The organism is Marinomonas phycocola (genome assembly GCF_047525455.1).
GTDB lineage: Bacteria > Pseudomonadota > Gammaproteobacteria > Pseudomonadales > Marinomonadaceae > Marinomonas.
Genome location: NZ_JBLIXL010000003.1, coordinates 1 through 230,686 on the forward strand (window position 1 = coordinate 1; position 230,686 = coordinate 230,686).

The window sequence follows — 230,686 nt, forward strand, 5'->3', positions numbered from 1 at the left end:
GATGAGACGAATAAACAATCGTCCAAGGAAGTGTTTAGGGTTCAAGCAACCAGCCGTAATTTTTAAAAACATGTGCTTAGTTGCTTGAAGTGAAAAGTGTCGCACTTCGGACTTGAATTCAGGGGGTTAATCTTCTCCATTAAAAATATTGTCAGAGAATACTTACATGCCCTGCTCGAATCTAGGTGAGTATGCTCAGTTGTTAGCGTCTGTAGTAATAGAAGGGGTTAAAAATTGTAGAGGTAGGGCGTGATTACCAATTATAAGCTAAACTTGAGTCTAGAACAAAGAAATACTTATCACTGTGTTGGTTGAATTCGAAGTGTATAGAGTCAAAGGGAGAGTTTAAGCATCTTACTTGGCCATTACTAGTCTAATGGCATACGGTTAAAAAGATCATGAAGTTTCTTGATTGAAAAACGTCATTACTCAGAATACCTTGAAGAGCACCTTAACTATTTAATATTAAGGTGCTCTATGTGTCATACGGTGGATATGTTACATTTTTGCTGTTGAAGAGGCCTGAGATACCTCTGCATTAGTTTGTTTGGGTTTGCTTTTAATGTTCATTAGGTAGTTTCCTGATATAACAATTACAATGCCTATTAGAATATTGTTGTTAATTTCTTGTTCGCCCAGAGCAAATGAAATTATCATAGCTAATATTGGAAAAAGTAGATTTGCATATGCTGCTTTGTCTGCGCCAATTTCATCTAATAACTTCAAGTAAAAGCCAAATGCTAGAACAGATCCAAAAACAGATAGGTAGATTAGTGAGCCTATGTAAGTCCCTGAATATTCAAAGGCGAATGGGATTCCTTGAAACATGCAATAGATTGTTAGGAAGACTGCACCGTAAGCCATAGCGAGTGCATTAGCTTGAGTAATAGGAATTCCATCTTTTTGATTTCGCATTGATGTAATATTACCTAATGATGCCGATAATGTAGCAAGTATAATGATCCCCAAGCCTACTAGGCTGTCTGATCCCCAGTTGAAATCTTTAAGGTCTGACCAGAATATATAAACAAGACCAGCAATGCCAATTGTAGACCCGATAATTGATCTGAGTGTAGGCGTTTTGGATAGGAAAATTCGTCCATTAATAATGTTCATTATTACAATGCTGGAAAATACAATCGCAACAACTCCAGAAGTTAAAAAGTAACTTCCAGAGTAGAGTAATGTTAAGTTAACTCCATAGAGTAGGACTCCGAAAACCATAATAAATAGGTGTTGCTTGAGCGTATACGTAAGAGGGAGCTTTTTAACACATATGTATGCAAATAGAATTGTACTAGCGATTGCTAGTCTATATACCACAGAAATTTCTGCAGATACATGATCTAACGATAATTTTATTGGGTACCAAGTAGTGCTCCATATTACAATAGTTGAAATATAAAGAAAAATTATGGACTTAGATGACACTTTTTTTTTCATTTTAGTATTCCTTTATAGCTAGTTTTTTTATGATTTGATTTATGTTTTCAATTCCTTTTTTGATTTCATCTAAAGGTCTCGCATGAGATATTCGTATGTAACCTGGTTTATTAAAAATCTCCCCAGGTATTATTAATATTTTTTCTTCTAAAAGCTCTCTCGCAAGTGTTAGATTGCATATTTTTTTAGATATTTTAATCCAACAAAATGGAAGAAAATTATTTGTGCTTTCTATATTATAAAAGAGTCTTCAAAATTGATTATTTTTCTTTCTAACATCAAGCATGATTCTAAATGCTTTAGCTGATTATGAAAGCTTAATTCATTTTCTTCCGGCTCTGAAAAGTATCTACTGTGTAGATTTGCTAATTTTTTCTGAGTTTCTAATTCGAAAATGTTGCATTCTGGAAGAGTGGATTGATCTTTGATTGAGTTTTCCATTATTAAGTCCTTTACTTTAAAATAATTAATTCTGATGACACATTTCTCTTGCCTTAAGTTATTACCCCAAAGGCAATTAAAGACTTTGAAGCTGCCTTTATAGTCTTAGTGAGCTTTTTTGAACGGTACTCTTGCTTCCTTTAAAAAGTGTGTTTGTAATACCCTTATAATGTGAGAGTTAATATTGAGCTGTAATGCTGGTACTTATTTATGAATTAAATATAAACTTTGTATATAATATGTTGGTTCTCTATGTATTCCTATTAGCAAAAGGACGCTTTTCACCGTCATACTGACGGATAGGAAGGTGTTTTCACGAATGTAAAGTGGTTGAAATCAAATGCAGTTGGATAGATATGATCAAAAGTTAGTTTCATTGCTAGTAGAGGATGCTCGACGTCCTATTACTGATTTAAGTAAGCTGGTAAGTTTGTCTCGTTCTGCTGTGACTGAACGAATAAAACGACTTGAAGACAGAGATATAATTACAGGATATCATGCTGTTATAAATAGCGGGAATAAGGCCATTACAGCTTATGTTGAGCTGACATTTCACCCTAAATCTTGCAATATAGTTCAACCATATGTAGAAAAAATTCCAGAAGTTCAGCTCGCCCACTCAATTAGTGGTGATGTTGACTTGATATTATTGGTTGAAGTTTCAAGTATGGATCGGCTTAATGAAATTCGTAGTGCAATTGAGGAGTGGCCTAACTTAGATAGCGTGGTTACCCATATATGTCTTTCAACCAGGTTAAAACGCAAGAATCTGTAATGGTCTAATAACCCTGGAATGTCTATATCCTATAAGTAACTGTAATCTAGGAATTAAAGTATGACCGTTAAAACCTGAAAACTACCTCATCTACATATCTAAACAAAATATGAGTACGTCAGGTTGATGATCGAAGGCTATTATTCAGGCACGACTACCTAATGTTGAGAGAGTCATAACACACTATTTTAACGCCACGAGCCAACTGATTTTACCCGCCTTCAAATCGCGTTGCCAAACTCTCTGCATTGCGATCCCGTCAAAAGGTGTGTTTATTGTTTTAGTTTTTTGCTTTTTCTTTTTTTACAAGGGGGTATATTGATTTTAACATAACTACGATGTATCGCTTGAGCACGAGATAGAAACAAATGTATCTATCATTGTGTTTCTCATCATTGATGGCGTTACGATAAAAAAGGCTATCTATAATATAGATAGCCTTTAAAAGTCACTCCATTGATTTCCTATTGCGTCTTAAATGTTCCTATAAGAAGCTAATCCTTAAGAATAGCACTGGTCTTTACTTCCCCTGCTTTCCTGCAACAATTTTATCTAAGATCAAAGCACAGAAGAGGATAGCGATGCCCGCTAAAATTCCTTCACCTTCTGATGCGTATTGCAGAGCGGCAAGTACATCTTCACCCAAACCTTTTGCACCAATCAAAGAAGCCACCACTACCATCGCCAAAGACATAAGGATTGTCTGATTGACACCCGTCATAATCGTACGTGAAGCCAAGGGTAAATCCACTTTAAAGAGCAAGTAAGTGGATGTTGCACCAAATGACATAGCGGCTTCTCTGGCTGCATGAGGAACCTGTTGCAACCCTAGCACCGTTAGACGAATTACTGGTGGCGAACCAAATACTAAGGTGGCGATAATGGCGCTGGGTTTTCCTGCACCAAAGAAAGCAATAACAGGTATCAAATATACGAAAGAAGGCATAGATTGCATGAAATCCAATACTGGGCGTGCGACCATGAATACTTTAGGTTTTCGCGCACATAAGATGCCAAATGGAATGCCTAAGACTATCGAAATCATTGCAGCAGCACCAAGCAAGGAAATAGTTGTCATCGCTTTTTCCCAAAAGCCCAGCACCCCCAAATAGCCAAGAGCACAAACCGTAAAGACCGCCACTCTAGGGCCACCTGTCAACGTGCTCAGTATCGCAACCACTAAGATAACAACAGGCCAAGGAGTTCCTACGAAGATGATTTCCAATCCGTCCAGTAATGAGCGCACACCGAGTGTAATGTTGTTAAAGAAATCCCCACCAGATACTTTTGCCCAATCGAACCAGTCTTTAATTCCGTTAGCCAAAGAAGCGCTTAACTCATTGTTTGCAGGAAAACTTAATAACAAAGGAACAATATCAGGTTGTGAAAAACGTATCGAAGACAGTCCAGTCACAATAAAGAACAGCATGCTCCCCAGTATCAGACGCGCTATTGAAAAACCAGATAATACAGAATTACTCGAACGCCAACGAGTAAATTGGTTTTCCAATGTCCAGTTAGCGATTACCGCTTCGACGGCTTTAGCAGACAGAATAATCAACAAACCCAATAAGATTAAACTGGCGCTTTCACCAGATGCTTCCTGCGCTGTTACCATCGCTTTATCTAAAGCATTTTGCAACGATGCAACAGCACGTTCTAATGATTCAACTGAAGATGATCCTGCTGCACGGGCCGATTCAATTTGCTCAAGTCGTGTATTAATCATAAGCTGAATGGATTCAGCACGATCAACATGAGTACTGCCTAAGTCACCAAAGAGACCCTTAATAAGCTGTACAAAGCCATAGGTTTCAATTAATAAAAAGCATAGGAACCAAGACCATAATCCACGGGTCGCGAACCATATCGGCCCAAAAATTGCCGCGAAGGGTTGAAATGAGGCTTTAAACCCTTTCGCTTCACTTAGTTTCGAAAACTCTTTAACGTAATAGTCACCGTTTTTTTGGACAAAATTACGTGTTAGATTTTCCGTTTCATTAGGAGTAGGTGTTTTTTCTGACATGCTATTTTACCTCTTCTTTACGGTTACCTTGAATGGCAAGCATCAGGTCTATAGTATCGATAACACCTACATCTTTGCCGTCACGCTCAACGACTAACGGCCCTTGATGCTCTACTGAGCAATCGATCAAACCATTCAAATCGACATCATAAGAAACGCGTTTTGTCCCTTCAGGAATTGGGCCTAATTTGGCGACACGCTTATCAATCGGTTGCATAATGGAATGCGCATACACAAGGTTAAGTTTGGAAATGCCTGCCACGAAATCTGCCACGTATTCATCTGCAGGGTGCATCACGATATCTTCTGGTGTACCAATTTGAACGATCTGGCCGTCTTTCATAATGGCAATTCGATTACCAATACGGATTGCTTCATCCAAATCATGGGTAATAAAAATAGTGGTTTTCTTTAGTTTTTCAGATAGCGCCATAAACTGCTCTTGTAACTGACGCCGAATTAAGGGATCTAAAGCAGAAAACGGCTCATCCATTAAGAGAATATCTGGATCAGATACTAAAGCACGGGCTAAGCCGACACGTTGCTGCATACCACCAGATAGTTCATGTCCATATTTATGCTCCCATCCGGTCAGTTCAACTAAAGACAAAGCTTCATCTGCTTTTGACCAACGGTCTTTCTTGGAGGAACCGCGAATTTCTAAGGGCATTGCAACATTATCGCGAACAGTTCGGTGAGGCATTAGACCAAAGTTTTGAAAAACCATGGCGATTCTGCGGTTACGCATTTCACGTAACGCGTCATCACTCAATTTTGTTACATCGTCTCCGCCTACAATTATCTCGCCTGCAGTTGGTTCTAATAGGCGGTTGATATGTCTAACGAGCGTTGATTTTCCTGATCCAGAAAGCCCCATGATACAAAAGATCTCGCCTTCTTCGACCTCAAAAGTAGCGTCAGCTACGCCGACAACACATTCATACTCTGATAATACTTCGGCTTTTGTTAGGCCGAATTTTTGGATGGCTTGAAATGCTTCATCGCTTTTCTCTCCAAATATCTTCCAGACATTTTTTACGGCGATCGCAGGGGGTGTGTTAGTTTCGTTCAAAATATCCCTCCTAAGCTGTTTACAAGCTATGTCGTGTTAACCACGACATAGCTGAAACAATCTATTGTTTAATTTGATGTGGATTATTCAATGCCTAACCACTTATCAACGGTTTTGCTGTTTTCACTGATCCAAGAACGGACAACGTCTTCAGCATTTTTGCCTTCGATAATGACTTGATAAGTCCAATTAGATACATCAGCAGAATCTAAGTTGATATTTGAAAGGAACTTCGCAACATCCGGAGTGCGTGTTTCAAGTGTATTGGAATAGGCAATACGCACGTTTTTAATTGGATCACCTGTCATAATGCTCGATTGTTCATACCAGTCCGTCTTATTTTTCGGTTGGTACATAGTGTATTGAGTTGGATCGTATTCAGGTTCTTCCAATAAAACTGTGTCGTAAAGGGCGTGTACGTAATGAGGTACATAGCAATAGAAGGCAACACCTTTCTCTTTTTTGTACAGCGTTTCTAAGCGATTGTAGAAAATCGCTTCGTCTTCTGTACTCACAGTATGGAAGAACTCAATGCCGTAATCGCGTGCTTTAACTTTATTGATGTTTGTAGAGGACCAACCCGCACCACCTACCCAAATTTCCCCCATGCCATCGCCATCGGAATCAAATAATTCTTGGGCTTCAGGTGTGGCCATATCGTATACGGTTTTAATGCCATATTTTTCTGACATATATTGAGGTATACAAAATCCAGTACGGCCTTCATAGAAGCCATTTGATAAAGACACAGAGTTTTTACCATTAACATACTCATCAACAAGGGCTTGTTGGTTTGGTAACCAAACATCAGGGTGTACATCAATGTCGCCTCGACCACCGTCCATTGCGGCAAATACAACAGAGTTAGTACTTGGCACCATATCTGCTTCACCGCCAAGCTTTTCTTCAACAATTACTTTTATCAAGTTGCCTATTATTTTCGCACCAGGCCAAGACAGTTCAGCGATCATAACTTTATCAGCAGCGTGAATAGAACCTACGGATGCCGAGCCAATAGAAACTGCCAGCATAACCTTTGTTAGTAATGACTTTCTCATTTTTCTTTCTCCAGACTTTTGATTTGTAAGTAAAATTAAGCTCTTGCACGTTCTCGTTTCGGATCAACAAAAGGAAAAGAGCAAACTGTGGCGGCTTGACGTTTCATATAACCATCTAAACAACCGACCTCTAAAGAGACCCCTTCTGGGCTGTACTCCGTAGAAACCCTTGCTAGGGCAATAACTTGTTCTAACTCAGGTGAACGAACTGCACTGGTCACAGTGCCTATTTGATTGCGACCAAAGAATATGGGTGCGCCATGGTGAGGAACTTCACTACCCGCTACCTTTAAACCAACCAATTTGAATTTAGGGGAAGCGGAATGACGTTCCAATGCAGCACGACCAACAAAGTGTGTCTTTTTCATATCAACCGCAAAGCCTAAGCCTGCTTCAAATGCATCAATCGTTGGTGGAAATTCATTGGATGAGATCATGAGTCCTGCTTCAACACGCTTAATTTCAAGCGCAGCATTGCCCATAGGCGTGATACCGAGTGACTCGCCTTCTTTCATTAAAGCGTCCCAAATGGGTAAAGCAGACTCTTTATCACAGAAAATTTCATAACCTAACTCACCCGTGAATCCTGACCTTGTTAACATAAATACAGGGCCATTGCGGTCATATAAACGACCTATAGTGAAGCCAAACCATTTCACATTTTCTAATAAAGGTTGAGTAGGTTGAACAAACAATAACTTAGATAAAAGCTCTCTACTTTTCGGCCCTTGAATTGCTAAATTGGGCATCGCAGACCAAAGAGATTTAATCCACACTTTCAAACCATGCTCTTCGGCTAAGCTTTTTAGCTGGCGACCACTTTCTTCTGAGCCGCAGCACCAACGGTATAAATGTGGGCCGACATAAAACAGTGTGCCATCATCAATAACGCTGCCTGTTTCACTGCATATTAAGCAGTAAAATCCACGATTCACCGATAATTTACTAATATCACGCGTCATAGCTAACTGCAATAAGGCTTCGGCATCCGGACCGATAATGTCGTATTTACGCAAAGCGGACATGTCTTGAATGGTGACACTTTGACTACAAGCCCAATACTCTTCAATAGCATTTGTTGATTCATAATGAGTAGGTAACCAAAGGTCTCGTGCTACGGAAAATGATTGAGTTAAGGCACTGGTGCGAGGATGGAAAGCACTTTCAACAGTCATATTGTATTCACTCTCTGTAAAGGGGCGATGAGCGATCGCTCTTGGGATATTGCTCTCTTCTGTGTAAATTCGAACTTTTATATCTGTTGGATTCCAACCATTAATTGGGTCTATATCATCTGGGCAGGCTGTACTTACACAAACTAAATCTTGTAAGGCTTGCATGACTACATAATCACCAGGGCGAGACCATGCTTCGTCACTAGAAAGATGATTGCTATGCATATCCACAGTGGAATTGAAAAAGAAATTAATAGCAGGCCACGCTTCACGTGGCTCAATGGAATACGCTGCGTACGCATTAGAAATGTTATCAGAGCAATTTAAGTGACCGGGAAATCCTCGCTCTTCATACCCTCTCGCGGTACAAGCTAGACCAAAGGTATCATGTCGACCGACGGTGTCTTGTACAACGGCCAATAATGGTTGCATATCTTGATCAAAAAATTTATCACACAAACCAGGCGCTGGATATGAACGGCTAACCATAGTGCGAGTTACAGTCGAGTCAATATAGCGTTCTTTTCCTGCTTTTAACGCATCATGAGAGACAGCCATAAAGTCCGAACACTGGCGACCTTCAATGTCAATGACTTGAATATACTCACCCGCTTTTACTTCATAAGATTGACCTGTACCGCTGTTTATATGAATTTCTTTTCGGATATCACCTAAAGCCTTTGGTAAGTTGGGTTCTGTTTTATCTTTAAAATTATGTTCAATAAAAACCGTTCCACCGCCACCTTGCTCAATTGAATTATTTTGTATTGGTAGTGCAAGATATAAAACGATATTCCCGTCACTGCGAATAACATAAGACTCGCCAGCTGGTGCAGTAGGGTCAAAAATAGATCGGCAGGTAATGCTCTCAGGAGAGATACCTTGTGAGCTTAAATAATGCAGGTAACTGGATGAATCGAATGTCTGTGTATCAAACTCTATTGCAGGGAGTCCCTTTATAGAAAGCTGCTCATAAGCATCCGTTTTCTCGTTACTTATGGCGAACAAAAGAACAGTAGCACCCCCATCTGCATTAGTTAACTTAACTAAGTCACCACTCGATAAGACTAAAGAGCAGACCTCTCGACAGTGCAATTCTCTAAATTGCACATCATTAGAAAAATGAAAACCAGGGTAATAAACCTCTTTTTGATTTTCACTTTTTTCTTTGGCTTTAAATATATAAGTCATTCCTACTTATCCTATAAAAATGATAAAAGCACTGTTTTCGAGCGTAAATATAAAGCTCGCACCAAAAGATATGCGCATATAAAATAAAATGAACAATAAATATGCTTATATATGAAAATATAAATAGTTATTTCATTTTTAGCAAATATAATGCCAAGAAATGGAGGGGGAATGAGTTTGACTGCCATCAGGGAAGCTGCCATTTAGTGGTAAAAGTGCAATGTTGAATCGCAATAAGAGAATAAATATATTGTGCTATTAACGACTAAAATATTAATTAAATCAAATGTTTAATATGATAAATAAAAAATGCTTTTAGGCGATTAGCCTTATTATTAGTGTTAAAGGCATAAATGTAGCAGGTAGTCTAAATACATATTTTAAAATGAAATTGATGTTGTATTTTTTTCTGTGCATAGGGTGCATATTTAAAAAAGTCTTTCTATTTGGGGTGGATCAGAAGTGAACGGTGAAGGCGTAAGTATTATAATCTAAGATCCAGGGAGTCCGAGATTAAGTCACTTCTTCTCAGTCTTATCACAAAAAGCATCAAATAAGGTGTCACTTCCACGTAATGTAGGTTATAGGTACCCTTCGAGATGAACTTAATGAAGACGTGGTTGCAAACAGTGATAAGACAGGACTGTCCATTGAAAGAGAGACGTTTTTGTTGAAGGCGATTGCCGAAGAGTTGGTAGCACGTTAATACATGGCGTCGCACATAATTTGATTTTGAGCCTAGAAAGCAAATGCTTTTATGTCTTTCAGGCTAAGCAGTCTTTAATCTCGAAACCATTCAGCTAATCTACGGGAGACAATTCTTGAGGCGGACGATGACGTCTCTGATTCACGAATTAATGCTGACCAATCAAGATCAAGTTTTTCTTTTCCTACACTGACTGCGGTGACCGTGCCATGTTTAATCGCCGATTGAACCGCCCATCGAGACAGAATGCTGATGCCAAAGCCTGCGGCGATCAGTTCGACGATTGCATCGGTTACTTCAACCACAGTGACCAGATGCGGTACAACGCCGGAAGGGCGAATAAATCGTTCGTATTCAAACCCCGGCTGGGTTGATTTACTGTAGGTTAGATAATCTTCACCAGTTAAATCTTCTGCTTTAATAAAGGGCTTGGTTGCCAGTTTATGGTGAGGATGGGTTATTAACACAAGCTCGTCTTGAAAAATGGGAATGGCATCGATGCCTGGTATTGCTAAATGCCCAGGAGCTAATACAACATCAACATCGCTTTGTTGAAGGTTTTTTAGTGGATTTTGCGTCGTCGATGCGACCAATTCCAACTTGATATGAGGCTCTGTTTTAGCCATATCGTGTAGGAACGACGGTAACCAGTGGTAGTAGCTGTAGGCTGCGATGCCAAATCGGACAACGGTGGTTTCATTGGCAGCCATCTGTTGAAAGTCAGACTCCGCTCTCTGTAATGCAGGTATAATCTGATTGGCAGTTTGTGTCATGGCGCGTCCCGCTGCGGTTTGCCTGAGACGGCGACCCTCTCTTTCAAATAATAATCCTCCCAAACGTCTTTCTGCTTCGGCGAGTCGATGACTGAGTGCCGACTGAGTTATGCCAAGCATGTAAGCAGCTTGGTGTAAGGTTCCAGTTTTATCGATCGCATTGAGCATCTGCCAATGTTTGATGTCCAGCCTCATGAATGAGCCTCCTGTTATTACATTTTCTGTTATTTGAATTAACAAACAGCTAGAAGAGAGTGTTTTTAGATGCACAGTATTAATCAGTAAAGCGGATTATTCATTATTTATTTAATCAGTGACGCGTTATCGTTTGGTTTCAAATTCAACGAAACCAATAGAATGAGATTGACGTGAGCAGTAAATCAGCAATAGATGGTCAGTACTTGGTGTTAATGGCAGCTTGTTTTTATGGGTTAAATCCTTTTTTTGCACAGATGTTATTTAAAGACGGTTTAGGTGCGGAAATGGTCAGCCTGTATCGGTTTATTGTGCCTGCGTTGTTTTTTGTTTTTTTCTTGAGAACTCCAAGAGCGAGTATGACGGAAGCGGGCCGATGTTTGTTGTTGGGAGTGGCGAGTGGTATTTCCATTTTTGCTTATTTTTATGCCTTAGAAACCATCTCTGCTGCGACCGCTATTTTGATTTATTACAGTTATCCTTTTTTTAGTGTATTGATTGGTTGGATGGTGTTTAAGCGTACGCCTTCTCAAAATACCTTGATTTCAGCTGGGCTTGTGGCGATTGCCGCGTCATTAACGATACGTCCTCAAGGGTTGCAAGAGGGAACATTATTAGCGGTCGCCGCTTGTTTCTTGGCGCCTTTGGCGGTAGCGATTCAGGTACAGTATTTGTCTAATCCCAGACGAAAAATTCCGACAAGCAACAGAATGGCTTGGATAACCATAGGTCATGTATTGGTGTTACTTCCCATTGCTATGTGGGTGTCACCTGCGCAGGTACTACCCGTTTCAACAAGCGGTGTTTTGTCTGTATTAGGCATTGCCTTACTGGCTGCTGCCATCCCTCAAATATTGTTTATGGTGGGAGCGCCCAGATCCTGCGTGGATAAAAATGCATTAATAGGATCGTTAGAGTTGGTTGTTGCGTTGTTAACTGGGGCGATTTTTCTAGGTGATTACTTAGATCGGTTGGAAGTGACCGCCATGGTGCTAATCGTATTGGCTTTGTTTATTAAGCAAGTGAAAAGCGAGTCAATAGATGAGACTGTTTTGGAGCATCGTTCTCAATAAAAATTGCCGTGTGATCTAGATGTTATGTATTTGATCTTGAATTAAATGAATCTGTCTCTGTTTTGTTATTTATTGTCAGAGACGGTACATCAAATTGAGAAAGCAAATATCAATATCACACCCAGGGACACATAAAGTGCTCGCTTTGTTAATGTAAAGGGAGCAATTAATGCCATAGAAATACAATAGAGGGCTAGGGCTATTATCAGTGCACTGATGATGGCTAAAAGTGGTGTTGATTCCAAATTAATAAGCGAAGGGTTGGCTATCATAGCGAGAGGAATTAAATACAAACCAACACCAAGCATCATGGCAACACCAGCTACTTTGAGCCAGTTCTCCTTCACCATACCCGCAGCAATAAACACACTCCCGCACACAGGTGGAGTGATCGTTGACAACAAAGCAAACCAAAATACAAACAAATGTGCCTGCAGTGGTGATAAACCTAATTGAGCTAATGCAGGCCCTGCGACTGAAATACAGATTACATAGGCTGCAGTCGTTGGCACCTCCATCCCAAGAATTAAGCAAGCGATAGCCGTTAATAAAATAGCAGGCCACAGCATTCCAGAAGATCCTGAAATAATGAGCGATGTGATTTTTACACCTAAGCCTGTAATTGACAGTACTCCAATGACGATTGATGCGCACAATATGATGGCGGCTATCATAGAAATTTGTTTGCCAGCATTAATGCCAACGTCTTCTATGCGGCTAAGCCATTGCTTTTTAGGAGATAAACCTTGAGTATTAAAAAATAATAAAATGGCCGCACTAAAAATAGCAATGCTTGCTGAAAATTGTGGTGTATAAGCGGGTCCAAACATTCCCCACAGTAATAACAAAAACGGAATCATAAAAAAACTACAAGTAATCAACAGTTGGCGTCGACTTGGTTGTTGATCTTTACTGATGGCTTTTAAGTCATAACGAAGCGCGAATGCGTCTAGACCAACCCAGACAGCCCAGAAATATAAAATGGCGGGTAAAATAGCCGCCATCATAATGCTTTGGTAAGGAATACCAGTAAGCTCAACCATCACGAATGCACCAGCGCCCATTAACGGAGGCATAATCTGTCCACCGGAGGAGGCGACGGCTTCTGTCGCACCCGCGAGTGATTTAGGGTAACCAAGCTTTGTCATTGCAGGCAGTGTAATTGCACCTGTAGACGCCACATTTGCTGATGCCGATCCTGAAATTGACCCAAAAAGAGCAGAAGAAATAACGGACACCTTGGCTGCGCCTCCTCTTAGTCTGCCAGCGGCAGTGACGGCCAAATTCATAAAACCTTGTCCGGCTTCTCCAGCATTCAGAACAGCGCCAAAAATAACAAAAATAGCCACAATGCTAACGGAAACGCCTGTGAGTTTTCCCCAAATGCCACCTTCTGCAATGGTTAACGTCCCTAAAAAACTGCCTAGTGGAGTACCTGGATGTCCGAACTCTCCTGGAATATGTTGACCAAATATGCCATATAAGAGCGCAATGGCCGCGACGAGAGGTAATGGCCAGCCGATACAGCGTCGAGCCATTTCTAATACACTGAGCAGTAATATTGCGGCAATCCACAGCTGGTAATGTTCGCTAATATATCCGTATTGGTCTGTTAAGACATCGGCATTAATGGCAACCCACAAGGTGGCCATTAAACCGAGTAAGGTAAATATGTAGCCTGTGTAACGTTCAAAGGGAGTATGGCTTAAGAAGATAAAAGCCCAAGGCAAAGCAAGAGCCATATGCAGTGGGCGGCTGACTAAGTTGGGTACTAACCCTGAAAAAATAAGGGTTAAATGGAAAATAATACTAACAAAGCCAAAACCGGCCCAAAAATATTTACGAGGCATAGAGCATGGCCTGTTTGATAAAGTCTATATAAAACGAGATTCATGATGAGTTAAACCCATAAGCAGAACCAGAATGTTAATTATGGCCGTCTTATGCTTCTGAAATATAAAACCCCTATATTTGTCGTCTGAATCTCATACGTATGTTAAAAAGTAGTTTTTTATTGATGCACTGCACTGAGTGTTATTCCCATTTCTTTATAATATTTAGCTGCACCAGGATGGATTTTGCCATTAATATTACTCAGCATATCGGTTGATACGCCACCCCACCAAGGAGAGGTATCTGACATTCTTTGCTTTTGGCTCCAATAGGCTTTGGTTAATGTATAAGCGGTAGCGTCATCCATCGCTGTGCTTGAATAAGCAATAACAGGTAATGATGTTGTTGTTATGTCCGAATTTTGCCCTGCATAGGTACCTGCTGGAATGACTAATTTAGTACGTTTTGATTGTACGATTTGCTCATCACTTAATGATAGAACTTTTACACCAGTACCTGCTGCAGCTTCAATAACATTGGGTGCAGGAAAAGACCCAGCAGTAACAAAGCCATCGATTTGACCATTTTTTAAGGCTGGTACGGCATTTGATAATTCAACTTGCGCTAGGTCGATTTTATTCTCTAACCCAAATAACGTGATGTATTTAGCGCCTTCACGTGCACCGAAAGAGCCTTTCCCTAGCAGTATTTTTTTGCCTTCCATTTGAGCAAAACTATTGATTCCGCTTTTATTAGAGACAACAAAATGCATGGCTAAAGATGGGATTGGGAAGAGTGCTCGAATGTCATTAAATTTGGGGTTGGCTCTGTTTTTAAACATGGCTTTACCGCTTTGTGCTAATGCGACCAGTGCTGGTGGTGTGGTAAACACATAATTAGCGCCTCGAACAGCGGATTCCATGACATTTTGTACCGACCCTTGGCTTTCTTCAACAGTGATAATAAGGTTGCTGTTAGTGTCTTCTTTTACGGCTTGTGAAATCTCTACGGCCATTTGGTAATAAGATGAACTTGTTTTAGCGGATTTATAGGTGATTTGAGTTTGCGCTAAGCTCAATTGAGAGACAGCTAAACCGACAGCCGTACTGATTAATGCATGATGAAGTTTCATGTAAGCTCTTCCTTTTATTATATTATTTTTTATAAATTATGCCGATATAATGCATTACTAATGCACGTTGAATCAATAAATTATCACAGCGTATTGACGTAATTCGAATAGGCACGCTTATGATCAATATATCACTGTGTGCTAATCAATATGAACTCCAAGCAGAGTTGTTTTGTTGTCGTGATCTTTATGCTTACTGTATACGGTCTTTTGTGCTTGGTTTTATGTTTTCTTAGCATGTAATCAGCATACTTGCTTTCGGTATACTCCATTAGGACAGACCCGCCATGCCTTTACTATTCGAAAAAGTTGATAGCCAAGGTTCCCTTTTAGGGGAGATTTCCTTGCGCCGACGTCTTCCTGCGTTTGGAGATAGAGGCATTTATAAAGTGAAACTGGGCGAAGAGTTTTTAATGTCGAGTATGTTTGTTGAGGCGGAAGAAGCGCTATCGACGCTTGGGTTAGCCGCTGTAGAAGGTGATAATTTAAGTGTCGTTGTTGGTGGTTGATGCGTTAGACACTGTTATTGGCTGGCACAAAGATGAACGGGTTCGTTTAGGCAAAGTGCTCAACGCCGATGATCGTAATCGTTATGTGCTTGGTAGTTTCTTTGATTTGGCAATAGAGCCGAGTACCGGTTTTGATCAACGTCATCACGGTAAGAAATTTGATGCTATTCTGTTAGACATTGACCATTCGCCGACGGAGTATTTAAATGTAGCTAACGCCAGTTTTTATACCATTGAAAACTTAGCGCGTATGGTTGAGCAACTTAGACCCAATGGCGTGTTTGCTATGTGGTCACTTAAAAATCAAATTCAAGAATGAGGCGATTCGGATATAATAAAGGGGACAAAAGCCACTTCGAAAAATTTACATAAACCTGATTCAACGAAGTGGGTATTTTTTAAAAGAAACAGTTTATGGTTGTGTCTTTCGATTTCGTCCATATGATTGCTATACGCACTTTTATTTAAACTGGAATAATAACACCATGAATGGCTCTTCTACCCATAAACCACGTCCGATGGTTGATCTTATCGTTAGTATTGTTTTGCCGTCTCTTATTTTAATGAAGCTAAGCGGCGAAGAGGAATTAGGAGCAAGCGGAGGGTTGATTGCGGCTCTTTCTTTCCCTTTAGGATGGGGGATTTTTGAATTAATAAAGTATAAAAAATTCAATTTTATCGCGTTATTAGGTCTTGTCAGCGTCCTACTCACTGGCAGTATTGGCCTATTCGAATTAGACAGCAAATGGTTGGCAGTGAAAGAAGCCGCCATCCCTGCAATTATAGGCGTTGCAGTATTGGTTTCTACCTTTACCCCTTATCCGTTAATAAGAGCCTTGTTGTTTAATGCAGATATTATAGATGTGGATACCATTAAACAAAGGTTAGAAGAAAACAACAGCACCGCAGCATTTGAACGCAGTTTAATGAAAGCAACGTACTTTGTTGCGGGCTCGTTTGCCTTTTCTGCTGTTATGAATTATCTACTGGCTAGATGGATTGTTGTTAGCCCTGCTGGGACAACGGCATTCAATGAAGAGCTGGGTCAAATGACCTTGTACAGCTACCCGGTGATTGCGCTTCCGTCTATGTTAATAACGATGGGAATATTTTATTACTTGATACGCACGATCAATAAAATGACTGGATTGACGTTAGACGATTTAGTGGGGAAAAAATAAGTTTGTTTTTCAGATGCCCTGCTTAACGCTCAAAATTAATAAGGAGACTTATGTCATTAAAATCGAATTTTGAACTGATGGCGGCTTATAATCACGGGATGAATCAAAGCATGTACGGTGCAGCATCTCAGTTGAGTGTTTTGGGGCTTAATGAAGATCGAGGCGCTTTTTTTGGTTCTATTCTTGCGACGTTAAATCATATTTTGGTGGGTGATGTCATTTGGTTAAAACGGTTTGCTAATCATCCGTCACAATTTTCATCACTGGATTACGTTCGGGGCCTTGAGTGGCCTAAAGCATTAGATTCGATTTTATGTATGAAACTTGAAGATCTTTTAGCCGCTAGAGAGAAAATGGATAACCTCATTTTAGACTTTTCTCGTGAGCTGACCGATGACGTATTGGCATCGTCGTTGTCCTATCAGAATATGAAAGGGAAGCCGTTAACTCAAAACCTTGGTTACCTTATTCAACATTTCTTCAATCATCAAACGCATCATCGAGGGCAGGTGTCTGTTTTGCTGAATCAAGCTGGTGTAAATGTCGATATGACTGACTTATTGCTCAATATTCCAAGCGAGCAAAAATCAGATAATTCTCTATAACTAAATATCAGCTACAAGGGGTACATTCTTAATCTATGTTGAATTTTAAGAGTGAATTCCAGTGCAAAAACGTTAATTAATACGGAATAAATGGGGCAGAGTAAACTTTATCTAAAATGGTGCATCATGAAGCCCTTCAAATTACATCAATCATTATATTATTGCTTTCCAGTCTATTTTTAATTTTGACTCGTTCAGCCGTGATATGTCTTCTAAGCGTGACAGGTTTTTCTAAACTTGATCGATAAAGTATGATTCGAATAATGACTCATTATTAACAAACCATAATCTAAGGAAATACTATGATTGATTTTCAAAATTCAGAAATATTTAAATTAAAGCCCATTGAGCATGACAAAATAAGAGAAGATTTTCATAAGTTTTTAATCGATGGCGAAGAGATTTTTGCGGCATTTAAAACGATAAGAGACCAGTTGGTATTCACAAATAAAAGAATTATAGCGGCCAACGTTCAAGGTATTACTGGCTCAAAAGTGGATTATACGTCTCTGCCTTACAGTAAAATACAGGCGTTTTCAGTGGAAACTTCAGGGTCATTGGATCTAGATTGTGAGATAGAGCTGTATCTTAGTGGTTTGGGCAAAGTGAGATTTGAAATTAAAGGCGAGTTTGATTTACTTTCATTTAATAAACTTATTAGTGAGCATGTGCTTGCTTAATGGGGGGTTATAAGAGGATTATAATAGGTATATGATTACCATTGAAAAATACAGTGTTCGAAAGCTAGCTGAAGTCAGTGGGTTACATGTTAAGCCTGATCAAGTTGAATTTGCTATTGGAAATGTTGGTGAAACATTGTGTAAGCTAAAACCGTACGAACATCCCTATTTAGTTGTGTTGAGCCATCAGGTCGTTGGCTTTTTTATTTTAGATACTGAATACGCGCGTCATTATGATTTCTGCCCACCCAAAGGGTTGGGTATCAGATCATTATTCATTGACCATCGCTTTCAAGGTCAGGGCATAGCCAGTCGAGCTTTATTAAAGTTACCTAGTTACATGAAAGCGGCGTATCCAGATGCGGAGTCGCTTTATTTGACGGTGAATTGCAGAAATAAAGTCGCTTATCATTGCTATGAAAAATGCGGCTTTCAAAAAACAGACGATTTGTATTTGGATGGCCCTGCGGGGCCGCAGTATATTATGACGCATAGCCTATGAATATTCGTTTTAGACAAGCTAACGTAAACGATGCAACAACAATCGCCACGCTGGTCGTAGCGTTAACAAAAGAAATTTGTGAGCGAGCACATGCACCATTACTTACGATTAATTTAAATGAAACCATTGAACGTTGTGAGCATTTAATTAACGAAGGTCATTATACGGCCATTATTGGCGAATACGATGATCAGCCTATTGCCGTCGCAACCATTACCGAAACCTATGCCTTATACGCTGGTGGAGCAATAGGGCTCATCCAAGAGTTTTATGTTTCTCCTGAGTTTCGATCTTCAGGAGTGGGTTCGATGTTAATTGAGCAGGTTCAACAGTATGGTGATGTTAGAAAATGGGTTTGCATTGAACTTTGCACACCACCATTGCCTGAATTTGAACGTACATTACAGTTTTATCAAAACAACGGTTTAATCCCCGTTGGTGGTCGAAAAATGAGACAGGCATTGAGTTTATCGTCATTGAGTAGATAGAGATTGAAATAACTGCTCTACTGTTTATTTTAAAACGCATTTTATGATGAGTGTTTTACTCATCAAGGAGAAGTTTATTTGGATATTCATGTAAGACAAAAACTTGAATCTTATCCTGAAGATGTTGCGTCCATATTGTATGAAATACGCGATCTTATTTTTCGCGTTGCTGAACAAGATGGGATTGATGAATTAGAAGAAACCATAAAGTGGGGCGAGCCCAGTTATGTGTCTAAAATAGGCAGCACAATACGCTTTGACTGGAAAGCTAAATCTCCTGATCAATACGGTATTTACTTTAATTGCAAAACGTCTTTAGTACCTACGTTTAAAGAACTGTATGGCGATCTTTTTGTCTATTCTGGAAACAGGGCACTTCTTTTTAATGTAGGGCAAACTGTTCCGATAAAAGAGTTGTCTCATTGTCTGTCCTTGTCTTTACGTTACAAAAAAATCAAACACCTTGAATTATTGGGTTGCTAACACTGCCAGATAACGCAATCGCTCGCATGATGACAGCCTCTTATAGAACGATAAAATGAAGTATTGGAAGCAGTTACCTAATAATATTCATGTGGCTAAGTATGTTGAGTGCTATTGGTTTTTAGAAAAGGAACCAAGCGATCTTGGCACTAATTTTCCTAAATTAAACCCCGACCCCACTGCGCATTTAATTATTGCTACTGCAACGCAGACATTTCAATACAATCAAATGGACACCTCCCAGACAGGCTGTGGTAATTATTGGATTTTTCCTCATAGAAATACCTTTACCATGGATCATTCAGACCTCTTTCAGATCATTGGTATTAAATTCAAAACGGGTGCCCTGTATTCGTTAAATACACCCTTTTCAGGATCGAAATTAGAACAGATTGAAGAAGTGAACATGAATGCATTGATAGCGTCTGAAAGATTTTGCAGTGATTTGCTGTTAATGGACGCAGCTGAAAAGCCAGAACACATTTCAAATGTACTGGATGGCATACTAGCACCTTGGGTTTTACAGAGCCACGAGGACAAACACAGTGAACTAGTGCGTTTGATTTTACCTTTACTGGATCGTACTTCCATCTCAGAAATAGGAGACGTTTTACATCGTTCTCAGCGAACAATAGAACGCAGCTTTCTACGAGTGACTGGGTTAACGTTAAAGCAATGCCAGTCGATGATTCGTTTGGAAGCCATTCTAAATTATCTTTATAAATTGGACGACGCAGACATTGATTGGGCGGATTTGGTTACTCAGTTTGAATTCAGCGACCAGCCCCATTTGATTCGACATCTAAAAAATGCCATAGGGAAAACACCCGGCGAATATGCTCGTGAACGCGATTTAACCATTGATATTTATGGGGGTTTTGAACTTTCCTGAAAACTGTCGCTTTTCTTCAATGCAAATGTCATATGAGTCTATAAAGTTGCTTTTAATCACTAACGAAAGCAGGACTAACGATGCATTTAATCATTAGACAATATGAAAAAGCGGATTTAGAAAACGTACTTAACTCATGGGAAGTGGCAACAAGATTAGCGCATTCTTTTATGACTGACGGCTTTATTGCTCAAGAAAGGCTGAACGTGGAAAACAGATACCTTCCTAATACAGACACATGGGTTGCTGAAATTGACGGCAAGGTTGAAGGGTTTATTGCCTTAATGGGCAATGAAGTCGGAGCGGTATTTCTACAGCCTGAACTTCACGGTAAAGGCATTGGGAAAGCCTTAATGAATAAGGCTCAATCGCTACACGATGAGTTGGAGGTTGAAGTATTTAAAGTGAACGCGATTGGCACCGCTTTTTACGCAAAATACGGGTTTGAGCGTTTATCTGAGTCGATTCATGCACCAACAGGGCAGCAAGTACTGAGGTTGAAGTTTATAAATGAATAATAAAAAGTAGAGGAGTAATTAGACATTTCTAATGTCTAGCTTCTTATTGTTTGAGGAGTTTTTTAATAATGGTTCGCAGTAGTGTTTATATAAAAAATACTTTAGCATCAATTAGTAAGTTTTTTATTGCTTATAGATAACGTTTTGTATATTTAAAAGAAAATAAAGGAAAATTTATTATGAATAACTTACTGCCTATTACTATTGTTGCGAGTTTATTGTTGGGTGGATGTGGCGGAGGCGGAGGCGGAGGCGGAGGCGGGAGTAGCAGCTCCACATCAGGTAATGCATCTGCTTTAATTGGCTCATGGGTCACTCCATGTAATGATTCTTCTGATGGTACATCCTCAAAAAGCGAAATAACTTATAGTTCTAGCGAAATTCAAGCATTGCACTTTGATTATAGCGACCTATCATGTGTTACCAAGAGTTCAACTGAAACTGTAATCGGCAAGTATGTAGTTGGAAATGATGTAACAACAAGTTCAGGTGTTATTGCAACTGAAATAGATTTTTTTGCGGAAAGTATCAATGGAGAGTCCATTTCAGAAGACATTGGATATACTATTTTTTATATAGATTCAGGTAAGTTATATCTTGGAGATCATGCCAATGATGCTGTTGATGGTACTTCACCATCAAAAAGGCCGATAGATGTGGATTTTAATGATTACCAGTTGAGGAGGTAGTTCACTACAATTTTTTTAAATTATGTATACAAATAGGTCTATTATATAAAACGCTTTATTATTTCAATGTTCTTGTGATTATAAGAAGTTAGTATGAATCTTGATAAAGCAAAAAAACGAATAGTTAAACAGGTTAAAAAAGGCCTCAAAGGCTATTCGAGCATCTGTTTAGAATATTTTGGTGAAAGCACTGATTGCGCAACAGAAGTGGTTGTTTAACTCACTTTGGAAGACGTCGCTGATGTGCTTGAAGAGCGGTTTAGCAGCAAAACCGATGCGAGAGAAAGTGAGGTGATTCGATCCTCTCTGGTTAGAATTATTGAACGCACTCAAGCGGTGTCAGTAGACGAAGTTGAAGGCGTATCAAGTAAATAGAGTTTACTGCTTTTAGAGACAGTCCATTAACAAAGGAAGGTGGATCGATTGATTAGTTCTATTATTACGGTGATATTTGTCATTCTATTGATGATACTCACGGTATTGGATAAGTTGCCACTTTGGCTATTCATTGGCTACACAGTATTAAGTGCGATTGCATTTGGAATGTATGCATTGGATAAATCCGCTGCTAAACATAATCAGTGGCGTACAAAGGAAAGTACGCTCCATTTATTAGGTGTCCTTGGTGGTTGGCCGGGGGCGCTTTGTGCTCAACATGTATTTAGACACAAAACCAAAAAAACGTCATTTCGTATTGTATTTTGGATCACAGTATCAATAAATATAGCGACCTTTTATTGGTTTTTTAGTGATACTTTTCAGAATATGTTTTACATGCTCAAGGTGTAAATTCGAAAATATGTGCATGTTTTATCACGTATTATCGTCTCGAATGAGTGAGCGCTTTTATGCATTGCTGTGATATTGGCTATTGTTGGCATTGGTGAATCGTATACGCGATGTGGTGCCTAGTGCAAAACTGGTCTATAACAACAGCCCGTCTTTTAACTGGACGTTAAACTTTCGCCAACAAGCTTTGATGCATGGTTATAAGAGGGGCGTGATGTAAGTGATTACCAGCGCAACCAGCTTATGTCTTCTGAATGCGATGATGCCGCCTTGTCTGTGGCTGCGGACGATAGAATACGCAATTTTCAAAGTGAAGTAGCACAATAAGCAGGTATTTTCCATCATTTAATAACATTGCCAACCTACCATACCGCAGCACTATCGACGGATAATTTAGCCAAAGACTATTTGGGTGAGCAAGGAATGCTAGGGTATGTTTGAGAAGTGCAAAGAAAAGAAATCAGACAGAGGTTAGCTTGAGTGAAGCATCAAGATATGTCTGGCTCTAATATTGGTGATGATCATAAGGAGTATTTTTCTGGAGCGAATGCGCTAAAAGCCTCTGGTAAAGATAATACAATGAATCAGTTTGCCGTATCGTCTTAACAAATAGGTAAGAATAAAAAAGCTAATGGCGTCATGTCTGTCATTAGCCTTTTTGTTGTCTGGTGATTAAAGGGTGATTGCGGCTAACTTATTTCTGATTGCGGTTTCTATGCCTGATTCGTCTAGTCCAACACGTTTTAACATTGCTCCATGACTTGCATGCTCTTCATAGCGATCTGGCAAGCCAATTTGTAATATGTGTGTATTGATATTTTTCGATTGTAAGTATTCACTTACGGCTGACCCTGCTCCACCCATTATAGCATTTTCTTCTAGAGTGACGATCAATTTGTCTTGTCCGTACTTTATAAGAGCCGCTCCATCTATTGGTTTCACAAAACGCATGTCTAATAACGTGGCATCCAGCTTATTGGCTGCTTGCAACGCCGCATAAGTCGGGCTGCCAAATCCACAAATGACAATGCCACTGCTACCTTCTCGTAATAAACGAGACTGCCCTATCGGTAATGTGGTCAGCTCTGCGTCAATTTGAGCGCCGGGGCCTGTGCCTCTAGGATAGCGAACGGCAAAGGTTCCTTTGTATTGATAACCTGTGTGAAGTAATTGACGGCACTCGTTTTCATCAGACGGTGTGGCCAATACCATGTTTGGAATACAGCGGAGGTAACTCAAATCATACACGCCTGCATGAGTTGGCCCGTCTTCACCAACTAGACCTGCACGGTCAATGGCGAATAACACATCCAAATTCTGTAATGCGACATCGTGAATTAATTGATCATACGCTCGTTGTAAGAAAGTAGAATAGATGGCCACAACAGGTTTTAAGCCATCGCATGCCATGCCTGCTGCTAAAGTAACAGCATGTTGTTCTGCAATAGCTACGTCAAAATAACGTTCTGGAAAACGTTTAGCAAACTCGATTAAATCTGACCCTTCTTTCATTGCAGGGGTGATGGCGATTAACGTCTCATCTTGCTCTGCAACATCACAAATCCAGCGGCCAAAGATATTACTGTATTTGGGCTTATTCATTTTTTCAGCGGATTTGGTGATCGGCTCAGGCTCAATTTTATTAATGGCATGATAACCAATCGGATCACCTTCAGCGGGCTCAAAACCTTTGCCTTTTTTAGTGATGACATGCAAAAATTGAGGGCCACTTCGATCTTTTAGGTTTTCTATTGTGGTTAATAGTAAATCCAAATCATGCCCATCAATTGGACCGATGTAGTTAAAGCCAAGTTCTTCGAATAAGGTTCCCGGGGCAACCATACCTTTCATATGCTCTTCTGTTTTACGTGCTAATTTAAGCGCAGATGGCAAACTTTTCAGTACTTTTCGACCACTTTCTCGAACAGTGTAGTAGGTTTTACTTGCCCAAATTCGTGCAAAATAATTCGAAAGGGCACCCACGGGTCTGGATATCGACATATCGTTGTCGTTTAAGATAACCATCATATCGGCTTTTACACCACCTGCATGGTTTAGTGCTTCAAAGGCCATACCCGCGGACATTGCGCCATCGCCAATGATTGCGACGGCCTTATTACCTGTCTTAAGTTGTTTTGCTGCCAGTGCCATACCTAATGCCGCACCAATTGAGGTGCTTGAATGGCCTACACCAAAGGTATCGTATTCACTTTCTTCTCTTTTCGGAAAGCCTGATATGCCATTTTCTTGTCGTATGCTAAGTAATGCCTCACGACGACCTGTTAGAATTTTATGAGGGTAGGTTTGGTGGCCCACATCCCAGATAAGGCGATCATCTGGAGTGTTAAACAGATAATGCAATGCGACCGTTAGTTCTGTTACGCCTAAACCTGCGCCAAAATGACCACCAGTTTGGCCTACGCTGTATAATAAAAAGGCACGTAGCTCGTCTACTAATGTTGGTAACTGATTCTTTGATAATTGACGTAGGTCACTTGGTGCATGAATATCATCAAGTAAAGGCGTGTTTGGTCGTTCTGTTGGAATGGTTTCGAACATTGTCACGAATGAGTCATCTTGTTTAAAGTAAGCCCGTTAGTATATCAGTGGTTGCGGTGAATAATATAGTTAGCAAGCTCAACTAATGGTTGCCCTTTTTCACCAAAAAGCTGAATTTTTTCATTTGCCTGCTGATGCAGGTCAATAACCAGCTTCTTGGATGCCTCTAAGCCAATCAATTTTGGATAGGTTGGCTTATTTGCGTCAGCATCAGAAAACTGTTGTTTTCCAAGTGTTTGAGTATCGCTGGTAATGTCTAAAATATCGTCTTGAACTTGAAATGCTAGACCAATTGCAAGTGCATAGTCATCTAATGCTTTGAATGCATCGTGGTCGTTACAATGAGCACTGATGGCGCCCATTTGTATACTGGCTCTAATTAGGGCACCTGTTTTATGTAAGTGCATTGTTTCCAGTGTTTTTCGGTCAATATTTTGGTTAACAGAAGCCAGATCGATCATTTGCCCTGTTACCATACCGTTCCTTCCCGATGCCTTTGATAAGGTTTGGATCAATTGGAGTTGGCTTGTGGCTTGCTCTAGAGCCGTATTGCTGAGCATTTCAAACGCAAAGGTTTGCAATGCATCACCGGCTAAAATGGCCGTTGCTTCATCAAACTGAATATGGCAAGTCGGTTTTCCTCGGCGAAGATTATCATCATCCATTGCTGGTAGGTCGTCATGTACCAAAGAATAGGCATGAATTGCTTCAATGGCAGCGGCGCATGCGTCCGTTAATGGCGTGATCAGTCCAAAAATTTGAGCGGTTGCATAAACAAGCATTGGGCGAACCCTTTTTCCACCATTAAATAAACTGTACAACATTGCTTCATGTAATGCGTCAGCAGGGCTATACTCTGTCAAAGAGTTTTTAAGGTAAGAGTCCACTCTATGACAAGAAAGGTCGTTTAATTGTTTTAGATTCACTGATTGGTTTCCGGATTAAAAGTTTTTAGGCGCTCGCCATTTTGATCTTCCAACAGAATCTGTACTTTTTGCTCAGCCTGCGTTAAAACCGTTTGGCAGTCATTACTGAGTTTTATTCCTTTTTCGAAGGCTTTGAGTGCATCTTCTAGAGATAACTGATTGGATTCTAATTGTTTTACTAACGAATCCAGTTCAGAGAGTTTGTCTTCAAAGTGTTTAACGTTCGCTTTACGTGTCATGAGAGCCTCTTTTTAAAAAAACTATATGTTTGTAACAGAAAAATACATTATCTTCGAGTAAGATCTACTGTAAGGTGAAAAAAATTCTTTCTTAATATGACCGAAGCGCAGCTTTAGTTTACTATTTAGTGTAATTCGGTATGTGGAAGCTTTTATTAGGAGTCTGTTGTGGATATCGCAACGTTATTAGGGTTAATTGGTGCGTTTGTCATTGTTATAATGGCGATATTATTAGGTGGATCGGCTGGGATGTTTTTGGACCCGGCGTCGATATTAATTGTACTTATCGGTTCAACATTTGTTGTGCTAATCCAATATCCACTAGGTCAGTTTCTTGGTGCAGGTAAAGTTGTAGGTAAAGCCTTTATGTTCAAAAGTGTTCCAATGGATGCTTTGATTGATGAAATTTATGACTTAGCCGATCAAGCTCGTAAAGGGGGGTTACTCTCTCTTGAAGGAAAGGAAGTTAGTCACCCTTTCTTATCTAAGGGAATTCAAATGTTAGTGGATGGACACGATGGCAATGTCGTGCGAACTCAACTCTCTAAAGACATGAAAATGTCTTTTACTCGTCATGATGATGGGGCAAAAATATTTAAAGCATTAGGTGACACTGGCCCAGCGATGGGAATGATCGGTACCTTGGTTGGTCTGGTACAGATGTTGGCAAACATGGACGATCCAAAAGCGATTGGCCCTGCGATGGCCACCGCTTTGTTAACCACCTTGTATGGTGCCATGCTAGCAAACATGGCGTGTATTCCTATCCAAGCAAAACTGAAAAACCGAGGTAATGAAGAGTTGATGGCTCAGTCATTAATTCTGGATGCGTTATTAGCGATTCAAGGTGGGCAAAATCCACGTGTTATCGATGGAATGCTGAAAACTTATATTGCAGAGAAGAAACGTGTTGAAAGAGAGTAGATGTTAAGATTTTATAGGGCCTCTAGGTATTTAATTAAAACGTGTTATTGGAAGTAGACGGATGAGTGACGAAGAAGAAGCGGAATGCCCCGAATGTATTGAGGGATTGCCAGCATATATGGGTACATTTGCAGATTTAATGTCTTTGCTTATGTGCTTTTTCGTATTGCTTTTGTCTTTTGCTGAAATGGATGTTTTAAAATTTAAGCAATTAGCCGGGTCAATGAGAGCGGCTTTTGGTGTGCAAAAGCAAATAGAAGCAGAGTCCATTCCAATGGGAACCTCGATCATTGCTCAGGAGTTTAGCCCTGGTCGACCAGAGCCAACACCCATAAATGAAGTTCGACAAAAAGCCGATGATTCGTCAGAAAGTCTTGGATCTCAAGGTCAAGATAAAAGGGTTGAAAAATCCGAAGCGGATTTGAAAAGAGAAGAAGAAGTTAAGCAAACTGAAGACGACGCAAAATGGGTTGCATCTGTTCTGAAAGAAGAAATCTCAAAAGGGATGATAGAAGTAGAGACGCAAGAGAGAACTATCACCATACGTTTAAAAGAGAAGGGGTCATTCGAATCTGGTTCGGCGGAATTGAACTATGACTTTATCCCAGTTATTGATTTGGTACGAGATGTACTGATTGGTGTGAAAGGCACGATTGCTGTAGAAGGCCACACGGATAACATCCCAATTGAGAGCCGACGCTTTGACTCCAACTGGCAGTTGTCTTCTTCCCGTGCAATTTCTGTTGCGGAAGAGTTGTTTGCTTCTGGTTTATTAGTAGAAAGCCGCTTTGCTGTTACGGGCTATGCAGACGCAAGGCCTTTAGTTCCAAATGATACGCCTCAAAATAGGGCTACCAATCGTCGAGTTGAGATCATTATTAAACAGAATGATCTGTCTGGAAGTGAGGTGAATAAAGTGTTTGGCATTGATAGTGGCGGTTCTTCTGAGAATGCGGCAGGTGAAGAGGTGTTTGTACCACCTCAAGTGTTTGAGCTATCACCGAACGAAGTTTTTTAAGAACAGTAATGAATAGCCTGTTAGTGTAAAACAACACTAGCAGGCTTTTTTTATGAATAAAGATAAGCACACGGTCTTATTTTTCAAGTGATAAAAGGTAAATAACATGCGAGTTGCGATTATTGGCGCTTCAGGGCGGATGGGTAAAAATCTTATTACTGCGGTAGTAGAGTCTGAAAATTGTACGTTAGGTGCCGCAATTGTCAAAGAAGGCAGTAGCTTAATTGGCGCAGATGCAGGTGAAATGGCGAGTGTCGGAAAATGCAATGTTTCTATGGTAGACACATTAGCCGCATGTGTTGATGATTTTGATGTGTTAATTGACTTTACTTCACCGCAACTGACATTAAAAAATGCTGAATTTTGCGCCGCACATGGTAAATCCATCGTCGTAGGTACAACAGGTTTAACCGATGAAGAGAAAAGACAATTGGCTCAATCCGCCACGAAAATCCCGACGGTATTTTCTGCCAACATGAGTGTGGGTGTTAACTTAACTTTGAAGTTGTTAGCAACCGCCGCAGAAATTTTAGGCGACGATTACGATGTAGAAATCGTCGAAGCGCATCATAGGCATAAAGTAGATTCCCCTTCTGGTACAGCGTTAGCGATGGGTGACGTGGTCGCTAAAGCACTTAATAGAGATTTAAAAGAATGCGCTGTTTATGGCCGAGAAGGTCAAACAGGGGCACGGACACGTAAAGAAATTGGTTTTGAAACCATCCGAGCTGGTGACGTTGTCGGTGAACACAGTGTGTGGTTTGCTACGGAAGGTGAACGTATTGAGATTGCTCATAAAGCAAGCAGCCGTATGACCTTTGCTAAAGGCGCAGTAAGAGCGGCTGAATGGTTGTCAGAAAAAGGCGCTGGGCTGTACGATATGCAGGATGTTCTTGGTCTGAAATAAGTGGGTCCATACCAGTCTCAGGTTGTTTAATAAATTGCTTCTAATTAATGAATAGCCTTTACTTAATATAGGTTAAATCATGAATAAGCTTGTAATTTTTATTATTTTCCCTTTTTTATCTGCATGTTTTCAAGATTATAATGAACCACAGAAAGTTAATGTTAAAGGTGTTGATATATATATACCATCTGAATCTATATTAACAATGAGAAAAGCTAGATACCAAACTTTGAATTATAATGAAGCTCTTATAATACAAAGATCTAATTCAGTTATATCTATGTATGTTAAATATATAACTGAATCTGGTTATTCCGAAGAAATAGAAGATATTATTCTTGGCGGTAAGGAATTTTATAGTCAGTACTATACAGGTGTTAATGAAGAAGAGAAAAGTGCATATTTGTCAAAAATTAACTTCATTAACGTGTCGAATGAAAGAATCGACTTGGAACTAGAGTTTTTTAATCTTAGAGAAGTTAGTGAACGCGCTTTTAATGTCGATCTCTCTCTAGAAAATGATAAAGGTATATGGGACGTGCTGTTCTCTAAGAAGAAGGGTTTTTAGGTTAAATCTTAGATTTCAATAATAAGCGATACACGCTTATTTAATAATACTTCAATAGGAGTGAGATAGTTTAGTCATTTTCTAGGCCTTAAATTGATTAACATTTTTGTATATGCAGTGAGCTGACCTGTAGCGAACTCTTTCGGATAAAAACGCTTTAGCAGACCATTGGTAGTCGAACCGGAATAATGGCGTTCCACGTTTGAAATGCCGTTATTCAGGTTCGACCAGTTTGGAATTTACGATTAAGTAACGTTAGCCACGCCCTCTTTTTCATTAGAAGGCGTAAATACTCGGTTCAAAAAGTCCTCAGCCTCTAGCTCACCAGAGACCAATGATTTAATCGCAGAAAATGCTTCTCTATTTCCTGCAAGTGCGGCAGTGATTGTTTGATTTGTACGCTCGAAATGATTGAATGCCAATATCGCTTCTTGCTCTAAGGTTTGCCTATTTGAACTATTATTAAATAAAGGTGATAGCCTATCCAGATAGGTTTGATGGAAGCTGTCAACATCGCCCACTGCAAATTCCATTTCTTCTAGGGATTCAAGCAAGCTTAAAATAGGGTCCTGCGTAAAGCTAAAATCCCTTGGCTTAGAGCCATTTTCTTGAGCTGCCCGTTCATACGCCATCACGGTACTTTGTCGCTGTCCTTGATAACGCTCTGATGCTTGCTCTTCAGGGGATAAAGAGTCAAGGTATTCAATATAATGTTCAAAATAGGCTTCCAGATCCGGTGGGGATTGTTTGGCATATTTGCCGAATGCTTCAAGCTCTCTTTGGTTCAGTTGATTTTGTGCTTCGCTACGCTCTTCTGAGGACAAGCCCGAATCTCTATCCAATTTAGACGCTAGGTTTTCAGGGTAACGATTAAAATCAACTAACGTTTTTTCATAGATTGTACGATTATTTTCAGAAATAAAAGATTTTGCTTCTTCTATATGCTGAGAGCGTTCATATTTCAGGATGGCGGCATCAGAGATTTGAACTGATGCTGATGACGCTTCTTGCACATTTAATTTTGTTTTGTTAAGAGCTGGAGATGAAGGGGTAGGTTCTATTTGCTCAGTTTTTTTTTGGTGAAAAGCCGCTTTACTATCAGTTATTCCTATCACGTTTGACTCCTAAATATCGATAAAGTAGCTAAAAATCGGATATTGAAAGTATAAGCTAAGTAAGACGATTAGAAAACAAACAGCTTAAATTATAATCTGAAGCGTCATCATGGATCAAATAATGGATTATCGCCACTGCAATATGAGAAGCGATATTTTACGGAGCAAGAAACTGTCTAGGGAACTGGGTTCATACCCATTAACGTGATCTTAAGTACCTGTTGTCAAAACCTACGCAAGTGGCTTTATTGTGCCCAATATTTTGGCGTATTTTTAAGTCTATTATGGTTAAAAATGGCATTATCAGAAGAAGAACATGAAAAAAGCATGGCACTCCACGTTTGAAACGCCATTATTCAGGTTCGACTAATTAATACTTCTGAGACAAAAGGTGTGCTATGTCTGGTGAAAAAAATCTAGAAAAATTAATTTCGTCTATGACGCCAGTTCTATTAGACAAAGAGTATGTCTATGGAACACTTGAAGAAACTTCTATGAGTTTGCTTGAGTCACTAAAACCAATGGGAACCTTTTATGAAGCAGAGGGGTTAAGCGTTATTTTAGCAAAGCAGGAAGCGGATGAGCATCACATTGAGTACCAAGGCGTATTCAGATGCATTACGTTGAATGTGCATTCCAGTCTGGATGCGGTTGGTTTGACGGCAGCGGTTGCAACCAAGCTGACTCAGTTGAATATCAGTGCGAATGTGGTGGCAGCTTATTACCATGACCATATTTTTGTTGCGGTAAAAGATGCCGACAATGCGTTGGCTGGTTTAATCGAATTGACAAAAACTGGTGTATCACCTATTCGGGTGATAGAAATGAAGTAAAACCAGTTAGTTGCACGCGACAAACTAATTGACTTGAGTGTCTAGCTATAGAAAGCGTTCAACATTCTGTGTCAGTTTAAATGTTTAAATATCGAGCGTGTTTTCTAAAACACCTAATTGAGTGACGTCACCGTTTGTTTTTGCAATGGACACCAATTCCCATATAGAAACGTTGGCATAATCCTGTTTGGATGCATTGAATTGAAAAAAAGGTCAAAATTTTTCTATTATGTGTTTGTAAGCAAAATGCTTTATTGTTTTTTCCAGTAAAGACAGACAATATAAATCGATAGATACAATAATTTCATTTATCTTATTTTTGGGATTAATGGTTCTTGAAAAATAAATAAGTTGCTCTCCGTTTGCTTTAGCTGAGGGTGGGGTAATGATGTATGAAAAAGGATGGGTGTATGATTGGTCGAATTCAAGAAGGTGGTTTACAGATAGCAGAGTCACTTTGGAAGTTGGTAAATGAAGAAATCGCGCCTAATACTGGTATTGAGCCGTCTCATTTTTGGGATGAGCTTGAGTCCATTTTGTTTGAGTTTGCCCCTAGAAACCAAGCGCTTTTGAAAAAACGAGATGATCTACAAGCACAAATAGATGAGTGGCACAGCCAGCGAAAAGGCCAAGCGCACGATGCTGTTGCCTATAAAACATTTTTACAAACAATCGGTTATTTAGTAGAAGAAGGGCCGAGCTTCAGTATTACTACTGAAAATGTGGACTCTGAAATTGCGCTACAAGCCGGCCCTCAATTGGTGGTGCCTGTGAAAAACGCACGTTTTGCATTGAATGCAGCGAATGCGCGTTGGGGCAGTTTATACGATGCGCTCTATGGAACGGACGCTATTTCACTGGAAGAGGAGACAAGTAGAATATCTTCCTATAATCCAGTGCGCGGCGAAAAGGTCATTGCCTTTGCCCGTAGACATTTAGACAATGCCGCGCCATTGGAAGGCGGGCTTCATCAAGACGTTGTTGCGTATAAAATTAAAAATTCAGCGTTAATTGCCATGTTGGCAAATGGCGAAGAAGTGCCATTAGCGCAACCTGAAAAATGTATTGGTTATACAGGCAAAGCCATTGCACCCTCGTCCATTCTTTTGAAAAATAATGAATTACACATCGAAATTCAAATTGATCACACTCACATGATTGGCCAAACCGATGCGGCGGGTGTGAAAGATCTATTGGTGGAAGCGGCGGTGACCACCATTATGGATTGTGAAGATTCAGTTGCAGCGGTGGATGCAGAAGACAAAGTAGAGGTATATCGTAATTGGCTTGGTTTGATGAAGGGGACTTTATCAGAATCATTTACAAAAGCAGGCAAAACGGTAACGCGTTGTTTGAATGCAGACCGTGAGTATACGTCTTTAGACGGAGAGTCTTTCACGTTACACGGGCGCAGCTTATTGTTTGTGCGTAATGTGGGTCATCTAATGACCAATCCCGCTATTCTAGATAAAGAGGGTAACGAAATTCCTGAAGGTATTATGGATGGCATGATGACAGCGTTTGCTGCGATGCATGATTTAAAAGGATTGACGGATCGTAGAAACAGTCGAGTAGGCAGCGTAAATATCGTGAAACCCAAAATGCATGGCCCTGAAGAAGTTGCGTTTACCGTGGACCTGTTTGCCCGTATAGAAATCGCGTTAGGATTAGATAAAAATACCTTGAAAGTCGGCATTATGGATGAAGAGCGCCGTACTACGGTGAATTTAAAAGAATGCATACGAGCGGCCTCTGAGCGTGTTGTGTTTATTAATACGGGCTTCCTCGATAGGACAGGGGATGAAATTCATACTTCCATGATGGCTGGGCCTTTTGTGGCGAAATCGACAATGAAGCAGCAGGATTGGATAAAAGCCTATGAAGACTGGAACGTAGACATCGGCATTGAGTGCGGCCTTCCCGGAAAATCGCAAATTGGTAAAGGTATGTGGGCCATGCCAGATGAGATGGCGGCCATGTTAGAGCAAAAAATTGGACACCCACATTCTGGCGCAAACACCGCATGGGTTCCATCCCCCAATGGGGCGGTATTGCACAGTACTCATTATCATATTGTTAATGTCTCTGAGAGGCAAAGTGTTTTAGCCTATAGAGAACGGGCAAGCTTAGACGATATTTTACACATTCCTCTATTAGAAGAAGATCAAGAGCTAACGGCAGAAGAGATCCGATTCGAATTGGATAATAATGCGCAGGGGATTCTAGGTTATGTTGTACGTTGGATTGACCAAGGTGTTGGTTGTTCAAAAGTCCCTGATATTAATAACATTGGATTAATGGAAGACAGGGCAACGCTACGAATTTCATCTCAACACTTAGCCAACTGGTTGGAGCATGGGTTGTGTACGGAAGAGCAAGTTATGACCTCTTTAAAGCGTATGGCAGCCATTGTGGATGAGCAAAATGCGACAGACGCCAGTTATGACAAAATGTCACCTAAGTTTGATGGCATCGCATTTAAAGCGGCTTGTGATTTGGTTTTTAAAGGCAAAATCCAGCCCTCTGGCTACACCGAACCGTTATTGCATGCGTATCGGATTGAAAAGAAACAACAGCTATAAAATTGAGTCCAAGTTTATAGGGTCACTTCAAGAGGCCGTTTTTTTACTTTATTATAGGAGGTTTTTGATGATTTTATGTGAATTATATGACTATATTGAAATTGCCTGTATGCACCATTTAGAGGTGCTGCTGACGTTGAAAGACGGCACTGAATGGAAGGGGGTTGCACAAGATACCGCCCGTAATGCAAAGAAAGAGGAGTGTATTAAACTTATATTAACGGGCACAGGCGATGACCAGCTGGTGGTATTGGATGATCTTTTAATAATGGAATCGATTATCAAAAATCCGCACTTTCGCCGAGTCGATTTCCCCTCAGGTGCTACTGACTTCTGACAATTTGGGGTTTGGTTAAATAAAGACCAGTACCAGTCTGGATGTCCAGCACTGTTGTCTATAAGATAGTAGTGTTACTCTTTTTAGGTCACAGATGAATCTCTATCATGGAACAGTTACCTTACTTAAAAAAAATCACACTTAAAAGAGATCAAGTTATCTCTTTTAATGAGTTTCCTTTTACAATTCCGGCCATTAACAAATTTGATTCCCTTGAGTTTGATAAAAAAATCACTATTTTTGTTGGTGAAAATGGCAGTGGTAAATCGACATTACTCGAGGCCATTGCCGTTGGCCTTGGTTTTAATGCGGAAGGTGGATCTAAAAATTTCAATTTTGGAACACGAAATACGCATTCTCAACTGCATGAATGCATTCGATTTTCAAAGTCATTTAAAAAGTTCAGAGACGGTTTTTTTCTGAGAGCGGAAAGTTTCTACAATGTAGCAACAAATATTGATGAATTGGATGAGCAACCTATATCACCTTTCCTATCAGTACCAGATATCAAAGAGGGTTATGGTGGAAAATCGCTCCACCATCAGTCTCATGGTGAATCATTTTTATCTCTTATGATTAATCGCTTCTTCGGAAATGGTCTGTATATTCTAGATGAACCGGAAGCCGCATTGTCTCCTACTAGGCAGTTAGCTGTTCTAAGTCGTATTCATCAATTAATAGAAAAAGAGTCACAGTTTATCATTGCAACACACTCTCCGATTCTGATGGCTTATCCTAATGCACAACTTCTACAAATTAATGCCTCAGGCATTTCCCCCATCCACTACAAAGACACCGAGCATTACAATGTTATGAAGGCGTTTTTAAATAATCCAGAGTCCATGTATCAAGAGCTATTTGCTAAATAATGCTTGTATCCAAAACACCGTATTCTTAGGCCGCGTAGCAACCAAAATTAGGGTGCTCTTTGAGTGTTCTTGGCACACTTTACTTCGATTCGGTCGGTTTAGTAGACACACTTCTTAGTGGCACACTCTCCACAATATAAAGATCCCTTTCAAGGTAAATGTTGCGAACGATACTTTGCCTAAGTTCTTCCAATTCAAAGTTAAGCCGTCGAACGCTTCTGTTATAAACGGAGTGTTCAATACGTCTAATGACTTTTGTGGGCAAGGGTTTAAAAAGAAAATGTTCAGAATCAATGTGCAAACATTCTGTCGCTCAACTTAAGGTCAACCGCCTCTTCTCAGTGAGCTTTGGCAACCTGATTTGATTCAAAAAATTGTCAATCGGTTTAAGAGAGTGCAGTAAAGCTAAAACTTTGTTATAAACAGTCCGTAAGTTACTCATCGTGTTAGCATTTCTCTAGATCATTAATGGTAATCTCTTTTTGAGGGCGAGAACTTACTCTTTTCGCTTGATTCTCCAAATGCACCATGGGGTCTCCCATATAATACTACATTATTTTACTTTACACTCTCTCATATAATGCTACATTAAACGTTATCTTGTAGTTATAGCATTCGAAGGATCTGAGCGCGTTTATCTTTTTCAAATGGTTTTACTCTCTCTGAGGCAAACCTATGTGCTCATATTTTTCTCTTATATTTTCACGAAGGTTTATATGTTTCGCCATTCTTTAAAAAGAAAGATCAGTTTTATTGCGACATTTTCAGTACTTTTAACCAGCATTGCACTTACCTATTACTCCACTAACAAGTTGTCTTCTGCTATGGAAATCAATATGCAACAGCGTATCAGTGGCGTTTCAAATGCAGTCAGCTCCAATGTTGAATCTTGGATACACTCGAAATATAAAATATTAAACGCGTTGTCTGAGCAGCCGATAGACGATGTTGTTTTTATCAAACAATTAAATATGGCGGTATCTGCGGGAGATTTTTCTTCTATTTATGCGGGTCTAAATGATGGAACACGAGTGGGTGCAAACGGCATGTCCCGTTTTGTAAACAACTACGATCCACGACAACGACCTTGGTATAAAGCGGTTCAATCCTCTAATGAGGTAGAATTAATTGGCCCCTATAAAGATATAAACACCCAAGAAATGACATTTACCATTGCGAAGCCTCTTAACGCAAAACTAGGTGTAATTGGTGTCGATTTAAAAATCAAAAATCTCTTTTCAGCGGTCACTAATATCAATACTGGAGAGAACAGCCATCTTTTTTTATTGAATGAGAACGCTGAAATTATTGCGCACAAAGAAAAAGACCTCATACAGCAGAAAATATTCGAGACATATAAAGGGTTTACCCAAGAAAACTATTCATCATCGCTAAAACAAGGTTTGTACGTTGTGCTTGATAGCCCAAAGGGAGAAAAAATATTGCATTTCACTCCTATTAGAAACTCATCATGGGTAATCGGCATCGAAGCAGATTTAGCCACAGAACAAGAAGACTATTGGGCTGTATTTTATGCTCTTATAATCATCAGTATTATTATAACTTTAGCTGCTGTCTTACTAATGAACTGGATGGTGAATATACTGTTTAGAGATCTTTTCTCTCTACAAAAAGCACTTAAGGACATTGCTAACGGAGACGGAGATTTAACTCGTCGAATAAATATAAACAGTCATGATGAAATTGGCCAAGTTGCCAGTGACTTTAATCGCTTTACAGATAACCTGCATGCCATCATTCAACAGATGGATAAAGTTGCTCGTGGAATGACGGGTCAGGCAGACTCTCTATCGCATTCAGTTTTGGCCAATCGTCATCGCATTCAAGAGCAAGAAAAAAATACAGTAGAAGCATCTGACTCTGTCGAAAAATTAAATGATTCGACTCAATTAATTAATGACAATGTTGAAAATACCACGCAACAAATTTCCAGCACCTTAACACTAAGCGGGCAGGGGATTGTTCAAATGAAATCCAGTCAGCAATCGATCACACACCTCGCTAGCAAATTAAACGATACGAATAGCGTTGTCACAGAGCTAAATGAACAAGCACAAGGCATTGCTGGTATTGTATCTACTATTGAATCGATCGCTGAGCAAACAAACCTACTCGCGCTAAATGCGGCCATCGAAGCGGCTAGAGCGGGGGAAGCCGGGCGTGGATTTGCTGTTGTTGCTGATGAAGTACGAAGCCTTTCAAGTAGGACAAGCGCTTCCACCACAGAAATTCAGACAGTAATTATTAATATTCAAGAATCATCAATGAAAGCGGTTGAGCTGATAAAAGAAAGTACCTATTTAGCCTCAGGAAGTGTTAACGATGCAGACCAAGCGCAAAACATGATCAACGACATTATGTCGGCAGTACAAGAAATAGAGCGCATGGCGCAAAGTATTTCCTCAGTCACCCAAGATCAACTTAGTATCGGTAGAGACATCAATGTTCGCACGAATAATATCAAGTCTCTAGCCGATCAACTATCAACGGAAGCCGCGTCGACAGAAAATCAAGTGGATGAACTGAATCGTTTATCTTCCGACTTGCAACGAGAAACCAGTAAATTTGTTGTGTGATATATTCATAAGTAAAGCATTAGGGGGACACGTTTTTTTATCCCCCTAAAAGCAATAACTGCATGGCGGTGTTCTATGCGATCCGCTTTGAACTCAAACCAAACGTATTTCTAGCTTTTTACCCCAAACGGATACAAAATATTCTAACGTTGATAGCTTTACATCTTCAGAGTGATTTTCCATTCGAGATATAGCTCTCTTTTGGGTATGTGATTTAGACGCAAGATTTAATTGCGTTAATCTTGCTTCTTTCCGAGTATCTTTCAATAAAGCGCCAAACTTAAATGCTTGGTAGCCCTCGTTGTAGTCCTCTGCAATTTTGATCTTTTTTTGTGATCGACTGTTAGAAATTTACCATCTTCAGGTGTGTAGAAGTCAATTTTTCTATGTTGAGAGGTTAAATATATAAGTGGGCTCTCATAAAGAATTAAAATGGTACTGCTCGCATTTTTGTGTGTGTAAATAACTGGGTGGGCGTTCTGTATTTACCATAGATACCCTGTTTAAGTATAAGCGATTTTATTTATTTTCATGCTTCTTTCATCTATTTGTCTTCGCATTGGTTTTAATTTGTTATGTTATAATATAACATTTATTTGATTTTTATTATTTTTCACTACGTAGGGCATTAAATGAGTGAACATTTATTGAGTAACGAACGAGCAAACAAACTGCCAGTTACAGTGTTGTCGGGTTTTCTTGGCGCTGGTAAAACCACCTTACTTAACCATATTCTCAACAATCGTGAGGGTCGTCGAGTTGCGGTCATTGTGAATGATATGAGTGAAGTAAATATAGATGCTTCCTTGGTTCGAGAAGGAGGAGCCAAACTCTCGCGAACCGATGAAAAAATGGTTGAAATGAGCAATGGTTGTATTTGCTGCACACTCAGAGAAGATTTACTGCTAGAGGTAGAGAAACTTGCAAATGAGGGACGGTTTGACCAGTTGGTAATTGAATCGACGGGTATTTCAGAACCATTACCTGTTGCAGAAACGTTTACTTTTGAAGGGGAGGACGGCCGTTGTCTAAATGAAGTTGCACAGCTTGATACTATGGTTACCGTTGTTGACGCGTTTAATTTTCTACGTGATTACAGCTCGCAGGATGGTTTACAAGAACGTGGAGAGTCTTTAGGAGAGGAAGACGATCGTACGGTGGTTGATTTATTAATTGAGCAAATTGAATTTTGTGATGTGATTATTATTAATAAAATTGATTTGGTGAGTGAAGAAGAACGAGAGCGTTTAAAGGCCATTCTTCTTAGCCTGAATACCAGAGCCAAAATTGAAATTTCTGAATTTGGTAAGGTGCCATTAGAGAGCATATTAAATACGGGATTATTTAATTTTGAAGACGCTTCTTTAGCGCCAGCATGGTTGCAAGAAATCCGTGGGGAGCATGTTCCAGAAACTGAAGAATACGGCATTAATAGTTTTGTATACAGAGCGAGAAGGCCATTTCACCCAGAGCGTTTCTATGACTTGATTAATCAAGATTGGCCTGGTGTCATACGTTCCAAAGGGTATTTTTGGTTGGCGAGTGATCCAAGTAAAGCAGGCAGTTGGTCACAAGCTGGAGGCGCGGCAAGACATGGCCCTGCAGGGTATTGGTGGGTATCTGTGCCAAAAGAGCATTGGCCTACTGATGAAGAATCTGTCGCTTGGATTTATGAAAAGTGGGATGAAAAAGTCGGTGATGCGCGTCAGGAATTGGTTCTAATTGGTATGGATATGGATGAAGATGCGTTGCGTCTGTCTTTGAATCATTGCCTGTTAACGAATGAGGAGCTTGCTCAAGGAATGGACGTTTGGAAAACATGGACAAACCCTTTTATCGAATGGGCTGAGTCCATTTAATTTCTGATTTCGATAAGAAGCCATTACAAGGAATAAAAAAACAATGAACAACCTACTTCCTGATGTGTCTATTTCTGATATGGCGTCCAATGAGTCCCCTTTAGAGTGGGTTGGCATGCAGGGAATCGATCTCCCCATTACGATTGCTGACGCTGAATATCAAAAAGAGTTACATGCGCGTGCTGATGTTCAAGTGAATTTACCTGCCGCCCACGTAAAAGGCATTCATATGTCGAGGCTTTATCGATTACTAGCAACACTCAGTGATGGAAAGGCCCTATCTCCTTGCCGTTTAGAAGCGCTATTACTCTCGATGATTGAAACGCATCACGATTGTCTGACAGACAGTGCTCGGCTGCGTTTGGAGTTTGATCTGCTTATTCGTCGTCCGGCATTAATTACTCGTGATATATCAGGGTGGAAAGCGTATCCCGTCCGTATAGACGCACAAATCATTAAAAACACCTTATATATCAACGCGACTGTAACAGTGGAGTATTCTTCAACTTGTCCATGTTCGGCAGCATTGTCTCGACAATTAATCGAACAGCGTTTTCTAGGGGACTTTTCAAATCAAGAAAACATAAGTCCAACAGATGTTAGCCAATGGCTAAAGGAAAATGCGACCTTAGCAACACCTCATAGTCAACGTAGTGAAGCCATTGTTTGTATTGAAATCCCCAGTGATATAAACACTTTTTCATTATTGTCGCTAATAAATAGTATTGAAAAAGCATTAGGAACACCGCTTCAAACGGCGGTGAAACGAGCGGATGAACAAGCGTTTGCAAAACTAAATGGCCAGAATTTGATGTTTGTTGAGGATGCTGTACGGAAAATTCAAGCAGAGCTAAGAGGCTCTTTTACTGGTTCTAAAGTGAATGTACGTCATTTAGAAAGTTTACACCCACATGACGCCGTTGCTTGGTCGTAGAGGCTTTTAGAAGATCTAAATAGAATGGTTTTTACCACCTAGGTATGGGTTGTCAAAGGCCAATAATTAGGTGGGTTTTCTGTAGTGACTTTTTCGTTGATTGAAATAGAACGGACTGCTTATCCTTAACATTATTTTCCCTCATCCTTGAGTTTGGTTTTTTAGTTTAGACAGTGATTAGAGAAACATCAATAAAGTAATAGGTGTCCAGTATTACGACATTAATTGGTCAGAATTAATATGCCTATCCTGTTAATTTTTTGTTAAAATTAGCGATTAAGTGAGACCTTGATGATACGGGAGCCGTCAATATATGGTCGGATAACTAGCTATAATTCATTAATCGCTTTTATCAACAAGCTAAACGCTATTACAAGAACAATGACACCCGAGGCTCGATTGATGTTAGATGAAATGAGCGTAACACCTTTAAACCGACTTCCAAAAAAAGCATACGAATATGCCATTGTTAATTCTGCGAGCATCGCAATAATTCCTAGAAGAGCGAACTTAGTAAAAAAATTATCCGATGGGTAGATGAAGTTAGGAAAGATAGATAAAAAAACCAAAATAGCTTTTGGGTTCGATAGCGCGGTCAAAAACTCTTGGCGAAAATATTGCTGGAAAGCATCTTGGCCACTCTCGACCGTGGCTGCTTTTGAGAATAGAAACTTTATGCCTAGCCAAAGCATATAGAGACTGCCTAAAATCTGAGCATAATTGAGAATGCCTTTATCAATACTAACAGCCGAAAAAAGTAATAAAGCAGAAATCGACATCAGTAATAAGTAAGGGGGAAAACGGCCTAAGCACCCAACCATTGTCGCCAGCATGCCTTTTCGTACTGAATAATTAAGGCATAGAATATTATTTGGCCCTGGTAATGCACTTAAAGCAAGACAATTAAAAAAGAATACACTAAGCGCTTCCACATTCCATCTCCTTAATTTTCTCAATGAAGGCATTGTTAATGTGAATCTGCTGAGGCGCGATTCTACACCAGTGGTTTTTTAGACCAAATGCACTTCCTGATGCAACTGAAATCCCTATATTACTGAATTCCTCACTAAGTTCTTTTACATTCTCATTATTACATAACAGCGTGTTTGCACTTCCTTTAATAACAGTAAAATTTAATGCTTCTAAATAAGATGATAATCGTATTTTTTCAGCATGAATTTTAGCGACGCTGTTTACTAAAAAATCACTGTCATCTATCGCTTTTATGGCTGCGTCACATGCAGTTCCTGAAACTGGAAAAGGAGGACGTGATCGATCTATTAGCCTTAGCATTTCGGGTGAAGCAATAGCATAACCAACTCGTAAGTTAGCAATCCCATAGGCTTTTGAAAACGTCCTAAGCACAATTAAATTAGGAAAGTCCGAAACGTATTTTGCACATGACTCCCCGCCAAATTCGATATTTGCTTCATCAACGATTAATATATAATCGTCGCTGTATAGATTGTTAATGATTGACTCTGGAGAGAGATATTCCCCAGTTGGGTTGTTTGGGTTACAAAGATAAACGATCTTAGTATTTGCTCTAATAACGTGCTTGAATTGCTTTAGATTAAGGTATATTTCATTTTCCATAGAGACATAACTAATAGCTGCACCACATAATTTTTCTGCAATTTTCTTTTGTAATTTTTTGGTTTGTTCAAAAGGATATGAAGAAATGTTCTTGTCTGCTGGCTCTGTTTCGATAGTCGGGCTAGACCCATAAGGGTTAGTCGTTAACGTCATACTGATTGGCATGGCTTTTTTTGATGCGTAGACGCCATCACCAGACTCATCAAACTTTACTAAATAGGGGCAGAAAAAACGTTTAAAGTCGAGTTTTTTCTTAAGAGAATAGTCCATTTGAGCTCCATGCTTCCTTTGAAAACGACAGTTAATCTGTATTTTCTTTAATTAAGGGATAGACGACTGAGATAATCAAAGACATCCAAGTAAAAAAAGCATCAATATAATATTAAAAACACAACGAAACTCAAATAATTAATCAGGATTTATAGTTATTTCTTGTCATTTCACACAGCGATAACCTCGTAATTCAGTAGAAACGAGAAAATCTAGACGAGCAAAATCAATCACCCTTTTGTGATGTCATTTTAGTGAGGTGAGAGCAATAAAATACCTGAATTAGGCTAACAATCGGCAGCACCGTTTATTCGGTCTTGCTCTGGGTTGACTGTTTCATACTCTGAGTTTGGCCAGCGACGCCATGTGTATTTTCTTCAAACTTTGTCGCAATTTCTATCCAGTTTTCTGAATCGGTCCCTAGACGTTGAAGTATGGGAGACAAGGATAAATCAATCGCGCCACGTTTATCATGTCGAACAATACGCCCTGTAAGATCAATAAGTTGCACCAACTAGTAAAAGGCTTCTGTCTTTTATACGCTGACGACGACAGTGACGCAAGCAGAAAAGACGAAGGCTTTGCTGAGTGTGATTATTTGATTTTGTGGTGATTGAGGATGGTTTAGAACGCTGTCAGCCTGAAGACTGACCTGGAAATCTATTGATCAATAGGGAGCGCTAATTGAACTCATTAAAACTATTAATTTCCGATTATCAATCATTTTAATTAATATGAATTTTGTCGAAACGAGCGGTCTTTTTCACTCGTTACCCAATTTTAAAATGAATAATGAATCGGAGAAATAGTTATGACAACGTCTTTAATTAATACAGAGATCAAACCTTTTAACGCATCTGCTTTTAAAGATGGCAAGTTCATTGACGTATCGGAAGCGGATTTAAAAGGCAAATGGGCGGTTTTCTTTTTCTACCCTGCTGATTTCACATTTGTTTGCCCAACAGAGCTTGGCGATATTGCTGATCATTATGAAGAGTTCCAAAAACGTGGCGTAGAGATTTACTCTGTTTCTACTGATACGCACTTTACTCACAAAGCGTGGCACGATTCTTCAGACACCATTGGTAAAATCCAATACACAATGATTGGTGATCCAACAGGTGCTATTACTCGTAACTTCCAAGTAATGCGTGAAGATCAAGGTCTAGCGGATCGTGGTACTTTTTTAGTTGATCCAAACGGTGTGATCCAAGCAATGGAAATTACGGCAGAAGGTATTGGTCGTGATGCTGAAGATCTGCTTCGTAAAGTGAAAGCAGCACAATACGTTGCAGCTCACCCGGGTGAAGTTTGCCCTGCAAAATGGAAAGAAGGTGAAGAAACATTGGCTCCTTCATTGGATCTAGTGGGTAAGATCTAAGCAAATACTTTCGTTAAGAAAGCACTAGGTAGAAGCAAACCTCTTTTAAGCCAGTATGAAGATCCTTTCATGCTGGTTTTTTTGTTTTCAATCGTCCTAAAGTGCTGGCTACTTTTCACAGAAAGTAAGCCATAGGTTTTTTATATTTAAATCATTAAAACTATCAATTTCTATAATTTAATTATTTTTACTAATATATCTGTATTGAAAATCATTAAGAAGCAGAGTCCGTCATCAAGTAAATTTACATCGTTTGTTACTTGATTGAAAAAGACGCTTACAAGATAACGACCATGAGGAATGAACCATGTTAGATGCCAATATTAAAACTCAACTAAGCGCTTACTTAGAAAAACTGGTTAACCCAATTGAATTAACGGTTAATAGCAACGGCTCAGAAAAATCACAAGAGTTGTTGAGCCTAGCGCAAGACATTACGTCTTTATCAGATAAAATCACTTTAACAGAAACAGCGGATTTCAATAAAAAAGCCCCTTCTATGAGCATCTCGGCGCAGGGTGAAGCGCCTAGAGTTTCCTTTGCTGGCATTCCAATGGGGCATGAATTTACCTCTTTAATTTTGGCGTTGTTGCAGTCTGGTGGACACCCTGCAAAAGAAGAGCAGGCTATTTTGGAGCAAATTCAAGAGCTTGATCAAGAGTGTGTTTTTGAAACCTACATTTCGCTATCTTGTCAGAATTGCCCAGAAGTGGTTCAAGCATTGAACCTGATGTCGATTCTGAACCCGAAAATTCAACACACTATGATTGACGGTGCGTTATTTCAAGAAGAAGTAGAAGCTCGCAATATATTAGCCGTACCTGCGGTATACCTAAATGGTGAGTTACTGGGTCAGGGGCGTATGAGTTTGGACGATCTTGTGAATAAAGTGGATGCGGGGGCCAGTGAAAAACAAGCTGCGAGTCTGTCAGAAAAAGACGCTTACGATGTGCTGGTTGTTGGTGGTGGCCCAGCAGGTGCCGCATCGGCCATTTATTCTGCTCGAAAAGGCATTCGTACGGGGGTGGTGGCAGAGCGTTTTGGTGGGCAGGTGAGCGACACCATGGCGATTGAAAACTTTATTTCTGTTAAAGCAACAGAAGGCCCTAAACTGGTGGCGAATTTGGAACAACATGTTCTTGATTACGATGTGGATTTGGTAAAAAACCAGCGTGCGCAAAAAATTATACCAGCGGATCAATCAAGCAGTGGTTTGATTGAAGTCGAGCTAGCCAGCGGTGCGACATTGAAGAGCCGTACGGTGATTGTTGCAACGGGCGCTCGTTGGAGAGAAATGAACGTACCGGGAGAGCAAGAATATCGTGGACGTGGTGTGGCATACTGCCCACATTGTGATGGCCCGCTATTCAAAGGTAAAAAAGTCTCGGTTATTGGCGGGGGAAATTCAGGTATTGAAGCGGCGATTGATCTAGCAGGTTTGGTTGAGCATGTGACGGTTTTTGAATTTGCTGATACGTTAAGAGCGGATGAGGTGCTGATTCGTAAAGCAAATTCGTTAAGTAACGTAACGATTATTAAAAATGCCATGACAACCGAAGTGCTTGGAGATGGAAATCGCGTAACAGGCATGAGGTACCAAGATCGCGTTTCGGGTGAGCATCATCAGGTCGAACTAGCGGGAATTTTCGTTCAAATAGGCTTATTGCCAAATACGGACTTCTTGAAAGGCGATGTGGCGTTGAGTGAACGTGGTGAAATTGAAATTGATGCACGCGGTGAGACATCTGTAAGCGGTGTATTTGCCGCTGGGGACGCAACAACCGTACCGTATAAGCAAATTATTATTGCTATGGGAGCAGGCGCAACCGCCTCGTTGGCCGCTTTTGACCACTTGATTCGTTCATCTGCACCCGAGAAGAAAGAGCAGGCGGCTTAATCATTAGCTGATAGTGTTAGGTTGATCGTTATTAAATGAATAGACTCTGGATTGATTGAGAGTTATAGCAACAAGAAGAAGCTGTCTTCTTGTTGCTTTTCTTTTGCCTCTTTCTCTAGTCGCTTTTTTTGTCGTTAGGGTGTGTGAGACCGTGAATGTGTTTGAGAATGAGAGTGGAAAGTAAAAGGCGATTGATCTAATTGCTCAAAAGAGAACTTTAAACAATTTTTACCTGAATCCTTGGCTTGGTACAGTGCATTATCAATAGCAAGCAACGACGCTTTATGCTTTATCGGATAGAATATCCCCGCACCAATACTCAATGTAACAGGGCGGTTCAACCCAAAATCATAGTGGGCAATCTCTTCCTGCATAGTGGCTATTTCATTGATGAAATCTTCTTGAGAATCTCCATGAAACAGTATGGCAAACTCTTCACCTCCCCATCGAACCACGTCACTTGATTCACCTAAAGATTGGTTCATAATTTGCGCTAGGCGATGGAGTACTCTGTCTCCTTCATCGTGCCCGTGTAGGTCATTTATTTTTTTAAAGTCGTCAATGTCAATCATGGCAAAAAACTGCTCATCGGTTGAGCTTAGTAAGATATTTTCAAGATGCCTTCTATTTTTTAGCCCCGTTAACATATCGGTAAAGGCGAGATCTTTGAGCTTCTCATTGGTTTCTTTTAAGCGCTTTTGAGACTCTATTCGGCTGAATTCATAAGCACAGGCCATAGCAAACAAAATAACGTAGATGGAAGTGAGTTGCATAATGCTGATTTTGGTAAAGGTGGCAGGTTGCCATATTCCTAAGTGGCTAGTACAGAGCCAAGCAAACGCCATAAAGTACAGAGTGCTATAAATTACCCCCCACTTAAAACTTAATAGAAAAATACTAATAACAGGAATAACCAGAGCAATCGACAGTGCGTAGGATTGATTACCAATCATAACCATGACAATGCTACACAGCCCTGTAATCATTAAAAGAAAAAGCATGGATGCTGTAAAAATTTGTTGCTTCTTAAGAATTAAATACAAGCTAATACAACAAATGGTCAAGCTGATTGAATGAGCGACAATAATGTTTGGATTTTTCATCCGATAAATATTGAGTGCTAAAAAGCAAACCATGCCAAAAGCAACCACTAAGATAGAGGTAAGTAGGATTGCAATGTGACGGTATTCTGGATGAGAGGTATCAATGTGTAAGTATTGATGGAGAATTCTACTTATCATAAATCATAACCTAGTGATTTTGGTTAAATGAGATCATTGCATAGAAAATTCTTTTCTTATGAGCACTGATTTTTATCAATATAGCATAGATACCATGCCATGTTTCTTAGCATTAGCGGCGGCGTTTATGGCTAAGACGTAAACGGTTCAATTAGTTTTATAAACATACTGATGGATAGGCCAATAATGATAAAGCTCGAAAAGACGTTTGTCACACAATGGACGGTTCTCAATTCGTTTTACTTTGTCTTTCTTTATGTGGTCAGATGGATAAGGTCAGAATGGGGTCAGAGAGCGAGTGCTTTTAAATAGTTTAATGCGACGCTTAAACGAGTGAAAGAAGAAACGATGAGTAATAAATTTCAGCAAGAAAAAACCTAATACACAGACCTTTTTTAGCCAGCAGGTTTTAGTGTATTAGGTTTTTACTAGAAAACTAACTATGCCACACTTCGAATCTGAATTCAGATTTGGACAATACAGTTAATTTTAAAATGCAGTCTACTTAAACACGGTATGTACTATTTTGTAATACCTTCAAAAAACATATTTACAGTGAAGTGGGTCGCACCAATTTTTGAACCGTCGATATTGAAGTCAGCAAATTTAAGGTCCGTGCTGCCTTCAAACCCTGCGCGGTAATCGCCCCAAGGAGAATTCCCTTCGCCAATTAAGTTTGCATCAAACGTAATGGATTTACTTACACCATGTAGGTTTAAGTCACCTGTTACAGTAACTTTGCCATCACCCATACTTTTGATCATTGTGCTTTTAAATGACGCTTGAGGGTATTTATCTACATCTAAGAAATCAGAGCTCATGATATGTTTATCACGTTTTGCGTGATTCGAATCAAAGCTTGTGGTATCGATTGTCACATTGATGCTTGAGTCATTTGGTCGGTCTTTATCGTATTCAAAAGTACCAGAAAAATCATCAAAGCGACCTTTTACCCAGCTAATACCAAGGTGTGATACTTGCACATCAATTTGTGAGTGTGCGCCTGCTTTAGAGTCATCGATGTTATAAGTAGCGGCGCCTACGAAGGTGCTGCTAGCAATAACGGCGGCTAATAACGTGCTTTTAATTAAAGTTTTCATTATTTTTCCTTGATTCCTAACATGTTAGTGAGAGTGGTGTCTTTATCAATGAAGTGGTGCTTTAGTGCGGCTAATGTATGCAAAGCAATTAATGCCATGAGACCTAAAGCCGCTAAACGGTGAACATTACCAGCAAGAGTTGCTTGGTTTTCAAAAAACTCATTAGGACCAGGGATGATAAACCAATCAAAAATTTCTAGCCCTTGGCCGCCCGCAAATGAAATTAATAATCCTGTAATTAAAATTAAAAAGAGAATGGCATACATACCGAGATGGGCTAGTTTACTGGCAATATTAACAAATTGTGAGTTTGTCTTTGGCGGAGTTGGAGAAACATTACGGACTCTCCAAACAACACGAAAAAGCATAATGAATAAAACAAGAATACCGACAGCTTCATGAATCTTAGGGCCAAGTGTATAAAACGAATCGTAATAAGAGAGATCCATCATATAATCGCCTAAGAAAAAAAGACCAATAATAGGCAAGACAAGTAACCAATGAATGACAATAGTTACCCACCCAAACTGAGTATTGGTGTTTTTATAGTGATTAATAACGCTCATACCGTACCAAATAATTATTGTAATTCTGTGTAATTGTAAAACTTGATGCCTGTTAGTCTAAATAAAAAAAAACCGCTGTAATCAAGATGAGCTTAATTTAATTAATTAATTCAACTTCCTGAATTTTCTTGACGGTTTTCTTACATAGGTTACACAAATAACGCATTCGGATATTTATATATTATGTGATATGAATATGAGTTGGCATTGTTTGTGTCTATATGGTGAGACAGATGATTAATGGATAAGTTCAACGTGTTATTGCTAAAGCGGACTTGAATTCAAGAAAACAAAAAGCCCGCGTTCATTATGAATAAACGCGGGCCTCTAGTTGAGATTAATTGTATTTAAGTCGAATTAGTCACCTAGTACAATGCCTTCACGACGAGGGTCTGCACCTCCTAAGAGTTTGCCTTCTTGCACTAAAATACCTTGAATTCCAGAGTTTAAATCACGTACGTTTACTTTGAACCCCATTGCCGTTAGCGGTGCTTCAAAAGATTCGGCAGACGTGCCTTTTTCCAAATCATAGGTACCAAAACGATTTAACATATTTGGTAAGCTGATCGCAGATTGGATGTCCATGCCCCATTCCATGTGCGCAATAATGGTTTTAGAAACATAGCCAATAATACGAGAACCACCCGGAGAACCTACAACCAAATAAGGCTGGTCGTCTTTCATAACAATGGTTGGTGACATGGATGAGCGAGGGCGTTTACCCGGCTCTAAACGGTTGGCAATTGGGTACCCGTCCTTATGACTTGCAAAGGAGAAGTCTGTCAACTCGTTGTTCAGTAAGAAGCCATTACTCATGACATTAGAGCCAAAACCGTTCTCAATCGTAGTAGTGACAGAAACCGAGTTGCCTTCGCCGTCTACAATGGAGATGTGGCTAGTAGAAGGAAGCTCAATTGAAATGTCGTCTGCCATAGCGATCGGCATGCTCCATTGAGGTTCACCTGCTTCAACTTTTTCTAAAGCCGTTCCTGGGGTAATGAGTTTTGCTCGGCTTTCTAGATAAGTGGCATCAAGTAAGCCGTCTGGCATAGGAACAAAGTCTGTATCTGCCATGTAGCGCCCACGATCGGCAAAGGCAAGACGAGACGCGTCACCGATTATCTGCCATGCTTCAGCAGACTCTGGCCCCATACCTGCTAAGTCAAAGTGGCTGGTAATGCCTAAAATTTGTCCTACGGTGAGAGCGCCTGAACTTGGAGGCCCCATACCGCAAATATCAAACTGTTTATAAGGTAAGCAAGTTGGTGCTCTCTCTTTAACTGTGTAATTTGTAAAATCGGTTTTTGACAGCACCCCTGGATTATCACTGATGCCGCGAACTTTTTTAACAATATCGTCTGCTATATAGCCTGTATAAAACGCATTGGCACCTTGTGTGGCTAATGTGGCCATGGTTTCTGCATAGGCTTTATTTTTTAGAATAGTGCCTTCTTGAAGGGCATTACCTTCGTCATCTAAGAAGTAAGCGCTTGTTTCTGGATAACGCATTAGGCGTTTTTTACTGCCATCAATAGAACTTGAAAGACGGGCGGAAACAGCAAAACCATTTTTAGCTGTGTCCATTGCTGGTTGTAGCAAATGATGCCAAGACAAACGACCAAATTTTTCGTGTAAATCGCCCATTAATTTGACAGTACCCGGTGTACCAACGGAGCGACCACCAACAACAGCGTCATAGAATTTTAGTGTTTTGCCTGTTCCGTCTTGAAATAATTCAGGCGTTGCTTCTAAAGGAGCCGTTTCACGGCCATCAAACGTGGTTAATTTCTTGGTTTTTGCGTCGTAATAAACCACAAACGCGCCGCCGCCAATGCCAGAAGATTGAGGTTCAACCAAGCCTAACATCATTTGAACTGCCACTAGAGCATCGATGGCTGAGCCGCCTGCTTTTAATACGTCATATCCTGCTTGAGTTGCGATTGGGTTGGCTGCTGCAACCATGAATTTATTGGATTCAACTAACTCTTTTTGGATAACACCGCTGGCTGCTTCTGGGGCCACTGCGTCTGCGTTTTGCGCAGAAGACAGTGCGGTTGAAGATAAGCCCATCATCAGACTGGAAAACCCGATGCTGATGACTAGCTTTTTAAAAGGTAATGCCATTTTGCTCTTCCTCTTTCGTTTTTTGTCATTTGATCAAAACACAATTCAATTTGATTGAAAAGCAAGAAATAGGCCTAAAAAATGAAAAATAAAAAGAGAATGGTTATTTAGTCAAGATTAATGGTTTGGCTTTGTTCGAGATAATAGAACAAAACAGTGCCGCTTTACCTTTATGTCGATAATACTAAGAGGAGCAGAGCGACGATTTGATTGAGTCGATAAGTGTTTTTTGCTCGATTAGTTTATCGCTGAATTTATTTCTTGAGACCATGCTAAGTTCGCTTCTTTTTGAAACGATTTCCAATCACCCTTTAACCAGCGTTGGCGCCCTCGTTCTGCGAAAAATAGATGAAGCTCATCACCAAAAAATTCCCATACTTTTCCATTTGTACTGATTAGTCCTTCTCCCAAACTAAGAGCATTGGCACAGTGGCCATTGTATTTAGGAACATAGGCTTCTGGTGAGGCTAAAAATTTGTCAGCAGACGCTTGGCTTGCAAAATGCCATTCAGCACCTTTCCATAAAACGGTATAGAGTGATTGTCCTTTTTCTGTTGGAGTACGGCCTATATTATTAGTTTTATAATAAGCTGTAGCGTCATGACCACCAATGGCGGTATTACCCCAAAAGCCTGTACTTACAGGCTGTGCAAATAGCGTACTGATACCGAAAAAGACACTGATAAAAGCGGCTGAGATTAAGGTTGTTAATTTTATGGGTTTACTCCTACTAACTGAATGGTTAGATCTGTATTCCAATAGTGTTTAATGAATTGATATGTGATTGGACTGTTTCGTTCTTCGCTTTTTATGTGGCTTTTTCTTACTGCTTTTGCACTCAAAATTAATATTGTTCTGGATGAAGAAACGGGGCCATTGTCAGAATGAGGGCTTCGGTATAAGTACTCACACGTGTTGCGCCGTGATTGGTTAATAAGCCAATTGCTCCGCCTTGTTGTTTTATATTGTGGGTATGGAATCGTCTATCTATCACATCTCCAAGTTCTGTGCCTTCAATAAGGTCATTATAAATCGCCAAAGGAAGGGGCAATCGAGCGCTGCATCCAATGCTTTGTTGGTTTGATGAGAGAACGGCAACATAGGCAAAGGTCGCTGGCCCATCTTCAAAAATATCGACACCGCCTTCAAAGGCAATAAAGTAATCTATTTCATCTTCTGAATTGAATTGATTTTTACAATACTTGGCTCTGTTGAGAGCGCCTTCACGTGTGTCTTTTGATGTTATTGGTTGGATAGGCACGCCAGACGGTGCTTTTATTCCTCGACAATCGATTTCAAGTTGCGGATGAAGACGCGCCATGGCTGTTTGTACTGCACTAATTTTAACTGGATTCGTTGAGCCAACGATCACTTTCAATAACGACATGATTTGTTTAAAACCTCTAGTTTTACCTTATGTATAAATGGCTAGAGAAGATCTGATTGTTCACTATCTTCTGCATTAAGGTAAGTGTAAATTGCAATAATCCCTTTGTTTACTCCTGAATTCAAGTTCGAAGTGCGACACTTTTTATTTCAAGCAGCTAAATCCCATTGTTTAACCGCATGTAAGTAATGTTCCATTCCGTGATCTTCTATTCCATCGATGCCTTCTTCACTGGCTGCGCTGACGGCACCATCAACGTAGTCAATAAAGCGGAACCAGAATCCGGGCTCGCGATGGATGGCTTTTTCTTCTGATATATACAGATAGCTACCAACATGGCTGTATCCCATTAGACGAGCGGGTACTCTGGTAACAAGGTCATTATTGTTATGAAAACGGAAAAAACGAGATTGACATTCCATATTGAAAAGCTGTGCTGTCTCTCGGGTAAGCGCACGAGGCTGTCCAAATGTATAAACACTGCTAAAAGGTTTGTCTTGCTGGATAAAGTGGGCTGCGGCAATGGTTGCCATGGCACCACCTAAGCTGTGTCCAGTAAAGAAAACAGGTCTTTTTTTCTGTTGCTGAAGCATGTTACAACGATCGTATAAAACGGCCCAGACATCCATTAAGGCGTTCCAAAAGCCTCGATGGAAAGAGCCAAATAGAGCTTGAGTGGAAAATGCATTGATGTTGTCAATCCAATCCGCAATTTCATCGGTGCCTCTAAATGCGAAACTTAAATAGTTCTCGTGTTCGATTAAGGCCGCTTGAGCGCTGTTTTTATCTGCGCTGAAAACAGATATAAATTGCTCATCTTTTGCTTTTAAATTACGTAATATTCCGATTTCATCGGGCTTTTTATTTCCCTCGGAAATGGATAAATAGACTTCACTTGCAAGTGTCGCCATCCAATAGGCATTTCCTGAATCCAGCGATGTTTTATAAGGTGAAACGGCTTTCATACTGTGATCTCCATATTTATAGAATAAATTGGTGTCTCTTTATTTATTGTTGATCTGCTTGTGAATACAATTTTAAAGGAACGCTAGCACTTGAGTGAGTAATGATCAAATACTATTTATCTAATAAAATAGTAGAGTGGTAGAATGGCACATTTTCAAAAAAATGCATTTGCTGTTGGTACTATATGTATTTGATATTGAAGTAAAATTAGGCCGTAGTGCGTATGATTCTTTTGTATAGGTTATATAGAGGTTGTACAGGAAGTCATAGGTTCTCCACCTGTGTGGGAGCGTTATATGGAAGACTACTATGACGCTTATCGACAAAGAGAATAAATAAGGGCTTGATGTTTTTGTGTTATCTATCGATTAATCATGGCCATTAGTCATCAACTCACAGTGTTTTTTTCATAAACCATCTTTTATGGGTGGGTGGATTTTGATTGTCATCGTTGGATAATTCTCCGAATACCTTGTACCCAAGCGTTAAGTAAAAATTCATGGCGTCCGGGTTGGAGGTATCTAGCCACGCTGAATGACAGCCTAACGCTTTGCCTTTTTGTTCCGCTTCTTTCATTAACGATCGACCTATTCCTGAGTTTCTTTCAGTTATATCGACCCACAGGATTTTTATTAATAGCCAGCTGTATGACGTACTTGCGGTAATTCCACCAAGTATTTTACTTTCTTCGGTGTTATCTCTTGCCGACAAAACGAAGCCAGTATTGAGGGATTGTGGAAGTGCTTCGTGTAATGATTCAAGCAGTTTGCTTTCAATAAAATGTACGATGTTTTCATCGTCTTCTTGAATGACTATACGGTCTTTATTTATGATGTTACTCATTGTCTCTCCTGCTATGGCTCTGTATAAAAATGTGCTTAAGTATATTATTTTGATTCACGAGAGGATTCAAAGGCATCATATTGAGGCAATACCTTATCAAGCTCTTCCCAATTGGCTCTTGAGCTTATGTAGGGCATGCCATTCAGAAACAGGTTGAATCGGCGGGTTTTAGTATCGTTCGTGAATATTGTGGCCATAGCATTGGCAGAGAAATGCATGAAGAGCCCCAAGTGTTGCATTATGGAAGACCGAATACGGGTGTGGTTTTAGAAGTAGGAATGACATTTACCATTGAGCCTATGGTTAATCAGGGCAGTGCAAAAACGAAATTGAAAAAAGATAATTGGACGGTTGTGACGAAAGATAAAAAGCTGTCAGCACAATGGGAACATACGGTTTTAGTTACTCAAGATGGTTATGAAGTGCTGACATTAAGAAGTGAAGAAAACGCTTTAAATTAGTTGATGTTGCTGTAAGTTATACGTGGCAAAATAAGCCAGATGTTAACAATTAGCAGGAACAGGCATGCAGTACGATTGGATAATGTTTGATGCGGATGAAACCCTGTTTCATTTCAATGCATTTGAAGGGTTAAGAACGGCGTTTATTGAATTTGATGTGGATTTTTCAGCAGCAGATTACGATGAGTATCAAGCGCTGAATAAGCCCCTTTGGGTGCAGTATCAAAATGATGAAATAGACGCAGAAACTTTAAAAAATCGTCGTTTTTCAGAATGGGCAAAGCGATTAAATGTCAGCGAAATGACATTAAATGCGGCGTTTTTGAAGGCAATGACACAGGTTTGTACTCCGCTGGATGGTGTACTGGATTTGCTGAACGCCCTCCAAGGTCAGGCTAAACTGGCTATTATCACTAATGGATTTACGGATTTACAACAGAGCCGCTTGGAGCGTAATGGATTGCAGCATACCTTTGAGTTTTTAGCTATTTCTGAACAGGTTGGTGTAGCCAAACCGAATAAGGGCATCTTTGAATTTGCGTTTGAAAAAATGGGTCACCCCGCGAAGGACAAAATTCTTATGGTTGGTGATACCTTAACATCGGACGTGTTAGGTGGTTTGAATGCGGGCATCGATACCTGTTGGTATAACCCTCACTCCTTGAGTAATACCGAAAACTTTTCTGCAACCTTTGAAGTTTCTTCCCATGATGAGTTAAAACGCTTCTTGATTCAGGCATAATAGCGTCCATTTGATTTTAGGTGGACATGACTTTTGGACAATTTAGACCAACCCCATACGGTAGAGCAATTACGAAACGGTGAGTTGACAGGCTTAACTCACTTAACGCTATCGGAAAAATTGACTGACTTTCCTCGAGAAATTTTCTCATTAGCAGAAACGTTAGAGGTACTGGATTTATCCAATAATCTTTTAACAGATTTGCCTGCTGATCTTTCACGTTTGACCAAGCTGCGTATTTTATTTTGTTCCAATAATCGATTTACGCATTTACCCGAAGGGTTGGGGGTGTGTGATTCTTTAGAGATGGTTGGTTTTAAACACAATCAAATTACTGAGGTGTCAGAAAATTCATTATCAGAAAACCTTCGCTGGTTGATATTGACCGACAATCAAATTACAAAATTGCCTGAGAAATTGGGCGAATTGTACCGATTAGAGAAGTTAATGTTGACGGGTAACCGCTTAACTCAGTTACCTGAATCCATTGCTCGCTGTAAAAGCTTAGCCCTATTGAGGATATCTGCCAATCAACTGACAGACTTTCCGTATTTGTTATTAAGCTTGCCTCGTTTGGCGTGGTTGGCTTTTTCTGGTAACCCTTTTTGCGAAGAAAGAGACGAACATGCTGACGTTCAAACGATTTCTAGTGATCAGCTAGAGTGGGGAGACGTGCTTGGAAAAGGGGCTTCAGGTGTTATTTTTCGTGCTGCTTGGAAGGCTACTGAAGAAAATAATTTAATAACTACGCATGATGACGTTGCAGTCAAAGTGTTTAGGGGGCAAGTGACGAGCGATGGGTACCCGCAAGATGAATTGGATGCATGCTTATCTGTAGGGCACCATCAAAATATCGTAAAACCGTTGGCAAAAATAGCGGAAGAAAATCAGTCTTCATTGATTATGGAATTGATTCCTGAAACGTTCAGAAATCTAGGGCAACCACCTACTTTTGAAACCTGCAGCCGTGATACCTTTACTCAAGATCAGCGTTTTTCTATTGCTGAAATCCAAAATATCATTGCTCAAATGGACAGCGTGATGGCGCATTTAAAAGCCAAGCGTATTTCTCATGGGGATCTTTATGCGCACAATGTTTTGATTGATCCGGATGGTCGGATTTTATTTGGAGATTTTGGTGCCGCGTCAAAATACGACGTATTACCCATGTATCAACAACATGGTATTCAACGGATAGAGCAAAGAGCGATGACGCATTTTATTGAAGACATGCTAGGCCTATGTAATGACGAAGATAAGCAGACAGACGCTTATTATGATCTAAAACGTCGCATGTTTAATATCGGTTAACCTCTTTCTTATCGTGAACCTGAAGTCTTCTCATGTCGTTGTTAATGCTTTTCAGTAGTGAAATAGAGAAGGCTAGGTACAATGAAGACCATACTATTTTGGAATCCCTCCTTTTATGAGTAAATTGTTTGTTATTGGCATGGGACCAGGTGATTTGGATCTGGTTACACCGAAGGCGTTGTCGGCATTAAAAGCCAGTTCTGATATGGTGGCTTATGGTTATTATTTGGATTTATTAGGTGAAATTTGTGATGGTAAACAACATCATGATTTACCGTTAGGTGAAGAAATTGGTCGTGCTCGTTTGGCGTTGAACTTGGCTGCGTCAGGTAAAACAACGGCACTTATTTCCAGTGGTGACATTGGTATTTATGCCATGGCGACCTTGGTGTTTGAATTGCTCGATCAGCAGTTGCAAGGTAACGAATCTCACCCTGAATGGTTGAATGTGGATATTGAAGTGGTTCCCGGTATTTCAGCAATGCAAGCTGGAGCCAGCCGAGTCGGGGCCATGTTAGGGCATGATTTTTGTACCATTTCCTTATCGGATTTATTAACGCCTTGGGAAACCATTGATAAACGCATTCATGCCGCGGGCGAGGGGGATTTTGTTGTGTCATTTTACAATCCTGTTTCACGTAAAAGAGACTGGCAACTAAATCATGCTCGTGATGTATTGTTGCAATATCGCCCTGCCTCTACGCCAGTAATGATTGGCCGTCAGCTTACTCGTCCTGAAGAAGACATTACCTTTACTACTTTGGGCGAATTGGATGCGAGGCAAGTGGATATGTTTACTATGGTCAGTGTTGGCAACAGTGAATCGCGTCATATTGTGAATAGCAGTAAGCACTGGATCTATACACCTCGTGGGTATTCAAAGAAACTGTAAACAATTTACTAAAACCAAGGCCGCTTTTGAAAGCGGTGAGAAAGAGAAAAATGAAAGTATTTTTTATCGGCGCTGGGCCGGGTGATCCAGATTTAATGACAGTTAAGGCCGTAAAAACATTGTCTATTTGCCCTGTAGTCTTGTATGCAGGTTCGTTGATTCCCCGCGACGTGGTCGAAGGTGTTGAGGAGTCCGCTGAACGTATCATGGATACGGCGCAGATGAATCTTGATGAAACAACAGCCGTAATAGAGCAAGCGTTTAAAGACAATAAAAACGTGGCGCGTTTGCATTCAGGTGACCCTTCTTTATATGGCGCAACAGGCGAACAAATGCGTCGCTTGGATCAATTGGGCATTGACTATGAAATCATTCCCGGTGTGAGTGCAGTGGCTGCGTCGGCCGCGATATTGAAAAAAGAATTAACGCTTTCAGGTGTGTCACAAACGGTCATTATGACACGTTATGAAGGTAAAACACCTTTTCCTGAAAGAGAGCGTTTGCCTGCGTTGGCACAAAGTGGCGCGACATTGGCGATCCATTTAGGTGTAACGCGGATTCACAAAATTGTAGACGAACTTATCCCTCATTATGGTGCAGAATGCCCCGTTGCGGTTTGCTATCGTACCAGTTGGCCAGATCAAGATTATGTGACTGGTACCTTATCTGACATTGTTCAAAAGGTTCGAGAGAAAAAATTTACTCGAACGAGTTTAATTCTTGTTGGGCATGTATTGGATACTGAGGATTTTGATGAGTCCTATTTGTACGACAAAGACCAAGCGCACATTTATCGTAAAGTGAAACACAAAAAGCAAGCGTAATAAGCGCAGACGAATCTAATTAAGAGTAAATACCATGCAACTAAATAAAATACCGACAACGATTGTTACTGGCTTTCTTGGCAGCGGTAAAACCACGCTATTATCGAATGTACTAAAACAAGCCGCTGGAAAGCGCATTGCTGTTATAGTGAATGAATTTGGCGAGTTGGACATTGATTCCGAATTATTACGTTCTTGCCCGTTAGATTGTGAAGATGGCAGTGAGACTCGTTCGGAAGAAGGTTTCTATGAGCTGGCGAATGGCTGTATCTGCTGCACAGTGGAAGAAGAGTTTTTACCTGTTATGGAGCAATTGGTTGCCCGTCGTGATGACATTGACCATATTTTGATTGAGACCAGTGGCTTGGCTTTACCTAAGCCCTTGGTGCAAGCTTTTAACTGGCCAGGTATTAAAGAGTATTGCACGGTTGATGCGGTTATTACGGTTGTGGATGGCCCTGCGGTTGCGGCAGGTCGTTTTGCTCATGATGCAGGCAAAGTACAAGCTCAGCGTTTAGCAGATGAAAGTTTAGATCACGACCCAAGTTTACAGGAATTATTGGACGATCAATTAAGTGCTGCTGACCTTGTGATCGTGAGTAAGAATGATTTATTGACGGAAGCAGAAAAATTAAACGTTGAGAAGGTTGTGGCTCATAGAGTGCCAGCGAAAGTCAAAACAGCTTATGTTGATCATGGTATCGCGCCTTTAGACATGTTATTAGGAATGGAATCGGCAACAGAAACACACATTAACCATATCCATAATCACCACGATCACCATCATGCGCATGGTGAAGAGCATGACCACGCACACGATCATTTTGACTCTTTTGTGTTATCTTTAGGTGAAGTGGATTCCGATGCCTTGCAGACAGTTCTCAATCAACTCGTGACGGAAAATAACATCTATCGAGTAAAAGGGTTTGCAGCGGTTTCCAGTAAACCTATGCGTCAAGTTTTTCAGGTGGTGGGTGAGCGTTTAGAGCGCCATTTTGACCGTCTATGGGCACCAGAGGAGACACGCCAAACGCAGTTGGTGTTTATTGGTAAAGGCTTAAATAAGGCCGATATTGAAACAGCATTATCTACAGCGACAGTCGGTTAAGGTTTTATTCGATGCATTTATTGGCCGCACAGCCTGGTGGTTTTGTTGATGACGAAGGCATCATTGACCTTGGACAAACCCCTGGCGACATCGTTCTACTAGCCGCGTCTGACAGTGTGTTAAATGCCTGCGCATTAGCAATGGATGAATTGGGTCAAAATCCTGATTTAAACGATATTTTGTCAAGTATTCGCTTAGCGAACTGGATGCAGCTATTAAAGCCGGCGGCTTACGATTTGTATGAACATAAGGTGCTGGATCATGCTTCATTGATTGTGGTGTCGCTACTGGGCGGTCAGCACTATTGGCCATATGGCTTTGAGCGACTGGTTGAATGGTCAAAGGCGAAACCAAATCGGAAATTGATTTTGGTTCCAGGGGACGATGCTCAAGATAATGACCTTGTGCAAGCGTCTACTGTGGACGCGGATGTTTTTAAAGATGTGTGGCGTTATTTACGTGAAGGTGGTGCGGAGAATTCACGTCACTTATTGCTGTTTTTAATGCATCAACTCGCGTCTATTAGCCGAGTAGAGCAAGTTAGTCTTCAAGAAAGCAGTTTTCAAGAGGTCAGTTTTCAAGAAACAGGCTATCGCTTTCGTCCACCGATAGCGTTGCCAGCGTGTTTTGTTTATCACCAATCAAAAGCAATCAGTATTCAAGAATGGCGTAGAGAGAATCAGTCAAATACTGTTGATGGTGTGTTGTTGTTTTATCGAAGCCACGTTCAAAGTGGTAATACACAGATGTTTAATGACTTGTTGGAGATATTTGCTCAACAAGGATTAAAGGTCATTGCGTTGGCCATTCGTTCATTAAAAGACGATGTTTCCTTGTCTATGGTAAATGGGGTGATAGACAGCCTGTCGGCAAAGGTGATTTTAAATGCAACCGGCTTTGCCAGTAATCGTGTTGGCATCCCTGATCTTGCGTCAGAGCCAACGGATTTTCAGTCATCATTTGATCGTTCTATCCCCGTGTTACAGCTGATCTTATCGGGCAGTACTCAAGAAGACTGGCAAGGTCAATCCAAAGGATTGCGTAACCGAGACATTGCTATGCAGGTTGTTTTACCTGAAATGGATGGTCGAATTATTACCCGATCGGTCAGTTTTAAGCAACACGCATCCTACCATGAACAAGGTCAAATCGATCTGGTTCGCTATAGTGTGCATCATGAAAGAGCGCACTTTGTTGCTGAACTTGCAAAAGCGTATAGTCGATTAAGTGAAAAGCCAAACTCAGAAAAACGCATCGCCTTGATTCTGGCGAATTATCCTACAAAAGATGGACGTATTGGTAATGGGGTGGGGCTGGATACACCGATGTCCACGGTGAATATTTTGTTGGCGATGAAAGAAGCCGGATACCCTATAGAGGACATCCCCGAAACGGGAAATCAGCTAATAGAAGAATTATTGGGTGCGATTACCAATAATCCAAATACGTTACATGAGCGAGGCTGTTGGCAAAGTTTGTCTTTGGAAGACTATAAACGGCATTTCAATGCTCTGCCTGCTGAGTCTAAATCGGCTGTGTTAGACCGTTGGGGGCCACCTGAAGACGATCATAAATGTCGAGTTCAGAATGATGAAGCCAGAATGATGTTAGCGGGCATCCGGCTAGGGAAAACCTTTATTGGCATTCAACCTGCTCGTGGTTTCAATCTCGATTTGTCTGCCAATTATCATGATCCTGATTTGGTTCCTCCACACAGTTACTTGGCCTATTACTTTTGGTTACGCCATGTTTATAAAATAGACGCTGTGATTCATGTTGGTAAACATGGCAATTTAGAATGGCTTCCGGGGAAGGGTACGGCGTTATCTGATCAATGCTGGCCCGATATTGCTTTAGGGCCAATGCCTCATTTTTACCCATTTATCGTGAATGATCCCGGAGAAGGGGCGCAAGCAAAACGTCGAACTCAAGCGGTAATCATTGATCATTTGATGCCGCCGATGACGCGTGCCGAGACTTACGGTGAGCTATTAGAATTAGAGGGCCTCGTGGATGAATATTATCAAGCTATGGGAATGGATGTCCGACGGGAAGCGTGGTTAAAAGAACAAATACTGAACTTAGTTGAAAGCACACATTTATTAGAAGAAATCGCCTTGGAAAAAGACGCAGATGAAAGTGCGGTCTTAGAAAGTTTGGATACGTATTTGTGTGAAATTAAAGAAGCGCAAATTCGCCATGGATTGCATATTCTTGGTCGTTTGCCCAAATCAGAAAAGCTTGCGGACACATTAGTTGCTCTATTGCGTCTGCCTCGTGGGAATACGCCAGAAAGTCAGGGCATTCTTCATAGTTTGGTCGAAGATTTAGGGCTACAAAATAATGGACAGCGCTTTGATCCCATGATGTCGTTAGCGTCACCTTGGTTAGGTGAGAAGCCAGAATGTTTGCAAAGTCTTAGCGATGTTTTATGGCGTACTGAAGCGGATACAAAAGAAAGGCTGGAGTGGTTCGCTGAAAAACTGTGTTTGGATTATCTTATTAATCAGCAAGTAAGTGATGGCTGCTTTGATGAGTTACCTTTAACAAAAGTGCTGTTAGATCACGCAAAACACCGTCTAATGCCGTCGTTAGAGAAAAGTGCGGTTGATGAGTTAAACGCATTATTAACGGGCTTGGGGGGGGGATTTATTGTTCCCGGTCCAAGTGGTGCGCCAACACGTGGTCGTTTAGATACCTTACCAACAGGGCGAAATTTTTTTTCTGTTGATAACCGTGCGATTCCTTCTCCTGCCGCTTGGGCATTGGGGCAAAAATCGGCTCAAGCCTTGTTAGAACGATACCTGCAAGAGCATGGTGATTACCCTACTGAAATCGGCTTGTCGGTGTGGGGAACAGCGACCATGAGAACGGGAGGCGATGACATTGCGCAAGCGCTTGCCTTAATGGGTGTACGCCCTTTGTGGGCAACAGGTTCCAATAGGGTGTCAGATTTTGAAGTGGTGTCTTGTATGCAATTAGGCCGTCCAAGGGTGGATGTGACATTAAGAGTGTCAGGCTTTTTCCGGGATGCGTTTCCTAATGTGATGCGCTTGTTTGATGCCGCAGTGCAAGCCATTGCTAATTACACAGAACCGGGGAAAGGCAATGTTATTCAGCAACATATTATTGAGCGACAACAAGAATTAATGTCTCAGGGAATGACCGATGACGATGCAAAGAGATTATCCAGTTATCGAGTCTTTGGTAGTAAGCCTGGTGCCTATGGTGCGGGCCTGCAAGGCTTAATTGACGAGCGTTGTTGGGACACCCGAGAGGATTTAGCCGAGGCCTATCTTAACTGGGGCGGTTATGCGTACGATGGAAAATCGGATGATGGTGTTGTCGCCAGAGACGCTTTTTCAGATAGATTGTCTAAAATGGAACTTGTTATGCAAAACCAAGACAATAGAGAGCATGATATTTTAGACTCGGATGACTACTACCAATTTCAAGGGGGAATGACGAATGTCGTTACTGTTTTGAAAGGGGAGGCACCAGAGGTATTTCATAATGATCACTCTAATCCATCTGTTCCTAAAGTACGTACATTAAAAGAAGAATTAAACAGGGTGATACGGACTCGTGTTCTTAATCCTAAATGGATTGACTCTATGCAAGAACATGGCTACAAAGGCGCGTTTGAAATGGCCGCAACGGTTGATTATTTGTTTGCTTATGACGCGACAACGGATTTGGTTGCAGATTATCAATATGAAAACGTCTGCGATCGATTGATTTTTGATGAACAAAATCGAGCGTTTTTAGAAAAAAATAACCTCCATGCATTAGAAGAAATGGCGGAGCGCTTACTAGAGGCAGGTCAGCGTGGAATGTGGCAAGACAGTGAAAGTCGTCAAGGCGAATTACAACAGCTATTGTTAGACATAGATCAAAAAAAAGAATGGGTGACTCATTCTTAAAGAGTGATGCGACAAAATTTACACGATAAAATACGTCCTACAGAAGTAAAAAATAAGAGAAAAATACAATGAGTAAAGAAAACGTGAAAAAAGGCATTATGATTTGTGGTCATGGAAGCCGCGATAAAGATGCAGAAAGAGAGTTTGGTTTGGTTGCAGCTGGCTTGAAAAAACGTTTTCCTAATTTGCCTGTTGAATATGGCTTTTTGGAATTTTCAGCGCCTAATATCCACATGGGGTTAAATAGCCTTATGCAGCAAGGTGTTGAAGAAATTTACGCTGTTCCGGGGATGCTTTTCGCTGCCACGCATGCAAAGAATGACATTCCTTCTGTATTAACAACGTACGAAGAAAAACACACAAAACTGAGTGTGACTTACGGGCGAGAGTTAGGTTTACAGGACGATATGGTTGACGCGTTTCAAGCGCGTATTTATGAGTCGCTAGGTATTGATCCTGAAAACCCTCCTAGTGATTTGTACGATACCTTGCTAGTTGTAGTGGGCCGTGGAACATCGGATACCCATGCGAATGCAGAAGCGGCAAAACTGACACGTATAGTCAATGAGAATATGGGGTTTGGTTGGGCTGATACTGTGTATTCTGGTGTGACGTATCCATCTGTTGGTGCAGGCTTAGACAAATTGTTAAGACTCGGTTATAAGCGCGTTGTGATTGCGCCTTACTTTTTATTTACAGGACGGTTAATAAAGCGGATTCAAGGATATGTTGATAAAGTGGCTCAAGAAAACCCATCGATTGAGTTTATTCAAACACCTTATTTAAGTGACCACAGCAAAGTTCTTGACGCGTTCGAAAACCGTGTTAATGAAATTATGGATGGAACTCTTTCTTCTCAAGGGGAAACATTGATGAGTTCATTTAAGCGTCGATTAGCCGCAGGTGAGGTGGATGTTCATCATCATCATGCTGAGTTTGTTGATCCTCAAGATGATACAGCAGGATTGTCACAATCGGATCATGCCCACGGCCACTCTCAAAGTCATTCACATGCTCACGACCGTTCACATGCTCACAGTCACAGTCATTCACATGACCATACTCACGGTCACAGCCATGGTGTGTATAAACATATTGGTCATCCTGAAGGGCCAAGAACAATGATAGGTGAAGGTATTTGTTGTTGTTTTATGGGGCAATTTACAGAAGAGATTTTATTAGAAGAAAAAGATAAAATCGAAGGCGATTGTAATAAAACCGCTTTCGCTCATAAGTAAATGCAATATAATTTAGAATGAAATTTTGTCATCTGATTTTATTAGATTACAAAAAAATGTTAAATCGTCTTATTTATTGCTATTTTATGAAGGCATTTAATTATTCAATTCGTTTAAATTAAAGAGCTGTATTCAGATTGTTTTAACATTGATATTAATTAAGTTGTCATTAGATTATTCTGAATTGGTTTTATCCAGATGGAGGATAGCATGAGTAAAGTTCATTTTATTGGTGGCGAAAAAGGCGGTGTTGGTAAGTCTATGACGTCAAGATTGCTTGCTCAATACTATATTGATCAAGATATGCCGTTTGTTGGTTTTGACTGTGACTCATCTCATGGAACCTTCTCGCGCTTTTATTCTGAATTTGCCTCACCGATTATAGTTGGGGAAGAAGACAGTCTTGATGGGATGCTTATGGCGGTAGAAGAAAACCCTGATCATGATCTGATTATTGATTTAGCCGCTCAAACGTCTCAGTCATTAGGGGTATGGATTGAAGAAACGGATGTATTTAATTTACTTGATGAAATGGGATGTCAGGTATATTTGTGGCATGTAATGGATGATGGAGCAGATTCAGTTACCTTATTAGACGCTTTGTTAACGAAGTACACACAGCCTGAGCTGGCTTTTGTTGTTGTGCAAAACTTAGGGCGTGGTGAGAACTTTACTCGCTTCCACAAATCAGCAACTTATATGAAAGCGGTTGAACGAGAGGCGGAGTTCTTTGAATTAGCAAAATTACAAACAAAACTGACACAGAAAATAGATTTTAATAATTCTAGCTTTTGGGCGGTAGCAAACGACAGACGTTTGATGAATATTGCAGAAAGGCAAAGAATGAAAATTTGGCTAAAGCGTGGTTATTCTCAATTAGATACGTTGTTACAAAATTAATTTATAAAGAGCGTAGGGTGTGAGTATTTACTTACTCTCTACGTTTTTTCTATTCATATTCCGTCTTCCTTACAGTCTATAAATCCTCCTCACTTGTTCAGCCAACAGTTTATTCTTATAGTTTGCCTTTTTACTAATACTTCATAAAACTGTCACTTAGATGAAATATTGATCCACTACATTGAGCATAAGCACATGTGCAAGTGTGTTACTGCTTGATAATTTAATTATGTATTGGAGTAATGAGAGATGACCACAAAAAATGATCTAGAAATTGGCTTTGATGAATTTGATGAATTGGTTCGCCCTGCGCCAGCGGTTGTTGATTTTGATGAAGTTGCTGAAGCTTCTTTATCTCGTCGATCTTTTCTAGGCGGTGGTGTTGCTTTTGGTGCAACTGCATTTGTAATGGGTTCTACAACGTTAACAGCAACGAATGCTATTGCTGCTCATCATGGTCATGGACATAGCCGTTTAGCATTTGAAATGGTGAAAGCCAATGCTCTTGACACTATTACGGTTCCTGAAGGATACAGTTGGCAAGTGGTTGCTTCATGGGGCGACCCTCTTTGGTCTAATGCGCCAGAATTGAATACTTCTACAGGTGGAACCGGTGCGTCACAGGAAATGGCATTTGGTGATCACTGTGATGGTATGTCGTTCTTTAGACATAATGGTAAAAACATACTTGTAGTAAATAATGAATACACTAACTCTAAAACATTACTTGCGAATCGTGCAGACGGTGTACCAACAACCGCAGATGATATTCGTAAATCAAAAGCGGCTCACGGTGTATCTGTAGTGGAAATTAATCAACAAGACGGCAAATGGGGGATCGTTAAAGACTCTATTTATAACCGCCGTATTACTGCAGATACTGAAATGGAAATCACAGGGCCTGCTCGTGGTCATAGATTAATGCAAACGTCTGCTGATCCTAAAGGCGTTGTTGCAAAAGGCACATGGAATAATTGTGGCAATGGTCAAACGCCATGGGGAACTTATCTAACTTGTGAAGAAAATTTTAATGGCTATTTTTCTGCTAGTGATGCCAATTATCAAATTAGCCCTGAACTAGGTCGTTACGGTGTGAGTCTTAAAGACCGTGGCTACAAATGGGCTATGGCCGATGATCGTTTTGATTTAGTTAAGAACCCAAATGAGCCAAATCGCTTTGGGTATATTGTTGAGATCGACCCAACTAATCCAAATTCTATGCCAAAAAAACGTACTGCATTAGGGCGTTTTAAACATGAGAATGCGGAAGTTGCTATTGCTGCAAATGGGCATGTCGTTGTTTATTTAGGTGATGATGAACGAGGGGAATTTTTATATCGCTTTGTTTCTGAAGGTAAATACTCTGCTGGTGGTGATCATTCAGAGTTGCTTTCTAAAGGCACTTTATTTGTGGCTAAATTTCATGAGAACAACAAAGGTGAATGGTTGGCGCTTACTCCAGAGACAACAGGTATGACAGAGTCTGAGATTGCTATTCATACTCGTATAGCGGCGTCTAAAGTTGGGGCAACTACGATGGACCGCCCTGAGTGGGTCGCGGCTAATCCTAATAAAGTGGAAGCCTATTGCTGTTTAACCAATAATAAAAACCGTGGAGTTAAAACCAATGCTGGTGGTGATGAGACGCCAGCTGTTGGCCCAAACCCTCGTATGAAAAATAACTTTGGTCAAATTGTTCGATGGAAGCCAATAAATGAGGATCATACCGCAACCGAGTTTAATTGGGACTTGTTCCTATTGGCTGGTAACCCAGCTGTATATGATGATGCTTATGCTGGTTCTAAAAACATTAATCAAGACAATATGTTTAATTCACCTGATGGGCTTAAGTTTGATTCGAAAGGTTTGTTGTGGATTCAGACAGATGGTAATTACTCAAATAAAGATGACTTTAAAGGTCAAGGTAATAACCAAATGTTGGTTGCTGATACTGAGACAGGTGAAATTCGCCGCTTTTTAGTTGGGCCAAAAGAATGTGAAATAACAGGGGCTACGTGGAGTTCGGACCGTAAGACAATGTTTATTAGTGTTCAACACCCAGGTGAAAGAGGTAACTCAAATTGGCCTGAAGGTGGTGATTCAACACCACGCTCAAGTGTTATTGCTATTTCTCGTAATGATGGTTCTGTAATTGGTTGATGCTTATAGCCGCTGTATTCGGCTTATTAAGTAATTAATGAAAAACGCTACGTTTGAATAAAATGTGGCGTTTTTTTATGCCTAAAATACTAAGGAATATGAGAACAAGTGCCTAGGGAAGGTGCGAATAAGTCTACTAAGACTCAGTCTTGCAGAGAAACCGTCAAATAAGACACGATTCTGCAGGAATGTTAATACCTTTCAAAGAGTCGTAACGAAATGTGACGTTTTCTCTGAAAGACCCGCAGGGCATGGTCTAAAAGCCAGTATTCTTTGTTGAGTATCTCGAAAATAGGCCAGCTATTCACATTCGATACTCGCCTCGAATAGCCGGCTTTTATCCACATGCTGAGACAAGAGGGCTTATTCGCACCTTCCCTGACTGTACTCAAAGACATAGGTGATCGGTGCGTCGCCATCCTATCTTCTATATAATATAATCTATATTATAGACACATGTTATAACGTCTAAATCATGCTGTTTTTTATGCATGGCTTTGATTTTTTAAGATACGGGTTAATTTGAATATGGAATTTTTCGATAAAGTTATAACTTTTCTATAAAACGAAGTGCTTTTGAATAATCTATCTGAGAAAATAAGTCTTTTTCTACGAAAGAGGGGAACAGGTTGCAGTTTGCTTTCACAGGCTCATTATTTGGTAAACAGGCTGGTGCTACACTTTTATTGGCGGTGGTATTAAGTCTTGTTGTGAGTGCCGTTACATTTTCTTCTAATTTATCTTCCAGTCGTGAATTCATTACTCAAGAATTTAATGCGCTTTTATCTGTAATAGAAAAACCTGCAACTCAAGCCGCTTTTCGTATAGACCAGGTCCTTGCTCAGCAGCAAATGGATGGCTTGATGCAGAATAAATACTTACTAAAAGCTGAAATGTTAGATGAAGATGGTAATCTGTTTGCTTCTAGCTCAGTTGAGAGTAACCCGCCTCGTTTTTACAGCGAAATGGCCAATTGGTTACTACCTAGTATTGATCAGTTTGAGCTGGTTCTTAGATATGAAGACAGAAACATCATTCTAGGGAAAATTATTTTAACACCTAACAGAGAGCACTTAATTGAAGAGGTATTGTCACAAAATGCACTTCTTCTGCTTGGGTCGTTAATCAAAGACATTTTATTAGCATCGTTAATTTCATTGTTTTTCTACTATTTGGTGACAAGACCACTTCAAAACCTAACAATATTGCTATCTGAATCCAGTAGAAAGTCTGTTGACTCTCTGCCTAATCTTATTCCTCTTGGCCATGAAAATGATGAACTGGGTGAATTAAGCCGAGTTTTTATTAGTGTTTGGCAAAAACTCTCAGATACTCATGTTGCTCTGGAGTATAACATTGTACATACCAAGGCGATTATTGCGCACGCAGGTGATGCCATTTTCTTGGTTGAGGAAGATGGCAAAATTTGCCTTGTGAATAAAGCCAGTGAAACACTTATCGGGCGTTCTGAAGAGCGCTTATTAGGAAGCTATATGGGAGAGTTTCATACAGCTAAAGATTGGGAGTCGTTCAATGATCTGCTGAGTTCGCTCGCGTTAGATCAACCATTGACATTAGAAACGCACTATTTATCAGATAATGGTATTAAAGTCCCTGTTGAAATCCGACTGATTAAATACATGCTACAACATAAAGTAGAAGTTTTATTGCTGGTTCGTGATATTTCTGCAAGAAAAGAGGCTGAAGATCGCATTAACCGTTTAGCGTTTTATGACCCTTTAACTCAACTTCCCAATAGACGATATTTGTTGGATAGGTTAGAAGGGTTTGGGAAAGGAAATAAAAACACACAAACTACAGGTGCGTTATTCTTTTTAGATTTGGACCGATTTAAAAACATTAATGACTCTTTAGGCCACAATATAGGAGACAATCTATTGCGCTTGGTGGCGACAGATTTAGAAAATATCGCCCGCAATAAAATTGTAACAGCCCGTCTTGGTGGTGATGAATTTGTTGTGTTATGGCCACATATTGAAGGAACACCGGAGCAAATATCAGAAAAAATAACGGTATTTGCTCAAGAGATAAACAATGTCTGTTCCATGCCTAAGAAAGTAGGTTTTCACGAATTACATATCACCGTCAGTATCGGAATTACTATTTTTGATTCTGTTAAACCAGATGCGACTCTGTTATTAAAGCAAGCGGATACGGCTCTGTATAAAGCTAAAGACGCAGGACGAAATACTTACCGTTTCTATTCTCCTGAAATGCAGGCAATGAGCGATGAGCGCATGGCAATGGATAAATCGTTACACGATGCCATTGAAAATAAAGAATTTGAATTGTATTTCCAGCCTCAAAATGCATTTGATGGGTCTTGTATAGGTGCCGAGGTACTGATTCGCTGGCCACGAGCGGATGGTTCTTTTACGCCCCCTGACGTGTTTATACCTATCGCAGAAGAGATTGGTCTTATTACTGAGATTGGGGACTGGGTAATGGAAGAATCCTTTAGACAGTTATCCAAGTGGATTAAAGAAGGGGTTTGGCAGCCACATTGGAGGCTGTCTATTAATGTAAGCACTATACAGTTCCAGCAAGCAGAATTTCTTGTTGCTTTAGAAATGCTACTGATGAAATATGCTGTATTACCTAAGTATATTGATTTAGAAATCACTGAAAGTATGCTGCTAGGTGATTTAACGGTAAGTCGTAAGAAAATGAATAAGATTAGGGACTTGGGAGTTTTCTTATCGATTGATGATTTCGGAACGGGCTACTCTTCACTTAAATACTTGAAAACATTGCCAATTAGTCGATTAAAAATCGACCAGTCTTTTGTAAGAGATTTATTAGTAGATAGCAGTGACGCCGCCATTATTGCCGCTATTATTGCGATGGCGGAAGCGTTAGGCATAGAAGTCATTGCTGAAGGTGTGGAAACCGAAATGCATTATCTTCAATTACAACAGATGGACTGTCATTGTTTCCAAGGATATTATTTTGGCTTTCCTGTTCCAGCACAGGTTTTTGTCGAGAATATTAATACCAGTAAAATACATTCAATTAAACAATAAGAGAAGGCGTTTACGTTAAATGAAGTATCAATTGGCTTGTGGTGTTTTCAGTTTAGTGTTTATGTTCCCTAGCTATGCGCAAACTAATAACTATTCAGGAAACGACATTCAAAAAGAAGCGTCATTTGTAGAGGGAACTCTGATTCCTGCTTTAAGTAATTTAGGTGATGAGCCTGAAAAGCCGCTTTCTATCACTGAGCGAGCAAAACAAGCGGAAGGCTTTATTGAACAGAGAATGCGTAGGGAAAGAGCGACCACGTCAAATCCTTTTGTCATTACACCCCACAGACCTAATTATTTTTTACCGATTGCCTATACCCATAATCCAAATGCACGTAATCAATCAGAATCAACGATTCCAGATGAAAGTTTGAACAGTATTGAATTTAAGTTTCAATTGAGTTTAAAATTCCCTGTTATCGCAAATATTTTAAATACTGATACGAGCCTATGGTTTGCTTATACACAACAGGCTTATTGGCAGGCTTATAATTCAGATATTTCAGCACCTTTTCGTGATACCAATCATGAACCCGAAGCTTTCTTATTGTATGAAGTGAAAGGGACGAGTGACTTTTTTCCTAAATACGTGAGCTTAGGTATAAATCACCAATCAAATGGTCGAGTGGAGCCTTTTTCAAGGTCATGGAACCGAGTGTTTGCGAATTTTATTTTTGAGTATGAAAATACCGTTGTATCACTAAGCCCTTGGTACCGAATTCCTGAAAGTCGTGAAGAAGATGATAACCCTAACATAGAGCGATACTTAGGGTATGGAGAGTTAAGTGTTGTTCATGTGATCGATAACTATACAGTGGATGCGATAGTAAGAAATAACCTACGTTCTGATAATAAAGGATCGATTCAGTTGGGGTTTACTTTTCCTGCGTGGGGTAAAATAAGAGGATATGTTCAGTACTATAACGGATATGGACAATCTTTACTTGATTACAATCATAGAACGCAAAGTTTGGGTATCGGCGTGACTTTGACGAATTGGTTATAAGTGTTTCCCTCTTTCTTAAAAATAACTTTCCACCTTATTTACTTATCGTATGACATCGAAAAAGTTTGTCTTTATACGATTTTTTATTCTTGTGTAAAGTGAATTTCATACAAGGCAGAATTTGCTTTAGAATCGGCAGAGGCGCTTTTTTTGTTTATCTATGATTAGAGTGCCACAATGTGTTAAACATCGCTTAGGTGCAGTTTCGATGGTTCTGACAGTAACGCGGCGAATCAATACCAGAAAAGTTGAAATAAAAACGCATTTTCTCCATATGGAATCAATAAATAACAAGTATTTATCTAACAGAGGGTGACGTCTTGTAGAATAAGGTGAATTCAAATCGGTTTCAACGGTACAATATGCAAAGTCTCATTTCATATTGTTGATTTGATGTCATGCCAAATTACAGTTTTGTTAGGAAATAGAATATGCAAACAGCTAGTCTTACTAACCTTCATCCCGTTGTACCGTCTGCTGAAGCATTGAAAGTAAGAGATGCTTTGATCGAGCATGGGCTTGAAACGCCTATGATTGATAATGGTTTAACATCGGAAGAAAAATACCAGCGTATTAAACATGCGTTTGAAGATGTCGTAACAACGTTAGGTTTAGATTTATCGGATGATAGTTTAGCTGAAACACCTCATCGCATTGCAAAAATGTACGTGAAAGAAATTTTTTCAGGGTTGGATTACGGACAATTTCCTAAAATTACCGTCATTGATAATAAAATGAAAGTCGATGAAATGGTAAAGGTGTGTGACATCAGTTTTACAAGTACGTGTGAGCATCATTTTGTCACTATTGATGGGATGGCTAAAGTGGCGTATCTGCCGAAAGATAAAATTATCGGCTTGTCTAAAATTAATCGCATTGTTCGGTTTTTTGGGCAGAGACCACAGGTTCAAGAACGTTTGACACAGCAGATTTTGGTAACATTACAAGCACTTTTAGAAACAGACAATGTTGCTGTGAGCATCATTGCAACGCATTATTGCGTTAAAGCGAGAGGGGTTATGGATGCTAGCTCTTCAACTCAAACAACGGCTTTAGGCGGTTTGTTTAAATCCAGCGATAAAACAAGGGCTGAATTTTTGGCAAGGTAAATAATCGTTATTTGTGTTCTTTTGTATAAAAAAAGGCCCTTTTAGGGCTTTTTTTTTGACTTTTATCGAATTTAGGCTATGGCCTGATAATTGCTTTATATAAATCAATGAGATAATTAAGTTGATTATGTCAAAAATATGAGATAGTTATTATAAAAATCATGAATAGTGTGAATAAATAAAAAGTGATGTGCCGTGTAGGCGCGAGCCTGATGCAGTCATACAAAAGAGGGCTAAGAGGTATGGAAATAAACTGGAAAGATTACGATTCAAATAATTTTTTTGATGAACTAATTACTGAAGAAAAGTCACCTAGAGTACCGTCTGAAAAGTTAGTTAATTATTTATCTTCATTAGATGTTGAAGAGTTAGAAAAAAGAAGACTCATGGCGGAAGCCACGATTCAAGAGATGGGAGTGAGTTTTACTGTTTATACGGAAGAAGGCAATATAGACAGAGCGTGGCCTTTTGACATTATTCCTAGAACTATCTCTGCCGCTGAATGGAAAATAGCAGAGGCCGGTTTAAAACAACGTTTGAAAGCGTTAAACCTTTTTATTAATGATTTATATCATGATCAGAATGTTATTAAAGATGGCATCATTCCTGAGTACATCATCAAAGATTCTAAAAACTTCAGACCCGAATGTGTTGGTATTTCGCCTCCTTTTGGTGTTTGGGCTCATGTTTGCGGTACAGATTTGGTGCGTGCAGGTGATGGTAAGTTTTATGTCTTAGAAGATAATCTTCGAGTGCCTTCGGGTGTGTCATACATGCTTGAGAATAGAGCGATTACCAAGCGTGTTTTACCTGAGTTGTTTGAAAACGACAACATTTTACCGGTTGATGACTACACGTCTAAATTGTTTGATATGTTGGCAGCGCTTTCTCCTCGTGATATTGAGGTACCTGAAATTGTCGTCCTAACTCCTGGGATTTTTAACTCTGCGTATTTTGAACATGCTTTTTTAGCGCAACAAATGGGTGCAGAGTTGGTCGAAGGCAGTGATTTATTTGTCGGTGATGATGATTGTGTTTACATGAAGGCCATTGCAGGTCCGGAGCGAGTAGATGTGATTTATCGTCGTATTGACGATTTGTTTATTGATCCTGAAGCATTTGATCCTAATTCTGTTTTGGGTGTTCCTGGTTTGATGAGAGCGTGGCAAAAAGGCAATGTTGCTTTAGCAAATGCTCCTGGCGCTGGTGTAGCGGACGATAAAGTGGTGTACGCCTATGTCCCAGAAATCATTAAGTACTACCTTGATGAAGAACCTATTCTTGCCAATGTAGAAACTTTTTTATGTGAAGATCCTGAACAACAAGAATACGTTTTAGCGAACTTGGATAAGTTGGTTGTTAAACCCGCTAATGAATCAGGTGGTTATGGCATGTTGGTCGGGCCACATTCAACGAAGAAAGAGCAAGCCTTGTTTGCTGATTTGATAAAATCAAATCCAAGAAATTACATTGCACAACCGACATTGAAGCTATCAACCTCACCTACTTTAATAGGTAAGGGGCAAATTGAGCCAAGACATTTAGACCTCAGGCCTTTTATTTTGCAAAGCAAAGATACCTATGTAACAACGGGAGGCTTAACGCGTGTTGCTATGAGAAAAGGTTCTCTAGTTGTGAACTCATCTCAAGGTGGTGGTAGTAAAGACACTTGGATTGTTGATTTGGAGGCTGAATAATATGTTGTCTAGAGTAGCTGAACGTATTTATTGGAGCGCACGTTACATAGAGCGTGTAGAAAATATTGCTCGCTTAGTCAGCGTGTATGACAACATGCTGTATGACTTACCGAAAGGCGTGGATATTAGCTGGTACAACCTAGTTAAAATTAACAGTAATACAGAACTTTTTCATGAACGTTATAAAGTTCAAGATGAAAAAAATGTACTGAAGTTTATGTTAGAGGATGATACGAACCCAAGTTCAATCCTATCCTCATTAAAAATGCTTCGTGAGAACATTCGAACAACGCGGGATGTTGTGCCACAAGAAACGTGGGAGTTGATTAACGAACTTGATATATACGCCCGAAATAATATTAAGAAAGGCATTAATCGATCTGAGCGTCACAGTTTTCTAAATAATATTATTGAAGGCTGCCAAACCATTAACGGTTTGTTAGCAGGAACCATGAGTCGTGATGCTACATGGCAATTTGTCCTTTTAGGACGCAATGTCGAACGTGCTGACATGACAACTCGAGTGTTAGATGCCGCTGTCTCATTAATGCTACAGCCAAGAGACGAGCAAAGCTTGGCGCTCGGTCAAGTGCTTTGGTCAAAAGTCTTGAAATCTCAAGGAGCATATTTAAATTATCGTCGTACTGTTAGAACGTCTATTAGTGGCGCTAAGGTTGTAAAATTCCTATTAAACGATCCTTATTTTCCTCGTACTGTTAGTTTTTGCTTTAATGAAATGCTAACAGCGGTAAATAAACTTCCTCATGGAGAGCAAGTGTTAGAAACCGTTACCATGTTGAAAAAGTTGGATTTCGCAATCACAAGTTCAGATGACTTGGATATTAAATTCCGTGATTATTTGAATGAAGTACAAATAGGTATCATTCAGCTTAGTGGAAGCATTGCTGAAAGTTGGTTTTCATTTGATAAAGGAGAAGCCGCGTGACCATTCGTGTAGCTCTACAGCACAAGACAGAGTACAAGTTTGATCGCCACGTAAATGTGTTTCCTCATATTTTACGTCTGCGTCCTGCACCACACTCTCGCACATACATTCATAGCTACTCATTGAAAGTAACGCCTGAAGACCACTTTTTAAACTGGCAGCAAGACCCATTTGGTAATTTTCAGTCTCGACTTGTTTTTCCAGAAAAAACGGATAAGTTAACCTTTGAAGTCGAAGTAATTGCTGATATGACTGTCATTAATCCATTTGACTTCTTTGTTGAAAAGTATGCGGAGTCCTATCCTTTTGATTACGATAAGCAATTACAGAAAGAACTAGAGCCTTATCTTAAAGTGACGGAATCCGGAGCGCTCCTAGACAAATATCTTGAGGGCGTTTCAAGAGAAGAAATTCCTATTAATGATTTTTTGGTTGCTGTTAATACAAAGTTATCCCAAGACATTGGTTATGGAATTCGATTAGAGCCAGGTGTTCAGACATGTGAAGAGACATTAGAACTTCGCAAGGGTTCTTGTCGTGATACCGCATGGCTATTAATTCAAATTTTTAGGCATTGTGGATTGGCGGCCCGTTTTGCTTCTGGCTACTTAGTTCAATTAACGTCTGATGTTAAAGCGTTAGACGGCCCTTCTGGACCAGAAGAAGATTTCACAGATTTGCATGCATGGTGTGAAGTATTTTTGCCAGGTGCGGGTTGGGTGGGCCTTGATCCAACATCCGGTTTATTTGCTGGTGAAGGACATATTCCACTGGCTTGTACTCCAGAGCCTATTTCTGCCGCACCGATTACTGGCTTCACAGAGAAATGCGAAACAGAATTTAGTTATTCTAATGTTGTTACTCGTATCCTAGAAGACCCTCGTGTAACCAAACCGTATTCCGATGGCGATTGGTTAGACATCAAGGCATTAGGGAACGCAGTTGATGAAGAATTAGAAGAAGGTGATGTTCGTTTAACTATGGGAGGCGAGCCAACGTTTGTTTCCATAGATGATATGGATTCAGCTCAATGGAATACAGAGGCGCTTGGTAAGGATAAACTCAGGCTGGCAAAAGATTTGCTTTTAAGGCTGAAAAAACGTTTCGCACCTGAAGGGATGTTGCATTACGGGCAAGGTAAATGGTATCCGGGAGAAGAAGTGCCACGTTGGGCTTTGGGTTGTTTCTGGCGTTTAGACGATAAACCTTTATGGCACAATACAGACCTGTTAGCGCGTGTAGATAAAGACTATAAACACGATGCTGTAGACGCCAAACGTTTTGGTAACGCATTGTGTGACATATTAAAATTGGATAATGCTTATTTAAAGCCTGCTTATGAAGACACATTGCATTACCTTTGGATGGAGCAATCTTTACCTGAAAATGTAGATCCGACAAAAGCAGATTTAAGTGACAGCCTCGACCGTCGTAGATTAGCAAAATTGCTTACTCGCGGTTTGAATACACCAACAGGCTTTATTTTGCCATTACAGTGGCTTGAAGTGGGCTCGGGTTGGGAAAGCTCTGATTGGCCAATGAGAAAAGATGTTATAACGCTCATTCCTGGGGATTCTCCGGTAGGCTATCGTTTACCGTTAAACTCACTGCCTGCTGTGACGGAAGAAGAGATTAAGCCTGAACGAGACCCATTTGAATCCCGCCAACCTTTAGCTTCTATGGTTCCTCCTGCTCGAGACCCTAGAACGATGATGTCTTCTTTAAGAAAATCTGCTGCCCCTGTTGATGTGAATGAAATTAAAGAGGCAAAAGAAAAATCTTATAAAGGCGTGATTCGAACGGCATTATGTATTGAGCCACGTGAAGGCAAATTGCATGTATTCTTACCTCCGGTGCAAAAATTAGAACATTATGTTGAGCTATTGCATGCTCTTGAAACCGTTGCCGCTAAGCTATCGTTACCTCTAATCATTGAAGGGTACGAGCCACCAAAAGACGCGCGTTTACAGCGTTTCCAAATTACCCCTGATCCGGGTGTGATTGAGGTAAATATTCATCCTGCGTCAAATTGGGATGATATGGTTCATAACACTGAGTTGCTTTATGAAGAGGCAAGACAGTGCCGTTTGGGTACTGAGAAGTTTATGATTGATGGTCGTCATACAGGCACTGGGGGTGGTAATCACATCACTCTTGGTGGATTGACGCCAAATGACAGCCCTATTTTAAGAAAACCCGATTTGTTAAGAAGTTTAGTTACTTTCTGGCAGCATCATCCTGGTCTTTCGTATCTTTTCTCTGGCATGTTCATTGGTCCAACCAGTCAAGCACCACGACCAGATGAAGGCCGTGACGAAATGATGTATGAGATGGAAATTGCGTTTGAAAAAATGCCTGATGGATTTGTTGATGAACCTTGGCTTGCTGATCGCCTTATGCGTAACCTACTCATCGACATCACGGGGAATACACATCGTTCTGAATTTTGTATTGATAAGCTGTATGCTGCAGGTACATCGAGTGGCCGTCAGGGGTTACTTGAATTCCGTGGATTCGAAATGCCACCTCATCCAAGAATGTCACTGGTACAAATCTTATTATTAAGATGTCTGGTTGCCCGCTTTTGGAAGGCGCCGTATAAGAAACCTTTAGTTCGATGGGGCACATCTTTACACGATAAATTTATGCTGCCTCACTTTGTGTGGAATGACATAAAAGAAGTTGTAAAAGACTTACAGCAGCATGGTTACCCATTCAAATTGGAATGGTTGGCAGCGTTTGAGGAATTCCGTTTCCCTCATTATGGACGCTTGAAAGTTGATGATATTGAACTTGAGCTACGTTGGGCGATAGAGCCATGGCATGTTCTTGGTGAAGAAATCTCAATGACTGGAACCTCTCGTTATGTGGATTCATCGGTTGAACGTTTACAAGTTAAATTGACCGGATTGACAGAAGGGCGTCATGTTCTTGCGTGTAATGGTCGTCGTGTCCCAATCAAATCGACGGGCAAACATGGTGAGTTTGTGGGGGCTGTACGCTATAAAGCATGGGCGCCACCTTCAGCGTTACACCCCACGTTGGGGATAGACACGCCATTGGTATTTGATGTAATTGATACTTGGAACGGCATGTCTATTGGAGGATGTACCTATCACATATCTCATCCTGGTGGTCGTAGCTATGAAACATTACCTGTGAATGCAAATGAAGCCGAAGCGCGAAGAGTGAATCGTTTCTGGGATAATGGCTTTACCCAAGGCCGTTTTGATGCACCGGATGAATTTGAAGCGATAAGGCATTTTTATCCTAATGAAAAGGCATCAAAACCGATGGCTCCACCACCAGAAGAACCGGCAGGTGAATATCCTTATACACTTGATCTCAGGAAACGGTATAATGCGCTTTAATTTATTATTGAGCAAAACCATCTAAATGCCAGTTATGCAAACACAATCACAAATAAACTCTCTTTCGGAGTCAATGGAATGTAAATCGGAATTGTCATGGTACCCTCGACCAGAGGGGACCTATGACGAAGCGTTTACAGAAGACCGAATTGCACGCCCACATTGGCAAAGTCTTGTTGAGAGTATCGCTTCACTTGGAACGGATGGGCTAAGCGATCGAGAGCGTCGAGCTCTGAGAATTCTTAGGGACGATGGTGCGACTTACAATCTAGCCGCAGAACCGATGTCTCCGAAGGTGTGGGGGTTAGACCCTATACCTTCAATTATTAATGATAAAGACTGGAAAAAAATTGAATCGTCTTTGATTGAAAGATCAACGTTGTTTGATCTTATTCTAAAAGACATTTATGGCCCTCGTCACTTGATTAAGCAAGGGGTTATTCCTCCTGAAGTTATTTACGGTCATCCAGGTTTTTTAAGAGCCTGCCAGAGTATTGATGTTCCCGGTAATCATAATCTTTTATTACATGCCGCTGATATGGTGCGTTCTCAAGATGGGAATTTTTGTATTATTGGTGATCGTACTCAAGCGCCAAGCGGTGCTGGTTATGCACTGGAAAACAGAACCGTTTTGTCGAGAGTGATGCCGAGTATTTTTCGTGATAGTCAAGTACATCGTTTGGCGTACTTTTTTCAGGCTTTACGTAATATGTTGTCTAAGTTGGTTGAAGATAAAACCGATAATCCGCGCATTGTGGTTATGACAGAAGGAGCTTACAGCAATTCCTATTTTGAACAAGCGTTACTGGCCAATTACTTAGGTTACTCTCTTGTTCAAGGAAGTGATTTAACCGTACGTAATGGACACGTCTGTATAAAATCATTACAAGGTTTAGAAAAAGTCGATGTTATTTTACGGCGAGTAGACGATGCTTTTTGTGATCAAGCCGAACTGCGTTCAGATTCTTATCTTGGGGTGCCAGGCATATTAGAAGTGATTCGCTCTGGGAATGTCATCATGGCGAATCCATTGGGTTCTGGAATACTTGAGACGCCTGCATTATTAAAATACCTACCGAAAATTAGTCAATATTTCTTTGGGCATGATTTATCCATTGAATCCGTTCAGACGTGGTGGTGTGGTGATGAACAGGATTTGCAGTTCGTGAAAGATAATCTTCATGATTTAATTATTAAACCTGCAATAAGAACGGCGTCATCCCCTAGTGTATATGGTAGGCAACTGTCTGCAATTGATCGTGAGCAACTGCTTGAACGTATTAAAACTGCGCCACATAGATATACGGCTCAAAGCTATTTGGCGGCATCTCATACACCAGCGTGGCAAAACGAAGGTATTTGTTCAAGACCGACGATACTACGTACTTTTACTGTATCAAATGACACTGGCTATCAAGTGATGTCAGGTGGTTTGACGCGAGTTTGTGCTGTTGAAAACGACACAATCGTAACAAACTTTAATGGATCTAAGAGTAAAGATACGTGGGTTATGTCTAAGGAATCTGAAAATGATTTGACCTTAATGCATAGATACGACCTTCCTCAAGGAATTCAGCACTCCAACTTACCAAGTCGCGTTGTTGAAAATTTATTTTGGATGGGGCGTTACTCAGAACGTGCTGAAATGACAATGCGTTTGTTAAGAACGGTCTTTGCTCAAATGAACGGTGTGAACTCTTTACCTAAAGACTGCCGAGATGTTTTATTCAAAGCATTGTCAGTACAAACAAGTTGTATTCCTGGGTTCTGTGAAGAGTCGGAGATCTTATTAAACAACCCTGAATCAGAGCTTGTTGCAATGGTGACCGACGGATCTCGTATGGGGTCGGTTAAATCAAACTTATTGGCTTTATTAACCTGTACGGAAGAAATAAAAGAAATGCTTTCGGCAGATACTCGCAAGATTATAAATAACCTTAGGGATTATCTATTTGAATTGGATCGAGCTTATGTCAATGGTTTACCTGAAGCACCTGAAGAGTCGTTGGATAATTTAGTAACCTGTTTATTAGCGCTGTCAGGACTTAATCATGAAAGCATGTTACGCGGAATTGATTGGAAGTTTCAAGAAATTGGAAGAAGAACTGAAAGAGCGATTCAAACCGCGACGTTATTGAGGTCTACATTAACTCTGTCTCTCTCTCAATTGAATCAGCAACAAGTGCTTGAATCCGTTCTATTGAGTGTCGAAGCCTTAATTTCGTTTAGAAGGCGATATCGTACTCAGGTCGAAGTGGAATACGGCCTTGATTTACTTATGCTTGATGAAACAAACCCAAGGTCTCTTTTTTACCAAATAGAGCAATTACGCATATTAGTAAGTGAGTTGCCTAGAAGTGAAACGTCATTAAGAGAGATGAGCGCAGAGATTCGTTTGATTATTCAATCATTGAGCGACATACAGTTAGCTGATTTAGAAAAACTATCAGAAGTGGATTCGATTACGAACCAGAGAGAAAGTTTAAATAAATTAATGATGGAGCTTCAAGAGCGTCTAGAAACTTTTACGTCAAAGATTAGTGATAAGTATTTTGATCATAAAGCAAGTGGGCCTCAGAAGCTTGTCAGTACTGAATGGAATAACGATGTATGATGTACCGCGTTCGACATATCACAGAATATAAATACGTTAGCCCTGTTTCGTTGTGTTATAACGTGGCGCACCTGATGCCACGGGATACACAGTTACAAACGTGTTTAAACAGCTCGATAAAAGTGAGACCAGAGCCGATTAGTCAGCAGGAAAGAGTCGATTATTTTGGTAATAAAACATTTTATTTTTCAGTGCAAGATGCGCATAAAACATTAGTTATAGATGTTGTTAGCGAGATAAATATAACTGCAAGCATTGTGTTGCCTGATTTGACTCAAGGTCCAACGTGTAAAGAATATCTCGACTTGATTAGCGCGTCTAAAGATCCAGATTTTCTGGAGGCAAGAGAGTTTCTATTAGATTCCCCAATGATACGCTCATCCAAATCTTTAGCGGATTATGCGAGAGAGGTTTTTCAAGATGATGTGCCATTGTTAATTGCATTACGCCAATTTACGTCTAAAATTTTTACCGAGTTTAAGTTTGACCCAAATGTCACGACAGTGGCAACACCGTTAGATCAGGTATTAAAATTAAAAGGGGGAGTCTGTCAAGATTTTGCTCATCTTGCGATTGGATGTTTGAGATCGTTAGGATTTCCAACGCGTTATATGAGTGGTTATTTGGAAACACTCCCTCCTCCAGGAGTAGAAAAACTCATTGGAGCGGATGCTTCTCATGCATGGTTTTCTGTATTTTTGCCTAATCTTGGATGGGTCGAGTTTGATCCAACCAATGATGTTATGCCAACAACGCAGCATCTTGTTACCGCATGGGGGAGAGACTATTCTGATGTGACGCCTTTGCAAGGTGTTATTTTTGATGGGGGTGAAGGGCAAACCTTGTCTGTGTCTGTTGATGTTCAACGGATAGGAAGGGTGGGCTAATATTTCTCTCTGTGTGACCTTTTTTACCTTTACTACCTTCCTCATATTAATATCTGGCTCTTACTGTTTCCATGCAATTGCATCTATACGGTAAGAGCGTTTTTTTTTAATCACTGTTTTAGTTGTTCGTATGTCTTTACCCAGCCAAGAATACAAAAAGTGTATTGCTCAAGGAAAAATTACTTTTGATGATAATCAACAAGCCTCTTTGTATGCATTAGATCAGTTATTTAATGAGATCCTTTTTGCTGATGTTCCTCATAGTGAGGATAAGAACCGTGCTGCTTTAACACCTCGAAAACTCGGTATTTACCTGTGGGGGCAGGTTGGTAGAGGAAAAACGTTATTAATGAATCTGTTTTATCAATCACTGCCTAATGGAGTGGGAGCTCGGTTGCATTTTCATCATTTTATGGCAAATCTCCACAAAGCGCTGAATAAAATGACAGGAACTTCAGACCCATTGAAGCAGATTGCAAAAAATATGTCACAGGATGTGAGGGTTATTTGTTTTGATGAATTTTTTGTTTCAGATATTGCCGATGCTATGTTGTTGGGAGGATTGATTGATGCCCTGTTTGACGAAGGTGTTTATTTAGTCGTGACGTCTAATATCCCTATTGAGGACTTATTTCAAAGTCAACTTCAAAAAGAGCGATTTAAACCAACAATTGCTTTGCTCAATCGTAACCTGCACAGTTTTGAACTAAGTGGTGCGGTAGACTTTCGTTATCGGTTGCCGATTGATCAAGCCATTTATTTCACTAAAAAAGACGTATTGCGCGAGAAGATTGTTTTAGCCTTGTTTCAAAATTCAGAAAAACGAGAGCAAGATATTTTTATTCATGGACGAGCCATAAAAACGTTATCCACATCAGAAGACCGTGCTTGGTTTGATTTTTCCAGTTTGTGTGAAGGGCCACGCTCTTCTGATGATTATATGGCGCTAGCAGAGCGTTACAATCATATTGTTGTCTCTGACATCCCTAAATTAAGCAATGAACCTTTTGAGCACATTAAAGCGCGTGGCGTGGAAGACGGTGCGATTGGCTCAGGAGAAACGGGGGCGCGAAAAGTGTATTTGGGTGTAAATGATGATGCGGTAAGGCGTTTTATTAGTTTAGTTGATGAATGCTATGACCAAAGGGTATTAATGTATTTTCATTCAGAGGTTCCTTTAGACGCTTTGTATTGTAGCGGTTCTTTAAAATTTGAATTTAGACGAACATTAAGCCGTATCATGGAAATGCAAACGTCAGCTTACCTATCGATGGTTTAATTCTTATCTGAATTTAAGTATAAAAATGTATGGTCCGCCTCGTTATTGCAAATGATATTTTCGATAACGAGGTTGGTTTGCGCTAATGTATTCGGAGTCGTTATTAGGCTTCGCCTCGCTCCACGATGAGATCCGCGCTAGATTGTCCTCAAAAAGCCCATAGCATTGTCTGCTGTTTTTTATGTCAGGTCTTCAATCTAGTGGTCTGACCGTTCTGTCATCTTCTTTATCATCTGCATCAATGTAGTCATTTTTATTGGTTTTTACGTACGGTTTCACGTATTGAGGAGAAATGAGCTTGACGTCATGACCAAACTTTTGGCATTGACGAGCAAGCCAATGAGAACCGCCACAGGATTCCATAGCTATGGTTGTCGAAGGGGGATTCGCGAGATGTTCGAGTAACTTAGTTCGTGTAAGACGCTTTCGATATTGCTCTCGTCCAGCATGATCGTGAGCAACAATATAAAAAGAAGATTTGCCTAAATCGATTCCAATGACTTTAATATTAAACATGATGGTTCGCCTCTTTGTTTAGCCACCCCCTAAGCATAGCTCAGGGGTGAGGCGGACCATCTAATTAAGCCCTCAGTAATACATGCTGAGGGCAACCAAGAGGGGGGGGCTATCTTTTATTTACACGTTCTCTACGCATTTTTGAAAGGGCACAGTGCGAGCTAATAATTTCCAGCCTTAAAGAACATCGTCTCGCCAGAGCTATCATCTACGCCATCATTATCTGTTAGAGCGTAGGCTTGTCCTGTTTTATCAATAGCAAAGCCTTCTAATTTATCTGTGACAAAACCATTCAATGATGCAAGATCTGGAATAAAATCACGTACCATTTCTTTCGTTACTATTGGTAATGGGCTTCCTAATTTTCCTGGCACCATTTCGCTTTTTGCAACTTTATAAAGGCGTTTGATTTTTGCGGCCTCGCCAATTTGATTGTCACGCTCTACAACGTAAACCCAATCACCGTGAACGGTAATCTCGGATAAACCAACCCAGCCTTTATCTGCGGACTCGGTTGGATAGGTGACGGCACCCCATTCTTTGCTTTTGATATTATATGAAACCAATTTCACCGTATTTTTTGCGTCGTCTTTCCATGAACGTTGAATGGCAATCCATAATGTATCGCCAATACGAGTGATGCCTTCAGAGCCAAAACGTTTTTCAACCGCTAATAATTCGCTCGGGAATGGGATTTCTTTCTTAATTTCTCCTTTTGCATTTACGTTATACAGTGCGTGCGGTACTAAGCGATCGGTACGACCTTCTGATGCGATCCAAAAGCCACCATTACCATCAAGAGTAATGCCTTCTTGGTCAAGCTTTTGTGCAGGAGTGCCATCACGTGTGATAGGGGTTGCTGTGATTATTTTTGCAGGAACCTGATTGCTATCAATAGTAAAAATCTGTGGCTGACTTCTGTAGAAGCTGTCGTTAACCGCATAGAAAATACCCTCTTTTTTATCATCGGCCACCAATCCTGATAAGGCTCCCCAACCTATTGGTTTATCATTTTGCATCACAGATTGAATTTGCGGATAAAGAGAAGGTTGATTTGCTAGTTTATACACCATTACGTGAGCTCTGACACCGCCATCTTGAATCAAATCTGTTTCGTTTGCGCTGACAATCAGGTTTCTGTTGGGAATGGCGATCGCCGACTCTGGAGACAACCCAGAAGGGAGCAACTGGATAAACTCAGGATCACTTCCTGTATCTTTATATACGCCAATAATTGAAGAGCGTTCTGCAAGAATAAATAGGTAAGTGTCATCACCAAACGTAGCGACTTCTAAACCTTCGGGCTCAACACCTTTATTACCAGAGCGTTTTTCTGGGTAATGACCTGCCATAGCGACTCTGTACTCAAAATCCAGTCCAGATTCGTACATAACACGGCCATCTTTGTGGAAAATAGTGAAGCTGCGAGAACCGCCTTCAAAGTCCCCCTCGTTCGCAGTAACAAAGCGGTCATTATCAATCCATTTAACCGAATCTGGCTCGCGTTTTCTATTGAGTTGAACACCATCAAAGGTTAATGCTCTTTCTTCATCGAGGTCAACGTTATACAAATCAACGCTACCAGCAGAAAAATGGTTTAACAGCTTGCCCGTGTCACCATCAACTATCGCAAGATGATTGTTTTCTTGTAGAGTAATGACGATTTCATTATTGTCGTTAATTGCAACAAACTCAGGCTCTGGGTCGCTTGGCGCAACGTCTGCTAAACCTGTTAGACTTACGATTTTTTGATTATCACAATCAAGGGTGTCATTGTTAATCGGTGTGATGATTAAGCCACCTGCAGGATATTGTGGCATGGCGCCATCGTTTAGGTCTTCATCGCGTTCGTTTTCTATGGCGGTGGCAACAAATGACATATCAGGGGAGACGGCTACCGAATCTGGTTGCCCTCCAAGGTCACAGCGAGAGGTGATTTTTTGGTCTTTTAAGCTAACTGCGGCTAAGTACCCTGTTGGTTTTGTATAGCTTTCAGATGTGTTTACTGCGGTAATTGCGTGTGTTTTTGTAACACTAACAGAGGTGGGTTCCCCTTCTAAAGAGACAAAACCTGCTGCTGTTGGTTGATGAGCATTACTGATGTTAATGAAACCAAGTCCACTGAGAGGACTGTCGGTATAAATAATCTTTTGTCCGTCTTTCGACGCGGTAATGATTTCAGCTGATGTTTCCTGATCTACTTTTGTTCCAGTAGGGAGATTATGTGTTGTTGACCAAGAGGCGATTCGCTGAAAGTTATCGGCTTGTGCAAAAGTGGAGACACTCATAGCACTAATTAAAATCGCAAGCTGTTTTTTTGAAAACATATGATTCATTACCCTCAAACTTTATTGTGTTAAAAGAATTAACGATAATGATAGGGGAGTAATATGATGTTTTAATGAATCTGATATGACTTATGCAATCGAAGATGTGGAAGCCAACAGGGAACGTTTAATAAGGCACAGACGTTCTGTTAAAACCAGTGCCTAAGTTGAGAAGTGAAGTCATTGCTATTTTAGTTTATATGCACGCAATGGTGTGGTTTGTTGTTGTAGGTACTCATAGAAGCGCATGACATAACCACATGAAAGAGGTTCATCAACTTGGTTCATTAGTAGGTGGTTTATTGTCTCAACGGAAGGGATACCATTAAAGCTGATAATGTCAAAATTACCTGGCTGAAGTGTGGCAATAAGGTTATTGAAAATGTGTGGGTGTTGATTTGCTAAATCAAGGTTGGTTTCAAAGCTTACATAAGAACTGTCTTCTTGAGGTGTAATATGCATTGTTGCATAGAAGCCATCTTTAATCGCATTCATAGAATAACCAAATGGCTCGAAAACGAAATCATTAATTTCAAAACCAGGAAGAATTTCTTCAAAGTTCATTAATTTTCTAATGGCCTGTGCATTTTGATTTTCACTGCGTAAATATTGAGCAATAGATCCTTGGATATGGTACATCAGAAGCTCATAGGTATAGTCGTTGTCATCGGCAACATAAGGTTTATCAAGATGATATACATAGTTATGATGTGTGTCTAAGTTTCCCAGTTGGTAGGCAACACCTGACATTCTTTTTTGCAGTGAGTCAATGTCTTGTTCAAAAGAAGATTTTTGTAAATGCGATTGGTATTCATTCTTTCGTTGAAAAATCACAGATAGAATTTGCTCTTTTTCAAATTTATCCATAAACGTCTTGACGGATTCCACTAAGGTTGTGGTACCACAAGTTAGCATGACAAAATGATGTTCCCAAACAAATAGGCTCGATTCAGACAGCAAGTAAGCATCACACTTATCATTCGAAATACTTGAAAGTATCGTCGCATTGCATTTCGCGACCATTTCTTCCCAGAATGGCTGCCCAAGAGAGCGAAGAGAAGGTGCGCTCTTTGAAACAACGATTTCTACTTTTTTTTCCGAACCCTCAAAGAACATCAAATCTTTACCCTCAAATTAACTGCGTGCCTGAATGCGTCATTCAAAGATCGGTATTGTAGCGGTAAAAGTAAAAATCTAAAAAGAAAATATAGTAAAAAGATCAAATGCTAGCGATTGAGAAAAACCGATTATGGATAGGAGGTCTTTGTGTCTTTTTATAAAAGCCCTATGTGTTATTCTGTGCAGTTAGATTATTCAACTATTTAGAAGGACGTTATATGATCAGCCCGTTAGGGAAAAGAGAAATAGCAGGGAAAACATCGCGCATTATCTTGCTTGCTTGTTTGGTTTCTGTTGGTATTGGGCAGTCTTTTATTTTTACCTCACTCCCTCCAATTGGTCGTGAAATAGGACTCTCTGATGTTCGAATTAGTAGTATTATCGCGATAGGTGCTATTTTTTTTGTGTTAGGTGCGTTCCTTTGGGGTGGTATTATCACTCGATTAGGTAGAATGAAATCCATCCTTTTTGGTATGTCGTCGTATGCCATTGTCTTGTTTTTGACAGGGTTAGTTCTACAAAAATCGTTGTCTAATGATTTACCTGAAAATGAGGCCTATTACTATTTAATTGTTCTAAGAATTATTTTTGGTTTAGGTATTTCTGGTGTAGTGCCTGCTATCCAAACCTATCTTGTCTTTCATGGTGATTCTAGCAAACGAAGCTCAACAATCGCTTCTATTGGTGCCTCTTTTAGTATTGGCATGATTTTAGGTCCAGCAATGGCTTCCTTTGCAAGTAATATTAGCTTAACCGCTCCCTTCTATTTAATTGGGTTGTGCGCAATTTTACTTGTGGTTTTGGTTTTGGTGTTTGTGATGGATTCTGCCCATGTAAAAGCCCCCGTTAAACCTAAGCCTGTTAATTGGCTAAAGCATCCAGTTCTGCCTTTTTTAGTGATGTCTATGATGGTTATTTTAGGAATAACAGGCATTCAGCAGATCATTGGGTTTTTATTGCAGGATCGTTTTGGCTGGGATGCCGTGCAAACAACTGCACAGCTTGGTTATTCCATGATGGTGATGTCCCTAGTGAGCATCCTTATTCAAATGGCTATAGTGCCTCGTTTTGAAATGGGGCCAGTGAAGCTCATTTATCTTGGTGTTTTCTTTGGTGTCGTTGCTCAACTCAGCTTTATCTTTTTAGAGTCCTATATCGGTGTGATTATCGCAATGGGGTTGTTTGGCGCGTGCTCAGGGTTTTTATTTCCCGGTGTTGTGACATCTCAAACGTTAATAGTTAAAGATGAAGAGCAAAGCCGGCTGGCAAGTATCAATGCGTCTATGCAGGGAGTCGGTGGTGCATCTGGACCAATTCTAATGGCGTCTTTGTATCAAATTAATTCCACAGTTCCTTTTGTTTTTTTAGCTGTGTGTTATCTCGTTCTGATTTTTTCCTTTCTTTACATTAAGTCAAAAATACAGGCGGAAGGGTTTTAAATTAGTTACATAAATGGGGGTTTTCTTTAAAAATTGTTGCCAAAATTTGATCTATTGTGTGAGAATAAAGCGTGTTTCCGATTGGAAACTTATTTTATTATTAGGGAACTCTATCTGCCAAGTACAATTTCATATTGAGTGAGTTTAGTAGTACTAGGGAAGGTAGAACGACGTATATCTATTTTATTTATAGCACGATTAAAGAGAGATCATCATGGCGATTAGTTTATTTGATTTATTTAAAGTGGGTATAGGTCCGTCAAGTTCTCATACCGTGGGGCCAATGATTGCCGCTAATCAGTTTGCTCAGTCTTTATTCGATCTATCAATATTAGAAGATGTTGCACGTATCGAATGTGAACTATATGGCTCTCTTGGTGCGACAGGTAAAGGCCATGGGACAGGAAAAGCCGTATTGATGGGGCTAGAAGGTGAGTTACCAGACAGCATCGATCCGACTCTTATTGAGTCAAGAGTTGAAAAAATTAATACAGATAAAAGCTTACAACTGCTGAGTAAAAAGCACTTCAACTTTGATCCTGATCAAGACTTAATTTTTCATAAAGTTAAGCGGTTGGATTTTCATGCGAATGGTATGACATTACGAGCGTTTAATAATCAAGCCCAGTGTTTATCTGAAAAAACGTATTACTCAGTTGGCGGTGGTTTTATTGTGCAAGAGAATACTCAAGGAGAGCTTGAGCTTACGGAAGATACCACTGAATTACCTTATAAATTTAACAGCGCATCCCAGCTTTTATCTTTGTGTCAAACGTATTCTATGACCATTGCCGATATTATGTTAGAGAATGAAAAAGTCTGGCGCTCTGAAAAAGACATCAAGGAAGGCATTTTAGATATCTGGGCCGTTATGCAAGAGTGTGTTGAAAACGGCAAAAAGAAGGAAGGCATCCTCCCTGGAGGATTAAAAGTAAAGCGCAGAGCCGCTACTTTGTTTTCGGATTTAAGTAATAAAAACAGAATGGACATGATTACGCCATCGCTTGGTGCAATGGATTGGGTTAACTTGTACGCACTTGCTGTGAATGAAGAAAATGCTGGTGGAGGTCGAGTGGTGACAGCCCCGACAAATGGTGCGGCTGGCATTATTCCGGCGGTATTACATTATTATTGGGAGTTTTGCCCTCGTTCAAGTGAGCAAGGAATCATTGATTTTATGTTAACCGCATCCGCAATCGGTATGTTATTTAAGAAAAATGCGTCTATTTCTGGTGCTGAAGTCGGCTGTCAAGGAGAAGTCGGTTCTGCTTGTGCGATGGCCGCTGCTGGATTAGCGGCAGCAACTGGCGGCTCGCCAGAGCAAATTGAGAATGCAGCAGAAATCGGCATGGAGCATAACTTAGGATTAACTTGTGATCCGATAGGTGGATTGGTGCAAGTTCCATGTATTGAAAGAAATGCAATGGCATCTGTTAAAGCGATTAATTCTGCATCCATGGCTTTAAGAGGGGACGGCTCTCACTTTGTTTCGCTTGATAAAGTGATCAAAACAATGAGAGATACTGGGCGTGATATGAATGATAAATACAAAGAAACCTCTAGAGGCGGTTTGGCTGTTAATGTTATTGAGTGTTAATACGCTTACCTATTTATCAAATATCTTTTAGATTTCAAAAGGTAAGGCACTGTAGAGAAGAATTTGCAAAAGTTAGATTTCTCAAGGGTTTTTATATCTGTCTGCTCATAGTAGAATGGCGCCGTTGTTGCAATTTGATGACAAAATTGTAACAGATTTATGAAATTCAAGTGACGATTGGGATGTGTCGTCTTTTATATAGTCGGCTGCCACACTATGACTTGAATACACTTAAACCTAAATATAGTAGAGCCCATATGGACCTTACCAAAAATCAAAAAGCCAATGCACTGCGCGCTGAATTCCCTGATATTGTACGTCTAATGATTGCCGTTGGTTTTGTTTTCGTTGTTGGTTTGTACGCAAGCATAAATGGTGCTCATGTGTCAAACGTCTCCATTCTCGCAATTGCGTCTGCAATTGGCGCTTATATGGCTTTAAATATTGGTGCAAACGACGTAGCGAATAACGTTGGGCCGGCAGTAGGTTCTAAAGCGCTATCTATGACAGGGGCAATACTTATAGCAGCCATATTTGAAGCCGCAGGCGCACTGATTGCTGGCGGTTCTGTTGTTGGTACTATCAAGAAAGGTATCATCAACCCTAATGCCATTGAGGACGCTGAGACGTTTATTTGGATCATGATGGCTGCGTTATTAGCGGGTGCATTATGGCTTAACTTAGCCACATATTTTGGTGCCCCTGTATCAACCACACACTCAATAGTAGGTGGTGTTTTAGGTGCCGGTATCGCAGCTGGCGGATGGGATATTGCCAACTGGGGACAGATGGTTGCTATTGCTGCAAGTTGGATAATTTCTCCGTTGTTTGGTGGTGTGATTGCTGCCTCGTTCTTAATTTATATAAAACGAAACGTCACTTATCAGAGTGATATGATCGCTGCTGCTCAAAAAGTGGTCCCGTTGTTGGTTGCTGTTATGGTTTGGGCTTTCTCAACCTACTTGATTATGAAAGGTCTTAAAAAGTTATGGAAAACCGATATTATTAACGCTGCAATGCTTGGTTTCGGTTTTGCTGTCATTGCTTATTTCTTTGTTCGTCCAATTATTGATAAAGCGGCGAGTGATTTAAAAAATAATAAAGATGCAGTAAACAGTTTGTTTACGGTCCCTTTGATTATTTCTGCTGCTCTGCTCAGTTTTGCCCATGGCGCAAACGATGTCGCAAATGCGATTGGACCATTAGCTGCCATTAATGATGCTTTGATGAGTGGTGGTGTTTCATCTAAAGCCACTATTCCTCTATGGATTATGTTAGTTGGTGGATTAGGTATTGCTTTGGGTTTGGCACTGTATGGCCCTAAATTGATCAAAACAGTCGGTTCAGAAATTACTGAGCTTGATAAAGTCCGTGCATTTTGTATCGCAATGGCAGCAGCGATCACTGTAATCATCGCGTCTCAATTAGGTTTACCCGTTAGTTCTACTCATATTGCTGTAGGTGGTATTTTCGGTGTAGGCTTTTTACGTGAATATGTAAAAGCGTCATACAACAAAAAACTGGCGGTTATAATCTCTCATTCTGAAGATGCAGGTCATGATACAGTACAAACAAATGAGTTTGTGGATCGTTTTAAGTCTTCTTCGCTAGAAGGTAAAAGAGAGCTATTACGTGAGCTGAAAGATTTAGCCTATAATTCACCGATTACAAAGAAAGAGCGTAAAGGTTTGAAGAAAGCGACTAAGCAAGAGTTGGTTAAACGATCTGCTTTGCTGAAAATTGCAGCCGCGTGGATCATTACAGTACCTACATCTGCGCTATTATCTGCTATGCTTTTCTATATGTTACTTGGTTTTAGCGTAAGTAATAGCTAATTTAGCTTATTGTAAGATACGATAATGATAATTTACTAAGCCAGTGCATAACCTACACTGGCTTTTTTTGTATTTTGTAATGAACTCAATATGATGAGTTTGTGCTTTTAAAAAATATGTTTAATTTCTTATCTGTGCCTTATTGAAAATACTGCCTTTTATTAAGTGGCAAGCAGAGCAAAAACAGATTGATCGGGGAAGTGCAAAAGACTATTTGGAAAAAATACGGTATTCTCATGCTTGATCTAAAATTGATTTATTAGCAAGACAAGCTGAGGATTTATTGGAGCTTGATAAAAAGCTCAATCTTTAGAAAAGTACAGCGCAGCATTAGCTGAAGTGGAGCAAATTAATTGATTGGTTTCATGTGATGAACTTATAGAAAGAATGAACAATTCGATTCATTAAGTGGAAAGACAGTTGCATATAAGCCAAAATATTTAGGAGGGTTGATATTGAGATGAGGAAGAGGGTTTCAAGAGCCTCTCCTATAAGTTTATCTCGTATTATTGATTAATGTAATTATTTGGGCATAAAAATTATATGACGACCATTACCATAATTGTTCTGCTAGCACTGTTTGGTGGCTTTATCGGTTTTATTATCATGTTACAAATGAAAGAGCAAGCTCGTCTTGAAAAACTACGAAAGGTCTCACTTCTGAATAACCAAACAAGACAGGTTCGCCGCTATCTTGATGACTTTCCTCCTCAGTATCAACCTAAAGATTTGAGACTCTGGCTTTTCTCATATCTAGTATCCATATTTGATGAGTTATTGTCGCTGCAACCCGATGAGCAATTAAAGCGTCGTCGTGCGAATGTTGCAAAGGAAATGAAAGAGTTTCGTGATAGTAAGAAAAAAAGAAAAGCGAGAGCGGTGAATGATGAGCTTCAGGTAATGGAATTGAAGCGCCTATTTGATTCATTTGATAATTTTTTAACGACGGCTAAAGATCAGAAAAAAATTGATGCAGACTCCTCTTTTAAATATAAATCATTGCTGTCTTTTTTTAGATATAAAGTAAGTTCTGATCACAAAGGGTACTTGGCGAGACAGGCATTTTTAATGAGTAAATTTGATGATGCTATTGAGTTATATAAACAGGCGATTAAAGAGCTAGAACCCATTAAAGATGTTCCCGAAGCCGATGAAGCCAGAAAGAAATTCCAAGGCTATGCTGATGAAATAGAAGCAGATCTTAAGTTACAGCAACAAGAAGGTGCGTTAATAGAAGAAGATGAAGGTGAAGAAGATATGAATGACGAATGGAGTAAGTTTATGGACAACTCCGATTTTGAAAAGAAAAAAACCTTCTGACTTTTTAACTCCAATACTAATATCAAAATCGATAGTAACAGTCTGTTGCTATCGATTTTTGCAATGTAACGCGCTTATAAAGAGGTTATAATGAACGTATCTGTTCTTTCGGTTTTCATACCGACGTTTTTCTTTGTGTCTATTACCCCTGGTATGTGTATGACATTGGCGATGACAATGGGAATGACCATTGGTGTGCGTCGTGCCTTATGGATGATGTTGGGTGAGCTTTGTGGTGTTGGCTTAGTTGCTGTTTCTTCTGCTGTTGGTGTTGCCGCTCTGCTACTGAATTACCCTGATGCGTTTGTTATTTTCAAATACGTAGGTGGCGCTTACCTTGCCTACATAGGCATTCAAATGTGGCGTTCCAAAGGAAAAATGGCAATCCAATCCTCGGAGGGTGAAAAGAAAGGAGCGACGCGTATTGAATTGGCCAGCCAAGGTTTTATGACGGCCATTGCCAACCCTAAAGGATGGGCTTTCTTAGTTGCTTTATTGCCGCCATTTATTTCTTCTGATGCACCTATGTTGGGCCAATTAAGTATTCTGATCCTGATAATTTTATCTCTGGAATTCATTTGTTTATTAATCTATGCAACTGGAGGTAGAACATTGCGAACCTTATTACAACAGAGGGGTAATGTTAAATTGATGAATCGAATTGCTGGGTCATTAATGTTTGGTGTTGGCGTTTGGTTAGCGATGGGTTAATCAAGCTTGATTTCAATCAAAGTAGTGCTCATAACGCTCTGTATTTCACCTCGTTATTTCTTAAAGAGAAGACATGTCATCATTGAATATTAGTAAATCTGACCAAGAATCACTATGTTCTCTTAAGCCAGTTTTTTGGACTAACGGGGCATTTTGTGATCAAAGTTTGCCTATCAATGTTGCTAACACGTCTGAGTTATATGAAGCCGCTGATCGTTTTCTTCGTTTTGCCCCCGTATTGGAGCGCTTATTTCCCGAATTGTCTGAAAGTAATGGGTTGATAGAGTCGCCTTTACTTGAAGTGCCTTTATTAAATAAATTGATTAACTCTCTTGGTGGGTCTTTGTATGTAAAAGCGGATCATGCGTTACCTGTTGCTGGCTCTATTAAGGCTCGCGGTGGTATTCATGAGGTGTTATGTTTTGCTGAAAAATTGGCATTAGATAACGGTTTGGTAAACGGTGTTTTAGATGATTATTCTATTTTCCTTACAGCTGAAGCGCGTGCTATTTTTTCTCAATATACGATAGCCGTGGGAAGTACCGGAAATTTGGGTCTTAGCATTGGTATCGCAGGATCTGCGTTAGGGTTTAAGACCGTTGTGCATATGTCTTCAGATGCGAAAGAGTGGAAAAAAACACGCTTACGTAAACGAGGCGTTAAAGTTGTTGAGCATGACGCGGATTATGGTGTTGCAGTCGAGGCAGGCAGGTCAGAAGCCGAGGCAGATCGATTTAGCTACTTTGTTGATGATGAGCGTTCTTCTCATTTGTTTATGGGCTATGCTGTTGCGGCTTTACGACTTCAGGAGCAACTAAAGCATCAAAATATTCCAGTGGATGAAAAACACCCTTTGTTTGTGTATTTGCCCGCTGGAGTTGGTGGCGCTCCAGGAGGGATTACTTTCGGTTTAAAAACCGTGTTTGGTGATCATGCTCACTGCTTTTTTGCGGAACCAGTCCAAGCACCGTGTATGTTATTGGGGATGGCTGGTGATCTAAATACAGACCCAACTCCAGTTTATGAATATGGCTTAACTATTGATACCGATGCGGATGGGCTGGCTGTAGGGACTGCGTCTCAATGGGTGTGTGATGTGACAAGGCATCTTTTATCTGGGGTTTTTACGGCAACGGATAAACAGCTTTATCAGCATTTACACTCACTTAAATCATTGGAAAATATTGAGGTAGAGCCGTCCGCTGCTATTGGTTGCCAAGGGCCGTTAATGCTGAATAGTCAGGCAGGGCAAGAGTATTTAAAAACGCACAGACTGTTACCATTATTGAGCGACAGTACGCACATTGCTTGGTTAACGGGTGGTTCTTTTGTACCTAAAGAGGAATATCAACGTTATCTAGACAAGGCGGTAATGTTACAAAACGAGTAAAATAAAACGCGTCAGATACAACCTTATACCGCTACAAGGATCTGTAAGAATCTACACTCGTTTCTTTATGAAAGCGTTTTGGACTTGGCTTTTTTAACGGTTCTTTTTGTTGTGCGTTTAGTGAATTTCTTACCCATTCCATTCATGCCTGAAAAGCTAACGTGCTCAACAGAGGCAATTAATGCCGTTAACCCTTCAGTTAAAGGTTTCATAAATTGAGTGTATTTCATTTTTTTCTCACTAATTGCTTCTAACTGAGACTCCCAATGAGCGGTCATGTCGGGTAAGACCATTTGAATAGGTAGACTGTTTATTAGTTGTTTACCGACCTCTGTAGCATGTATTTCTTTGCCTTTTTTAATTAAAAATTGTCTTTTAAATAATAATTCAATAATGCCTGCCCGCGTAGCTTCTGTTCCAAGGCCATCCGTTTCTCTCAGAACTTTTTTGATGTTCGGATCCGTAACGTAGCGAGCAATGCCCGTCATTGCTGACAATAAGGACGCATCAGTAAAATGTTTTGGAGGGCGGGTCATTTTTTCAGCTAGCTTTCCATCGATACAATCTACACGTTCTCCTTTTTTTACATCGGGAAGCTTACGAATAGAAAATTCATTGTCAGTGTCCGATGCGTTTTTTGTAGGGAAAAGCGCTTTCCACCCTTCGGAAGTGACTTCTTTTTGCCTAGATAAGAAAAGCCCTCCAGAAATTTCATGATCAATTTGTTTTTCGGAGTATTCAAATGCAGGGTAAAACTGAACTAGGTATTGCCGCGCGATTAATTCATACACATTTTTTTCGTCTTTTGTTAATCGACTGTGATCCATTGATTTAGCGGTTGGGATGATTGCATGATGTGCACTGACCTTCGAATCGTTCCATGCCTTGCTTATAAGAGGCAATGTTGCCTCAGAAGTGGCTTTTTCTAGCGGTGGGCAAGTAGATTTGATCGCGTTAATAACAGAGTGTTTATCCGCTAAATGCCCTTTGGGTAAATAGCGACACTCTGAACGAGGGTAGGTAATGAGTTTGTGGCGTTCATAGAGTTGTTGGCAAATATCAAGCGTTTGTTGGGCGTTTAAATTAAAACGCTTAGATGCATCTATTTGTAACGTTGACAGATTGTAGGGGAACGGAGGCGCTTGTTTTTTATTATCCGTTTTAACGTTTGTAACGTTTCCTACTTGGGTCGATACTCGACTTAATACTGTCTCTGCAAGCTTTTTAGAGAGGACTCTTCCATCTTCATCCATATAGGGCTCGCATGCCTCGCTCGGTTTCCACTTCGCACTGTATTGTTCTCCTCTTTTAGTTTGGAGGGTAACGAAAACTTCATAGAAAGGCTTTGTTATAAAGCGCTCCACTTCTTGGTCTCTGTGTACGATTAAGCCCAATGTAGGTGTTTGTACTCTGCCAATAGAAAGCACGCCGTGGTAGCCCGATTTCTGTCCTTGTAGAGTGCAAAGTCGAGTCATATTAATGCCATAGAGCCAATCGGCTCTCGCTCTGGCCAGAGCGGATGTGGCTAAGGGGACGAAATCGGTATTATTACGTAGATTATGCAATGATTTTTTAATGGCCGCAGGGTTCATATCACTAATGAGACAGCGTTTTACGGCCTCACGTTTTTTCTTTGATACGCCAGTATAGTTAATGACTTCGTCTACTAGAATTTGCCCTACTCGATCGGGGTCACCCATGTTGACGAGGCTGTCAGCCTGTCTGATTAATTTTTTAATAATAGTAAATTGATTTTTTGTCTGAGGTTTAACCTGATGTTTCCATTTAGTAGGAATAATAGGGAGATGCTCCTTTCTCCATTTTTTGTATTCTGGGTTGTAAGCATCTGGCTCTGCTTGTTCTAACAAATGCCCGATACACCAAGTGACAATGTCGCCGGTTGCGACTTCAATATACCCATCGCCTTTTTTATGAGGTTTGGGTAAAACATCGGCTACGGCTCTACCAACACTGGGCTTTTCAGCAATATATAAAATCATAGTTAAACTTTACTGGTTTTTTATACAGTAAAGTTTAACGGTAAGTGGTGTTTAGCGCCACTCTTTAATTAGTGGATAGGTACGACTAGCACTGGAATTTTACTCTGATGTATTACTTTATTCGCGTTTGATCCAAGCATTATTTGCCCCAGCTTAGAGTGAGTTCGGTTATTCATAATAATAAGGTCGGCTTGGTGTTTCTCCGAAGTGCTCTTAATCACTTCATTTGGTGTGCCTATTGCAACCAGGCAGCGAGGCTTTTTTACCAGTTTCGATAGTGGATCTAGATTGTCATTTAAATACTCCGTTAGTTGTGTCTGCATAATCTCTCTCGTGTCATTGATGGCCTTTTCTCTTATTTTTTGAAAGGTTTCAGGTGGAATGTAGCTCTGAATCATGCCTTCTGTTTGAGGGCTAACTGGGTCAATAACATGCAGTAAAATGACTTCAGCTTGATGTTGTAACGCCATACTCATCACTAGATCCATAGATTCTTGTGTTTTTCCTGCAAGATCGTATGCGTAGATCATTGTGTTTATTTTAGTAATCATTGTACTCTCCTAAATAAAAAGGGTTATGCAGTACTTAAAGATGTCTTATTTAGTGTAGAAGAGTCGATGTTTTTTTATGCTGATGCACATCAAGATATTTGTAGGTATTTTGTATTGATTTTGTAAGATTTTTTCCTGATTATCTATCGCTATCTCATTAACATGGCTCGGAAGAGGAAAATGTCTATGATATGATGTCCGCCTTAATTTAAAACACACTTTTATAAGAGAGTACGGACTATGTCAGAGCTGTCATTCGACACAAACGAAGCAAAAATTGGTTACGGAATTGGTCGTCAAATTGGTGATCAACTAAGTGGTAGTGACCTTGGTGAAATTTCTTTGGAGCACCTTTTTGCTGCAATTGAAGATTCGTTGAATGGTGCTGAGATGCGCGTTCCGGCTGAAGAACTTGAATCCGCGTTTGCTGGTCTTCAAGCTGCAATGGAAGAAAAACAAAAAGCAGCGTCGGAAGGCAATGTTACTGCTGGTTTAGAGTTCCTTGCTGCAAACAAAGAAAAAGAAGGTGTTCAAGTAACTGAAAGTGGTCTTCAATATGTAGTAATTGAAGAAGGTACAGGTGCAACACCAACGACGGCTTCCACTGTTCGAGTTCATTACGAAGGTCGCCTAATTGACGGACAGGTTTTTGATAGCTCTATTGCTCGTGGTGAGCCAATTGAGTTCCCTGTAACGGGTGTTATTGCTGGTTGGACTGAAGCACTACAAATGATGAAAGAAGGTGCTAAATATCGTCTTACTATTCCCGCTGAACTTGCTTACGGTGCTCAAGGCGCTGGTGGTATGATTCAGCCGTTCTCTGTATTGGAATTTGATGTTGAGTTGATCGCTGTTATCTAATTGGAAACGGCTTATATGATCGTTACGTTGTTTATTATTTAGCCTTGTACTCAAGAAGTATTTATATAAAATAAATTATAAGTACGATAATTCAACCATAAAAAGCGGACTCACAGGTCCGCTTTTTATGGTCTATAGCATAGAGAAAACTAGATTTTTCGTGCCATTAATACATGAAAAACCCCCGCTTCTAAAAAGACTTTACCGTCTGTTTTAAAGTCTTGTTTTTCATAAAACGGTTGGGCATCTGCTTGAGCGTGTAAGTGCACCTCTCTGTGCCCCATTTCCCTCGCGACTTGAATGGCTTTGTCTAGAAGCATACTGCCATAACCTTGATGGCGATAACTGGACAATACGGCCATTCTACCAATCTTTCCCTCTGGAGTAAGTCTGGCTACACCCGTTGGTACTGCTGTTGTTCCAAAGGAAACAAAGTGGACAGACGCTTCGTCCAGTTCATCCCACTCATCTTGTTCAGCAATACCTTGCTCAAGAATAAAAACCTGTTTACGTACGAATTGCAACTGAGCTTTGCTGCTTCTCCAATCAGTGGTTAATACTTTCATAAAAACTCCTTGTTTATTCTTCGTTTTCTGTTAATTCAATTAAGCCTTGCGTTTGTAACAAAAACTTAAGTATCAGTGCGATATCGGAATGCTTATCAAAATCCAGCTCGGTAAACTCAAACTCGACTTGATCACAAATCGCTTGGATAAAGCTTTCTAATGTATGATCTACCACAAGGTGATCGCCATTACAGAACAGTTTTATTTGACGGCTGTTCTCAGTGGATGTTGCATAGCAAATTCTAGCGTCACCTGGGCGGAAGAATGTTGCACCTTTTTGAATTTGAGAAAAGGCTTGTTCTGTCTCTTCGGTTGTGAGTATTTTTTGGTATTCGGGGTATTTTACATCACTCATGTTTTGTCCTAACCAATCTAACAGCTTCTCAGGTTGATCCAATAATTTAGACAGTTCAGAGTGAAGGTAAGAGAGGTCACTGGAATCAATTTCTGCATGGTGTATTTCTTTAAATAGCCCTGGCGCTGCAAAACGCTTTTTTTCATCAGCTTGCTCGATTAGCTGATCATGGATCCCTGTTAACGCGTCTTGAATACTCGGTGCTCTGAAGCCAACAGAATAGGTCATGCACTCATTGTCTAATGCACGGCCATTATGGGCGTAATTAGGTGGTAAATATAGAATGTCACCAGTGTGTAAGTCGTACTCTAGCTCAGGGTTGGGAGTAAACTCTGACAGAATGTGTAAATCAATGTCTTTAATTGGTATGTCTGTGTATTGATCAGGCGGTAGGACTTGCCAACGGCGGCCGCCAGACATTTGTATTAAAAAAACGTCGTATTGATCAAAATGAGGGCCAACACTGCCACCTTTGGTAGCGTAACTGACCATAATGTCGTCTAGGCGCCAGCTAGGTAAAAAATGGAAACGTTCTTTCAATTCTTGTATTTCAGGTACCCAATGATCAACGGCTTGAACAAGTAGCGTCCACTCTTCTTCAGGAAGATTGGCAAAGGTCTCATCGGTAAAAGGCCCTTGTTGCAGTTCCCAAGGTGTGTTCCCTTTTTCGATAACAATTCGAGACTCAACTTCTTCCTCCATGGATAAACCGGCTAACTCATCCGCCTCTAAAGGCAAAGGAAAATCCTTTAAACCACCTCGTATTACCAGAGGTTTTTTCTGCCAGTATTCTTCCATGAACGTTCGAATGGTCATGCCACCTAAAATAGAAATAGGAGAATCAAGTGTGCTCATTTGGGGTCTCTGTATTGATAGGGAAAAACAAAAAGAGTCGAATAATCGACTCTTAAGCAATGGGTTCATCAAATGCAAGTAATCCACATCTGATGGACGAATTAACATCGCATCGGTATTAGATTGCGTTAATATTTTTTGCTTGAGAAACGGCGTTACCAATGTAATTGTTTGGTGTCAGTGCTTTTAGCTGCTGCTTCGCTTCTTCAGGTAACTCTAGAGTGTCGACGAACGCTTCGATTGTTGCTTGATCGATGGCACGACCGCGAGTCAACTCTTTCAATTTTTCATAAGGTGATTCAATACCATAACGACGCATTACGGTTTGAATCGGTTCTGCTAATACTTCCCATGCAGCGTTAAGGTCGCTATCAAGGCGAGGCTTGTTGATTTCAAGTTTGTTGATGCCTTTTAACGTTGCTTGGTAAGAGATTAAGCAATGCGCCAAACCAACGCCTAAATTACGTAGAACAGTAGAGTCTGTTAAGTCACGCTGCCAGCGAGAAATTGGCAACTTAGCACTTAGGTGACCCATGATCGCATTAGCAATGCCCAAATTACCTTCTGAGTTTTCAAAATCGATTGGGTTTACTTTGTGAGGCATGGTCGATGATCCGATTTCGCCAGCAATGGTTTTTTGTTTGAAGAAGCCCATGGAAATGTAGCCCCAAACATCACGATCAAAATCGATCAGAATTGTGTTGAAACGGCTAAGTGCATCGTACAATTCAGCAATGTAATCATGCGGTTCTATTTGAGTCGTATAAGGATTCCATGTTAATCCTAAAGAGGTCACAAACTCTTCTGCGTGAGCCTGCCAATCAACATTTGGATAAGCAGAAAGGTGTGCATTGTAGTTCCCCACGGCGCCGTTAATCTTACCTAGAAACTCGACCTGTTTTACTTGATTAACTTGTCGAGATAAACGTGCAGCGACATTCGCCATTTCTTTACCAACGGTGGTTGGTGATGCTGTTTGGCCATGAGTACGAGACAGCATAGGCTGTTCAGCATGTTCATGTGCTAACGCTTGAATGGCACTGACGACGTGGTTTAGCTCGGGAAGAATGCCATCATTTAATGCTTCACGTAGCATCAAAGCATGGGATAAATTGTTGATGTCTTCAGAAGTACATGCAAAGTGGACAAATTCAGAAACAGCAGCAAGCTCAGGGATTGTTTCCATCTTGCCTTTGATGAAATATTCAACGGCTTTTACATCGTGGTTGGTGGTTTTTTCGATGTCTTTGATTGCTTGAGCGTCTGCTTCGCTGAAGTTGTCCGCCAATTCGTTTAAGAAAAGGTTAGCAGGCTCACTTAACGTAGGCACTTCTGGAATACCGTCATGATTTGACAGCGCTTGGAGCCATTTAACTTCTACTATGACGCGCATTCTTAATAAGCCATACTCACTTACAGAGCGGCGAAGAACATGAGTTTTTGAGCCATATCGACCGTCAATAGGAGAAATTGCGTTTAAACTTGATAGTTGCGTAAAGCCTGTTTGTTGCATTGAGAGAGAGCCTCGACCATGGTTTTCAGGGAGTGGCTATTATAGGCAAAAGGGGGCTTGGAAGCCATTATAGGAAGGACATTCTTTAATCAAAGGTGAACCTGCTTAGTCTTTTTTATCTATCGGTGGGTAAACGCTACCTAAAAGTTCTAAGTGAGTAAGATAGAGGCGCATATCAAATTCGAGTTGATGATAATTAGGTAACATATGACAGCAGACTTTATAGAAAGCTTTGTTGTGTTCTTTTTCTTTCAGATGGGCAAGTTCGTGCACCACAATCATCCGCAAAAATGCTTCCGGAGAGTCTTTAAAAACCGAACTAATACGAATCTCATTTTTATTTTTTAATTTGCTGCCTTGTACTCTTGATGCATAGCTGTGTAACCCTAATGCATTATTCACCACATGAATTTTATTATCATAAATGATTTTGCTTAGAGGATCGGATTTTTTGAGATATTGGTTTTTTATAGTAAGCGTGAATTCTCTCAGAGCTTTGTCATTGCTAATTTGATGAGTGGTAGGGTATTGCTTGCGAATATGATCAGATAAACGATTGGATTCGATCAATTGTGTTACTTGATTTTGCAAGTCTATTGAATAGTGCTTTAAGTACTTTAGGGAAATCATATGTTGTAATGTTACGTTTTCGTGTTAATAAAAAGCCCAAACGAAATGATCGCTTGGGCTTTTGGATAGAGCAATGTGTCTTTTCTAAAGGATTAGTTTAAAAAATCACAGTGCTTCAAGTGTTGCGTTAAACGTTGTGCTTGGGCGCATTACTTGTGTTACTTTCTCAAGATTGATGTTGTAGTAGCCAGATAGATCGGCAGGCTTGCCTTGAACACCATTCAATTCAGCAACAATTTTATCTTCATTTTCCGCTAAAGCAGAAGCCAAAGGCGCAAACTTCTGAGCCAGTGTCACATCATCCGTTTGTTTTGCCAGTTCTTCTGACCAGAACATAGCAAGGTAGAAGTGGCTGCCACGGTTATCTAATTCACCGGTTTTACGAGAAGGTGATTTATTTGTATCCAGTAGACGTTCTGTTGCTTTGTCCATTGCTTTTGCAAGTACGATGGATTGAGGGTTATTGTTTTTAATGCCTAGCTCTTCTAGAGACACGGCAATGGCTAAAAACTCACCTAGAGAATCCCAACGTAAATGGTTTTCTTGTGCTAATTGTTGTACGTGTTTTGGTGCTGAACCACCTGCGCCTGTTTCGTACATGCCACCGCCATTTAGCATTGGAACAATAGATAGCATTTTTGCGGACGTCCCTAACTCCAAGATTGGGAAAAGGTCGGTTAGATAATCACGTAGCACATTGCCTGTAACAGAAATGGTATCTAGGCCGCGTTTAGCGCGTTCCATAGAGAAGCGAATGGCTTCGTTGTAAGGCATGATACGAACATCCACACCATCCAAATCGTGATCTTTAAGGTAACGTTCTACCTTCTTACGAAGTTCATTGTCGTGTGCGCGTTCGTCTTCTAACCAGAAAACCGCTGGCGTATTGGATTGACGGGCACGAGTTGCGCCCAATTTAACCCAATCACGGATTGGCGCATCTTTCGTTTGGCATGCACGCCAGATATCACCCGTCTCAACAGTGTGCTGCATAAGTACTGTGCCATTTTCAGCAACAACACGCATAATGCCATTTTCAGCAATTTCGTATGTTTTGTCGTGAGAACCGTATTCCTCTGCTTTTTGAGCCATTAAACCAACATTAGGAACCGTGCCCATTGTTGTTGGGTCAAATGCGCCATTTGTTTTACAGAAATTGATCGCTTCTTGGTAAATACGTGCATACGTTGATTCAGGCATAACCGCTTTCGCGTCTTTAGGTTGGCCGTCACGGCCCCACATTTTACCAGAACCGCGAATCATTGCTGGCATTGAAGCGTCAACGATGACATCACTTGGCACGTGTAGGTTAGTAATTCCACGATCAGAATCAACCATTGCTAGCTCAGGGCGAGTCGCATAGCATGCTTCGATTGCGTCTGTTATTTCTTTTTGCTTTGCTTCAGGAAGTGATTTGATTTTGTCATAAACATTGCCTAAGCCATTGTTTGGGTTTACACCAATCTCTTTAAATAACTCACCGTATTTTGCAAATACATCTTTATAGAAAACAGTAACAGCATGACCAAATACAATAGGGTGAGACACTTTCATCATGGTTGCTTTAACGTGTAAAGACCACATGATATTGTTCTCTTTAGCATCGTTTAAAGAATCTTCCATAAACGCGCGCAATTTTGCACAGCTCATGTTCATGCTATCAAGTACTTCACCTGCTACAACAGACAATGTCTTTTTAACAGTCACTTCGCCAGATTGATTAACAAACTCTAGACTAACAGTTTGATCTTGATCGATAGTGACGGACTGCTCACTTGAGAAGAAGTCTCCATCACGCATATAATCAGCGTGTGACTGAGACGCTTTGCTCCATTTTCCCATTGAGTGAGGATTTTTACGAGCAAACGCTTTTACTGCTGCTGGTGCGCGTCGATCAGAGTTACCTTGACGTAATACAGGGTTTACCGCGCTGCCTAGGATTTTAGAATAACTGGTTTGAACGGCTTTTTCTTCGTCAGTAGAAGGTGCTTCAGGATAGCTAGGAATATTGTAACCTTGAGATTGAAGCTCAGTAATCGCTGCCGTTAATTGAGGAATAGACGCACTGATGTTTGGTAGTTTTACAATGTTTGCTTCTGGTTTCTTTGTTAATTCGCCCAAAAATTGTAAGCCATCAACAACGCGTTGTTCTGCTGTTAATGCTTCTGGAAAAGCGGCAAGAATACGACCAGCAAGAGAAATATCGGTTAATTCAATTGCCACACCTGCTTCTTTAGTAAAGGCACGGACAATAGGCAGTAGAGAAGCGGTCGCAAGAGCTGGAGCTTCATCAGTAAGAGTGTAATAAATAGTCTGATTATCTGACATGTGTTTCCCCTAACGTTATGATCGGTTTAACCAATTGAATTGGTGATAATGTTTCATCACATAATTTTGATTTGAATCGACAGCTAAATAAAAGGTTCAACTGTCATTTTCGAATGCACATAGTACCTAAAAAATGGTCTTATAAATAATTGGTGAGCGATATACTCATAATTTTCATAAGTGATTTGCTCTCAACGAGTTTCTAGAGCGTGTAACAATGCTTTTCTTTTAAAAATAAAATGCCATCTACGGCCTCCTAACTGACGCCATAGAATAGCGGCACGTACACCGGATAGCAGTATTGCTCGCACTTGTTCAGCGATATGCCCCTGCTGTAAGAATCGACTGTCTCCCTGAACTTGAATTCTGAAACTTAAATTACTTAAGGTATCTTGATATAAGCCAGACATAGCAGCGATAATATTAGCATGAGTACTGGAATCAAAGTGATCTCGCTGACGCACCAGATTACCTAATTTAGTGCCAACGGTAGATAGCATGGTTTTATCTTTTGAAAGCTTTGCTTCAAGGTGGAGCACGCTTAAAGCATAACGGATGATGTCAGGGTCAACGGAATTTCTATCGTTACCGAGCGTCTTTTTGCAAAGCTGCTTACCTTGTTGTAATTGTGTTGACCATTCCCATTCACCACCATAAATATCACAGGTATTAGGCGCATCTAGAATCAATACACTGTCTAGTAAAGGAGTTAACTGCTCTTGGTTCACTTGCCCTGTTTTTGCAAGGGTGGCAACGAGCTCTGCTGCTTGGAATAGAGCGGATAATGCAATGGCCTGATCTTTTTCTCGAGTGGTCACAGTATCGTTATACCTATTTAAAAGATTTTATTTATTAAACGCATGATTAATAATTCCGCCGCCTAGACATAAATTATCAAGATAAAATACAACCGATTGGCCAGGCGTTATAGCTCTTTGAGGCATTGTGAAGCTCACTTCATAACGGCCGTCTGTTAATACATCGATCGTACAGTCTTGATCTGTCTGACGGTAGCGACATTTTGCTTTGCATTGTAAAGGCATGATGGGGGCTTTTAAGGCAACCCAATCCATGTTGTCCGCAATAAGGTGCGTTTTGTATAATGCATCATGCTCACCCCCTTGTGTGACAAGTAAAATATTATTCTTGAGATCTTTTTCTACGACATACCACGGATCATCAGAATAGTTAGCTAATCCTCCAATTCCTAATCCTTGGCGTTGGCCTATGGTGTGATACATTAATCCAGAATGGGTTCCAATCGTATCGCCTTCTAGTGTTTGTATCTGTCCTGGTTGTGCTGGCAAGTATTGTTCTAAAAAGTCTTTAAAACGACGCTCTCCGATAAAGCAGATACCAGTACTGTCTTTTTTGTTGTGAGTAACTAAATTATGTTCTTCTGCTAAACGCCTCACTTCTGGCTTTTCTAGTTCCCCAACAGGAAACAGTGTTTTGGCTATTTCATGTTTGCCAACCGCATATAGAAAATAGCTTTGATCTTTGTTGTTGTCCAAACCTTTTAAGAGTGTGGCTTCGCCTTCGAGTTCTCCACGACGAACATAGTGACCGGTAGCAATGTAATCAGCGCCCAATTCCAGAGCGTATTCTAAAAAAGCTTTGAATTTAATTTCTTTATTGCAAAGTATATCAGGGTTAGGAGTTCGACCCATTTTGTATTCTTCTAAAAAATGCTCAAAAACATTGTCCCAGTATTCAGAGGCGAAGTTGGCGGTATGCAAATGAACGCCCAATGTATCGCAAACAACCTGAGCATCGGCGAGGTCATCTTTTGCCGTGCAATATTCTGTACCATCATCTTCGTCCCAATTTTTCATAAATAACCCTTCTACTTGATAGCCTTGTTGCATCAGTAAAAGAGCAGAGACAGAGGAGTCAACACCTCCAGACATACCGACAATGACTTTTTTGCCAGTGTTTAAAGGTGTATTTTGATTTGAAGTGGGTGTATTCATTGAAAAATAAAGGCTCAAAAATGTAAGGTAATAAAAAATTGAAACTATTGTACCTCATGTGCGTAATTATCATAGGCCATGAGATGGGAGTTATTTATTAAGTTTAAGGAGAAGATAAGGCCTTTTTCAAAATCTTCAATGCACTGTCTTACTAATGGGCTCCTTAACGGTTGAGATAAAATTTCCTCTTTTGTCATCCAATCACAACTATCGATGTCTGGATCAAGGTTATTATGCTCTTTAGATATGGGGGTACAAATAAAGCAGACTCTATGATAGGTGTCTGCTGTCTCGGTGGGGGTGAATGAATAAATACCTAAGAGTTGCGCTGGCTTGACTCTCCAGCCGGTTTCTTCAAGCACCTCACGTATTATGGCACTCTCTAAGGATTCTCTGTTTTCAACATGACCTGCGGGTTGGTTAAGAACGAGTTGTTTTCCTTGCCACTCTTTTACTATTAGATAATGGTTTTCTACCTGTTTTTTCGTTTGGTGTGGTTTTGCGTTCTGTTGAGATACTGCCATCTGATTGGGTTTTACTATAATGGCGGCGACTGTTATTCGTGGGAGCTCTGGACGTACTTTTTTTTCTGTTTTTTTCAAATTGAAATACTCGTTCTTGAAACTCAGGAGAAAGGGGGACGCTTTTCCATTCGCCTTCAGCTAGATTTTCCGTATCAATGCTATAAGGGCCAATCGCCACACGGATTAATCGTAAGGTTGGATAGCCTATTGCTGCCGTCATCCTTCTTACTTGTCTGTTTTTACCTTCATGTATTTTCAGCTCAACCCAAGACGTTGGAATGGCTTGACGAAAACGTACTGGAGGAGATCTATCGGAAATAGAATTTGGCGTTATGCTTTTTGCTTGAGCTGGCAATGTTATCCCATCTTTTAGCTCTACTCCATTGCGCAATTTTTCAAGATCGTATTCACTCGGGATTCCTTCGACTTGAGCCCAGTATGTTTTAGGCATTTTAAATGTGGGTGATGAAATTAAATGCTGAACTGAACCGTTCTCAGTTAATAGCATCAGTCCTTCAGAATCAAAATCTAACCTACCAGCAGGGTATACATTAGGTATATCAATGAAGTGAGCCAATGTTTTTTTGTCTCCGTCATTACTAAATTGACTGAGTACTTGGAAAGGTTTATTAAACAGTATGATGTTGTTCATTAGAGTCCGAGTTAAAGTGAAAACATTGAACCTATTATGTTTAATATTGGCTCTAGATGCATCTAAAAAAACGCTTCTATGATCTTTTAAAAACTGACAGTCGATTGTCTAAATTAGTCGCTCTTTTTATTATCTATAGGTTTGTCATCGACGGGGGATATGTTGATGGCATGGAGGCCTCTTTCGCCAGGCGTTACTTCAAAGGTAACTTCTTGTCCTGATTTTAATGTTTTATATCCTTCGATATTAATTGCAGAGTAATGGCTAAATAGGTCTTCGTCGAAACTGTCACAAACGATAAAACCATAGCCTTTAGCGTTATTGAACCACTTTACTGTTCCTGTGTGCATACTTCTCTCCTGCCTATCGTAGACTTCTATGAACCGATAAAAAAGAAAACAACTCAATGAAAGATAGTCGAGTTTGAGGTAAACATCAAAAAGCCAACTAGGAAATATGTGTTTTTAAGTGAATAAAAAACCGCAATTAATGCAAAGTTGAAGTGTCAACATAGTGCTACACTGATGAAATTAGAAGATCTACTATCATAATTAACTTATGAAAATGAATTGATTTTTGTTAACTTGTTCCAATTAAGTAAGAACAATTAAATTTATAAACTATTTAGAGACCGAGGATGAAGACAGCGCAAGAAACTCGACTAGGGTTAGAAGATGATAATCACGGGCATTCGGTTATTTCGATTTCTGAAGAGGATATGAAGTTAAAACCGCCTTCGATGTATCAAGTCGTTTTATTCAATGATGACTTTACACCAATGGATTTTGTTGTGTTTGTTTTGCAGCGTTTCTTTTCATTGGATGCAGAAAAAGCAAATCAGGTAATGTTAGAAGTGCACACAAAAGGTAAAGGAGTATGTGGTGTTTTTACCTTTGATGTCGCAGAAACTAAAGTCGCAATGGTACAGCAGTTTGCTCAAGAAAATGAGCATCCACTAATGTGTGATTTGCAACAAGTTGACTGATTAAAATTGGGGTTATTACCATGCTAGATAAAGAATTAGAGCAAACCTTAAACAGCGCGTTCAAAACAGCAAGAGACAAACGTCATGAATTTATGACGGTTGAGCATCTATTACTGGCTTTAATTGATAATAATGCGGCTTCATCGGTTTTATTCGCCTGCGGTGTTACTCTTGATGCCCTTAAAAAAGAGCTTGAGGAATTTGTTGATAGTACAACACCACTGATACCTGAAGAGGATGCAGAGCGAGAGGTGCAGCCAACGTTAGGCTTCCAGCGGGTCTTACAAAGAGCGGTATTTCATGTTCAATCCTCTGGTAAGAGAGAGGTAACGGGTGCAAATGTATTGGTCGCTATTTTTAGTGAACAAGAAAGCCAAGGTGTTTACTTGTTAAAAAGACACGGTGTTGCTCGAATTGATGTGGTTAATTTTGTGGCTCATGGAATTTCAAAAGTGGGTGATGATTCCTCATCTGAGAATAAAGAAGAGGAAGAGCAAGATGAGAGTAATGTTGCCCCTCTACAAAAATACGCCACAAATTTAAATGAAGAAGCTAAAAAAGGAAAGATCGACACATTAATTGGTCGAGAGCATGAAGTAGAGCGTGTTATCCAAACACTTTCTCGTCGTCGTAAAAACAACCCTTTATTGGTGGGTGAGGCCGGAGTCGGTAAAACGGCTATTGCCGAAGGTTTGGCAAAACGCATAGTCGATAATGATGTTCCTGACGTTATTCAAGATGGCATTGTTTACTCGTTGGATATGGGGGCTTTATTAGCTGGAACGAAATACCGAGGTGATTTTGAAAAACGTTTAAAACAACTTCTAAACGATTTGAAAAAGCAACCACATGCGATTTTATTTATTGATGAAATTCATACCATTATTGGTGCAGGTGCAGCGTCTGGTGGTGTAATGGATGCATCAAATTTACTGAAACCTGCGTTAAGTTCTGGTGGATTGCGTTGTATCGGTTCGACAACATTCCAAGAATTCAGAGGTGTGTTTGAGAAAGATCATGCCTTAGCGAGACGTTTCCAAAAAATTGATGTTAATGAACCAAGTGTTGAAGATACTTATCAGATATTAAAAGGTATTATTGGAACTTTTGAAGAGCATCATCAAATTAAATACGAAACACCAGCCTTATTAGCGGCATCGGAATTAGCGTCTCGTTATATTACTGATCGTAATATGCCTGATAAAGCAATTGATGTGATTGATGAAGCAGGTGCTTTTCAAAGGTTGCAACCTAAAGATAAGCGTAAAGAGTTGATTACAGTAACAGAGATTGAAGACATTGTGTCTAAAATTGCCAGAGTGCCTGTGAAAGCGGTGAATTCTGATGATAGGAAAGTGTTATCCAATCTTGAGCGTAACCTTAAAATGGTGGTGTTTGGTCAAGATGATGCCATTGAGTCATTGTCCGCTGCTATTAAGCTTTCTCGTGCAGGACTTAAAGCGGATCAAAAGCCAATAGGCTCTTTTTTAATGGCGGGTCCTACGGGGGTGGGCAAAACAGAAGTAACTCGTCAGTTGGCAAAACAACTTGGCGTAGAGTTGTTGCGTTTTGATATGTCTGAATATATGGAAAGACATGCTGTGTCTCGTTTGATTGGTGCTCCTCCGGGTTATGTTGGGTTTGATCAAGGTGGTTTGTTGACTGAAGCAGTGACAAAGAATCCCCATAGTGTTGTTCTACTTGATGAAATAGAAAAAGCGCACACTGAGGTGTTTAATATTCTACTGCAAGTAATGGATCATGGAACGTTAACGGACAATAATGGCCGTAAAGCAGATTTTAAAAACGTGATTTTAGTTATGACGTCGAATGCAGGGGCAGAAGTTCTTGCGAAGCGCTCAATTGGTTTCTCAAACCAAGACAATTCAACTGATGGAATGGAGGTTATTAATCGGACATTTACGCCAGAATTTAGAAATCGTTTAGATGCCGTTGTTCAGTTTAAACAATTAGATGAGCGCGTCATCTTTAATGTGGTTGATAAATTCTTAGTGGAGTTACAGGCTCAGCTCGATCCTAAATCTGTCTTGCTTGATATTGGGGATACAGCCCGAGGCTGGTTGGCCAGTAAAGGGTATGATCAGACTATGGGGGCAAGACCAATGGCAAGGGTTATACAAGAGCATTTGAAGAAACCTTTGGCGGAGTTGATTTTATTTGGTGATTTAGATGAGGGCGGTGTGGTTTCTGTTTCACTTGATGAAATCAAAGATGAACTTGTATTGACGGTTGTGGAAGAGAGTGTGGTGCATCATTAATAGCTGTGCTGATTAGACATAAAAAAACCGGACAAAATCCGGTTTTTTTATGTCTAACATTTATACAATGGAATGATACAAATGGTTGAGTTTAACGTGCGCGATAAACGATGCGACCTTTTGTTAAGTCGTAAGGTGTCAACTCAACTTTTACTTTATCGCCAGTTAATATACGAATGTAGTTTTTGCGCATTTTTCCAGAAATATGTGCAATTACAACGTGTCCGTTTTCAAGTTCGACGCGGAACATGGTGTTAGGCAGTGTATCAATGATAGTGCCTTCCATTTCTAAGCTGTCTTCTTTTGCCACAATAAATGTCCTATGGTTTTAAAGGTGAAAGGCCGTGTATAGCCCAATTCAAATTTTACAATATTAAGAATAAGGTCATATTTGAAATTTTAGTCGCGCATATTTTGCCTAAAAAAACATTGAATAGCAAATGAACTGAGCAAGTATTCCTATCTTTTAATAAACGAACGTGAGATTTAAATGTTTAAGGTCTGATTTAAGAAAAACGGCTTGTTTCTATATGGTGCTTCTATCTTTATTTGCCTTTAAACCTGTATGGGCAGTATGGAATTTAATTGTAAATAGCCATTTAATTGAGGGGGGGTGCAATAATCGTCTAAAAGATCGCAAAATTTTATTCTTGGAATGAGTGTTGCGCCTAAAGTGATTAAGTGGTCGGATTCTACTTGGCAATCGATTAAATGAATGTTCGCTGCATTGGCGTGTTGGCAAAGTGCATAAAGAGCGGTTTTTGAGGCATTTTCTTTTCTTGAAAACATCGATTCTCCAAAAAACACGCGGCCTAGGCAAACTCCATATAAGCCACCAATTAAGAGATCACCTTCCCAAACTTCAATAGAATGAGCAACTCCTGAGCGATGAAGTGCGCTGTACGCATTTTTGATGTCATTTGATATCCAAGTTCCTTCTTTGTCTGCTCTGCTGTCAGAGCAGGCCTGAATGACGTCTGAGAATGATGTATTTACTTTCACGGTCCATGTTTGTTTTTTAATGTGCTTTTTTAGAGATCTGGATAGATGAAAATCCGTAGGGAATAGCGCGCATCTTTCTTTTGGGTGCCACCATAAAATAGGATCCGGTTCGCTATACCAAGGAAAAAAACCATGTTGGTACATATTAATTAATCGAGTTTTGCTTAAATCGCCACCCATTGCACATAAACCATCAGGCTCATCAAGAGCGTTTTCTGGAAATGGAATCTCAAACGGAGACTCATTTAAATAGGTAATGGATTTGTTTGTTGCAGGTTGAGTCATTTGGTTCCTTTTTGTAACGTTTTTTTGTTAAGGAAGGGGGGGGTTATCATAAAATAAATGCTTTTCATTGTGGTTTTTGATTTTAATTGTCTCTTCAAGAGGGCGGTGAAGGGAAGAGGGTGAAAAAAGTTGGATTATTTTAGGTAAATGTCGAATGTGTATGATTTAATGGTTGTGCGTTTTTTAGGCAGTTTTGTTGGTTGAAGGAGAGAAAAAGTGTTGTTTTTTGTCTGTCAATTCATTTAAAACGGCAAAAATGCAAAAAATAAGAAAAAAAGCACATGAACTCTTGACCAGCATAGGAAAACTTGGTTTTAATCATGTCAGTTCCAAACCGAGTCTATTTTGAAACAGCGACTCACAAGAGCAATGCCGTTTTGAGGTGACAAACGGTTGACTTTTTTGATCTATATGTCATAAAAGTGAAACTGTTCGGTTTTATTATGCATGAGTCGTTGATTTGTCGGCGTTTCTTGTTTAGGTTATAGAGACCTTTCAATGGGTCTAAAATATAAAATATAAAGGGGAATCTTGAATGAAAGCGATTAAACTTGCTTCTATCTTTGCAGTATCTGCTGTTGCGGCTGCTGTATCTACTACTACTTTTGCTGCTGAAGCTGTTTTCACGGGCGAAGCAGGTATTGAATATACGTCTTACTACGGCGATTCAAAAGATGATAATGATCTAGCTGATGGTACTGATCTTGGTGAAGTTGAGCTTAAAATCGACACGGGTGTTGTGTACGCGGAAATCGAAATCGCTAACACTGGTGATGATGAAGCAACTAAAATTGGTGTGGAAAAATTGTATGTTAAGCAAGGTGCCGTATCTTTCGGTCGTTTTGACGGAACTATAGCGACTGGCGCTTACATGGGTATCGATGAGCGCTTCGGTGGTGTTGATATTGAAACTGATGATAGCGATACAGATAACACTGGTGTTCGTTATGAAGTAGCTCCAGGTCTAACTGTGGCTCTTGAAGCAACTGAAAACAACACTGATGATTCAGATGTTGGTGTTGCGGCGTCTTATGTTGCTGATCTAGGTGGCTTTAAAGCGGGTATCTCTGCTGGTTCTGTCGGTGACGCGAATGCAGTCAACGTTGGTGCTCAGCTAGATGCGGGTGCAGCAACTTTTTCTGTAACTTACGGTGTTGGCGAAAAAGGTTCTGGCACAACTTCTGATGTTGAAGGTTACGGTGTTTCTCTTGAGTTCGCTGCATCTGATGCACTTAACTTCGGTCTAGAATATGTTTCTGACGAAGAAGCTGAAACAGACGGTACTTACTTCTTTGCTAAATACACTGTTGGCGATCTAACTTATTCTTTCGAGAATTTCAATGGTGATATAGCCGACGGTGAAGGCGAGAAAAATGTTCTTGGCGTTACTGCATCTTTCTAAGATTTCCCTTTCTTAGTAAACGCTAAAAACCAGCCCTCGGGCTGGTTTTTTTTGTGGTAAACTTTTCCTTAGTATCTTAAGTAAGACAATAAAAGAAAATTTCAAATACAAAACTAAATGTGAGGCAATTTTGTCAGAAAGTTTGAGTGAGTCTGGACGATCACCTATATGGGAGCTGTTTGCTAAGCAAGCTGCGTTTATTTCGGCTTTAGTCTTTTTTATCTTTTTTAGCTTGGCGACTTATACTTATCATCCGGAAGATCCTGGTTGGTTCTATTCGGGTGGCAGTGGCGTTATTCAGAATTCTATGGGGGTGTTAGGCGCTCTTATTGCGGACGTCAGTTCCGCTTTTTTCGGGTCCCTATTTTTATCTCTTCCTGTTGTGTTTCTTTGCGTGGTTTTTGTTGTTTGGCGAAATGATCATCGTTTATCCCCGCTGTTTCAGACGTTAATTTGCACTGTCGGTAGCATTTTGTATTTGTCTTCCGGTACGGTTTTAAGTTTTTTACATACTGTTGGTAGCTCTGCTTATCAATACGGTACTGGTGGTATTCTCGGCAGTGCGTTAGGTGATTTATTATTTCATTGGGTTGGTTATGATGGCGCAACATTATTTAGTTTAGCTATTTGGTTTTTATCCTTGACTTTGTTGCTGCAACTCCAGTGGATGACATTGGCAGAAAATATTGGTGAGCGTATTTCTAATGTCTGTTTCCGCTTATATTTAGGCTATCAAGAGCGTAAAGAACGCAAAACTTCAGAGATGGTTGAGGGCAGTTCCGTTGATGACGATGAGCTGCCTATTAGTTTTGAGAAAGCGACGCTCTTTAATCAACATAATACAGATGAACCCGCGTTGTTTCGAAAACTTCGTAGAAATAAGAAAAGCGCTGAATTAGTCGATGCTAACGACGTTTCTTTGGATGAAATTGACCCTGTGCTTCCTGAAAGTACCGATGATGATTACGAAGAGAATGATCAAGAAGAAAAAGAGTCTCTTATGGGGGCTTTGCTTAATCGCTTTCGTAAAGAAAAAACGGCAGCCCCTCTTTCGAGAATGGACAGTTCTCATGATTTTGAAATTGGGGAGCTAGAGCAGAATGAGTTTATTGCACCTCACGATTCAGAAGAGTTTTCTCTAGGTGACTTGGACATTGATGTTGAAGACACCTTGTATGTTGAGGGTAGAGAAAGTGAAAGCAATAGATCAATTAAAGAATCAAAGCAACGGAATGCAATAAGTAAAGTTATGGGTGAGCAAAAGGTGTTTGAAAAAGGTGATACTGAAAATCAGCTTATGAAACAAGTGTCATCCACAGAGCAAAAGCCATCGCAGCCTCCAGAACCGCCAGCGCCTGTTAGTGACTCTGATAAAGCGATTAGTCATAATAAAAAGACAGTTAGTGATCATAATAAACCTGCAGTTCGAACATTATCTGAAGCGAAACAGCTTGAAAATCTTGGTGGGGTGGAAACAGCGCAACCGACAATAAAGAATTCATCTTATACATTGCCTGATAGATCGGTTTTGACTGCACCTAAACCTAAGAAGGGAGGGTACACAGAAGAAGAATTAATTGATCTTTCTGCGTTACTTGAGCTTCGTTTGCAAGATTTTGGTGTGAAAGCAGAAGTGGTTGAAGTGAATCCAGGGCCAGTCATTACGCGCTTTGAAATTCAACCAGCACCCGGTGTGAAAGTGTCTCGAATTACGAATTTGGCGAAAGATTTAGCACGTTCTTTAAGTGTGATGAGCGTACGAGTCGTTGAAGTGATTGCAGGGAAATCAACGATCGGTATTGAAATTCCGAATCAAGTTCGTGACACCGTGTATTTTAGTGAAGTCATCAATTGCGAGGCTTATGATAATTCATCCTCGCCTCTGACATTGTCTTTAGGGCATGATATTTCAGGTGAGCCTGTTGTTGTAGATTTGGCAAAAATGCCACACGTGTTGGTTGCAGGTACAACGGGTTCAGGTAAGTCTGTTGGTGTTAATGCCATGATCCTGAGTATGTTGCTTAAATCAACGCCTGATGAAGTTCGTATGATCATGGTTGACCCCAAGATGTTGGAACTCTCTATTTATGAAGGTATTCCTCATTTATTAACGCCTGTCATTACCGATATGAAAGATGCTGCGAATGGGCTGCGTTGGTCTGTTGATGAAATGGAGCGTCGATACAAATTGATGTCGAAGTTAGGGGTAAGGAACCTTGCGGGTTATAACAAAAAAGTCAGAGATGCGATTGAATCTGGCCACCCGTTAGAAGACCCATTGTGGCAGCCAGATCATGAAGCCATGTTTTCTCTGGACGGTGTTCCTAGAACGGTTCCGTTACTTGAGCCGTTACCTTACATTGTTATTGTTGTTGATGAGTTTGCAGACATGATGATGATAGTGGGTAAAAAGGTTGAAGAATTAATTGCGCGGATTGCTCAAAAAGCGCGTGCCGCAGGGATACACCTAATCTTAGCGACACAGAGGCCTTCAGTTGACGTTATTACTGGTTTGATTAAGGCGAATATTCCAACGCGTATGGCATTTCAAGTTTCGTCAAAAATTGATTCAAGAACCATTTTGGATCAAGGTGGTGCAGATCAGTTATTAGGAATGGGTGATATGTTGTATTTACCTGCGGGTTTACCAACGCCAATCCGAGTGCATGGTGCTTTTGTGTCGGATGAAGAGGTGCATGCGGTTGTAGAAGCGTGGTGCGCACGTGGAGAGCCAGACTATATAGAGGGTGTGGTGGTTAATCCAGAAGATCTAATGTCTCCAACGGGCAATGCCGAAGATAAGGATGCTTTATATGATGAAGCTGTAAAAATTGTGATTGAAACGCGTAAAGCGTCTATATCGTCAATACAGAGGCGTCTCAAAATAGGATATAACAGGGCGGCAAACTTGGTTGAGTCTATGGAGTCTGCTGGCTTGGTTGGCCCGATGGGGGCAAATGGGCAGCGCGAAGTATTGATACCTGAATCTTAAAAATAAAGTGTTCTAAAGTAGGGAATGATTAATGAGTTATAAATGGTTGTTGTCAAAAACGCTGATCACTTTTTTCTCTGTGTTTTGTTTGTCCGTTTTTGCAGAAGAAAGCAGTGTGTCAAAAACGGAATCTTTGTTAGCTGAATTGTTGGAGAGTAACAGAAACATTGAAGGCGAATTTCTTCAAGTGACTTATGAGTCATCTGGAGATCAGGTTCAGCTCAGTGAGGGAGTATTTATGTTGGCGAGCCCGAATCGTTTTGTTTGGGATACCATCAAACCGTTTCCTCAAAGAATCATTTCGGATGGTCAATGGTTGACCATTTGGGATGTAGATTTAGAACAAGCAACGAGAAGAAGAGTTGATAATACGTTAGGTCAATCTCCCGCAGCCTTACTGGGACAATCGGCGTTGAAAGTCTTGCCTTTTTATGAAGTGGCGCATCTTGGGCAGCAGCGTTTTCGTTTGATCCCTTTATCAGAAGACGGGCTATTTACGAGCTTAACCTTGTCGTTCAAAGGCCATGTGATTAGTGCAATGAGTATTGAAGACAGTTTAGATCAAACAACGGTGATTGAATTTAAGTCAATTGAAGAGCATGAAGGTGTCTCTGAACAAAATTTTGTGGTTGACTTGCCTGACAACATTGATGTCTTTGTAGAAGAATAGTCATTATGGATTTATTTTCTGGGCAAGAAAGTGAACTTTCTTTTATTCCGCTGGCGGCTCGGATGAGGCCGCAAGACTTAACGGAATACGTTGGTCAATCTCACTTAATTGGCGAGGGAAAGCCTTTAAGGAAAATGATTGAAAGTGGTCGCTGTCATTCTTTTATATTATGGGGCAGTCCGGGGGTGGGCAAAACCACGTTTGCTCAACTGTTATCTCATCAGCTCAATATTCATTTTCTCACTTTATCTGCGGTGATGTCTGGTGTTAAGGATATTCGTCTTGCGGTAGAAAAGGCAAAGCAAAATACGTTACTTACTGGTAAACAGTCCATTCTTTTTATTGATGAAGTTCATCGGTTTAATAAGTCACAACAAGATGCTTTTCTACCTCATATTGAAGATGGCACTTTTTTATTTATTGGTGCGACAACCGAAAACCCCGCTTTTGAATTAAATTCAGCGCTGTTATCTAGAGCAAGAGTGTACCGTTTACAGGTGCCTTCTGTTGAAGAGGTAAAGTCGGTTTTGGTGCGTGCTTTGGAAGATTGCGAAAGAGGTTTAGGGTCTCGCTCCATACAAATAGAAGATAAATACATTGATACTCTTTCTAGAGCGGCTGATGGTGACATTCGTAGAGCGTTAAACTTTCTTGAAATAGTGGCGGATCTTGCGGTCAATAATCGTGTGGATGAAAAAAACATTGAGGATGTTTTAGGTGCATCCTTTCGACAATTTGATAATAAGGGGGATGTTTTTTACGATCAAATTTCAGCATTTCATAAATCAGTTAGAGGGTCATCTCCAGATGGTGCTCTGTACTGGATGGCTCGAATGCTGGATGGCGGTTGTGATCCTTTGTATATTGCCCGCCGGTTGTTGGCCATTGCTTCTGAAGACATTGGTAATGCGGATCCAAGAGCGATGCAGGTTGCTCTGACGGCTTGGGATGTCTTTGAAAGAGTTGGGCCGGGAGAGGGCAATCGTGCTATTGCTCAAGCGACCATTTATTTGGCTTGCGCTCCTAAAAGTAATGCCGTTTATGATGCCTTTAAAAGTGCTATGAGAGAAGTGTCGAGCCAGCCTAGTTATGATGTGCCTAAGCACCTGCGTAATGCACCGACATCTTTGGCTAAGAGCATGGGCCATGGTGAGGATTATCGTTATGCGCATTCGGAGCCCTATGCTTATGCGGCTGGAGAGAAATATTTGCCAGAAGAAATAATGGATCAAACGTTTTATCAGCCAAACGATCGAGGATTAGAAAAGAAAATTAGCGAAAAAATGGCGTGGTTAAAAAGTTTGGATCAACAGAGTTCTCAAATTCGCTATAGAGATAAGACCTTCGATGATAATTTAGAGTGACACAACTTTTTCACGTACAAGGTAGGTTTTTATTTGTTATTAACGTATTTAATGGTTGCTTTGGGTGGAAGCTTTGGTGCTATGAGTCGCTTTGGGCTATCGACTTTGATTAACCACCATGTGAAAACGGTTTTTCCGATTGCGACGCTGAGTATTAATGTTATTGGTAGTCTGTTGATGGGGATTTGTTTTGTTATCATTACAGAGCGAATGCCAAGCATGGAATCTTATCGGCCACTTGTTATGGTGGGCTTTTTAGGTGCATTTTCAACATTTTCAACATTTTCTTTAGAAATTGTCTCACTTATTAATCAGCAGGCTTGGCTAAGTGCATTAAGCTATTTATTATTAAGCTGCCTACTGAGTGTGTTGGGTCTGGCAATAGGCATTTTTATTGCTAGAGCCCTATAAATTATTAAGTTTTATAATACTTAAATTTATTTTTTCAAATGTAATGATTAGTGATTTTTCACAGTTGTTAGATTTATTTATTAGAGGAATATTTTGCCGCAATGTTAGACATTAAAGCACTGAGAACTGACCCTGAAGCTGCTGCAAAGCAATTGTTGACCAAAGGCTATACTTTGGACGTTGCAACATTTGTTGCGCTTGAAGAACAGCGTAAAGCCATTCAAATTGAAACAGAGCAATTGCAGCAATCTCGAAACTCTGTATCGAAAGAAATTGGTATGGCGATGAAGTCGGGCGACAAAGCATTGGCAGAGCAACTAAAGGCGAAAACCTCGACATTAGGGGACGATCTTTCTAGGGCGAAAGATGCGTTAAATGCTATTCAAGACAAAATGGATCATTTGTTAGCAGGCATTCCAAACCTTCCTCATTCATCTGTACCTCAAGGTGCGAATGAGGACGATAATATTGAAGTGCGTCGCTGGGGGAATCCAGCAGAGCGTTCATTTGAAGTAAAAGATCATGTCGATTTAGGAGAGCAACTCGGCATGTTAGATTTTGAATCCGCAGTAAAGATTACTGGCTCTCGTTTTGCTGTTATGACGCAAGGATTGGCTCGTCTGCACCGAGCTTTAACTCAGTTTATGATTAATACGCATGCTGATGAGCATGGGTATACAGAGGTGTATGTTCCCTACTTAGTAAATGAACAATCATTAAGAGGCACGGGACAACTTCCTAAATTTGAAGCAGATTTGTTTAAAGTCCCAGTCGATAAAGACAGCGGAAACGGCGATCTATATCTAATTCCAACGGCAGAAGTACCGGTTACGAATCTCGTTCGCGATGACATCTTGTCAGATGAGAATTTACATCGTAAGTTTGTTGCTCATACTCCTTGCTTTCGTAGTGAAGCGGGAAGTTATGGTCGAGATACTCGGGGCATGATCCGTCAGCACCAGTTTGAAAAAGTAGAATTGGTTCATGTATGTCGACCTGATCGTTCTGAAGAGGCATTAGAAGAGTTGGTTGGACATGCTGAAGCCATTTTACAAAAGTTAGCGTTACCGTATCGTACTGTTATCTTATGTGGTGGTGATTTAGGTTTTTCTGCTCATAAAACCTACGACATTGAAGTGTGGTTACCAGGTCAAGCTAAGTATCGTGAGATTTCCTCTTGCTCTAATATGTGGGATTTCCAAGCACGTAGAATGCAAGCTCGCTGGAGAAACCCTGTAACAGGACGTCCGGAGTTGGCTCATACCTTAAATGGCTCTGGTTTGGCTGTAGGTAGGACGTTAGTGGCCATCTTAGAAAATTACCAGAACGAAGATGGCAGTATTCGTATTCCTACCGTTTTGCAGCCATATATGGGTGGGAAGACGGAGTTGCGCTTAGCTTAATCAATAGAAAGTGATGACACATTGTGTTGTGCGTTTTGACATGAAAAGCGCTTGTTGAGCTTTTCATGTCAAATCTGATAAAGAGAAATTAGTAATATGAGTGGAAAAGTTTACTTGGTCGGGGCGGGCCCTGGTGACCCAGAGCTTTTAACTTTAAAAGCGCATAAGTTACTTATTAGTGCGGATGTTGTTTTGTACGACCGTTTGATTGATGAAGAGATCATAGCATTGATTCCTGACACTGCCGAAAAAATGTATGTTGGTAAAGCAAAGTCTTTGCACAGTTTGCCGCAAAACGAAATTAACTCATTATTGGCTAAAAAAGCGAAAGAAGGAAAAAATGTCGTTCGTTTAAAAGGGGGTGACCCGTTTATTTTTGGACGTGGCGGCGAAGAAATTGAAGAACTAGTTGAAGAGGGTGTTTCTTTCGAGGTCATTCCTGGGGTAACGGCTGCTGCTGGATGTGCTGCGTATGCGGGTATTCCTTTGACACATCGAGATTACGCTCAGTCAGTTCGCTTTTTGACGGGTCATCTTAAGGATGGGACGACAGAGCTTCCGTGGGAGGAATTGGTTCATCCTGCCCAAACATTGGTTATTTATATGGGACTTACTGGGTTAACTGAAATCAGTGCGTCTCTACAGCGTTTTGGAATGTCTGAGTCTATGCCTGTGGCTATTGTGGAAAAAGGAACCACTAAGCAGCAGAGAGTGTTTGCTTCTGATATAAGCCATGTCGCCCAATTAGCGATCGATAATGAGGTTAAGTCCCCTGCTTTATTGATTATTGGTGAGGTTGTGTTATTACAAAAAACATTGTCTTGGTTTAATCAATAGTCTTTACTTCGTTATGAAGTTTGATAAATGTTTTAAATACAATTAGCGGGTTTTGGTAGACCTGCTATTTTTGCTGCTAATTTAGGTGGACTTCCTGGGAAAAGCTTCATCAAATAAATGCTTTTGCCTTTGTCGCTACCAAGTTTTTTACCCACCGCTTTTGTTAAAGGGCGCATAGAGGGGGAGAGTTCGTACTCCTGATAAAACGCTCTTAAGAGGTGGATGATTTCCCAGTGTGCCTGTGTTAATTCAATGTTTTCCATTTCCGCTATGTGTATCGCGAGCTCTGAAGACCATTGTGATAAATCAAGTAAATAACCTTCCTGGTCCAAATTAACGTGATCAAACATGTATTTTATTCCTCAATAAAAGTCTAAATTGCATTACCAAGCTATGTGATGGTTGCATTCACTGGTAAGTGCTACCCACTCTAGATCAGTAATCGGTGTAATATAAGTTGGTAACACCGCTCCATATGCTTTGAGGTCAGATTCCAAGGCATACATATCGATCTTTTTTTGATGGATGAGATTGAGCAAAGGGTCTGATTTATTCATTAACCGAATGATGGCGTCTTCGATTAAAAGGACTTTATCTGATGGCGCTATGCTGTAGATAATGTCTCTTTCTATAGAGGATGAATAATTTGCTTTGTTTATCTGGTGTAATCGCATAGCTAAAATCTCAAAATACATTCATAAGTTTGCAGTTTTTGACTCCATGATTCAGTGTTGAGTATGCTAATGCCGTCCCATAGGTTGTCATGTTGAAGCTCACTGATATCTTCACTGCAAACGTATATGTTCTCAATGTCGTAGAACTCTAAGCTTGGTAAGGCTTTGGAGAGGTTTTTACCATGAATTTGTTCGGGTTTTTGATTGCTACTTAGAATTGAAAGGGCTTCCCCACCAAAATAAAGGTCGATGGGTTGTTCAAACGTTGCCATCACTAATGCTAAGTCTAAACCTTCTTTTGCGGATAGACCAACAAACGAAGAGCTGGAAATATGAATTAAAAAAGAGTTCATAAGAAGGAGTCCGTCTAATTAACGAAACGTTATGGTTCTATCAGAAGTGTTCATTAGTTGTACCAATGTTCCTAACCCTTCCAGTTGGAACGGAGTCGCCAATGAGTATTGATCAAGCTCATAACGAGACATTTCAGATTCATTTATAATGCCGCGCCTTATTGCGGCTGCAATACAGACATACAGGTCAATAGAATGTTTTTCTGCCAGTTCTTTCCATAGGTTGCTGATATGTGCTTCATCTCTAGGTGGCTGAGCTAATGCATTTGCTATTAGAACGCTGTCTTCGTAAAAAAAAACACCTTCGATAGTATGTAAGTTTGAGTTAACCAGTGCTTTTGCAAATGTGTAGGCTGAATGGCATGCTTTGGAGGAGAGGGGGGATCCTTGAATAAATATAGTATATTGCATAAGGTTTGTGTGGCCTTTTAACAAGATAAGCAAAAGGGGCTTGTAAGCCCCTTTTGTTGGTATTTATAGCAGAGCGACAGAGTTAGTCATCGTTCGCCATGCCTAAAAGGCTTAATACGCTTAAGAACATGTTGTATATAGACACATACAGGTTCACAGTGGCAATAATATAGTTTGTTTCACCGCCGCGTACAATTTCTCCTGTTTGCCATAAAATCATAGCGGCAGAGAAAAGTGCAAAACCTGCAGAAAGGAAAATTTGCAGAGCAGGCATTTGTAAAAATATATTGGCAATCATTGCACCGATTAAAACGAATACGCCGACTACCAGGAAGCCATTTAAAAAGCTAAAGTCTTTTTTAGTGGCAATGGCGTAAGCTGAAAGGCCTAAAAACGACAATCCAGTAATACCAAATGCTGTCATGACCATTGATCCACCGTTTGGAAGATTAAGGTACATGCTGATTATTGGTCCAATCGTTAGACCCATAAAGCCAGTTAAAGCGAAAACAAAAATAATGCCTAAGCCACTGTTCTGGAATTTATGAGTTAAAAACAACAAACCATAGAAACCCACCAAGGTGATGATTAATCCTGGGTGAGGAAGTTGCAATGAAATACTTAAAAAAGCCGTAAATGCACTAAAGAATAATGTCATTGCTAATAAGCTGTACGTACTTCTTAGCGTCTTGTTTATGGCTTCGGACGGTTGATTAGTTATAGCATCGTTATAACGCATTATTTACGCTCCAGTTAATATTAAATCGTTCTTAACTTTATTGTGGGGTTAGAAGACAGAAACTCAAGTATAAATGATATAAAAAAAACGTCATCCTTAAGACGACGTTTTTTTAAAAATAAATAATGTATGAACGTATTACAATGCTACTGTTGGTTTATGGTGTCCAGCAGATTGTTTGGTTTTATGTTTGTCTATTTGTCTGGCCAGTTTATCAACCATTGAGTCTATCGCGTGAAATAACCTGTCTTCAGATACGGCTGCTGCAAATAAATCTTTTCCTGGAAGGTGGATGGTTGCCTCAGCTTTTTGTTCATGACTGTCTTGCAGTAAGGTTACTTGGACAGTTGTTATTTGGTCACTTAATCGAGATAATTTGTCGAATTTTTCATTGATGTGATCTTTTAATGCTGGAGTGACGTCTACGTGATGACCTGTGATGTTGATTGTATACATACAGCTTTCTCCTATAGTAAAAATGAGCCGCTTTTTTGTTTTTGCTGTTCTGCGGCACAGATTCAGAATAAGATTGCAAAAAATGATTGTCAACAGACTTTTTAATCCACGATAAAAAAACGATTATCATAATGACTTTTTTATTTATTATTTCCTGCTGCGTGTTAGTGCGAAATGAGTATCTATTTGTTAGACTCCAGAGATCAATAATTTATTATGTAAACTATGTCTGAATACGATTTTTCACTTCCTATTTCTTTTTCATTAGCCGCTGAAATCGGCTTGGAAGAGGCTGTCTTACTGGCTTTTTTGCGCCAGAAATCTTATCTTTCTCGATCGTCTATTTTGCAATGTGACATTCGTAATCTGTTGTCTCAGTTACCTTTTTGGACCCAACCTATGTTGTTGAGGGTTCTATCAAGTTTGCAACTGAATCAATGTCTTACCTTTGATAAAAAGCAATCATTAATAGAGGTTAAACTGTTTTCAAAAGAGCGGGGTAATGATAGAAATAGTGAGGTTGAGCAAGCAAATACCACAACAAAAAGGCGGGGGAATCAAACTGATTCTTTGGTTGAGAAAGTGGAAAAGCTTGCTACAACGCCAAAAAAATCATTAAGACAAGAGTCTGTTGATAGGCCTCCTTTGAGTCAATCTGATCGTAGTCATAGCAATAGTATGGCGATGGCTTCGAATAGAAATAATGCAAATTACTCGCATATGTCTAATGAAAGACGAAGAGGTGTGACTGATTTTGATCTGTATTTAGAGCAAAAAGAAAGAACTCGGCAACCAGATCAATGGCAGCCAGAGGAGGCAACATTAGAGCAAATTCTTCAATCAGGTGTACCTAGGGGATTTGCATTGCAGCTGCAAGATGAGTTTTTACTTAGAATTAAAGAGCAGCGTAAAAATGTGCGTACTTGGAACAGTGAATTCTTTAAGTATGTAAAACGCCAATGGCAATACAAACAATCGGATCGATCTTCTAATGAAGGAACCACAAGCAGCACACACACTTCTAAAACCTCTCGCGAAAAAGTTAGCGACGCACTCACAAACATTCACGACACAGACTGGTAATACCCAAGAATCTACTCAGAGTGAGTCCCAAGAGCAGCAAAATAGGATGTTGGTGAATATGCTATTCGCTCGTTTTAAGGCGATTTATACGCATAAATTTGCATCCGCTTACAGTACGCCTGATGAGGTGAAACTAGCGAAACGAGAATGGTCTATTGCTATCAGAGGGTTTCAGGAACCATTATTAGCATACGCGGTAGAGCGAGCTAAAGAGACGTATGCTTGGCCTCCAACAATATCTGAGTTTTTGAATCTAATTAATACTGCTTACAAAGTATATGGTTTGATGAGTCCGCGAAATGCTTATGTAGAAGCGTGTCGTTGTCGAATGAACCCTTTGGAGTTTAATTGGACTCATCCTGCTATTTATTTCGCCGGAGTATCGGTTGGTTGGTATATTCTAAGAACAGAAGAGGAAAGCCGAAGTTGGCCTGAATTTGAAAAAGCTTACTTAGAACAAGTGCAAAAAGTGATTGGAGGTCAGGTACTTACAATGCCAAAAGTTCCTCAAATTGAGAACAAACAAGAGGATATTTCAGTCGCTCTTATCCCTGAATTGGTAAAACTAACAGGTTTGTCTGAGTCAAAAATAGCGGCTTTACTGTATTATACAAAAAAGACTGAAGGGACTTCGGTTCGTGCTAGTTACAGAGCGAAATCATTAGGTGAGTTAGCTTCATTGGGGTTTGTGATTGACTTACCTTCTTAGCATTGAAATGATAGAGGCAACATATTAGGTTTAGATAATAAGTAATATCGTTATTGTATTAAATGGCAAGGTGGTATGCGTGTTAAAAATTTTAATTGTTGATGATCATGAGCTGGTGAGCACGGGAATATCTCGTGTTTTACAGGATGAAAAGACGCTTTCTGTTGTGGGGAGTGCTTTTAGTGGCGAGGATGCAATTGAAAAAGCAAAATCGTTGTCACCAGATATTGTTTTGATGGATGTGCATATGCCCGGCATTGGCGGCTTGGGCGCGACCAAAGAAATTAAGCGCTTGTTTCCAAGAGTGAAAGTTATTGCATTATCTGCCCATGACGATAATCCTTACCCATTAAAGTTAATTGAAGCGGGTGCCAGTGGATATTTGACAAAAGGTGCGCCAGCGAAAGAAATGTTGGATGCAATAAAAGCGGTATCATTAGGTAATAAATACATTACTGGTTCTGTTGCTCAAAAAATGGCTCTCTCAAAAATGTCCTCTAAAGACGATTCTTCTCCTCTTGATATTCTTTCAGACAGAGAGTTGCAAATAGCCCAAATGATAATCGATTGTAAAAAACCTCAAGAAATTGCTGATCATTTGAATTTAAGTAGTAAAACTGTAAACACGTACCGTTATCGTATGTTTGATAAGCTTAGTATTAGTAGTGATGTAGAGTTAACTAAATTAGCGATGAGATACAATTTATTGGGTATGGGTTAAAAGAGAGTCCGTTTGAATTCGCAAGATTTTGATGCAAAGCATTTCATTAGTAATTTAACATCCAGACCTGGTGTGTATCGAATGTATGGGAAGGGGGTTTTATTATATGTGGGGAAGGCTAAAAACTTAAAAAATAGGGTTTCTAGCTATTTTAGAGCCACTGGGCTTACGACAAAAACTATGGCATTGGTGAGTCGAATAGATGAGATAGAAATTGCGGTTACTAAAAGTGAAACAGAAGCATTATTACTAGAACAAACGTTAATCAAGCAACATCGTCCACCTTACAATATTTTATTGCGGGATGATAAGTCTTATCCGTATATTTTGTTATCGGAACATCATCACCCAGCGTTACTATTTCGACGAGGCTCTACTAAAACGAAAGGCCAGTTATTTGGGCCTTTTCCAAGTGGAACGGCTGTAAAAGAAAGTTTAAATACGATGCAGAAAGTGTTTAAAGTACGGCAATGTGAAGACAGTTATTATGCGAACCGTTCAAGGCCTTGTTTGCAGTATCAAATTAAGCGCTGCTCAGGACCTTGCGTAAATTTAATTGAGGATGATGAATATGTAAATGACGTTCGTCATGCAAAAATGTTTTTAGAGGGGAAAAATAACGAGCTGACAAAAGAAATTACCTTACAAATGACGGAGGCTGCAAAGTCAATGGAGTTTGAAAAAGCCGCTTTGTTAAGGGATCAGATTGTTCAGTTAAAGCATGTCCAAGAACAGCAGAATGTCTATGGACAGACCGGTGACGCAGATGTGCTAGCGGCGTTGATACAACCAGGTGGCTTATGTGTGCATCTGATGATGGTGCGACAAGGCAAAATAATCGGTAGCAAGAGCTATTATCCAAAAATGCCTATCGATATGGCTGAAAGTGAGCTGCTGTCAACTTTTATTGCTCAGTTTTACATAGGTAATAATGATTTACCCAAGGTGGTGATTACCAGCCATGAATTAGAGGACAGCGAGATTCTTGTTGATGCTTTGTTTGCCAGTGTAGGTAAGAAGGTTGAATTGACTTTTTCGGTTAGAGGTCAAAGAGCGCGTTGGTTGGATTTGGCAAAACTTAACGCTGAGCAAGGTTTGCAGTCAAGATTGCTGGATAAGAGAAACCACTTTAGTCGTATGGTCGCGCTACAAAAACTTTTAGGATTAGCTGAGCCTCCAAAAAGTATGGAATGTTTTGACATTAGTCATTCCAGTGGTGAGGCAACAGTGGCATCTTGTGTTGTTTTTGGCACAGAAGGCCCAGACAAAAAGCGTTATCGTACTTTTAACATAGAGGGTGTTGCAGCAGGTGATGATTATGCCGCAATGCACCAAGCGTTAACTCGACGTTATAAAAGAGTTAAAGATGGTGAGATTGATGCCCCTGATGTATTGTTGATTGATGGTGGTAAGGGCCAATTAACACAAGCTGAGGATGTATTAAAGACACTCGGGCTAGTGAACATATTTTTACTTGGCGTAGCTAAAGGAACTACGCGTAAAGCAGGGCTAGAAACTCTCTATATCGGCTCTAAAGAGGATGAGGTGGTGTTGCCTCCTGACTCTGCTGCATTGCATTTAATACAGCACATAAGAGATGAGTCTCATCGGTTTGCAATTAAAAACCATAGACAGAAAAGAGACAAGAAACGTCGTCACTCTGTTTTAGAAGGGATAGAAGGCATTGGGCCGACGAGAAGAACGAATTTATTAACCGCATTTGGTGGCATGCAAGAGTTATTGTCGGCAAGTGAGGAAGACATTGCAAAAGTGAAAGGTATTGGCGTGAAAAAAGCCGCTGAAATTTATTCTTTTTTACATAAAAATTGAGACCTATTACAAGTGAGCGCTTAGAAGATTCATGAACATTCCTAATATGTTAACGTCGGTACGTATTATTTTAATTCCCGTTCTGGTGGCAACATACTACCTTCCATGGGATGGTCGTTATGTTACTTGCGCAGGGATATTTGCAGTGGCTGCTTTTACCGATTGGTTAGATGGCTATTTAGCGCGTAAATTAAACCAAGCAACCCCATTTGGTGCTTTCTTTGATCCGGTGGCGGATAAAGTAATGGTGTCGGCGGCTTTGGTTATGTTGGTTGAAAGTTACGGTAGTATATTGATGACGGTTGCCAGTGTGGTTATCGTTAGTCGAGAAATTGTTATATCGGCTCTTCGTGAATGGATGGCTGAAATGGGCAAAAGAGCCAGCGTGGCGGTGTCTTATGTGGGGAAAGTGAAAACAGCTATGCAAATGCTGTCTATTTTTATGCTTTTGGGCAGTTCCCCTGATTCCGAATGGGCTATATGGGGGGAGGCCGTTCTAATTCTTGCTGCTGTCTTAACACTTTGGTCTATGTATGTGTACATGAAAGCGGCTTGGCCTGAACTGACGTCGTCAGGGTCGAATGGAAAATAATCAATTAGATAAGGAAAGTTAAAGTAGTAAAGTATTTCGCTTTTTTTTCTTTAAATGCTTGACGTAAATAATAAAAAGCATAGAATATGCACCATCTTTTGAGCGCGGGAATAGCTCAGTGGTAGAGCACAACCTTGCCAAGGTTGGGGTCGCGAGTTCGAGCCTCGTTTCCCGCTCCATTCAAAAGATAGATTATTATTGAGGCCGGATGGCAGAGTGGTCATGCAGCGGACTGCAACTCCGTGTACGCCGGTTCGATTCCGACTCCGGCCTCCAAAAATAATCAAAAGGATACATCGATAGATGTGCCCGGGTGGCGAAATTGGTAGACGCACAAGACTTAAAATCTTGCGATAGAAATATCGTACCGGTTCGATTCCGGTCCCGGGCACCATTTATGGTGCTTTTTCTTATGTAAAAAAGATCATGCATTATATGCTTATGTCGATTAATCCGCCCGGGTGGCGAAATTGGTAGACGCACAAGACTTAAAATCTTGCGATAGAAATATCGTACCGGTTCGATTCCGGTCCCGGGCACCATTTATGGTGCTTTTTTGGGTCTATAAAAACACATCCTCATACTTCTATTTTGCTATCAGTTTGTTTCCCTTTCTTATTTTGATTCTGATGTTATCGCCCCTATTGTTTTTGAATGCTGATTTGATGAGGTGCTCAGCTCAGTGCAGAATTTCAATATTTAACTTACCTGTGGCGTAGGGGCAATGCTAAGAGTTTGGTCATTTATTCAGTGTGTCGAAATCTAAGGGTTGTGTTGCGAAGGAGGTTTTTAGTTACAAAAAACCCTCAGTGGTGAGCATTCAACATTGAGGGTTATGTTGAAAACTAAAGAGGCCATTAGTCTTTAGTTTTCTTAGCTAAGATTTTTATTCACTATTGGAAGTAGGCTTTTGAATAGACGAGGGTTTGCGCATAGCAAGTTCCCCGTTTCTTCAATACTTGGTGAGCCATTAAAATCAGAGAAAATGCAACCTGCTTCTTTTGCGATGAATAATGGTGCCTGCATTTCCCATGCGTAAAGTTTGATACCCCAAACAGCATCAAGGCGACCTGCTGCCACATTGGCAATTTGTATTGCTGGAGAGTCTTGAGATACGATGCGAGCGCCTTTTTCCGCCAATTGGGAGAAAATGGAGAATTGCCCAGCAGCGCTTGGACGTGTTTTATCGGTAGATGGAAATTGTGCTGCAACTAGCGTGTTGTGAATGTCTCTTGCGCTAGATGTACGAATTCGTGAGTTATTAAGATAAGCGCCACGGCCTTTACTGGCAAAATATTCATCTTTAGTCATAGGGTTGACGATAACCGCGTGTTCAACTTTTCCAGCAACAACGTAACTCATTGTAATACAGTGACCACTAAGGCCGCGTGTAAATAGATATTGGCCTTGAATGGTGTCAATGATCCATTCGCCTTCATCGCCTTTTTGAACACTTCCAGCTAAACGAGCTGTAATCGTGTCATTTGGGTAGGCCTTTTCAAGGTGATGAATAATGGTTTTTTCTGCGCCTTGACACACTGTTTGATAAACTTGATCAGGTTGCTGACCTTGCTCTTTATCAAAAAGTAGTTTTTCTTGTACGTGAACAATGTAGTCCGCAGCTGCACGTGCCGCTTTGATAGCGACGTTAATTCTTGGTTGCATAAGATACCATTTAAGTTTCTAAAAGATGCCAAATTATCGAAAGACGATAAGTTACTGGAAAAGTGTTAAAGAGCGATGAATTCGATTCGTAGAATGCTTTTAAATCTCACATTCTATTTGCGAATTATTTGAGCGGAATTCTAATGGAAAACACGTCATTAAACCAGTTAAAACTGGTTGTTAATTGTGCTATTCCTCTTTAAGTGCCAAATCTTTTAGGAAATTCTGATACTATGTGCAAAATTTAAATTGTCTTGCAGAATTGGTTTTATATTAATGAATAATAAGGTTCGAATCGTACTCGTCAACACATCCCACCCTGGTAATATTGGTGGTGCTGCACGAGCAATGAAAAACATGGGGTTAGATCGTCTATACCTCGTCTCTCCAAAAATATTTCCAAGTGAAGAGGCGATAAGCCGCGCATCTGGTGCAACTGACTTGCTTGAAAAAGCCGTTGTTGTAGAGACATTGGAGGAAGCCATTGCTGATTGTCAGTTGGTTGTTGGGACCAGTGCTCGTGAACGACACATTCCCTGGCCTTTGGTTGATCCAAGACAGGCAGCCGACCTTGTTTATAAAGAAGGGTTAGAGACCGCTCTTGTATTTGGAAGAGAGGATAGAGGGTTAACTAACGAAGAGCTACAGCGCTGTCATTACCATGTTCATATACCTTCTATAGAGTCATTTAGTTCATTGAATCTTGCTGCTGCAGTACAGGTATTGTCATACGAGCTACGGATGAAATCATTGCTTGCGATTGGTGACACAACCGTTCAAAGTAAATGGGATGTTCCTGCTGCCTCTGTAGAGCAAGTTGACTACATGTTAGAGCATTTAGAAAAAGTTATGCTGTTAACTGAGTTTTTAGATCCTAATACGCCACGTCAAGTGATGACTCGATTTAGGCGCCTTTTTCAGCGTGCTCAACTGGATCAACATGAAGTAGGGATGCTTAGAGGTGTTTTGACATCAATTGAAAAATTAAAATGAATGTCTAAAAGCACACTCTAAAATAGAGTGGGATACCGTAAAAAGGCGCTCACACAGCGCCTTGTTTACTTGTAATGTTTTAAGCTGGTCTTTCGGGGCGGTTTTCTTCCTGCCAAAAAGTATGAAATTTTTGACCTACTTCAGAATCGACTCTTTCATAGGTATGAGCGCCAAAAAAATCTCGTTGAGCTTGCAGTAAATTGGCAGGTAAGATCTCAGAACGATATCCATCAAAATACGCTAATGCAGAGAAAAATGAAGGTGTTGGGATGCCTGATTGAGCGGCTAAAACCACGGCCTGGCGCAATCCTTTTTGCTTATCATTTAGGGTGTTTGTGAAATAATCTGCTAATAGTAGATTTTCTAAATTAGGGTTATCGCTAAATGCTGTGGCGATTTTTTGTAGGAAGGAAGCTCTAATAATGCAGCCCCCGCGCCAGATTTTTGCAATATCACTGAAGTTGAACTGCCAGTCATATTCTGTTTGAGCGGCACGCAGAAGTTGAAAACCTTGAGCATAAGCACAAATTTTCGCACAATACAGTGCATTTTTGATGGCTTCTATAACCGTTTCAGGATCAATATCTCCAAGCTCAACATCACCTATTAAGCGTGAGGCAGCGATTTCCCTTTCTTGGGTTAATGTGCTCAATGCTCTCGCATAGACTGACTCACTAATAATGCCTGCAGGCACGCCCATTTGAGTTGCGCTTACAGAAGTCCAGCGTCCAGTACCTTTTTGGCCTGCACAGTCGAGAATAATGTCAACTAGAGGCGCTCCTGTTTTATTATCATATTGCTGTAAAATGTCAGCCGTAATTTCAACTAGATAGCTGTTAAGTTCGCCTTTATTCCATTGTGCAAAAATTTTCCCTATCTCTTCAGGTTCATAGCCGAGCAATGAGCGCATTAAATGATACGCTTCGCAAATAAGCTGCATGTCGGCGTATTCGATACCATTGTGTACCATTTTGACATAATGGCCTGCACCATTTGGGCCTAAGTACGTTGTGCAAGGCTCACCTTCTGTAACGGGCTGACCAGGGATATTTTGAATGATCTGAGCGCCATTTTTATCGACTTTTGCTGAAACGGCTTCCCACATTGGTTGGAGGTGTTTCCATGAGTCAGCATCACCTCCAGGCATCAATGAAGGGCCAAAACGTGCTCCGACTTCTCCGCCAGAAATGGCGGTTCCAAAAAATTTTAATTTGCCTTTGAATTCTGATTCTCTGCGAATAGTGTCTGTCCATTGGCTATTCCCGCAGTCAACAACAATATCGTTAGGTTCAAGTCCTGAGTTGATAAGTTGTTGGCAAATAGCATCCACCGGATTGCCAGCTGGAACGAGTAAGACAATAACGCGAGGAGTTGTTAGTGTAGGAAGCATTTCTTCAAGAGTCTTGCAGCCAATAATTCTTGCCTCAGAAAAATCAGCGCTACGTTCTTTTTGTTCTGTTTCTAAAACATCTTTAATCTTGTTTGAGTCAAGATCAAAGCCTGCAACTTTGTATCCATGATCGGCTAAATTGAGAGCGAGACTTTTGCCCATAACGCCAAGACCTACAAAACCAATATTGCAGCTCTGATGTGAATTTAACATAGTTATTGATCAACCTAATTGAAAGAGAGGGATTTCATCTCAATTTTATCATGAAGATCTATGATGGTGGGGCTGTGAAAGGAAAGATATTATAAAAAATACGCAAATATTTAGAATCACGAACGTTTTTAGATAGTGAGCTGGCAAATTACTATTTGAATTTTTATAAGGGGGCGCTTTGACGTAAAAAAACAACACTTTATGCAAAAAAATCAAAATATTGTAGTTTATCTAGAAAGAAAATTACATATTAGGAAGAATGCATCTTTTTATTGTGTATGAAATGATCAAAAGCACGTTTTATAGAGCAATCTAGGGGCATAATTAAAATATATTTTTATAAATATCAATTACTTATGTGTTTTTAAAATTTTGTTTTGAATTTTGTAGTAAAATAACATTTTGTTATATTAATACTTTTTTTTAGATTCTTTTGTTACTATTTTGAGAATGGTAATGCCATAACGCAGTGGCTAATAAATGTATGTTCAGAGGAATGCTAAACATGAATGCGCTAAATAAACGATCAGTTATACATACTAATTTGACAGCCGCTCTACTAGTAGAAAAAGCGCTAGAAAATAATGAAGGCCAATTGGCTGACAACGGAGCTTTGGTTGTTGAAACAGGCAGTCGTACAGGTCGTTCACCTTTAGATCGTTTTATTGTTGAAGAAGATGTAAATAAAGATAATATTCAGTGGGGAGGTGTCAATCGCCCATTTCCTGAAGAAAAGTTTGAGCCGCTATGGAATAAAGTTGAATCTTATTTAAATGAGAATGAATCTTATATGTCTAATGTTCATGTAGGCGCAGGGGATGAATATTATTTACCTGCAATTATGAGAACAGAAACGGCTTGGCATCACCTTTTTGGCCGTAACTTATTTATTCGCCCTGATGTTTATAATCCAGTTAGTAAAGATGAATGGCAAATCTTAAATGTGCCAACATTTGTATGTGATCCAGAGAAGGATGGAACCAACTCTGAAAGTTGCGTGATATTAAACTTTGCGACTAAAAAAGTGCTGATTGCTGGTATGCGTTATGCTGGCGAGATGAAGAAGGCCATGTTCTCTGTGCAAAACTACTTATTGCCTGAAAAAGATGTATTGCCTATGCATTGCGCGGCAAATGTAGGGCCAAATAAAGATGTTACTTTGTTTTTTGGTTTATCTGGGACAGGTAAAACAACATTATCGGCCGATGAAGAACGCTTTTTAATTGGCGATGATGAGCACGGTTGGGGTAAAGATACTGTTTTTAACCTTGAAGGTGGCTGCTACGCGAAATGTATTGATTTGTCAGAGAAGAACGAGCCACTTATTTGGAAAGCGATAAAGTTCGGAACAATTGTAGAAAACGTGGTCATTGACCCAGATACTCGCATTGCGGACTACACCGATACATCGCTGACTCAGAACAGTCGTGCAGGATATCCACGAGAGCACATTGATAAATGTGCAGAGGGAAATCGTGCCGGTGAGCCAAATTCCATTATCTTTTTAACGTGTGACCTGACGGGGGTTTTACCTCCTGTCTCAATTTTGTCTAAAGAAGCGGCTGCGTATCACTTCTTGAGTGGTTACACGGCATTAGTTGGTTCTACAGAGATGGGGGCTGGAAGTGGCATCAAGTCAACGTTCTCAACGTGTTTTGGTGCGCCATTCTTTCCTCGACCAGCGCATGTTTATGCTGATTTGCTTATTAAACGTATTGAGGAGTTTGGTAGTCAGGTTTACTTGGTAAATACGGGCTGGACTGGTGGTGCTTATGGTAAAGGTGGAAAGCGTTTTAGTATTCCAACAACTCGAGCGGTTATTAGTGCCATTCAATCCGGTGCTTTGGTTGATGCAGAAGTTGAGCATTTAACAGACATTAATTTGATGGTTCCAAAATCCGTTGAAGGTGTTGATTCTATTTTACTGAATCCTCGTAAGACTTGGGCTGATGACTCTGCTTATGTCGAGCAGGCAAAAGGTTTGATTGATCAATTTGTAACAAACTTCAAGAAGTTTGAAGGGGTATCTCAAAACATTATTAAAGCGGGCCCAACGTTTTAATTTAAATTTTTGATAAAAAACCGTCTAATGCTATCTTAAAGTATTAGGCGGTTTTTTTTGCTCTAACTTCTGGGAGTGTTTTTTGAATAATTTTTTATATGTATATCGATAGTCACTGTCATTTAGACTTTACTGTTTTTGATGAGGATAGGGACCATCTTATTGAGCAATGCCGCCATCTTGGTGTTGATGGGTTTATTATTCCAGGAACGAAATTCGAGCGTTGGAATAATCAGGTCTTATTGAAAGCTCGTTATCCCATGTTTTCTATGGCGTATGGTATACATCCCTACTTTTTATCTGATGAGCTTATCGTGTCGGTAGAATATCTTGGCGAGTTTTGTGAAAATAATGATGCTGTTGCAGTGGGTGAAATAGGTTTGGATATTTGGCCTACCTCGTTGCCTTTGGATCTACAGTTGAGCTTCTTTAGATCACAACTTTCTGTCGCATCCACATTGAATCTACCGATAATACTTCACGCTCGTCGTAGTTATGACTTGTTGTATAAAGAGTTAAAAAAACAGCGTTTTTCTTATGGTGGAGTGGTACACGGGTTCAGTGGTAGTCTCGTTCAGGCGAAGCGATTTATAGAGCTAGGATTTGTGTTGGGAATAGGTGGTAATATTACTTATACAAGAGCATCAAAATCGATTAAAGTTGTGAAAGAATTGAAGAATGAGGATTTTGTTCTAGAAACGGACTCTCCTGATATGCCTGTAATGGGTCTGCAAGGTGAAAGAAACACACCGCGAAACATTCCTTTAATTGCGCAATCGATTGCTGATATTAGACAGCAATCTTTACACAGTATTGCTAAAAATACATCTATGAATGTCTGTAGAGTATTTCCGAAATTTGTAAGAGGTTCAAACGTTGAATTGTGAAAGAGATATAAATGCGCCAATACGAGTTGTGTTATTGGGTTGTGATACAGTTGTAGGAGAAGAACTTTTACTTTTTTCTAATAACTTATCCGAATTTGAATGGCATACATTATCTTGTAGTGAGTTATTGAAGCATGATTACAGTACTGAATTGTTACAAGATGTTGGGTGCGATGTAATTATTGATGCGTTAAGTATCGATCGCTCTCTTGATTCTCGTTATCCTACATTTAGAGATGCAGTAGCGGATTATTCAGCTAAAACTAATACACAGGTCGTTATGATTAGTAGTGCATTGGTTTTCTCAGGTGACAAAGAAACGGCATACGATGAAAGTGATTTACCAGACTCTCAAGACCCCTATTCAGTCTCTTTGAGTGTGGCTGAGAAATGTTTTTTATCGCATGCTCAAAATATTGTGTTGAGAACAGGGTGGCTATTCAGTGGTAAAAATGATGATTTTGTCTGTCGTACTATCGACTTAATTAAACAAGGGGCGAATTTAGCTCATAATGACAGTTTTGTTGGTAGTCCGTCTCCTGTTTCAGATTTGGCTCGTGTCACCTTAACGATTATAAAACAGCATTATTATGGGTCTACCAATACAGGTGTCTATCATTATTGTTGTTCTGAGGAAATCAGTTGGTATGGCTTTGTTGAGGCTATTTTGGCAACTGCTGGGCAGTTTGATGCTAAAGCATTAGTTAGCGTTGAAGCAATTAATAACTGTTTTCCAGACTCTGAAGATATTATATTAGTTAAAAGGCAATCTTTATCTTGCCGAAGAATTTTTAATCACTTTGGTGTCAAACAAAGACCATGGAGAGCGAGTTTACGACAACAGGTGAAAGACCTTTACCAACTTGCTTAGTTAGAATGAAGGTTGCTCTCAATTATAGAGGAAGTTCATTTTGCAAAAAATAAATCATAAAGCAGCACTCTTAACGATACTTTTACTCTTTGTATTGGGAGGGCTTTGGAGTATGGCTGCACCAGAAATGCTAACAGCGGATAAAGGTGACGATCCAATTTTTATTGCTTTATTTTCAATAGGCATTATTTGCTATGTTTATTTTAATGCTTGGTTATTACTAAAAACACGTTTTTCATCTTTTGTTGATGGTGTATTTTTAATTATGGGGATTTGGTTGTTTTCGGTAATGCCAAATCTCTTTTTTATACAGTCAATTCTAGCGTTACCGATTGATAGTTTTCTTTATTTGCTGACTTTCGGGGCATGCTCTGGCATGGTCACTTCATTTGTTCTTTCTGCATGGCGATCTTCTAGAACCATCTTTAAAGGGTAGCATTTGTATTAGACCCGTCTCATCGTGTGGGCTTGAACTCGATTCTAGCTAAGCTTGACACAGATTTTTACGGCAATACTTGTTGAAAAAATCGAATGTAAAGCAAAGTGTTAATATTGCTCTTCGCTTAAATTTCCAAAAGCCGAATTATACATTCTCTTAATTCAAGAGTGTTGGTTAGTTCTATTGCAATAAACGGAATGATGTGTTTTTGGATGTGTTGTGAGTTCAATGCGTTTTCTATATCAGGGGAAACAGATATTGAAATTAAATAACGTACTATTTTCAATATCTGTAAATAGGAAAGTTAGGCGAAGTTATATGTATTCACTTAAATCATTTGGAATATTAAGATCAATATCGACTGAGTATCCTGGTAACTGAATTTTATCTTGTGAAACAGTAAGGTCTTCACCTGATAATACATTGTACCCAAAGTGGTAAATGGGCTTAGACTCACCAAGAATAGCTTGTTGGTTGTAAGCGGTGCTTTTTATTTTGGTTTCATGGTTTAGGTCAAAGTAGCGATTTAATGTTTCTTTAGAATGTTTCTTCTGGAGCATTTGTAGCACCTTGTGTGGCGCTAAGAGTACTGCTGTACCGTTATTACCACCAAATCCTTTGGAGTTTAACAGTGCGCCGTCAAAGTATTCTTTGCCGTACTCTTTATGTTCAAGTTGAAAAGACAGGCCCTCAGTATGGACATCATCTGCAAGAGCTGGCGTAGTTGTGATACCTGGTAGAATGCCATGCTCCCATACACCTAAGGATATGTGGAGTTGATCTCCCCCAGCTGTTCCTTGAGAATGACCTAGAAACGCTTTAACAGCCGTGACTGGTATATTTTTCGCGCCAAAACTTTTCGCAACCTTACTTAATACGTGAGATTCTGTGATCCTATTCTGAGGTGTGCTTGTGCCATGGGCTTGTATGAACGTTTTGTTATGTAAACCTTCTTCACCAATGATGTTTTTCAAGTAAGACATTGCTTTGCCCATGGTGAGGTAATTACCGATTCCTGGAGCAGAAATGGATTTTTTGTGGCCGTCAGCAAAAGAGTAAACCGCCGGAATTGCCCCATGGATGTTTGCACCTAACTCAAGAGCAAGTTCATCATCCATAAGCAGAGTCCATTGACTTGACTCTCCAATGGTGAAACCGCAGTTATTAGCAAAAGGTCGGCAGCTTTGTGTATGATCGGGCTCTGCTTGATCCGTCAATGAATCTAACGCCAGTAGGGCGGTATCTTCTGCAAGGGCTCCCATAGTGCGAAAGCCTTCAATGATCTCTGGAGTAATAGGAGCGTCACTGCCCCCTACCATAGCAACGCGAATATCGCCGGACTTGATGCCTACAATTGCTTTTTCTAAGTTAAAAAAGTATGTTGCGCAAGCTCCAATAGATGTGCCAACAATACCAGCACTGCCAAGTACGTAGGCATTGACAAAATCTGCTGGCATTTGAGCGTAGCCTAAAGGAAGATGTTTAGATGTGGTTCTTTTCCCTTGAAGTGCCGACTTAAGCATGCCACCAAACCCAAAATCATCCATTTGACCAATGGAGTTTGCAGCGAATACAGCGACTTTGTCGGGAGAGACGCGATCTAGAATGCTTGACCACGGAATACCACTGCTGTTTATTGCGTCGGAAGCACCATAAATCGTCATTTGAAGGCCGCGAGGATGATTTCTACTTTGATACATAGTAGAAGGGTCAAAGCCTGTTGGTAATTGTCCTGCGGCTTTGACGCTTAAATCTTTTGTGTCTTTTATCAGGGCTTCTAAATTACCTTCAACTGTTACCTCTGAAAGGGAATCTGAAAGAGCTAAAATAGACCAGTTTTTTGGTAGTTTGTCCGGTAGAGAACGTGTTTTTATTGTAAAAACGATGTGCTCATCGTTAGTGCTAGGAGATAGAATAGAAGACTTATGCAGAACAACATTGTCTACATCAAATAATGATGGGTGTATGCGTCTAATTAAGGTCTTTGCAAGAATGGATTCGCTGAATGATTCGATAAACGATTCTGTATCTAATTGTTCACCGGAGTCGGTATACCAAATTCCATTTCTGTGTTCAGCTGTACTCGTCAGTGTTGCTAGATCCAGCAATACTTCTTGTTGTACTGAGCTTGGCAACATATCAAAAATAATTCTTCTATAAGCTTGGTGTGATGAAGAACGACCAGCTGAGTTGATTCCGCCAAAGCCAACAATAACAGGTAAACGGGCCAAATGAATTTCCTCGTTTGAAAGTGGATGATAAAGGCTAGCTATTGTAAAGAAGGTTTGTAACCTTAGCTAGCCTGAAATAGTTAATGACTTCAATGAAGTAGCTTTATTATGAGTCTGGCTTATTTGCATCTCTTTTATTACTTGTTAATAGTTATTTCTCTATTAAAGTATCTCTTTTTTGATTGTATTTCCAAAGTTTGTTGTATCTTATAAGCTCTTCAATTTCATCGATATAGTCTTGACCCCTTTGAGAATAGTTCAGTAAACCAGATGCGAGTGCTATACCTGTAATAGGTTCTTCGCTACTTCTCAATTCGGATCGCTTTTTACGTAAGTCTTTATAGGCTGCATTAATATTTAAATTGTCAATATAAGCGAACACGGATTCTTTAGCATTTTTAAACCGTTTTACTTCATGGTCGGCATCATAATCTCTATTGACTGGAACAAGTCCACAACCTTTTCTAAAGCACCATTGACCAAAGTAATTATTGCCTTCCAACGCGAACCGAGATGTTCCCCATGCGGACTCGTTGGCGGCTTGAGCAAGAGCTAGGGATTCAGGAATAATGTCAACATGAGGTAATAGCTCTCTAATAATGTCGTGAGTGTAAACATCGACTTTCTCTAATCTAAAAATACCACGAAGAGCTTTTAGCCATCTCTTATCTTCGCGGGAAGGGGGCTCTTTATTATTTAATATCTCGTATATTTTTTCTCGGTCTCTTATTAAAAGCGCATTCTTTTCGATTACATAAGGCAACAAGTAATGAAAGAAGGTGTCTTTTTTCTCTTGCGTATCCGTTATTTTTGCAAAATCTGGGGGGCTGTTTTCATCTTTGACTGCTTTTCCAGTTATTTGTGGCGTCGCTTTATCTTTTTTATCTTTGACAGGCGGTTCTTTAACAATGTTGGGCTGACCCTTATCCTCATCAATTTGAGATTTAGGATCGACATCCACGACTGTTTGATCATTTGATTGCGATTGTTTTATTGGTTCCAACTTTAGCCACAGAATGAATATAACTAGAAAGGAAAGCACCCATAATATTTTTCGTTCCATAACAAGTAGAAAACCTATGCGTATTAAAAAGTGATCGGCTGACCGAAGTATGTATAAACTAACACATTAAGCCAAAGTCTGAAAATAGGGTGGCGTGTTCCTTCATTAATTACGAAAAAAAACCATGAAATACAGGCTTAGGTCGTTTTTGATGTCTATAATGTCTTTTTTTGATACGGATCAAGGTGTTTAATGATGAATAGACCTTGAATGAAGACATAGAAAAATATGGGGTTATAGGTGAAAAAAATGTCTTTTATAGACAAAATGATGATCGAAACTTATGTTCGAATGATTCGACAGGTGCTTAAAAGACAGTTATGCCTAAAAAATTAAATGTACTATTAATGCCTCTTATTCTGATTACGGCGTGTATGTATGTAGGAGCGTATATACATTTAATACCATCTATATGGCTTAATATTTTTATATACTTGCCTTTTGTGTTTGCTGGAGTATTGATCTTACTTGCATGGCATTTTAACAAGGGGCGACTGCTAGTCATTGCGATCCTTCTGTGTATACCTCTTTATCAGTCATTCTTCAATGAAAATGGCCTGAGTTCTCTTAGCTACATCACTGTCACTGTTGTAAATTTATCTGTTGTTGCGTTTATGCGTGAAAGGGGGTTTTTTAACCGTTTTGCGGTCAATCGAATTGCTTTTATCGGGATGCAGCTTGCTTGGTGCTTGGCATTTGAGAAAGAGTGGGTTTCTTTTCCAATACTAAATGAACGGATATTAGCTAATGAAACGCCTATCTGGTCAACACTGATCCTATGGGGGGGGATCGTTGCCTGTTTGATCTTAAGTAAGTTGTATTGGTGGCGTACCGAGAGCGACATAGGTGCTGGTGTTCTTATTACGCAAGTTGCTTTAGTCATTTTATTTTATGTTGTTAATTCTGAAAATCAAATCTCTTTATTGTTATCAGGGTGCTTTCTGGTTTGGATTCTTTATATATTAATTGAAAGCCATCGAATGGCCTATGTCGATGATCTTACTCAGCTTAATAGTCGTAGAGCACTGAATGAAAAACTCTTAGCCTTGCCTAAACGCTATGTAGTAGCGATGGTGGATGTTGACCATTTTAAAAGATTTAATGATACGTATGGTCATGACATGGGCGACTTGGTGCTTTATCGAGTGGCTAATGAACTGTCTAAAGTTTCCGGAGGTGGAAAACCATTTCGTTATGGTGGTGAAGAATTTACGATTATATTTTTTAATAAAAGATGGTCAGATGTTGAAGATAGTTTAGAGAACCTAAGAGAATCAATTGAAAATATGCGTGTTAGTGTGATTGATCCCAAAAAGGGCATAGCAAAAAACGTACAGGTAACGGTGAGCTTAGGGGTAAGTGAGTCACGGGTAAACATGACACCAGAAGAAGTGATTAAATTGTCTGATGAAGCGTTGTATCAAGCGAAACGTAAAGGTCGAAATCGAATCGAGCTAAATAAAAAACAAACCTGAACAAGCGGTTAGAAAAGATAAGGTCATCTATTGTTTAAGAAAAATAATGTGTTTATAATTGCTTTATGAAATTTATGTTTCAAGCATGATTCTGCATTCTATCTTAGCTTAGAATTCTATTAGAACGGATTTAAGTGGATAACAGCGCCAACGTGGTGCAACAGTTTAATCAATGACGAATGCCTATAGTTATTGTATTACTCTGTTGTGAGGGGAAATAGGGAGCATTATGCTCCCTTTTTTTATGCTTTTTTGAGCGAACGATGATGACTTTCTTGCAAGGAGCAATAAAATGCTTCTATATTAGATACATAGGATGCTTTTTCCTTTAGAAAAAGGATGTTATTGTATCTTACATAATATCCCTTCTGTGTTTTATATTTACTAGTTCTATTGTTATCTAAATTCTTACTGAGAGGTGTCCTTTTGATAGATGATACAAAGCGTGCTAAGGATCAGTTGAAGATCCATATACGTGAACAAAATCAAGCGCATATATTGGAATGCGCTGAAAAAGTTTTTGCAAGACAGGGATTAGCTAAAACGACGACACAAATGATTGCTGATGAAGCGGCGCTTCCTAAAGCGAATATCCATTATTACTTCCGTTCTAAGAAAGATTTGCTAGAAGCCGTTTTGGAAAATATTCTAGAGCTGTGGTTAGATTCCGTTAGTGCTTTTGAAGAAGAAGACGGTCCTAAATTATCTCTAAGCCGCTATATTAGTGAAAAAATAGATCATTCTAGAGAAAACACCAATGCTTCAAAAGTGTTTGCGATGGCTTTAATTGGTGAAGAGCCTTTTGTTCTAGAGTTTTTGCAGGCGCATTTTGTTAAAGAACTTGCAAGAGAAAAGCAAATTATCGAAAACTGGGTAAGTGCTGGATTAATGAAGCCAGTTTCAACAGAGCATTTATTTATTAGTCTATGGGCTGTTACTCAAACGTATGCTGATTTTGACGCTCAGATTAAGATTGTACTAAATAAAACCAAACTGACAGAAGATGATTATGAAGATGCAAAAGACTTTATTATCAAAATGATCTTATCTGTGTGTGGCATTAAATAGAATGAGGATTTCGTCGTATGACCATTGAAAGTAGTATCACATTTTTTATTGCGATTTTTATATTTGGCATTACTCCAGGTCCTGGGGTGTTTGCAATTTTAGCGAGAAGCATGCTTAAGGGCGCGGGCTCTTGCTTTTGGCTAAGCACTGGAATGGTAATCAGTGATATTGTCTATTTGATCATGGCGTGTTTGGGGCTTGCAACGGTTGCGGCAACATGGGAAGAGCTTTTTATAGCGATTCGAATTGTTGGCGCGGCGTATCTTATCTACCTTGGATGGAAGATGTGGACCATTAAGGTCGATGCAATGGATTCAACGTTAGATGAACAACCTCATGTTGGCGGTCATGTTGCAAGCTTTGTTCAAGGTTTTTTGATTTCTGCGTCTAACCCTAAAGTAATTATTTTTTATATAGCGTTTCTACCGACCTTTATGGATTTGGCATTGTTAAGTTCTCAGGATGTGGTGATCGCTTCAGTGCTCACTTTTTTTGCTCTATTGTCCGGACTAATGCTGATTGCGCTAGGTGCTTCTCAAGCAAGACGATATTTAAAATCTGAAAAGTCGATAAAAATACTTAATAGAACCGCTGGTTCGATCATGGCGGGCGCAGGATTTTATATTGGTTTACGAAGCTAGATTAATTAACCTTCTTGCTGTAATTTTGTGCCAAACATTAGACATTAAAAAGCCCTCTGTGTTGAGGGCTTTTTAATGACAAACTAATGGCATTATCTGTTCGAATTTTTTAGAGCAACTCGAACTCGTTATCGGGTTCCATAAATTCGATCGCCAGCATCGCCCACGCCTGGACGGATGTAAGCATGATCATCTAATTCACGATCAATCGTGCCAATGTACATAGGTACATCACCGTGTTCCTCTTTAAAGGCAGTAATGCCTTCTGGCGCAGCAAAAAGACAAATAAATCGAATGTCTTTTGCCCCCAGTTTTTTCATTTTCGAGATTGCCGCTGCGGCTGAGTTTCCCGTGGCTAGCATTGGGTCAACAACAATAATGGTGCGTTGATCAATGGAATGAGGCATCTTCAAATAATAATCAACCGGTTGTTTGGTTTCAGGGTCTCGGTACATACCGATATGGCCTACACGGGCCGATGGAGATAACTTTAAAACGCCTTCAGCCAAGCCATTACCCGCTCTCATAATAGTAACAATACACAACTTTTTTCCTTTTAATACAGGACTCATGGCTTTTTCTAATGGTGTTTCCACTTCGACATCAATGGTGTCAAGGTCTCTTGTTGCTTCGTAACCAATGAGAGTTCCTAGCTCTTCAACTAACATGCGGAACTCACGCGTACCGGTATTTTTGTCTCGCAAACTGGTTAGTTTGTGTTGCACAAAAGGATGATCTACGACAGAAATGTCCGAGTGTTTTTGTAAAATTTCGGCTGCTTTCATTGATCTGATTCCTTAACCTTTGTATTTGAATGTAATGTATGCTTATTGATTTATAGAAAATAATAGCACACAGCTACGTACTTTATGTGTTTGTTTTCATTTGCTAATAGTTGTAATTAGTACTTTTGTCATTACATAGTTAACAAGCAATTCGTGAGTCCCACTATTTGATTCATTGAGAAGAATATGAATAACGATGAAGAATACCTAGATAATATTTCCGAAACAGTTCTTGATGACGACGCTGCAGATAATGAAAGCATTGTTATTGATGATCCAAAGGCGTTGGCCTTACCTGAAGATGTTCTACCTGAAACATTGTATTTATTACCTGTTTCTAGTCGGCCGTTTTTCCCTGCTCAGGTGCAGCCAGTTATGGTAGATGCAGATCCATGGGAGGGGACGTTAGAAAGAATTTCTGATGCTCAGCAAAATGTCGTTGGTCTGGTGTACGCCGAAAAAACAAATGCAGGACCGCCTTCTATTGACACATTTAGACGTATTGGTTGTGTGGCGAAGGTGCATAAGGCGGCATTAGAAAATGGAAAAATCACCTTTTTAGCCCAAGGTGTGAAACGCTTTGAAGTTGTTGAGTGGCTTAGTGAGACAGCTCCCTATTTAGCTCGTGTTCGTTATATGAACGACAGTAAAGTAAAGGATGATGAGTCAAAAGCCTATTCCATCGCCTTGTTAGATGCCATAAAGGAGTTGATCCGTTTAAATCCTTTGTTTAGTGAAGATCTTAAACAATATTTAGGTCGTTTTACATTTAGTGAGCCTGGTTTACTTGCTGATTTTGCGACATCGATTACGTCAGCTGAACCTGAAGAGTTGTATGAAGTTTTAGCAACGCATACGATCCAGCCTCGGTTAAATTTAGCGTTAGTTTTAATTAGAAAAGAATTGGAAATAGCACGATTACATAATGAAATCAGTTCTGAAGTGAATGAAAAACTGAGCAAGCATCAAAGAGAGTTTTTCTTGAAAGAGCAGCTGAAAATCATTCAAAAAGAACTGGGTCTTACTAAAGATGATAAAACATCAGATATAGAGACGTTTAAAGAGCGGCTGTTGAATAAAATAGTACGTGAACCCGCACAAATTAAAATTGATGAAGAATTTAATAAACTGAGTGTGTTGGAGCCAGGTTCACCTGAGTATGGCGTTACTCGTAACTATTTGGATTGGGCCACAGCGTTGCCTTGGGGGGTTCATTCAGATGACAACCTAGATATTAAGTCGGCAAGAGATATCTTGGAAAAACAGCACGCTGGATTAGAGGATGTGAAAGACCGTATTGTCGAGTTTTTAGCATTAGGTGCCCACCGTGAAGAAATGGGTGGCTCAATTATGCTTCTAGTTGGCCCTCCAGGTGTGGGTAAAACATCGATTGGTAAATCGGTCGCTGATGCTCTCAATCGAAAATTCTACCGCTTTAGCTTAGGTGGAATGCGTGATGAATCTGAGATTAAAGGACATCGCAGGACGTACATCGGTGCTTTGCCTGGGAAGTTTGTACAGGCATTGAAAGAAGTTCAAGTTGAAAATCCAATTATTATGTTGGACGAGATCGATAAAATGGGGTCTTCGTTTCAAGGAGACCCTGCTTCCGCTTTACTAGAGGCGCTGGATCCAGAACAAAATTCAGAGTTTTTGGATCACTATCTTGATATGAGAATTGATTTATCGAAAACATTGTTTATTTGTACGGCTAATCAACTGGATACCATTCCCGCACCTTTATTGGATCGAATGGATGTTATTCGCTTGTCTGGTTACACTTCTGAAGAGAAGTTAGCTATAGCTAAGTTGCATTTATGGCCTAAGTTATTAAAGAAAAATAAATTACTTAAAAAACAACTAAACATCACGGATGCGGCATTAAAGCATGTTATTGAGGATTATGCTCGTGAAGCTGGGGTGCGTGGCCTTGATAAGTTGTTACAGAAAATTTTAAGAAAATCGGTTGTTCAATTTATGCTTAATGAGGCCGAAAGTATTAATGTTGGTGTAAAAGATATTGAAGCATTGCTTGGTATGCCATATTTTAGAGCTGAAAAAGCAATCCGAGGCGTTGGGGTTGTTACTGGCTTGGCATGGACATCCATGGGGGGAGCCACTTTACCTATTGAAGCAAACAAAATTCACGAATTGAGCCGTGGTTTGAAACTTACGGGGAAATTGGGCGAAGTTATGAAAGAGTCGGCTGAAATTGCGTATTCTTATGTCTGTTCTCATACAAAATCTTATCAATTACATCCTGAATTTTTTGATAAATGTTTAATTCATTTACATGTACCAGAAGGTGCAACACCAAAAGATGGGCCAAGTGCAGGTGTGACTATAGCAACAGCACTAATGTCTCTTGCTAGAGGTGAGCCTATTCGTCGACCATTGGCGATGACTGGTGAGTTAACATTAACGGGGAAGGTACTTGCTGTAGGTGGGATTCGAGAGAAAATCATTGCTGCAAAGCGAATAAAAATTCATGAAATTATACTACCAGAAGCGAATCGTCGAGATTATCAAGAGCTACCTGATTCCATAAAAGAGGGGATGACCGTGCATTTTGCTGGTCGATACTCAGATGTAGAAAAAATTGTGTTTGATAAGAAAAAGACAGAAGTGCACTAATCTTTCCGAAGATTTGAAAGTATTCTTGCTTTAGGGTTTGTTAGTACTAGGATACATGAGAAAATAATAAGAACCGAACGCGTTAATCTTTATCGTGTTCGGTTTTTTTATTGTTTAATTGATTCATACATTCGGAGAATAAGATGCCCCCAGAGGCAAAGTTTACTCAAGGTTCGACATTAAAACATGTGGTTATTATGTCGGCTACGGGTGCTTTTGGCCTTATGTTTATGTTTTTAGTCGATTTGGTGGATATGTGGTTTCTATCCATGCTTGGAAAGAAAGAGGCGGTTGCAGCGGTAGGTTTTGCAAGTGTCATTTTGTTGTTTACGATTTCTATTAGCATTGCTGTAGCGATTGCTTCGACAGCTCTGATCTCGAGGGCAGTTGGGGCGGGCGATATGGCTTTGGCTAAGCGGTGCTCAGTGAATTGTTTGGTTTACGGTATTGTTTTTTCCTTTACTATTGTTTGGTTTATTTACCCTAAAATACCCCACTTGTTACTTTATATTGGGGCGAGTGGTCGAGCATTAGATCTTTCAATTGACTATTTACAGATACTCATTTTTGGGATGCCAGCAGTCATGGTCGCCATGATTGGCTCTGGGATCATGAGGGCAATCGGTGATGCTCGCCGTGCTATGTACGCCACTTTAATAGGCGGCTTTGTAAACGCACTTCTTGACCCCATTCTAATTTTTGGGTTCGGATTAGAGGTCCAAGGTGCCGCGATCGCGTCCTTAATTGCACGCATTTCAATGATTGGTGTGACGTATTATTGTGTTATCCATTTGTACAAAATGTTAGCCGAGTTTGATTTATTGGATTTCTATCATGATGTGAAAGTGATTTCATTGATTGCCATACCCGCGATGTTAACCAACTTTTTTTCACCTTTAGCCAGTGTTATTGTAATAGAGCATTCCGCCAACTTTGGTGATGAGGCCGTTGCTGCTATTGCGATTATCGGACGTGTTGTTCCTGTCGTTTTTGGTGGGGTATTTGCCTTAACGGGTGCTGTCGGTGCCATTTTAGGTCAGAACTATGGTGCTAAGTCATTTAAACGCCTGCAAGAAACATTAACCAGTGCGGTCATCTACAGCTTTGTTTATTGTTTAATTATGTGTTCGGTATTGTATGCTGGGCAAAATTGGTTAATTACCACATTTAATGCGACGGAAGCGACCGCGGATTTAATACAATTTTTTGCCACATTTACGTCATTTAGCTTCTTTTTTCAGAGTTTGCTTTTTATCGCATTAGCCACATTTAATAATTTAGGGAAGCCCTATGTCGGCACCTTGCTGAATTTTGGGCGTGCTACGTTAGGGACATGGCCTCTCATTGTTGTTTTCTCGTGGTTTTTTGGGGCAGAAGGCATTCTATTCGGGCAAGCTGTGGGGAGCATCATCTTTGGCTGTTTTGGTTTTATAATGGCAAAACGATATATTGTTCAATTAGAAAAAGAAGCAATGCTTGCTGTTAAATTAGATCGAAGCATTCCATAAAATCCTTATCCTCATCTCAAAGCGAATGTGTTAAGTGAGACACTTATGAAGTGAGCTTCTTTATTTTGCTCTTTTAAATTTGTATGGATCAATCTTTTTAGTGTTTGAGTGCGGCTCTTCATGAACAAAGCTGAAATGTAAATGTGATTAAAGAAACCTATCAAAAAAAAACATGTGGTCGATAAAAATATCTGATTAAATGTTAAAACCGTAACAAAAAATGTTTAAGGTGGAGGTGAAGGTGTTAATTTCTAGTGACGAGCTGATTTCTCAATTGAGGGATACAAACGTGGTTGTTTTAGACAGCCGCTTTTATTTATCAGATCATAATAAAGGACGTCAACTCTTCCTTGAAAGTCATATCCCTAATGCGCGTTTCGTTGATCTTCATACTCAATTGTCCTCCGAAGAAACCGAAGAAACGGGTAGGCACCCTTTACCATCTATCGAAGATTTTATTGAGACAGTTCAGTTATTAGGAATAACTCAGGACAGTTTGGTGGTTGTGTATGATGATATGGGGGGTGCGATTGCTTCTCGATGCTGGTGGATGCTTAATCAATTGGGAGTGAGGGCTTGTGTTCTTGATGGCGGTATTACTAGGTGGCTTCAAAAGGGGTTACCTATAGAGTCAGGTGAGGCAACTTCTTTTTCGGCTGTTGACAAAATTAAATGTGATTTAACTGCTTTTTCATTATCGGTAGATGAGCAAGACGTTATTCAGAACTATGAATTAAATCAGTTTTGTTTACTGGATGCCCGTGCAGAGGAACGATTTAGTGGTGAAGTAGAAACTATAGATCCTGTTGCTGGGCACATACCTGGAGCCAAAAATCGGCCTTTTTCGGAAAACTTAGACTCGAATGGCTGTTTCAAATCACCGAAATTGTTAAAAGAAGAGTTTGAAGCATTAATGGAAAATGAGCTGCCTTTTGTGCATTATTGTGGTTCTGGTGTTACAGCTTGTCATAATGTGTTGGCTTTAAACATTGCGGGGATTGAGCAAAATAAGGTTTTTGTTGGGTCTTGGAGTTTATGGTCAAAAAGAATGATGCGTTTAGTAATTCAATCACAAGAAGATGTATAAAAAACAGTAACCTGTAGGCTAATTAATGAGTAATTCGACGTTATTGATATTGAAAAATGCTTCTTTTGAAGTCGGGGTCTGTCCTAAAAATGGAGGAGTAATCACGCATTTCACTTCTCCACACAGAGGGGAGAAAATTGATTGGTTTAGAGCAATTAATATAGCAGAATTAAACAATCCAATTGATGCATTGAATGCCGCATCGTTTCCCTTATTTCCTTTCTCTAACCGTATTGCTAACAATATGTTGAGTATAGGGGGAGAGGATTATAAGTTGTCCTCTAATGTTGAAGGATGGCCTCAAATAATTCATGGTCATAGCTGGTTAGGAAAATGGCACGTCACGCATCATAGCGATACAGTAATCACGCTTACTTTTAAGTTCCCTAATACTTCTGTGGAATGTTGTGGTTGGCCTTATTCTTACGAAGCGGAACAAAAATTCGAATTGAGTGATACAGGGCTCAATATACAGCTGAAATTATTGAATACGAGTGACAAGGTTATGCCTGCTGGAATGGGCATTCATCCTTATTTTTGCACAGAGCCAAATATGCAGGTGTCACTGAATACTACAGGTCAGTGGTTCGGCGATGAATTAAATATCCCTCATACCCATGAGTCAGAAACGGTTGCTGTTTTATCCTTTAGAGAAGGTGAGCTCACTAAAGAGTTAGATCATAATTTCACTGGCTGGGATGGCGTTGCAAATATTCACTGGCCATCTCATGGAGGAACTTTACAAATTAAAGCCTCTGACTTATTTAGAAATGCGGTTGTGTATTCACCCAAAGAAGAGTCTTATTTTTGTTTAGAGCCTGTTACTCACACGACAAATGCATTTAATCAGAGTGATTTGTCAGATGTCCTTGGCGGTACTCAAATGCTAGCGCCTAGTGAAAGTATTCAAGGGGATATTCAGTTTACCCCACAGAATTTCGAGTAGTGGAATAGTAGGGCTAAAGATCAAGAATGTACCGCTAAAGTGCCTATCATGTAAGGCGCTTTAACGGTAAGGTTATAACGTGTAAGTGTATTGAAAATAGTAATAGAGCGGTCTATTTAGGTGTGGTGCCAGCAATGAACATTTGAACTTGTTGGTTCTGTTCCCCCCAAATTTTTATTTTAACGGCAGCTAGAAAAGTTTCTGCTTCTTTAAGTGTGACAATGCCGTCAATAAGTTTTACACCAATACCTTCCTGAGCGAAGAAAAAGCGCCAAGTATGCCCTTCTACAAGAACGTCCCCTTCCCCATTTAAGTAAGCTACCTGCTGCCATTTGTAATCATCTGGCACAAAACAAGAGAGCTCCTGGCCTGCTTCCCCATAGACTAAATCAGGTATGTATCCTTGACGATCAACAAGTTCAAATTTCATAGGCGTACTCCATATTATTGTTTTTTCTTTAGAGTAGCCTGATTACGATTGTTTTGCTGTTATTATTTTTATCTTTTATGCTGAAATTCGACTTTTGATTGAATACATCTATAAAGCTCCATAAAATGGCGGTAAATATTAATTAGATGAGTGCGGAGCGAGAATGAAAATAGCAGTGGTTGGGACCGGTTACGTTGGGATTTCAAATGCATTATTGTTAGCACAAAATAACGAAGTGATTGCCTTAGACGTTGTAGAGGAAAAAGTAAGCTTATTAAATAAAGGCTTATCGCCAATTGCTGATGCTGATATTGAATATTACCTTGCTCATAAAACACTAAACTTCAAGGCAACCTTAGACAAATTTGAAGCGTATAAAAACGCGGAATTCATTATTATTGCCACACCAACAGACTACGATCCTCATACCAATTACTTTAATACATCACTAGTTGAATCTGTGATACAGGATGTGGTTGAGATAAACCCCTTGGCAACTATAGTAGTAAAATCGACTGTACCTGTTGGATTTACTAAAAGGGCATCGCAAGACTACAAAACCGCTAATCTTATATTTTCTCCAGAATTTTTGAGAGAAGGGAAAGCTCTTTATGACAATTTGAATCCCGCGCGTATTGTTGTTGGTGAAGAGTCTGAACGGGCTAAGATGTTTGCATCTCTTCTGGCCCAGGGAGCAACTAAGAAAGATATCGATATTTTATTGACCGGATCGACCGAAGCGGAAGCGATTAAACTGTTTGCGAATACTTATTTAGCTATGAGGGTGGCTTTTTTCAACGAGTTGGACAGTTTTGCCGAAACTCAAAATCTTAACTCAAAACAAATTATTGAAGGCGTTAGTTTAGACCCTCGCATTGGCGGACATTATAACAATCCATCATTTGGTTATGGCGGTTATTGTTTGCCGAAGGATACCAAGCAGCTGCTGGCGAATTACGAGAAAGTTCCGAATAATTTGGTTCGAGCCATTGTTGAGGCGAATGCAACACGTAAAGATTTTGTTGCAGAGTCTATTTTAAAAAAGGCACCGAAAGTGGTGGGGATTTATCGTTTAGTAATGAAGGTAGGTTCAGATAACTTTAGAGCGTCTGCTATTCAGGGAGTGATGAAGCGTATTAAAGCGAAAGGTGTTGAGGTTGTTGTGTATGAGCCTGTACTTGATGATGAGAGTTTTTATAACTCCAAGGTGATTCAAAACATCGATGAATTTAAGTTAGTGAGCGATGTTATTGTGGCAAACCGTATTACTGATGAAATTTCAGATGCGTCAGATAAAATTTACACACGTGATTTATTTGGTATGGATTCTTAGTTACGCAGTTATTAAACATGAAAGATTTAGAGTACTTTAAAAAGAGAGCGAAAAAAATTTGGTATTACTTATCCGAAATGATTAAAGTAAGTAAGCCTGAGTTTGTTGACTATCAAGCTTTACTGTCAGATATGTCAATCGATGAAGACATTGAAAAACGTGTTGCATACTACTGTAAAAGTCAGGGTGTATTCCCTATTGGCGAGGCGGTGGCGATCGGTGATTTTAAGAAAGGCAAGAGTTTTACTTATTACGCGGATACGAAGAAAGTCGTGAAGTTTTTCCCTAAAACGTTGCGTTTCCACTATATTTTTGGCGATGTGACCCATATTCCAGATGTGCCTTCTTTTGTAAAAAGTCGACCAGTAGCAGAAGATAATCAAGCATCAATTTTACTCAAACTCAATGCAATTCGTCATTATAATTTCATTAATGACTCGCAAAAATTCACCGACAAAAAAAGCTTAGCTGTTTGGCGTGGAATGATTTATCAAGAGCATAGAAAAATACTAACGGATAAGTTCTCCACTCATCCTTTATGTGACATTGGCCATTGTGATGAAACGCTTAAAGATGACATAGGGTTTAAAGGTTTCTTAACGATTGAAGAGCAGTTGAATTATAAATACATAGTCAGTGTTGAAGGGAAAGACGTTGCGACAAATTTAAAGTGGATCATGTCTTCAAATTCAGTGTGTTTCATGAGGCGACCACGGTTTGAAACATGGTATATGGAAGGTTTGTTAATTCCTGATGTTCACTACGTCTTGTTAAAGGATGATTTTAGTGATTTAGAGGAAAAAATTCAGTATTACAATAAGAACCCTTTGTCTGCGCAACGTATTATTGATAATGCTCAGTATTATACCCAGCAATTTAAAGACGCTAGTAGAGAGCATAAAATTAACCTTTTAGTTGCGAAAAAGTATTTCGAATTATCTGGTCAACTATAGAAACGAATAAATATGCTGAATTAGTTTATCGGTATCATAACGGCCAACCGTCGTAGATCTGGTATAATCCATCGTCATGAAAATGATACCAGATACCTCACCAAACGACGTTGAATCCCTGAAAAAGTTACTGCTTGAACAACTATCTAAGATCAGTGAAAAAGATTCGGCTCTCCAGCAAAAAGATTCAAATTGAGCTCAGTGGTAATCTAAGAATTAGAACATTCTTGAGCAATTGCGTTTTGTTCAACAGCGACAGTTTGGTGCAAGTTCCGAAGTCATGCCTGTTCAGGGTGATTTATTTGATGAAACATCAGAAGTTGAACTCACTTCACAAGAGGAGGATGGGCAAGAAACAGAAATGTCTGTGGCTAAAAAACGTGTTCAACCTAAGTGCAAGCCTCTGCCCAAAGATCTTCCTTTTCCATTTAGGAAGTAGCTCATTTTTTGATGTAGATTATTTTTTTATAGAGAGACAAATACCTTTCAGCCATTTTTTCCGGGGTGTAGTTTTCAGTGTGTTTTTTAGCGCCTATAACCAGCTTTTCTTGAAGTGTTTTGTCTTCGTAAAGTTTTATTATGACGTTTTTCAGTGCCATACTGTCATTTGGTTCGACAAGTAGTCCTGTTTTATTGTTAATTATAATGTCTGGGATACCGCCAACGTTAGAGGCAATTATAGGGACACCAGCATCCATTGCATCTAATAAAGTCGAACCCAAGCCTTCATTTCTCGATGGGAAAGCAAAAAGGTCGAAGTAGGGTAAGTAGTCTCCAATATTAGGTTTAAACCCCATCCATGTAACATTTTTATTTTCTCTAGATAAGGACTCAAGCTCTTCTTTGTCAGAACCGTCCCCGAAAAAGACTATGTGGAGGTTTGGATGGCTTTTTTCTAGTATGCTCGCGGCCTCTATAAGAACTTTTTGTCCCTTATGCTTGTCTACAAGCGCACCTATATGGCCAATAATGGTTTTCCCTGGGAAGGCTTTTTTAAATGCTTCGCCTTCTTTGGGATTAGTTTCTAAGTGAGCTAACGTACTAGGTATTTGATAAACTTCTCCCCATTGTTTATCACGAATATGATTGGCAATAAGTGTTGATATGCCGACTAATGCTGATGCATTACTATAGGTCCTTTGATTGAGCCATTTATCTTTAATAATCGTATCTACACGGCGTGTAATTATATAAGGAATGTTTTTGAGTCGTTTATGAAGGTATGACCAATGTACTGCTTTGGCTTCATGTGCATGTATGATATCCGCTGGAGGGGTTGAGAAGTGACCTAATAGTTGGTGGTTCACTTCAACGAATGTTAGGTTATCAACGTCTCCAAGCCTTTCTCGAAGAGGCGAGTTTGCGCGACAGGCTAGCAATTGTTTAGTATTAAAATACTTTGACAAAGCTCTGATAAGAAGCTCAGTTTGTCGTTCGCCACCACGGAAACCTCTGGAGAGATTTACATGAAGTACTGTGAAGGTTTTATTCAATGTATGTCGCCTATTTTATTACCAAATATTTTTAAAGTCGTCTTGTTTTGTGACGCTCGGGTCTCGTTGATATTCCAGTAGCTTTGCGTATTTTAGATAACTATTAACAGCCGAACTTAAAGCAACTGTCATTCCATCCACACCTCCCAGAAAGCCCCTTTGAAATACATATTTTCTAATGAAGGCATTTAGTCCATGAATGAATGGAGATATGGAATTGGCTCGTTTACCCTGTGCATACATTATTTTAGCGGCTCTTCCGCTGAAGTTTCGACCAGGTTTAGCAAATAGCTCACCGATATTCTTAAAGGAATAATGAATAATATCAGCATCAATGTTTTTGACTTTTCTAGTTTGAACGCTTGCGTGTTGCTTGACATCGGCAAAGCGGGTTTTTTCAGTATTATATAAACGGATACAGCGATCTGGATACCAACCGCAATGCTTAATCCAACGATTACCTATCCAGTTTTGACGGCGAAATGAATAACCTTCAAAATCAAGAGATTTTAAATCTAGTTGTTGTATGGCTTTTGTCATTTCAGGGGTGAGGCGTTCATCTGCATCTAAGCTCAATACCCAAGAGTGTTTAGTGTGATTTAAAGCAACATTTTTTTGAATGCCATCACCCAAATAAGGTTGATTTACTATTATGGCACCTAAGTTTTTTGCAATTTCAATCGTATTGTCAGAGCTTCCTGAGTCAACTACGATAATTTCATCACAAACAGTCTGCATAGATTTAATACAAGAAGCGATGTTTTTTTCTTCGTTTAAGGTGATAATGTTGCCTGAAATGTTCATTTTTGGCCCTTTGATAAATTAACAGCGAATTCGGTCACGTTGTCGGTTGTAATGGTTTTGATGCTATGGCCTTTAAAGGGAAGTACTTTAACTGACTTTGAGTGCTTAGGAAACCATTCTACATTAGGTTCTCTGAAGAACCCTGTATAAGGTTTTTGCATGCATTGTGTGATATATGACGGCCCACAATCATTAGCAATGGTTAAGTCACAATAATTAACAAGTTTTGAAATATCGTGCAGGGTCATATTTATGTGTAAAGATAAATTATTGATGGCGCCCAAATTTTGTATGTATTGAATTTCTTCTTCATCTAGGCCCAATAAAATGTGTATGTGACATTTTATGTTAAGTTTTTCGGCAATGTTATTTCTAGCAGTAACAAACTTTCAATTCCCCACTTTTTGACGCCTCTGGCCCCACCGCCAGGCATCATTAAAATATCCAGTTTTGCTTTTTCAAGTTCCGGTACAGACTTTTACATTAATGTGAAAAGGGTAGAGCAAGAGCGGCTAATAAGGCTTGCTCATTCTTAATAAAAACATTCATGTATCTTAGGGAAGGTGCGAATAAGTCTACTAAGACTCGCAGGGCATGGTCTAAAAGCCAGTATTCTTTGTTGAGTATCTCTAAAATAGGCCAGCTATTCACATTCGATACTCGCTTCGAATAGCCGGCTTTTATCCAAATGCTGAGACAAGAGGACTTATTCGCCCCTTCCTTAACTAAATACTTAAAACAACCTTGAATAAGGCAATACAATTTATTCAAGGTTTTTATTGTTCTTTTGTTTAAAACGTAAACTAATTTTATTACTTGATTTTATTAATTATTTTAATTGGCTTTAAGTTATTTTGACAATCGGTATGCCCTAATGGACAGTGTCTTTTAAAGCAGGGAGAGCAGTCTAGGTGCAAGTTATGAATGGTCTTTTTATCCGTTAGAGGGGGGGTAAACGCTTCGCTGGTGGAGCCATAGATACCATGGACATGAGTGCCTACAGCAGCGGCAACATGCATCAGCCCGGAGTCATTACTAATGGCTTGGTCTGCATAAGCTAATAAATCAATGGCATCAACTAACTTGGTTTGTCCGCATAGGTTAAATGCAAATTCTCCTAGACCATCAATGATTTTATCCCCATCCTCTTTATCTTTCGGGCCTCCTAAAACCCATATCTGATAGCCTTTTTCGATAAAGTGTTTAGCCACATCATGGAAGTGTTGCAAAGGCCATTGTTTAGATGGTCCAAATTCAGCTCCAGCCATTAACGCAATAGCGGGTTTGTCTTTCGAAAGATTGAGTGATGACAGTAAGGTTTGTTGATTATTTTTATCCACTGATAGTTGAGGGTGTATAATAGGCTCAGGTGGATAAGCTTTATCTTGTTCAACACCTAAGGAAGTAAAGCGTTTCACTGTTTGGTTTAAAACGCTTTTATCAAGCTTTCTTCGCTCTGTTAATAGTACAAAGCGTTGCTCCCCATGAAACCCAACTCGCTGTGGAATATTGGCGAAAAAAGGCACAAGAGCCGATTTCCATGATCGTGGTAGGACAATGGCTTTATCGTAGCGCTCTGATTGTAATGTTTTTCCCAATGTTCTACGGGTCTTTATTCCCCATTCGCCGTGCCCTGTCTCTAATGTAATTGATTTTCTAACTTCAATCATTCTCGCTAAGATCGGAGCAGACCAAGCGGGGCCAATAACGTCAATTATCGCCGTTGGATCATCTTGCTTTATACGGCTGAATACACTTTGAGCCATCACCATGTCGCCTACCCAAGATGGGCCTACGATGAGATATTTAGCCATGTTGTTCCATCCAAGTTAAATAGTCTGTCACCCCTTGAGCTAGTCCACGGAAGCTGCCTTGATAGCCCACACTGCGTAAATGACTGATGTCGGCTTCGGTAAAGCTTTGATATACCCCTTTTAAATGTTCTGGGAAGTCAATGTATTCAATCACACCTTTGCCATAATATTGAATGACGGTTTCAGCGATTGTTCTGAAAGGTTCGGCTTTGCCTGTGCCCAAATTGAATATGCCAGACTGTTCAGGGTTATCAAGGAACCAAAGTTTGGTATTAACCAAATCTTCGACGTAGATAAAGTCACGGCTTTGTCCGCCCGCTTCGTAACCATCGTATTCACCAAACAGTTTTGGATTCTCTCCCGCAAGAATTTGATTACGCAAATGAAAGGCAACGCTTGCCATGGCACCTTTATGTTGTTCGCGAGGCCCGTAAACATTGAAATATCGAAACCCACAAACTTGGCTTTCAATAGTCGGTAGTAAACGACGCAGGTACTGATCAAATTGGAACTTGGAGAACGCATACATGTTTAAAGGCGTTTCTTGAGAACGGTCTTCTTTAAAAACAGGGCCCGCTCCATAAACCGATGCAGAGGATGCATAAGAGAAAGGGATTTTCTTATCTAGGCAATAATGTAAAACCACTTTAGAGTATTGATAGTTTACGTCCATGACAAACTTGCCATTCCATTCTGTCGTGGCTGAACATGCACCTTCATGGAATATGGCTGTGACATTGATGCCAAGAGTGTCACTTTTTATGGCATCTAAAAAATCGTGCATGTCCATATAATCGGCTATGTTTAGGTCACTTAGATTACGACATTTTTTACCGTCAGTTAGATCATCAACAACCAATATGTCATCAATGCCTCTTTTGTTTAATGCGTGAATAATATTACTGCCAATGAAACCTGCGCCACCAGTAACTACGTACATATTGTTTTCCTATAATACTAAATGTTTGATTGGTTTAAGTGAGTTTGAAGTGTTTGACTTTGTGCCTGGTCTGACCAATGAATGACTTCCCATAAACCTAAAAATATATGATAACTGCTTGTCCCTGGGAGAGGGTGTTCTTTTGCGTGATTGTTCTCGTCTAAAAACTCATTCCAATGACCGTCTGGATGAAAATAGTGAGTGAAAGCAAGGCTGAGTGCTTCTTTTACATGTTCTTCTTGAGTCTTTTTATGATTAATATGAACACACAGCGCTTTTAAATATTCGGTAAGTGGCCAAATACGCTTTTCTTTATCAATGACTTGATTCGTTTGTGCATGGATTTGATTATAAATCCCACCTTTAGGATCGAGGCCATATGTAATGGCTTTTTTCCATAATGCGTTAGCTAAGGTTAAATAATCAGGGTCTGCTTCAATTTTATACGCTTGGTGCAATAACCAAACCCATTCAAAATGATGCCCTGGTTCAACAATGTGCCCTGCAACGGAATCATACTGCCAGTCTTGAGTGAAAAACTCTCTTAAGCTGTTGGTATTAGTATCAAAAAAGTGTGTTTTTGCTAGCGTTAAAAGCTCTATTATTGAATTCTTATAGTCATCTTTTTGAGTGCTATTGTACGCAGCAATATACCCTTCTAATAAGTGCATATGAGGGTTTTGGCGACGAACCACGTTCGTATCTAAAGGGTAGGACTCGTAATAGCCCCCTTTAGGTGAACGCATGTGTGTTTGTAAAAAATGGTGCGTCGATTCGATAAGCTCGAATGCTCGTGGGTCCTTTGTGGCTTGATAATAGAAACTAAAGGAAAGCATTACGAAAGCAAGTGCATAGGCATCGCTTTTTTCATCGAGAATGTCTAATTTATCATCTAGAGAAAAAATCCAGCGATGATCTTTATAGTAACGTTGAGTGATAAACTCAAAAAGAGGGCGCAAACGTGCCTCCCACTCTGGATTGTCATCGACCATAGAGGCATGGGCAAAAGTATAAAGTTGGCGGCACTGTGTTAATAATCTAACTCTACCAACCGGATTGACTTTCCACTCTGTTGTTAAGCTTTCGTAGCTGTAATTTAAAGTAGGGTGAAAACCGTGAATGTTCCATTGTTTGAGTAGTTGTCCAAAAACAAAGCTTTGGCAATTCTTTTTAATCAATCCCAATATCATTACTGTCGCGCCTTATTTTTTAGTGTATCCAACTTAGCTATTGAATATGATAAGATGCTCGACCTCAAAAATCGAATACTATTATGGCTATGAACTCTTCTTATCTGAATTTTAAAGAAAAACATGTCTTGGTTGTGGGTGATGTGATGCTAGATCGTTATTGGCATGGTGGCACATCCCGTATCTCTCCGGAAGCCCCGGTTCAGGTGGTGAAAGTTTCTGGTGTTGAAGATCGTGCTGGTGGTGCGGCTAACGTTGCATTGGGTTTGGCGAAATTAGGCGTTAAAGTGACTCTCATTGGCATTGTCGGTAAAGACGAAAATGCCACTGCGCTTGAAACCTGCTTGGTTAATGAAAATGTCCAGTGTCATTTTTTTAAAAGTGATGACTTGCCAACCATCACTAAGTTGAGGGTAATTAGCCGCCATCAACAACTTATTCGAGTGGATTTTGAAGAAGACTTTGCGAGTTTTGATCATCGAGTGGAGGTTGAATCTCTAGTCGGTAACGTGATTAATGATTGTGATGCGGTTATTTTCTCAGATTACGCGAAAGGGACCCTATCTGGCATTCAAGCATTAATTCAGTTAGCCAATAGACATTCTGTACCTTCTTTTGTGGACCCCAAAGGGAAGGACTTCTCAATTTACCAAGGGGCAACTTTAGTTAAGCCTAACCTCAGCGAATTTGAAACAATTGTTGGCCAATGTCACGATACTAAAGATTTGATTCAGCGAGGAGAAGCCTTGCTTAAACAATATTGTTGGAAGGCTTTGTTGGTTACGAGAGGTGAAGATGGCCTTATGTTATTTGAAGAGAGCAAGGCGCCATTTTCACTTGCTACAGCGGCACGTGAAGTATTTGATGTTACTGGTGCCGGCGATACTGTGATTGCTGTATTAGCTTCGATTTTTGTGACCAGTAAACGATTAACAGATGCGGTAGAGTATGCAAATCAAGCTGCGGGTTACGTTATTGGAAAATTAGGTACCGCAACTATTTCGTCTGAACAGCTTGAAGCCATTATGTTTGCTCGAACTCGTACTAATAATTTCGGCGTTTTGTCTCCCCAAGAGTTGTTGGAGCAAATTAAGTTAGCTCAATTAAATGATGAGAAAGTAGTGTTTACCAATGGCTGTTTTGACATCTTACATCCTGGACACGTGACGTATATGAAACAAGCAAAAGCGCTTGGTGATCGTCTTATTGTGGCGGTGAATACCGATTCATCTGTTAAACGTTTAAAAGGCGATAAGCGCCCTATTAATAATTTAGAGCATCGAATGGCCGTCTTAGAGGGGGTTGGTGCAATAGATTGGGTAACTTGGTTTGATGAAGGCACACCTAAAGAATTGATAGAAGCGCTTTCTCCTGATGTGCTTGTAAAAGGTGGAGATTACTCTATTGATACGATTGTAGGCGCAGAGCATGTGCTGAATTCCGGTGGTGAAGTGAAGGTGCTGACTTTTGTTGATGGGTACTCCACCACTAAAATTATAGAAAAGGCCAATTTGTAAATGAGTCAAACGGGCAAACAGTCGTCGGAGCTGAAAAAAAAGCCAACAGGACGCCAACTTTATTTTCGATTACTAAGGTACTTAAAAGGGTCTTGGCATTACCTCGTATTAAGTGTTATAGGTTTTATGATGTATGCGGCAATGGAGCCTGCTCTTGCTGCTTTGCTAAAACACATCGTTGATGTGGTATCAAATGGGCAAGCAACGGAAAATCGATTGCTTATACCCCTGGCAATTTTAGGCATTTTTATCATTCGTGGTCTTGGTACTTTTACCAGTTCGTATTTCATGGCACAAATAGCAACTAAGATCGTATTTGATTTACGCACCAGCATGTTTGATAAATTGATTACTTTACCATCCAGCTACTTTCACTCAATGCCTACTGGTCGTTTACTGGCAAAGCTGACTTACGATACTGAACAAGTCATTGGCTCTGTTACGAATGCAATAAAAACCTTATTAAGAGAAGGTTTTACTGTCATTGGATTACTGGGGTACATGCTATACACCAATTGGCGTTTATCATTATTGTTCTTATTAATTATTCCTATTATTGGTGTGATTGTTTCCTATGCGTCAAAGCGTTTTCGTAAGTTAAGTACTCGTATTCAAAACTCAATGGGTGGTGTGACGGATGTGGCCTCAGAGTCGATAAAAGGGCAAGAAGTTATTAAGATTTTTGGCGGTTCAGCGTTTGAAACGGAACGCTTTTATCAAGCTGCAAACGAGAATCGTCGCTCTCAATTAAAGCTTGAAATAACAAAAGCACTAAATGTTCCCATTGTTCAGTTTATTGTTGCGGTTGCATTAGCGTTACTTATTTGGATGGCGTTAGACTCTACAATCAGTGCCTCTATGTCTGCTGGAGATTTTGTCGCTTTTATCGGTGCGGCGGGCATGTTAAGTAAACCAATGCGTCAATTGACAGAAGTAAACAGCATTTTGCAAAAAGGCATTTCGGCGGCAGAAAGTATTTTTGAGTTTTTAGATTTGGATATTGAAAAAAACACAGGCTCTAAGCAGGTATCAGCAGTAAAGGGTGATATTCAATTCAAAAACCTTAATTTCACGTACCCTAATACAGATAAACAGGTTTTAAAGGATGTGTCTATTTCTTTGTCAGCAGGTAAAACGCTCGCGTTAGTGGGACGTTCTGGAGGAGGAAAATCGACTTTTGCTAACCTTATTCCGCGTTTTTATGATGTAGAAGAAGGTGCTTTGCTATTAGATGATGAACCGATCAACCAATTCAGCCTAGACAACCTAAGAAAGCACATCGCGTTAGTTAACCAAAATGTGGTTCTTTTTAATGGCTCTATTCGTTCTAATATTGCCTATGGCGATTTAAATGGCGCCTCAGATAAGGACATTATTGCAGCAGCGGAAGCCGCAAATGCTTGGGGCTTTATACAGGAGCTTGAACTTGGTCTCGACACCATGGTAGGTGAAAACGGTGTGTTATTATCTGGCGGACAACGGCAGCGTATTGCGATAGCGAGAGCTGTGTTAAAAAATGCACCTATCTTGATTTTAGATGAAGCAACATCGGCTTTGGATTCTGAATCGGAACGCGCAATTCAACAAGCACTTGATACCTTAATGAAAGACCGAACGACAATTGCGATTGCTCACCGACTGTCAACGATTGAGAATGCAGATCTCATAGCCGTTGTTGATCACGGTAATGTTGTGGAGATGGGGACACATCAAGACTTGCTGAATAGAAAAGGGGCTTATGCTCAATTGCATAAACAGCAGTTTAATGATCCTGAGGATTCCTAATGTGGGTTTATCAATTGCTCTTAAAGGCATTAACGCCTTGGATTTTACGTAAGCTTAAGCGATTTGATCAAGCCTATGATAATTACTCTATTAGTCAGGCTATGGGTGAGGTTGACGAAGACATTCATGCGGATCTCTGGATTCATTGTGCGTCAGTGGGAGAGGTCTTAGCGGTTCGGCCTTTGGTAAGCCGGTGGCAGGCTACAAATCCTGAGAAACATTTATTGATAACGACCATGACGCCGACTGGAGCCGCTCAGGTGGTTTCTTTGTTTAAAGTAAACGTACAACACCATTATTTGCCAATTGATTGGGATAAGTCGGTTGTTAATTTTTTAGCTAAACTCACTTGTCCTAAATTGCTCATTGTTGAAACCGAATTATGGCCAAACCTGTTAAATCGTTGTCAGCAAAAAGGCATTGATGTTCATATTATTAATGCCCGTTTAAGTGAGCGATCCTTACGTAAATACACCAAATTTCCTAGTCTGTCTAAAAAGCTCATGCAGCTACCAACGCAATTTTGCGCACACGACGAAACAGATGCTCGGCGTTTTCGAACGCTTGGTGCTGATTCTGTCTGCGTCACTGGAAACATTAAATTTGATCTAACTGTCCCTGATAGTGTGTTAGAAAGTGATTGGAGGCAGCGTATAGGTAAGTGTTTACCAATATGGATTGGAGCCAGTACTCATGAAGGAGAGGAGCCGTTACTTTTAGAGGCTCATAAAGCCATTCAAAAAATGTTTAATAATGCTCTACTGCTGTTGGTGCCTCGTCACCCAGAGCGATTTGAGTTGGTTTATGAATTAGCGAAAGCACATTTTGATCGTGTTGCTAAACGCAGTGAAATGACTATAGAAGACTGGTCTCAATACGATGTAGTGATTGGTGACTCAATGGGAGAGCTTCTCTATTATTATCAATGCTCTGATGTTGTATTTGTCGGCGGCAGTTTGATTGAACGAGGAGGCCATAACCCAATTGAGCCCGCTTTGCTTGCCAAACCTATTTTGGTTGGTGAACATACGTTTAATTTTAAAGAAATTACCCAAGATTTGATTAAAATCGATGCTGCTTGGCGGTGTTTAACGGTTGCCGATATTGAAAGGTCGACCAAACAGCTGTTTGAAAATGAAACGTTATGCTTTCTTATGGGAGAAAAATCCATGTCCTACGCTAAGAATAATCAAGGTGCTGTAGAGCGCGTTTTGCATAGTGTAGGTGAAGCGCTAAATTGATTGTTCGTTGAGTTTTGTCTTTATTCTCTATCCGCTTGTTACTTCACTGATACGCCTCTCATCATAAGTTTCTAGCGATTTTTGTGATTATCGTTATAATCGTGCTTGAACACATCTCATGGGGTGCCTTGTATAAGGCTGAGAAGCGATAAATAAGTTGTCACAACTTATCCTGCTAACCCATTGAACCTGATCCAGATTATGCTGGCGTAGGGATTGAGATCTTGCTTTTTTGCAGCCTCACACCACGCCGCTCGTTAATTTTTTATTGGAGCGACTTAATGCGTTTTACATCTCTTTGTTTTTTCCCGGCAACCGTTCTTGCTACAAGCTTATTGGCAACAACTGTAATTGCAGATAACAGCAATACGTTGACTGTATACACCTATGATTCATTTTCTTCTGATTGGGGTCCTGGTCCAAAAATAAAAGAAGACTTTGAAAAAGTGTGTGGTTGTGAACTAAATTACGTTGGTCTAGATTCTTCCGTTGGTATTTTATCTCGTATTCAACTTGAAGGCGCATCTTCAAAAGCGGATGTTTTGCTGGGGTTGGATGTGAATCTAATGTCGGCGGCTGAAAAAACAGGATTGCTAGCCATTCACTCAGTCAATACCGAAAAAGTAACTGTGCCGAATGGATGGGATAACGACTATTTTGTGCCATTTGATCAAGGTTACTTTGCGTTTATTTACGATACTGAGAAATTAACAACCGTACCGACGTCATTGAAAGACATTGTAGAGAACCAAGATTTAAGGGTTATCTATCAAGATCCTCGAACAAGCACGCCGGGGTTAGGGTTGTTATTATGGATGAAATCTGTCTATGGCGATAAAGCCGATGAAGCGTGGGAAAAACTGAGTTCTCATACTGTTACTGTTACGAAAGGCTGGTATGACGGTTACAGTTTATTTTTGAAAGGCGAATCTGACGTAGTGTTAAGTTATACAACGTCCCCTGCATACCACATGGTTGCTGAAGGCGTTAATAAATATCAAGCAGCACCTGCATCAGAAGGTTTTTATCCTCAAGTGGAGGTCGCTGCGCAATTAAACAATGCGCCTAATCCGGAATTAGCCAGCCAATTTATGTCGTTTATTTTAGAAGATGGTTTCCAATCTCATGTTGCGACTGGTAATTGGATGTTCCCTGTTGTTAAAACAGAAACCGCCTTACCTGAAGCATTTTCCTTATTGCAGCAACCGACAAAAGTACTTACCCTTTCCGCAGAAGATGTGTCAAGTAATCGCAGTGCTTGGGTAGATGAGTGGTTAGAAGCAACAACAAGATAGTGAAAACAAGAATAGGTGCGTTTTCGATGTCATTCGTTCAATGGCGTTTATTGCCTGCCTTCTTTCTTATTCTTGTGTTTACTCTGATAGGAGCTGCCAGTTTGGCGGCTCTTTTATTTTATGGAGAAGCGGATAGATGGATGTCTTACTTATCCAGTGCCTATTTATGGCGTGTCGTTCGCTTTTCTCTTTGGCAGGCTCTATTGAGCAGTGTTTTGAGTATTGGGCTTGCCGTCCCCATCGCTTCGGCTTTGATGCACCGACAATTTTTCGGACGTAATGCGTTGTTCCAATTGTTTGCTGTTTCTATGGTTGTGCCCAGTATCGTTGCTATTCTTGGCATTGTTGTTGTCTACGGACGAAGTGGGTGGATAACTGCATGGACAGGGATCGAGCTGCCTTTATATGGGCTTTTGGGGATATTATTAGCTCACCTCTTTTTTAACTTGCCTTTGGCAGTGCGCCTATTGGTGCAAGCTCATGGTCTGATTCCTCAAGCACAATGGCGACTTGCCCTTCAGTTGGGATTTTCTCGTTGGCAAGCATTTAAAATAATTGAATGGCATTATATAAGAAAAGCGTTGCCGGGGGCTTTTGTACTGATATTTATGTTGTGTTTCTCCAGTTTTGCCGTTGTGCTAAGCCTTGGTGGTGGCCCTAAATCCAGTACATTAGAAGTGGCTATTTATCAGGCGCTTCGTTTTGATTTTGATGTGTCTAAAGCCAGTGTGTTGTCCCTATTGCAAGTGTTAATATGCAGCTGTGTGGCCATGTTAATTTATCGTTTTTCCTTACCTTTGAAGCAAGATAACAGTGTGCTAACTCTGAAAGGATATGTTTTAAAAGACAGTGCTTGGAATAAGTTTTTTGATATTAGTGCAATTGTATTTGCTCTGTTGCTGATCCTGCCTCCGTTTATTGCTATCTTAGAACCTATTTTTTCGCCTGTATTCTGGCAAACATTACAAGATGAAAAAATGTGGCAAGCCGTAGGAGTGTCTTTAAAGATTGCGATACCAGCAGCGATATTAAGTGTGGTTTTAGGGCTTGGCTTTGTTTTTGTTGCTCGTTATGGGCATTGTCAGCCGCGATTGGAATGGCTTGCTAAACTGGTTGAGTCTTTAGGGAACAGTATTTTGATGATACCCGGTTTAGTCATTGCGACAGGGTTGTTTCTTGTTTTCCGTCAGATTGGTTTGGGGTTTGATCAAGGGTATTGGATTGTTGTTTGGGTGAATGGAATGACAGCACTGCCTTTTGTTTTGAGGGCATTGATGCCGGTATTTTATCAACAAGAGAAGCGTTATCGTTTATTATATGCAAGTTTAGGCATATGGGGGAAAGCTCGATTTTTATTGGAATGGCCGATTGTTCGAGGAAGTGTTGCTCAGGCTTTTGGGTACGCACTTTTATTGTGTTTAGGTGATATGGGGGTGATTGCCTTATTTGGTTCATCTGGGTTGCTGTCTCTACCATTATATCTATTTCAATTAATTGGATCTTATCGGTTAGAGCAAGGTTCGAGTGTTGCTGTTGTATTGGTTGTACTTTGTGTTGTGTTATTTATGTTCTCTACTCGTATTATTGGAGGCGTTAAGCGTGTTAAACATTGATTTAACCTATTCTTGGGCTTCATTTAGCGCTCATTACCAAGTGGTGATTGGTAAAGGTTTGACGACTCTTCTTGGCGGCAGTGGGGAAGGTAAGAGTACTTTACTGCAACTCATAGGTGGATTTATAGAAGGAAATGGAAGATTAACGTTTGGTAATGATGATTTGCAAGGGCTGCCACCTTATGAAAGACCGATTACAACGTTATTTCAAAGTGATAACTTGTTTCCACAGTTAACGGTTTGGCAAAATATTGCAATTGGTTTACGCCCAAGCGGGAAGTTAACGGAACCTGAAAGCGAAGCCGTTGAGTGGTCTTTGGATAAAACCCAATTGAAAGAGCAAATGCATAAGTTTCCAGATATGCTCTCGGGTGGGCAGGCTCAACGAGTTGCTCTGGCTCGGGCATTGGTAAGAAAAAGACCGATTCTTTTATTGGATGAACCTTTTAGTGCTTTGGACCCTAGTCTGCGAGAAGAGATGTTATTGCTGGTGGTGGATTTAACTCGTGATTTAGGGTTAACAACATTGCTTATTTCTCATCATCCTCATGAGGCAAAATTGGCTGGAGGCAATATCATTTTAATCCAATCTGGTGAAGTGTTTGAGCATGGAGATGTGTCTTTGTTAGATGGATATGGAACAAATTCAGCCCTGTCACGTTATTTAGGTAAAGATAAATTGAGAAATGAGTAAGAGAAAATATGGCGTCTAGTATGTCACCAAGCCTCTTAAGTAAGGGGATTTATGCCACCATTGCTTACGCCTTTATTATGTCAATTGCTGCATTGGCGGTAAAAGTGGTTCAGCAAGAAATCGCTGTTATTACCTTGGTATTCTGGCAAAGTATACTTTGCCTGTTATTGCTTTTACCTCAACAAAGAGGCCACTGGAAAATGCATCCTGCTTTTGTTTGGAAGGTGCATTTTCTTCGCAGTATGGGCGGCTTTACAGGTTTTATTTTTTATTATTATGCTTTGAATCACATTCCTTTGGTTGAGGCTTCTTTGTTACGATCATGTGCACCTCTATGTGTTCCTTTTGTCGTATTAATTATGCACCGAACTCGTATTCCTGTTAGGCGATGGCTTCCTCTTATCGTTGGTTTTGTGGGAGTGATATTTATTATTCAACCGACGCCAACACATGTTAATTTTTGGCATTTGATTGGCTTAACATCTGCTGTTGGATTGGCGTTTTCAATGGTTACAACTCGCATGCTTTCGAAAGAAGTAAGAAGTGAAGAAACAATGACTATTTACTTTGCCGTATCCGCTTTTCTTTCTTCTATTGTTGCCCTTTTTCAAAATGAAAGTTTGTATGTTCCTCTGTCTTTATTCGTATGGGTGGGGGTTGTTGCTGGAGCACTGTATATTGGTATGTTCTTATATACGAAAGCGTATACTTATGCGCCAGCAAGTGTGGTATCACCGATAAGTTATATTGGCGTGGTTTTTAGTGGGGTTTGGGGGTGGTTGATTTGGGGGCATATTCCAAATTTACTTGCTGTACTTGGCATGATTTTTATTTTTGCAAGTATTTTGTACAGCGCTCGACTGTCGAGGCGCTCATAGTTTGGAGGCTCATTGTTGGGGGGTGTGCCGCTTAGTAAGAATGAGATACTGCGTTATTGAGTAACGGCTTTACTTGGTTTGATCTTGTTTAATATTGTGGCAATAAAAATGCCGCCGAAAATAAGAACGATACCAATAATATGGTAGTCATAAAGGTTTTCTTTGAGAAAAATATAAGACAGAAGAATGCTAAAGACAGGCATTAGGTGAATAAAGTGACCTGCGGTTGCTGCGCCTAGTTTTTGAATGCCTGTGTTCCAGCATAAAAAAGCACCGATAGAAGCAAAAATAGATATGTAGCCAATGGTTATCCAGTCTAAAGAAGTTACATTGCTAATGTTTTGGTTGCCGAAGAGCAGTACGATGGGGATTTGAATAAAGGTGCCTATTAGGGCTGTACTGGAAAAAAAGCCTAGCATGGAGAGATCTTTGGGTTTTTTAGCGATGAGTACAGAGTAGATAGCCCAACAAACTGCGGCTGCAATGATCCATAAATCTCCAGTAGAAAACGTTAGGTGCAACAGAGTGTCCAGTGTCCCTTTGCTAACAATGTTAGTAACGCCCAGAGTTGAGATGATTATTCCAGTGTTTTGTATCCACGTTGTTTTTTGACCTAAGAGAATTCTAGCTGCAATAAGAATGATTACTGGCATAACAGAGTTGAGTAGCACCGCATTGGTTACGCTGGTGGTGGTTAATCCTATATATAGAAATAAATTGTAATTACACACGCCAAACCATGCAAAAAAAGCCAACATTTTCCAGTTATTGACGATTGTTTTTCGTTCGGCTATCAGTGTTTTATAGGCAAAAGGGAGAGTAAGCAAGCAAGCCAGTGTCCAGCGTGCAAAGGAAAGGAAAAAAGGATCTAAGCCTGTGTCAAGTGTCACTCTTCCTAGTACGTAATTTCCTGACCAAAAAAGAACAGGTAATAACAAGTAAATAAATGCGGGCATGAGGTTCCTTATTCAAAAAATTATTTCACTCTTTTGGACTTTGCTATGTTCTGTACGGTCAGTCCAATCAGTATGCAGGCAAGGCCGACAATAGTCGAGGTTTTTACTTGTTCATCTGTAAATTGAGACAACCAGAAAATCGATAGGATAGGTGAAAGGAAAATGAGATTGGCGATCTTTGTTGCCTTGGACGTGAGTTTTAATGCACTGTTCCAAAGTACAAATGTGAGACCCATCTCAAATAATCCAATATAAGTCGCGCTTAAAATGCCCTTAACAGTCCATGCACTATTGCTTTCTGTTATTCCCCAATAGAGGAAAATTAATGGTAATGCGAAAGTGAAATTCAGGGTTAGACCAATTAAACTAGGGCGCTTGTCTTTGGTGTTTAATAGCCAATACATAGCCCAAATAACCGTACTAGCTAACGCTAGAAGAACACCATTTAGATTACTGAAATTCAGGCTTGTTGGATTTCCATTGGTTGCAATAACCAGTACGCCAAAGTAGCAACAGGTCGCTGCAATAATGTCAAAAAATACCAATTTTTGCTTTAAAATTGGAATGGCCATAAAACTGAGCATAATTGCCCAAGTGTAGTTGATTGCTTGGGCTTCTTGAGCGGGCAGTAGTTTATAGGCTTCTAAAAGAACTAAATAGTAAATGAACGGATTAATAGCGCCAAAAAACAACGAGGTTTTCCATGTTGTTGATGCGTAATGCGCCAGTTCCCCCCACTGTTTATTGTACATAATCAATACGATTAAAAATAAAAGTGATGAAATAGAAGCTATCAACAATAACTGAGCAGGGCTTTGTTGAGATAGAGAAATGCTAAATGCGGCGGCGACAGTAGACCAAAGTAAAACAGCAATAAGTCCTAGTAGCATTGCTTTAGATTGATTGACCATAATTTAAAATCCTTGGTTCCATTATTTTGGTGGCTGTTATATAATACCGCACCCCGTAAATCAATACTCCTTGTCTCACAGCTTATTTAACGGGGGAAGCGTGGAGACTAAGAACCCATAAGGAGCTTCAATGCGTCATTATGAAATCGTATTTCTGGTTCATCCAGATCAAAGTGAACAAGTCCCTGCAATGATCGAGCGTTACACTAACTTGATCACTGAAGATGGTGGTCAAGTTCATCGTCTAGAAGATTGGGGCCGTCGTCAATTAGCTTATCCAATCAACAAAATTCACAAGGCTCACTATGTTCTTATGAACGTTGAGACTTCTGAAAGTGTTTTGTCTGAACTAAACGAAACTTTCCGTTACAACGATGCAATTATCCGTAATTTGGTAATTCGTCGTAAAGCGGCAGTGACTGAGGTTTCCCCAATTAAAGCGTCTGAAGGTCGTGATGATCGTCGCCCAGCTCCTCAACGTGAAGAGCGTGCTTTAGAAAATTCCGTTGAAGAAGATGATTCTTCTGACACTGCTGAATAATTAATTGGATTAGGAGATACTCATGGCTCGTTTTTTTCGTCGTCGTAAATTCTGCCGTTTCACTGCAGAAGGTACAATTGAGATCGATTACAAAGATCTAGAGACACTTAAAGGTTATATTACTGAAACTGGTAAAATCGTTCCTAGCCGTATTACTGGCACTAAGGCTCGTTATCAGCGTCAGCTAGCGACTGCTATCAAGCGTGCTCGCTATATTGCTCTTTTGCCATATACTGATAGTCACTTTAATTAATAGGTGATTCGGGGTACTTCATGAGTACACTAGCGAACTGGGTGATGAAGCGTCGTTTGCATGCCATTATTGGTGTTGCTGCGTTTAGCGCTATTCCACTTATGTTTTGGCTGGCGTCTGCCATTTTAGGTCTGGTTGTACTTCGAAAAGGTATTGCAGAAGCAATTCCTGTGCTTGCGTGGGGTGGATTACCCGCAGTAATGCTGTGGTTTTACCAAGGCGATGCAACAGCGTTTATTGTGTTAATTCAAGTCATGCTATTGGGATATTTGTTACGTACAAAAATGTCTTGGGCGTTTGTTTTGACAGCAGCCAGTTTTCTGGCTTTGTTAGGAGTTTTTCTTCTACCTGTTTTAATGCCCGGTTTATTGAATTTATTAATTGAAATGGTTCAATTGTTTTTGAATGAGCAGAAGGTAGAAATGCCAGATAAAGGAACGATTTTTAATCAGGTCGTTGTTGCTCTTTCTACTGTTCAGGTTTTTGTTGCGGTTACTGCGTTGTTCTTATCTAGAAAGTGGCAGGCTGCACTTTATAACCCTGGCGGTTTACGTGATGAATTTCATCAGCTCCGTTTGCCTGTGGTATCGGTGTTGTTGTTAGGTAGTATGATTCTTTTAGGTGAAAGCCTTGGAGAAGCGTTTTACGTCTTAACCCAAGTTTCGGTTCCCGTTTTTGTTTTGGTGGGAATTGCTATTGTTCATGGGATTGTCGCAAAAAAAAGAATTGGGATAATTGGATTGGTTGTTTTCTACCTTGTCGGCTTATTTGTTCTGAGTGTGTATTTTACAAAGCTGTTAATAGTATTGGCTGTTGCAGATGCGTTTATAGATATTCGAGGTAGGATACAAGAAAAGCCAACTGATTTAAGTAATAGCTAATTATTAATTAGAGGTGATCGAGATGGAAGTTATTCTACTCGACAAAGTAAACAAGCTAGGCGGTATCGGTGACGTAGTTACTGTTAAACCGGGCTTTGCTCGTAACTTTTTGGTTCCAAATAAAAAAGCTGTAATGGCTACTAAAGCAAACTTGGCTACTTTTGAAGAACGCCGTGCTGAGCTAGAAGCTCAAGCTGCTGTTCGTAAAGAAGCGGCTGTTGCTCGTGGTGAGTCATTAGCTGGTAAAACTTTCACTATCGAAGCGAATGCTGGCGATGAAGGTAAGTTGTTCGGTTCAATCGGTGCGCGCGACATCGCTGAATTGATTTCAACTGAAGTTGAAGTATCTAAAGCTGAAGTTCGTCTACCAGAAGGTGTGATTCGTCATACCGGTTCTTTCGAAATTGACGTACAAGTTCACTCTGAAGTAGTTGTAGCAGTTACATTAGAAGTGATCGGTCAGAAATAACAATATTCTGACTTTTGCTTAAAAAAGGGCGCTTGGTGGTTTTCATCAGGTGCCCTTTTTTTTTTAGCATGATAATCTTTATTTTTAATATTTAGTTGTAACTGTGGATCGATACTGTGGATAGACAAGAGCAAGCTCCCTTACCTTTAAAATTACCTCCTTATTCGATTGAGGCAGAACGGTCGGTTGTAGGTGGGTTAATGTTAGACCCACAAGCATGGGATAAAGTCTCTGAAGTTGTTGTGCCGGATGATTTTTATCGGCCAGAGCATAAGCAAATTTTTTCGGCGATTGCTCGTTTAGTTGATGATTCTGAGCCTGTAGATGTGGTGACAATTGGAGAGCGTTTAGATAAGCGTGGAGAGCTTGACGCTATTGGTGGTATGGCATATCTCATGGAGATGGTTGAATCGACGCCAAGTGCGGCTAATATTTCCGCTTATGCTGAAATTGTGCGAGAGCGATCTGTTTTACGTTCTTTAATTAGCACGACAACAGACATTGCCACAAGAGCCTTTAATCCTGAAGGGATGACAGCGGCAGAAGTTCTGGATGAGGCAGAACGGAAAATTTTTCAAATTGCTGAAGGTGGTAATAAAAAAGGTGGGCCACGAATTGTTGCAGACATTCTTAACTCTACCGTTGATAAAATTGATGAGTTGTATCATCAAGAGGGTGCTATTACTGGGCTGAGTACTGGCTTTACGGATTTGGATGCAATGACCTCTGGATTGCAAAAATCTGATTTAGTGATCGTTGCAGGCCGTCCTTCGATGGGTAAAACAACCTTTGCTATGAATCTCGTAGAAAATGCGACAATGATTACAGATTTGCCGGTTATTGTGTTTAGTCTTGAAATGCCTTCTGACCAGCTGATGATGAGGATGTTATCGTCATTAGGAAAGATTGACCAAACTCGAATGCGCTCAGGGCAGCTGCAGCAAGAGGACTGGGATAAGTTGATGTCGGCGGTGAAAATGTTGAAAGACAGAAAATTGTTTATTGATGATACAGCAGGAATTAGTCCGACAGAAATGCGTTCAAGGGTGAGGCGTATTGCTCGTGACCATGGTGGTGTCGCTTTAATTATGATTGATTATCTTCAATTGATGCAAATTCCTGGTTTTACCGAAGGTCGTACAAATGAAATTTCAGAAATATCTCGATCCTTAAAGTCCATTGCTAAAGAAATGGAGTGCCCTGTAATCGCCTTGTCTCAGCTCAACCGTAGTTTGGAAAATCGCCCAAATAAGCGCCCTGTAAACTCAGATTTGCGGGAATCGGGAGCAATAGAGCAGGATGCAGATATTATTTCATTTGTTTATCGAGATGAGGTTTATAACGAAGATACACCTTACAAGGGTATCGCTGAAATTATTATTGGTAAACAGCGTAATGGCCCAATAGGGACGTGTCGTTTGGCTTTTGTTGGTAAATTTACTCGTTTTGAGGATTTGGCTCCAGATGCATATCGAGATTTTCAAGATGAATAAGAGTTATTCATTAGATTGGTCAATGTTTTGACTGTTGTTGATTGTGATAGATTGTAAGATTCTGTGTGTTTTATTGGTTTAAGCAATAGTATAGGGTGTGCAGATTTTAAAATTAAATTAAGAGATTTATTATGCGTAAAATGCTGGTTGCAAATAAGGAAGGGCGTTTTCCAAATGATTGTGTGTTGGTATCAAGTACAGATGTAAATTTTTTAAATTTTCTTGTTTTTCTGAAAATAGACTGTAAATAAAACCCTTTCAGGATGCGTCTTAAAAGGGTTTTTATCATTCGTGTATGTCTATTTTGATTTATCTCTCTATTGCTCTAGGGAGGCAATTACATTGTAAATGGCATCACCTAGGGTCTCTATTTCCTTATTTGTAATAACAAATGGAGGCATTAGATAGATTAGTTTACCAAAGGGCCGAATCCATACACCTTGTTCAACAAAAAGGGGCTGTATTCGGTGTTGATCTATAGGGGTAATGAGCTCAACAACACCAATGGCTCCAAAGCAGCGAATATTTGCAACATTTTCTAATGCTTTACATTTATTTAAACTCTTTGAAAGGTTGGTTTCTATGTTGGTTATGAGGTTTTCTAAGTCATAGGAAGCTAAAAGAGATAGGCTAGCATTTGCGGCAGAGCAGGCGAGTGGGTTGCCCATAAATGTTGGGCCGTGCATAAATACTCCGCCTTTATCGCTTATGCCAAGAGCGACTTTATCATTGGTTATCGTCGCGGCTAAGGTGATGTAGCCACCAGTAAGTGCTTTGCCAACACACATGATGTCAGGCGTAATGTTGCAGTGATTCGTTGCGAACATTTTCCCTGTTCTGCCAAACCCTGTAGCGATTTCATCAAAAATAAGCAGAATATTGAAGTCATCACAGAGTGTTTTGATCCGATCTAAATACATTGGATTATAAAAACGCATGCCGCCTGCATTTTGAACAACTGGCTCTAGAATAAATCCTGCTATTTCTGTGTGATGTTTTTTAATTAATTGGTGGATGCGAGCTAAGTATTTTTCGTCGATTGGTGTGTCTATGCCAGTTGGAGGAGAGGGGATAAAAAACTGCTCTGTTAGGGTGCCTTTAAATAAATTATGCATTCCGTTGACTGGGTCGCAGACAGACATAGCGGCAAATGTGTCTCCGTGATAGCCATTTTTAGGTGTTATGAATCTCTTTTTGTCAGGGTTTCCTGCGGAATGCCAGTATTGAATGGCCATTTTGAGTGCGACTTCTACAGCAACAGAGCCAGAGTCAGAAAAAAACACTCGGCTGAGTTCTTTTGGTGTGATCTTGATGAGAGTGTTGGCAAGCTCTATCGCCGGTTCGTGAGTGAGGCCGCCAAACATTACGTGAGAGAAATCATCAATTTGAGATTTCATTGCTTCGTTAATTGTTGGGTGGTTGTAGCCATGAATAACACTCCACCAAGATGACATGCCATCAATTAATGTTTGGTTGTTGGATAGCGTGATGCGTGAGCCTTCTGCTTTTTTTATCAAAAAGTGAGGAGTGGGATGGCTCATTGATGTGTATGGGTGCCAAAGCAACTCTTTATCTAATTGAATTAATTCAGCATCTGTTTTTTGTAAAGGCATGGCAATTAAGTCCACGTAATAAAATTAATCTATATAGTAAAGAAAGTGATTAATTAGAGCGAGTTTATTTGTTTGCGTTATGGGTTCTAAGGTGTTCTCGCGAGTGTCCATACATCTATTTTTTCAACGCCATGTCTGAATAATTCGAGTGCGCAGGCGTCTGTGGTGCTCCCTGTTGTAATAACGTCATCAATAAGTGCGACATGTTTGCCGATTTTATTTGTTACTGTGTAGGCATTTTTTTGAGACTTTTCCCTCATTTTTTTATTCAAAGTGTGCTGAGCAGGTGTGTTGAGTGTTTTTTTGAGGGATCTCGTATTAATCTTTATATCTCTTTTTAAATAGCGTTGAATGAATTTTGCTATCAGGTTTGTTTGACAAAACCCTCTTTGTTTAATTCTTTCTGGATGGTTTGGAATGGGGATGATTTCGTCTGGCCAGTCAGTAGTCGCATAGTGTTTCTGTAATGCGCTGCATAAATAAGGAATTAATATATGGAGGAAATAGGTTTGTTGCTGGAACTTAATGGATTTTATTAGGTGAGAAACGATGTCGTCGTATTTTAGAGGGGCGACGATCTTTGTTATTTGTTGCTTTCTTCTGTCTTTTTGGCAGTGACCACATAGTATTAAATGTACTTTTGTTGGGCGAGAGCAGCGTTGGCAATGCGTGTCATTGATCGATAAATAGGGGCTACAATACTCGCAAATTTTGTTTTTTGATGGCGCGTTGCACAAATAGCAGTGTTTATTGGTTGCTAGGTAGTAAACCTGAGTTGTTATATTGGTTGACAGTGGGTTCCATATCATTAGTATTGCTCTCCTTGCTTATACTATAACTTGAGGTAAATATGTCTGCAAACTCATCTTTTGAGCTAAAACACAATTGGACTGAGTCTGAGGTCCAATCCTTGTTCAATCTTCCTTTTATGGATCTGTTGTTTCAAGCGCAGACAATTCATCGTGAACATTTTAAACCAAACGAAGTTCAAGTTAGTACACTAATGTCGATTAAGACAGGTGCTTGTCCTGAAGATTGTAAGTATTGCCCTCAAAGTGGTCATTATAATACTGAATTGGAGAAAGAAAAGTTAGCAGAAGTAGATAAAGTACTGTCTGAAGCGGTTCGCGCAAAAGAGAAGGGCGCAACACGTTTTTGCATGGGGGCAGCTTGGAAGCACCCGTCAGAAAAAGATTTTCCATATGTTTTGGAAATGATCAAAGGTGTTAAATCTCTTGGTCTTGAATCATGTGTTACTTTGGGAACGCTAAATGATAAGCAAGCCGAAATGTTATCAGATGTTGGATTAGATTATTACAATCATAATCTTGATACTTCCCCCGAATTTTACGATAGCATCATTACCACTCGTTCTTATCAGGAGCGTTTAGATACCTTATCACGCGTTCGTGATTCGGGAATTAAATTATGTTGTGGTGGCATAATGGGTATGGGTGAAGAGCAAAAAGATCGTATTGGGCTTTTACGTCAACTGTCTCAAATGACGCCACACCCTGAAAGTGTTCCAATCAATATGCTTGTAAAAGTGGAAGGAACACCAATGGCGAATGTTGATGATTTAGAGCCATTTGAATTTATTAGAACCATAGCGGTTGCTCGTATATTGATGCCAACCTCTCATGTTCGTTTGTCTGCTGGTCGAGAAGGTATGAATGAGCAAATGCAGGCTTTGTGTTTTATGGCTGGTGCGAATTCAATCTTTTATGGTGAAAAACTGCTTACGACACCTAATCCAGAAGCTCATAAGGACATGCAATTGTTTGATAAATTGGGTATCAACACAGAAAAGACAGAGGCGCTTTCTGACGATGCTGAAAAAGAAGCAATTTTATCTCAAGTGAAAAAACAGCAAGAAGATAAATTCTTCTACGATGCAAGTGTGCATGCCTAAATTACCTGATTGGATTGAAAGTTCGCTATTAGAGCGACAGCAATCAAATTTAATGAGGGCGCCAGTGGTGTTGGCTGGAGCCCAAACACCGCAGGTTGTAATGGACGGGAAACCGTATGTGGCATTTTGTTCGAACGATTATTTAGGTCTAGCGAATCATCCTCGGCTAATTAAAGCTCTTAAGCAGTCTGTTGATGAGTGTGGTGTTGGTAGTGGTGCATCCCATCTTGTGATTGGTCATACGTCTTCCCATGAAAAATTGGAAAATGAGATTGCTCAATGGCTTGGGTGCGAGCGGGTTCTGTTATTTAGTGCAGGTTATATGGCTAATTTGGGGGCGGTTGCCGCTCTTGGTCATAAAACACGAGATGTTATTAGTGATAAGCTTAATCATGCTTCATTAATTGATGGAGCGAGGTTGTCAGACAGTAGATTACGACGTTATGTTCATAATGATGTTGCTTCTTGTGAAAGGCTTCTTAAAAAATCGCTAGAAGGTTCGTTGTTGATTACCGATGGTGTGTTTAGTATGGATGGGGATATGGCGCCCCTTGCGAATTTGTCGTCGATCGCTCAGAAATACAATGCTTTAATGATGGTTGATGACGCTCATGGAATAGGGTGTGTTGGTCGTTTAGGTAAAGGCAGTATGGAGGTTGAAGGTTTAGATTTTAATGATATCCCTTTACTCATGGGAACCTTTGGAAAAGCGATTGGTACCGCTGGTGCATTTGTAGCAACGAGTAACGTTATGGCCGATTACTTAACGCAGTTTGCTCGGCCTTATATTTATACGACGGCAATGTCGCCTGTAATGGCCAGTATTACGTGTGAAAGTGTGAGCTTATTACAGTCTGGAGAAGGGGAGGACTTACGAGGTAAGCTTGAAAGTAATATTTGCTATTTTCGACGTAAAATGCAGTCATTTCCTTTTGATTTAATGTCATCGCCTACTGCAATACAGCCTATTTTAATAGGTGAAAGTTCAGTTGCATTAGAAATGAGCGAAAAGCTGAAACACAAAGGTATTTGGTGTGCCGCAATCCGTCCTCCAACTGTCCCTGTTGGGTCTTCTCGGTTGCGTATTACATTATCTGCCTCCCATAGTATTGATGATATTGATTCATTGATTAATGCATTAGAATATTCTTTGCCAAGCTAATACAAGCAGATTGTTTAAAGGGTGCAGTAATGAGATTTCAGTTAGAGTATAAATGTTTCGGTGACAGCTCAAAGCAGGCTATTTTTATGATTCCTGGTTGGGCGATGCCAAAAGAAAGTATGCAACCACTTGCTGAAGCGCTTAGTGAACATTTTTATGTTGTTCTCGCTGACCTGCCTGGGATAACAAATAATAGTGACAGTGTGCAGTTAACTGGGTTAGGTATTAATTATGATATTGATGCATTAACTGAACAGTTACTGGAGATTGCTCCTGACTCAAGTTGGTGGTTAGGTTGGTCATTAGGTGGGACCATTGCTGCTTATGTTGCTGCGAGAAGGTCAAGTCGCGTGAAAGGATTGATCACTATTGCTTCCTCTCCTTGTTTTGTAAAAAAAGAAGATTGGGTTATGGGGATGGATGATGCTGTATTTGATGATTTCTCTCAAAAAGTAGATGACTCACCAGAAGAAGGACTAAGGCGCTTTATTTCGTTGCAAACTAAAGGGGCAAAAGAGCCTCGTGCATTGCAAAAGCAGCTTATAGAGTGCGTAAATCCAGAAGCGTTTAATGGTTTAGCTTTAAATGGTGCATTGAGGTTGTTGAAAAATTTAGACGTACGAAGAGAATATTCACTCTTAGGTTGCCCGAATTTACATATTTATGGAAGGAATGATGTATTGGTTTCTTCTTCTGTGCTATCTGATTTGACCCAAAAAAGTGAGATGCACAAAATTGCTATCATGGATGATTGTGCGCATCAGCCCTTTTTAGAGAAGTTGCAAAAGAGTAAAGATCTAATTGAGCAGTTTATTTATGCCTCCTGATGTTGATTTAACGTATAAGCTGCAGTTAGCCAGAAGTTTTAGTCGCGCTGCATCTACTTATGATTTTCATGCAAATTTCCAAAAACAGGTTCTCACCTCTTTGTTATCTATGCTTCCGAGTGTTCAGTTGGATAGGGTGATGGATTTGGGCTGTGGTACTGGTAACGCTCTGAAGTCACTGTCCTATTTATCTCAACAGCTTATTGGGGTAGATCTATCAGAAAGTATGTTAGGTATTGCTTATGAGAAAGAGTCTGGTGCTAACGTTATCTGTGCTGATGCGGAAAACTTACCATTTACTGATAATTCATTTAATTTGATCTTTTCTAGCTTATCAATTCAATGGTGCCAATCTCATTTATCTTTATTTAACGAGATAAAACGCATAATGGACTCTGAAGGTTGGTGGTGTTTCTCTACTTTATGTGAAGGCTCAATGCTGGAAATAGGCGAAGCTTGGAAGCAAGTTGACGGTCGCCTTCATAGTAATCAATACCCATCTGTGGAAAAAATTGTTTCTGATTTATTGGAAAGCGGACTGGAAATACATCAGAAAGAAGTAAGAACGATGAAGATGCACTTTCATACGGTTCAAGATGCTATTTATTCGGTAAAGAAAGTGGGAGCGTCAGTTGTTACTGAAGCCGATAATCGATCGAGTGTTACTCCCTCGATGTGGAGGGCGTTTGTTACGCAATACAATGCTTTTCATGATGGTGTTGGTATTCCTTTGAGTTATCAGGTCGCGTTTATCATTGCTCGTAAAAAGGTTAGATAAGTATGAAAAATGGAAAGAAACGTTTTTTTGTAACAGGTACTGATACTGATGCCGGAAAAACCTATATAACCGTTGGGCTTTTAAAGGCCGCTCATCGTAAAAAATTGCGCTCTTTGGGATTGAAGCCCATTGCTGCAGGCGCAACTTGGGTTGGAGATGAGCTTATTAATGATGATGGTTTGAAAATACAACAAGCATCATCTGTTAAGCTAAGCTATTCACAAATTAATCCAGTTGTGTTTGAGTCTGCTATTGCGCCGCATATTGCATCATTACAAGATAATAAAGTGATTTCGGTGAATCGCCTTGAAGGATTTATAAGAGGGGCGTTATTAAATCCTAGTGAATTTGTTTTAGTAGAGGGCGCTGGTGGATGGAAGGTTCCATTGAATGATCGTGAGCTAATTTCTGATTTAGCTAAATCATTAAACTTTCCTGTGGTTATGGTTGTAAATATGAAGCTAGGCTGTATTAATCACGCATTGTTAACGATTGAGTCAATAAAGAGTGATGGTTTAAGTGTTGCTGGGTGGGTTGCTAATAGTGGTCAGTCACTAATGCCTTCGTATAGTGAAAATTTGATGTCTTTACAGGCGATGATATCCGCCCCTTTTTTAGGTGCTTTAGAGTATTATGAGCATGAAATCGATTCAGAAAGTGCTTTTGACTCGATCCTTAGTCAAATATTGTTGTAATGGTTTTAGCGATATTTTGACGCTATTTTATCCTAGTAATATTCGTTAACAGGAGTTTGAATGAAAGCATTAATTTATGGCCTAACACCGCCTGAAGAGCATGATGTCTCATTGTTATTGAATTTTATGGGAATTGATACAACGCTTTTCGAAGAAGAAATAACAAATTCAGACTTTGCTGTTGTCGGGTCTTTAAACTCATCTAATATACACTCAACGATTCCTGTGATTTATCTCTCTCCAACGAATGAGTTTACTGTTTCTGCCCCAAATTTTTGGAGGTTGCCTCTTCCATGGACGCATGAAGACGTGAAGCCGATTCTTCAAAGGCTCACGCAATGGTCTCGTTCTCCTGCTATTAATGTCGTGGACTTGAATTTGCATGTAAAGCGTCTAGAATCGCTTTTGATTCGTCAAGCCTTGACGGTTGCCAATGGCGTAGTTTCTAGGGCTGCTCAACATTTGCAAATTCAGCGCACAACACTTATTGAAAAAATGCGTCGATACAATATTGATAAGTCGGAGTTTTAGTGACAAAAGATGAAGAAATAGCCGCTTTGAAGGCCGCTTTTGATGAGTTTTCTCTTTCTTCTGCTGTATTGGTTGATTCTTATGATGAATTACAAAAGCAAGCAAAGGTATTATCAGAAAGGCTGGCTATAGCTGAGCAAGCGAAGGCCAGAGAAGAGAAGAAAAATCAGTTATTATTGAGCCAGTTTAAGCAGTTGTTTGAATCCATGCCTGTTGGCGTATTGTTGCTCAATGATGAAGGCGTTATTATCATGGCGAATAGTGCGGCAAACGGACTTTTTTCTTTTTCTCTGTTAGGAGAGTCGTGGTCTAAAGTGGTAACTCAAAGCTTTTCTCCTCAGCAAGATGATGGTCATGAGATTACAATGGTTAGTGGTCGCCGTGTTCGAGTAGAAACCTCGTCACTTGGTAATGTTCCTGGGCAATTGGTTATTTTTGTAGATTTAACCGAGACGCATAAATTGCAAAAACAGTTAGCTCATCATGAGCGACTTTCAACGATGGGAACAATGGTTGCTGCACTTGCTCACCAAATCAGAACACCTCTTTCAACCGCGACTTTGTACGCCGATCATTTGCAAAAAGAGCACTTGGGGTTGGAGCACCGGTTAAAGTTTTCCGCTAAATTAATGGGACGCTTACAGCACATGGAAAGGCAAATTAGAGACATGTTAGTGTTTTCTAAAAGCGACATTCATTTAGATGAAAAATTAGATTTAGAGTCTTTCTTAACGGAGTTTAAACTGACGTCTGATGAAGTTTGTGGGCAAAAACAAACGCAATTAGAATTTTTTGTGTCCAGCCCTGTTGCTGAATACCTTTTACAATGTAATAAAGACACCTTGATTGGCGCTTTGGTTAATCTTATTAATAACGGGATTGAGGCTCAGGGTGAAGGTGGCATAATTCAAATTAAGTGTGAAATTCAAAACGGGTCTTTGGATATTTATTGTATTGATTTTGGTGAAGGAATGTCACCTGAAATGCTTGAAAGAATACAGCAAGGTTTTATGACAACCAAACAGAACGGAACAGGTCTAGGGATTATGGTAGTGAAAGCGATATCACGAGCGCATCATGGCCATTTTGAGCTTCATAGTGAACAGGGGCAGGGAACCACCGCATTGGTTCGCCTGCCTCTTATAAAGGTGTAACATGTCAGAAGTACGATTATTAATAGTAGAAGATGATAAAGCGTTGGCAGAAGCACTAGAAGATACTTTAATGCTGGAAAACTATGTATGTAAAGTGGTTTACAATGCTGAAGATGCCATTATCATGTTGAAGAATATGCCATTTGATATGGTTGTATCAGATATTAATTTGCCTGGAATTGATGGTTATCAGTTGTTAAAGCATGTTATTGATCATTATCCTGATCTGCCTATTATGCTGATGACTGCATATGGAGACATATCCAAAGCAGTTGAAGCAATGAGAGACGGCGCGGTTGATTATTTGTTAAAACCTTTTCAGGCGAAGGAGTTATTGTCTGTAGTCGGAAAACATGCGAAGAAAAAAGTCTTAGATGAAAATACTCAACCAATAGCAATAGATAAAGCGAGTATTAATTTACTAAATTTAGCAAAACGAGTTGCCGTTACAGACTCTACTGTTTTGATTAGTGGTGAGAGTGGTACAGGGAAAGAAGTTCTTGCAAACTACATACATCAGAACTCTCCAAGAGCATCCGAGCCTTTTGTTGCATTAAATTGCGCTGCCATTCCTGAGAATATGTTGGAGGCTTTACTGTTTGGTTATGAGAAAGGAGCCTATACTGGAGCGGTTTCTTCTCAAGCAGGGAAGTTTGAGCAGGCAAATGGAGGAACAATTTTACTTGATGAAATTACTGAAATGGACATTGGCTTACAGTCTAAATTGTTGCGAGTTATACAAGAGCAAGAAGTAGAGCGTCTTGGTGGTAAGAAGACTATTCCATTAAATATTCGTATTTTGGCAACAACAAACAGAGACCTTGCTGAGTATGTAAGAGAAGGCGGGTTTCGAGAAGATTTGTATTATCGCTTAAATGTATTTCCACTCAAGTGGCCTCCTATAAGAGAAAGAAAAGCGGATATCTTACCTATCGCTAAAAAGATGCTTGAGAAATATTCTGTTAAAATGAGGATGTCTCTGCCACAACTTACATTAGAAGCTCAAAGTAAATTAGAGTCTCATCCATGGCCTGGTAATGTTAGGGAGCTGGAGAATGTTGTTCAAAGAGCACTAATTTTATCCATGAATGATAAAGTTGATGTGCAGCATGTTGTTTTTGATAGTATTTCTTCTGATGACTTGTCGAGTGATGATGAAATAGATGATAATGCGGCTTCAATCTTAGGGCAAGGTGTTCAGCAGCATGAGTTTAGAATTATTGCTCAATCCTTGATCGATTGTAATGGTAAAAGAAAAGACGTAGCTGAACAATTGGGTATTAGCCCAAGAACGTTAAGATACAAAATTGCAAAAATGAGAGAGTGTGGTTTAGACGTTGATTGATTTTATATCATCTTTTTAGCATCTTTGTGCTAAGCTGTTCTAGTAGGTATTTTTTAGGGTGGGTGCTATGGTCACAAATAGGCCAGACATAAATCAAGTTTTGTCTCAAATGAGAGACATGCGCTCGCAGGTACAACAACCTGGTGCGATCGATAATCCCATAAACAAAATGGGAGATGTATCTGGTGTTGAGAATAGAATTGAGCGTGCTGACTTCTCTGCGATGTTGAAAAATGCTGTTGATAATGTAAATACTTTACAAGCTGAATCAAAAAATCTAGCTCAATCTTATGAGCGTGGTGTTGAAGGTGTGGATTTGCCTCAAGTTATGATAGGACTTCAAAAATCCAGCGTTTCTTTTGAGGCAATGACTCAAGTCCGGAATAAGCTTGTTGATGCGTATGAAAAAATTATGAACATGCCTATTTAAGTATAATAAATTATTGGCTTTCTTAAATGGATAATGTTCCAGCTCAATCAGATCAAAAGCTATATGTAGAACTTTTAACCGGCTTTAATAAACTAACTGTTATTAGGCAGTTGGCATTAATGGTCGGTTTAGCTGCGTCTATAGCTATTGGACTAGCTGCTGTTCTTTGGAGTAATGGTACTGACTACAAACCTGTATTAAGCAGTATTACCGATTATAATGCAGATCAAATAGTCGAATTGTTAACGATAAATAACATTCCTTTCAAATTAGATGAAAACTCTGGTGCTTTGCTAGTCGAATCTGAGTCCTATCATTTGGCACGTTTAAAGCTGGCGGGTTCAGGTATTGTTAATGACAACATTGTCGGTATGGAGATTATGGATCAAGAGCAGGCTCTTGGTACCTCTCAGTTTGCTGAAAGTGCTCGTTATCGAAGAGGCTTAGAAGGTGAACTCAGTCGAACAATCACTAGCTTACAGAGTATAAAGTCTGCTCGAGTTCATCTCGCTATCCCTAAAGAGTCTGTTTTTGTGCGTGATACACGTAAACCGTCCGCTTCTGTATTTCTGGAGTTGTATCCTGGAAGACGATTAGATTCTAGCCAAGTTGATGCAATTGTAAATTTAGTTTCTTCTAGTATTTCCCAACTAAGTCACAAAGACGTTACGGTCGTTGACCAACGTGGCACGTTGCTCAGTCAAAAAGATCAAGATTCTGAATTATCAATTGCGGGTAAGCAATTTGATTACACTCGAAAAGTTGAAGATGTCTTATTAAGTCGTGTAAACAATATACTAGATCCTGTAGTTGGTTCTGGTCGATTTCAAGCTGAAGTATCGGCTGATGTGGATTTTACATCAGTGGAGCAAACTGATGAGCAGTTCAACCCTGATTTACTGGCTCTTAGAAGCGAACAAACATTACAAGAAAATCGGACTGGAGCGGCTAACTCAGGCGTTCCTGGAGCGCTAACAAATCAGCCCCCCGGTGCTATTAATGCACCTGAAGTTGCCGATGTTAATGGCGCTAATGTTGGAGGTGACACGGCACAAACTCCGGGTCAATCAAGACAAGAAACAGTACGGAACTTTGAATTAGATCGAAGCATTAGTTATACCGTTCGTCAACAAGGTACTGTTCGTCGGCTTTCTGTTGCCGTTGTGGTTGATGATATTTCATCGATTGATCCAGAGACATCTCAAATAGTGAGAACGCCTTGGAGTGATGATGAATTACAGCGATTAACTCTTTTAGTAAGAGATGCTGTTGGGTTCAATCCAAGTCGAGGTGACAGCATCAATGTCGTGAATACGCCATTTGCTTTGCCTGAGCCACCAGAAGAAGCCGAAGAAATTCCTTTTTATCAACAGACATGGTTCTTAAGCCTGTTACAGCCTACGTTGGTTGGCTTGTTTATTCTTTTGTTATTATTAATTGTCGTTAGACCGATTCTTAAAACATTGGGCGAACAAAATAAAATTGCGGTGGCTGAAGATGCTGAAGCCTCGATTTTTGCAGATGAAACAGATGAAATATCAGATGATCAGGTATCACTAGTTAGTGCTGAAGATGTTATGGTTCCTGGATCTCCAGAGAAAATTGAACGTCAATTGAATGCTATTCGAGGGCTAATTGCGGAAGAGCCAGAACGTGTAGCTCAAGTGGTTAAACAATGGGTTATGGAAGATTAGATGAGCGAAGTAGATCAAAATGCCGATTTATCGTCAGTTCAAAAAGCGGCTGTCCTATTAATGTCTTTAGGGGAATCAGATGCAGCTCAAATCTTAAAGCATATGGGTCCTAAAGAAGTCCAAAGAATTGGTCAAGCCATGGCTCAGCTTGCTAATGTCCAAAGGCATCAAGTTGAAAAAGTGCTAGATGATTTTCTGGTTCTTGTAGGTGACCAAACTGGTTTAGGTCTGGGCGCTGATGGGTACATTAGGAATATGTTAAAAGAAGCTCTAGGTGATGAAAAAGCCAACAGCTTGATTGATCGTATTTTGCTTGGTGGGAATACAACAGGATTAGATACGTTAAAATGGATGGAGCCTAGGGCTGTTGCTGATGTTATTCGTTATGAGCACCCTCAAATACAAGCCATTGTTATTTCTTATCTAGATCCAGACCAAGCAGCCGATATTCTGGCAAACTTTGATGAAAGGGTTCGTTTAGATATTGTTCTTCGTGTTGCTTCCCTAGAAACGGTGCAACCTGCCGCCTTGCAAGAATTGAATAATATACTTGAAAGGCAATTCTCTGGAAATCAATCAACGCAATCGACTTCTATTGGAGGGATTAGAACGGCAGCTAACATTATGAACTTTATTGACAGTTCTGTTGAGGTTGACTTGATGGAATCCATTCGGGATGTTGATGAGGATTTAGCAAATACAATTCAAGATATGATGTTTGTCTTTGATAACTTGATTGATGTAGATGACCGAGGCATTCAGGTTATTTTACGCGAGGTTGAATCTGAAACGTTGATCCTCGCTCTGAAAGGGGCTGATCCTGATATGCAGGAAAAAGTGTTTAAGAATATGTCTTCACGTGCTGCTGATATGTTAAAAGATGATTTAGAGTCGAAAGGTCCTGTACGTGTGAGTGAAGTCGAAGTTGCTCAAAAAGAAATACTTGCTGTTGCCCGTCGTCTTGCTGATAGTGGTGAGCTTGTCTTAGGTGGCGGTGGCGAGCAGATGGTCTAATTGAATGAGTGATGGTGTAAATAAAGAAAAAAAGAAATTAACGGCGTACGAACGTTGGGAATTGCCTTATCTTCAAGGTAATAACAACGATAAAAAAGTCGCTGCATCGGGATTATTGATAAAGACAGAAGATGCAACTGTTACTTATGAAGAAGTAGATAAAGATTCGTTGGTTTATGAGCCGCTTACGGCCTCTCAATTAGAAGAAATTCGTTCGGCAGCGTATGAAGAAGGCTTTTCCCAAGGTTTGGAAGAAGGGCGTGAAAAAGGAAGAGAAGAAGGCCATTCTGAAGGGCACGATGTGGGTCATGCCGAGGGGCTGGATTCGGGAAAAAAAGAAGGCTTCGAAGTTGGCCACAATGAAGCTAGAGAGCAAGCACATGTTCAATTTGAGCAAGTTGAAAGACAATTAAAAACGATCGTAGAAGAGCTTATGTCTCCTCTCAAGGAAACACGAGTTTCTGTTGAGTTGATTTTGTATGCTTCAATTAAGCGGTTTGTAGAAAGCATTACTCAGATTGAAATTAACGAACGCTCCTCTCACATTCTTAAATCTCAACTGGGGTTGATGTTTGATTCTATTGAAGAGTATGGTGGAAAAATTAAACTGACTCTGAACCCCGATGATTTGGAACTGTTGAAAGACTATCAAGTTTTTGATGCTGTGAATTTGCATTTAGAATCAGATGATAGCCTTTTCTTAGGTGGTTTTATTTTAGAATCGAAAAACTTTTTTGTTGATGGAAGCATTGAAAATAGAGTTAAGAAAGTTTTTGATGAGTTGGAGTTGCTCACCAACCAAGTGGATGTAGACGCCAATGACAACAACACTAATTGAGCGATTAGCAAAATTAGAGCAGATAGATTGCACCCCTATGAAATCTGTTATAGAGGGCAGAGTCACTAGGATGGTGGGTCTAACTATGGAGGCTGTGGGGTGTAAAGTCGCTCTTGGTGATTGCTGTGATGTTCAGGTAAAGAATGATCGTTGGGTTGAATCAGAAGTGGTTGGTTTTACTGGTGACTTGACTTATTTGATGCCCACAGAGGCAATAGAAGGCATTTCTCCTGGCGCTCGTGTTCGTCCTATTTTAGGTGACAGTATGATCCCTGTTGGGGATGAGTTACTCGGCAGGGTTATTAATGGATTAGGAAAGCCGTTAGATGGTAAAGGACCCATTAAAGCAAAATCGTTTACAAGTTTACATACTGTCACTATTAATCCCCTAGAAAGAAAACCGATATCCGAGCCATTAGATGTTGGGATTAAAGTAATTAATAGTCTTTTAACTGTCGGGAAAGGCCAACGATTAGGGCTTTTTGCGGGTAGTGGTGTTGGTAAGAGTATGTTACTCGGCATGATGACGCGCTTTACCGAAGCCGATATTACTATTGTAGGCTTAATTGGTGAGAGGGGGAGAGAGGTTAAGGAGTTTATTGAGCATATTTTAGGTGAGGAAGGTCTTGCTCATTCTGTTGTTATTGCTTCTCCTGCGGATGATTCGGCCTTGATGCGTTTAAGGGCTGCGATGTTAACAACACGAATTGCTGAGTATTATCGTGATCAAGGTAAAAATGTTCTTTTATTAATGGACTCTTTAACTCGTTACGCACAAGCGCAGCGTGAGATTGCTCTTTCTGTGGGGGAACCTCCGGCAACAAAAGGTTACCCTCCTTCTGTTTTTTCAAAGCTGCCTCAGTTAGTAGAGAGAGCAGGTAACGGAAAAGATGGAGGTGGTTCTATTACCGCTTTTTATACAGTATTAACGGAAGGCGATGATCAGCAGGATCCTATTGCCGATGCATCAAGGGCTATACTTGATGGTCATATCGTATTATCTCGTCGACTTGCAGAAGAAGGGCATTATCCTGCAATTGATATAGAAGCTTCAATCTCAAGGGCTATGCCTCAAATTGTAACCGATGCACATTTAAGTGGAGCGATGAGGGTTAAGCAGCTATATTCTAAGTATCAACAGAATCAGGATTTGATTGCCGTAGGAGCTTATGTCAAAGGCTCAGATCAAGACACAGACCAAGCTATAGAATTAATGCCTGAAATTCGAAAGTTTTTGCAGCAAGGGTTAAAAGAAAGCTTTACGATCGATCAAAGTTTAGAAGCTTTAGTGGCGTCAATGACGTAAGTGCCGTGCTTTGGTATTTTTAGATTATATAAATATTTATACATTAGGTGATATTGTGAAAAAGTCTGCTCGAATGCAAATTTTAGTTAATTTAGCAAAGCAAGAAGAAAGTGATGTTGCTAAGCGATTAGCTGCTCAGCAGGCTCAGCTTCAGACTGAAAAAGAGAAATTAAATCAACTTGAAGAATACGCAGAACAATACAGTTCCGAGAGGAACCTGATTGGGTTGAATGCTTTTTTATCAACCAACTACCAGCACTTTGTTGACAGATTAGGTCAGGCCATCGCTCAACAAAAAAAACAGATTTTACGTGTTGAGCAGCAATCTAATTTTGTGAAAAAACAGTGGCTAAAAGCAAGAGGGAAAACAGAGAGTATGGACTGGCTTCAGAAAAAACATGTTACTGCTGAGGATAAGGTGGAGCAGAAAAAAGAACAGTTTCAAAGCGATGAGTTTGCTATGCGCCGCTTTTTATCGACTAAAAGTTCATAATGACACATAAGGCTATGTGAATGTTAGTACATAAAGCTCTAGATAAAGAGCTGCTTTTTCTTTTAGATTGTTTAGAAAGTAGTATTTTTTTTTATGAGTCTCGACCACAAAAGAACATTGCTAATATAAAGGCCGTTTTTTTTAAGCTTTACACCATTATAGAAGAAAATTCATCAATTAATTCTTCTGTAACAGATTTCTTATTATCTAATAAACGTTTTATTCTTGGTATTATTTCAAAATCTATTGGTTTTAATGAAAAACTGAACTGTTTTTTATTTGAAGTGTTAGATGTTTTTAAGCAAGCGATATTTTTGAAGTGCTTTATTAAAGACGAGTTTGATTATGATATGGATTTTCAATATGAAAGTATTGAAAAATTGAAATCATTACTTTTATCTTTGAAAGAGAATGGTGATCCTCCATTTTTCTTTTTCAAATACAAAGCAATATTTAAAAATAAGTCTCCTGATTTTATTATTTTTTTAGTTGAATCCTTTTCTGAAAGCTTAGATGTCGTTGGTTTCTATATAGATGGGAACATGAGAGATGATTTGATTTTTTATGACAGCTCGTATATTTTTATTGAGGTTGAAACGAGTTGTTCTTTGTTATGGCTTCAGAAAAAATATCCTATGCTAGATTGGGAGGCATCAAGTGTGAGTGAAAGTGATGCTGAAATTTTTTATAATGACTTACAAAAATCTATGTCATTATATGAAGATTTTATAAATGAGAAGGCAGAGCTTAAAAAACAATTTTATGAAAATATAATGGAGAAGCAGAATCTATTTAAAAATAAGTATACATATTCTTTAGTGCTTATTTTGAAAAAGTTTTCATCTATTAGTAGTTTTCAATTATTAGATGATGTTTATATTTCTAAGCACTCTAAGAAAAGCCTTGAATTTTTCTTAGAGTGTTTTTTGTTAGCCTCTGGCTCCAATAAGAATATCTCACTCATTCGATTAAATGGTAAGTCTTTCTTCTATTTTTCACCCGTTTCAGGTTTTAATGAATTAGCTAGAAATAAATTTATTGAAATTGATGGTCTTATAGTGCTCACTGAATCCGATAATACTTATGAAAAAGGTATAGGTGAATTTTCTTTAGAATATGACGCTTTATACTATGATGTTATTGTTATTAAAAGAGGTGATGATAAATATATAGTGCCTAAGTACCAAATTCAGGATGTGGTTACATATAATGAATCGCTTTTTTTTAATGATGAGTATGGCTTCTCGTATTATAGGAAAGGTGGAACTGATATTTTACTTTTTGACAATATTTCGTGGTCTGTTTCTTCTATTGCCCGTTCTGTTAATCAGTCTGATAGAGGTGATCGAAGCCATAAAAAAATTATTTTTATTGAACAGGCTGGCTTAATCTTTGGACTTGTATGTGAGTTTCTAAGTGAGATAACATTTGCAAGAAAGTTACCTTTTAGAGTAGGTTTTCCGTCTGTAGCTGCTTTTTGGAAAACGAGAGAAGGTGAGCTTTTGGGTGAGTTTACTCCATTTAAAAAAGCACAGTGCAACTTAGATGTTAAAAATAAGTCGCTGCAAATAGATGCTATTAAACTCCGTGATATATCGTTTATTGGTGTTTTTAAGAATGATGTTATTGCTATTGAAAGAAGTGTAGCCTGTTCAATCGAAAGTATATCTCTGGATTGTATTTATCAATTAAGGTCATACCATGAGAGTAAGGATAAATTTTACCTTACCTTTAAAGGTGATGTGTTTTCTATACTTAACGTAGGTAATGATTTTAAAAGAAAGGATGCGGAGAGAGGGCATTTTGTGCTTTTTTGTTACCCTAATAAAAAAATTGCACTGTATTTTTCTTCTATTCGTTATGATAGATCTAGCTTATACCTAGATGGGAAGATTGCTAGATTTTGGGATGAGGTTAATGTTGCTGAGTCAACGATGCAAGATGGGAACATAGTCTATGTATTGTTGGAATCAAATTTTACTGATTAGAATTTAAAGATTAAGAAAGTACTTTATGAAAGATAAAATTAAACTCACCAGTGTGTATGCAAGGCTATGTATTTTTACATTCTTATTTTTCGGGATTTTGCTTTTTGCACTTTCTGGCTTGTTTAATAGTGTTGTGCAATCTTATGATGAGAATACCTACTCAAAGAATAAAGCAATTGAAATTAATTTATTATTTAATGAATTATATAAAGATATTTTTTTGTACTTTCATAATGGTGATATAAAAGAAGAGAGAATCTTTTTAAAGATTAGAGAGATTGATAAAATTATCAATGATTCTGCTCAAGTATTAAACTACAATTTTTTATTTGATTCTGTTGTGTTGAAAGAAAAAATAACTGAAAAGAATGATGAGGCTATGCTCATTGTCGAGAAAATTATTAATGACTTTAGTTTAGACCTGAGTTTTGGATTTGAAAATGATAAAGAGGATTTTCTTCTATATTTTAATGGGTTGATTTTTTCCTTTCTTTTATTTTTGTTGGTTTTTTTTGTTTTTTCATTTAATGGTTTTAAAAAGCATGTTGTTTATGACTTTTCTTTAATTAAATCAAATATTAAGAAAATTATTTCTTGGGATCTTTATTTAGATACACCGCATTTTAATTATTCTGAGCTAGATGAGATAAATGATTTCTTGATTTTTTTGACTGAAAACCAACTGTCCTCAACTAAAGATATGAAATTAAAGTTTCATCAAATTAGTCATGCATTTTCTAAATCCTCTAAAGCAATGTTACTTCTTAATCAGAATCATAAAATTATTGATGTAAATGAAAGTTTTTTGTTTTTATGGGAAAACTCTCGCGAAGATCTGTCAAAGGCTTTAGACATTGATTCTGAAAGTTATGACAGTTTAATTGGGGAGTACATGAATGAAATACATTTCTTATCATTAGCAGAGACAAATCATAAAATTTTATTAGACAGTGGTGTATATCAGTTGGATCATACTGAGGTAACTCAAAATGACTCGTTTTGTGGTTATGTTGTAACGTTGGAATTCATTTCTGAAAAAATAGAACTGGATGTTATACATAAATCGGTACGCCTAATGGGGAGTGGTGTTTGGAATACTCCTGTTAGGGTAAAGCGAGGTCAGTCCCCATTGTCTGAAATTAGCCAAGGTTTGGAAAGAATAAGACAGCATTTATTAAATTCAGATAACAATACTGACTATCTGATGGGAACCTCTGATTTGTCAAGTTTTGATGAGCTAGATGAATTAGATGGTTTTGAAGAACTAGACAGTACACTTGAAGAGGCAGATGATAGTCTTCTGGAGTTGGGCAGCGAATTAAATGACCTATCTATAGTCCCCATTACTTTAGCAGCGCCTAAGCAAGACGTTAGTGATGACTTTAGCTCCCATATAGCGACAGTAGCGTTACCTGATTATGCTATTTGGGAGAGTAAGTTTCGTTCTCTGTTGGCTAAAGTCTCAAATGAGCTAACCGAAAATATAGAATCGAGTGTATTGTTGGGTTATGAGAATATTGTACAAAAATTGCAAATAGTACATAAAGAAATGCAAGCAAGCTCTAGAGCATTAAATGATTCAACTCGATACCTAAACGAAGTTAGGGCAATTATTCTAAAAACGCTCATTTCAGAGCAGTCTAATGGAGAGATTGAAAGATCATCATTAGCTAAAGACATAAATCATGATGTAGACACCGTGATTTTATTACTTCATGAGTTATCTGAAGACGAAGAAAAGACTATTGATCTCTTTAGAGCAGAAGTTGACGTTGCAGAGCGGAGAAAAGAGAAGGCATTCAGTAGTTTAAATGACTTCGATTCTAAGCTTCTGGACTCGTGCATGATGCTATCAGAAGAAATGATCAGACCTATTTTTAGTCAAATGGATCAGACAATACGTACTGATTATAGCTCTAACGAAGGAGTTGAAGAATGATTGGGAAAGCGTTCTGATACCTGTTCTACAAAAATCACCTATAACAATAGAGTCAAAATGTTATGGCTTGTTATTTTACAAATATTGTACAGTAATTGTACAGTAATATTAAAGTGTTTCACTTATAGTGAATGTATATTGTTAGTGGAAAATATACGTTTTTGCTTACTAAGATAAGTATATAATAACGGCACTAGTAGGTAGTGATGCGTCTAAATATCCAGTGGTAAATATTGGATATATTTAACATGACATTTAATTTTTGTGACCCGATGACACATTTACATTCTAAAGCACTCATTATAAGTAGAGGCGTATCTAAACTACGACTTATGGAGACCTTTTTGTCTGAAAGAGGTTATTGCGTTGTTTTATCTGAGGATTTTAGTGTACTGCAGTCCCTAGTACTGAAAAATATAAACTTTATTTGTATAGATATGGATTTCGAAGATGGTATTATTTTGGCCGCTTTCCAGCGTATTTGCGCGAAATACTTAGGTATCGATGTCCCCATCTTGCTTATATCAACTTCTGTAAATTCATGGGATATGTCTAAATGGTTAAATGATGAAAAAAGTATAAAAGATACCATGTCTTTTATACCTTCTGTGTCTTTAATTCAGCTTTCAGATATCTCTATCATGAGTTGTCCTTCATTTTATAAATCCCCTAAGTTCTTAAATTTATGCCGTTTGCTTGGCATTGCGAAACATATTGAAAATCCGGAATGTATCCTGCCATCGGATGTAGAGTTTGGTTACTCTATTTTATCTAGCTGTACAGAATTGCCTTCTTCTGTACAAGTTTCTAAGTATTTAAATTTCACATTTGAGTGCTTTTTAAATGCGGAGTTACTAAAGAGTATTGATCCTTTGCCGTATTTTTTACGAATCCTGTTAACTATTCCAGGCCTTGGTCAGTACTCTAATCAGCTATTTATGGTCCTGTCAGAACTATTTTCTAATGCATTAGAGCACGGTGTATTAGAGCTTAGTTCTGCATTAAAAAGTACCCCTGAAGGCTTTTCTAAATATTTTATGGAGAGAGGTAGTCGGCTAAGTCGAATAACCAGTGGTTATGTAATGATTACTATTAATGTTGAGTACCAACGTCAAGGAGGTACTGCTACTGTGACAGTGGAAGACAGTGGCAAAGGTTATAGTTCAAGTTTAATATCGGACAAAATAAGTGAAGAAAATACACCCTATAACAGAGGGTTGTATTTGGTTAGACAGTTATGTAAAGAGCTGATTGTGTCACCTAAAGGTAATAAATCTAAGATCATTTTTAATTGGACCGAGTGATTTAAGGTCGATATTGCTAATGAAACTGGCCTCAATTTTGCTATTGCTAATTGGTTATTTTAGGAAGGGGCCGTTATGCAAATGCAATTAGACACTACTATTCCACTGTCATCTAATAAAAGTTCATCTCGACCTTTTGGTGAGTCTCGTGCCGCCCCTTTGAGGGACAGAGGGAGCTTTGCCGAGGTTTTAGAAACAACAAGGAAACAATCCCCCAAGAGAGAAGCGCCAGACAATTCAAAGTCTAACGACCCTTCTGGCGCTGTAGATAATGAATCTCAAGCATATTTTAATGACCGCAAGCTTCATTCTAAGAGAGAGCAAAGAGATGACGTTCAAAACGACCGATCATTACCTTCTAAAGACGCCCCTTTAAAGTCATTAAATAAATTAGATTCTGAAGCAGTAAAGGATGAAGGAAACTCTAATTTAGCTGGTGTTGGTGAAGACGATGCGGGGTTGTTGAATGAAAATAACGGCAAAAACTTGCCAATCAAAGAGGCTGCTTTCGTTGTTAATGATAACAGCTTGCCTATTGTAGAGGATCAATCAGATCTAGGAAGTGTGTCTTTACAGGTGCCTTCGCCAATCAATATTGAAGAAACCGACGCTTCTAAGGTGAAGGGTGACAATGATGGGCTAATCCCTGATGATACGCTGGCTTTAAATGATAAAGATGCAGGACCTTCGATTTTAGATTTAGATATCGAGCAGGGTAAGAGCTCTGACCTTGACGCTTTCTCTGCTATTGGAGAACCCCTTCTGGATAGCAAGGTTAAAAGTCATACTGAGAGTAATAATGCTGTCACTCTTTCTTTATCTGATGAAGTAAGCATTCCATCTTCAACGGTACTAACGTTGAATGAAAAACTCGAAAGCTTGTCTCTCAATGATGAGGTGCTAAACTCTGAAAATGTTGATGTTGATGTTGATGTTGATGTTGATGTTGAAGGTGCTGCCCTCAAGCAACCTGTTATTGTATTTGAAAATATAAAAGACGTTGATGTTTCTGCTCCGTTCAAAAATTCGGATGTATCCTTAGATATTGATGCAAAAAATCATGAAGGGTCTTTGAACTTAGCATGGGTATTTGGTGAAATGAAGAGGCAGGGAGCAGTTGTAGTAAAAGAAAATGCTGATGTGATAGTTGATCAAGAAAGTGAATCCCTTTCTTTAAAATCGCAGAATGTGCTATTTTCCAAACTCACTCAAAATTCGAATAATTCAGGTTCACTTGTTGATGTGAATGCATTGCTATCAAATAATGAAGTCTCTTTTGATGGCTCGTTAAAAAATGGAAATAAGGCATCGCTAGAGGTATTGTCTGAGTTCTCTTTACTTGTAGATGAAGAGTTACCTGTAGAGCCTTCCGAACTTTTAAAGAATTCGAAATTATTTGATTCCCAACTAGAAGAGATATCAAATGCCGATTCTAAATTGATCACTACTTTGGGTACTGCTATAGGAGGCCCATCTTTAGCTGTTACATCTCAAGGTATTCAAACTAGCACTCAGCAACCAGTATTGACGATGACTGTGCCACCTAACGACCCTAAGTGGTCACAAGAAATGGGAGAGAAAGTTAGATGGATTATGAGAGAAGGGGTTCAAACAGCTGAAATACATTTAGACCCACCAGAGCTTGGTAGTTTAGGTGTTAAAGTGTCTTTGGATGGTGATGTAGCAAGTATTACCTTTAGTGCTGCAACTCCTCAAGCAAGAGACCTGCTGGAAAGTCAGCTTCAAAGGCTAAGAGAGCAACTGGCTCAACAGGGCGTTGATTTAGAAAAGGTTGATGTCAATGTCTCTCAACAAAATCAAGGGCAAGAATCCTCATCTAATGAAGGACGAGGCGGCGGTAAAGAGGTATTAGATAATGATGATGACTCATTTCTTGAAGAAAATACCTCTTATGTGAACGCGTCAGGTGTGGATTATTATGCATAGTTGAAGTGTTCTGTGACTTTTTAGCTAAAGTGTGTTTATAAGTGACATGGAGACGGTATTTCTAATAGAATTTAGGGTAATATATTTTACTTAACCCTATAAAAACATTATGAGAGTACAAAATGGCTGAAGAAGATTTAGATGTTGGGGGAGAGAGTGGGGAAAAAGGCAGCAAAAAGAAGTTAATCATCATAATTGTTGCTCTTCTCTTGGTTCTTGGTAGCGGTGGTGGCGCAGCATTCTTTTTATTAGGTGGTGAGGACGAAGCTGAAGTCAATGCGGAAGAAAGTGCTGACGTTGGCGATGTTGGGGCTGCAGCAACGGGGCCTGCGATCTATTTAGAATTGGATCCTGCTTTTGTTATTGATTTTATTGTTGCAAATAAACAACGTTATTTACAATTAAATTTGACGGTGAAATCTCGTGATCAAACACAAATTGATGAGATAAAAATTCATATGCCCCTTATTCGAAACAGCTTAGTGTTGCTTTTTGCAAGCCAAAGCTTCGAAGAGTTGCAAACATTGGAGGGTAAAATGGCGTTGAAAGCGGCTTCCGTTGAATCGATCAATAATATATTGACTCAAGAAACTGGGTCTGGTGGCGTGGAAGATGTATTATTCACTAACTTTGTAATGCAGTAACTATTATGTCGGCTCAAGATTTATTATCCCAAGATGAGATTGATGCTCTCCTACATGGTGCAGATGAAAAGCCTGAGGAAGATGAACCGAAAGACCCCAATGGAATTGCATCGTATGATATAACCAGTCAAGAGAGGATTGTCCGTGGCAGGATGCCAACTCTTGAAATGATTAACGAACGCTTTGCTCGCTATACTCGTATTAGTTTGTTTAACTTGCTTCGTCGAACAGCGGATGTTTCGTCTGGTGGATTACAAATAATGAAATTTGGCGAGTATGTACACACATTGTATGTACCTACTAGTTTGAATTTAGTTAAATTTCGACCGTTAAGAAGTACGGCGCTGTTTATTTTGGATGCGAAACTTGTTTTTAAATTGGTAGATAATTTCTTTGGTGGAGATGGTAGGCACGCTAAAATCGAAGGTCGTGAGTTTACCCCAACGGAAATTCGTATTGTTCAACTTATGTTAGAGCAGGTTTTTATTGATTTGACAGAAGCTTGGGCGCCAGTTTTAGAGTTAGAGATTGAGTATATTAGCTCAGAAGTTAACCCTGCGATGGCAAACATTGTTAGCCCAAGTGAAGTTGTTATTGTTTCGACGTTTCATATTGAGTTAGATGGTGGTGGTGGTGAGTTACATATTACTTTACCTTATTCAATGATTGAACCGGTGAGAGAGTTGTTAGATGCTGGTGTTCAAAGTGATGTTGATGATAAAGATGATCGTTGGGGGAGGTCTCTAAAGCAAGATGTAGAGGATTTGAGTGTCAACTTAACTGCAACAGTGGTGCAGAAAAAGGTGAGCTTGGCTGAAGTTCTTAAATTCACACCTGGTGATGTAATTCCAATTGATATGCCTGATTATGTAATTGTTAAAGCAAACGGTATACCCACTATTAAGGGCAAACTGGGTGTAAGTAATGATAAATATTCAGTTCAAATGACCGAAAGTATTAAAATTGTAAAATGATGAGAAAATAAAATGTCAGAAGAATCCCCTGATCAGGAAGGTATGGACGGTGAGTTAGCGGATGAGTGGGCTGCGGCTATGTCTGAAGCTGGTGAAACTGGTGATGACGGTATTGAGGATGAATGGGCGGCTGCGATGAGTGAGCAAGATGCTCAGCCAGCTGAATTTGAAGAACTCTCTTCAGCACCGGCACCTCAATCGTTTGGTTCTGATCTTGATTTAATCATGGATATACCGGTTACTTTGTCGATGGAGCTTGGTAATACTGAAGTTGCTATTAGGAATTTATTACAATTAACGCAAGGGTCAGTTGTTGAATTAGATCGGTATGCTGGTGAACCATTGGATGTGTTGGTAAATGGGACATTGATTGCGCATGGTGAGGTTGTTGTTGTTAATGATAAATATGGGATTCGTTTGACTGATGTTGTTAGTCCTAACGAACGAATTAGAAGGTTGAAGTGACATTAAGGATTGCTCTTTTTTTAAAAATGCATTTTTTTGCTATATGGGTTTTTTTACCTTCAAATCTAGGTGCATCAGGGGTTGAAGAAATCTCTGAGGCATCGCCTCTATGGACAATGTTTTTATCGTTAAGTCTTGTTCTTATTCTTATTCCAGTTTTGTTGTTTTTATATAAGAAGCTTCAATCGTTTCAAATTAGATCTGGTAAGTCGGTGATAAATATCATTTCTGTACAATCTTTAGGTACAAAAGAAAAGTTAGTGATGGTTGAGGTAGAAAATCAAAAAATGTTATTAGGCGTGACAGCTGGTTCAATTACTAAGTTGAAAGAATTTAATCATCAATCAAGCTTTTCTGAGTTAATAGAAGAAGAAAATAGACACCAAAATACTTTGAATGAGAAATTAGATGTTTAAAGTTATTGTTGTTTTGCTTTTGTTTATGTGGCCACTACTGGCTTTTTCTGAAACAGGGTTGCCAGCGGTGACTGTGGTGACTAATCCTGATGGAACGCAGGATTATAGCGTGTCATTACAAATTTTATTTATAATGACAGCGTTATCTCTTTTGCCATCTGCCTTGGTTATGATGTCATCTTTTACCCGAATTGTTATTGTATTGTCCATTTTAAGGCAGGCGATAGGTTTGCAATCAACACCGTCTAATCAAGTGTTGATTGGGATGGCTCTCTTTTTAACCTTATTTATAATGTCCCCTACGTTGGATAAAATTAATGAGCAGGCATTGCAACCATATTTAAATGACCAAATGGTTTCTATAGATGCAATTAATGCTGCTTCTGTTCCGTTAAGAGATTTTATGTTGGCTCAAACTAGAGAGGATGATATTGCTCTGTTTGTGAAGTTAGCGGGTAAAGAAGGGCAAATTGAATCTCTTGAAACGTTACCCTTTACAATTTTGATGCCTGCATTTGTCAGTAGTGAGTTAAAAACAGCTTTTCAGATCGGTTTTATGATCTTTATCCCCTTTCTTATTGTCGACTTGGTAGTTGCAAGTGTATTGATGGCTATGGGTATGATGATGCTCTCGCCTGTTATTATTTCTTTGCCATTTAAAATAATGTTGTTTGTAATGATTGATGGTTGGTCTATGATTATGGGTACTCTTGCAGCAAGTTTCGGTACTTAATTATGGATCCTCAAGTTGTTTTAGATCTTTATGGGCGTGGCTTTTATCTAATTATTATATTGGTAAGTGCGTTAATGGTGCCAGGCTTGATTGCGGGTCTTATTGTGAGTGTTTTTCAGGCTGCTACTCAAATTAATGAGCAAACGCTTTCATTTCTCCCAAGGTTTATCATTACTATTGGGGTTATTATGTATATTGGCCCATGGATTCTTTCTAAATTAACGGACTTTACCATTCAATTGTTTACTAATATTCCAATGATAATTGGGTGATGTTAGAGCTTTATCCCGATCAACTTATAGAGTTGGCGTTTAGTTTCCTACTTCCTTTCTTTCGTATTGGCGCATTTATGATGGCGCTGCCTTTGATAGGGTCTAATTTAGTTTCCGTTCCTCTTCGTCTTGCATTTGCTTTTGTGTTTTCTGTCATTATTACTCCTGTTATTAAGATGCCTGAGTTTGACGCTATATCATTAGCAATGGCCGCTCTAATTTTTGAACAGCTTATTATTGGTGTTGTCCTGGGATTTGTTGTAACTGTGCTCTTTCAGATATTTTCATTAGCAGGGCAGCTTGCTGCTATGGCGGCTGGACTAGGTTTTGCTATGTCTAATGACCCTGCAAATGGCATTTCGGTTGCAACCCTAGGTCAGTACTATCTGTCTATGGCTGGATTGGCTTTTATAGGAGTAAATGGTCATCATGTTATGTTTGAATTTTTGATAGAGAGTTTCACCTATTGGCCAGTTGGAGGAGGCTTTGATAGTGATAAATATTATGATTTAGTAAGGTTGGGCGGCTGGCTTTTTGAAAAAGCATTGTTGATGGTTTTTCCACTAACTATTGCGGCGCTCATTATGAATTTATCTTTTGGTGTTGTTGCTAAAGCGTCTCCTCAATTAAATATTTTTGCATTAGGTTTTCCTGTAATTATGTTGTTTGCTATGTTTTTTTATTGGGTGATGCTAGAAGACTTTTTGGATATTTTTAGACTCTTTTTTAATGAAATGATTGGGTGGTTAAAAAATACTTGGGGGATTCGAGTAGATGGCTGAGAATGAAGATGGTTCGGAAAAAACCGAAACTGCCACCAGTAAGAAATTAAGTGATGCAAAAAAGAAGGGTAATTTGGCTAGATCAAAGGATCTTAGCTCTGCTGCTTTGTTGATAGTTGCTGCAGTTAGTGTTTATGGAACGGGATCGCTGGTTGCAAACGATTTAATGAATGTTTTTTCTTTCAATTTTATCATTGAACGAGAGGATATATTCGATGTCAGTCGATTGGTTTTTCATTTGTACGAATCCATAGTGGGGATGGCAGAATCGACTGTTTTTCTAATGATTGTACTTGCTGTTGCAGGGATACTTGGCAGTGTTGGTATGGGCGGTTTTAATTTCTCTTGGGAGCCTTTAATGCCTAAACTGAGCAAAATGAACCCCGTATCTGGCATAAAAAGAATGTTTTCTATTCAGTCTCTTGTTGAGCTTTTTAAGTCAATTGCTAAAGTTTTATTGGTAATGGGCGTGGCTTATGTCGTCCTAAACTTATATTTAATTGAGGTCTTGGGCTTAACGTTTCAAACAATAGACCTAGCTGTAGTGCATGCTTTGGATATATTAATTTGGGCGTTTATTTTTATTTCGTTACCTTTGCTTTTGATCGCTGCGATTGATGTTCCTTATCAGATTTGGTCGCATGCTGAGAAAATGAAAATGACAAAGCAAGAGGTTAAAGATGAATATAAATCTCAAGAAGGTGATCCTGAAACTAAAGGTAAAATTCGTCAGGCTCAAAGGCAAGCTGCAGCAAGAAGGATGATGTCCGATGTTCCTCAAGCAGATGTTATTATTACTAACCCAACACATTTCTCTGTTGCTTTAAAATATGATCCAGCAGTAAGCAAAAGTGCGCCAGTGTTACTAGCAAAAGGCCATGATGTTATTGCTTTAAAGATCAGAGAAGTAGGGAACTTCTATGAAATCCCTGTGATACAATCTCCCGCATTGGCAAGGGCCATATACCATCATACAGAAATTGGTGATGAAATTCCTGAAGGTTTGTTTAAAACCGTAGCTCAATTGCTTGCTTATGTTTATCAATTAAAACAATCTAAAAGGTTTGCCGCATCTGACCCAGGCCCTGTGCCACCTCTTGATGTACCTGAAGACTTTAGATGGGATGGGTAAGGTTTTTTTGAATAATGCTATTTTTAATATTAAGGTGTTTTGCTAAGTGGAAGTGAATCGGCAGGAAGTGTTAGGACGTGTAAGAAGTGTTGTAACAGGGCACTTAGGGGTGCCGTTCTTATTGTTGGCTTTATTGGCAATGATGATACTCCCTATACCTGCATTTCTCTTGGACGTATTGTTTACGTTTAATATTGCATTAGCAATTGTTGTCTTGTTGGTCGCTATTTATTCGATGAGACCACTAGACTTCGCTGTTTTTCCTACAGTTCTTCTTGTTTCCACCTTGATGCGTTTGGCTTTGAATGTTGCTTCTACACGTGTTGTACTTTTGTATGGCCACGAAGGCGGTGATGCTGCAGGTAAGGTGATTGAGGCCTTTGGTGAAGTCGTTATTGGTGGTAATTACGTTGTTGGTTTTGTTGTGTTTGCCATTTTAATGATTATTAATTTTGCTGTAGTAACTAAAGGTGCTGGCCGGATATCGGAAGTAAGTGCGCGATTTGTTTTAGATGCTATGCCAGGAAAGCAGATGGCAATAGATGCTGATTTAAATGCAGGAATGATCGACCCAAACGAAGCCACTGCACGCCGAAAAGAAATTGCTTCAGAGGCTGAATTTTATGGATCTATGGATGGAGCCAGTAAGTTTGTAAAAGGTGATGCGATCGCTGGGTTGATGATATTAGGGATAAATATTGTTGGAGGTTTAGCAATCGGCATGTCGCAACATGATTTGTCGTTTGCTGAGGCTGTTGAGTTATATTCTCTGCTGACTATTGGTGATGGATTGGTTGCTCAACTCCCTTCTCTCATGTTGTCTACTGCCGCTGCAGTTATGGTTACGCGTGTTAATGAAACTGGGGATATGGGGGATCAAGTCTTTGGGCAAATGTTTGGTTCGTCTAAGGCTTTGTATGTTGCTGCTTTAATTCTTACTGTGATGGGCCTTGTCCCCGGAATGCCTCATTTCTCGTTTTTATCTCTGGCGCTTGCTGTAGGTGGGTTGGGGTATTTTCTTGATCATCGAAAAAAAGAAAAAGCCAATCCAAAGGCCGGAACAAAAGCGGGCGCGAATTCTGTTCCAGCCAAACCTGGAGACCCTGCTGCACCAGCACCTGAAGTAAAGGATTTAAGTTGGGAAGATGTTGCTCCAGTTGATATGTTGGGTTTAGAGGTTGGCTATAGGTTAATTCCTCTGGTAGATAAGTCTCAGGGTGGTGAGCTGTTAGCAAGAATTAAAGGCGTTAGAAGGAAGTTGTCTCAAGATTTAGGTTTTTTGGTTCCTAGTGTTCATATAAGAGATAATTTGGATTTAATGCCTAATGTCTACCGAGTTACTTTAATGGGGGTTAGCTTGGCTGAAGCTGAGGTACACCCAGATAAAGATTTGGCAATAGATCCTGGTCAGGTGTTTGGTCGAATAGATGGTATTCCCGGAAAAGATCCTTCATTTGGTTTGGATGCAGTTTGGATTGATACAAAAAAAAGGGATCAAGCTCAGACCTTTGGTTATACAGTGGTCGATGTGAGTACAGTTGTAGCCACTCATATTAATCAAATTATGCATAAGCATGCTTATGAATTGATTGGGCATGATGAAGTTCAGCAGTTGCTAGGATTGTTAAAACAGCATAATCCTAAACTTGCTGAAGAGTTAGTTCCTAATACTGTGCCTGTTAGTGTTCTACTAAAAGTATTGCAAAATCTATTGGTAGAAGGTGTTCCTTTGAGGGACATGAGGACGATTGCTGAGTCTATTATGGGGGTTCAGCCCAAAACGATGGATCCTATGATTCTTACTTCCGCGGTTAGGATGTCCTTGTCTCGATTGATTATTCAAACGCTTGCTGATGGTGTTGAAGAGGTTCCTGTTTTGACGTTAGAGCCTCAATTGGAAAAAATGTTAATGCAGACGGTTCAGCAAAGTCAGCAAGCTGGAGTGAAAAATGAAGAAGCTTTAATATTGGAGCCTTCTATGGCGGAACAGCTACAGACGTCATTAAGACAATCTGCAGAACAACAAGAGGCTATGGGGAATACGCCAATTCTGATTGTGTCAGCACCAATTAGGCCTATGTTGGCGCGGTTTATGCGATATGGATCAATAAGTATGGCTGTGTTGTCATATCAAGAAGTGCCTGATCATAAGAGAATTACAGTGGTTGGAGTTATTGGACAATAAAATCATCTGGTTGAAGTTATTTTTCATCTGTATTTATCTAAATCTTTCGGGTAAGCTATGGATTTGTAAGTAAAATTACCCAAAGGAATTGACAGTTCATGCAGATAAGACGGTTCCGTGCACCTGATATGCGTCAAGCAATACGGAAAGTTCGTGATGCTGTTGGCCCGGATGCCGTAATTTTGTCTAACCAGCGTCTTCCAAGTGGGGAGATCGAAATTGTTGCTGCTCTTGATTATGACGGTAGCATGCCTACTAATATGGCCTCGATTCCTGTTGATCATGGCGCTAGTAACACTCCGAAAGCGTCATATGAAAATAAAGTTTCTATTTCCAATAGGGCGCCAGTTCAAGAAGAACAAGCAAGTTTGACCTATAAGCAACGGATTGAGAGCGCTAGGCAATATTCTAATGTTGAGCCGGCAGTTCAACAAAAAGAGGATGCACCGTTTTCTGCAGTAGATGATGGTTCCCCAAAAATTGAAGAAGCTCTTTCTGTCGCAAACTCAGCTAAAGATCAAAAATTTAAAGAAATGGAGAAAGAGCTTCAAGAAGTAAAAGCATTTCTGCAAAATCAAAAGAATCGCCAAGCTGCTGAGCCTGAAACTACTCAAAACCAGAAAATCCCAGCTTTAGTGAAAGTTCAAGAAAAGCTAAAAGGACTCGGAATCTCTGATCAAGTATCATCAAGATTGCTGGATGATATTGATTTACTAGGCAGAGAAGATGATTGGAATAGAGTACTCGCGCATTTAGCTGATCATATTCCAACAAGAGTGAAGACAAGTGAGTTGTTAGGCTGCATTGCTTTTATGGGGCCTACAGGTGTTGGGAAGACAACAACTATTGGTAAAATCGCGGCACAGCATGTTCTAAAATACGGTAGTGATAGTGTTGTGTTAGTTACTACGGATACTTACAGGATTGCTGCGCACGAGCAGCTGAGAACGTTTGGGAGAATATTAGGCGTCCCTGTTGTTGTTGTTAATGAATATTCTGATTTGAATGATGTGTTGGATAAGTATGCAGATTATTCATTGGTTCTGGTTGATACTGCTGGTATGAATCCAAGAGATAGGAATCTTGAGCGTCAGCTGTTAATGATTAACCGCGCTAGGGCAAATTTGAAAAAATTGTTGGTTTTACCTTGTACTAGCCAACGACAAGTATTGAAAACAGTAGTCGATGTGTACTCTGAGGTTAGATTGGATGGCTGTGTATTAAGTAAGCTTGATGAGTCTGCATCTCTAGGAGAGGCGATCAGTGTTGTTGTTGAAGAGAACCTTCCAGTAGTGTATGTTGCTGATGGTCAAAGAATTCCTGATGATATTCAGCCTGCGAGATCTCATAATTTGGTGAGTCGAGCTGTTTATGTTGCAGAGCAATATAGTCATCTTTATAGCTCTCTTAAGTATGGTAGTTAGTAATTTTATGTTACTTTTCGACTATCTTGGTCATCTATGTAGTAATGTTTACATGGTGCCTTTAACTGAAAAATTACTAGGTTGTTTTTTTATTGTTTATGCAGACTAAGATCGGCTATGACGCCTACTCAAAAAATGCGCATCTAACGATTGATACTATTGTTAATCAATATGGTTTTCTAGTTAAGAAAATTGCTTATCACTTACTAGCGAGAATGCCGAGTAGTGTTGAAGTAGATGACTTGATTCAGGCTGGCATGATGGGCTTGTTAGAGGCTCATAAACGTTTTGAGTCAAATAAAGGTGCAAGCTTTGAAACTTATGCTGGTATTCGTATTCGTGGCTTCATTATGGATGAGGTTAGGAAAAGCGATTGGGCCCCGAGATCTGTAAGAAAAAATGGTCGAGCAGTAGCGAGTGCAATTAATTCATTAGAGTCTACTCTTGGTAGAGAAGCAACAGATATGGAAGTTGCAAATTTCATGGGCGTTGGGCTTGATGAATATCATGATATGCTACAGTCTTCAATGTCGAGTCAATTGTTTAGCTTTGAGGAACTGTTAGATTCTGATGGTTTAAATTTCGAAAGTGGAACTGAGAATGTATCTAATCCATTAGAGAGTGTTGAAAATCAAGATTTTCAACACTCTCTGGTTGAGGCAATTGATTCTTTGCCTGAAAGGGAGAAGTTAGTATTATCTTTGTATTACAATGAAGAAATGAATTTAAAAGAAATTGGTGCTGTTTTAGGTGTAAGTGAATCTCGAGTAAGTCAAATTCATAGTCAAGCTGCTATGAGGTTGAAGGTCAAATTGATTGATTGGCGAGAATAATTTTTGAGTTTTGAAATACTACCTTTGGGTTGTGGAGGTTGAATTGGATAAAAATATGAAAATCCTAATTGTTGATGATTTTTCAACAATGAGAAGGATAATAAAAAATCTTTTACGAGATTTAGGCTTTACAAATACAGTTGAAGCCGATGATGGAACAACGGCTTTGCCAATTTTACAAGCAGGATCAATCGATTTTCTTGTGACTGATTGGAATATGCCCGGAATGACTGGTATTGAATTACTTCGAGCTGTTCGCGCAGATGATAAGCTCAAAACGATACCTGTATTGATGGTAACGGCTGAGGCAAAGCGAGATCAGATTATTTCTGCTGCCCAAGCAGGCGTTAATGGTTATGTAGTTAAGCCTTTTACTGCTGTCGCATTGAAAGAGAAAATTGAGAAAATTTTCGAACGTATAGATGCTGGAAAGTAGGAGTTGAGAATGTCTGATAAGTCCGATTCTAGTTTGGATGATTTTGAAGTAACTGTGAAAAATGGTGCCATGGATTTACTTAATAGTATTGAAATTGGGGATTTTTCGAGCGCTATTCAAATAATTCAAGAGTTAAGTGAGGCTAGACATAAGAGCTTTTATAACGAAGTTGGTAACTTAACTCGTAGTTTACATAATGCCATTAAAGACTTTAAAGTTGATTCTGTTGATGCAGCTAACGCTGAGCTGACAGATGATTCTGATGAAGAGAATGGTTCTAAAATTACAGATGCTTCTGATCGATTGAACTATGTCGTTGAGATGACAAGTAATGCTGCGAATAAAACTATGGATATGGTGGACAGCAGTGTCCCTGTTGCAAGTGAACTACAGAAACAAGCTAAAGAGCTAAGAAAGGACTGGGGACGTTTAATACAAAGAGATCTTTCGCCAGAGGAATTTCGTCAGTTATATAAAAGAATTGATGTATTTCTTTCGTATGCAGATGATAGCGCAACGACTTTGCATACTAACCTAAACACAATTTTACTTGAGCAAGGTTATCAAGACTTAACAGGTCAAGTTATCACTAAAGTAAATGAACTAATTCGCGATGTTGAAGAGCAACTTGTTCACTTAGTAGCCGTTGCTGGTCGGGTCGATAGTATTTCAGGAATGGAACACGAACTAATAGTAAAAGAAGATGATGACTCTCGTGGACATGGTCCGGCCATCAAAAATGATAACAATCCAGAAGTATTGAATAGTCAAGACGAAGTAGATGACTTGCTTTCAAGTCTTGGTTTCTAAAGGAGCTGAGGATGAGTTTCGAAGTCGATGAAGAAATTCTTCAAGATTTTTTAGTTGAAGCTGGGGAGATCCTAGAACAGCTTTCTGAACAATTAGTAGATTTAGAGCAAAACCCAGAAGATAAGCCGTTGTTAAACGCTATCTTTAGAGGGTTTCATACTGTAAAGGGTGGTGCTGGATTTTTGCAGCTAACCCCTCTAGTCGATTGCTGTCATTATGCTGAAAATGTTTTTGATATTCTTAGGAATGGCCAAAGAGAGGTAACATCTGAATTAATGGATGTTGTTCTTCAAGCGCTTGATGCTGTTAATGAAATGTTTGATGCAGTTCGAGCTGGTGTTGAACCGGAGAAAGCTGATCCCGAAATTATAACGGCTCTTAGTCGATATGCCTCCCCACCTTCTGAAGATGAAGGCATTGAAGACGCTGATGAGATTGAAGAAGTTGAAGATGAAATTAGCACTGATAGTGTTGATGACGCGGCTGAATCTCCTTCAGAAGACTCAGTTGATATAACTGACGATGAGTTTGAGTCATTGTTAAGCGCATTAGGATCAACATCTGATGACTCTGATTCAAGTGACTCTGCTTCTTCGTCTGATGAAATAACTGAAGATGAGTTTGAATCACTATTAGATCAACTTCATGGGTCTAGTGCTGATGTCAAAGACGACCCAACTGTTAGTGATGCTCCTCAGACGGATGATATAACCGAAGAAGAATTTGAGCAGCTTCTTGACACTTTACATGGCGACGCTTCTGTAGATAAGAATAATTCTAGTATTAAAGAATCAGATAATGCTACAACAGAAAATGTTGATATAAATTCTTCTGATGAAAATGAAACGTCTAATTTAATTACAGACGATGAATTTGAAAATTTACTAGACTCTCTTCATGGAAAAGGCAAGGGGCCAATTGAAGGTAGTGATAGTGAACCTGCTAAAGAACCTTCTCCTAAAGCTAAAGCTAAAGCTAAACCTAAATCGACAGAAAAACCTAAGCCTGCCTCAAAGCCTGTAGCTAAAGTAGAGTCTGAAGAGTCTCCAGCAAAAGAAAAAGCAAGTGCTCCAGTTGTTCAAGAAACAACAGTACGAGTAGATACTAAGCGACTTGATGACATCATGAACATGGTTGGAGAACTTGTTTTAGTTCGAAACCGTTTGGTTCGGTTAGGATTGCAAAGTGACGATGAGTCAATGGGAAAGGCTGTTTCTAATTTAGACGTTGTTACGGGCGACTTGCAGAATGCCGTAATGAAAACGAGAATGCAGCCGATCAAAAAAGTGTTTGGTCGATTCCCTCGTGTCGTTCGAGATCTTGCTAGGAACATGAAGAAAGAGGTTAACCTTGAGCTTCGTGGTGAAGATACAGATTTAGATAAAAACTTAGTTGAAGCCCTTGCTGATCCATTGGTGCATTTGGTTAGAAACTCTGTTGACCATGGTGTTGAAGGTCCTGATGTAAGGGAAGCAAACGGCAAGCCACGTATGGGGCATGTAATTCTTGCTGCTGAACAGGAGGGCGACCATATACTATTATCTATAGAAGATGATGGTGCTGGAATGGACGCTGATAAGCTGAGAGAAAAAGCGGTTGAAAAAGGATTGATGGATGCTGATGCGGCTGAAAGACTTTCAGACAATGAAGCCTTTAACTTGATTTTTGCACCTGGTTTCTCTACAAAAGTCGAGATTACTGATGTATCTGGCCGTGGCGTTGGAATGGATGTTGTAAAAACAAAAATTTCTCAGCTTAATGGTACATTAGATATTAAATCTGTTTTAGGTAAAGGTTCTCGTTTTAGTATTAAAGTGCCTTTAACTTTAGCAATTATGCCGACATTAATGGTAATGCTTGAAGATCAAGCGTTTGCGTTCCCTCTGGTAAGTGTCAATGAAATTTTCCATTTAAACTTGAAGAAAACGAATGTTGTTAATGGTCAACAGGTTGTTGTTATTAGAGGTAAAACTTTACCAATTTTCCATATGAAAAATTGGTTGGTTAAGGGAAAAGCTAATGATGATGCACCGGAAGATGCGCATGTTGTTGTTGTTCAAGTAGGTATTAATGCAGTCGGTTTTGTTGTTGATCAGCTTGTTGGTCAAGAAGAGGTTGTCATTAAACCGCTTGGTAGAATGCTCCAAGGTACTGCTGGGATGGCTGGAGCAACAATAACTGGTGATGGGCGTATTGCGTTAATTCTTGATGTACCTAGCATGCTCAAAAATTATGCTTCGACGCACTAAGTAGTAAAAAGGTTTTAGGAGTGGCTTTATGCCAGTGAAAGTACTTGTTGTTGATGATTCTGGCTTTTTTAGACGACGTTTAGTTGAAATTTTCGAATCAGATCCTCGTCTGAAGGTGATTGGAACGGCAACAAATGGACAAGAGGCAGTAGATAAAGTGCAGTCTCTGAAGCCGGATGTTGTAACAATGGATTACGAAATGCCAGTTCTTGATGGTATTTCTGCTGTAGCAAACATAATGAAGTTGCGCCCAACTCCTGTATTGATGTTTTCTTCTTTGACTCATGAAGGTGCTAGAGTCACTCTTGACGCTCTTGAAGCTGGTGCTGTCGATTTCATGCCTAAAAATTTCGAAGATATTTCTCGAGATTCCACGATTGTTAAAAGGTCATTAGTTGAACGTGTTCTAACTGTCTCGCGAACGAAAGTGATGTTAGGGGAGAAACCAGTCTTTACTGCAGCCCCTAAGAAGGTTGCCGCGCCTATTGTAACTTCGAGAGGCGTAATTATTCCACGATCGAGGAAAAAAATAGGTTTGGTTGCTATAGGTACTTCTACTGGCGGTCCTATGGCTCTTCAAAATGTATTGACAAAGTTACCAGCAGGAATGGCTGCGCCAATTGTTATTGTTCAGCATATGCCTGCTGCTTTTACCGGTGCATTTGCTGAGCGGCTAAATCAAATTTGTCAAATTACGGTGAAAGAAGCTTGTGACGGAGATAAGTTACTTCCAGGAGTAGCGCTGGTTGCTCCTGGAGGTAAGCAAATGATGATTGACTCTCGTAATGGTGGGTGTGTTCGCATCTTAGATGGCGATGAAAGATTGAATTATAAACCTTCTGTTGATGTTACATTTGGTTCGGCTTCTAAGTGTTATCCTGGTAAGGTTCTATCAGTTATTATGACTGGAATGGGGATGGATGGCCGTGAAGGTGCGCGTATGTTAAGAAATTCTGGCTCAAAAGTCTGGTCACAAAGTGAAAATACTTGTGTTATATATGGCATGCCTATGGCGGTTGAGAAAGCGAACTTAGCTGATGATGTGATTGACTTGGATGATATTGGCTATCGTATAGCCAAAGAGGTTGGTTAATATTGGATTTTCTTACCTTAGCTGGATTAATTATAGCATTTACATCCGTATTTCTGGCTAATTGGCTTGGTGGTGGTGAAGTTGTTTTGCTGCTGAATATGCCATCTGCAATTATTGTTATTGTTGGTAGTGTTGGGGCTTCTTTAATACAGAGTAGTCTTGTTGATGCTCTTAGGTCTCTAGGGATGCTTAAATGGACACTCTTTCCTCCTCTGTTTAACTTGTCTAATGCACGACAGTCTGTTTTTTTATTGGCGGTCAAGGCTCGCAAAAGCTCTCTTGTGTCTCTCGATGGTGATATCGGCCTATTAAATAGCGCATTGGCAACAAGAGCATTGCAAATGGTTCTCGATGGAGCAGAAGCCGATGATGTATACGATAGAATGCATGATGAGGCGGTTCGTTTACGGAAAAAGAGAGAATCGGCCATTGAATTTTTAGAATCTATAGGTGGGTATGCGCCAACATTAGGGATTATGGGTTCTGTTCTTGGCTTAATTCAAGCTATGGCCAATCTAGATAGCCCCGAAGCTCTTGGTTATGGTATTGCTGTTGCTTTTGTATCGACATTGTATGGTCAAGGCTTTTCGAATCTAGTGATTTTTCCTTTGGCTAAGAAAATTACTCATCATGCAGATACTGAACTGCTATACAATCAGTTGTTGATAGATGGAGTGTATGGTATTGCTATAGGCAAGCATCCACAACGATTAGATCTTGAGCTTAGTGGTTATGAATAAAATGCCGCCAAAGACATCTAGGAATAAAAGAGAAACTTTCTCTTCTAGCAAAAATAATAATGCATCAAAAGACCGTTGGATTCTTTCATACGCGGATTTTATAACACTTCTCTTTGCTTTTTTTGTTGCCTTGTATTCGATCGCAATTCAAAATGCAGGTAATGAGAAGCTGATTAGCGATACATTAGAAGGGGTTTTTGACGCTGTTCAAAAATCAGTTAAGCCAATATCTATAGGTGAGCCAACAACAAATGAACTACAATCTGATTCATTACTTGAAATCGATCCTGCCGAATCTGAAGAAGTTGAAGAGCCAAAGATTAATGCACCTGACTCTTCATCTCAACTCTTTGATCAATTAAGTCTGTTAGTCGAAAACCAGCTAGATGAATATAATTCAACAGGTTTAATTAGCTTATCTGAAGATCAACGCTGGATAAATGTTGATTTAAAATCTGGGTTATTATTTGGTGCAGGAGAATACGAGCTAACGAATGATGCTGTGGCAATACTTATTCCTGTTACTTCTTTATTGAAACAGTTTCAATATCCTATTATTGTTGAAGGTCATACTGACGACTTAGTTATTAACTCTTCAAAATATACAACTAACTGGCATTTGTCATCTGAAAGGGCATCTTCTGTAGTCGATGAAATGATCTTTCGAGGAATGACTCCTGAATTAATTGCGCCAATAGGGTTTTCAAATCATCAGCCGCAAGTTAGAAATACAAATGAATTTGCAAGAGAGCAAAATAGACGCGTTACTTTAAGAATTAGCAAAGTTAATGGCGAAAGCGTTTACGATCTATTGTTTAAATAGTTTATTGCTGTTTATGATTATAGAATGATATTAATTAAAGTAAAAAACAGGTAATAATTTAGGGGTCAACTGTGCATATCTGGGCGATAGCGAATCAAAAAGGAGGAGTGGGCAAAACCACAACTGTCGTTTCTTTAGCTGGCTTGTTGGCCGATGATGGTTATAAAGTTTTGATGGTTGATCTGGACCCTCATGGTTCACTAACTAGCTACTTTCGTTTTGATCCAGATACTATCGAGCATAGTGTTTATGATTTGTTTCAAGTTCAAGGTAAAGTTACTCAAAGCCTCACGAAAAACCTTGTTTTAGATACAGGTCATCCTAATTTATCGCTGTTACCATCTTCAACGGCTTTAGCAACATTGGAGCGTCATGCTCAAGCACAAGGTGGAATGGGGTTAGTGGTATCAAAAACACTTGCTATTTTATGGGAGGATTATGATTATGTCTTAATAGACAGCCCTCCTGTGTTAGGTGTATTAATGATCAATGCTTTGGCCGCTTGTCAGCAATTGATTATTCCTGTTCAAACAGAGTTTCTTGCTATTAAAGGTCTTGAGAGAATGGTTAGAACTTTAACGATGATTAATCGAGCGAGAAAAAAGCCTGTTCCTTACATTATTGTCCCTACTCTTTTTGATCGTCGTACACAGGCCTCAAACAAAAGCTTAAGAAACTTAAAGGATACATATGACGATATTGTTTGGCATTCGGTGATCCCTATTGATACTAAGCTACGTGACGCAAGTACCGCAGGTATTGCCCCTTCTGCTTTAGATAGTAATGCTCGAGGGATTAAAGCTTATTCAAGTCTAATTGAAACACTGAAAAAGCCGGCGAATTGATCATGACAAAATTTAAGCCAACAGATGAGAGTGAGTTAATAGGGCCTCAATTAGCGGTTCAACGCTATTTGGACGAATTGTTGCAAGAAGCCACGATTGCTCATTCAAATGAATTGACAGATGATGATAGTGAAGAGCTGTTAAATGGTAGTGTAATTGATGTATCTGTTGATTCCAATGAGTCAGGTATTAATGATGAAGAGTTAGACGATAGTACTCTATCACTTGGTGATGTGAATACTAAAGATCAGCAAGCGATTATCGATTCTAGTGATGTATTAGATCCTCAAACGCTTTCAAATGCAGAGAATGATGAGTATAACTTTGACGCTTTAGATAATGTATTTGCTGATTTTGAAGACGCTGTACAACATGAGAGTTTATTGAATGATGTCATTATTAATGGCACAGACTTGGATGCAATAAATAATAATGACGTACTTGATGATAGTATAGAAACTGATGATGCGTTTGATGTCGATGATGCTCTTGTAGAAGACTTTGAAAAAGTTATTGAGTCTGATGAAATTGCAGTTGATAAATCAAAGACTGACGGCATAACATCTGATGAAGTTGATGAAGTTGATGAAGTTGATGAAGTTGATGAAGTTGATGAAGTTGATGAAGTTGATGAAGTTGATGAGCCGCTTAATAACGCTTCTCAAGAAAATACGGTTGTTATTGCTAAACGAAATAAATCTATCATTAAGTCTGATTTAGATGACTTAATGTCTGATGATTTGAAAATAGAAAACACAGCACCAGTCGTTTCTAAAACAGACCCTTTACCTTGGGCTAAAGGCCGCTTTGAGTGCCTTTTATTTAAAGTTGGTGGCTTGAAAATGGCTGTTCCCTTGGTTGAATTAGGTGGTATTCAAAAGGCTGATAAATCAAATGTTACTCCTTTATTTGGTCAGCCTAAGTGGTTTTTGGGTGTTTCTAGTGTACATAAAATGCATATTAGAACGGTTGATACTGCCTTGTGGGTTATGCCTGACCATTACAAAGGTGACTTAAAAGATCACTTTAAGTTTGTAATTCAATTGGATCGTTCTGACTGGGGGCTGGCGTGTGAAGTGGTTGCTGAAGCGATTAGTTTAGAGCCATCTGCTGTAAAGTGGCGCTCAGATCGTACGAAAAGACCTTGGTTAGCAGGAACTGTGATAGAGCATATGTGTGCTATTCTTGATGTTCAGGGGTTTATTGAGTTACTAGACGATCCAAAAAACGGTTTTAAAGCCCATTTGAAATAGCATTTATATATAGAAATGCTGGAGGTTTATATATGTCCTTAACAACAACTAGAGTTGAGCAAGTAAACGAAGACCCAATTCTTCAGTGGGTTACATTTCGTCTAGAAGACGAAATTTATGGCATCAATGTCATGCAAGTAAAAGAAGTTTTACGTTATTCTGAAATTGCTCCTGTTCCTGGAGCGCCTTCTTATGTATTGGGGATTATTAACCTTAGAGGCAGTGTTGTAACGGTAATGGATACTTGTCAGCGCTTTTCATTGCCAACGGGTGAGATTACAGACTCAACTCGTATTATGATTTTAGAAGTGGAAGGACATGTAATTGGCATATTAGTGGATGCTGTATCTGAGGTGGTATATCTACGGCAATCTGAAGTTGAGCCTTCTCCCAATGTTGGTAATGATGAGTCGTCGAGATTTATTCAAGGTGTTTGCCATAAGAATGATACATTACTTATCTTAGTTGATTTGGATAAACTTTTATCTGAAGAAGAATGGCTAGAAGTGTCTTCAATGTAGGTTAAGGTTGTTATCATTTCATGGAATCTCAATGGTTATTTAACCTGCTTTTGGTTATTCAGTTTTTAGCTTTGATAGGGCTGAGTGTATGGTTTTACTCGTTATCAAGAAAATTGAAGCGTCTTACTAAAAGCCAATTTGATGCAGATCAAAATCAAAAAAAACAAGTGCAAGTTTTAGCCTCTGGTTCAATTGGGATGGGAAGGCGTTTGGTTGCAATTGAAAAAAAGTTAAATATTGCTGTTGAAAGACAATCAGAAATTCTCTCTAAGGAAGGTAATGTCTCTTATAATCGTGCTATGGAATTGTTAGAGCTTGGTGCAACAGTGGATGATTTGGTATCAAAGTGTGGCTTAATTAGGGCCGAAGCAGAGTTAATTAGTTTGTTACACAAAGAATCTCGTCGCCCATCAGATCAACGATTTAACTAATTTTTAAGTTGGTGGGCAAAAGCAATAATTTCAGCGACGGCAAGATAAAGTGTTTCTGGTATTTCGTCTCCTAACTCTAAAGTCCCTAGCATTTCTACTAGTTCGGGACTTTTATGCAGAAGAACCCCGTTTTCTTCTGCAACATCCATTATTCTTTGAGCCATAAACCCAGTGCCTTTTGCGGTTAACTTTGGGGCACTTTGGAAGTCATATTGTAATGCGACAGCCTTTTTCATTATGTTCTCACATCGATTAATCTGTTTGTGATTTTGGGTTTTTGCTCACTTTTTAATGGCGCGCAAAAACAATCTAGTTTTTCTATTTCAATATCTTTGTTTTTTAACCTCTCCTTTATATCACTTAATTGAGAGCGTATTTTCAACTCTGTGTTTTTGTCTTCAGCAACAAAAATAATACCCACCTTATTTTCTTGAATGCTTAAGCGAGCTTCAATTTTTCCAGTTTCTGGGAAGTCAAACTTGAGTTTTACCAACCAACGGCGTTTCTCATTATTAGATTGATTCTTGTCTTTTTCTTCTCGATCAATTTCGAATTGAACGTATGAACTAGTGGGGCCGTGTTTAATGGGAATTTCAATTTGCAGCGGCAATATCTGGGTTTCATTACGTGCTGTATCAACTAAATGTTTTAATTGGTTCGTTGTTATTCGTTCAATAGCTTTTTCAACTAGCTCCAACTGAGGGGGCAATCGAGTGTTATTTGTTTCAGAAACCGCTGCTTGAAGCTTTAAAAGACTGAGTTTTATGTCTTTATCTATTGAGGTTGATGTATTTTCTTTGGCGAGGTTATTCTCTAAAAACAAGCCACTTTGCTGGAACGTCTGTTTTAAAGCGTCAGGCGTTGTTGTTATTGTGCTTAAATTTGGGATATTTGCTATAAGCTTGAGAAGAGTCTGTTGTAATTTATCAGAACCAAGTTGGTTTGACTGTGACAGCGTCTCTAGCTGTTTGATGAATTGAGTCATTTCTTGAAGATTTAATTGTTTTGGTAAACTTACCTTTAACCCTTCATCAATAGGGAATGATTTAGGCGTTGTTGTTTCTTTAGGCAGTAGTTGCAGCTGTCCTTTGTTATCAATTATTACAGGTATTGTTGAGCCTATTTCTGGTTTATGTCGAGTTTGAATTGTGAAGGTTTCGATACCATCAGACACTTCTACGAAATAGTTTGGTGTTGGTGTTGCACGATTTAGGGATTGATTTATTTGTTGAGTATTTGTTGAGGGTAAATTTTTATTTTGAGGGTCTAATGTCTTTTGTCCATCCGCTATGTGCTCTCTAGACACGTTATTTGATGTTAAAGGACGGGGTTGTTTAGAATAAGTATCGGCATTTACTGTACTTGGTGATAGGAGTGAAGTTGCAGGGCTGCGGTTGCTGTCAGTGTTGTTAGTATTAGTTGTAATAGACAAAACAGTTAAAGGGATGGCTTTAGAAATAATAGTAACAGGCAGCTTGATGTATTCGTTTGATCGGTTGCTAGATAATAGTAATGAGCTGTTTTGAACTTTATCATGATTATTCTGATGGGTTGTGGGCTGCGTATTATTTGCTGTAGGTGTTGCTACCTGACTGTGTGTGTTTTGGGTGTTTATTAGACTGTTTTCGAGTTTAGGGCGCACAGCGAGAGTGTTTTTAATTTTGTCTGATAGTAAGTCTATGCTTTGTGTATTGGCTATTTTCTGTTCTGATGATTGGCTAGAGGGTGACGGTGGTGTGTTATTGCTCTTAGTTATATTTTCTGATGTTTTAAGTGCTTGAGTTGAGATATTCAGTGTTGCACTCTGTTGACTTTTATTGAATTGCAACTCGATTTTATCTCCACTTTGAACGCTGACTTTATCTTGCGTATTAACTAAGCTGAAGTTTTTATTGGATGACGTACTTACGTCAAGTATCTGGGCTGGTTTTTGCTGAAATATTACATCTCTAGTGCTATTTATTTGGATAGACTCTAAGCTTGCTATTAGTTTTAGTTCACTGGACAGTTTCGCTAACGTCCCTGTTAGTGCTTTGGTTGCTTGTCCTTGCTGACTGTTAAGGGTGGCTACTGTTGGTGAAGAAGTAAGCTTATTTATATCAAACATCATTTAATCGACCTTCATAAGTCGCTACTTTGTCGTTATTCTCGAATCTTTCTTTTATAATAGCGAGGTTTTCAACATTAGTGAAAGCACCTTGTTAAATACCTTGTCGGCAATAAAAGGCAAATCTTTTGCATTCTTCTACTTCTTTAAAAATTTCTAACCTTTGGATTGAGCGTGGTGAAAGGTATCTTTGTAAGAATATATCTTTTTCTTTGTTTGGTGGTGACATAGCAAAAATTAATGGTGAAAATGGTGCTGGTAAAAGTACTCTTCTAAAAATAATTGTAGGGATATTGCGTCCTTTAGAAGGGAGTATTCATTATAATGGTGAGGATGTCAGCGTTTATCGTGATATGTTGCAAAAAGATTTATTGTATATAGGACATCACTCTGGCGTGAAATCTGTCTTTTCTGTTTCTGAAAACTTGAGATGGTACTTTCCTAAAGCAAGTGATGATGAAATCTCAAATGCATTGGATGCAGTATCATTATCTGGTTATGAAGAAACGCCGTCAAGCCAGCTGTCCGCAGGGCAAAAGCGTCGAATTTCGTTAGCAAGACTTTGGTTATCGAATAAGCCTTTATGGTTGCTCGATGAGCCTTTTACTGCTCTAGATGTAAAAGGGGGCGCGGCTCTTGAACAGCGTATGAAGACACACATAAATCGCAATGGAATTATCATGCTGACGACACATCAAGACATTGATCCTTCTCTTAATCTAAAAGAGATTAATTTATCCCTATGACGTACGTGTCTTTTATCAAAGGTGAGTTCCTTACTTTATTACGCAGGAAGCAAGATACCGTTAATGCTCTAGTCTTCTTTTTGATGGTAGTTACGTTATTCCCATTGGGCGTTAGTCCTTCACCTGATTTTCTAAGTGTTGCTGCCGGTGGTATTATTTGGTGTGCTGCTTCTTTGGCGATACTCATGTCTGTTGAGAGTATGTTTAAGGAAGATTTTAACGATGGATGCTTGGAACAATGGTTAGTAAGTGGTTTATCGTTACCATTACTTATTCTATTAAAAACGCTCATACATTGGTTAATTGTCGTGGTGCCTTTATTGGTTATGGCTCCTTTATTGTCAGAAATGCTTTTTTTACCAAGTGAAATGTTAATGGTGTTGCTCTTAACCTTGATCTTAGGCACACCTGCACTTTTTTTAATTGGTACAATAGGTTCTGCCTTGACGGTTTCTTTACGACATGGTGCCGTACTTATGTTATTAATTATTATACCATTCTATCTACCAATTATTATTTTTTCGACAGGGGCAATTCGTGCTGCTCAAAATGGCATGTTATATGATGGACAAATAGCCATACTGGCAGCAATCTCTTTAATTTTTTTGGTTGTTTCGCCTGTTATGTCTGCAATTTCGATAAAAGCGAGTGTAAGTTAATGAATTGGACTTGGTTTCATAAACTAGGGTCTCCTAAATGGTTCTTTCAATTCTCATCACGTTGGGCTCTGATTTCATTTTGGAGTGGTGTGGTTTTGTTGCTGGTTGGTGTTGTCTGGGGGCTTGGCTTTGCTCCTGAAGACTACCAGCAAGGAAATAGCTTTAGAATTATCTACATACATGTCCCTGCTGCCATTTTAGCTCAGTCTTGTTATTTAGGTTTGGGGGTTGCTGGTTTTGTCTTTTTAGTTTGGCAAATGAAAATGGCACCTATATTCATTAAATCCATTGCGCCTTTAGGTGCGCTAGCGGCAATGATTGCCTTGATATCAGGCGCAATATGGGGCAAACCTACTTGGGGAACTTGGTGGGTTTGGGATGCCCGTTTAACATCCGTACTAGTCTTGTTTTTACTCTATATGGGCGTAATAGCGATTCAAAACAGCTTAGAAGATAAGGTTCTTGCGGATAAAGCCGTTGCTGTTATTAGTATTGTGGGACTAATTAATTTACCGATTATTAAATATTCGGTCGAGTGGTGGAATACGTTACATCAGCCTGCCACATTTAAATTGACCGAAGCACCTGCTATGCCTATGGAAATGTGGTTACCGTTGCTTATCTCAAGTTTGGGTTTGTATTTATTTATTGCAGGATTGGCCATGTTGCGAATGGCAACTGAAGTACTAAACCGTGAACGTCGCACTGGTTGGGTTAAAGATGAGGTATTGAAGAATGGCGTTTGACTCTTTTTCTGAGTTTCTTCAAATGGGGCGACATGGGTTTTATGTTTGGTCAACATATGGCATCAGTACATTGTTTTTAGTCGCTATCGCACTGCAGACATGGCATCAGCAAAAAAAAATGAAAAAACAGTTAGTTAAACGATTTATGAGAGAGCAGGATAAATAATGCATCCAGTTAGGAAAAAGCGAATATTAGTAATCAGTAGTATTATCATTGTATTAAGTTTGGCGCTGGCATTGGTTATGTACGCTTTACAACAAAATATCAATTTATTTTACTCTCCAACACAGATTGCCTCAGGTGAAGCTCCAGAAGGAGTTATTTTGAGGGCCGGGGGAATGGTCGTCGAAGGCAGTGTTCATCGAGATAACAAAACATTAGCGGTTTCTTTTGATGTCACAGATTTTGGTGAAAAAGTAAGAATTGAATATAAAGGGATTCTTCCCGATTTATTTAGAGAAGGGCAAGGTATCGTTGCTCAAGGTAAATTAAACTCAGAAGGTACTTTAATTGCTTCAGAGGTATTAGCGAAGCACGACGAAGAGTATATGCCTCCTGAAATTGCTGAAGCGCTTGAAAAATCAAAACTTAATTCAGCTTCATCCAACACGTCGTATTGATTGGTATTTTACATGTTTCCTGAAATTGGTCACTTCTCTCTCATTCTGTCTTTGTTTTTTGCTGTTGCTCTGTCTATTTTGCCTATGTATGGTTATTGGCAACGCAACTTGACATTATTAGAACTTGCTCGCCCTTTAACATTTGTTATGACGGCTCTTGTCAGTGTAAGTTTTATCATCCTTGCCTATTCTTTTGCTATTGATGACTTTTCAGTTCTTTATGTTAGTCAGAATTCCAACAGCCTTTTACCCATTTGGTTTAAAATCAGCGCTGTATGGGGAGGGCACGAAGGGTCTTTGCTTCTATGGGTATTGATCTTATGCGGTTGGACCTGCGCTGTAGCAATTAAAGGACATGCTCTACCAATTGATGTTCGGTCCTTGGTCTTGTCTGTGCTCGGTCTCGTTACTACAGGGTTTATTGCTTTTCTTTTATTTACTTCGTCTCCTTTTATACGGCTTTTACCCGAAGCACCATTAGAAGGTGGAGATTTAAATCCTCTGCTACAAGATATTGGTTTAATTATTCACCCTCCAATGTTGTATATGGGATACGTTGGTTTTTCTGTTGCTTTCGCTTTTGCTATTACCGCACTGATTACTGGTAATTTAAATGCCTCTTGGGCTCGTTGGGCTAGGCCCTGGACGTCTGTATCATGGGCATTTTTAACCATCGGCATCACGCTAGGTAGTTGGTGGGCGTATTATGAACTTGGCTGGGGGGGGTGGTGGTTTTGGGACCCAGTAGAGAATGCCTCTTTTATGCCGTGGTTAGCGGGTACCGCATTAATTCACTCTCTTGCGATAACTGAAAAACGAGGTGTTTTTAAAAGTTGGACTGTTTTATTAGCAATTTTTACGTTCTGTTTAAGTTTGTTGGGAACATTTCTAGTTCGCTCGGGTGTTTTGACATCCGTTCATGCTTTTGCTGCAGACCCAACTCGTGGTGTATTCATACTTGTATTACTGCTTCTTATTGTTGGTAGCAGTTTATTACTGTATGCGATGAAAGCGTCTGAAGTGAAATCAAAAGTGTCTTTTGGCGTCACTGGAAGGGAAGCATGGTTGCTCTTGAATAACATTATGCTCACCATCATGACTCTTACTGTTTTGCTGGGCACACTTTATCCTTTGATCATTGATGCGTTGGGTTTAGGAAAAATTTCTGTTGGCGCACCTTACTTTAACAGCGTATTTTCTCCAATGGCATTATTGCTTATGGTCTTTATGGCAATTGGACCACTGTCAAAATGGCACAATACGCCAGCTAGTGAATTGATTCGAAAGTTGTCTGTTCCTGCTGTGGTGTCTCTTGCTGTCGGTGCTTTTTTAGTGTTTTTATACGATTTTGGTGTTATGGCTTGGGTAAGTCTGAGTGTTGCTACGTGGGTCGCAGTTCTAACTTTTTACGATTGGTTTGCAAAAGTTAGCTCTGGTTCTAAAGGTATTATTCCACGAGCAAGGATGTTGCCGCGTAATTATTATGGAATGTTATTAGCTCATATTGGTATGGCTATTTCTCTAGTGGGAGTGTTATTTGTTAGTGTTAGTAGTGAAGAGCAGATGGTTAGAATGACTAAAGGAGATGTCAGTATGCTCTCAGGGTATGAATTTCGTTTTGACGGTGTTCAACATTTCCAAGGGCCTAATTACGTAGCGGATCAAGGTCAAATAGCCATTTCGAAAAATGGTGGTTTTGTTGCTCATTTAACACCTGAAAAACGTTTTTATGATACTCGAGGGCAAGTCATGACTGAAGCGTCTATTGATAATGGTTTGTTTAGAGATTTATACATTTCTTTAGGAGAAGACCTTGGTAACGGTGCATGGGGTATTCGAATTCATGTAAAGCCTTTTGTTCGTTGGATCTGGCTTGGTGGGATTTTAATGATGCTTGGCGGTCTTCTTTCGGCAATGGATAAACGGTATAAAAAAGTGTCGGGGGCAAGAATATGAAAAAGTTGCTGGTTTTTCTTCCTCTTTTTATTTTTGCCATTCTGGCAGGCATTTTCTTTTTGCAACTTGGTAAAGACACTCAGTATATGCCGTCTGCTTTGATAGATAAACCGCTGCCAAATGTGGCATTGGTTAATTTAGAAACCAATCAAATTGTTAAAAACAACGGGTTGCCAAAAGGCCCCTATCTTATTAATTTCTGGGGAACTTGGTGTCCTGCTTGTAGTATTGAGCATGATTATCTTATGGCACTATCTGAGCAAAATGTTCCAATTGTTGGAATTGATTATAAAGATGAGACGGACGCTGCCATAAAATGGTTGCAAGATAGAGGCAACCCATACACTCACGTACTTTTAGATGAATTGGGTAATTTTGGTGTAGATATGGGGGTCACTGGTGCTCCTGAAACCTTTGTAGTGGACTCTAAAGGCATTGTTGTCTATCGACATCAAGGAGTTGTTGATGCCACCGTCTGGAAAACGATGAAGGAGTACTTTAAATGAAAAGTGTTTTACTTTTTTGTGTTATCACATTTTTTTCTTCTTATTCTTTTGCTGAAGCAGAGGCTATTCTAAAGTTTCACTCTACTGTCGATGAAACTCGTTATAACGCGTTGATTGAAGAGTTACGATGCCCAAAATGCCAAAATCAAAATTTAGCAGATTCCAATGCAGGTATAGCGATCGATCTTCGAAATCAAGTCTATTCAATGATTAATCAAGAACTGAGTGATAAAGAAATTGTTGATTATATGGTTGCTCGTTATGGGGAGTTTGTTCTTTATAAACCCGCTAATAACGCAGGTACTTTTTTATTGTGGTATGGGCCTCTGATTTTATTGATTATTGGGCTATGCGCATTTGTTTTAGTCATCCGTAGTAATCATAAATTACAAAGAAAAGGAAACGAGTGATGTTTGGTTGGTTATTTATGACGGCGATTCTAATGTGCGTCATTTTATATACATATCGCTCTGTTATCGGTATCACACAAAAAAACGATAATGAATTTTCTACTAGTTTTTCAATGATACGTCGTAAGGAGATAGAGGACGAAGTGGCATTTGGCCGTATAAATGAGCTGGAAGCACGGCAGCTAATTAATGATTTAAAGTTAGAAGAAACAAACAAAATTGGCGAAGACCGATATTTTCCAAATAATAGAACAACTCAGTTGGCACTTACTTTATTTCTGGTAGTGACTGTTCTTGGCAGTGTTACTCTCTATGAAAACTTAGGGTTTCCAAAAGAAGTTACGTTCGCGAATGAGGTATCAACTCAGTCTGTAACATCAGAAAAGCTGTCTAAGTTTTTATTGTTTCGAGCAAATAAGTACGATAAAGCAGAGGATTGGTATTTTGTTGCACAGGATTATTTAAGTCAACAAAACTACAATGAAGCATTGCCTGCTTTTCAGCGTGCGTTAGACAAAATGCCTGATGATATTGATAATAAAGTAAGAGTGTCTGTTGAATACGCGCAAGCAATATTTTATTCGAATGGTCAGAAAGTCAATGATAAAATGAATAAGCTGGTCGATGATGTCTTATTGCTAGACCCGAACCAAGCAATGGCATTAGGTCTAAAGGGGATTGCTGAATTTGATAATGAAAATTATCGTGATGCCGTTGTTGTATGGCAAAAAGCCATTACTGTAGGCAAAAATATGAGGGAAAGGTCTGCTTTATTAGAGGGAATTAGTAAAGCGAGGGAAGTAGGTAACATTTCAGAATCTGATGTACCTAGTTTGGTTCAAAAGCGACTTACAATTAAGATTGATACAAGTAACATACAGTCGATTGATCCTCAAAGTATTTTTTTGGTGTATGCTAAACTTCCAAGTCAACCTATGCCTATTGCCATTAAACGACTTACGCCAAATGAAATTGTTGATGTGATTGAGTTAACGAATTTGGATAATTTAATGCCAGGGACGACGTTAGCTGATGCAGATAAGGTGGATGTTATTGTAAAACTTTCAAAGTTAACTGACACTGATTTAACTCAAGGCAAGGTCGTTGGTTCAAAAGAAGGGGTTTTAGTAGATAAAGCGGACCTTTTAATCATTCCTGTAACGTTATAATTGAATCTAAGGCTACATAGTTTGATAATATGTATAACTTTATTAATGTAATTCGGAAGAAATAATGGAATTTAGCTTGCGTGAGTGGCTAATCGCAATTGGCGTCCTCATAATTATAGTTATTTTGATAGATGGCTATCGTCGTATTAAAAAAGCGAGTGACTTTGAAGGGACAAAAGAGGATGATTTTGTTGATCCTGATGTACTTTTAAAAGACGCTGTTGTAAAGCGAGAGCTGCCCAATGGCGGTGCTCGTCCTGTTGGGAGCTCTGATGCGGTCAATAATGCCTTTGAGGTTGCTAGGCAAACATCAAATGCGCCTTTAACCGATTTGCCCCATAAGCTTGATTCTGGGCCTAGTTTTCACAAAGACGACCACATTCATTTAGATGAACTTGAATCACTTGTTCCAGAGAGGTTAAGTACAGTTGATGACGACGAAGCAAACCGCAGTTATTCAGACAATGAACCTGATTACTCTTTAGGTGACGTTCCAGACGAAGACTTTGAACGTAATTATTCCAAGATTGATGTTGATCAGACCGTTTCAGGCAGCTCAACAGAAGAATTTCTTGCTGAAGATTATGAGGCAGAAATAGAAGAAGTCATTGTGATTAATGCATTCGCTCCAGATAATAAGCCTTTCGAGGGGGTTGAGTTACTTCAATTGGTATTGAACTGCGGAATGCGATACGGAGAAATGGATATTTTTCATCGCCATGAAGATGGTTTTGATCGTGGAAAAGTGCAATTTAGTATGGCGAATGCGATTGAACCAGGTACGTTTGATATTGATTCTATGGGGGAAAAAACCTTTACAGGTGTGAGTTTCTTTATGGGGCTGCCAGGCCCTAAAAATAGCATGATGGCATTTGACTTTATGCTGGAGACATCACAAGCAATTGTTAGAAATCTTGGTGGTGAACTAAAAGACGAAAGGCGTAATAATATGAGTGAGCAATCTACCGCTCATAGTCGCCAGAGAATTCGTGATTTCGAAAAGCGAAGACTATTAAAAAACCAATAAGTATTTACCTTTAAATAAAAAAGGCCATATAAAAGTGGCCTTTTTTATTTTTAAAAATTGAATTCTGACTAAAATTAAAGAGACTAAAAATGATTGATCAGTCAATAAAACCAGTAAATGAGCAAATTATTGAATTGGTTAAGCTATTGAATGATTACAGTTATGCTTACCATATTAAGGACTCTCCAATTGTCCCCGATGCGGAATATGATCGATGTTACAAAGCCTTGCAAGAGTTAGAAACTAAACATCCAGAACTAATTCAAAAAAGTTCGCCCACTCAACGTGTTGGCGAAAAACCCAGTTATGGTTTTGTGACTGTTCCTCATACGTTGCCAATGTTGTCTCTTGATAATGCATTTAATGATGCCTCCCTTATTGATTTTAATGAAAGAGTGAGTAAGTTACTGTCAACCTCTCACATAGATTATTGTTGTGAACCGAAATTAGATGGCTTAGCCATAAGCTTACGTTATGAATTTGGTCGTCTGGTTAGAGGGTTGACTCGTGGTGATGGGTTGTCCGGCGAAGACATTACATCAAACATTAAAACCTTAAAGTCCATACCTTTAACACTTAGAACGGACACCCCTCCAGAAGTGATGGAGGTGAGAGGTGAAATATACATGCCAACAGAAGGTTTTGAGCGTTTAAATGCAACGGCGATCGAGAAGGGCGATAAGGTTTTCGTCAATCCAAGGAATGCTGCAGCGGGTTCTTTAAGGCAATTAGACCCAAAAGTGACAGCCACAAGACCATTGGTTCTATGTGCTTACTCAATTGGCTATATAGAAGGTGGAGAAGAGCTTGATAGCCATTTCGATTCTCTTGCGATTCTCAATAATTGGGGGTTCAGAATCAACCCATTAATGGAAAAGGTTCAAGGGATTGAAGGTTGTATCGAGTATTATGCCAAACTGGAAGCAATTCGAAATGAGTTGTCCTATGACATTGATGGTATTGTCTATAAAGTTGATTCAATTGAAAGCCAAAAACGCCTCGGCTTTGTAGCAAGAGCACCTCGTTGGGCCATTGCGAGAAAATTTCCTGCTCAAGAAGAGATGACCCAAATTGAAGAGATTGATTTTCAAGTTGGGCGCACAGGTGCGATTACGCCAGTTGCTAGGCTTAAGCCTGTTTTTGTTGGTGGAGTAACGGTATCAAACGCCACATTACACAATAAAGATGAAATTACTCGCTTAGGTGTGAAGGTGAAAGATTTTGTTATCATTCGACGTGCAGGAGATGTTATTCCTCAAATTGTGCAGGTTGTTGAAGACAGACGTCCAGAAGACGGTTATAGCGTAATATTCCCTGAACAATGCCCTGTTTGCAGCTCAGATACTGAGCAAGTCTCTGGGGAAGCAACGATTCGCTGTACGGGAGGGCTTGCTTGTTCTGCTCAACGTAAGGAAGCGCTTAAACACTTTGTGTCTCGTAAAGCGTTGGATATTGATGGTTTAGGAGATAAATTAATAGAACAGCTGGTTGAGATGGAGCTAGTATCATCTCCAGCAGATATCTTTTTATTAAAAGATAAAAAATTGGATTTACTAAAGCTCGAAAGAATGGGGAAGAAATCAATTGATAACTTATTGAACTCGATTGAAGCAGCAAAAAATACTCAGTTTAATCGATTTATATACTCTTTAGGTATTCGAGAGGTTGGTGAAGCTACGGCAAGAACATTGGCATCTTATTTTAAAACCTTAGCGGAGTTGATGTCTGCAAACGAAGAGGTGTTAGTTTCTGTTGAGGATGTAGGGCCGATTGTTGCACGCCACATCCGTGTTTTTTTTCAGCAAGAAAGTAATCGAGAGACAATAAACTTGTTATTAAATGCAGGTCTAGTCTGGGAAGAAAAGCCAGAAAGCGATGAATCATTGGATTTGCCTCTTACGGGAAAAATTTATGTAGTGACAGGTTCTCTTAGTCAAATGAATCGCGATGAAGTAAAAAATCGCCTGATTCAGTTAGGCGCAAAAGTGAGTGGTTCAGTTTCTTCTAAAACCAGTTGTTTGATTGCAGGTGAAAAAGCAGGATCGAAATTGACAAAAGCTCAATCTCTTAATCTTCCTATTATGGATGAAACCGAATTAATGGCATTTTTATCTGACTTTGAGGCTTATTAAGATGGACACATTGATTCCTCATGATTCTTTAGAATCAGAAACGTTACAGAGTATTTTAGAAGATGTGGTTACAAGAGACGGGACAGATTATGGAAGTTATGATTTGACGGTAGAGCAAAAAGTAGCAAAAGCTCAAGCTTTACTTAAGTCAAAACACGCTTTTTTATTGTTTGATACCGACAGTGAAACCATAAAAATTCTCTCTAAAGATCAGCTTCAGCAGTATGATCTATAGAGAGAATGGCAGAGTAAAAGGTCAACCCGTATTTTTTTGCTCATTGTTACTGTGTTCAACCGAGCGCATACAGTGATGGATGTTGTGATCCATCACTCTTGATGGTTCTTTTTCCGTATTTCGACCAACCACTTTCGCTGGAACGCCAGCGACGGTGGTATGCGATTCAACGGTCTCAAGCACGACACTACCAGCGCCGACTTTAGCTCCTTCACCTACTTCAATGTTGCCCAGTATTTTGGCACCCGCTCCAATTAAAACACCGCTGCGTATTTTCGGATGCCTATCTCCGTGCTCTTTACCTGTGCCGCCGAGTGTAACGGATTGAAGAATGGAAACATTGTCTTCGATGACGCAGGTTTCACCAACGACTAGGCCGGTACCGTGGTCAAGCATAATCCCTGAACCAATCCTAGCTGCAGGGTGAATATCGACGCCAAAGGCAATGGATATTTGACTTTGTAAATAAAGAGCCAGGCTTTTACGCTTTTTATTCCAGAGCCAATTCGCAATGCGATAGCTTTGAAGAGCGTGGAAGCCTTTAAAGAATAAGAAAGGAGTGGTTAGGCTTTCACATGCGGCATCACGCTCTTTGATCGCTAGGATGTCACGTTCAATCATAGGGACAATTTCAGAGTTTCTGTCTTCCATTGCTTCTTCGAAGACTTCTCTTAGCACCATGGCTTGCAGAGAGGCACTATCGAGCTTATTTGCTAACAAAAAACTTAAGGCAGAGCTTAAACTGTCATGCCTTAAGATTGTTGTATTAAAAAAACTTGCTAGTATAGGCTCATCTTGAGCAAGTTTTTTTGCATCTAATTGTAAAGACGCCCACAAATTATCGGATGTCGTTGTATTGTGTATTGAATTACTCAATCTGTTCACCTATGTTCATTCTAGGGTAGAATATAATTTATGGGTTAGCATGAAACAAAACAAGGGCAAACGCAAACAAAGCGCCCTCATTTCTGGAGAGACTATGACTACCAAAACTGTAGCCGATGCATTGCATGTATTTTACGAACTAAACAGTGCTTTTGCTGATGCGTATTGGGAAACCAATAATATAGATAATAAGGATTTATTCTTTGCAATGAGGTCTTTATTACAAGAAGAGCTAGATGAGTTACATAAACTTAGTATGCAAGATCATATTTATCCATACGAACCGATTAATCCAAGTGTTTTACAACTAAGTGGGAAGCTTGAAAATCTATCTCCAAGGATCGAGTTGATTGTATTACGAACTCAAACAGCGAA

213 protein-coding genes, 4 tRNA genes, 3 pseudogenes and 1 riboswitch (1 of these 221 cut by a window edge) are annotated in these 230,686 nt (G+C 39.6%); of the genes and pseudogenes, 153 read left to right on the forward strand and 67 right to left on the reverse strand.

The genetic code is table 11. The features are described from left to right. Positions 1–498 precede the first annotated feature (498 nt). Both ACMUMJ_RS02995 and ACMUMJ_RS03000 read right to left on the reverse strand, forming a co-directional pair. The gene (locus ACMUMJ_RS02995) at positions 499–1,443 is read right to left on the reverse strand and encodes a DMT family transporter (protein ID WP_414677316.1); all 945 of its coding nucleotides are present in this window, start codon (positions 1,441–1,443) and stop codon (positions 499–501) included. 231 nt (positions 1,444–1,674) lie between these two features. Then, complete coding sequence (locus ACMUMJ_RS03000; RefSeq protein WP_414677317.1) at positions 1,675–1,884, reverse strand: hypothetical protein; 210 nt, start codon at positions 1,882–1,884, stop codon at positions 1,675–1,677. A gap of 340 nt (positions 1,885–2,224) precedes the next feature. Between ACMUMJ_RS03000 and ACMUMJ_RS03005 the strand changes: the two genes are divergently transcribed. Further along, on the forward strand, positions 2,225–2,659 hold the full coding sequence (locus ACMUMJ_RS03005) for an Lrp/AsnC family transcriptional regulator (protein WP_414677318.1): 435 nt from the start codon (positions 2,225–2,227) through the stop codon (positions 2,657–2,659). Between the two features lie 520 nt (positions 2,660–3,179). On the opposite strand, the gene ACMUMJ_RS03010 is transcribed toward ACMUMJ_RS03005, so the two are convergent. From ACMUMJ_RS03010 to ACMUMJ_RS03030, 5 genes are all read right to left on the reverse strand, one after another. After that, positions 3,180–4,685: an ABC transporter permease gene (locus ACMUMJ_RS03010; protein ID WP_414677319.1), complete on the reverse strand. Its 1,506-nt coding sequence runs from the start codon at positions 4,683–4,685 to the stop codon at positions 3,180–3,182. 1 nt (position 4,686) lies between these two features. Beyond that, entirely contained in the window at positions 4,687–5,757 is a 1,071-nt protein-coding gene (locus ACMUMJ_RS03015; RefSeq protein WP_414677320.1) for a quaternary amine ABC transporter ATP-binding protein, read from the reverse strand. Between the two features lie 83 nt (positions 5,758–5,840). Next, on the reverse strand, positions 5,841–6,815 hold the full coding sequence (locus tag ACMUMJ_RS03020; protein ID WP_414677321.1) for an ABC transporter substrate-binding protein: 975 nt from the start codon (positions 6,813–6,815) through the stop codon (positions 5,841–5,843). A 35-nt stretch (positions 6,816–6,850) separates the two neighbouring features. Beyond that, positions 6,851–9,181 (reverse strand): DUF1989 domain-containing protein, encoded by a 2,331-nt coding sequence (locus ACMUMJ_RS03025; RefSeq protein ID WP_414677322.1) that lies wholly within the window; start codon positions 9,179–9,181, stop codon positions 6,851–6,853. Between the two features lie 780 nt (positions 9,182–9,961). Beyond that, positions 9,962–10,855 (reverse strand): LysR family transcriptional regulator, encoded by an 894-nt coding sequence (locus ACMUMJ_RS03030; protein ID WP_414677323.1) that lies wholly within the window; start codon positions 10,853–10,855, stop codon positions 9,962–9,964. 173 nt (positions 10,856–11,028) lie between these two features. On the opposite strand from ACMUMJ_RS03030, the gene ACMUMJ_RS03035 reads away from it, so the two are divergent. Then, the gene (locus tag ACMUMJ_RS03035; protein WP_414677324.1) at positions 11,029–11,928 is read left to right on the forward strand and encodes a DMT family transporter; all 900 of its coding nucleotides are present in this window, start codon (positions 11,029–11,031) and stop codon (positions 11,926–11,928) included. Positions 11,929–12,017: 89 nt separating this feature from the next. On the opposite strand, the gene ACMUMJ_RS03040 is transcribed toward ACMUMJ_RS03035, so the two are convergent. Together ACMUMJ_RS03040 and ACMUMJ_RS03045 are read right to left on the reverse strand one after the other, a co-directional pair. Beyond that, positions 12,018–13,778 carry a TRAP transporter permease gene (locus tag ACMUMJ_RS03040; RefSeq protein WP_414677325.1) on the reverse strand — a complete coding sequence of 587 codons (1,761 nt, stop codon included), beginning with the start codon at positions 13,776–13,778 and terminating at the stop codon, positions 12,018–12,020. A gap of 161 nt (positions 13,779–13,939) precedes the next feature. Next, entirely contained in the window at positions 13,940–14,893 is a 954-nt protein-coding gene (locus ACMUMJ_RS03045; protein ID WP_414677326.1) for a TAXI family TRAP transporter solute-binding subunit, read from the reverse strand. Between the two features lie 287 nt (positions 14,894–15,180). Between ACMUMJ_RS03045 and ACMUMJ_RS03050 the strand changes: the two genes are divergently transcribed. The 15 genes and pseudogenes from ACMUMJ_RS03050 to ACMUMJ_RS03120 form a co-directional block, all read left to right on the forward strand. Next, positions 15,181–15,402, forward strand: coding sequence for a hypothetical protein (locus ACMUMJ_RS03050; RefSeq protein WP_414677327.1), 222 nt, complete (start codon positions 15,181–15,183; stop codon positions 15,400–15,402). Further along, complete coding sequence (locus ACMUMJ_RS03055; protein WP_414677328.1) at positions 15,383–15,721, forward strand: hypothetical protein; 339 nt, start codon at positions 15,383–15,385, stop codon at positions 15,719–15,721. Before ACMUMJ_RS03050 ends, ACMUMJ_RS03055 begins: the two co-directional genes overlap by 20 nt. Before the next feature lie 166 nt (positions 15,722–15,887). Beyond that, on the forward strand, positions 15,888–16,583 hold the full coding sequence (locus ACMUMJ_RS03060; RefSeq protein WP_414677329.1) for a VC0807 family protein: 696 nt from the start codon (positions 15,888–15,890) through the stop codon (positions 16,581–16,583). A 50-nt stretch (positions 16,584–16,633) separates the two neighbouring features. Further along, positions 16,634–17,188, forward strand: a complete 555-nt coding sequence (locus ACMUMJ_RS03065) for a DinB family protein (RefSeq protein ID WP_414677330.1) — start codon at positions 16,634–16,636, stop codon at positions 17,186–17,188. 302 nt (positions 17,189–17,490) lie between these two features. Next, on the forward strand, positions 17,491–17,868 hold the full coding sequence (locus ACMUMJ_RS03070) for a PH domain-containing protein (protein ID WP_414677331.1): 378 nt from the start codon (positions 17,491–17,493) through the stop codon (positions 17,866–17,868). A gap of 31 nt (positions 17,869–17,899) precedes the next feature. After that, positions 17,900–18,370 carry a GNAT family N-acetyltransferase gene (locus tag ACMUMJ_RS03075; RefSeq protein WP_414677332.1) on the forward strand — a complete coding sequence of 157 codons (471 nt, stop codon included), beginning with the start codon at positions 17,900–17,902 and terminating at the stop codon, positions 18,368–18,370. Further along, the gene (locus tag ACMUMJ_RS03080) at positions 18,367–18,858 is read left to right on the forward strand and encodes a GNAT family N-acetyltransferase (protein ID WP_414677333.1); all 492 of its coding nucleotides are present in this window, start codon (positions 18,367–18,369) and stop codon (positions 18,856–18,858) included. Before ACMUMJ_RS03075 ends, ACMUMJ_RS03080 begins: the two co-directional genes overlap by 4 nt. Before the next feature lie 78 nt (positions 18,859–18,936). Further along, positions 18,937–19,341, forward strand: coding sequence for a DUF1801 domain-containing protein (locus ACMUMJ_RS03085; protein ID WP_414677334.1), 405 nt, complete (start codon positions 18,937–18,939; stop codon positions 19,339–19,341). Positions 19,342–19,396: 55 nt separating this feature from the next. Further along, positions 19,397–20,233 carry a helix-turn-helix domain-containing protein gene (locus tag ACMUMJ_RS03090; RefSeq protein WP_414677335.1) on the forward strand — a complete coding sequence of 279 codons (837 nt, stop codon included), beginning with the start codon at positions 19,397–19,399 and terminating at the stop codon, positions 20,231–20,233. Between the two features lie 80 nt (positions 20,234–20,313). Further along, positions 20,314–20,751, forward strand: coding sequence for a GNAT family N-acetyltransferase (locus tag ACMUMJ_RS03095; RefSeq protein WP_414677336.1), 438 nt, complete (start codon positions 20,314–20,316; stop codon positions 20,749–20,751). 179 nt (positions 20,752–20,930) lie between these two features. Then, positions 20,931–21,440: a hypothetical protein gene (locus ACMUMJ_RS03100; RefSeq protein WP_414677337.1), complete on the forward strand. Its 510-nt coding sequence runs from the start codon at positions 20,931–20,933 to the stop codon at positions 21,438–21,440. A gap of 93 nt (positions 21,441–21,533) precedes the next feature. Beyond that, complete coding sequence (locus ACMUMJ_RS03105; protein WP_414677338.1) at positions 21,534–21,659, forward strand: hypothetical protein; 126 nt, start codon at positions 21,534–21,536, stop codon at positions 21,657–21,659. A gap of 6 nt (positions 21,660–21,665) precedes the next feature. After that, positions 21,666–21,815, forward strand: a complete 150-nt coding sequence (locus ACMUMJ_RS03110; protein WP_414677339.1) for a hypothetical protein — start codon at positions 21,666–21,668, stop codon at positions 21,813–21,815. Positions 21,816–21,863: 48 nt separating this feature from the next. Beyond that, positions 21,864–22,229: a DUF1294 domain-containing protein gene (locus tag ACMUMJ_RS03115; RefSeq protein ID WP_414677340.1), complete on the forward strand. Its 366-nt coding sequence runs from the start codon at positions 21,864–21,866 to the stop codon at positions 22,227–22,229. An 82-nt stretch (positions 22,230–22,311) separates the two neighbouring features. After that, a pseudogene (locus tag ACMUMJ_RS03120) lies at positions 22,312–22,835 on the forward strand (isocitrate lyase); the annotation flags it as partial. A gap of 66 nt (positions 22,836–22,901) precedes the next feature. On the opposite strand, the gene dxs reads toward ACMUMJ_RS03120, so the two are convergent. The 3 genes from dxs to ACMUMJ_RS03135 are packed head-to-tail and all read right to left on the reverse strand — an operon-like array spanning position 22,902 to position 25,953. Beyond that, positions 22,902–24,788 carry a 1-deoxy-D-xylulose-5-phosphate synthase gene (gene dxs / locus ACMUMJ_RS03125; RefSeq protein WP_414677525.1) on the reverse strand — a complete coding sequence of 629 codons (1,887 nt, stop codon included), beginning with the start codon at positions 24,786–24,788 and terminating at the stop codon, positions 22,902–22,904. Between the two features lie 44 nt (positions 24,789–24,832). Further along, complete coding sequence (locus tag ACMUMJ_RS03130; protein ID WP_414677341.1) at positions 24,833–25,714, reverse strand: polyprenyl synthetase family protein; 882 nt, start codon at positions 25,712–25,714, stop codon at positions 24,833–24,835. Beyond that, positions 25,711–25,953: an exodeoxyribonuclease VII small subunit gene (locus ACMUMJ_RS03135; RefSeq protein WP_414677342.1), complete on the reverse strand. Its 243-nt coding sequence runs from the start codon at positions 25,951–25,953 to the stop codon at positions 25,711–25,713. The genes ACMUMJ_RS03130 and ACMUMJ_RS03135 overlap by 4 nt, the downstream gene beginning before the upstream one ends. 168 nt (positions 25,954–26,121) lie before the next feature. Between ACMUMJ_RS03135 and pomA the strand changes: the two genes are divergently transcribed. The 4 genes from pomA (at position 26,122) to ACMUMJ_RS03155 (ending at position 29,370) form a co-directional block, all read left to right on the forward strand. After that, positions 26,122–26,877 (forward strand): flagellar motor protein PomA, encoded by a 756-nt coding sequence (gene pomA / locus ACMUMJ_RS03140; RefSeq protein ID WP_414677343.1) that lies wholly within the window; start codon positions 26,122–26,124, stop codon positions 26,875–26,877. A gap of 61 nt (positions 26,878–26,938) precedes the next feature. After that, entirely contained in the window at positions 26,939–27,895 is a 957-nt protein-coding gene (locus tag ACMUMJ_RS03145) for a flagellar motor protein MotB (RefSeq protein WP_414677344.1), read from the forward strand. A 106-nt stretch (positions 27,896–28,001) separates the two neighbouring features. Beyond that, the gene (gene dapB, locus ACMUMJ_RS03150; RefSeq protein ID WP_414677345.1) at positions 28,002–28,802 is read left to right on the forward strand and encodes a 4-hydroxy-tetrahydrodipicolinate reductase; all 801 of its coding nucleotides are present in this window, start codon (positions 28,002–28,004) and stop codon (positions 28,800–28,802) included. Positions 28,803–28,881: 79 nt separating this feature from the next. Beyond that, positions 28,882–29,370 (forward strand): hypothetical protein, encoded by a 489-nt coding sequence (locus ACMUMJ_RS03155; protein WP_414677346.1) that lies wholly within the window; start codon positions 28,882–28,884, stop codon positions 29,368–29,370. Positions 29,371–29,615: 245 nt separating this feature from the next. Here ACMUMJ_RS03155 and ACMUMJ_RS03160 read toward each other — a convergent pair whose 3' ends face one another. Then, on the reverse strand, positions 29,616–30,485 hold the full coding sequence (locus tag ACMUMJ_RS03160; protein WP_414677347.1) for a hypothetical protein: 870 nt from the start codon (positions 30,483–30,485) through the stop codon (positions 29,616–29,618). A 398-nt stretch (positions 30,486–30,883) separates the two neighbouring features. On the opposite strand from ACMUMJ_RS03160, the gene ACMUMJ_RS03165 reads away from it, so the two are divergent. The 5 genes from ACMUMJ_RS03165 (at position 30,884) to ACMUMJ_RS03185 (ending at position 37,703) form a co-directional block, all read left to right on the forward strand. After that, a complete protein-coding gene (locus ACMUMJ_RS03165; RefSeq protein WP_414677348.1) occupies positions 30,884–31,318 on the forward strand; it encodes an ACT domain-containing protein in 435 nt (144 codons plus the stop codon). Between the two features lie 410 nt (positions 31,319–31,728). Beyond that, complete coding sequence (locus ACMUMJ_RS03170; protein ID WP_414677349.1) at positions 31,729–33,900, forward strand: malate synthase G; 2,172 nt, start codon at positions 31,729–31,731, stop codon at positions 33,898–33,900. 67 nt (positions 33,901–33,967) lie between these two features. Then, the gene (locus ACMUMJ_RS03175; protein WP_414677350.1) at positions 33,968–34,237 is read left to right on the forward strand and encodes a Rho-binding antiterminator; all 270 of its coding nucleotides are present in this window, start codon (positions 33,968–33,970) and stop codon (positions 34,235–34,237) included. 107 nt (positions 34,238–34,344) lie between these two features. Continuing rightward, positions 34,345–35,106: an AAA family ATPase gene (locus tag ACMUMJ_RS03180; protein WP_414677351.1), complete on the forward strand. Its 762-nt coding sequence runs from the start codon at positions 34,345–34,347 to the stop codon at positions 35,104–35,106. A 716-nt stretch (positions 35,107–35,822) separates the two neighbouring features. Continuing rightward, complete coding sequence (locus ACMUMJ_RS03185; RefSeq protein WP_414677352.1) at positions 35,823–37,703, forward strand: methyl-accepting chemotaxis protein; 1,881 nt, start codon at positions 35,823–35,825, stop codon at positions 37,701–37,703. 93 nt (positions 37,704–37,796) lie between these two features. On the opposite strand, the gene relB is transcribed toward ACMUMJ_RS03185, so the two are convergent. Continuing rightward, positions 37,797–37,970, reverse strand: coding sequence for a type II toxin-antitoxin system RelB family anti-toxin (relB, locus tag ACMUMJ_RS16870; protein ID WP_527195814.1), 174 nt, complete (start codon positions 37,968–37,970; stop codon positions 37,797–37,799). A gap of 365 nt (positions 37,971–38,335) precedes the next feature. On the opposite strand from relB, the gene zigA reads away from it, so the two are divergent. Next, positions 38,336–39,562, forward strand: a complete 1,227-nt coding sequence (gene zigA / locus ACMUMJ_RS03190) for a zinc metallochaperone GTPase ZigA (RefSeq protein WP_414677353.1) — start codon at positions 38,336–38,338, stop codon at positions 39,560–39,562. Between the two features lie 43 nt (positions 39,563–39,605). Continuing rightward, positions 39,606–40,496 (forward strand): GTP cyclohydrolase FolE2, encoded by an 891-nt coding sequence (gene folE2, locus ACMUMJ_RS03195; protein WP_414677354.1) that lies wholly within the window; start codon positions 39,606–39,608, stop codon positions 40,494–40,496. A 329-nt stretch (positions 40,497–40,825) separates the two neighbouring features. Here the strand turns inward: folE2 and ACMUMJ_RS03200 are convergent, their stop codons facing one another. The 3 genes from ACMUMJ_RS03200 to ACMUMJ_RS03210 all read right to left on the reverse strand — a co-directional run bounded on the left by ACMUMJ_RS03200 (position 40,826) and on the right by ACMUMJ_RS03210 (position 42,876). Beyond that, the gene (locus ACMUMJ_RS03200) at positions 40,826–41,428 is read right to left on the reverse strand and encodes a LysE family translocator (protein WP_414677355.1); all 603 of its coding nucleotides are present in this window, start codon (positions 41,426–41,428) and stop codon (positions 40,826–40,828) included. Beyond that, positions 41,415–42,362 (reverse strand): pyridoxal phosphate-dependent aminotransferase, encoded by a 948-nt coding sequence (locus ACMUMJ_RS03205; RefSeq protein ID WP_414677356.1) that lies wholly within the window; start codon positions 42,360–42,362, stop codon positions 41,415–41,417. The genes ACMUMJ_RS03200 and ACMUMJ_RS03205 overlap by 14 nt, the downstream gene beginning before the upstream one ends. Before the next feature lie 307 nt (positions 42,363–42,669). Further along, entirely contained in the window at positions 42,670–42,876 is a 207-nt protein-coding gene (locus ACMUMJ_RS03210) for a hypothetical protein (protein ID WP_414677357.1), read from the reverse strand. Positions 42,877–43,173: 297 nt separating this feature from the next. Here ACMUMJ_RS03210 and ahpC point away from each other — a divergent pair, with 297 nt between their 5' ends. Beyond that, complete coding sequence (gene ahpC, locus ACMUMJ_RS03215; protein ID WP_414677358.1) at positions 43,174–43,743, forward strand: alkyl hydroperoxide reductase subunit C; 570 nt, start codon at positions 43,174–43,176, stop codon at positions 43,741–43,743. A 307-nt stretch (positions 43,744–44,050) separates the two neighbouring features. Further along, positions 44,051–45,640 carry an alkyl hydroperoxide reductase subunit F gene (gene ahpF / locus ACMUMJ_RS03220; protein WP_414677359.1) on the forward strand — a complete coding sequence of 530 codons (1,590 nt, stop codon included), beginning with the start codon at positions 44,051–44,053 and terminating at the stop codon, positions 45,638–45,640. Positions 45,641–45,774: 134 nt separating this feature from the next. Here the strand turns inward: ahpF and ACMUMJ_RS03225 are convergent, their stop codons facing one another. The 8 genes from ACMUMJ_RS03225 to ACMUMJ_RS03260 form a co-directional block, all read right to left on the reverse strand. Continuing rightward, positions 45,775–46,881 carry a GGDEF domain-containing protein gene (locus tag ACMUMJ_RS03225; protein ID WP_414677360.1) on the reverse strand — a complete coding sequence of 369 codons (1,107 nt, stop codon included), beginning with the start codon at positions 46,879–46,881 and terminating at the stop codon, positions 45,775–45,777. Between the two features lie 521 nt (positions 46,882–47,402). After that, entirely contained in the window at positions 47,403–47,981 is a 579-nt protein-coding gene (locus ACMUMJ_RS03230) for a YceI family protein (RefSeq protein ID WP_414677361.1), read from the reverse strand. Continuing rightward, complete coding sequence (locus ACMUMJ_RS03235; protein WP_414677362.1) at positions 47,981–48,547, reverse strand: cytochrome b; 567 nt, start codon at positions 48,545–48,547, stop codon at positions 47,981–47,983. Before ACMUMJ_RS03235 ends, ACMUMJ_RS03230 begins: the two co-directional genes overlap by 1 nt. A gap of 357 nt (positions 48,548–48,904) precedes the next feature. After that, entirely contained in the window at positions 48,905–50,671 is a 1,767-nt protein-coding gene (ggt, locus tag ACMUMJ_RS03240; protein WP_414677363.1) for a gamma-glutamyltransferase, read from the reverse strand. 237 nt (positions 50,672–50,908) lie between these two features. Further along, positions 50,909–51,430, reverse strand: coding sequence for a YHS domain-containing (seleno)protein (locus tag ACMUMJ_RS03245; protein ID WP_414677364.1), 522 nt, complete (start codon positions 51,428–51,430; stop codon positions 50,909–50,911). Between the two features lie 85 nt (positions 51,431–51,515). Continuing rightward, positions 51,516–52,058: an inosine/xanthosine triphosphatase gene (yjjX, locus tag ACMUMJ_RS03250; RefSeq protein ID WP_414677365.1), complete on the reverse strand. Its 543-nt coding sequence runs from the start codon at positions 52,056–52,058 to the stop codon at positions 51,516–51,518. 149 nt (positions 52,059–52,207) lie between these two features. Next, the gene (locus ACMUMJ_RS03255; protein WP_414677366.1) at positions 52,208–53,023 is read right to left on the reverse strand and encodes a lipase family protein; all 816 of its coding nucleotides are present in this window, start codon (positions 53,021–53,023) and stop codon (positions 52,208–52,210) included. A gap of 394 nt (positions 53,024–53,417) precedes the next feature. Further along, complete coding sequence (locus ACMUMJ_RS03260; RefSeq protein ID WP_414677367.1) at positions 53,418–53,867, reverse strand: GNAT family N-acetyltransferase; 450 nt, start codon at positions 53,865–53,867, stop codon at positions 53,418–53,420. Between the two features lie 128 nt (positions 53,868–53,995). Between ACMUMJ_RS03260 and ACMUMJ_RS03265 the strand changes: the two are divergent. From ACMUMJ_RS03265 to zapE, 19 genes and pseudogenes are all read left to right on the forward strand, one after another. Continuing rightward, positions 53,996–54,328 (forward strand): annotated as a pseudogene (locus ACMUMJ_RS03265) (M24 family metallopeptidase); the annotation flags it as partial. A 64-nt stretch (positions 54,329–54,392) separates the two neighbouring features. Continuing rightward, positions 54,393–55,070 (forward strand): pyrimidine 5'-nucleotidase, encoded by a 678-nt coding sequence (yjjG, locus tag ACMUMJ_RS03270; RefSeq protein ID WP_414677368.1) that lies wholly within the window; start codon positions 54,393–54,395, stop codon positions 55,068–55,070. 33 nt (positions 55,071–55,103) lie between these two features. After that, positions 55,104–56,381, forward strand: coding sequence for a leucine-rich repeat-containing protein kinase family protein (locus ACMUMJ_RS03275; RefSeq protein WP_414677369.1), 1,278 nt, complete (start codon positions 55,104–55,106; stop codon positions 56,379–56,381). 115 nt (positions 56,382–56,496) lie between these two features. Next, positions 56,497–57,273: a precorrin-3B C(17)-methyltransferase gene (gene cobJ / locus ACMUMJ_RS03280; protein ID WP_414677370.1), complete on the forward strand. Its 777-nt coding sequence runs from the start codon at positions 56,497–56,499 to the stop codon at positions 57,271–57,273. A 50-nt stretch (positions 57,274–57,323) separates the two neighbouring features. Further along, positions 57,324–58,097 (forward strand): precorrin-4 C(11)-methyltransferase, encoded by a 774-nt coding sequence (gene cobM, locus ACMUMJ_RS03285; RefSeq protein ID WP_414677371.1) that lies wholly within the window; start codon positions 57,324–57,326, stop codon positions 58,095–58,097. A 34-nt stretch (positions 58,098–58,131) separates the two neighbouring features. Then, positions 58,132–59,205, forward strand: coding sequence for a cobalamin biosynthesis protein CobW (gene cobW / locus ACMUMJ_RS03290; RefSeq protein ID WP_414677372.1), 1,074 nt, complete (start codon positions 58,132–58,134; stop codon positions 59,203–59,205). An 11-nt stretch (positions 59,206–59,216) separates the two neighbouring features. Further along, positions 59,217–63,128 (forward strand): cobaltochelatase subunit CobN, encoded by a 3,912-nt coding sequence (cobN, locus tag ACMUMJ_RS03295; RefSeq protein ID WP_414677373.1) that lies wholly within the window; start codon positions 59,217–59,219, stop codon positions 63,126–63,128. 68 nt (positions 63,129–63,196) lie between these two features. After that, positions 63,197–64,366: a sirohydrochlorin chelatase gene (locus ACMUMJ_RS03300; protein WP_414677374.1), complete on the forward strand. Its 1,170-nt coding sequence runs from the start codon at positions 63,197–63,199 to the stop codon at positions 64,364–64,366. 210 nt (positions 64,367–64,576) lie between these two features. Beyond that, the gene (locus ACMUMJ_RS03305; RefSeq protein ID WP_414677375.1) at positions 64,577–65,266 is read left to right on the forward strand and encodes a P-loop NTPase family protein; all 690 of its coding nucleotides are present in this window, start codon (positions 64,577–64,579) and stop codon (positions 65,264–65,266) included. 249 nt (positions 65,267–65,515) lie between these two features. Continuing rightward, complete coding sequence (locus ACMUMJ_RS03310; protein ID WP_414677376.1) at positions 65,516–67,426, forward strand: PhoX family protein; 1,911 nt, start codon at positions 65,516–65,518, stop codon at positions 67,424–67,426. Positions 67,427–68,055: 629 nt separating this feature from the next. Continuing rightward, a complete protein-coding gene (locus ACMUMJ_RS03315; RefSeq protein ID WP_414677377.1) occupies positions 68,056–70,470 on the forward strand; it encodes a putative bifunctional diguanylate cyclase/phosphodiesterase in 2,415 nt (804 codons plus the stop codon). Positions 70,471–70,489: 19 nt separating this feature from the next. Further along, complete coding sequence (locus ACMUMJ_RS03320) at positions 70,490–71,476, forward strand: phospholipase A (protein WP_414677378.1); 987 nt, start codon at positions 70,490–70,492, stop codon at positions 71,474–71,476. Between the two features lie 431 nt (positions 71,477–71,907). Beyond that, on the forward strand, positions 71,908–72,585 hold the full coding sequence (folE, locus tag ACMUMJ_RS03325; RefSeq protein ID WP_414677379.1) for a GTP cyclohydrolase I FolE: 678 nt from the start codon (positions 71,908–71,910) through the stop codon (positions 72,583–72,585). 242 nt (positions 72,586–72,827) lie between these two features. Beyond that, a complete protein-coding gene (locus ACMUMJ_RS03330; RefSeq protein ID WP_414677526.1) occupies positions 72,828–74,282 on the forward strand; it encodes a circularly permuted type 2 ATP-grasp protein in 1,455 nt (484 codons plus the stop codon). A 1-nt stretch (position 74,283) separates the two neighbouring features. Beyond that, positions 74,284–75,228 carry an alpha-E domain-containing protein gene (locus ACMUMJ_RS03335; RefSeq protein ID WP_414677380.1) on the forward strand — a complete coding sequence of 315 codons (945 nt, stop codon included), beginning with the start codon at positions 74,284–74,286 and terminating at the stop codon, positions 75,226–75,228. Further along, positions 75,225–78,599 (forward strand): transglutaminase family protein, encoded by a 3,375-nt coding sequence (locus ACMUMJ_RS03340; RefSeq protein ID WP_414677381.1) that lies wholly within the window; start codon positions 75,225–75,227, stop codon positions 78,597–78,599. Before ACMUMJ_RS03335 ends, ACMUMJ_RS03340 begins: the two co-directional genes overlap by 4 nt. A 34-nt stretch (positions 78,600–78,633) precedes the next feature. Next, a complete protein-coding gene (locus ACMUMJ_RS03345) occupies positions 78,634–81,213 on the forward strand; it encodes a circularly permuted type 2 ATP-grasp protein (protein ID WP_414677382.1) in 2,580 nt (859 codons plus the stop codon). Continuing rightward, positions 81,213–82,100 (forward strand): transglutaminase family protein, encoded by an 888-nt coding sequence (locus ACMUMJ_RS03350; protein WP_414677527.1) that lies wholly within the window; start codon positions 81,213–81,215, stop codon positions 82,098–82,100. Before ACMUMJ_RS03345 ends, ACMUMJ_RS03350 begins: the two co-directional genes overlap by 1 nt. A 130-nt stretch (positions 82,101–82,230) precedes the next feature. Next, the gene (zapE, locus tag ACMUMJ_RS03355; protein WP_414677383.1) at positions 82,231–83,379 is read left to right on the forward strand and encodes a cell division protein ZapE; all 1,149 of its coding nucleotides are present in this window, start codon (positions 82,231–82,233) and stop codon (positions 83,377–83,379) included. A 231-nt stretch (positions 83,380–83,610) separates the two neighbouring features. Here the strand turns inward: zapE and ACMUMJ_RS03360 are convergent. The 3 genes and pseudogenes from ACMUMJ_RS03360 to ACMUMJ_RS03370 form a co-directional block, all read right to left on the reverse strand. Then, positions 83,611–83,895: pseudogene (locus ACMUMJ_RS03360) on the reverse strand (IS110-like element ISSpi6 family transposase); the annotation flags it as partial. 161 nt (positions 83,896–84,056) lie between these two features. Next, complete coding sequence (locus ACMUMJ_RS03365) at positions 84,057–86,222, reverse strand: esterase-like activity of phytase family protein (protein ID WP_414677384.1); 2,166 nt, start codon at positions 86,220–86,222, stop codon at positions 84,057–84,059. 186 nt (positions 86,223–86,408) lie between these two features. Continuing rightward, positions 86,409–87,338, reverse strand: a complete 930-nt coding sequence (locus ACMUMJ_RS03370) for an adenosylmethionine decarboxylase (RefSeq protein ID WP_414677528.1) — start codon at positions 87,336–87,338, stop codon at positions 86,409–86,411. A gap of 221 nt (positions 87,339–87,559) precedes the next feature. On the opposite strand from ACMUMJ_RS03370, the gene ACMUMJ_RS03375 reads away from it, so the two are divergent. The 6 genes from ACMUMJ_RS03375 (at position 87,560) to dsdA (ending at position 95,633) form a co-directional block, all read left to right on the forward strand. Then, positions 87,560–88,780 (forward strand): MFS transporter, encoded by a 1,221-nt coding sequence (locus tag ACMUMJ_RS03375; RefSeq protein ID WP_414677385.1) that lies wholly within the window; start codon positions 87,560–87,562, stop codon positions 88,778–88,780. A 214-nt stretch (positions 88,781–88,994) separates the two neighbouring features. Continuing rightward, on the forward strand, positions 88,995–90,377 hold the full coding sequence (locus ACMUMJ_RS03380) for an L-serine ammonia-lyase (protein WP_414677386.1): 1,383 nt from the start codon (positions 88,995–88,997) through the stop codon (positions 90,375–90,377). 257 nt (positions 90,378–90,634) lie between these two features. Next, entirely contained in the window at positions 90,635–92,212 is a 1,578-nt protein-coding gene (locus ACMUMJ_RS03385; RefSeq protein WP_414677387.1) for an inorganic phosphate transporter, read from the forward strand. A 543-nt stretch (positions 92,213–92,755) separates the two neighbouring features. After that, entirely contained in the window at positions 92,756–93,532 is a 777-nt protein-coding gene (locus ACMUMJ_RS03390; RefSeq protein ID WP_414677388.1) for a hypothetical protein, read from the forward strand. A gap of 90 nt (positions 93,533–93,622) precedes the next feature. Further along, a complete protein-coding gene (locus tag ACMUMJ_RS03395) occupies positions 93,623–94,243 on the forward strand; it encodes a LysE family translocator (protein ID WP_414677389.1) in 621 nt (206 codons plus the stop codon). Between the two features lie 73 nt (positions 94,244–94,316). Next, positions 94,317–95,633, forward strand: a complete 1,317-nt coding sequence (gene dsdA / locus ACMUMJ_RS03400; RefSeq protein WP_414677390.1) for a D-serine ammonia-lyase — start codon at positions 94,317–94,319, stop codon at positions 95,631–95,633. Between the two features lie 65 nt (positions 95,634–95,698). On the opposite strand, the gene ACMUMJ_RS03405 is transcribed toward dsdA, so the two are convergent. Both ACMUMJ_RS03405 and ACMUMJ_RS03410 read right to left on the reverse strand, forming a co-directional pair. Continuing rightward, positions 95,699–97,633, reverse strand: coding sequence for a DNA topoisomerase III (locus ACMUMJ_RS03405; protein ID WP_414677391.1), 1,935 nt, complete (start codon positions 97,631–97,633; stop codon positions 95,699–95,701). A 68-nt stretch (positions 97,634–97,701) separates the two neighbouring features. After that, entirely contained in the window at positions 97,702–98,184 is a 483-nt protein-coding gene (locus ACMUMJ_RS03410; RefSeq protein ID WP_414677392.1) for a universal stress protein, read from the reverse strand. A 240-nt stretch (positions 98,185–98,424) separates the two neighbouring features. Between ACMUMJ_RS03410 and ACMUMJ_RS03415 the strand changes: the two genes are divergently transcribed. Then, complete coding sequence (locus tag ACMUMJ_RS03415) at positions 98,425–99,045, forward strand: FKBP-type peptidyl-prolyl cis-trans isomerase (RefSeq protein WP_414677393.1); 621 nt, start codon at positions 98,425–98,427, stop codon at positions 99,043–99,045. 149 nt (positions 99,046–99,194) lie between these two features. On the opposite strand, the gene ACMUMJ_RS03420 is transcribed toward ACMUMJ_RS03415, so the two are convergent. The 10 genes from ACMUMJ_RS03420 to ACMUMJ_RS03465 form a co-directional block, all read right to left on the reverse strand. Next, positions 99,195–99,611 carry a GNAT family N-acetyltransferase gene (locus tag ACMUMJ_RS03420; protein WP_414677394.1) on the reverse strand — a complete coding sequence of 139 codons (417 nt, stop codon included), beginning with the start codon at positions 99,609–99,611 and terminating at the stop codon, positions 99,195–99,197. A gap of 13 nt (positions 99,612–99,624) precedes the next feature. Continuing rightward, complete coding sequence (locus ACMUMJ_RS03425) at positions 99,625–100,821, reverse strand: JmjC domain-containing protein (RefSeq protein WP_414677395.1); 1,197 nt, start codon at positions 100,819–100,821, stop codon at positions 99,625–99,627. A gap of 118 nt (positions 100,822–100,939) precedes the next feature. Beyond that, positions 100,940–102,334, reverse strand: coding sequence for an adenylosuccinate lyase (purB, locus tag ACMUMJ_RS03430; protein WP_414677396.1), 1,395 nt, complete (start codon positions 102,332–102,334; stop codon positions 100,940–100,942). Between the two features lie 105 nt (positions 102,335–102,439). After that, entirely contained in the window at positions 102,440–102,904 is a 465-nt protein-coding gene (locus ACMUMJ_RS03435) for a YgjP-like metallopeptidase domain-containing protein (protein ID WP_414677397.1), read from the reverse strand. Positions 102,905–103,069: 165 nt separating this feature from the next. Continuing rightward, the gene (locus ACMUMJ_RS03440; protein WP_414677398.1) at positions 103,070–105,292 is read right to left on the reverse strand and encodes an NADP-dependent isocitrate dehydrogenase; all 2,223 of its coding nucleotides are present in this window, start codon (positions 105,290–105,292) and stop codon (positions 103,070–103,072) included. 191 nt (positions 105,293–105,483) lie between these two features. Continuing rightward, the gene (gene hflD / locus ACMUMJ_RS03445; protein ID WP_414677399.1) at positions 105,484–106,110 is read right to left on the reverse strand and encodes a high frequency lysogenization protein HflD; all 627 of its coding nucleotides are present in this window, start codon (positions 106,108–106,110) and stop codon (positions 105,484–105,486) included. Between the two features lie 27 nt (positions 106,111–106,137). Then, on the reverse strand, positions 106,138–107,265 hold the full coding sequence (gene mnmA, locus ACMUMJ_RS03450; protein WP_414677400.1) for a tRNA 2-thiouridine(34) synthase MnmA: 1,128 nt from the start codon (positions 107,263–107,265) through the stop codon (positions 106,138–106,140). 44 nt (positions 107,266–107,309) lie between these two features. After that, entirely contained in the window at positions 107,310–107,789 is a 480-nt protein-coding gene (locus ACMUMJ_RS03455; RefSeq protein WP_414677401.1) for an NUDIX domain-containing protein, read from the reverse strand. Then, positions 107,686–108,441 carry a pseudouridine synthase gene (locus ACMUMJ_RS03460; RefSeq protein WP_414677402.1) on the reverse strand — a complete coding sequence of 252 codons (756 nt, stop codon included), beginning with the start codon at positions 108,439–108,441 and terminating at the stop codon, positions 107,686–107,688. Before ACMUMJ_RS03460 ends, ACMUMJ_RS03455 begins: the two co-directional genes overlap by 104 nt. A gap of 113 nt (positions 108,442–108,554) precedes the next feature. Further along, positions 108,555–108,791 carry a cold shock domain-containing protein gene (locus tag ACMUMJ_RS03465; RefSeq protein ID WP_414677403.1) on the reverse strand — a complete coding sequence of 79 codons (237 nt, stop codon included), beginning with the start codon at positions 108,789–108,791 and terminating at the stop codon, positions 108,555–108,557. A gap of 287 nt (positions 108,792–109,078) precedes the next feature. On the opposite strand from ACMUMJ_RS03465, the gene clpS reads away from it, so the two are divergent. Both clpS and clpA read left to right on the forward strand, forming a co-directional pair. Next, positions 109,079–109,426, forward strand: coding sequence for an ATP-dependent Clp protease adapter ClpS (gene clpS, locus ACMUMJ_RS03470; RefSeq protein WP_414677404.1), 348 nt, complete (start codon positions 109,079–109,081; stop codon positions 109,424–109,426). A 20-nt stretch (positions 109,427–109,446) separates the two neighbouring features. After that, a complete protein-coding gene (gene clpA / locus ACMUMJ_RS03475; protein ID WP_414677405.1) occupies positions 109,447–111,705 on the forward strand; it encodes an ATP-dependent Clp protease ATP-binding subunit ClpA in 2,259 nt (752 codons plus the stop codon). A 91-nt stretch (positions 111,706–111,796) separates the two neighbouring features. Here clpA and infA read toward each other — a convergent pair whose 3' ends face one another. Both infA and aat read right to left on the reverse strand, forming a co-directional pair. Continuing rightward, on the reverse strand, positions 111,797–112,015 hold the full coding sequence (gene infA / locus ACMUMJ_RS03480; RefSeq protein ID WP_191600772.1) for a translation initiation factor IF-1: 219 nt from the start codon (positions 112,013–112,015) through the stop codon (positions 111,797–111,799). Positions 112,016–112,260: 245 nt separating this feature from the next. Then, positions 112,261–112,992 carry a leucyl/phenylalanyl-tRNA--protein transferase gene (gene aat / locus ACMUMJ_RS03485; RefSeq protein ID WP_414677406.1) on the reverse strand — a complete coding sequence of 244 codons (732 nt, stop codon included), beginning with the start codon at positions 112,990–112,992 and terminating at the stop codon, positions 112,261–112,263. Between the two features lie 535 nt (positions 112,993–113,527). Between aat and ACMUMJ_RS03490 the strand changes: the two genes are divergently transcribed. The 7 genes from ACMUMJ_RS03490 (at position 113,528) to cobA (ending at position 122,071) form a co-directional block, all read left to right on the forward strand. Then, positions 113,528–114,394: a hypothetical protein gene (locus ACMUMJ_RS03490; RefSeq protein ID WP_414677407.1), complete on the forward strand. Its 867-nt coding sequence runs from the start codon at positions 113,528–113,530 to the stop codon at positions 114,392–114,394. A 130-nt stretch (positions 114,395–114,524) separates the two neighbouring features. Beyond that, positions 114,525–117,386, forward strand: coding sequence for a DNA translocase FtsK (locus ACMUMJ_RS03495; protein WP_414677408.1), 2,862 nt, complete (start codon positions 114,525–114,527; stop codon positions 117,384–117,386). Between the two features lie 31 nt (positions 117,387–117,417). Further along, the gene (lolA, locus tag ACMUMJ_RS03500) at positions 117,418–118,056 is read left to right on the forward strand and encodes an outer membrane lipoprotein periplasmic chaperone LolA (RefSeq protein WP_414677409.1); all 639 of its coding nucleotides are present in this window, start codon (positions 117,418–117,420) and stop codon (positions 118,054–118,056) included. Positions 118,057–118,058: 2 nt separating this feature from the next. Beyond that, positions 118,059–119,420: a replication-associated recombination protein A gene (locus ACMUMJ_RS03505; protein ID WP_414677529.1), complete on the forward strand. Its 1,362-nt coding sequence runs from the start codon at positions 118,059–118,061 to the stop codon at positions 119,418–119,420. A gap of 33 nt (positions 119,421–119,453) precedes the next feature. After that, on the forward strand, positions 119,454–119,831 hold the full coding sequence (gene crcB / locus ACMUMJ_RS03510; protein ID WP_414677410.1) for a fluoride efflux transporter CrcB: 378 nt from the start codon (positions 119,454–119,456) through the stop codon (positions 119,829–119,831). A gap of 101 nt (positions 119,832–119,932) precedes the next feature. After that, on the forward strand, positions 119,933–121,234 hold the full coding sequence (gene serS, locus ACMUMJ_RS03515) for a serine--tRNA ligase (protein WP_414677411.1): 1,302 nt from the start codon (positions 119,933–119,935) through the stop codon (positions 121,232–121,234). 96 nt (positions 121,235–121,330) lie between these two features. Further along, a complete protein-coding gene (gene cobA, locus ACMUMJ_RS03520; RefSeq protein WP_414677412.1) occupies positions 121,331–122,071 on the forward strand; it encodes a uroporphyrinogen-III C-methyltransferase in 741 nt (246 codons plus the stop codon). A 32-nt stretch (positions 122,072–122,103) separates the two neighbouring features. On the opposite strand, the gene ACMUMJ_RS03525 is transcribed toward cobA, so the two are convergent. The 6 genes from ACMUMJ_RS03525 to hpf form a co-directional block, all read right to left on the reverse strand. Then, complete coding sequence (locus ACMUMJ_RS03525; protein ID WP_414677413.1) at positions 122,104–122,421, reverse strand: TusE/DsrC/DsvC family sulfur relay protein; 318 nt, start codon at positions 122,419–122,421, stop codon at positions 122,104–122,106. Positions 122,422–122,454: 33 nt separating this feature from the next. Beyond that, the gene (tusB, locus tag ACMUMJ_RS03530; RefSeq protein ID WP_414677414.1) at positions 122,455–122,745 is read right to left on the reverse strand and encodes a sulfurtransferase complex subunit TusB; all 291 of its coding nucleotides are present in this window, start codon (positions 122,743–122,745) and stop codon (positions 122,455–122,457) included. 2 nt (positions 122,746–122,747) lie between these two features. Next, positions 122,748–123,098, reverse strand: a complete 351-nt coding sequence (locus tag ACMUMJ_RS03535) for a DsrE family protein (protein WP_414677415.1) — start codon at positions 123,096–123,098, stop codon at positions 122,748–122,750. An 18-nt stretch (positions 123,099–123,116) separates the two neighbouring features. Then, the gene (tusD, locus tag ACMUMJ_RS03540; protein WP_414677416.1) at positions 123,117–123,509 is read right to left on the reverse strand and encodes a sulfurtransferase complex subunit TusD; all 393 of its coding nucleotides are present in this window, start codon (positions 123,507–123,509) and stop codon (positions 123,117–123,119) included. 82 nt (positions 123,510–123,591) lie between these two features. Next, entirely contained in the window at positions 123,592–124,248 is a 657-nt protein-coding gene (locus tag ACMUMJ_RS03545) for a Bax inhibitor-1/YccA family protein (protein ID WP_414677417.1), read from the reverse strand. 138 nt (positions 124,249–124,386) lie between these two features. Then, positions 124,387–124,704, reverse strand: coding sequence for a ribosome hibernation-promoting factor, HPF/YfiA family (hpf, locus tag ACMUMJ_RS03550; protein WP_414677418.1), 318 nt, complete (start codon positions 124,702–124,704; stop codon positions 124,387–124,389). Between the two features lie 225 nt (positions 124,705–124,929). On the opposite strand from hpf, the gene ACMUMJ_RS03555 reads away from it, so the two are divergent. The 9 genes from ACMUMJ_RS03555 to ACMUMJ_RS03595 all read left to right on the forward strand — a co-directional run bounded on the left by ACMUMJ_RS03555 (position 124,930) and on the right by ACMUMJ_RS03595 (position 130,181). Then, positions 124,930–125,787: a DnaT-like ssDNA-binding domain-containing protein gene (locus ACMUMJ_RS03555; RefSeq protein WP_414677419.1), complete on the forward strand. Its 858-nt coding sequence runs from the start codon at positions 124,930–124,932 to the stop codon at positions 125,785–125,787. A gap of 58 nt (positions 125,788–125,845) precedes the next feature. Further along, the gene (locus tag ACMUMJ_RS03560) at positions 125,846–126,496 is read left to right on the forward strand and encodes a hypothetical protein (protein ID WP_414677420.1); all 651 of its coding nucleotides are present in this window, start codon (positions 125,846–125,848) and stop codon (positions 126,494–126,496) included. A 79-nt stretch (positions 126,497–126,575) separates the two neighbouring features. Further along, positions 126,576–127,217 (forward strand): UvrY/SirA/GacA family response regulator transcription factor, encoded by a 642-nt coding sequence (uvrY, locus tag ACMUMJ_RS03565; protein WP_414677421.1) that lies wholly within the window; start codon positions 126,576–126,578, stop codon positions 127,215–127,217. Positions 127,218–127,229: 12 nt separating this feature from the next. Beyond that, complete coding sequence (uvrC, locus tag ACMUMJ_RS03570; RefSeq protein ID WP_414677422.1) at positions 127,230–129,047, forward strand: excinuclease ABC subunit UvrC; 1,818 nt, start codon at positions 127,230–127,232, stop codon at positions 129,045–129,047. 31 nt (positions 129,048–129,078) lie between these two features. Next, the gene (gene pgsA / locus ACMUMJ_RS03575) at positions 129,079–129,639 is read left to right on the forward strand and encodes a CDP-diacylglycerol--glycerol-3-phosphate 3-phosphatidyltransferase (protein ID WP_414677423.1); all 561 of its coding nucleotides are present in this window, start codon (positions 129,079–129,081) and stop codon (positions 129,637–129,639) included. 104 nt (positions 129,640–129,743) lie between these two features. Further along, a tRNA-Gly gene (locus ACMUMJ_RS03580) sits at positions 129,744–129,818 on the forward strand. 23 nt (positions 129,819–129,841) lie between these two features. Then, a tRNA-Cys gene (locus ACMUMJ_RS03585) sits at positions 129,842–129,915 on the forward strand. 31 nt (positions 129,916–129,946) lie between these two features. Next, positions 129,947–130,033, forward strand: a tRNA-Leu gene (locus ACMUMJ_RS03590). A gap of 61 nt (positions 130,034–130,094) precedes the next feature. Continuing rightward, a tRNA-Leu gene (locus tag ACMUMJ_RS03595) sits at positions 130,095–130,181 on the forward strand. Between the two features lie 331 nt (positions 130,182–130,512). Here the strand turns inward: ACMUMJ_RS03595 and ACMUMJ_RS03600 are convergent. After that, on the reverse strand, positions 130,513–131,304 hold the full coding sequence (locus ACMUMJ_RS03600; RefSeq protein WP_414677424.1) for an inositol monophosphatase family protein: 792 nt from the start codon (positions 131,302–131,304) through the stop codon (positions 130,513–130,515). Positions 131,305–131,580: 276 nt separating this feature from the next. Here ACMUMJ_RS03600 and ACMUMJ_RS03605 point away from each other — a divergent pair, with 276 nt between their 5' ends. Next, the gene (locus tag ACMUMJ_RS03605) at positions 131,581–132,297 is read left to right on the forward strand and encodes an RNA methyltransferase (protein WP_414677425.1); all 717 of its coding nucleotides are present in this window, start codon (positions 131,581–131,583) and stop codon (positions 132,295–132,297) included. 79 nt (positions 132,298–132,376) lie between these two features. Here the strand turns inward: ACMUMJ_RS03605 and gnd are convergent, their stop codons facing one another. Then, complete coding sequence (gene gnd / locus ACMUMJ_RS03610; protein ID WP_414677426.1) at positions 132,377–133,900, reverse strand: NADP-dependent phosphogluconate dehydrogenase; 1,524 nt, start codon at positions 133,898–133,900, stop codon at positions 132,377–132,379. A gap of 505 nt (positions 133,901–134,405) precedes the next feature. On the opposite strand from gnd, the gene ACMUMJ_RS03615 reads away from it, so the two are divergent. From ACMUMJ_RS03615 to ACMUMJ_RS03630, 4 genes are all read left to right on the forward strand, one after another. Then, positions 134,406–135,962, forward strand: a complete 1,557-nt coding sequence (locus tag ACMUMJ_RS03615; RefSeq protein ID WP_414677427.1) for a phosphoenolpyruvate carboxykinase — start codon at positions 134,406–134,408, stop codon at positions 135,960–135,962. A gap of 98 nt (positions 135,963–136,060) precedes the next feature. Continuing rightward, positions 136,061–136,849, forward strand: a complete 789-nt coding sequence (locus tag ACMUMJ_RS03620; RefSeq protein WP_414677428.1) for a TatD family hydrolase — start codon at positions 136,061–136,063, stop codon at positions 136,847–136,849. Further along, entirely contained in the window at positions 136,839–137,720 is an 882-nt protein-coding gene (locus tag ACMUMJ_RS03625) for a sugar nucleotide-binding protein (protein WP_414677429.1), read from the forward strand. Before ACMUMJ_RS03620 ends, ACMUMJ_RS03625 begins: the two co-directional genes overlap by 11 nt. Before the next feature lie 40 nt (positions 137,721–137,760). Further along, positions 137,761–138,156, forward strand: a complete 396-nt coding sequence (locus ACMUMJ_RS03630) for a hypothetical protein (protein ID WP_414677430.1) — start codon at positions 137,761–137,763, stop codon at positions 138,154–138,156. 317 nt (positions 138,157–138,473) lie between these two features. On the opposite strand, the gene ACMUMJ_RS03635 is transcribed toward ACMUMJ_RS03630, so the two are convergent. Beyond that, a complete protein-coding gene (locus ACMUMJ_RS03635; RefSeq protein ID WP_414677431.1) occupies positions 138,474–140,390 on the reverse strand; it encodes a beta-ketoacyl synthase in 1,917 nt (638 codons plus the stop codon). 151 nt (positions 140,391–140,541) lie between these two features. After that, positions 140,542–141,453 (reverse strand): glucosaminidase domain-containing protein, encoded by a 912-nt coding sequence (locus ACMUMJ_RS03640; RefSeq protein WP_414677432.1) that lies wholly within the window; start codon positions 141,451–141,453, stop codon positions 140,542–140,544. A gap of 320 nt (positions 141,454–141,773) precedes the next feature. On the opposite strand from ACMUMJ_RS03640, the gene ACMUMJ_RS03645 reads away from it, so the two are divergent. The 3 genes from ACMUMJ_RS03645 to ACMUMJ_RS03655 all read left to right on the forward strand — a co-directional run bounded on the left by ACMUMJ_RS03645 (position 141,774) and on the right by ACMUMJ_RS03655 (position 144,637). Next, complete coding sequence (locus ACMUMJ_RS03645) at positions 141,774–142,928, forward strand: GGDEF domain-containing protein (protein ID WP_414677433.1); 1,155 nt, start codon at positions 141,774–141,776, stop codon at positions 142,926–142,928. Positions 142,929–143,354: 426 nt separating this feature from the next. Further along, on the forward strand, positions 143,355–143,996 hold the full coding sequence (locus ACMUMJ_RS03650) for a TetR/AcrR family transcriptional regulator (protein WP_414677434.1): 642 nt from the start codon (positions 143,355–143,357) through the stop codon (positions 143,994–143,996). A gap of 17 nt (positions 143,997–144,013) precedes the next feature. Continuing rightward, the gene (locus ACMUMJ_RS03655; protein WP_414677435.1) at positions 144,014–144,637 is read left to right on the forward strand and encodes a LysE family translocator; all 624 of its coding nucleotides are present in this window, start codon (positions 144,014–144,016) and stop codon (positions 144,635–144,637) included. A gap of 128 nt (positions 144,638–144,765) precedes the next feature. Here the strand turns inward: ACMUMJ_RS03655 and upp are convergent, their stop codons facing one another. After that, entirely contained in the window at positions 144,766–145,422 is a 657-nt protein-coding gene (gene upp / locus ACMUMJ_RS03660; RefSeq protein ID WP_414677436.1) for a uracil phosphoribosyltransferase, read from the reverse strand. A 186-nt stretch (positions 145,423–145,608) separates the two neighbouring features. Between upp and lon the strand changes: the two genes are divergently transcribed. From lon to ACMUMJ_RS03680, 4 genes are all read left to right on the forward strand, one after another. Further along, a complete protein-coding gene (gene lon / locus ACMUMJ_RS03665) occupies positions 145,609–148,056 on the forward strand; it encodes an endopeptidase La (RefSeq protein WP_414677437.1) in 2,448 nt (815 codons plus the stop codon). Positions 148,057–148,199: 143 nt separating this feature from the next. Then, on the forward strand, positions 148,200–149,564 hold the full coding sequence (locus ACMUMJ_RS03670) for an MATE family efflux transporter (RefSeq protein ID WP_414677438.1): 1,365 nt from the start codon (positions 148,200–148,202) through the stop codon (positions 149,562–149,564). A 241-nt stretch (positions 149,565–149,805) separates the two neighbouring features. Beyond that, the gene (locus tag ACMUMJ_RS03675; protein WP_414677439.1) at positions 149,806–150,651 is read left to right on the forward strand and encodes a sulfurtransferase; all 846 of its coding nucleotides are present in this window, start codon (positions 149,806–149,808) and stop codon (positions 150,649–150,651) included. A gap of 25 nt (positions 150,652–150,676) precedes the next feature. Continuing rightward, the gene (locus ACMUMJ_RS03680) at positions 150,677–151,597 is read left to right on the forward strand and encodes an aldose 1-epimerase (RefSeq protein WP_414677440.1); all 921 of its coding nucleotides are present in this window, start codon (positions 150,677–150,679) and stop codon (positions 151,595–151,597) included. A gap of 112 nt (positions 151,598–151,709) precedes the next feature. On the opposite strand, the gene ACMUMJ_RS03685 is transcribed toward ACMUMJ_RS03680, so the two are convergent. Further along, the gene (locus ACMUMJ_RS03685; protein WP_414677441.1) at positions 151,710–152,027 is read right to left on the reverse strand and encodes a hypothetical protein; all 318 of its coding nucleotides are present in this window, start codon (positions 152,025–152,027) and stop codon (positions 151,710–151,712) included. Between the two features lie 163 nt (positions 152,028–152,190). On the opposite strand from ACMUMJ_RS03685, the gene ACMUMJ_RS03690 reads away from it, so the two are divergent. From ACMUMJ_RS03690 to ACMUMJ_RS03700, 3 genes are all read left to right on the forward strand, one after another. Then, entirely contained in the window at positions 152,191–153,360 is a 1,170-nt protein-coding gene (locus ACMUMJ_RS03690; protein ID WP_414677442.1) for a nucleotide sugar dehydrogenase, read from the forward strand. A gap of 17 nt (positions 153,361–153,377) precedes the next feature. Further along, entirely contained in the window at positions 153,378–154,313 is a 936-nt protein-coding gene (locus ACMUMJ_RS03695; RefSeq protein WP_414677443.1) for a glycosyl transferase family 90, read from the forward strand. A gap of 235 nt (positions 154,314–154,548) precedes the next feature. Next, positions 154,549–154,752 carry an IS66 family transposase gene (locus ACMUMJ_RS03700; protein WP_414677444.1) on the forward strand — a complete coding sequence of 68 codons (204 nt, stop codon included), beginning with the start codon at positions 154,549–154,551 and terminating at the stop codon, positions 154,750–154,752. Position 154,753: 1 nt separating this feature from the next. Here the strand turns inward: ACMUMJ_RS03700 and ACMUMJ_RS03705 are convergent, their stop codons facing one another. From ACMUMJ_RS03705 to ACMUMJ_RS03730, 6 genes are all read right to left on the reverse strand, one after another. Next, the gene (locus tag ACMUMJ_RS03705) at positions 154,754–155,806 is read right to left on the reverse strand and encodes a glycosyltransferase family 4 protein (protein WP_414677445.1); all 1,053 of its coding nucleotides are present in this window, start codon (positions 155,804–155,806) and stop codon (positions 154,754–154,756) included. 18 nt (positions 155,807–155,824) lie between these two features. Continuing rightward, positions 155,825–156,610: a glycosyltransferase family 2 protein gene (locus ACMUMJ_RS03710; RefSeq protein ID WP_414677446.1), complete on the reverse strand. Its 786-nt coding sequence runs from the start codon at positions 156,608–156,610 to the stop codon at positions 155,825–155,827. Then, complete coding sequence (locus ACMUMJ_RS03715; protein WP_414677447.1) at positions 156,607–156,933, reverse strand: glycosyltransferase family 9 protein; 327 nt, start codon at positions 156,931–156,933, stop codon at positions 156,607–156,609. The genes ACMUMJ_RS03710 and ACMUMJ_RS03715 overlap by 4 nt, the downstream gene beginning before the upstream one ends. Positions 156,934–157,422: 489 nt before the next feature. Then, on the reverse strand, positions 157,423–158,424 hold the full coding sequence (gene waaF / locus ACMUMJ_RS03720) for a lipopolysaccharide heptosyltransferase II (RefSeq protein WP_414677448.1): 1,002 nt from the start codon (positions 158,422–158,424) through the stop codon (positions 157,423–157,425). After that, positions 158,417–159,364 carry an ADP-glyceromanno-heptose 6-epimerase gene (gene rfaD / locus ACMUMJ_RS03725; protein ID WP_414677449.1) on the reverse strand — a complete coding sequence of 316 codons (948 nt, stop codon included), beginning with the start codon at positions 159,362–159,364 and terminating at the stop codon, positions 158,417–158,419. The genes waaF and rfaD overlap by 8 nt, the downstream gene beginning before the upstream one ends. 17 nt (positions 159,365–159,381) lie before the next feature. Further along, positions 159,382–160,554 carry an AGE family epimerase/isomerase gene (locus ACMUMJ_RS03730; RefSeq protein WP_414677450.1) on the reverse strand — a complete coding sequence of 391 codons (1,173 nt, stop codon included), beginning with the start codon at positions 160,552–160,554 and terminating at the stop codon, positions 159,382–159,384. A gap of 89 nt (positions 160,555–160,643) precedes the next feature. Here ACMUMJ_RS03730 and hldE point away from each other — a divergent pair, with 89 nt between their 5' ends. The 7 genes from hldE to ACMUMJ_RS03765 all read left to right on the forward strand — a co-directional run bounded on the left by hldE (position 160,644) and on the right by ACMUMJ_RS03765 (position 169,577). After that, the gene (gene hldE / locus ACMUMJ_RS03735; RefSeq protein WP_414677530.1) at positions 160,644–162,071 is read left to right on the forward strand and encodes a bifunctional D-glycero-beta-D-manno-heptose-7-phosphate kinase/D-glycero-beta-D-manno-heptose 1-phosphate adenylyltransferase HldE; all 1,428 of its coding nucleotides are present in this window, start codon (positions 160,644–160,646) and stop codon (positions 162,069–162,071) included. After that, positions 162,072–163,856, forward strand: coding sequence for a lipid A export permease/ATP-binding protein MsbA (gene msbA / locus ACMUMJ_RS03740; RefSeq protein WP_414677451.1), 1,785 nt, complete (start codon positions 162,072–162,074; stop codon positions 163,854–163,856). Further along, a complete protein-coding gene (locus ACMUMJ_RS03745; protein WP_414677452.1) occupies positions 163,856–165,097 on the forward strand; it encodes a 3-deoxy-D-manno-octulosonic acid transferase in 1,242 nt (413 codons plus the stop codon). Before msbA ends, ACMUMJ_RS03745 begins: the two co-directional genes overlap by 1 nt. Positions 165,098–165,206: 109 nt before the next feature. Next, positions 165,207–165,331, forward strand: a riboswitch (TPP riboswitch). Between the two features lie 47 nt (positions 165,332–165,378). Then, on the forward strand, positions 165,379–166,392 hold the full coding sequence (gene thiB, locus ACMUMJ_RS03750; RefSeq protein ID WP_414677453.1) for a thiamine ABC transporter substrate binding subunit: 1,014 nt from the start codon (positions 165,379–165,381) through the stop codon (positions 166,390–166,392). A gap of 26 nt (positions 166,393–166,418) precedes the next feature. Beyond that, positions 166,419–168,005, forward strand: coding sequence for a thiamine/thiamine pyrophosphate ABC transporter permease (thiP, locus tag ACMUMJ_RS03755; protein ID WP_414677454.1), 1,587 nt, complete (start codon positions 166,419–166,421; stop codon positions 168,003–168,005). After that, complete coding sequence (locus tag ACMUMJ_RS03760) at positions 167,992–168,699, forward strand: thiamine ABC transporter ATP-binding protein (protein ID WP_414677455.1); 708 nt, start codon at positions 167,992–167,994, stop codon at positions 168,697–168,699. Before thiP ends, ACMUMJ_RS03760 begins: the two co-directional genes overlap by 14 nt. A gap of 20 nt (positions 168,700–168,719) precedes the next feature. Beyond that, positions 168,720–169,577 (forward strand): DMT family transporter, encoded by an 858-nt coding sequence (locus ACMUMJ_RS03765; protein WP_414677456.1) that lies wholly within the window; start codon positions 168,720–168,722, stop codon positions 169,575–169,577. A gap of 53 nt (positions 169,578–169,630) precedes the next feature. Here ACMUMJ_RS03765 and ACMUMJ_RS03770 read toward each other — a convergent pair whose 3' ends face one another. Beyond that, positions 169,631–170,533: a DMT family transporter gene (locus ACMUMJ_RS03770; RefSeq protein WP_414677457.1), complete on the reverse strand. Its 903-nt coding sequence runs from the start codon at positions 170,531–170,533 to the stop codon at positions 169,631–169,633. 20 nt (positions 170,534–170,553) lie between these two features. Then, complete coding sequence (locus ACMUMJ_RS03775) at positions 170,554–171,444, reverse strand: DMT family transporter (RefSeq protein ID WP_414677458.1); 891 nt, start codon at positions 171,442–171,444, stop codon at positions 170,554–170,556. A gap of 130 nt (positions 171,445–171,574) precedes the next feature. Between ACMUMJ_RS03775 and rpsF the strand changes: the two genes are divergently transcribed. The 5 genes from rpsF (at position 171,575) to dnaB (ending at position 175,081) form a co-directional block, all read left to right on the forward strand. Then, positions 171,575–171,985: a 30S ribosomal protein S6 gene (gene rpsF / locus ACMUMJ_RS03780; RefSeq protein ID WP_414677459.1), complete on the forward strand. Its 411-nt coding sequence runs from the start codon at positions 171,575–171,577 to the stop codon at positions 171,983–171,985. 22 nt (positions 171,986–172,007) lie between these two features. Next, positions 172,008–172,238, forward strand: a complete 231-nt coding sequence (gene rpsR, locus ACMUMJ_RS03785) for a 30S ribosomal protein S18 (protein ID WP_414677460.1) — start codon at positions 172,008–172,010, stop codon at positions 172,236–172,238. 20 nt (positions 172,239–172,258) lie between these two features. Beyond that, entirely contained in the window at positions 172,259–173,119 is an 861-nt protein-coding gene (locus ACMUMJ_RS03790; protein ID WP_414677461.1) for a hypothetical protein, read from the forward strand. A 22-nt stretch (positions 173,120–173,141) separates the two neighbouring features. Then, positions 173,142–173,588, forward strand: a complete 447-nt coding sequence (gene rplI, locus ACMUMJ_RS03795) for a 50S ribosomal protein L9 (RefSeq protein ID WP_414677462.1) — start codon at positions 173,142–173,144, stop codon at positions 173,586–173,588. 116 nt (positions 173,589–173,704) lie between these two features. Further along, on the forward strand, positions 173,705–175,081 hold the full coding sequence (gene dnaB, locus ACMUMJ_RS03800) for a replicative DNA helicase (protein WP_527195815.1): 1,377 nt from the start codon (positions 173,705–173,707) through the stop codon (positions 175,079–175,081). Between the two features lie 317 nt (positions 175,082–175,398). Here dnaB and bioA read toward each other — a convergent pair whose 3' ends face one another. Further along, entirely contained in the window at positions 175,399–176,694 is a 1,296-nt protein-coding gene (bioA, locus tag ACMUMJ_RS03805; RefSeq protein ID WP_414677463.1) for an adenosylmethionine--8-amino-7-oxononanoate transaminase, read from the reverse strand. An 86-nt stretch (positions 176,695–176,780) separates the two neighbouring features. Then, positions 176,781–177,503, reverse strand: coding sequence for a ComF family protein (locus ACMUMJ_RS03810; protein ID WP_414677464.1), 723 nt, complete (start codon positions 177,501–177,503; stop codon positions 176,781–176,783). 41 nt (positions 177,504–177,544) lie between these two features. Here ACMUMJ_RS03810 and bioB point away from each other — a divergent pair, with 41 nt between their 5' ends. The 39 genes from bioB to ACMUMJ_RS04005 all read left to right on the forward strand — a co-directional run bounded on the left by bioB (position 177,545) and on the right by ACMUMJ_RS04005 (position 217,112). Then, positions 177,545–178,606 carry a biotin synthase BioB gene (gene bioB / locus ACMUMJ_RS03815; protein WP_414677465.1) on the forward strand — a complete coding sequence of 354 codons (1,062 nt, stop codon included), beginning with the start codon at positions 177,545–177,547 and terminating at the stop codon, positions 178,604–178,606. Beyond that, complete coding sequence (gene bioF / locus ACMUMJ_RS03820) at positions 178,599–179,768, forward strand: 8-amino-7-oxononanoate synthase (RefSeq protein ID WP_414677466.1); 1,170 nt, start codon at positions 178,599–178,601, stop codon at positions 179,766–179,768. The genes bioB and bioF overlap by 8 nt, the downstream gene beginning before the upstream one ends. A 29-nt stretch (positions 179,769–179,797) precedes the next feature. Next, on the forward strand, positions 179,798–180,595 hold the full coding sequence (locus ACMUMJ_RS03825; protein ID WP_414677467.1) for an alpha/beta fold hydrolase: 798 nt from the start codon (positions 179,798–179,800) through the stop codon (positions 180,593–180,595). Then, positions 180,570–181,373 (forward strand): malonyl-ACP O-methyltransferase BioC, encoded by an 804-nt coding sequence (gene bioC, locus ACMUMJ_RS03830; protein WP_414677468.1) that lies wholly within the window; start codon positions 180,570–180,572, stop codon positions 181,371–181,373. Before ACMUMJ_RS03825 ends, bioC begins: the two co-directional genes overlap by 26 nt. A 2-nt stretch (positions 181,374–181,375) precedes the next feature. Continuing rightward, entirely contained in the window at positions 181,376–182,068 is a 693-nt protein-coding gene (gene bioD, locus ACMUMJ_RS03835; RefSeq protein ID WP_414677469.1) for a dethiobiotin synthase, read from the forward strand. Between the two features lie 60 nt (positions 182,069–182,128). Then, entirely contained in the window at positions 182,129–182,599 is a 471-nt protein-coding gene (locus ACMUMJ_RS03840) for a helix-turn-helix domain-containing protein (protein ID WP_414677470.1), read from the forward strand. Further along, complete coding sequence (locus tag ACMUMJ_RS03845) at positions 182,599–183,753, forward strand: sensor histidine kinase (RefSeq protein ID WP_414677471.1); 1,155 nt, start codon at positions 182,599–182,601, stop codon at positions 183,751–183,753. Before ACMUMJ_RS03840 ends, ACMUMJ_RS03845 begins: the two co-directional genes overlap by 1 nt. A gap of 1 nt (position 183,754) precedes the next feature. Then, on the forward strand, positions 183,755–185,098 hold the full coding sequence (locus tag ACMUMJ_RS03850; RefSeq protein ID WP_414677472.1) for a sigma-54-dependent transcriptional regulator: 1,344 nt from the start codon (positions 183,755–183,757) through the stop codon (positions 185,096–185,098). A gap of 67 nt (positions 185,099–185,165) precedes the next feature. Continuing rightward, the gene (gene fliE, locus ACMUMJ_RS03855) at positions 185,166–185,528 is read left to right on the forward strand and encodes a flagellar hook-basal body complex protein FliE (protein WP_414677473.1); all 363 of its coding nucleotides are present in this window, start codon (positions 185,166–185,168) and stop codon (positions 185,526–185,528) included. Between the two features lie 26 nt (positions 185,529–185,554). Then, positions 185,555–187,222: a flagellar basal-body MS-ring/collar protein FliF gene (fliF, locus tag ACMUMJ_RS03860; RefSeq protein ID WP_414677474.1), complete on the forward strand. Its 1,668-nt coding sequence runs from the start codon at positions 185,555–185,557 to the stop codon at positions 187,220–187,222. Next, complete coding sequence (gene fliG / locus ACMUMJ_RS03865; RefSeq protein WP_414677475.1) at positions 187,223–188,236, forward strand: flagellar motor switch protein FliG; 1,014 nt, start codon at positions 187,223–187,225, stop codon at positions 188,234–188,236. Positions 188,237–188,240: 4 nt separating this feature from the next. Next, a complete protein-coding gene (locus ACMUMJ_RS03870) occupies positions 188,241–189,074 on the forward strand; it encodes a FliH/SctL family protein (protein ID WP_414677476.1) in 834 nt (277 codons plus the stop codon). Continuing rightward, a complete protein-coding gene (gene fliI, locus ACMUMJ_RS03875; protein ID WP_414677477.1) occupies positions 189,055–190,380 on the forward strand; it encodes a flagellar protein export ATPase FliI in 1,326 nt (441 codons plus the stop codon). The genes ACMUMJ_RS03870 and fliI overlap by 20 nt, the downstream gene beginning before the upstream one ends. A 55-nt stretch (positions 190,381–190,435) precedes the next feature. Continuing rightward, complete coding sequence (gene fliJ, locus ACMUMJ_RS03880; protein ID WP_414677478.1) at positions 190,436–190,873, forward strand: flagellar export protein FliJ; 438 nt, start codon at positions 190,436–190,438, stop codon at positions 190,871–190,873. A gap of 20 nt (positions 190,874–190,893) precedes the next feature. Next, positions 190,894–192,861, forward strand: coding sequence for a hypothetical protein (locus tag ACMUMJ_RS03885; RefSeq protein ID WP_414677479.1), 1,968 nt, complete (start codon positions 190,894–190,896; stop codon positions 192,859–192,861). Positions 192,862–192,886: 25 nt separating this feature from the next. Further along, on the forward strand, positions 192,887–194,800 hold the full coding sequence (locus tag ACMUMJ_RS03890) for a hypothetical protein (protein ID WP_414677480.1): 1,914 nt from the start codon (positions 192,887–192,889) through the stop codon (positions 194,798–194,800). 344 nt (positions 194,801–195,144) lie between these two features. Then, the gene (locus ACMUMJ_RS03895; protein ID WP_414677481.1) at positions 195,145–196,104 is read left to right on the forward strand and encodes an ATP-binding protein; all 960 of its coding nucleotides are present in this window, start codon (positions 195,145–195,147) and stop codon (positions 196,102–196,104) included. A gap of 75 nt (positions 196,105–196,179) precedes the next feature. After that, positions 196,180–198,051, forward strand: a complete 1,872-nt coding sequence (locus tag ACMUMJ_RS03900) for a flagellar hook-length control protein FliK (protein ID WP_414677482.1) — start codon at positions 196,180–196,182, stop codon at positions 198,049–198,051. 122 nt (positions 198,052–198,173) lie between these two features. Then, positions 198,174–198,695 (forward strand): flagellar basal body-associated FliL family protein, encoded by a 522-nt coding sequence (locus ACMUMJ_RS03905; protein ID WP_414677483.1) that lies wholly within the window; start codon positions 198,174–198,176, stop codon positions 198,693–198,695. 5 nt (positions 198,696–198,700) lie between these two features. Next, positions 198,701–199,669 (forward strand): flagellar motor switch protein FliM, encoded by a 969-nt coding sequence (fliM, locus tag ACMUMJ_RS03910; RefSeq protein WP_414677484.1) that lies wholly within the window; start codon positions 198,701–198,703, stop codon positions 199,667–199,669. A gap of 12 nt (positions 199,670–199,681) precedes the next feature. Beyond that, positions 199,682–200,134: a flagellar motor switch protein FliN gene (fliN, locus tag ACMUMJ_RS03915; RefSeq protein WP_414677485.1), complete on the forward strand. Its 453-nt coding sequence runs from the start codon at positions 199,682–199,684 to the stop codon at positions 200,132–200,134. After that, positions 200,131–200,550, forward strand: coding sequence for a flagellar biosynthetic protein FliO (gene fliO, locus ACMUMJ_RS03920; protein WP_414677486.1), 420 nt, complete (start codon positions 200,131–200,133; stop codon positions 200,548–200,550). Before fliN ends, fliO begins: the two co-directional genes overlap by 4 nt. Beyond that, complete coding sequence (gene fliP / locus ACMUMJ_RS03925) at positions 200,543–201,283, forward strand: flagellar type III secretion system pore protein FliP (protein ID WP_414677487.1); 741 nt, start codon at positions 200,543–200,545, stop codon at positions 201,281–201,283. The genes fliO and fliP overlap by 8 nt, the downstream gene beginning before the upstream one ends. Before the next feature lie 2 nt (positions 201,284–201,285). Further along, entirely contained in the window at positions 201,286–201,555 is a 270-nt protein-coding gene (gene fliQ, locus ACMUMJ_RS03930) for a flagellar biosynthesis protein FliQ (RefSeq protein WP_414677488.1), read from the forward strand. Next, positions 201,555–202,337 carry a flagellar biosynthetic protein FliR gene (gene fliR / locus ACMUMJ_RS03935; RefSeq protein ID WP_414677489.1) on the forward strand — a complete coding sequence of 261 codons (783 nt, stop codon included), beginning with the start codon at positions 201,555–201,557 and terminating at the stop codon, positions 202,335–202,337. Before fliQ ends, fliR begins: the two co-directional genes overlap by 1 nt. Beyond that, positions 202,330–203,469 (forward strand): flagellar biosynthesis protein FlhB, encoded by a 1,140-nt coding sequence (gene flhB / locus ACMUMJ_RS03940; protein WP_414677490.1) that lies wholly within the window; start codon positions 202,330–202,332, stop codon positions 203,467–203,469. The genes fliR and flhB overlap by 8 nt, the downstream gene beginning before the upstream one ends. A gap of 52 nt (positions 203,470–203,521) precedes the next feature. Beyond that, positions 203,522–205,654, forward strand: coding sequence for a flagellar biosynthesis protein FlhA (flhA, locus tag ACMUMJ_RS03945; RefSeq protein ID WP_414677532.1), 2,133 nt, complete (start codon positions 203,522–203,524; stop codon positions 205,652–205,654). A 98-nt stretch (positions 205,655–205,752) separates the two neighbouring features. After that, on the forward strand, positions 205,753–207,078 hold the full coding sequence (gene flhF, locus ACMUMJ_RS03950) for a flagellar biosynthesis GTPase FlhF (RefSeq protein ID WP_414677491.1): 1,326 nt from the start codon (positions 205,753–205,755) through the stop codon (positions 207,076–207,078). 98 nt (positions 207,079–207,176) lie between these two features. After that, positions 207,177–207,911, forward strand: a complete 735-nt coding sequence (locus tag ACMUMJ_RS03955; protein WP_414677492.1) for an RNA polymerase sigma factor FliA — start codon at positions 207,177–207,179, stop codon at positions 207,909–207,911. Positions 207,912–207,966: 55 nt separating this feature from the next. After that, positions 207,967–208,347: a chemotaxis response regulator CheY gene (locus tag ACMUMJ_RS03960; protein ID WP_206696858.1), complete on the forward strand. Its 381-nt coding sequence runs from the start codon at positions 207,967–207,969 to the stop codon at positions 208,345–208,347. A gap of 9 nt (positions 208,348–208,356) precedes the next feature. After that, complete coding sequence (locus ACMUMJ_RS03965; RefSeq protein ID WP_414677493.1) at positions 208,357–209,157, forward strand: protein phosphatase CheZ; 801 nt, start codon at positions 208,357–208,359, stop codon at positions 209,155–209,157. 11 nt (positions 209,158–209,168) lie between these two features. Next, positions 209,169–211,406 carry a chemotaxis protein CheA gene (locus ACMUMJ_RS03970; protein WP_414677494.1) on the forward strand — a complete coding sequence of 746 codons (2,238 nt, stop codon included), beginning with the start codon at positions 209,169–209,171 and terminating at the stop codon, positions 211,404–211,406. Between the two features lie 28 nt (positions 211,407–211,434). Next, the gene (gene cheB, locus ACMUMJ_RS03975) at positions 211,435–212,499 is read left to right on the forward strand and encodes a protein-glutamate methylesterase/protein-glutamine glutaminase (protein WP_414677495.1); all 1,065 of its coding nucleotides are present in this window, start codon (positions 211,435–211,437) and stop codon (positions 212,497–212,499) included. Positions 212,500–212,501: 2 nt separating this feature from the next. Then, on the forward strand, positions 212,502–213,239 hold the full coding sequence (locus ACMUMJ_RS03980; protein WP_414677496.1) for a MotA/TolQ/ExbB proton channel family protein: 738 nt from the start codon (positions 212,502–212,504) through the stop codon (positions 213,237–213,239). After that, on the forward strand, positions 213,232–214,062 hold the full coding sequence (locus tag ACMUMJ_RS03985) for a flagellar motor protein MotB (RefSeq protein WP_414677497.1): 831 nt from the start codon (positions 213,232–213,234) through the stop codon (positions 214,060–214,062). Before ACMUMJ_RS03980 ends, ACMUMJ_RS03985 begins: the two co-directional genes overlap by 8 nt. A gap of 71 nt (positions 214,063–214,133) precedes the next feature. Further along, complete coding sequence (locus tag ACMUMJ_RS03990; RefSeq protein WP_414677498.1) at positions 214,134–214,907, forward strand: ParA family protein; 774 nt, start codon at positions 214,134–214,136, stop codon at positions 214,905–214,907. A 2-nt stretch (positions 214,908–214,909) separates the two neighbouring features. Beyond that, positions 214,910–216,160: a chemotaxis protein CheW gene (locus ACMUMJ_RS03995; RefSeq protein ID WP_414677499.1), complete on the forward strand. Its 1,251-nt coding sequence runs from the start codon at positions 214,910–214,912 to the stop codon at positions 216,158–216,160. 32 nt (positions 216,161–216,192) lie between these two features. Further along, a complete protein-coding gene (locus ACMUMJ_RS04000) occupies positions 216,193–216,681 on the forward strand; it encodes a chemotaxis protein CheW (protein WP_414677500.1) in 489 nt (162 codons plus the stop codon). Between the two features lie 20 nt (positions 216,682–216,701). Further along, positions 216,702–217,112, forward strand: a complete 411-nt coding sequence (locus ACMUMJ_RS04005; protein ID WP_414677501.1) for a DUF2802 domain-containing protein — start codon at positions 216,702–216,704, stop codon at positions 217,110–217,112. Here the strand turns inward: ACMUMJ_RS04005 and ACMUMJ_RS04010 are convergent. Together ACMUMJ_RS04010 and ACMUMJ_RS04015 are read right to left on the reverse strand one after the other, a co-directional pair. Beyond that, positions 217,109–217,348, reverse strand: coding sequence for an EscU/YscU/HrcU family type III secretion system export apparatus switch protein (locus ACMUMJ_RS04010; protein ID WP_414677502.1), 240 nt, complete (start codon positions 217,346–217,348; stop codon positions 217,109–217,111). The genes ACMUMJ_RS04005 and ACMUMJ_RS04010 overlap by 4 nt on opposite strands. Beyond that, positions 217,348–219,222, reverse strand: a complete 1,875-nt coding sequence (locus tag ACMUMJ_RS04015) for a flagellar hook-length control protein FliK (RefSeq protein WP_414677503.1) — start codon at positions 219,220–219,222, stop codon at positions 217,348–217,350. Before ACMUMJ_RS04015 ends, ACMUMJ_RS04010 begins: the two co-directional genes overlap by 1 nt. A gap of 125 nt (positions 219,223–219,347) precedes the next feature. Between ACMUMJ_RS04015 and ccmA the strand changes: the two genes are divergently transcribed. The 12 genes from ccmA (at position 219,348) to ACMUMJ_RS04075 (ending at position 229,426) form a co-directional block, all read left to right on the forward strand. Then, on the forward strand, positions 219,348–219,965 hold the full coding sequence (gene ccmA / locus ACMUMJ_RS04020) for a cytochrome c biogenesis heme-transporting ATPase CcmA (protein WP_414677504.1): 618 nt from the start codon (positions 219,348–219,350) through the stop codon (positions 219,963–219,965). Next, complete coding sequence (gene ccmB, locus ACMUMJ_RS04025; protein ID WP_414677505.1) at positions 219,962–220,624, forward strand: heme exporter protein CcmB; 663 nt, start codon at positions 219,962–219,964, stop codon at positions 220,622–220,624. Before ccmA ends, ccmB begins: the two co-directional genes overlap by 4 nt. Continuing rightward, positions 220,624–221,370 carry a heme ABC transporter permease gene (locus ACMUMJ_RS04030; protein ID WP_414677506.1) on the forward strand — a complete coding sequence of 249 codons (747 nt, stop codon included), beginning with the start codon at positions 220,624–220,626 and terminating at the stop codon, positions 221,368–221,370. Before ccmB ends, ACMUMJ_RS04030 begins: the two co-directional genes overlap by 1 nt. Further along, the gene (gene ccmD / locus ACMUMJ_RS04035) at positions 221,360–221,536 is read left to right on the forward strand and encodes a heme exporter protein CcmD (RefSeq protein WP_414677507.1); all 177 of its coding nucleotides are present in this window, start codon (positions 221,360–221,362) and stop codon (positions 221,534–221,536) included. The genes ACMUMJ_RS04030 and ccmD overlap by 11 nt, the downstream gene beginning before the upstream one ends. Beyond that, positions 221,536–221,991, forward strand: a complete 456-nt coding sequence (gene ccmE / locus ACMUMJ_RS04040) for a cytochrome c maturation protein CcmE (protein WP_414677508.1) — start codon at positions 221,536–221,538, stop codon at positions 221,989–221,991. The genes ccmD and ccmE overlap by 1 nt, the downstream gene beginning before the upstream one ends. 12 nt (positions 221,992–222,003) lie before the next feature. Next, a complete protein-coding gene (locus ACMUMJ_RS04045; protein ID WP_414677509.1) occupies positions 222,004–223,947 on the forward strand; it encodes a heme lyase CcmF/NrfE family subunit in 1,944 nt (647 codons plus the stop codon). Then, positions 223,944–224,453, forward strand: coding sequence for a DsbE family thiol:disulfide interchange protein (locus ACMUMJ_RS04050; protein WP_414677510.1), 510 nt, complete (start codon positions 223,944–223,946; stop codon positions 224,451–224,453). Before ACMUMJ_RS04045 ends, ACMUMJ_RS04050 begins: the two co-directional genes overlap by 4 nt. Beyond that, on the forward strand, positions 224,450–224,863 hold the full coding sequence (locus ACMUMJ_RS04055; protein ID WP_414677511.1) for a cytochrome c-type biogenesis protein: 414 nt from the start codon (positions 224,450–224,452) through the stop codon (positions 224,861–224,863). The genes ACMUMJ_RS04050 and ACMUMJ_RS04055 overlap by 4 nt, the downstream gene beginning before the upstream one ends. Beyond that, positions 224,863–226,032 carry a tetratricopeptide repeat protein gene (locus ACMUMJ_RS04060; RefSeq protein ID WP_414677512.1) on the forward strand — a complete coding sequence of 390 codons (1,170 nt, stop codon included), beginning with the start codon at positions 224,863–224,865 and terminating at the stop codon, positions 226,030–226,032. Before ACMUMJ_RS04055 ends, ACMUMJ_RS04060 begins: the two co-directional genes overlap by 1 nt. Positions 226,033–226,096: 64 nt before the next feature. Next, a complete protein-coding gene (gene zipA, locus ACMUMJ_RS04065) occupies positions 226,097–227,059 on the forward strand; it encodes a cell division protein ZipA (protein WP_414677513.1) in 963 nt (320 codons plus the stop codon). 89 nt (positions 227,060–227,148) lie between these two features. Beyond that, complete coding sequence (gene ligA, locus ACMUMJ_RS04070; RefSeq protein WP_414677514.1) at positions 227,149–229,191, forward strand: NAD-dependent DNA ligase LigA; 2,043 nt, start codon at positions 227,149–227,151, stop codon at positions 229,189–229,191. Position 229,192: 1 nt separating this feature from the next. After that, positions 229,193–229,426 carry a YheU family protein gene (locus ACMUMJ_RS04075; RefSeq protein WP_414677515.1) on the forward strand — a complete coding sequence of 78 codons (234 nt, stop codon included), beginning with the start codon at positions 229,193–229,195 and terminating at the stop codon, positions 229,424–229,426. 21 nt (positions 229,427–229,447) lie between these two features. Here the strand turns inward: ACMUMJ_RS04075 and cysE are convergent, their stop codons facing one another. Beyond that, the gene (gene cysE / locus ACMUMJ_RS04080; RefSeq protein ID WP_414677516.1) at positions 229,448–230,302 is read right to left on the reverse strand and encodes a serine O-acetyltransferase; all 855 of its coding nucleotides are present in this window, start codon (positions 230,300–230,302) and stop codon (positions 229,448–229,450) included. 103 nt (positions 230,303–230,405) lie between these two features. On the opposite strand from cysE, the gene ACMUMJ_RS04085 reads away from it, so the two are divergent. Continuing rightward, positions 230,406–230,686, forward strand: partial view of a hypothetical protein gene (locus tag ACMUMJ_RS04085; RefSeq protein ID WP_414677517.1) — the 5' portion only. 55 nt of this gene lie beyond the right edge of the window; only the first 281 of its 336 coding nucleotides appear in the window; its start codon is at positions 230,406–230,408; its stop codon lies off the right edge, out of view.

Excerpts from the sequence above, each read along its gene's own strand:
- ACMUMJ_RS02995 (WP_414677316.1), bottom strand. The coding sequence starts at position 1,443 with ATGAAAAAAAAAGTGTCATCTAAGTCCATAATTTTTCTTTATATTTCA.
- ACMUMJ_RS03000 (WP_414677317.1), bottom strand. The coding sequence starts at position 1,884 with ATGGAAAACTCAATCAAAGATCAATCCACTCTTCCAGAATGCAACATT.
- ACMUMJ_RS03005 (WP_414677318.1), top strand. The coding sequence starts at position 2,225 with ATGCAGTTGGATAGATATGATCAAAAGTTAGTTTCATTGCTAGTAGAG.
- ACMUMJ_RS03010 (WP_414677319.1), bottom strand. The coding sequence starts at position 4,685 with ATGTCAGAAAAAACACCTACTCCTAATGAAACGGAAAATCTAACACGT.
- ACMUMJ_RS03020 (WP_414677321.1), bottom strand. The coding sequence starts at position 6,815 with ATGAGAAAGTCATTACTAACAAAGGTTATGCTGGCAGTTTCTATTGGC.
- ACMUMJ_RS03025 (WP_414677322.1), bottom strand. The coding sequence starts at position 9,181 with ATGACTTATATATTTAAAGCCAAAGAAAAAAGTGAAAATCAAAAAGAG.
- ACMUMJ_RS03030 (WP_414677323.1), bottom strand. The coding sequence starts at position 10,855 with ATGAGGCTGGACATCAAACATTGGCAGATGCTCAATGCGATCGATAAA.
- ACMUMJ_RS03040 (WP_414677325.1), bottom strand. The coding sequence starts at position 13,778 with ATGCCTCGTAAATATTTTTGGGCCGGTTTTGGCTTTGTTAGTATTATT.
- ACMUMJ_RS03045 (WP_414677326.1), bottom strand. The coding sequence starts at position 14,893 with ATGAAACTTCATCATGCATTAATCAGTACGGCTGTCGGTTTAGCTGTC.
- ACMUMJ_RS03050 (WP_414677327.1), top strand. The coding sequence starts at position 15,181 with ATGCCTTTACTATTCGAAAAAGTTGATAGCCAAGGTTCCCTTTTAGGG.
- ACMUMJ_RS03060 (WP_414677329.1), top strand. The coding sequence starts at position 15,888 with ATGAATGGCTCTTCTACCCATAAACCACGTCCGATGGTTGATCTTATC.
- ACMUMJ_RS03065 (WP_414677330.1), top strand. The coding sequence starts at position 16,634 with ATGTCATTAAAATCGAATTTTGAACTGATGGCGGCTTATAATCACGGG.
- ACMUMJ_RS03070 (WP_414677331.1), top strand. The coding sequence starts at position 17,491 with ATGATTGATTTTCAAAATTCAGAAATATTTAAATTAAAGCCCATTGAG.
- ACMUMJ_RS03075 (WP_414677332.1), top strand. The coding sequence starts at position 17,900 with ATGATTACCATTGAAAAATACAGTGTTCGAAAGCTAGCTGAAGTCAGT.
- ACMUMJ_RS03080 (WP_414677333.1), top strand. The coding sequence starts at position 18,367 with ATGAATATTCGTTTTAGACAAGCTAACGTAAACGATGCAACAACAATC.
- ACMUMJ_RS03090 (WP_414677335.1), top strand. The coding sequence starts at position 19,397 with ATGAAGTATTGGAAGCAGTTACCTAATAATATTCATGTGGCTAAGTAT.
- ACMUMJ_RS03095 (WP_414677336.1), top strand. The coding sequence starts at position 20,314 with ATGCATTTAATCATTAGACAATATGAAAAAGCGGATTTAGAAAACGTA.
- ACMUMJ_RS03100 (WP_414677337.1), top strand. The coding sequence starts at position 20,931 with ATGAATAACTTACTGCCTATTACTATTGTTGCGAGTTTATTGTTGGGT.
- ACMUMJ_RS03105 (WP_414677338.1), top strand. The coding sequence starts at position 21,534 with ATGAATCTTGATAAAGCAAAAAAACGAATAGTTAAACAGGTTAAAAAA.
- dxs (WP_414677525.1), bottom strand. The coding sequence starts at position 24,788 with ATGTTCGAAACCATTCCAACAGAACGACCAAACACGCCTTTACTTGAT.
- ACMUMJ_RS03135 (WP_414677342.1), bottom strand. The coding sequence starts at position 25,953 with ATGACACGTAAAGCGAACGTTAAACACTTTGAAGACAAACTCTCTGAA.
- ACMUMJ_RS03145 (WP_414677344.1), top strand. The coding sequence starts at position 26,939 with ATGAGTGACGAAGAAGAAGCGGAATGCCCCGAATGTATTGAGGGATTG.
- dapB (WP_414677345.1), top strand. The coding sequence starts at position 28,002 with ATGCGAGTTGCGATTATTGGCGCTTCAGGGCGGATGGGTAAAAATCTT.
- ACMUMJ_RS03155 (WP_414677346.1), top strand. The coding sequence starts at position 28,882 with ATGAATAAGCTTGTAATTTTTATTATTTTCCCTTTTTTATCTGCATGT.
- ACMUMJ_RS03165 (WP_414677348.1), top strand. The coding sequence starts at position 30,884 with ATGTCTGGTGAAAAAAATCTAGAAAAATTAATTTCGTCTATGACGCCA.
- ACMUMJ_RS03170 (WP_414677349.1), top strand. The coding sequence starts at position 31,729 with ATGATTGGTCGAATTCAAGAAGGTGGTTTACAGATAGCAGAGTCACTT.
- ACMUMJ_RS03175 (WP_414677350.1), top strand. The coding sequence starts at position 33,968 with ATGATTTTATGTGAATTATATGACTATATTGAAATTGCCTGTATGCAC.
- ACMUMJ_RS03180 (WP_414677351.1), top strand. The coding sequence starts at position 34,345 with ATGGAACAGTTACCTTACTTAAAAAAAATCACACTTAAAAGAGATCAA.
- ACMUMJ_RS03185 (WP_414677352.1), top strand. The coding sequence starts at position 35,823 with ATGTTTCGCCATTCTTTAAAAAGAAAGATCAGTTTTATTGCGACATTT.
- zigA (WP_414677353.1), top strand. The coding sequence starts at position 38,336 with ATGAGTGAACATTTATTGAGTAACGAACGAGCAAACAAACTGCCAGTT.
- folE2 (WP_414677354.1), top strand. The coding sequence starts at position 39,606 with ATGAACAACCTACTTCCTGATGTGTCTATTTCTGATATGGCGTCCAAT.
- ACMUMJ_RS03205 (WP_414677356.1), bottom strand. The coding sequence starts at position 42,362 with ATGGACTATTCTCTTAAGAAAAAACTCGACTTTAAACGTTTTTTCTGC.
- ahpC (WP_414677358.1), top strand. The coding sequence starts at position 43,174 with ATGACAACGTCTTTAATTAATACAGAGATCAAACCTTTTAACGCATCT.
- ahpF (WP_414677359.1), top strand. The coding sequence starts at position 44,051 with ATGTTAGATGCCAATATTAAAACTCAACTAAGCGCTTACTTAGAAAAA.
- ACMUMJ_RS03225 (WP_414677360.1), bottom strand. The coding sequence starts at position 46,881 with ATGATAAGTAGAATTCTCCATCAATACTTACACATTGATACCTCTCAT.
- ACMUMJ_RS03230 (WP_414677361.1), bottom strand. The coding sequence starts at position 47,981 with ATGAAAACTTTAATTAAAAGCACGTTATTAGCCGCCGTTATTGCTAGC.
- ACMUMJ_RS03235 (WP_414677362.1), bottom strand. The coding sequence starts at position 48,547 with ATGAGCGTTATTAATCACTATAAAAACACCAATACTCAGTTTGGGTGG.
- ggt (WP_414677363.1), bottom strand. The coding sequence starts at position 50,671 with ATGGCATTACCTTTTAAAAAGCTAGTCATCAGCATCGGGTTTTCCAGT.
- yjjX (WP_414677365.1), bottom strand. The coding sequence starts at position 52,058 with ATGTCGTTATTGAAAGTGATCGTTGGCTCAACGAATCCAGTTAAAATT.
- ACMUMJ_RS03255 (WP_414677366.1), bottom strand. The coding sequence starts at position 53,023 with ATGAAAGCCGTTTCACCTTATAAAACATCGCTGGATTCAGGAAATGCC.
- ACMUMJ_RS03260 (WP_414677367.1), bottom strand. The coding sequence starts at position 53,867 with ATGAGTAACATCATAAATAAAGACCGTATAGTCATTCAAGAAGACGAT.
- yjjG (WP_414677368.1), top strand. The coding sequence starts at position 54,393 with ATGCAGTACGATTGGATAATGTTTGATGCGGATGAAACCCTGTTTCAT.
- cobJ (WP_414677370.1), top strand. The coding sequence starts at position 56,497 with ATGAGTAAATTGTTTGTTATTGGCATGGGACCAGGTGATTTGGATCTG.
- cobM (WP_414677371.1), top strand. The coding sequence starts at position 57,324 with ATGAAAGTATTTTTTATCGGCGCTGGGCCGGGTGATCCAGATTTAATG.
- cobW (WP_414677372.1), top strand. The coding sequence starts at position 58,132 with ATGCAACTAAATAAAATACCGACAACGATTGTTACTGGCTTTCTTGGC.
- cobN (WP_414677373.1), top strand. The coding sequence starts at position 59,217 with ATGCATTTATTGGCCGCACAGCCTGGTGGTTTTGTTGATGACGAAGGC.
- ACMUMJ_RS03300 (WP_414677374.1), top strand. The coding sequence starts at position 63,197 with ATGAGTAAAGAAAACGTGAAAAAAGGCATTATGATTTGTGGTCATGGA.
- ACMUMJ_RS03305 (WP_414677375.1), top strand. The coding sequence starts at position 64,577 with ATGAGTAAAGTTCATTTTATTGGTGGCGAAAAAGGCGGTGTTGGTAAG.
- ACMUMJ_RS03310 (WP_414677376.1), top strand. The coding sequence starts at position 65,516 with ATGACCACAAAAAATGATCTAGAAATTGGCTTTGATGAATTTGATGAA.
- ACMUMJ_RS03320 (WP_414677378.1), top strand. The coding sequence starts at position 70,490 with ATGAAGTATCAATTGGCTTGTGGTGTTTTCAGTTTAGTGTTTATGTTC.
- folE (WP_414677379.1), top strand. The coding sequence starts at position 71,908 with ATGCAAACAGCTAGTCTTACTAACCTTCATCCCGTTGTACCGTCTGCT.
- ACMUMJ_RS03330 (WP_414677526.1), top strand. The coding sequence starts at position 72,828 with ATGGAAATAAACTGGAAAGATTACGATTCAAATAATTTTTTTGATGAA.
- ACMUMJ_RS03335 (WP_414677380.1), top strand. The coding sequence starts at position 74,284 with ATGTTGTCTAGAGTAGCTGAACGTATTTATTGGAGCGCACGTTACATA.
- ACMUMJ_RS03345 (WP_414677382.1), top strand. The coding sequence starts at position 78,634 with ATGCAAACACAATCACAAATAAACTCTCTTTCGGAGTCAATGGAATGT.
- ACMUMJ_RS03350 (WP_414677527.1), top strand. The coding sequence starts at position 81,213 with ATGTACCGCGTTCGACATATCACAGAATATAAATACGTTAGCCCTGTT.
- zapE (WP_414677383.1), top strand. The coding sequence starts at position 82,231 with ATGTCTTTACCCAGCCAAGAATACAAAAAGTGTATTGCTCAAGGAAAA.
- ACMUMJ_RS03365 (WP_414677384.1), bottom strand. The coding sequence starts at position 86,222 with ATGTTTTCAAAAAAACAGCTTGCGATTTTAATTAGTGCTATGAGTGTC.
- ACMUMJ_RS03370 (WP_414677528.1), bottom strand. The coding sequence starts at position 87,338 with ATGTTCTTTGAGGGTTCGGAAAAAAAAGTAGAAATCGTTGTTTCAAAG.
- ACMUMJ_RS03375 (WP_414677385.1), top strand. The coding sequence starts at position 87,560 with ATGATCAGCCCGTTAGGGAAAAGAGAAATAGCAGGGAAAACATCGCGC.
- ACMUMJ_RS03380 (WP_414677386.1), top strand. The coding sequence starts at position 88,995 with ATGGCGATTAGTTTATTTGATTTATTTAAAGTGGGTATAGGTCCGTCA.
- ACMUMJ_RS03385 (WP_414677387.1), top strand. The coding sequence starts at position 90,635 with ATGGACCTTACCAAAAATCAAAAAGCCAATGCACTGCGCGCTGAATTC.
- ACMUMJ_RS03390 (WP_414677388.1), top strand. The coding sequence starts at position 92,756 with ATGACGACCATTACCATAATTGTTCTGCTAGCACTGTTTGGTGGCTTT.
- ACMUMJ_RS03395 (WP_414677389.1), top strand. The coding sequence starts at position 93,623 with ATGAACGTATCTGTTCTTTCGGTTTTCATACCGACGTTTTTCTTTGTG.
- dsdA (WP_414677390.1), top strand. The coding sequence starts at position 94,317 with ATGTCATCATTGAATATTAGTAAATCTGACCAAGAATCACTATGTTCT.
- ACMUMJ_RS03405 (WP_414677391.1), bottom strand. The coding sequence starts at position 97,633 with ATGATTTTATATATTGCTGAAAAGCCCAGTGTTGGTAGAGCCGTAGCC.
- ACMUMJ_RS03410 (WP_414677392.1), bottom strand. The coding sequence starts at position 98,184 with ATGATTACTAAAATAAACACAATGATCTACGCATACGATCTTGCAGGA.
- ACMUMJ_RS03415 (WP_414677393.1), top strand. The coding sequence starts at position 98,425 with ATGTCAGAGCTGTCATTCGACACAAACGAAGCAAAAATTGGTTACGGA.
- ACMUMJ_RS03420 (WP_414677394.1), bottom strand. The coding sequence starts at position 99,611 with ATGAAAGTATTAACCACTGATTGGAGAAGCAGCAAAGCTCAGTTGCAA.
- ACMUMJ_RS03425 (WP_414677395.1), bottom strand. The coding sequence starts at position 100,821 with ATGAGCACACTTGATTCTCCTATTTCTATTTTAGGTGGCATGACCATT.
- purB (WP_414677396.1), bottom strand. The coding sequence starts at position 102,334 with ATGCAACAAACAGGCTTTACGCAACTATCAAGTTTAAACGCAATTTCT.
- ACMUMJ_RS03440 (WP_414677398.1), bottom strand. The coding sequence starts at position 105,292 with ATGTCAGATAATCAGACTATTTATTACACTCTTACTGATGAAGCTCCA.
- mnmA (WP_414677400.1), bottom strand. The coding sequence starts at position 107,265 with ATGAATACACCCACTTCAAATCAAAATACACCTTTAAACACTGGCAAA.
- ACMUMJ_RS03455 (WP_414677401.1), bottom strand. The coding sequence starts at position 107,789 with ATGGCAGTATCTCAACAGAACGCAAAACCACACCAAACGAAAAAACAG.
- ACMUMJ_RS03460 (WP_414677402.1), bottom strand. The coding sequence starts at position 108,441 with ATGAACAACATCATACTGTTTAATAAACCTTTCCAAGTACTCAGTCAA.
- ACMUMJ_RS03465 (WP_414677403.1), bottom strand. The coding sequence starts at position 108,791 with ATGCACACAGGAACAGTAAAGTGGTTCAATAACGCTAAAGGCTATGGT.
- clpS (WP_414677404.1), top strand. The coding sequence starts at position 109,079 with ATGAAGACAGCGCAAGAAACTCGACTAGGGTTAGAAGATGATAATCAC.
- clpA (WP_414677405.1), top strand. The coding sequence starts at position 109,447 with ATGCTAGATAAAGAATTAGAGCAAACCTTAAACAGCGCGTTCAAAACA.
- aat (WP_414677406.1), bottom strand. The coding sequence starts at position 112,992 with ATGACTCAACCTGCAACAAACAAATCCATTACCTATTTAAATGAGTCT.
- ACMUMJ_RS03490 (WP_414677407.1), top strand. The coding sequence starts at position 113,528 with ATGAAAGCGATTAAACTTGCTTCTATCTTTGCAGTATCTGCTGTTGCG.
- lolA (WP_414677409.1), top strand. The coding sequence starts at position 117,418 with ATGAGTTATAAATGGTTGTTGTCAAAAACGCTGATCACTTTTTTCTCT.
- serS (WP_414677411.1), top strand. The coding sequence starts at position 119,933 with ATGTTAGACATTAAAGCACTGAGAACTGACCCTGAAGCTGCTGCAAAG.
- cobA (WP_414677412.1), top strand. The coding sequence starts at position 121,331 with ATGAGTGGAAAAGTTTACTTGGTCGGGGCGGGCCCTGGTGACCCAGAG.
- ACMUMJ_RS03525 (WP_414677413.1), bottom strand. The coding sequence starts at position 122,421 with ATGTTTGATCACGTTAATTTGGACCAGGAAGGTTATTTACTTGATTTA.
- tusB (WP_414677414.1), bottom strand. The coding sequence starts at position 122,745 with ATGCGATTACACCAGATAAACAAAGCAAATTATTCATCCTCTATAGAA.
- ACMUMJ_RS03535 (WP_414677415.1), bottom strand. The coding sequence starts at position 123,098 with ATGAACTCTTTTTTAATTCATATTTCCAGCTCTTCGTTTGTTGGTCTA.
- tusD (WP_414677416.1), bottom strand. The coding sequence starts at position 123,509 with ATGCAATATACTATATTTATTCAAGGATCCCCCCTCTCCTCCAAAGCA.
- ACMUMJ_RS03545 (WP_414677417.1), bottom strand. The coding sequence starts at position 124,248 with ATGCGTTATAACGATGCTATAACTAATCAACCGTCCGAAGCCATAAAC.
- hpf (WP_414677418.1), bottom strand. The coding sequence starts at position 124,704 with ATGTATACAATCAACATCACAGGTCATCACGTAGACGTCACTCCAGCA.
- ACMUMJ_RS03555 (WP_414677419.1), top strand. The coding sequence starts at position 124,930 with ATGTCTGAATACGATTTTTCACTTCCTATTTCTTTTTCATTAGCCGCT.
- ACMUMJ_RS03560 (WP_414677420.1), top strand. The coding sequence starts at position 125,846 with ATGCTATTCGCTCGTTTTAAGGCGATTTATACGCATAAATTTGCATCC.
- pgsA (WP_414677423.1), top strand. The coding sequence starts at position 129,079 with ATGAACATTCCTAATATGTTAACGTCGGTACGTATTATTTTAATTCCC.
- ACMUMJ_RS03600 (WP_414677424.1), bottom strand. The coding sequence starts at position 131,304 with ATGCAACCAAGAATTAACGTCGCTATCAAAGCGGCACGTGCAGCTGCG.
- ACMUMJ_RS03605 (WP_414677425.1), top strand. The coding sequence starts at position 131,581 with ATGAATAATAAGGTTCGAATCGTACTCGTCAACACATCCCACCCTGGT.
- gnd (WP_414677426.1), bottom strand. The coding sequence starts at position 133,900 with ATGTTAAATTCACATCAGAGCTGCAATATTGGTTTTGTAGGTCTTGGC.
- ACMUMJ_RS03615 (WP_414677427.1), top strand. The coding sequence starts at position 134,406 with ATGAATGCGCTAAATAAACGATCAGTTATACATACTAATTTGACAGCC.
- ACMUMJ_RS03620 (WP_414677428.1), top strand. The coding sequence starts at position 136,061 with ATGTATATCGATAGTCACTGTCATTTAGACTTTACTGTTTTTGATGAG.
- ACMUMJ_RS03640 (WP_414677432.1), bottom strand. The coding sequence starts at position 141,453 with ATGGAACGAAAAATATTATGGGTGCTTTCCTTTCTAGTTATATTCATT.
- ACMUMJ_RS03645 (WP_414677433.1), top strand. The coding sequence starts at position 141,774 with ATGCCTAAAAAATTAAATGTACTATTAATGCCTCTTATTCTGATTACG.
- ACMUMJ_RS03655 (WP_414677435.1), top strand. The coding sequence starts at position 144,014 with ATGACCATTGAAAGTAGTATCACATTTTTTATTGCGATTTTTATATTT.
- upp (WP_414677436.1), bottom strand. The coding sequence starts at position 145,422 with ATGAAAGCAGCCGAAATTTTACAAAAACACTCGGACATTTCTGTCGTA.
- lon (WP_414677437.1), top strand. The coding sequence starts at position 145,609 with ATGAATAACGATGAAGAATACCTAGATAATATTTCCGAAACAGTTCTT.
- ACMUMJ_RS03670 (WP_414677438.1), top strand. The coding sequence starts at position 148,200 with ATGCCCCCAGAGGCAAAGTTTACTCAAGGTTCGACATTAAAACATGTG.
- ACMUMJ_RS03680 (WP_414677440.1), top strand. The coding sequence starts at position 150,677 with ATGAGTAATTCGACGTTATTGATATTGAAAAATGCTTCTTTTGAAGTC.
- ACMUMJ_RS03685 (WP_414677441.1), bottom strand. The coding sequence starts at position 152,027 with ATGAAATTTGAACTTGTTGATCGTCAAGGATACATACCTGATTTAGTC.
- ACMUMJ_RS03690 (WP_414677442.1), top strand. The coding sequence starts at position 152,191 with ATGAAAATAGCAGTGGTTGGGACCGGTTACGTTGGGATTTCAAATGCA.
- ACMUMJ_RS03695 (WP_414677443.1), top strand. The coding sequence starts at position 153,378 with ATGAAAGATTTAGAGTACTTTAAAAAGAGAGCGAAAAAAATTTGGTAT.
- ACMUMJ_RS03710 (WP_414677446.1), bottom strand. The coding sequence starts at position 156,610 with ATGAACATTTCAGGCAACATTATCACCTTAAACGAAGAAAAAAACATC.
- waaF (WP_414677448.1), bottom strand. The coding sequence starts at position 158,424 with ATGGCTAAATATCTCATCGTAGGCCCATCTTGGGTAGGCGACATGGTG.
- rfaD (WP_414677449.1), bottom strand. The coding sequence starts at position 159,364 with ATGTACGTAGTTACTGGTGGCGCAGGTTTCATTGGCAGTAATATTATT.
- ACMUMJ_RS03730 (WP_414677450.1), bottom strand. The coding sequence starts at position 160,554 with ATGATATTGGGATTGATTAAAAAGAATTGCCAAAGCTTTGTTTTTGGA.
- hldE (WP_414677530.1), top strand. The coding sequence starts at position 160,644 with ATGAACTCTTCTTATCTGAATTTTAAAGAAAAACATGTCTTGGTTGTG.
- msbA (WP_414677451.1), top strand. The coding sequence starts at position 162,072 with ATGAGTCAAACGGGCAAACAGTCGTCGGAGCTGAAAAAAAAGCCAACA.
- ACMUMJ_RS03745 (WP_414677452.1), top strand. The coding sequence starts at position 163,856 with ATGTGGGTTTATCAATTGCTCTTAAAGGCATTAACGCCTTGGATTTTA.
- thiB (WP_414677453.1), top strand. The coding sequence starts at position 165,379 with ATGCGTTTTACATCTCTTTGTTTTTTCCCGGCAACCGTTCTTGCTACA.
- thiP (WP_414677454.1), top strand. The coding sequence starts at position 166,419 with ATGTCATTCGTTCAATGGCGTTTATTGCCTGCCTTCTTTCTTATTCTT.
- ACMUMJ_RS03765 (WP_414677456.1), top strand. The coding sequence starts at position 168,720 with ATGTCACCAAGCCTCTTAAGTAAGGGGATTTATGCCACCATTGCTTAC.
- ACMUMJ_RS03770 (WP_414677457.1), bottom strand. The coding sequence starts at position 170,533 with ATGCCCGCATTTATTTACTTGTTATTACCTGTTCTTTTTTGGTCAGGA.
- ACMUMJ_RS03775 (WP_414677458.1), bottom strand. The coding sequence starts at position 171,444 with ATGGTCAATCAATCTAAAGCAATGCTACTAGGACTTATTGCTGTTTTA.
- rpsF (WP_414677459.1), top strand. The coding sequence starts at position 171,575 with ATGCGTCATTATGAAATCGTATTTCTGGTTCATCCAGATCAAAGTGAA.
- rpsR (WP_414677460.1), top strand. The coding sequence starts at position 172,008 with ATGGCTCGTTTTTTTCGTCGTCGTAAATTCTGCCGTTTCACTGCAGAA.
- ACMUMJ_RS03790 (WP_414677461.1), top strand. The coding sequence starts at position 172,259 with ATGAGTACACTAGCGAACTGGGTGATGAAGCGTCGTTTGCATGCCATT.
- rplI (WP_414677462.1), top strand. The coding sequence starts at position 173,142 with ATGGAAGTTATTCTACTCGACAAAGTAAACAAGCTAGGCGGTATCGGT.
- bioA (WP_414677463.1), bottom strand. The coding sequence starts at position 176,694 with ATGCCTTTACAAAAAACAGATGCTGAATTAATTCAATTAGATAAAGAG.
- ACMUMJ_RS03810 (WP_414677464.1), bottom strand. The coding sequence starts at position 177,503 with ATGATATGGAACCCACTGTCAACCAATATAACAACTCAGGTTTACTAC.
- bioB (WP_414677465.1), top strand. The coding sequence starts at position 177,545 with ATGTCTGCAAACTCATCTTTTGAGCTAAAACACAATTGGACTGAGTCT.
- bioF (WP_414677466.1), top strand. The coding sequence starts at position 178,599 with ATGCCTAAATTACCTGATTGGATTGAAAGTTCGCTATTAGAGCGACAG.
- ACMUMJ_RS03825 (WP_414677467.1), top strand. The coding sequence starts at position 179,798 with ATGAGATTTCAGTTAGAGTATAAATGTTTCGGTGACAGCTCAAAGCAG.
- bioD (WP_414677469.1), top strand. The coding sequence starts at position 181,376 with ATGAAAAATGGAAAGAAACGTTTTTTTGTAACAGGTACTGATACTGAT.
- ACMUMJ_RS03840 (WP_414677470.1), top strand. The coding sequence starts at position 182,129 with ATGAAAGCATTAATTTATGGCCTAACACCGCCTGAAGAGCATGATGTC.
- ACMUMJ_RS03850 (WP_414677472.1), top strand. The coding sequence starts at position 183,755 with ATGTCAGAAGTACGATTATTAATAGTAGAAGATGATAAAGCGTTGGCA.
- fliE (WP_414677473.1), top strand. The coding sequence starts at position 185,166 with ATGGTCACAAATAGGCCAGACATAAATCAAGTTTTGTCTCAAATGAGA.
- fliF (WP_414677474.1), top strand. The coding sequence starts at position 185,555 with ATGGATAATGTTCCAGCTCAATCAGATCAAAAGCTATATGTAGAACTT.
- fliG (WP_414677475.1), top strand. The coding sequence starts at position 187,223 with ATGAGCGAAGTAGATCAAAATGCCGATTTATCGTCAGTTCAAAAAGCG.
- ACMUMJ_RS03870 (WP_414677476.1), top strand. The coding sequence starts at position 188,241 with ATGAGTGATGGTGTAAATAAAGAAAAAAAGAAATTAACGGCGTACGAA.
- fliI (WP_414677477.1), top strand. The coding sequence starts at position 189,055 with ATGACAACAACACTAATTGAGCGATTAGCAAAATTAGAGCAGATAGAT.
- ACMUMJ_RS03885 (WP_414677479.1), top strand. The coding sequence starts at position 190,894 with ATGTTAGTACATAAAGCTCTAGATAAAGAGCTGCTTTTTCTTTTAGAT.
- ACMUMJ_RS03890 (WP_414677480.1), top strand. The coding sequence starts at position 192,887 with ATGAAAGATAAAATTAAACTCACCAGTGTGTATGCAAGGCTATGTATT.
- ACMUMJ_RS03900 (WP_414677482.1), top strand. The coding sequence starts at position 196,180 with ATGCAAATGCAATTAGACACTACTATTCCACTGTCATCTAATAAAAGT.
- ACMUMJ_RS03905 (WP_414677483.1), top strand. The coding sequence starts at position 198,174 with ATGGCTGAAGAAGATTTAGATGTTGGGGGAGAGAGTGGGGAAAAAGGC.
- fliM (WP_414677484.1), top strand. The coding sequence starts at position 198,701 with ATGTCGGCTCAAGATTTATTATCCCAAGATGAGATTGATGCTCTCCTA.
- fliN (WP_414677485.1), top strand. The coding sequence starts at position 199,682 with ATGTCAGAAGAATCCCCTGATCAGGAAGGTATGGACGGTGAGTTAGCG.
- fliP (WP_414677487.1), top strand. The coding sequence starts at position 200,543 with ATGTTTAAAGTTATTGTTGTTTTGCTTTTGTTTATGTGGCCACTACTG.
- fliQ (WP_414677488.1), top strand. The coding sequence starts at position 201,286 with ATGGATCCTCAAGTTGTTTTAGATCTTTATGGGCGTGGCTTTTATCTA.
- fliR (WP_414677489.1), top strand. The coding sequence starts at position 201,555 with ATGTTAGAGCTTTATCCCGATCAACTTATAGAGTTGGCGTTTAGTTTC.
- flhB (WP_414677490.1), top strand. The coding sequence starts at position 202,330 with ATGGCTGAGAATGAAGATGGTTCGGAAAAAACCGAAACTGCCACCAGT.
- flhF (WP_414677491.1), top strand. The coding sequence starts at position 205,753 with ATGCAGATAAGACGGTTCCGTGCACCTGATATGCGTCAAGCAATACGG.
- ACMUMJ_RS03955 (WP_414677492.1), top strand. The coding sequence starts at position 207,177 with ATGCAGACTAAGATCGGCTATGACGCCTACTCAAAAAATGCGCATCTA.
- ACMUMJ_RS03960 (WP_206696858.1), top strand. The coding sequence starts at position 207,967 with ATGAAAATCCTAATTGTTGATGATTTTTCAACAATGAGAAGGATAATA.
- ACMUMJ_RS03965 (WP_414677493.1), top strand. The coding sequence starts at position 208,357 with ATGTCTGATAAGTCCGATTCTAGTTTGGATGATTTTGAAGTAACTGTG.
- ACMUMJ_RS03970 (WP_414677494.1), top strand. The coding sequence starts at position 209,169 with ATGAGTTTCGAAGTCGATGAAGAAATTCTTCAAGATTTTTTAGTTGAA.
- cheB (WP_414677495.1), top strand. The coding sequence starts at position 211,435 with ATGCCAGTGAAAGTACTTGTTGTTGATGATTCTGGCTTTTTTAGACGA.
- ACMUMJ_RS03985 (WP_414677497.1), top strand. The coding sequence starts at position 213,232 with ATGAATAAAATGCCGCCAAAGACATCTAGGAATAAAAGAGAAACTTTC.
- ACMUMJ_RS03995 (WP_414677499.1), top strand. The coding sequence starts at position 214,910 with ATGACAAAATTTAAGCCAACAGATGAGAGTGAGTTAATAGGGCCTCAA.
- ACMUMJ_RS04000 (WP_414677500.1), top strand. The coding sequence starts at position 216,193 with ATGTCCTTAACAACAACTAGAGTTGAGCAAGTAAACGAAGACCCAATT.
- ACMUMJ_RS04005 (WP_414677501.1), top strand. The coding sequence starts at position 216,702 with ATGGAATCTCAATGGTTATTTAACCTGCTTTTGGTTATTCAGTTTTTA.
- ACMUMJ_RS04010 (WP_414677502.1), bottom strand. The coding sequence starts at position 217,348 with ATGAAAAAGGCTGTCGCATTACAATATGACTTCCAAAGTGCCCCAAAG.
- ACMUMJ_RS04015 (WP_414677503.1), bottom strand. The coding sequence starts at position 219,222 with ATGATGTTTGATATAAATAAGCTTACTTCTTCACCAACAGTAGCCACC.
- ccmB (WP_414677505.1), top strand. The coding sequence starts at position 219,962 with ATGACGTACGTGTCTTTTATCAAAGGTGAGTTCCTTACTTTATTACGC.
- ACMUMJ_RS04030 (WP_414677506.1), top strand. The coding sequence starts at position 220,624 with ATGAATTGGACTTGGTTTCATAAACTAGGGTCTCCTAAATGGTTCTTT.
- ccmD (WP_414677507.1), top strand. The coding sequence starts at position 221,360 with ATGGCGTTTGACTCTTTTTCTGAGTTTCTTCAAATGGGGCGACATGGG.
- ccmE (WP_414677508.1), top strand. The coding sequence starts at position 221,536 with ATGCATCCAGTTAGGAAAAAGCGAATATTAGTAATCAGTAGTATTATC.
- ACMUMJ_RS04045 (WP_414677509.1), top strand. The coding sequence starts at position 222,004 with ATGTTTCCTGAAATTGGTCACTTCTCTCTCATTCTGTCTTTGTTTTTT.
- ACMUMJ_RS04050 (WP_414677510.1), top strand. The coding sequence starts at position 223,944 with ATGAAAAAGTTGCTGGTTTTTCTTCCTCTTTTTATTTTTGCCATTCTG.
- ACMUMJ_RS04055 (WP_414677511.1), top strand. The coding sequence starts at position 224,450 with ATGAAAAGTGTTTTACTTTTTTGTGTTATCACATTTTTTTCTTCTTAT.
- ACMUMJ_RS04060 (WP_414677512.1), top strand. The coding sequence starts at position 224,863 with ATGTTTGGTTGGTTATTTATGACGGCGATTCTAATGTGCGTCATTTTA.
- zipA (WP_414677513.1), top strand. The coding sequence starts at position 226,097 with ATGGAATTTAGCTTGCGTGAGTGGCTAATCGCAATTGGCGTCCTCATA.
- ligA (WP_414677514.1), top strand. The coding sequence starts at position 227,149 with ATGATTGATCAGTCAATAAAACCAGTAAATGAGCAAATTATTGAATTG.
- ACMUMJ_RS04075 (WP_414677515.1), top strand. The coding sequence starts at position 229,193 with ATGGACACATTGATTCCTCATGATTCTTTAGAATCAGAAACGTTACAG.